The sequence below is a fragment of the Ralstonia chuxiongensis genome (assembly GCF_024158925.1).
Classification (GTDB): domain Bacteria; phylum Pseudomonadota; class Gammaproteobacteria; order Burkholderiales; family Burkholderiaceae; genus Ralstonia; species Ralstonia chuxiongensis.
Genome location: NZ_JAMYWC010000001.1, coordinates 742,459 through 973,144, shown reverse-complemented (window position 1 = coordinate 973,144; position 230,686 = coordinate 742,459). Strand labels below are relative to the sequence as shown.

The 230,686-nt window shown below is 64.1% G+C and carries 193 protein-coding genes, 4 pseudogenes and 2 riboswitches (2 of these 199 running past the window's edge); of the genes and pseudogenes, 100 read left to right on the top strand and 97 right to left on the bottom strand.

What is annotated here, in order from left to right:
• The 3 genes from acnD to prpB form a co-directional block, all read right to left on the bottom strand.
• Positions 1-2,360: the 5' portion of a Fe/S-dependent 2-methylisocitrate dehydratase AcnD gene (gene acnD / locus NKG59_RS04205; RefSeq protein WP_253535522.1), read on the bottom strand. The gene continues 238 nt to the left of window position 1, outside the view; 2,360 of the gene's 2,598 nt are visible here — the first part of the coding sequence; it begins with the start codon at positions 2,358-2,360; its stop codon lies off the left edge, out of view.
• 317 nt (positions 2,361-2,677) lie between these two features.
• Positions 2,678-3,847 (bottom strand): bifunctional 2-methylcitrate synthase/citrate synthase, encoded by a 1,170-nt coding sequence (gene prpC / locus NKG59_RS04200; protein WP_092974691.1) that lies wholly within the window; start codon positions 3,845-3,847, stop codon positions 2,678-2,680.
• A gap of 36 nt (positions 3,848-3,883) precedes the next feature.
• Complete coding sequence (prpB, locus tag NKG59_RS04195) at positions 3,884-4,780, bottom strand: methylisocitrate lyase (RefSeq protein ID WP_253535520.1); 897 nt, start codon at positions 4,778-4,780, stop codon at positions 3,884-3,886.
• Between the two features lie 194 nt (positions 4,781-4,974).
• Here prpB and prpR point away from each other — a divergent pair, with 194 nt between their 5' ends.
• From prpR to NKG59_RS04180, 3 genes are all read left to right on the top strand, one after another.
• Positions 4,975-6,915, top strand: coding sequence for a propionate catabolism operon regulatory protein PrpR (gene prpR / locus NKG59_RS04190; protein WP_253535517.1), 1,941 nt, complete (start codon positions 4,975-4,977; stop codon positions 6,913-6,915).
• Between the two features lie 113 nt (positions 6,916-7,028).
• Entirely contained in the window at positions 7,029-7,727 is a 699-nt protein-coding gene (locus NKG59_RS04185; RefSeq protein ID WP_045205498.1) for an HD-GYP domain-containing protein, read from the top strand.
• 237 nt (positions 7,728-7,964) lie between these two features.
• Positions 7,965-9,311, top strand: coding sequence for a GGDEF domain-containing protein (locus NKG59_RS04180; RefSeq protein ID WP_253535515.1), 1,347 nt, complete (start codon positions 7,965-7,967; stop codon positions 9,309-9,311).
• A gap of 23 nt (positions 9,312-9,334) precedes the next feature.
• Here NKG59_RS04180 and NKG59_RS04175 read toward each other — a convergent pair whose 3' ends face one another.
• Positions 9,335-9,904 (bottom strand): cysteine hydrolase family protein, encoded by a 570-nt coding sequence (locus tag NKG59_RS04175; RefSeq protein WP_253535513.1) that lies wholly within the window; start codon positions 9,902-9,904, stop codon positions 9,335-9,337.
• Positions 9,905-10,047: 143 nt separating this feature from the next.
• Here NKG59_RS04175 and NKG59_RS04170 point away from each other — a divergent pair, with 143 nt between their 5' ends.
• The 5 genes and pseudogenes from NKG59_RS04170 (at position 10,048) to NKG59_RS04155 (ending at position 18,497) form a co-directional block, all read left to right on the top strand.
• Positions 10,048-11,358, top strand: a complete 1,311-nt coding sequence (locus tag NKG59_RS04170) for a chloride channel protein (protein WP_253535511.1) — start codon at positions 10,048-10,050, stop codon at positions 11,356-11,358.
• 910 nt (positions 11,359-12,268) lie between these two features.
• Positions 12,269-12,403 (top strand): annotated as a pseudogene (locus NKG59_RS26495) (ESPR domain-containing protein); the annotation flags it as partial.
• A gap of 123 nt (positions 12,404-12,526) precedes the next feature.
• Entirely contained in the window at positions 12,527-17,554 is a 5,028-nt protein-coding gene (locus tag NKG59_RS04165; RefSeq protein ID WP_420804019.1) for a beta strand repeat-containing protein, read from the top strand.
• Positions 17,555-17,606: 52 nt separating this feature from the next.
• Positions 17,607-17,996, top strand: coding sequence for an outer membrane protein assembly factor BamE (locus NKG59_RS04160; protein ID WP_253535506.1), 390 nt, complete (start codon positions 17,607-17,609; stop codon positions 17,994-17,996).
• A gap of 27 nt (positions 17,997-18,023) precedes the next feature.
• Positions 18,024-18,497 (top strand): DUF4019 domain-containing protein, encoded by a 474-nt coding sequence (locus NKG59_RS04155; RefSeq protein ID WP_045205493.1) that lies wholly within the window; start codon positions 18,024-18,026, stop codon positions 18,495-18,497.
• Positions 18,498-18,595: 98 nt separating this feature from the next.
• Here the strand turns inward: NKG59_RS04155 and NKG59_RS04150 are convergent, their stop codons facing one another.
• The gene (locus tag NKG59_RS04150; protein ID WP_024978194.1) at positions 18,596-19,075 is read right to left on the bottom strand and encodes a VOC family protein; all 480 of its coding nucleotides are present in this window, start codon (positions 19,073-19,075) and stop codon (positions 18,596-18,598) included.
• A 159-nt stretch (positions 19,076-19,234) separates the two neighbouring features.
• A pseudogene (locus NKG59_RS04145) lies at positions 19,235-19,390 on the bottom strand (RidA family protein); the annotation flags it as partial.
• Positions 19,391-19,557: 167 nt separating this feature from the next.
• Between NKG59_RS04145 and NKG59_RS04140 the strand changes: the two are divergent.
• Both NKG59_RS04140 and NKG59_RS04135 read left to right on the top strand, forming a co-directional pair.
• Positions 19,558-19,902 carry a hypothetical protein gene (locus NKG59_RS04140; protein ID WP_045205491.1) on the top strand — a complete coding sequence of 115 codons (345 nt, stop codon included), beginning with the start codon at positions 19,558-19,560 and terminating at the stop codon, positions 19,900-19,902.
• Positions 19,899-20,210 carry a helix-turn-helix domain-containing protein gene (locus NKG59_RS04135; RefSeq protein WP_253535504.1) on the top strand — a complete coding sequence of 104 codons (312 nt, stop codon included), beginning with the start codon at positions 19,899-19,901 and terminating at the stop codon, positions 20,208-20,210. The genes NKG59_RS04140 and NKG59_RS04135 overlap by 4 nt, the downstream gene beginning before the upstream one ends.
• A gap of 75 nt (positions 20,211-20,285) precedes the next feature.
• Here NKG59_RS04135 and NKG59_RS04130 read toward each other — a convergent pair whose 3' ends face one another.
• Positions 20,286-21,161: a DUF2242 domain-containing protein gene (locus NKG59_RS04130; RefSeq protein ID WP_253535502.1), complete on the bottom strand. Its 876-nt coding sequence runs from the start codon at positions 21,159-21,161 to the stop codon at positions 20,286-20,288.
• Between the two features lie 435 nt (positions 21,162-21,596).
• Here NKG59_RS04130 and NKG59_RS04125 point away from each other — a divergent pair, with 435 nt between their 5' ends.
• Positions 21,597-23,915: a sialidase family protein gene (locus NKG59_RS04125; RefSeq protein WP_253535500.1), complete on the top strand. Its 2,319-nt coding sequence runs from the start codon at positions 21,597-21,599 to the stop codon at positions 23,913-23,915.
• A gap of 156 nt (positions 23,916-24,071) precedes the next feature.
• Here the strand turns inward: NKG59_RS04125 and xopJ are convergent, their stop codons facing one another.
• Positions 24,072-25,124 (bottom strand): YopJ family type III secretion system effector XopJ, encoded by a 1,053-nt coding sequence (xopJ, locus tag NKG59_RS04120; RefSeq protein ID WP_253535498.1) that lies wholly within the window; start codon positions 25,122-25,124, stop codon positions 24,072-24,074.
• Positions 25,125-25,393: 269 nt separating this feature from the next.
• Here xopJ and NKG59_RS04115 point away from each other — a divergent pair, with 269 nt between their 5' ends.
• Positions 25,394-26,227 carry a YopT-type cysteine protease domain-containing protein gene (locus NKG59_RS04115; protein ID WP_315862592.1) on the top strand — a complete coding sequence of 278 codons (834 nt, stop codon included), beginning with the start codon at positions 25,394-25,396 and terminating at the stop codon, positions 26,225-26,227.
• Positions 26,228-26,501: 274 nt separating this feature from the next.
• Here the strand turns inward: NKG59_RS04115 and NKG59_RS04110 are convergent, their stop codons facing one another.
• From NKG59_RS04110 to NKG59_RS04100, 3 genes are read right to left on the bottom strand one after another with little or no spacing between them, the layout of a single operon-like run.
• Positions 26,502-27,425 (bottom strand): ADP-ribosylglycohydrolase family protein, encoded by a 924-nt coding sequence (locus NKG59_RS04110; RefSeq protein ID WP_253535496.1) that lies wholly within the window; start codon positions 27,423-27,425, stop codon positions 26,502-26,504.
• A gap of 57 nt (positions 27,426-27,482) precedes the next feature.
• Positions 27,483-27,893, bottom strand: coding sequence for a hypothetical protein (locus NKG59_RS04105; RefSeq protein ID WP_253535494.1), 411 nt, complete (start codon positions 27,891-27,893; stop codon positions 27,483-27,485).
• Between the two features lie 25 nt (positions 27,894-27,918).
• Complete coding sequence (locus NKG59_RS04100; RefSeq protein WP_253535492.1) at positions 27,919-28,344, bottom strand: Imm63 family immunity protein; 426 nt, start codon at positions 28,342-28,344, stop codon at positions 27,919-27,921.
• Positions 28,345-28,675: 331 nt separating this feature from the next.
• On the opposite strand from NKG59_RS04100, the gene NKG59_RS04095 reads away from it, so the two are divergent.
• Positions 28,676-29,635 (top strand): restriction endonuclease, encoded by a 960-nt coding sequence (locus tag NKG59_RS04095; protein WP_253535489.1) that lies wholly within the window; start codon positions 28,676-28,678, stop codon positions 29,633-29,635.
• Between the two features lie 76 nt (positions 29,636-29,711).
• Here the strand turns inward: NKG59_RS04095 and NKG59_RS04090 are convergent, their stop codons facing one another.
• Genes NKG59_RS04090 through NKG59_RS04075 form a run of 4 tightly spaced genes read right to left on the bottom strand, consistent with a single transcriptional unit; the run spans position 29,712 to position 32,465 of the window.
• Complete coding sequence (locus NKG59_RS04090; RefSeq protein WP_253535487.1) at positions 29,712-30,506, bottom strand: pPIWI-associating nuclease domain-containing protein; 795 nt, start codon at positions 30,504-30,506, stop codon at positions 29,712-29,714.
• Between the two features lie 2 nt (positions 30,507-30,508).
• Positions 30,509-31,039, bottom strand: coding sequence for a hypothetical protein (locus tag NKG59_RS04085; RefSeq protein ID WP_253535485.1), 531 nt, complete (start codon positions 31,037-31,039; stop codon positions 30,509-30,511).
• A gap of 50 nt (positions 31,040-31,089) precedes the next feature.
• Positions 31,090-31,533: a hypothetical protein gene (locus NKG59_RS04080; protein ID WP_253535483.1), complete on the bottom strand. Its 444-nt coding sequence runs from the start codon at positions 31,531-31,533 to the stop codon at positions 31,090-31,092.
• Positions 31,530-32,465: a ParA family protein gene (locus NKG59_RS04075; RefSeq protein ID WP_253535481.1), complete on the bottom strand. Its 936-nt coding sequence runs from the start codon at positions 32,463-32,465 to the stop codon at positions 31,530-31,532. The genes NKG59_RS04080 and NKG59_RS04075 overlap by 4 nt, the downstream gene beginning before the upstream one ends.
• Positions 32,466-33,105: 640 nt before the next feature.
• Here NKG59_RS04075 and NKG59_RS04070 point away from each other — a divergent pair.
• Positions 33,106-33,384, top strand: coding sequence for a hypothetical protein (locus NKG59_RS04070; protein WP_253535479.1), 279 nt, complete (start codon positions 33,106-33,108; stop codon positions 33,382-33,384).
• A 739-nt stretch (positions 33,385-34,123) separates the two neighbouring features.
• Here NKG59_RS04070 and NKG59_RS04065 read toward each other — a convergent pair.
• The gene (locus tag NKG59_RS04065) at positions 34,124-34,756 is read right to left on the bottom strand and encodes a TetR/AcrR family transcriptional regulator (RefSeq protein WP_253535477.1); all 633 of its coding nucleotides are present in this window, start codon (positions 34,754-34,756) and stop codon (positions 34,124-34,126) included.
• Positions 34,757-34,902: 146 nt separating this feature from the next.
• Here NKG59_RS04065 and NKG59_RS04060 point away from each other — a divergent pair, with 146 nt between their 5' ends.
• Positions 34,903-35,796, top strand: coding sequence for an NAD(P)/FAD-dependent oxidoreductase (locus NKG59_RS04060; protein ID WP_253535475.1), 894 nt, complete (start codon positions 34,903-34,905; stop codon positions 35,794-35,796).
• A 96-nt stretch (positions 35,797-35,892) separates the two neighbouring features.
• The gene (locus tag NKG59_RS04055; protein WP_253535688.1) at positions 35,893-36,756 is read left to right on the top strand and encodes a class I SAM-dependent methyltransferase; all 864 of its coding nucleotides are present in this window, start codon (positions 35,893-35,895) and stop codon (positions 36,754-36,756) included.
• 86 nt (positions 36,757-36,842) lie between these two features.
• Here NKG59_RS04055 and NKG59_RS26490 read toward each other — a convergent pair whose 3' ends face one another.
• A complete protein-coding gene (locus tag NKG59_RS26490) occupies positions 36,843-37,070 on the bottom strand; it encodes a response regulator transcription factor (RefSeq protein ID WP_420804014.1) in 228 nt (75 codons plus the stop codon).
• A gap of 25 nt (positions 37,071-37,095) precedes the next feature.
• Between NKG59_RS26490 and NKG59_RS04045 the strand changes: the two genes are divergently transcribed.
• The gene (locus NKG59_RS04045; RefSeq protein ID WP_253535472.1) at positions 37,096-39,378 is read left to right on the top strand and encodes a LamG-like jellyroll fold domain-containing protein; all 2,283 of its coding nucleotides are present in this window, start codon (positions 37,096-37,098) and stop codon (positions 39,376-39,378) included.
• 267 nt (positions 39,379-39,645) lie between these two features.
• Here the strand turns inward: NKG59_RS04045 and NKG59_RS04040 are convergent, their stop codons facing one another.
• Positions 39,646-40,110, bottom strand: coding sequence for a helix-turn-helix transcriptional regulator (locus tag NKG59_RS04040; protein ID WP_253535470.1), 465 nt, complete (start codon positions 40,108-40,110; stop codon positions 39,646-39,648).
• A gap of 306 nt (positions 40,111-40,416) precedes the next feature.
• Between NKG59_RS04040 and NKG59_RS04035 the strand changes: the two genes are divergently transcribed.
• Positions 40,417-41,442, top strand: coding sequence for a response regulator transcription factor (locus tag NKG59_RS04035; protein ID WP_253535468.1), 1,026 nt, complete (start codon positions 40,417-40,419; stop codon positions 41,440-41,442).
• Between the two features lie 455 nt (positions 41,443-41,897).
• Positions 41,898-43,781 carry an HrpF/NolX family T3SS translocon protein gene (locus NKG59_RS04030; RefSeq protein WP_301288038.1) on the top strand — a complete coding sequence of 628 codons (1,884 nt, stop codon included), beginning with the start codon at positions 41,898-41,900 and terminating at the stop codon, positions 43,779-43,781.
• Positions 43,782-43,941: 160 nt separating this feature from the next.
• Here NKG59_RS04030 and NKG59_RS04025 read toward each other — a convergent pair whose 3' ends face one another.
• Entirely contained in the window at positions 43,942-44,406 is a 465-nt protein-coding gene (locus tag NKG59_RS04025) for an Lrp/AsnC family transcriptional regulator (protein ID WP_253535466.1), read from the bottom strand.
• Between the two features lie 133 nt (positions 44,407-44,539).
• Here NKG59_RS04025 and NKG59_RS04020 point away from each other — a divergent pair, with 133 nt between their 5' ends.
• Together NKG59_RS04020 and NKG59_RS04015 are read left to right on the top strand one after the other, a co-directional pair.
• Entirely contained in the window at positions 44,540-45,586 is a 1,047-nt protein-coding gene (locus tag NKG59_RS04020; protein ID WP_253535464.1) for a zinc-dependent alcohol dehydrogenase family protein, read from the top strand.
• A 193-nt stretch (positions 45,587-45,779) separates the two neighbouring features.
• Positions 45,780-46,520 carry a response regulator transcription factor gene (locus NKG59_RS04015; protein ID WP_253535462.1) on the top strand — a complete coding sequence of 247 codons (741 nt, stop codon included), beginning with the start codon at positions 45,780-45,782 and terminating at the stop codon, positions 46,518-46,520.
• Positions 46,521-46,619: 99 nt separating this feature from the next.
• On the opposite strand, the gene NKG59_RS04010 is transcribed toward NKG59_RS04015, so the two are convergent.
• The gene (locus NKG59_RS04010) at positions 46,620-48,098 is read right to left on the bottom strand and encodes a YopJ family acetyltransferase (protein WP_045205475.1); all 1,479 of its coding nucleotides are present in this window, start codon (positions 48,096-48,098) and stop codon (positions 46,620-46,622) included.
• A 344-nt stretch (positions 48,099-48,442) separates the two neighbouring features.
• Complete coding sequence (locus tag NKG59_RS04005) at positions 48,443-49,513, bottom strand: FUSC family protein (RefSeq protein ID WP_253535459.1); 1,071 nt, start codon at positions 49,511-49,513, stop codon at positions 48,443-48,445.
• Between the two features lie 288 nt (positions 49,514-49,801).
• Here NKG59_RS04005 and NKG59_RS04000 point away from each other — a divergent pair, with 288 nt between their 5' ends.
• The gene (locus tag NKG59_RS04000) at positions 49,802-51,976 is read left to right on the top strand and encodes a PTS sugar transporter subunit IIC/EAL domain-containing protein (protein ID WP_253535456.1); all 2,175 of its coding nucleotides are present in this window, start codon (positions 49,802-49,804) and stop codon (positions 51,974-51,976) included.
• Positions 51,977-51,995: 19 nt separating this feature from the next.
• Here the strand turns inward: NKG59_RS04000 and NKG59_RS03995 are convergent, their stop codons facing one another.
• The 6 genes from NKG59_RS03995 to NKG59_RS03970 all read right to left on the bottom strand — a co-directional run bounded on the left by NKG59_RS03995 (position 51,996) and on the right by NKG59_RS03970 (position 57,394).
• Positions 51,996-52,595 carry a hypothetical protein gene (locus NKG59_RS03995; RefSeq protein ID WP_253535454.1) on the bottom strand — a complete coding sequence of 200 codons (600 nt, stop codon included), beginning with the start codon at positions 52,593-52,595 and terminating at the stop codon, positions 51,996-51,998.
• Between the two features lie 153 nt (positions 52,596-52,748).
• Positions 52,749-53,312 (bottom strand): hypothetical protein, encoded by a 564-nt coding sequence (locus NKG59_RS03990; protein WP_045205471.1) that lies wholly within the window; start codon positions 53,310-53,312, stop codon positions 52,749-52,751.
• 108 nt (positions 53,313-53,420) lie between these two features.
• Positions 53,421-53,882, bottom strand: coding sequence for an MEKHLA domain-containing protein (locus NKG59_RS03985; protein WP_253535452.1), 462 nt, complete (start codon positions 53,880-53,882; stop codon positions 53,421-53,423).
• A gap of 42 nt (positions 53,883-53,924) precedes the next feature.
• Positions 53,925-55,490, bottom strand: a complete 1,566-nt coding sequence (locus tag NKG59_RS03980) for a methyl-accepting chemotaxis protein (RefSeq protein WP_253535450.1) — start codon at positions 55,488-55,490, stop codon at positions 53,925-53,927.
• Between the two features lie 263 nt (positions 55,491-55,753).
• Complete coding sequence (locus tag NKG59_RS03975) at positions 55,754-56,905, bottom strand: ABC transporter substrate-binding protein (protein WP_082076128.1); 1,152 nt, start codon at positions 56,903-56,905, stop codon at positions 55,754-55,756.
• 138 nt (positions 56,906-57,043) lie between these two features.
• A complete protein-coding gene (locus NKG59_RS03970; protein WP_253535448.1) occupies positions 57,044-57,394 on the bottom strand; it encodes a hypothetical protein in 351 nt (116 codons plus the stop codon).
• Between the two features lie 550 nt (positions 57,395-57,944).
• Here NKG59_RS03970 and NKG59_RS03965 point away from each other — a divergent pair.
• The 3 genes and pseudogenes from NKG59_RS03965 to NKG59_RS03955 form a co-directional block, all read left to right on the top strand.
• Positions 57,945-59,195 (top strand): glycosyl hydrolase family 28 protein, encoded by a 1,251-nt coding sequence (locus NKG59_RS03965; RefSeq protein WP_253535446.1) that lies wholly within the window; start codon positions 57,945-57,947, stop codon positions 59,193-59,195.
• A gap of 63 nt (positions 59,196-59,258) precedes the next feature.
• Complete coding sequence (locus NKG59_RS03960; RefSeq protein ID WP_253535444.1) at positions 59,259-60,020, top strand: hypothetical protein; 762 nt, start codon at positions 59,259-59,261, stop codon at positions 60,018-60,020.
• Between the two features lie 45 nt (positions 60,021-60,065).
• A pseudogene (locus NKG59_RS03955) lies at positions 60,066-60,290 on the top strand (EamA/RhaT family transporter); the annotation flags it as partial.
• Between the two features lie 23 nt (positions 60,291-60,313).
• Here NKG59_RS03955 and NKG59_RS03950 read toward each other — a convergent pair.
• Complete coding sequence (locus NKG59_RS03950) at positions 60,314-61,240, bottom strand: MASE4 domain-containing protein (protein ID WP_253535442.1); 927 nt, start codon at positions 61,238-61,240, stop codon at positions 60,314-60,316.
• Positions 61,241-61,560: 320 nt separating this feature from the next.
• Here NKG59_RS03950 and NKG59_RS03945 point away from each other — a divergent pair, with 320 nt between their 5' ends.
• Complete coding sequence (locus NKG59_RS03945; protein WP_253535440.1) at positions 61,561-62,364, top strand: enoyl-CoA hydratase; 804 nt, start codon at positions 61,561-61,563, stop codon at positions 62,362-62,364.
• Between the two features lie 34 nt (positions 62,365-62,398).
• Here the strand turns inward: NKG59_RS03945 and NKG59_RS03940 are convergent, their stop codons facing one another.
• The 3 genes from NKG59_RS03940 to NKG59_RS03930 form a co-directional block, all read right to left on the bottom strand.
• Positions 62,399-62,953 (bottom strand): thioredoxin family protein, encoded by a 555-nt coding sequence (locus NKG59_RS03940; RefSeq protein ID WP_253535439.1) that lies wholly within the window; start codon positions 62,951-62,953, stop codon positions 62,399-62,401.
• Positions 62,954-63,027: 74 nt separating this feature from the next.
• Positions 63,028-63,444, bottom strand: a complete 417-nt coding sequence (locus NKG59_RS03935; protein ID WP_045205460.1) for an organic hydroperoxide resistance protein — start codon at positions 63,442-63,444, stop codon at positions 63,028-63,030.
• A 226-nt stretch (positions 63,445-63,670) separates the two neighbouring features.
• A complete protein-coding gene (locus NKG59_RS03930) occupies positions 63,671-65,449 on the bottom strand; it encodes a cytochrome c biogenesis protein DipZ (RefSeq protein WP_253535438.1) in 1,779 nt (592 codons plus the stop codon).
• A 207-nt stretch (positions 65,450-65,656) separates the two neighbouring features.
• Between NKG59_RS03930 and NKG59_RS03925 the strand changes: the two genes are divergently transcribed.
• Both NKG59_RS03925 and NKG59_RS03920 read left to right on the top strand, forming a co-directional pair.
• A complete protein-coding gene (locus NKG59_RS03925) occupies positions 65,657-66,400 on the top strand; it encodes a response regulator (RefSeq protein ID WP_045205459.1) in 744 nt (247 codons plus the stop codon).
• Positions 66,397-67,743 (top strand): sensor histidine kinase, encoded by a 1,347-nt coding sequence (locus tag NKG59_RS03920; RefSeq protein WP_476655361.1) that lies wholly within the window; start codon positions 66,397-66,399, stop codon positions 67,741-67,743. Before NKG59_RS03925 ends, NKG59_RS03920 begins: the two co-directional genes overlap by 4 nt.
• 83 nt (positions 67,744-67,826) lie before the next feature.
• Here NKG59_RS03920 and NKG59_RS03915 read toward each other — a convergent pair whose 3' ends face one another.
• Positions 67,827-68,741, bottom strand: coding sequence for an alpha/beta fold hydrolase (locus NKG59_RS03915; protein WP_253535437.1), 915 nt, complete (start codon positions 68,739-68,741; stop codon positions 67,827-67,829).
• 116 nt (positions 68,742-68,857) lie between these two features.
• Here NKG59_RS03915 and NKG59_RS03910 point away from each other — a divergent pair, with 116 nt between their 5' ends.
• Positions 68,858-69,343 (top strand): winged helix-turn-helix transcriptional regulator, encoded by a 486-nt coding sequence (locus NKG59_RS03910; protein ID WP_200869057.1) that lies wholly within the window; start codon positions 68,858-68,860, stop codon positions 69,341-69,343.
• 69 nt (positions 69,344-69,412) lie between these two features.
• Here NKG59_RS03910 and NKG59_RS03905 read toward each other — a convergent pair whose 3' ends face one another.
• Both NKG59_RS03905 and NKG59_RS03900 read right to left on the bottom strand, forming a co-directional pair.
• Positions 69,413-69,571, bottom strand: coding sequence for a hypothetical protein (locus NKG59_RS03905; protein ID WP_253535436.1), 159 nt, complete (start codon positions 69,569-69,571; stop codon positions 69,413-69,415).
• A 132-nt stretch (positions 69,572-69,703) separates the two neighbouring features.
• Positions 69,704-70,639, bottom strand: coding sequence for a GlxA family transcriptional regulator (locus NKG59_RS03900; protein WP_253535435.1), 936 nt, complete (start codon positions 70,637-70,639; stop codon positions 69,704-69,706).
• A gap of 100 nt (positions 70,640-70,739) precedes the next feature.
• Here NKG59_RS03900 and NKG59_RS03895 point away from each other — a divergent pair, with 100 nt between their 5' ends.
• Both NKG59_RS03895 and NKG59_RS03890 read left to right on the top strand, forming a co-directional pair.
• Positions 70,740-71,426: a DJ-1/PfpI family protein gene (locus NKG59_RS03895; protein WP_253535434.1), complete on the top strand. Its 687-nt coding sequence runs from the start codon at positions 70,740-70,742 to the stop codon at positions 71,424-71,426.
• Positions 71,427-71,509: 83 nt separating this feature from the next.
• Positions 71,510-72,301 carry a 5'-methylthioadenosine/adenosylhomocysteine nucleosidase gene (locus tag NKG59_RS03890; protein WP_253535433.1) on the top strand — a complete coding sequence of 264 codons (792 nt, stop codon included), beginning with the start codon at positions 71,510-71,512 and terminating at the stop codon, positions 72,299-72,301.
• Between the two features lie 5 nt (positions 72,302-72,306).
• Here NKG59_RS03890 and NKG59_RS03885 read toward each other — a convergent pair whose 3' ends face one another.
• Positions 72,307-72,768, bottom strand: a complete 462-nt coding sequence (locus NKG59_RS03885; protein WP_253535431.1) for a lysozyme inhibitor LprI family protein — start codon at positions 72,766-72,768, stop codon at positions 72,307-72,309.
• Between the two features lie 75 nt (positions 72,769-72,843).
• Positions 72,844-73,446, bottom strand: a complete 603-nt coding sequence (locus NKG59_RS03880; protein WP_253535429.1) for a DJ-1/PfpI family protein — start codon at positions 73,444-73,446, stop codon at positions 72,844-72,846.
• 86 nt (positions 73,447-73,532) lie between these two features.
• Between NKG59_RS03880 and NKG59_RS03875 the strand changes: the two genes are divergently transcribed.
• A complete protein-coding gene (locus tag NKG59_RS03875; protein WP_253535428.1) occupies positions 73,533-74,870 on the top strand; it encodes an aminotransferase-like domain-containing protein in 1,338 nt (445 codons plus the stop codon).
• 79 nt (positions 74,871-74,949) lie between these two features.
• Complete coding sequence (locus NKG59_RS03870; protein ID WP_253535427.1) at positions 74,950-75,810, top strand: c-type cytochrome; 861 nt, start codon at positions 74,950-74,952, stop codon at positions 75,808-75,810.
• A gap of 6 nt (positions 75,811-75,816) precedes the next feature.
• Here NKG59_RS03870 and NKG59_RS03865 read toward each other — a convergent pair whose 3' ends face one another.
• A complete protein-coding gene (locus tag NKG59_RS03865) occupies positions 75,817-76,326 on the bottom strand; it encodes a DUF1697 domain-containing protein (protein WP_253535426.1) in 510 nt (169 codons plus the stop codon).
• 200 nt (positions 76,327-76,526) lie between these two features.
• Between NKG59_RS03865 and NKG59_RS03860 the strand changes: the two genes are divergently transcribed.
• The gene (locus NKG59_RS03860; protein WP_045205440.1) at positions 76,527-76,961 is read left to right on the top strand and encodes a hypothetical protein; all 435 of its coding nucleotides are present in this window, start codon (positions 76,527-76,529) and stop codon (positions 76,959-76,961) included.
• Between the two features lie 187 nt (positions 76,962-77,148).
• Positions 77,149-78,528, top strand: coding sequence for an FAD-containing oxidoreductase (locus NKG59_RS03855; protein WP_253535425.1), 1,380 nt, complete (start codon positions 77,149-77,151; stop codon positions 78,526-78,528).
• 76 nt (positions 78,529-78,604) lie between these two features.
• Here the strand turns inward: NKG59_RS03855 and NKG59_RS03850 are convergent, their stop codons facing one another.
• Together NKG59_RS03850 and NKG59_RS03845 are read right to left on the bottom strand one after the other, a co-directional pair.
• Positions 78,605-79,687: a calcium:cation antiporter gene (locus NKG59_RS03850; protein ID WP_253535424.1), complete on the bottom strand. Its 1,083-nt coding sequence runs from the start codon at positions 79,685-79,687 to the stop codon at positions 78,605-78,607.
• Between the two features lie 124 nt (positions 79,688-79,811).
• Positions 79,812-80,666 carry a spherulation-specific family 4 protein gene (locus NKG59_RS03845; protein WP_045205437.1) on the bottom strand — a complete coding sequence of 285 codons (855 nt, stop codon included), beginning with the start codon at positions 80,664-80,666 and terminating at the stop codon, positions 79,812-79,814.
• Positions 80,667-80,728: 62 nt separating this feature from the next.
• Positions 80,729-80,809, bottom strand: a riboswitch (cyclic di-GMP riboswitch).
• 313 nt (positions 80,810-81,122) lie between these two features.
• Between NKG59_RS03845 and NKG59_RS03840 the strand changes: the two genes are divergently transcribed.
• Positions 81,123-81,578 carry a hypothetical protein gene (locus NKG59_RS03840; protein WP_092974869.1) on the top strand — a complete coding sequence of 152 codons (456 nt, stop codon included), beginning with the start codon at positions 81,123-81,125 and terminating at the stop codon, positions 81,576-81,578.
• A 126-nt stretch (positions 81,579-81,704) separates the two neighbouring features.
• On the top strand, positions 81,705-82,343 hold the full coding sequence (locus tag NKG59_RS03835; RefSeq protein WP_024978243.1) for a LysE family translocator: 639 nt from the start codon (positions 81,705-81,707) through the stop codon (positions 82,341-82,343).
• 31 nt (positions 82,344-82,374) lie between these two features.
• Here NKG59_RS03835 and NKG59_RS03830 read toward each other — a convergent pair whose 3' ends face one another.
• The gene (locus tag NKG59_RS03830; protein ID WP_253535423.1) at positions 82,375-83,268 is read right to left on the bottom strand and encodes a LysR family transcriptional regulator; all 894 of its coding nucleotides are present in this window, start codon (positions 83,266-83,268) and stop codon (positions 82,375-82,377) included.
• 86 nt (positions 83,269-83,354) lie between these two features.
• Between NKG59_RS03830 and NKG59_RS03825 the strand changes: the two genes are divergently transcribed.
• From NKG59_RS03825 to NKG59_RS03805, 5 genes are all read left to right on the top strand, one after another.
• Positions 83,355-84,131: an NAD(P)H-dependent oxidoreductase gene (locus NKG59_RS03825; protein ID WP_253535422.1), complete on the top strand. Its 777-nt coding sequence runs from the start codon at positions 83,355-83,357 to the stop codon at positions 84,129-84,131.
• 109 nt (positions 84,132-84,240) lie between these two features.
• Positions 84,241-85,023: a sulfite exporter TauE/SafE family protein gene (locus NKG59_RS03820; protein ID WP_253535421.1), complete on the top strand. Its 783-nt coding sequence runs from the start codon at positions 84,241-84,243 to the stop codon at positions 85,021-85,023.
• 33 nt (positions 85,024-85,056) lie between these two features.
• Positions 85,057-85,452 (top strand): carboxymuconolactone decarboxylase family protein, encoded by a 396-nt coding sequence (locus NKG59_RS03815; protein WP_253535419.1) that lies wholly within the window; start codon positions 85,057-85,059, stop codon positions 85,450-85,452.
• Between the two features lie 146 nt (positions 85,453-85,598).
• Complete coding sequence (locus NKG59_RS03810; protein WP_253535417.1) at positions 85,599-85,931, top strand: hypothetical protein; 333 nt, start codon at positions 85,599-85,601, stop codon at positions 85,929-85,931.
• Between the two features lie 12 nt (positions 85,932-85,943).
• Entirely contained in the window at positions 85,944-86,753 is an 810-nt protein-coding gene (locus tag NKG59_RS03805; RefSeq protein WP_253535415.1) for an alpha/beta fold hydrolase, read from the top strand.
• A gap of 141 nt (positions 86,754-86,894) precedes the next feature.
• On the opposite strand, the gene NKG59_RS03800 is transcribed toward NKG59_RS03805, so the two are convergent.
• Positions 86,895-87,398, bottom strand: a complete 504-nt coding sequence (locus NKG59_RS03800) for an acyl-CoA thioesterase (protein WP_045205430.1) — start codon at positions 87,396-87,398, stop codon at positions 86,895-86,897.
• Between the two features lie 172 nt (positions 87,399-87,570).
• On the opposite strand from NKG59_RS03800, the gene NKG59_RS03795 reads away from it, so the two are divergent.
• The 11 genes from NKG59_RS03795 (at position 87,571) to NKG59_RS03745 (ending at position 96,856) form a co-directional block, all read left to right on the top strand.
• Positions 87,571-87,966: a DUF2946 family protein gene (locus tag NKG59_RS03795; protein ID WP_253535412.1), complete on the top strand. Its 396-nt coding sequence runs from the start codon at positions 87,571-87,573 to the stop codon at positions 87,964-87,966.
• Positions 87,967-88,062: 96 nt separating this feature from the next.
• Entirely contained in the window at positions 88,063-88,404 is a 342-nt protein-coding gene (locus NKG59_RS03790) for a hypothetical protein (protein ID WP_253535410.1), read from the top strand.
• 8 nt (positions 88,405-88,412) lie between these two features.
• On the top strand, positions 88,413-89,822 hold the full coding sequence (locus tag NKG59_RS03785; protein WP_253535408.1) for a TolC family protein: 1,410 nt from the start codon (positions 88,413-88,415) through the stop codon (positions 89,820-89,822).
• Between the two features lie 2 nt (positions 89,823-89,824).
• A complete protein-coding gene (locus tag NKG59_RS03780) occupies positions 89,825-91,123 on the top strand; it encodes a copper oxidase (protein ID WP_024978253.1) in 1,299 nt (432 codons plus the stop codon).
• Positions 91,124-91,159: 36 nt separating this feature from the next.
• A complete protein-coding gene (locus NKG59_RS03775; protein ID WP_253535406.1) occupies positions 91,160-91,648 on the top strand; it encodes a cupredoxin domain-containing protein in 489 nt (162 codons plus the stop codon).
• A gap of 33 nt (positions 91,649-91,681) precedes the next feature.
• On the top strand, positions 91,682-92,002 hold the full coding sequence (locus NKG59_RS03770; RefSeq protein WP_253535404.1) for a copper-binding protein: 321 nt from the start codon (positions 91,682-91,684) through the stop codon (positions 92,000-92,002).
• A 391-nt stretch (positions 92,003-92,393) separates the two neighbouring features.
• Positions 92,394-93,401 carry a glycosyl transferase family 90 gene (locus NKG59_RS03765; RefSeq protein WP_253535402.1) on the top strand — a complete coding sequence of 336 codons (1,008 nt, stop codon included), beginning with the start codon at positions 92,394-92,396 and terminating at the stop codon, positions 93,399-93,401.
• Positions 93,402-93,537: 136 nt separating this feature from the next.
• The gene (locus NKG59_RS03760) at positions 93,538-94,329 is read left to right on the top strand and encodes a phytanoyl-CoA dioxygenase family protein (protein ID WP_253535400.1); all 792 of its coding nucleotides are present in this window, start codon (positions 93,538-93,540) and stop codon (positions 94,327-94,329) included.
• Positions 94,330-94,427: 98 nt separating this feature from the next.
• The gene (locus tag NKG59_RS03755; RefSeq protein WP_253535398.1) at positions 94,428-94,649 is read left to right on the top strand and encodes a hypothetical protein; all 222 of its coding nucleotides are present in this window, start codon (positions 94,428-94,430) and stop codon (positions 94,647-94,649) included.
• A gap of 220 nt (positions 94,650-94,869) precedes the next feature.
• Positions 94,870-95,310 carry a DUF2141 domain-containing protein gene (locus tag NKG59_RS03750; RefSeq protein ID WP_253535396.1) on the top strand — a complete coding sequence of 147 codons (441 nt, stop codon included), beginning with the start codon at positions 94,870-94,872 and terminating at the stop codon, positions 95,308-95,310.
• 19 nt (positions 95,311-95,329) lie between these two features.
• Complete coding sequence (locus NKG59_RS03745) at positions 95,330-96,856, top strand: carotenoid oxygenase family protein (protein ID WP_253535394.1); 1,527 nt, start codon at positions 95,330-95,332, stop codon at positions 96,854-96,856.
• 12 nt (positions 96,857-96,868) lie between these two features.
• Here the strand turns inward: NKG59_RS03745 and NKG59_RS03740 are convergent, their stop codons facing one another.
• Entirely contained in the window at positions 96,869-98,503 is a 1,635-nt protein-coding gene (locus NKG59_RS03740) for a M20/M25/M40 family metallo-hydrolase (protein ID WP_253535392.1), read from the bottom strand.
• A gap of 66 nt (positions 98,504-98,569) precedes the next feature.
• Here NKG59_RS03740 and NKG59_RS03735 point away from each other — a divergent pair, with 66 nt between their 5' ends.
• Positions 98,570-99,487, top strand: a complete 918-nt coding sequence (locus tag NKG59_RS03735) for a LysR family transcriptional regulator (RefSeq protein ID WP_253535382.1) — start codon at positions 98,570-98,572, stop codon at positions 99,485-99,487.
• A 16-nt stretch (positions 99,488-99,503) separates the two neighbouring features.
• On the opposite strand, the gene NKG59_RS03730 is transcribed toward NKG59_RS03735, so the two are convergent.
• Positions 99,504-100,985 carry an AMP nucleosidase gene (locus tag NKG59_RS03730; protein WP_092975103.1) on the bottom strand — a complete coding sequence of 494 codons (1,482 nt, stop codon included), beginning with the start codon at positions 100,983-100,985 and terminating at the stop codon, positions 99,504-99,506.
• 541 nt (positions 100,986-101,526) lie between these two features.
• Here NKG59_RS03730 and NKG59_RS03725 point away from each other — a divergent pair.
• Positions 101,527-103,176: a diguanylate cyclase domain-containing protein gene (locus NKG59_RS03725; protein WP_253535380.1), complete on the top strand. Its 1,650-nt coding sequence runs from the start codon at positions 101,527-101,529 to the stop codon at positions 103,174-103,176.
• A gap of 132 nt (positions 103,177-103,308) precedes the next feature.
• Positions 103,309-103,815, top strand: coding sequence for an acyl-CoA thioesterase (locus tag NKG59_RS03720; RefSeq protein WP_253535367.1), 507 nt, complete (start codon positions 103,309-103,311; stop codon positions 103,813-103,815).
• 19 nt (positions 103,816-103,834) lie between these two features.
• On the opposite strand, the gene NKG59_RS03715 is transcribed toward NKG59_RS03720, so the two are convergent.
• The 12 genes from NKG59_RS03715 to glgA form a co-directional block, all read right to left on the bottom strand.
• Positions 103,835-105,220 carry a sensor histidine kinase gene (locus NKG59_RS03715; protein WP_253535365.1) on the bottom strand — a complete coding sequence of 462 codons (1,386 nt, stop codon included), beginning with the start codon at positions 105,218-105,220 and terminating at the stop codon, positions 103,835-103,837.
• Between the two features lie 223 nt (positions 105,221-105,443).
• Positions 105,444-106,196: a class I SAM-dependent methyltransferase gene (locus tag NKG59_RS03710; RefSeq protein WP_253535363.1), complete on the bottom strand. Its 753-nt coding sequence runs from the start codon at positions 106,194-106,196 to the stop codon at positions 105,444-105,446.
• Positions 106,197-106,315: 119 nt separating this feature from the next.
• A complete protein-coding gene (locus NKG59_RS03705) occupies positions 106,316-107,236 on the bottom strand; it encodes an amidohydrolase family protein (protein ID WP_253535361.1) in 921 nt (306 codons plus the stop codon).
• Positions 107,237-107,291: 55 nt separating this feature from the next.
• Positions 107,292-108,539, bottom strand: coding sequence for an MFS transporter (locus NKG59_RS03700; protein WP_253535359.1), 1,248 nt, complete (start codon positions 108,537-108,539; stop codon positions 107,292-107,294).
• A 135-nt stretch (positions 108,540-108,674) separates the two neighbouring features.
• Positions 108,675-111,497, bottom strand: a complete 2,823-nt coding sequence (gene treY, locus NKG59_RS03695) for a malto-oligosyltrehalose synthase (RefSeq protein WP_253535357.1) — start codon at positions 111,495-111,497, stop codon at positions 108,675-108,677.
• Positions 111,494-113,776: a 4-alpha-glucanotransferase gene (gene malQ, locus NKG59_RS03690; protein ID WP_253535355.1), complete on the bottom strand. Its 2,283-nt coding sequence runs from the start codon at positions 113,774-113,776 to the stop codon at positions 111,494-111,496. Before malQ ends, treY begins: the two co-directional genes overlap by 4 nt.
• A 26-nt stretch (positions 113,777-113,802) precedes the next feature.
• Positions 113,803-115,644 carry a malto-oligosyltrehalose trehalohydrolase gene (treZ, locus tag NKG59_RS03685; RefSeq protein ID WP_253535353.1) on the bottom strand — a complete coding sequence of 614 codons (1,842 nt, stop codon included), beginning with the start codon at positions 115,642-115,644 and terminating at the stop codon, positions 113,803-113,805.
• Positions 115,641-117,941, bottom strand: coding sequence for a glycogen debranching protein GlgX (gene glgX / locus NKG59_RS03680; protein WP_253535351.1), 2,301 nt, complete (start codon positions 117,939-117,941; stop codon positions 115,641-115,643). Before glgX ends, treZ begins: the two co-directional genes overlap by 4 nt.
• Positions 117,942-118,536: 595 nt before the next feature.
• Positions 118,537-120,843, bottom strand: coding sequence for a 1,4-alpha-glucan branching protein GlgB (gene glgB, locus NKG59_RS03675; protein WP_253535349.1), 2,307 nt, complete (start codon positions 120,841-120,843; stop codon positions 118,537-118,539).
• Complete coding sequence (gene treS / locus NKG59_RS03670) at positions 120,840-124,334, bottom strand: maltose alpha-D-glucosyltransferase (protein ID WP_253535347.1); 3,495 nt, start codon at positions 124,332-124,334, stop codon at positions 120,840-120,842. Before treS ends, glgB begins: the two co-directional genes overlap by 4 nt.
• A complete protein-coding gene (locus NKG59_RS03665) occupies positions 124,331-127,921 on the bottom strand; it encodes a maltotransferase domain-containing protein (RefSeq protein WP_253535345.1) in 3,591 nt (1,196 codons plus the stop codon). Before NKG59_RS03665 ends, treS begins: the two co-directional genes overlap by 4 nt.
• Before the next feature lie 31 nt (positions 127,922-127,952).
• Positions 127,953-129,584, bottom strand: a complete 1,632-nt coding sequence (glgA, locus tag NKG59_RS03660; RefSeq protein WP_253535343.1) for a glycogen synthase GlgA — start codon at positions 129,582-129,584, stop codon at positions 127,953-127,955.
• Positions 129,585-129,986: 402 nt separating this feature from the next.
• On the opposite strand from glgA, the gene ahpC reads away from it, so the two are divergent.
• Positions 129,987-130,550, top strand: coding sequence for an alkyl hydroperoxide reductase subunit C (ahpC, locus tag NKG59_RS03655; protein ID WP_024978277.1), 564 nt, complete (start codon positions 129,987-129,989; stop codon positions 130,548-130,550).
• A 136-nt stretch (positions 130,551-130,686) separates the two neighbouring features.
• A complete protein-coding gene (ahpF, locus tag NKG59_RS03650; RefSeq protein WP_253535341.1) occupies positions 130,687-132,261 on the top strand; it encodes an alkyl hydroperoxide reductase subunit F in 1,575 nt (524 codons plus the stop codon).
• Positions 132,262-132,343: 82 nt separating this feature from the next.
• Here ahpF and NKG59_RS03645 read toward each other — a convergent pair whose 3' ends face one another.
• Entirely contained in the window at positions 132,344-133,231 is an 888-nt protein-coding gene (locus tag NKG59_RS03645; protein WP_253535339.1) for a LysR family transcriptional regulator, read from the bottom strand.
• A 94-nt stretch (positions 133,232-133,325) separates the two neighbouring features.
• Here NKG59_RS03645 and NKG59_RS03640 point away from each other — a divergent pair, with 94 nt between their 5' ends.
• Complete coding sequence (locus tag NKG59_RS03640; RefSeq protein WP_253535337.1) at positions 133,326-133,799, top strand: nucleoside deaminase; 474 nt, start codon at positions 133,326-133,328, stop codon at positions 133,797-133,799.
• A 77-nt stretch (positions 133,800-133,876) separates the two neighbouring features.
• Here NKG59_RS03640 and NKG59_RS03635 read toward each other — a convergent pair whose 3' ends face one another.
• Complete coding sequence (locus tag NKG59_RS03635; protein ID WP_253535334.1) at positions 133,877-134,728, bottom strand: LysR substrate-binding domain-containing protein; 852 nt, start codon at positions 134,726-134,728, stop codon at positions 133,877-133,879.
• Positions 134,729-134,851: 123 nt separating this feature from the next.
• Here NKG59_RS03635 and NKG59_RS03630 point away from each other — a divergent pair, with 123 nt between their 5' ends.
• The 3 genes from NKG59_RS03630 (at position 134,852) to NKG59_RS03620 (ending at position 137,193) form a co-directional block, all read left to right on the top strand.
• The gene (locus NKG59_RS03630; protein ID WP_253535332.1) at positions 134,852-135,730 is read left to right on the top strand and encodes an alpha/beta fold hydrolase; all 879 of its coding nucleotides are present in this window, start codon (positions 134,852-134,854) and stop codon (positions 135,728-135,730) included.
• A gap of 659 nt (positions 135,731-136,389) precedes the next feature.
• Positions 136,390-136,845, top strand: a complete 456-nt coding sequence (fur, locus tag NKG59_RS03625; RefSeq protein ID WP_045205401.1) for a ferric iron uptake transcriptional regulator — start codon at positions 136,390-136,392, stop codon at positions 136,843-136,845.
• Between the two features lie 96 nt (positions 136,846-136,941).
• The gene (locus NKG59_RS03620) at positions 136,942-137,193 is read left to right on the top strand and encodes a hypothetical protein (RefSeq protein ID WP_253535330.1); all 252 of its coding nucleotides are present in this window, start codon (positions 136,942-136,944) and stop codon (positions 137,191-137,193) included.
• Between the two features lie 10 nt (positions 137,194-137,203).
• Here NKG59_RS03620 and NKG59_RS03615 read toward each other — a convergent pair whose 3' ends face one another.
• The 4 genes from NKG59_RS03615 to NKG59_RS03600 all read right to left on the bottom strand — a co-directional run bounded on the left by NKG59_RS03615 (position 137,204) and on the right by NKG59_RS03600 (position 140,153).
• Positions 137,204-137,509 carry a hypothetical protein gene (locus NKG59_RS03615; protein WP_004627974.1) on the bottom strand — a complete coding sequence of 102 codons (306 nt, stop codon included), beginning with the start codon at positions 137,507-137,509 and terminating at the stop codon, positions 137,204-137,206.
• Positions 137,510-137,615: 106 nt separating this feature from the next.
• Positions 137,616-137,936, bottom strand: coding sequence for a DUF6587 family protein (locus NKG59_RS03610; protein WP_253535327.1), 321 nt, complete (start codon positions 137,934-137,936; stop codon positions 137,616-137,618).
• Positions 137,933-139,798, bottom strand: coding sequence for a ferrous iron transport protein B (gene feoB, locus NKG59_RS03605; RefSeq protein ID WP_045205398.1), 1,866 nt, complete (start codon positions 139,796-139,798; stop codon positions 137,933-137,935). Before feoB ends, NKG59_RS03610 begins: the two co-directional genes overlap by 4 nt.
• A gap of 46 nt (positions 139,799-139,844) precedes the next feature.
• Positions 139,845-140,153 (bottom strand): FeoA family protein, encoded by a 309-nt coding sequence (locus tag NKG59_RS03600; RefSeq protein WP_253535325.1) that lies wholly within the window; start codon positions 140,151-140,153, stop codon positions 139,845-139,847.
• 688 nt (positions 140,154-140,841) lie between these two features.
• Here NKG59_RS03600 and NKG59_RS03595 point away from each other — a divergent pair.
• On the top strand, positions 140,842-144,393 hold the full coding sequence (locus NKG59_RS03595) for a bifunctional diguanylate cyclase/phosphodiesterase (RefSeq protein ID WP_253535323.1): 3,552 nt from the start codon (positions 140,842-140,844) through the stop codon (positions 144,391-144,393).
• Positions 144,394-144,414: 21 nt separating this feature from the next.
• On the opposite strand, the gene NKG59_RS03590 is transcribed toward NKG59_RS03595, so the two are convergent.
• Positions 144,415-146,004, bottom strand: coding sequence for a methyl-accepting chemotaxis protein (locus NKG59_RS03590; protein WP_045205395.1), 1,590 nt, complete (start codon positions 146,002-146,004; stop codon positions 144,415-144,417).
• Positions 146,005-146,219: 215 nt separating this feature from the next.
• Between NKG59_RS03590 and NKG59_RS03585 the strand changes: the two genes are divergently transcribed.
• Positions 146,220-146,471, top strand: coding sequence for a hypothetical protein (locus tag NKG59_RS03585; protein ID WP_045205394.1), 252 nt, complete (start codon positions 146,220-146,222; stop codon positions 146,469-146,471).
• A 13-nt stretch (positions 146,472-146,484) separates the two neighbouring features.
• Here the strand turns inward: NKG59_RS03585 and NKG59_RS03580 are convergent, their stop codons facing one another.
• The 3 genes from NKG59_RS03580 to NKG59_RS03570 form a co-directional block, all read right to left on the bottom strand.
• A complete protein-coding gene (locus tag NKG59_RS03580; RefSeq protein WP_253535321.1) occupies positions 146,485-147,306 on the bottom strand; it encodes a siderophore-interacting protein in 822 nt (273 codons plus the stop codon).
• 102 nt (positions 147,307-147,408) lie between these two features.
• The gene (locus NKG59_RS03575; protein WP_253535319.1) at positions 147,409-148,077 is read right to left on the bottom strand and encodes a PadR family transcriptional regulator; all 669 of its coding nucleotides are present in this window, start codon (positions 148,075-148,077) and stop codon (positions 147,409-147,411) included.
• A 103-nt stretch (positions 148,078-148,180) separates the two neighbouring features.
• Complete coding sequence (locus tag NKG59_RS03570; protein ID WP_253535316.1) at positions 148,181-148,699, bottom strand: MarR family winged helix-turn-helix transcriptional regulator; 519 nt, start codon at positions 148,697-148,699, stop codon at positions 148,181-148,183.
• Positions 148,700-148,776: 77 nt separating this feature from the next.
• Here NKG59_RS03570 and NKG59_RS03565 point away from each other — a divergent pair, with 77 nt between their 5' ends.
• From NKG59_RS03565 to NKG59_RS03555, 3 genes are read left to right on the top strand one after another with little or no spacing between them, the layout of a single operon-like run.
• A complete protein-coding gene (locus NKG59_RS03565; protein WP_253535314.1) occupies positions 148,777-149,274 on the top strand; it encodes a carboxymuconolactone decarboxylase family protein in 498 nt (165 codons plus the stop codon).
• Complete coding sequence (locus NKG59_RS03560) at positions 149,271-149,720, top strand: GNAT family N-acetyltransferase (RefSeq protein ID WP_253535313.1); 450 nt, start codon at positions 149,271-149,273, stop codon at positions 149,718-149,720. Before NKG59_RS03565 ends, NKG59_RS03560 begins: the two co-directional genes overlap by 4 nt.
• Complete coding sequence (locus NKG59_RS03555; protein WP_253535312.1) at positions 149,717-150,343, top strand: FMN-dependent NADH-azoreductase; 627 nt, start codon at positions 149,717-149,719, stop codon at positions 150,341-150,343. The genes NKG59_RS03560 and NKG59_RS03555 overlap by 4 nt, the downstream gene beginning before the upstream one ends.
• A gap of 69 nt (positions 150,344-150,412) precedes the next feature.
• Here NKG59_RS03555 and pcp read toward each other — a convergent pair whose 3' ends face one another.
• The 3 genes from pcp to NKG59_RS03540 form a co-directional block, all read right to left on the bottom strand.
• On the bottom strand, positions 150,413-151,060 hold the full coding sequence (gene pcp, locus NKG59_RS03550; protein ID WP_253535311.1) for a pyroglutamyl-peptidase I: 648 nt from the start codon (positions 151,058-151,060) through the stop codon (positions 150,413-150,415).
• 80 nt (positions 151,061-151,140) lie between these two features.
• A complete protein-coding gene (locus NKG59_RS03545) occupies positions 151,141-151,560 on the bottom strand; it encodes a MarR family winged helix-turn-helix transcriptional regulator (RefSeq protein ID WP_045205386.1) in 420 nt (139 codons plus the stop codon).
• Positions 151,561-151,633: 73 nt separating this feature from the next.
• Complete coding sequence (locus NKG59_RS03540; RefSeq protein WP_253535310.1) at positions 151,634-153,232, bottom strand: hypothetical protein; 1,599 nt, start codon at positions 153,230-153,232, stop codon at positions 151,634-151,636.
• A gap of 196 nt (positions 153,233-153,428) precedes the next feature.
• Between NKG59_RS03540 and blaOXA the strand changes: the two genes are divergently transcribed.
• Together blaOXA and NKG59_RS03530 are read left to right on the top strand one after the other, a co-directional pair.
• The gene (blaOXA, locus tag NKG59_RS03535) at positions 153,429-154,244 is read left to right on the top strand and encodes an OXA-60 family carbapenem-hydrolyzing class D beta-lactamase (RefSeq protein WP_253535309.1); all 816 of its coding nucleotides are present in this window, start codon (positions 153,429-153,431) and stop codon (positions 154,242-154,244) included.
• A 150-nt stretch (positions 154,245-154,394) separates the two neighbouring features.
• Positions 154,395-154,838 carry a hypothetical protein gene (locus NKG59_RS03530; RefSeq protein WP_253535308.1) on the top strand — a complete coding sequence of 148 codons (444 nt, stop codon included), beginning with the start codon at positions 154,395-154,397 and terminating at the stop codon, positions 154,836-154,838.
• Positions 154,839-154,924: 86 nt separating this feature from the next.
• On the opposite strand, the gene NKG59_RS03525 is transcribed toward NKG59_RS03530, so the two are convergent.
• Entirely contained in the window at positions 154,925-155,344 is a 420-nt protein-coding gene (locus NKG59_RS03525; RefSeq protein WP_253535686.1) for an RrF2 family transcriptional regulator, read from the bottom strand.
• Positions 155,345-155,419: 75 nt separating this feature from the next.
• Between NKG59_RS03525 and NKG59_RS03520 the strand changes: the two genes are divergently transcribed.
• Positions 155,420-156,394: an alpha/beta fold hydrolase gene (locus tag NKG59_RS03520; protein WP_253535307.1), complete on the top strand. Its 975-nt coding sequence runs from the start codon at positions 155,420-155,422 to the stop codon at positions 156,392-156,394.
• Positions 156,395-156,494: 100 nt separating this feature from the next.
• Positions 156,495-156,602: pseudogene (locus NKG59_RS03515) on the top strand (EthD family reductase); the annotation flags it as partial.
• A gap of 3 nt (positions 156,603-156,605) precedes the next feature.
• Here NKG59_RS03515 and NKG59_RS03510 read toward each other — a convergent pair.
• Complete coding sequence (locus NKG59_RS03510) at positions 156,606-157,571, bottom strand: MBL fold metallo-hydrolase (RefSeq protein WP_253535305.1); 966 nt, start codon at positions 157,569-157,571, stop codon at positions 156,606-156,608.
• Between the two features lie 107 nt (positions 157,572-157,678).
• Positions 157,679-158,527: an NAD(P)-dependent oxidoreductase gene (locus NKG59_RS03505; RefSeq protein ID WP_253535303.1), complete on the bottom strand. Its 849-nt coding sequence runs from the start codon at positions 158,525-158,527 to the stop codon at positions 157,679-157,681.
• Between the two features lie 166 nt (positions 158,528-158,693).
• Between NKG59_RS03505 and NKG59_RS03500 the strand changes: the two genes are divergently transcribed.
• Positions 158,694-159,575, top strand: coding sequence for a LysR family transcriptional regulator (locus NKG59_RS03500; RefSeq protein ID WP_253535301.1), 882 nt, complete (start codon positions 158,694-158,696; stop codon positions 159,573-159,575).
• 117 nt (positions 159,576-159,692) lie between these two features.
• On the opposite strand, the gene NKG59_RS03495 is transcribed toward NKG59_RS03500, so the two are convergent.
• The 3 genes from NKG59_RS03495 to NKG59_RS03485 form a co-directional block, all read right to left on the bottom strand.
• Positions 159,693-159,836: a hypothetical protein gene (locus tag NKG59_RS03495; RefSeq protein WP_253535299.1), complete on the bottom strand. Its 144-nt coding sequence runs from the start codon at positions 159,834-159,836 to the stop codon at positions 159,693-159,695.
• 423 nt (positions 159,837-160,259) lie between these two features.
• Positions 160,260-161,438, bottom strand: a complete 1,179-nt coding sequence (locus tag NKG59_RS03490) for a GGDEF domain-containing protein (protein WP_253535297.1) — start codon at positions 161,436-161,438, stop codon at positions 160,260-160,262.
• 944 nt (positions 161,439-162,382) lie between these two features.
• On the bottom strand, positions 162,383-163,993 hold the full coding sequence (locus NKG59_RS03485) for an OpgD/OpgG family glucan biosynthesis protein (protein WP_253535295.1): 1,611 nt from the start codon (positions 163,991-163,993) through the stop codon (positions 162,383-162,385).
• Positions 163,994-164,189: 196 nt separating this feature from the next.
• Between NKG59_RS03485 and NKG59_RS03480 the strand changes: the two genes are divergently transcribed.
• The gene (locus NKG59_RS03480; RefSeq protein WP_253535292.1) at positions 164,190-165,332 is read left to right on the top strand and encodes a serine hydrolase domain-containing protein; all 1,143 of its coding nucleotides are present in this window, start codon (positions 164,190-164,192) and stop codon (positions 165,330-165,332) included.
• A 37-nt stretch (positions 165,333-165,369) separates the two neighbouring features.
• Here NKG59_RS03480 and NKG59_RS03475 read toward each other — a convergent pair whose 3' ends face one another.
• Both NKG59_RS03475 and NKG59_RS03470 read right to left on the bottom strand, forming a co-directional pair.
• Positions 165,370-165,840: a cyanophycin metabolism-associated DUF1854 family protein gene (locus tag NKG59_RS03475; RefSeq protein WP_253535685.1), complete on the bottom strand. Its 471-nt coding sequence runs from the start codon at positions 165,838-165,840 to the stop codon at positions 165,370-165,372.
• Between the two features lie 22 nt (positions 165,841-165,862).
• Entirely contained in the window at positions 165,863-168,169 is a 2,307-nt protein-coding gene (locus tag NKG59_RS03470; RefSeq protein WP_253535290.1) for a cyanophycin metabolism-associated ABC transporter, read from the bottom strand.
• Between the two features lie 289 nt (positions 168,170-168,458).
• Here NKG59_RS03470 and NKG59_RS03465 point away from each other — a divergent pair, with 289 nt between their 5' ends.
• The 4 genes from NKG59_RS03465 to NKG59_RS03450 all read left to right on the top strand — a co-directional run bounded on the left by NKG59_RS03465 (position 168,459) and on the right by NKG59_RS03450 (position 175,483).
• Entirely contained in the window at positions 168,459-171,131 is a 2,673-nt protein-coding gene (locus NKG59_RS03465) for a cyanophycin synthetase (RefSeq protein WP_253535288.1), read from the top strand.
• 53 nt (positions 171,132-171,184) lie between these two features.
• Entirely contained in the window at positions 171,185-173,752 is a 2,568-nt protein-coding gene (gene cphA / locus NKG59_RS03460) for a cyanophycin synthetase (RefSeq protein WP_253535286.1), read from the top strand.
• Between the two features lie 607 nt (positions 173,753-174,359).
• On the top strand, positions 174,360-174,974 hold the full coding sequence (locus NKG59_RS03455; protein ID WP_253535284.1) for a flavin reductase family protein: 615 nt from the start codon (positions 174,360-174,362) through the stop codon (positions 174,972-174,974).
• A complete protein-coding gene (locus NKG59_RS03450; RefSeq protein WP_253535282.1) occupies positions 174,971-175,483 on the top strand; it encodes a GNAT family N-acetyltransferase in 513 nt (170 codons plus the stop codon). Before NKG59_RS03455 ends, NKG59_RS03450 begins: the two co-directional genes overlap by 4 nt.
• Before the next feature lie 4 nt (positions 175,484-175,487).
• On the opposite strand, the gene NKG59_RS03445 is transcribed toward NKG59_RS03450, so the two are convergent.
• The 8 genes from NKG59_RS03445 to NKG59_RS03410 all read right to left on the bottom strand — a co-directional run bounded on the left by NKG59_RS03445 (position 175,488) and on the right by NKG59_RS03410 (position 184,520).
• A complete protein-coding gene (locus NKG59_RS03445; RefSeq protein ID WP_253535280.1) occupies positions 175,488-176,876 on the bottom strand; it encodes an amidohydrolase family protein in 1,389 nt (462 codons plus the stop codon).
• Between the two features lie 19 nt (positions 176,877-176,895).
• Entirely contained in the window at positions 176,896-178,239 is a 1,344-nt protein-coding gene (locus NKG59_RS03440; protein WP_252694563.1) for a nucleobase:cation symporter-2 family protein, read from the bottom strand.
• Positions 178,240-178,319: 80 nt separating this feature from the next.
• On the bottom strand, positions 178,320-179,438 hold the full coding sequence (locus NKG59_RS03435) for a CobW family GTP-binding protein (RefSeq protein ID WP_253535278.1): 1,119 nt from the start codon (positions 179,436-179,438) through the stop codon (positions 178,320-178,322).
• A complete protein-coding gene (locus tag NKG59_RS03430; protein ID WP_253535277.1) occupies positions 179,435-180,076 on the bottom strand; it encodes a UbiX family flavin prenyltransferase in 642 nt (213 codons plus the stop codon). Before NKG59_RS03430 ends, NKG59_RS03435 begins: the two co-directional genes overlap by 4 nt.
• Entirely contained in the window at positions 180,073-181,464 is a 1,392-nt protein-coding gene (locus NKG59_RS03425; RefSeq protein WP_045202149.1) for a UbiD family decarboxylase, read from the bottom strand. The genes NKG59_RS03430 and NKG59_RS03425 overlap by 4 nt, the downstream gene beginning before the upstream one ends.
• 61 nt (positions 181,465-181,525) lie before the next feature.
• Entirely contained in the window at positions 181,526-182,449 is a 924-nt protein-coding gene (locus tag NKG59_RS03420; protein ID WP_027679411.1) for an amidohydrolase family protein, read from the bottom strand.
• A gap of 28 nt (positions 182,450-182,477) precedes the next feature.
• Entirely contained in the window at positions 182,478-183,389 is a 912-nt protein-coding gene (locus NKG59_RS03415) for an amidohydrolase family protein (protein WP_045202142.1), read from the bottom strand.
• A 237-nt stretch (positions 183,390-183,626) separates the two neighbouring features.
• Positions 183,627-184,520: a LysR family transcriptional regulator gene (locus NKG59_RS03410; RefSeq protein ID WP_253535275.1), complete on the bottom strand. Its 894-nt coding sequence runs from the start codon at positions 184,518-184,520 to the stop codon at positions 183,627-183,629.
• A 134-nt stretch (positions 184,521-184,654) separates the two neighbouring features.
• Between NKG59_RS03410 and NKG59_RS03405 the strand changes: the two genes are divergently transcribed.
• Genes NKG59_RS03405 through NKG59_RS03395 form a run of 3 tightly spaced genes read left to right on the top strand, consistent with a single transcriptional unit; the run spans position 184,655 to position 188,256 of the window.
• Positions 184,655-185,119 (top strand): (2Fe-2S)-binding protein, encoded by a 465-nt coding sequence (locus NKG59_RS03405; protein ID WP_253535684.1) that lies wholly within the window; start codon positions 184,655-184,657, stop codon positions 185,117-185,119.
• Positions 185,116-187,320 carry a xanthine dehydrogenase family protein molybdopterin-binding subunit gene (locus NKG59_RS03400; RefSeq protein WP_253535273.1) on the top strand — a complete coding sequence of 735 codons (2,205 nt, stop codon included), beginning with the start codon at positions 185,116-185,118 and terminating at the stop codon, positions 187,318-187,320. Before NKG59_RS03405 ends, NKG59_RS03400 begins: the two co-directional genes overlap by 4 nt.
• A 6-nt stretch (positions 187,321-187,326) precedes the next feature.
• A complete protein-coding gene (locus NKG59_RS03395) occupies positions 187,327-188,256 on the top strand; it encodes a LysR family transcriptional regulator (protein ID WP_253535271.1) in 930 nt (309 codons plus the stop codon).
• Here NKG59_RS03395 and NKG59_RS03390 read toward each other — a convergent pair.
• Complete coding sequence (locus NKG59_RS03390; RefSeq protein ID WP_253535269.1) at positions 188,232-189,248, bottom strand: AraC family transcriptional regulator; 1,017 nt, start codon at positions 189,246-189,248, stop codon at positions 188,232-188,234. The genes NKG59_RS03395 and NKG59_RS03390 overlap by 25 nt on opposite strands.
• Before the next feature lie 170 nt (positions 189,249-189,418).
• Here NKG59_RS03390 and NKG59_RS03385 point away from each other — a divergent pair, with 170 nt between their 5' ends.
• The 7 genes from NKG59_RS03385 to NKG59_RS03355 all read left to right on the top strand — a co-directional run bounded on the left by NKG59_RS03385 (position 189,419) and on the right by NKG59_RS03355 (position 198,747).
• Positions 189,419-190,552: an acyl-CoA dehydrogenase gene (locus tag NKG59_RS03385; protein WP_045202132.1), complete on the top strand. Its 1,134-nt coding sequence runs from the start codon at positions 189,419-189,421 to the stop codon at positions 190,550-190,552.
• Between the two features lie 61 nt (positions 190,553-190,613).
• Positions 190,614-192,308, top strand: a complete 1,695-nt coding sequence (locus tag NKG59_RS03380; RefSeq protein ID WP_253535267.1) for an AMP-binding protein — start codon at positions 190,614-190,616, stop codon at positions 192,306-192,308.
• A gap of 54 nt (positions 192,309-192,362) precedes the next feature.
• Positions 192,363-193,910 (top strand): CoA-acylating methylmalonate-semialdehyde dehydrogenase, encoded by a 1,548-nt coding sequence (locus tag NKG59_RS03375; RefSeq protein ID WP_253535261.1) that lies wholly within the window; start codon positions 192,363-192,365, stop codon positions 193,908-193,910.
• 19 nt (positions 193,911-193,929) lie between these two features.
• A complete protein-coding gene (mmsB, locus tag NKG59_RS03370; RefSeq protein WP_253535259.1) occupies positions 193,930-194,823 on the top strand; it encodes a 3-hydroxyisobutyrate dehydrogenase in 894 nt (297 codons plus the stop codon).
• Positions 194,823-195,620, top strand: coding sequence for an enoyl-CoA hydratase (locus NKG59_RS03365; RefSeq protein ID WP_253535257.1), 798 nt, complete (start codon positions 194,823-194,825; stop codon positions 195,618-195,620). The genes mmsB and NKG59_RS03365 overlap by 1 nt, the downstream gene beginning before the upstream one ends.
• Positions 195,617-196,768 (top strand): enoyl-CoA hydratase/isomerase family protein, encoded by a 1,152-nt coding sequence (locus NKG59_RS03360; RefSeq protein ID WP_253535255.1) that lies wholly within the window; start codon positions 195,617-195,619, stop codon positions 196,766-196,768. The genes NKG59_RS03365 and NKG59_RS03360 overlap by 4 nt, the downstream gene beginning before the upstream one ends.
• Positions 196,769-196,977: 209 nt before the next feature.
• A complete protein-coding gene (locus NKG59_RS03355; RefSeq protein WP_253535254.1) occupies positions 196,978-198,747 on the top strand; it encodes a phospholipase D-like domain-containing protein in 1,770 nt (589 codons plus the stop codon).
• 27 nt (positions 198,748-198,774) lie between these two features.
• Here NKG59_RS03355 and NKG59_RS03350 read toward each other — a convergent pair whose 3' ends face one another.
• Positions 198,775-200,268, bottom strand: coding sequence for an acyl-CoA synthetase (locus NKG59_RS03350; protein WP_253535253.1), 1,494 nt, complete (start codon positions 200,266-200,268; stop codon positions 198,775-198,777).
• A 349-nt stretch (positions 200,269-200,617) separates the two neighbouring features.
• Between NKG59_RS03350 and NKG59_RS03345 the strand changes: the two genes are divergently transcribed.
• From NKG59_RS03345 to NKG59_RS03330, 4 genes are all read left to right on the top strand, one after another.
• Complete coding sequence (locus tag NKG59_RS03345; protein ID WP_253535252.1) at positions 200,618-203,452, top strand: xanthine dehydrogenase family protein molybdopterin-binding subunit; 2,835 nt, start codon at positions 200,618-200,620, stop codon at positions 203,450-203,452.
• The gene (locus NKG59_RS03340; protein ID WP_253535251.1) at positions 203,449-204,009 is read left to right on the top strand and encodes a (2Fe-2S)-binding protein; all 561 of its coding nucleotides are present in this window, start codon (positions 203,449-203,451) and stop codon (positions 204,007-204,009) included. Before NKG59_RS03345 ends, NKG59_RS03340 begins: the two co-directional genes overlap by 4 nt.
• Positions 204,009-205,313 carry a cytochrome c gene (locus NKG59_RS03335; RefSeq protein ID WP_253535250.1) on the top strand — a complete coding sequence of 435 codons (1,305 nt, stop codon included), beginning with the start codon at positions 204,009-204,011 and terminating at the stop codon, positions 205,311-205,313. The genes NKG59_RS03340 and NKG59_RS03335 overlap by 1 nt, the downstream gene beginning before the upstream one ends.
• 114 nt (positions 205,314-205,427) lie before the next feature.
• Positions 205,428-205,505: riboswitch (Fluoride riboswitch) on the top strand.
• Between the two features lie 77 nt (positions 205,506-205,582).
• A complete protein-coding gene (locus tag NKG59_RS03330) occupies positions 205,583-206,863 on the top strand; it encodes a voltage-gated chloride channel family protein (protein ID WP_253535249.1) in 1,281 nt (426 codons plus the stop codon).
• 39 nt (positions 206,864-206,902) lie between these two features.
• Here NKG59_RS03330 and NKG59_RS03325 read toward each other — a convergent pair whose 3' ends face one another.
• Positions 206,903-207,613: an IclR family transcriptional regulator gene (locus NKG59_RS03325; protein ID WP_253535248.1), complete on the bottom strand. Its 711-nt coding sequence runs from the start codon at positions 207,611-207,613 to the stop codon at positions 206,903-206,905.
• Between the two features lie 170 nt (positions 207,614-207,783).
• Here NKG59_RS03325 and NKG59_RS03320 point away from each other — a divergent pair, with 170 nt between their 5' ends.
• The 6 genes from NKG59_RS03320 (at position 207,784) to NKG59_RS03295 (ending at position 214,139) form a co-directional block, all read left to right on the top strand.
• A complete protein-coding gene (locus NKG59_RS03320; RefSeq protein ID WP_253535246.1) occupies positions 207,784-208,482 on the top strand; it encodes an RraA family protein in 699 nt (232 codons plus the stop codon).
• Positions 208,482-209,429 (top strand): hydroxyacid dehydrogenase, encoded by a 948-nt coding sequence (locus tag NKG59_RS03315; protein ID WP_253535244.1) that lies wholly within the window; start codon positions 208,482-208,484, stop codon positions 209,427-209,429. Before NKG59_RS03320 ends, NKG59_RS03315 begins: the two co-directional genes overlap by 1 nt.
• A 5-nt stretch (positions 209,430-209,434) precedes the next feature.
• The gene (locus tag NKG59_RS03310; protein ID WP_253535683.1) at positions 209,435-210,385 is read left to right on the top strand and encodes an SMP-30/gluconolactonase/LRE family protein; all 951 of its coding nucleotides are present in this window, start codon (positions 209,435-209,437) and stop codon (positions 210,383-210,385) included.
• 50 nt (positions 210,386-210,435) lie between these two features.
• Positions 210,436-211,806 (top strand): MFS transporter, encoded by a 1,371-nt coding sequence (locus NKG59_RS03305; protein WP_413411694.1) that lies wholly within the window; start codon positions 210,436-210,438, stop codon positions 211,804-211,806.
• 73 nt (positions 211,807-211,879) lie between these two features.
• Positions 211,880-213,205: an MFS transporter gene (locus NKG59_RS03300; protein ID WP_253535240.1), complete on the top strand. Its 1,326-nt coding sequence runs from the start codon at positions 211,880-211,882 to the stop codon at positions 213,203-213,205.
• A gap of 1 nt (position 213,206) precedes the next feature.
• A complete protein-coding gene (locus NKG59_RS03295) occupies positions 213,207-214,139 on the top strand; it encodes an amidohydrolase family protein (protein WP_253535230.1) in 933 nt (310 codons plus the stop codon).
• A 34-nt stretch (positions 214,140-214,173) separates the two neighbouring features.
• Here the strand turns inward: NKG59_RS03295 and aspA are convergent, their stop codons facing one another.
• From aspA to NKG59_RS03275, 4 genes are all read right to left on the bottom strand, one after another.
• The gene (aspA, locus tag NKG59_RS03290; RefSeq protein WP_253535228.1) at positions 214,174-215,589 is read right to left on the bottom strand and encodes an aspartate ammonia-lyase; all 1,416 of its coding nucleotides are present in this window, start codon (positions 215,587-215,589) and stop codon (positions 214,174-214,176) included.
• Positions 215,586-217,067, bottom strand: coding sequence for a cysteate racemase (gene cuyB, locus NKG59_RS03285; RefSeq protein WP_253535227.1), 1,482 nt, complete (start codon positions 217,065-217,067; stop codon positions 215,586-215,588). Before cuyB ends, aspA begins: the two co-directional genes overlap by 4 nt.
• The gene (locus NKG59_RS03280) at positions 217,064-218,371 is read right to left on the bottom strand and encodes a dicarboxylate/amino acid:cation symporter (protein WP_253535226.1); all 1,308 of its coding nucleotides are present in this window, start codon (positions 218,369-218,371) and stop codon (positions 217,064-217,066) included. Before NKG59_RS03280 ends, cuyB begins: the two co-directional genes overlap by 4 nt.
• A 208-nt stretch (positions 218,372-218,579) precedes the next feature.
• Positions 218,580-219,479 carry a LysR substrate-binding domain-containing protein gene (locus NKG59_RS03275; protein WP_253535225.1) on the bottom strand — a complete coding sequence of 300 codons (900 nt, stop codon included), beginning with the start codon at positions 219,477-219,479 and terminating at the stop codon, positions 218,580-218,582.
• A gap of 212 nt (positions 219,480-219,691) precedes the next feature.
• Here NKG59_RS03275 and NKG59_RS03270 point away from each other — a divergent pair, with 212 nt between their 5' ends.
• The gene (locus NKG59_RS03270; protein ID WP_253535224.1) at positions 219,692-220,996 is read left to right on the top strand and encodes an O-acetylhomoserine aminocarboxypropyltransferase/cysteine synthase family protein; all 1,305 of its coding nucleotides are present in this window, start codon (positions 219,692-219,694) and stop codon (positions 220,994-220,996) included.
• A 22-nt stretch (positions 220,997-221,018) separates the two neighbouring features.
• Here NKG59_RS03270 and NKG59_RS03265 read toward each other — a convergent pair whose 3' ends face one another.
• Positions 221,019-221,936: a LysR family transcriptional regulator gene (locus NKG59_RS03265; protein WP_253535223.1), complete on the bottom strand. Its 918-nt coding sequence runs from the start codon at positions 221,934-221,936 to the stop codon at positions 221,019-221,021.
• Positions 221,937-222,191: 255 nt separating this feature from the next.
• On the opposite strand from NKG59_RS03265, the gene NKG59_RS03260 reads away from it, so the two are divergent.
• Together NKG59_RS03260 and NKG59_RS03255 are read left to right on the top strand one after the other, a co-directional pair.
• Positions 222,192-223,487, top strand: a complete 1,296-nt coding sequence (locus tag NKG59_RS03260; protein WP_253535222.1) for an MFS transporter — start codon at positions 222,192-222,194, stop codon at positions 223,485-223,487.
• Between the two features lie 53 nt (positions 223,488-223,540).
• Positions 223,541-224,740 (top strand): M20 aminoacylase family protein, encoded by a 1,200-nt coding sequence (locus NKG59_RS03255; protein ID WP_253535221.1) that lies wholly within the window; start codon positions 223,541-223,543, stop codon positions 224,738-224,740.
• On the opposite strand, the gene NKG59_RS03250 is transcribed toward NKG59_RS03255, so the two are convergent.
• The 5 genes from NKG59_RS03250 to NKG59_RS03230 form a co-directional block, all read right to left on the bottom strand.
• A complete protein-coding gene (locus NKG59_RS03250) occupies positions 224,719-226,125 on the bottom strand; it encodes an amino acid permease (protein WP_253535220.1) in 1,407 nt (468 codons plus the stop codon). The two genes, NKG59_RS03255 and NKG59_RS03250, sit on opposite strands and share 22 nt — an antisense overlap.
• 100 nt (positions 226,126-226,225) lie before the next feature.
• The gene (locus tag NKG59_RS03245; protein WP_253535219.1) at positions 226,226-226,711 is read right to left on the bottom strand and encodes a hypothetical protein; all 486 of its coding nucleotides are present in this window, start codon (positions 226,709-226,711) and stop codon (positions 226,226-226,228) included.
• A 22-nt stretch (positions 226,712-226,733) separates the two neighbouring features.
• Complete coding sequence (locus NKG59_RS03240; protein ID WP_253535218.1) at positions 226,734-228,674, bottom strand: S8 family serine peptidase; 1,941 nt, start codon at positions 228,672-228,674, stop codon at positions 226,734-226,736.
• Positions 228,675-228,976: 302 nt separating this feature from the next.
• On the bottom strand, positions 228,977-229,993 hold the full coding sequence (locus NKG59_RS03235) for an AraC-like ligand-binding domain-containing protein (RefSeq protein ID WP_253535217.1): 1,017 nt from the start codon (positions 229,991-229,993) through the stop codon (positions 228,977-228,979).
• 89 nt (positions 229,994-230,082) lie between these two features.
• Positions 230,083-230,686 carry the 3' end of a sensor domain-containing diguanylate cyclase gene (locus NKG59_RS03230; RefSeq protein WP_253535216.1) on the bottom strand. Its footprint extends 914 nt past the window's final position, so the window shows 604 of its 1,518 coding nt (coding positions 915-1,518); its start codon lies off the right edge, out of view — the gene reads right to left on this strand; its stop codon occupies positions 230,083-230,085.

Sequence of the window (230,686 nt, the reverse complement as noted above, 5' to 3'; positions counted from 1 at the left end):
TTGAATTCCAGCGGCAGCACGCCCATGCCGATCAGGTTCGTGCGGTGGATGCGCTCGAAGCCTTCGGCCACGATGGCTTCCACGCCAGCCAGGCGCACGCCCTTGGCCGCCCAGTCGCGCGAGCTGCCTTGGCCGTAGTCGGCGCCGGCAACCACGATCAGCGGCTGCTTGCGCTCCATGTAGGTTTCGATCGCTTCCCACATGCGCGTGACCTTGCCTTCGGGCTCGATGCGCGTGAGCGACCCCTTCTTCACGGTGCCATCGACCACGGCCATCTCATTGATGAGCGTGGGGTTGGCAAACGTCGCGCGTTGCGCGGTCAGGTGATCGCCGCGGTGCGTGGCGTACGAGTTGAAGTCCTCTTCCGGCAGGCCCATCTTGGCCAGGTATTCACCAGCGGCACTGCTGGCCAGAATGGCGTTGGACGGCGAGAGGTGATCGGTCGTGATGTTGTCGCCCAGCACGGCCAGCGGGCGCAGACCCGTGAGCGTGCGTTCACCAGCCAGCGCGCCTTCCCAGTACGGCGGGCGGCGGATGTAAGTGCTCTGCGGGCGCCATGCGTACAGCGGGCTAACGTTGGCAACGGACTCGCTGCGCTGCTCGAACATTGGGATGTACACCTTGCGGAACTGCTCCGGCTTGACCGATGCACGCACGATGGCGTCGATCTCTTCGTCGGTCGGCCACAGGTCTTTGAGCAGGATCGGCTTGCCGTTGGCATCGGTGCCGAAGCTGTCGCGCTCAATGTCGAAACGCACCGTGCCCGCAATCGCGTAGGCCACCACCAGCGGCGGCGACGCGAGGAACGCCTGCTTGGCATACGGGTGAATGCGGCCGTCAAAGTTGCGGTTGCCCGACAGCACGGCCGTGGCGTACAGGTCGCGGTCAATGATCTCTTGCTGGATCTTCGGGTCCAGCGCGCCGCTCATGCCGTTGCAGGTGGTGCAGGCAAACGCGACGATGCCAAAGCCCAGCTTTTCCAGTTCGTGCTTCAGGCCGGCTTCTTCCAGATACAGCTCAACGGCCTTGGAGCCTGGCGCCAGCGAGCTCTTTACCCACGGCTTGCGGGTCAGGCCCAGGCGGTTGGCGTTGCGCGCCAGCAGCGCGGCGGCAATCACGTTGCGTGGGTTGCTGGTGTTGGTGCAGCTCGTGATGGCCGCAATGATGACGGCGCCATCGGGCATCTGGCCCGGCGTTTCTTCCCATTTGCCGGCGATGCCCTTGGCGGCCAGGTCGGTCGTCGCCACGCGCGCATGCGGGTTGGACGGGCCGGCCATGTTGCGCACCACGCTCGACAGATCGAAGCGCAGCACGCGTTCGTATTCAGCGTGCTTGAGCGTGTCGGACCACAGGCCTGCGGCCTTGGCGTACGTCTCGACCAGCTTGACCTGCTCGTCGGTGCGGCCGGTCAGGCGCAGGTAGTCGAGCGTGTTATCGTCAATCGAGAACATCGCCGCGGTGGCGCCGTACTCGGGGGCCATGTTCGAGATGGTGGCGCGGTCGCCCAGCGTGAGCTTGGATGCACCTTCGCCGTAAAACTCAAGGTATGCGCCCACGACCTTCTGCTTGCGCAGGAATTCGGTCAGCGCCAGCACGATGTCGGTGGCGGTAATGCCGGGCTGACGCTGGCCCGTCAGCTCCACGCCAACGATGTCCGGCAGGCGCATCCACGAGGCACGGCCGAGCATCACGTTCTCGGCTTCCAGGCCGCCCACGCCGATGGCGATCACGCCCAGCGCATCCACGTGCGGCGTGTGGCTGTCGGTACCGACGCAGGTGTCGGGGTAGGCCACGCCGTCGTGCGCCTGGATGACGGGCGACATCTTCTCCAGATTGATCTGGTGCATGATGCCGTTGCCCGCCGGGATCACGTCGACGTTCTTGAACGCGAGCTTGGTCCAGTCGATGAAGTGGAAGCGGTCTTCGTTGCGGCGGTCTTCAATGGCGCGGTTCTTGGCGAAGGCATCGGGGTCGAAGCCGCCGCATTCCACCGCCAGCGAGTGGTCGACGATCAACTGCACTGGCACCACCGGGTTGACTTTGGCGGGGTCGCCACCCTGGTCGGCAATCGCGTCGCGCAGGCCGGCCAGATCGACCAGCGCGGTCTGGCCCAGGATGTCGTGGCACACCACGCGCGCCGGGAACCAGGGGAAATCCAGATCGCGCTTGCGCTCGATGAGTTGCTTGAGGGAATCGGTGAGCGTGGAAGGATCGCAGCGGCGTACCAGATTCTCGGCGAGGACTCGGGAGGTGTACGGGAGCTTGTCGTAGGCACCGGCTTGGATGGCTTCGACGGCTTCTCTCGCGTCGAAGTAGTCGAGCTGGGTGCCGGGGAGGGGTTTGCGGTGTGCTGTATTCATGGTGTGGGTGCATCCCTTGTTTCATCCCCTAATCGGGGGCGGGCGGTTGTGGTCCATCCCGGGTATCGTCCCCTGCCGGGGCCGACTCACTTTTCTTTGTCTTGCCAAAGAAAAGTAAGCAAAAGAAAGGCGCGCCCGAGATGGCGACTTCCCCTTGAAATTATGTAACCGGGCGGAGACGGGAAAAACTCGCTTCGCTCAAACAGTTTCCCGTCTTCTTTCCGCCCGCTTACAGAAATTCAAGGCGCCATCTAGGGCAGGAACGTCAACGGCCACACCATCTACGGTCTGGGGTTGACGTTCCTTCTGTTGCGGTCTTACGGACGCTTGCCGATCGGTACGAATTTGAGGTCGTCCGGGCCGGTGTAGTTCGCGCTCGGGCGGATGATCTTGTTGTCGATGCGCTGCTCGATGATGTGCGCTGCCCAGCCCGACGTACGCGCGATCACGAACAGCGGTGTGAACATCGCGGTCGGCACGCCCATCATGTGGTACGACACGGCACTGAACCAGTCCAGGTTCGGGAACATCTTCTTGATGTCCCACATCACGGTTTCCAGGCGCTCGGCAATGTCGAACATCTTGGTATTGCTGGCTTCCTTCGACAGCTTGCGCGCCACTTCCTTGATGACCTTGTTGCGCGGGTCCGACACGGTGTACACCGGGTGGCCGAAGCCGATCACGACTTCCTTGGCTTCCACGCGGCGGCGGATGTCGGCTTCGGCCTCGTCCGGGGTGTCGTAGCGCTTCTGGATTTCGAAAGCGACTTCATTGGCACCGCCGTGCTTCGGGCCGCGCAATGCGCCAATCGCGCCGGTGATGGCCGAATAGATGTCCGAGCCCGTGCCGGCAATCACGCGGCCGGTGAACGTCGATGCGTTGAACTCGTGCTCGGCATACAGGTTGAGCGAGACGTGCATGGCGTCAACCCACGACTTCGGCGGTTCCACCCCGTGCAGCAGGTGCAGGAAGTGGCCGCCGATGGAGTCGTCATCCGTTTCGACTTCGATGCGCTTGCCGTTGTGGCTGTAGTGGTACCAGTACAGCAGCATCGAGCCGAGCGATGCCATCAGGCGGTCGGCGATGTCGCGTGCACCGGGGGTGGCGTGGTCGTCCTTCTCAGGCAGCACGGTGCCCAGCACCGACACACCCGTGCGCATCACGTCCATCGGGTGCGCAGAAGCAGGCACCCATTCCAGGGCGGCCTTCACGTTGGCGGGCAGGCCGCGCAGCGCTTTCAGCTTGGTCTTGTAGGCAGCCAGTTCAGCCTTGTTGGGCAGCTTGCCGTGCACCAGCAGGTGGGCGACTTCTTCAAACTCGCACGCGCCGGCCAGGTCGAGGATGTCGTAGCCGCGGTAGTGCAGGTCATTGCCAGTGCGGCCAACGGTACACAGCGCGGTGTTGCCGGCGGTGACGCCCGACAGGGCCACGGATTTCTTCGGCTTGAAAGCGCCGGCGTTCGGCGTGCTGTTATCGGCTTCGCTCATGGTGTGGTCTCCTTGAATGCGTTGAATTCGTAGGCGTTATTTCTGTGCGGCAAACAGCGCGTCGAGCTTGTCTTCGTACGCGTGGTAGCCGAGATATTGGTACAGATCGGCGCGCGATTGCATGGTTTCCACGGCCGCCTTCTGGGTGCCATCACGCATCACGGTCTGATAGAAGTTGAGCGCCGCTGCGTTCATCGCGCGGTAGGCGCCGCAGCAGTACAGCGCGATATCGACATTGGCGCTGCGCAGTTCGTCGGTGGTAAAGAGCGGCGTGCTGCCGAACTCGGTCAGGTTGGCCAGGATGGGCACCTTCACTGCGGCCTTGAAGCGGCGGTAATCGTCCAGCGTCTTCATTGCCTCAGGAAAGATCATGTCGGCGCCCGCTTCCACGTAGGCAACAGCGCGCTCGATGGCGGCGTCGAGGCCTTCGGAGGCGGCCGCGTCGGTGCGGGCCATGATGACGAAATCGTCATCGGTACGGGCATCCACGGCGGCCTTCACGCGGTCGACCATCTCGTCGATGGAAACGACTTCCTTGCCCGGGCGATGGCCGCAGCGTTTCTGGCCGACCTGGTCTTCCAGGTGCACGGCGGCCACACCGGCCTTGATGAACGACCGAATGGTGCGCGCAATGTTGAAGGCGCCGCCCCAGCCCGTGTCAATGTCGACCATCAGCGGAATCTGCACGGCATCGGTAATGCGGCGCGCGTCGATCAGCACGTCTTCCATCGTGCTGATGCCCAGATCCGGAATGCCCAGCGAGTTGGCAGCCACGCCGCCGCCCGACAGGTACACGGCCTTGAAGCCGGTCTGCTCGGCCATCTTGGCAGCGTAGGCGGTGATGGCGCCCACCACTTGCAGCGGTTGGGATTCAGCCACGGCGGCACGGAATTTGGCGCCGGCGCTGGTGGGGTGTCGTTGCGTTGTGCTCATGTGTGGCTCCAGAAAGATCGGCCTAAGAGAGCAGGAAGCGGGCCACCCAGGCGAGGCGTCGTAACCCCTTGATTTGTATGAATGTGACGTTGACGCCCGGGCGCACATCATTTCAAAAATGAAATTTGCAATTTCAATGTGGAAACGCGCGGCGCATAATGTCGAGACTGCTGTTTTTCTGGCCGCACCGCACCATGAGCCCTACTGGAACCGACTTGACCGACCGCCCCCGCATCTGGGCCTGCGGTATCAGCCGCCTGAGCGATCTCTTCCTCGACATTGCCGCGGAGTACAACGACCGCGCCGAACTGCGCGTCATCACGCGCGGCTTTGAAGACATCGTGCGCGAGATCGACGCCGCCGGCACAGAGCGGCCCGACGTGGTGGTGGCGGGCGGGTCCAACGGCGCATATTTGAAGCCGCGTCTGTCGCTGCCCGTGGTCGTCATCAACCCGACGGGTTTTGACGTGATGCACGCGCTGGCCCGCGCCCGGCGCGATGCGGAATCGGTGGCGCTCGTCACCCACGGCGACACGCCCGAAGAGGTGCGCCGCTTTGTCGCCGCCTATGGCATGGACGTGGTGTTTGCCTCGTACACCTCGCGCCAGGGCGCAGAGAGCTGCGTGCTGGACCTGCGCGATCGCGGCGTGGGCGTGGTGGTCGGCCCCGGTCTGGTGACGGACCTGGCAACGCAGGCGGGCATGAACGCCGTGTTCCTGTATTCGCGTGACTCCGTGCGTGCGGCGTTCGATACCGCACTCGAAGTCGTACAGGCCACACGCCGCGAAACGCTGCGCCGGCAGCGGCTGGACAACCTGCTGCAGCATCTGCGTGACGGTGTGGTCGCGCTGGATGCGCAGGGCCGCGTGGAGGCCATCAACCAGCGGCTGGCCACTGCATTGGGGATCGAGGCAAAACAGGCAATCGGGCAACCGCTGCTGAGCATCGCGCCCAGCCTGTTCGGCTTGCTGCCCGATGCCGACGGCGACACGCTGGGCACCGTGCGGGGCGTGAATTACGTCATCCACCGTGGGCCGCTGACGAGCACCGGCGCCTCTGAAGGCACGGTCTTCACTTTCCAGGAATCCCGCGCGGTGGAGCGGCTGGACCGCACATTGCGCTCGCGCCAGCGCCCGCAGCAGTTCAGCGCGCGCTACCGGCTCGAAGACCTCGTGGGCGAATCGTTGCCGATGGAACGCGTGCGCACGCTGGTGCGTCGCTATGCCAAATCCGACGCCACCGTGCTCGTGCTGGGCGAATCCGGCACGGGCAAGGAGATGGTCGCGCAGGGCATGCATCAGCTCAGCGCGCGGCGCGATTTTCCATTTGTCGCCATCAACTGCGGCGCATTTCCCGAGGCGCTGCTCGAAAGCGAACTGTTCGGCTACGAAGAGGGCGCTTTCACCGGCGCGCGCAAGGGCGGCAAGACCGGGCTGATTGAAGCCGCGCACCGCGGCACGCTGTTCCTCGATGAAATCGGCGAGATGCCGCTGCCGCTGCAAAGCCGCCTGCTGCGCGTGCTGCAGGAGCGTGAAGTGGTGCGGCTGGGTTCCACCGAGCCCACACGCGTCGACATCCGCGTGATGGCCGCCACGCACCGCGCGTTGACGGACGCGGTAGAAGCCGGCACGTTCCGCGCCGACCTTTACTACCGGCTCAACATCCTGAGCATTGCGCTGCCCCCGCTGCGAGAACGGCCCGACGACGTGATGCCTCTGGCCGCTGAACTGCTCGTGCAAGCCGCGCGCCGCGAGCCGCGCCTGCTGCTGCGCATTGCCGATACGGAAGAGGCTGCCCGCGTGCTGGCCGACATTGCGGAGCCGCTGCGGCGCTACGCCTGGGCCGGCAACGTGCGCGAACTCCAGAGCGTGATCGAACGGATTGCCGTGGAACTGGCGTACACCGAAGACGCCAGCGCCGTCACGCAAGACGTGCTGCGGCTGATTGCACCGGAAGTGTTTGCCCACGCCACGCCCGGCAAACCAGCGGTATTGACGCTGCGCGAGCGCAGCCGGGGCGTGGAAGCCGAAGAGATACGCACGGCGTTGGCAGCCCACGACGGCGATCGCGACGCCGTATGTGCGGCATTGGGCATCAGCAAGACGACGTTGTGGCGGCGATTACAGGCGGGTTAGATCAAAAATGCCCCGCGTAGGTGGTTGCGGTCGACTGGCGCGATGACTATCGTGCAATCCTCCATCGAGCCTCATTGCGTGCTGACAGGTGCGCTACCAAGAAGGTCAACACCATGGCACAACAAGGTCGCCCCCGCATCATCCTCGCCAGCCTGACGCTTGCCGGCGGGTCGCGCTATCCGTCGGCCCTGGGCCACCTTGTCCGGACGGCCGCTGTTGCGGCGTACCTGGCAAACGTTTTGGAGCTGGACGACGCCGAGCAGAGGCGCATCTACCTTGTGGCACCCGTGCACGACATCGGCAAGCTGGGCATTCCGGATGACGTGCTGCTCAAGCCCGCCTCCCTCACCGACGCAGAGCAAGAGGTCATGCAGCGGCACTCGGATATCGGTGCCGACCTGCTTGCCGGAACGCCTGACCCGGTCCTGCAATTGGCAGCCAGCGTCGCGCGCCATCATCACGAGCATTTTGACGGCAGCGGCTATCCGGGCGGCCTTGCGGGTGACGACGTTCCGCTTGCCGCGCGCGTCGTATCGATTGCCGATGCGTTCGACGCCATGCTCGAGCCGCGCGTCTACCGTCAAGGGATGTCGGAGGACGACGCCCTCGATGCGCTGGCAGACCAGAGCGGCCGGTACTTTGACCCGGCTCTGATGGATTGCTTCCTGAAGAATGTGTCGGGGGTTCGGCGCGCCCGCGCTGCTGCAGAAAGCCTGGTGCAGCAGTACGGCGACGTGTCGAGCGTCATCCGGTTCTACGGAGCGCGAGGCGAATCCCCTTCATTCCTGAGGTATATCCAGACGCTTGGATAATCGGCGCGCGGCGCAGCGCGTCATTGCTGGCGGCGCCCGCCCGCTCGGCGAAACATCATGCGCGGCGATCATGCCAAACGGGATCACGCTCTTGGCGCAGATGCTTGCCTCGACACCCATTTTGGCGAGCTGCAACCATGCAGCGCAATGCCCACACAACCCTTTGGACGGCTTTTCGGTGGGGCCGGAACCGTGGAGAATCGCGCTCCAACCCTGCTCGCCAACCTGTAGTTCGGAATGACAGAAAACAATCCCTCGGAGACCGCCCGGCACGCCCTCAAGCTGCTGGCCTCACGCAGGTTGGCGCCCACGCCAGACAACTTTGCCTCGATCTATTACGAAATCGCCGGCAGTAAGCCAAACGGAGACGCCCAGGACGCCGATCGGATGGCACTGGTGCGGGAGTTGTGCGAACAACTCGCGCGCACGGTGGAATGCTGCCTTCCGGTGCTTGGTGAAGACGATGCCAGCATCGGCCCCGCCGCCTGGGCGCTGATCCGCGCTTGCCGCTCCGAATTTGAAAGCCTTGCCAACCTGAACGCCAAGCTCTCGACGTTCAACCACCGGTTGTCGCTTGCGGCCGAAGACCAGGGCGAGATCCGCCGGGCGCTGCTGGGCCTGCTGCAACTGGTGTTTGAGAACATCGGCGAGTTGTCATTGGACGATCACTGGCTGCGCGGCCAGATCGACGCCCTGATGAAAGCCAGCGAGGCCCCCGTGAGCCTGCGCCGGCTGGATGACCTGCGGCGTCGCCTCATGGAGGTGATCCAGAAGCAAAGCTCGCTGAAGTCGAAATCGATTGAAGCGCAGGAAGAGATGAAGCGGCTGCTGGCTGCCTTCATGGAGCGCCTGTCCGTTGCCGCTGAAACCTCGGGCGAGCATCACCGCCAGATGGAAGCCTGTGCCAAGAAGATCGAATCGGCCAACAGCATCGCAGAGATCGCGCCGGCCATTCAGGACGCGCTTTCGGCCACCCGCTGGATGTCGGTGGAGTCGGCGCGTAATCGCGACGTCCTGTCGGCCATGAAGGTCAAGGCCGAAGAGGCTGCCGCCGAGGTGGCGCAACTGCGCAAGGCGCTCGACATGGCATCAGCTTCAGCCCGCCACGACCTGCTGACCGGCGCACTCAATCGCAAGGGTCTGGAAGAAGCGCTGGAGCGTGAAGTTGCACGTGCGGTGCGCCAGAACACCACGCTCTCCATTGCGTTCCTGGACATCGACGACTTCAAGTCGATCAACGACACGCACGGCCACAGCTTTGGCGACGATGCGCTGTCGCACCTGGCCCAGGTGGCCCGCGAATCGATGCGCCCGCAAGACACGCTCGCCCGCTTTGGCGGCGAGGAATTCGTGATCCTGATGCCCGACACGTCGCTGGAAGAGGGCGTGCAGACCATCGTCCGCCTGCAGCGAGCGCTCACGCAACGCTTCTTTGCGGCGGGCGACACGCGGCTGTTCATCACCTTCTCTGCCGGCGTGGCGGAAGTCGGCAAGGACGAACCGCCCATGGCGGCCATCCATCGCGCCGACCGCGGCATGTATCAGGCCAAGCGCGCCGGCAAGAACAAGGTGGTCAGCGCCTGAGGCACGCCGAAAACCTTCTGTGACTACTCCAGCAGCGACAACGCATCTGCCAGCGACAGCACCGTCGTGCGCGATTCAAACGCCGTGGCAAAAAGATGGTCGTGCACGATCGGATCCGGGTCGTAGCAGCAGTCCTTCACGGTGAACAGGCGGTAGTCCGCATCGCTCGCGTGGGCAACGGACGATAGCATCACACCCGTCGACGCCACCCCCACCATGATCAAGGTATCAATGCCCTTGGCGGATAACCGCACCTGCAGATCGGTGCCGTAGAACACGCTGGCGCGGTGGGCGATGATGATCGACTCATCAGGCTCCCGCCCGAGTTCCGGCGAAATGCGGTCTTCAACGAACAGCCCCAGTTGCTTGACGCCTTGCCCGTTCTTGTTCAACGGGCTGACTTCCGGATAGCCGGGGCTGAAGTGGAACTTGGCGAAATAGACGCTGACGTCCTTGGCTCGCGCAGCGTCGCACAGCTTGCGGGTGTTGGAGAGCAGCGTGGGTGCGACGGCTGGAAACAACGCCATGATGTCGGTCTGGTAGTGCATGACCAACAACGCCGTTTGCTTGGGAACAAGCGCGAATGTCGACATAGGGCTACACGATCCGGGGGAGGGCGGACGACTCTATCACGGGGCACCGCGGCCTGGACTACCGCGTGCGATCAAGGCCGCACGGAGGCCAACTCATGTCGGGTCTTATAATCTCCGCTTCCCGGACCCCACACCTCAGCCCCATGTTTTCTCCTCTCCACATCGCAGATCGATCAGTGCGTCGGGCCAGGAGACTCTGGGCAAACTACGGCATCTTCTGGCTCGGTGCCGTTCTCGTGGGTCTGGTTTCCGTCGCCTACGCCAAGATCATCGATTTAGGGTTCGAGCTTTTTCGAGGCATGGTGTCGCACGCGTTCTGGCTGCCGATCGTCATTACACCGGTTGGTGCGGCGCTTGCCATCTGGCTGACGCGCCAGTTTTTTCGCGGTGCCGAGGGCAGTGGCATTCCGCAGGTCATTGCGACGCTGGAGGACGGGCGGCTATCCAGTGCGCTGCTCTCCCTGCGCATCATGATCGGCAAGATCGTGGTCTCGTTCCTGGGCATCCTCTGTGGCTTCACGATTGGCCGCGAGGGGCCCACGGTGCAGATCGGCGCATCGCTCATGTACGCCATGCGGCGGGGCTATCGTCGAAGCAGCAAGCACATCGAGCGGCAACTCGCGCTGGCGGGCGCAGCGGCCGGGCTTGCGGCGGCGTTCAACACGCCGCTGGCGGGCGTCGTGTTTGCCATTGAAGAACTCACGCGCAGTTTCGTGGCCCGCAACAGCGGCACGCTCATCACCGCCATCATTTTTTCTGGCGTGGTCGCCCTGGGCCTGCAAGGCAACTACCTGTATTTCGGGCGCATCCAGGCCATTGGGCAGTTTCATCTGGCGCTGGTGCCCGTGGTGATTGCCGCGAGCGCCATCTCGGGCGTGGCTGGCGGGGCGTTCTGCTGGCTGCTGCTCAACATACCGCGCTGGATGCCTGCGCGGCTGGTTGACATCAAACAACGGCAACCGGTGTGGTTTGCCTTCCTGTGCGGTATCGCCATCGCGCTGATCGGCCTGGTTTCAGGCGGCACCACGTTCGGCAGCGGTTATGCAGAAGCGCGGGGCCTGCTGGAGACCCATCAGGCGCTTTCGCCGTTCTATGCGGTGCTCAAGTTCTGCGCGTTGATCGCGTCGTACCTGTCGGGCATTCCGGGTGGCATTTTTGCGCCGTCGCTGGCGATTGGGGCGGGGCTGGGCAACGTCATGTCGCTGGTGACATCGGCGATACCGCTGCCGAGTCTTGCCGCGCTCTGCATGGTCGGCTACCTGGCGGCGGTCACGCAGTCGCCCATCACATCGTTCGTGATCGTGATGGAGATGATCGACGGCCACGAGATGGTCTTGCCGCTCATGGCGGTGGCGTTGTTGTCCAGCCAGGTCTCCAAGGCGCTGACGCCGTCGTTCTATCACACGCTTGCGCATCGGTTTCGTGCATCAATGCCGCGCCCAGCCGCGCAGTGAAAGTGAACACACTCGTCTAACTGCACAAATGCACCAAACGCACGCCGCCGGTGCAGCGGCAGTCCAAATCCCCTAATGTGTGCGCGATAAAAAAGCGGCATGCCCCAATACAAGGCGTGCCGCTTTTTTTTCGTTCTTTGCGCAACGTTTTCTTTGAAATGAAACCGTCGATATTAACCCCTGCATGAGCGTGGATTTAATCATCGATATCTGGTGAATATTTCAATACGTTAACAATGGCGCATAGCCGAGTATGTCTAAACAAACACATGCACCAAAATGCGCATGATGGGTGGTTCGAATTGTAAAAACCCTGCGTTTCTTAGTACTAAATATCTAGACACAATATTCAAATTCGACTATTTTTCCTTCAGTCTTTGAAGTTTTTTTCCCTCTGCGCCTATCTCAGCCCCTGCACATCAAGACGGGTCTGTGCATGAGATAGCGCTCCTTCGTCAATAAGAAAGCCGCACTGCCGGGGGTACGGTAGCAATGAATACGACGAGCTACACGGTCAGGGCAAACGTTTGGGCAAATATAAGGCACCTGCGAGGTGTCGATCCATGCCCAGCCCACGCCATTCATGTCGCTATCAAATGGCCCTTTGATCCTCCCTGATTTCCATTGCCCTTCACGGGCCAAGCCGTTGACCGCTAAACGTTAGGCTCGGCGGACCAACATCCAACTCGCGTTGTATGGAAGACGCTCCCAAAGGGAGCGTTGAGTTGCTGCGTCCTTTTTAAAGCCACGTGGTCATCGGTCATTGAATTCTGGCAGTTCCAATCAATCGGGAACCCGTTGTATTTGCGGGTGCCAAGGGTGCGCTCGTCCTTATGGTTTGCGCTGCGCGATGGCTCACCCGGTTTTTCTGTTTTTTTCTTGAGCTCACGGCGAGCACGATGGAATCAATATGAACAAATCATATAAAACGATTTGGAATGATGCGCTGGGCGCCTGGGTGGCCGCATCGGAGGTGGATAAGGCTAAAGGGAAGGGGGGCACGGTTGTGCGGCGCGCCGGTAGGAAGATGGCAGGGCATGCGATGACTGTGGCTGCCGCCGCCGTGGCGCTTTTGGGCTCGGCTGCATCTGAGCAGGCATATGCGCAAGTGAACTGTTCTACGGCCCCGTACAACTTCTACAGTGGAAGCACGACGTGTGTCGGTTTTATGTCGATCGCCACGCAAGGCGGGTCCACGGCGGTGGGTTATGGCGCCAACAGCACGGGCCTTAACGCAGTTGCTGTCGGCTTTCAATCCATTGCCTCCGGAACCAATTCCATCAACGTGGGTGCACGCACCGCTCCGGGTACCGGTGCAACTGCCGATTCGACGATTGGTATCGGTACGGACGTCACTGCCAGCGGCACGGCGGGCATTGGTATCGGCGTCCAAAGCGTTGCCAGCGGCAACTTGACGACTGCCGTCGGGTCTTTGGCAAAGGCAACCGCAGACAACGCCGTCGCGCTTGGCGCAAACGCCCAGGCGACGAATGCCGCCGCCACCGCTGTCGGTAACGGCGCAAAAGCCAGCGGCAACACGGCACTCGCAATCGGCGGGCAGGCGCTCGCCATCGGCGACGGCACTGTTGCGGCGGGCCAAGGTGCTGGCGCCGGCTCAACTACCGGTAACACCGGCTCGGTCGCCGTCGGTATCGCCACCGGCACGCTCGTGAGTGGCGCGCAAAACACCGCAGTCGGTGGCGGTATCGCGAGTGCGATGCGCGGCGCGGGGTCTGGCGTCACCGGCACGCGCAACGTCGCGTTCGGCTCGGGCGATGGCTCGGTCACGTATGACGGTACGCTGGCCGCTTCCGCGGGTAGTTTGGTATCCGGCAACGACAACGTCGCGATCGGCACGAACGCCGGCATCGGTGTCACTGCAAACGGCACCACTTCGGTTGGTTTGAACGCCAAGGCATCAGCCACGGGCTCGATCGCCATCGGCGTTCTGTCGGCGGCTTCAGGCGGCTTTGGTGTGGCGGTGGGCAACGCGTCGGCGGCTTCGCAAAGTGGTGCAACTGCCATGGGTAGCGGCGCAAAAGCGTCTGGTGTATCGGCCACGGCCATCGGAAACAATGCGGTGGCATCTGGCACGAACGCCGTTGCAATGGGTCTTGGCGCGCAGGCTACGGGCGCCAACAGCGTGAGCATTGGCACAAGCAACGTCGTCAGCGGCGCGAATTCCGGCGCGATCGGCGATCCGAGCACCATCACGGGCTCGGGTTCGTATTCGCTCGGTAACAACAACACGATCAATGCGAACAACGCGTTTGTCGTGGGCAACGGCGTGACGGTAGCCGGCGGCCTGGATGGCGCAGTTGTCCTCGGCAATGCCTCGACCGTGTCGGCGGCCGTGCAGACGCCGAACGCCACGATCGCAGGGACGAACTATACGTTCGCGGGCGGTACGCCGGCGGCGGGCGATGTCGTCAGTGTGGGCTCGGCTGCCGCGCCGCGGCAGATCCAGAATGTCGCAGCCGGACGGCTTAGCAGCAGCTCGACCGACGCGGTCAACGGCTCGCAGTTGTTTGCGACCAACCAAGCGGTGAATGGCGTCTCCACCACGGTCAACAACATCCAGAACGGCGCGGGCATCAAGTACTTCCACGCCAACTCCACAGCGGCGGATAGTCAGGCCACCGGCACGGACAGCGTCGCCGTGGGCCCGCTCGCGGTCGCCAGCGGGGCGAACAGCGTTGCGACGGGTAACGGTGCCCAGGCACAGGCCGCCAACGCGCTGGCACTCGGCGCCACTGCACGTGCAACCAACGCAGGGGATGTGGCACTGGGCTCCGGCTCCGTTACCGCCGCATCCAACCCGACAGGGAGCGCGGTGGTTGCCGGTGTCACGCGCAACTTTGCGGGTGCGACCCCGACCAGCGTCGTGAGTGTCGGTGCGCTCGGCGCAGAGCGTCAGATCACGAACGTCGCCGCGGGCCAGCTCAGCAACTCGAGCACCGATGCCGTCAACGGCTCGCAACTCTTTGCGACCAACCAGGCCATCGATGGTGTTTCCACCACCGTCAACAACATCCAGAGCGGCGCGGGTATCAAGTACTTCCACGCCAATTCCACGGCGGCGGATAGCCAAGCCACCGGCACGGACAGCGTCGCCGTGGGGCCGCTCGCGGTCGCCACTGGGGTGAACAGCGTGGCAGCCGGCAACGGTGCGCAAGCGCAAGCCGCCAGCGCGCTTGCACTGGGCGCGACTGCACGGGCCACCAATGCCGGCGACGTTGCACTCGGCTCCGGTTCCGTTACCGCCGCATCCAACCCGACAGCGAGCGCGGTGGTTGCCGGTGCCACGCGCAATTTCGCAGGGACCAACCCGACCAGCGTTGTGAGCGTCGGTGCGCTTGGTGCCGAGCGTCAGATCACCAACGTCGCCGCAGGTCGCCTCAGCAACTCGAGCACCGATGCGGTCAACGGCTCGCAACTCTTCGCGACCAATCAGGCGGTGGACGGCATCTTCACCACCGTCAACAACATCCAGAGCGGCGCGGGCATCAAGTACTTCCACGCCAATTCCACGGCGGCGGATAGCCAAGCCACCGGCACGGATAGCGTCGCCGTCGGGCCGCTCGCGGTTGCCAGCGGGGCGAACAGCGTTGCGACGGGTAATGGGGCCCAGGCACAAGCCGCGAACGCGCTTGCGCTTGGTGCGACTGCACGTGCAACCAATGCAGGGGATGTGGCACTGGGCTCCGGCTCCGTTACCGCCGCATCCAATCCGACGGGGAGCGCTGTTATCGCCGGTGCCACGCGCAATTTCGCAGGGACCAACCCGACCAGCGTTGTCAGCGTCGGTGCGCTCGGCGCAGAGCGTCAGATCACCAATGTCGCTGCCGGGCGCCTGAGCAATTCGAGCACCGACGCCGTCAACGGCTCGCAGTTGTTTGCGACCAATCAGGCGGTGGACGGCATCTTCACCACGGTCAACAACATCCAGAACGGCGGGGGCATCAAGTACTTCCACGCCAATTCCACGGCGGCGGATAGCCAGGCCACCGGCACGGAAAGCGTGGCCGTCGGGCCGCTTGCGGTGGCCAGCGGTGCAAATAGCGTGGCCATGGGTAACGGCGCGCAGGCCACGGCTGCCAACTCCGTCGCGCTCGGCGCCAATTCCACCACCACCGCCAACCTGGGCACCGCCGCGTACAACCCCGGCACGGCAGCGCTGGCAGGCACCTCACCTGTGGGCGAAGTCTCTGTGGGTTCGGCCGGCAACGAGCGCCGCATCACCAACGTGGCTGCAGGCTCGGCGGCAACGGATGCCGTGAACGTGAGCCAGTTGCAGTCGGTGCAAACCGAGCTGACGCAGACGAAGAACGACGCGCTGCTGTGGGACCCGACCGCCAACGGCGGCACGGGCGCCTTCAGTGCCAACCACGGCGGCACGGGCCCGAACATCATCACCAACGTTGCACCGGGCGCGTTGAATGCCACCAGCACGGATGCGGTGAATGGCTCGCAGCTCTTCGCCACCAACCAGAACGTCACGAACCTGGGCAACTCGATTACCAACATCCAGAACGGCGGCGGCATCAAGTACTTCCACGCCAACTCCACGGCGGCTGACAGCCAGGCCACCGGCACCGACAGCGTGGCCATTGGGCCGCTGGCGGTTGCAGCTGGCGCCACGAGCCTTGCAGCCGGCAACGGTGCGCAGGCGCAAACGGCCAACGCGCTCGCACTCGGTTCGCTGTCGACGGTGTCGGTGGCAGGCGGTGTGGCGATCGGCTCTGGCGCGATCTCTGACCGCCCCATTGCTTCTGGTATCGGGTCGATTCCGGCAGGGAGTCAGGCTGTGCCGTTCAACACGTCCGACGGGACGCTGCTGGGCGCCGTGTCGTTCGGTAGCGCGGCGGGCAATACGTATCGCCAGTTGACCAACGTAGCCGACGGCACGGGCCAGCACGATGCGGCAACGATCCGCCAGTTGACCGGCGCGCTGCAATCCTTCGCGGTCACGCCGACGCTGTACTTCCACGCCAACTCGACAGCGGCCGATTCGCTCGCGGTCGGCTCGCAGTCGGTGGCCGTTGGCCCGACGACGGTGGTCAACGGCGACAACGGTGTCGGCATCGGCAACGGCGCGATCGTCCAGCAGACCGCGCCTGGCGGCATTGCCATCGGCCAGGCATCGACCTCCGGCCAGGCCGACGCGATTGCATTGGGCAGCGGATCGACGGCAAACGGTGCGCAGTCCATCGCGCAGGGCGCCAACGCAAACGCTGCGTTGGCGGGCGGCATCGCCATTGGCTCGGCTGCAAAGAGCAATGGCGTTGATGCGATGGCACTGGGCTCTGGCGCCAACGCCACCTTTGCCAATAGCGTTGCGCTGGGCGCCGGTTCGCTCACCTCCGTGGGCGCGTTGACCAACTACATGGCATTCGGGCTGACGGCGCCGCAAACGTCGTCGGGTGAGCTGAACGTGGGCAACCGCCAGATCACGGGCGTGGCTGCCGGCCGCCTGGGTACGGATGCGGTCAACGTGTCGCAGTTGCAGGCCGTCCAGCAGCAGCTCTCAACGATCATCAGCAACAGCGGTGGCCCATTCACCTCTACCTCGCCCAACGGCACCACCAACAACACGCCGCCGACCACGCCGGGGCCGAACTCCTCCGCCGGTGGCACGGGTTCGGTGGCGTCGGGCAGCAACAGCACGGCGCTGGGCAATAGCTCGCAGGCCACCGGCAACAACACCACCGCCGTTGGTACTGGCGCCGTGGCCACGGGCAGCGGGTCAACCGCCATTGGCGCGGGCAGCAATGACGGCGGCCGCACGGATGTCGTCTCGGTGGGCTCCTCCACCTTGTCGCGGCAGGTCGTCAACGTGGCCGCCGGCACGGCGCCCACCGATGCCGTCAACGTGTCACAGCTGAACAACGCCATCACGCAAGCCAACAACTACACCGACAACCAGGTCGCGGGCCTGCGCAACAGCATCGATTCGTACCGGCGCGATGCGGACGGCGGCACCGCCATGGCCATGGCAATGGCGGGCCTGCCGCAACCCACAGGCCCCGGCAAGAGCATGGTGGCGGTGGCAGGCAGTGTTTACAACGGCCAATCGGGGCAGGCGCTCGGTATCTCAACGGTGTCGGAAAACAACCGCTGGATCTACAAGGCCGCCGTCTCCACCAACACGCGCGGCACGTATGGCGCCGTGGTCGGTGCCGGGTATCAGTGGTGAGGCCAGCCGCAGCACAGCAACCACCGCAACGTGACACTTTCGGATTCCTGATATGAACAAGCGCGCAATCCCAGCCAGCATCGCAACGCTCTCGTGCATCTTCGCCCTTTCGGCATGCGCGGGCCCTGGCCCCACCGATACCGCGTTCCCCAAACTGGACACGGCGATGACGCCCGAGGGCTCGTTCCCCAACGTAGACCACCTGCGCATGGTCGAGCCCGGCATGACGAAGGGCCAGGTCTATGACCTGATCGGCGTGCCGCATTTTCATGAGAGCGTATTTCGCGTGCGCGTGTGGAACTACCTGTTCCACTTCCGCAGCGCAGACAAGCCCGTCGCGTGTCAGTACCAGATCCAGTTTGACGACGACAACCGCGTGACCAAGACGCGATGGGCCGACCCGCAGTGCGAAACCTTTGCACCGGCAAAGCCCGCGCAGTAACCAGACAGACCCGAAGGAGAGTGGTTGATGAAACGTTTTAACGGCGCATTCAAGGTGGTTGCGGCGTGCGCCCTTGCCGCCGCTTCTGTGCTGGCACACGGCGCAGAAGCGGGCGACTCCGCAGATGAGTTGCTCGGCAACGCTGCGCTCGCGCTCAAGCGCATCGACGCGGGCGACTACACCGCGCTCTGGCAGCAGACGGCGCCTTTCGTACGCGGGTTCTACACGCCGGATCGCTTTGCCAGCGGGCTCACGCAAGCGCGCAAGTCTGTGGGGGCTGTCAGCCAGCGCGGCTGGGCATCTGTCACGCGGCTCACCTATACGAAGGTCAAAGACGTCCCCGATGGCCTGTATGCAAACGTCGACTACGCAACGCGGTTAGCCGATGGCCGCATCGTCTACGAGAAGGTGAGTTTCCAGCTAGGAGCTGACGGGCATTGGTACTTCACCGGCTACGACCCGCGCCAAAACCAGGGGGCCGGGACGCAGGCACAGAAGTGACCGCGCGGCCCCACTAAACCAGCGCGGTCTGATCAAGGCATTGGTCTGCATTGCCGAGCCGCTGGCGCTCGGCAATGCAGATGCGGCAACCGGTGAACTCAGCCGCGCCGCGCCGCCTCGATCTTGGCAATGTCGATCTTGCCCATCGTCATCATCGCGTCGAATGCGCGCTTGGCCGCCGCGCGGTCCGGATCAGTAAATGCCGCAGTGAGCGCGCGCGGCGTGATCTGCCACGACAGCCCCCACTTGTCCTTGCACCAGCCGCACGCGCTTTCCTGCCCGCCGTTGCTGACGATGGCGTTCCACAGCCGATCGGTTTCGGCCTGGTCGTCGGTCGCAATCTGGAACGAAAACGCATCGCTGTGCTTGACGTGCGGGCCGCCGTTGAGCCCCAGGCACGGAATGCCCGCCACGGTGAACTCCACCGTCAGCACATCGCCCTCCTGACCGGCGGGGTAGTTGCCGGGCGCGCGGTGTACAGCGGTGACTTTGCTGTCAGGGAAGGTCTTGGCGTAGAAGTTGGCCGCATCCAGCGCGTCGCGGTCGTACCACAGACAGATCGTGTTCTTGCTGACCATGCATGTCTCCTCAAGGGGCGGGCATCGGCATTTGCGGTCGAGGCATTCCACAGCTTGCGCGTGCCCGTGATGTGAAGTGGATGCCATTGCCGTGATTTGTACTCTCGCACAGTCCTGCGGCGGAAGCGGTTACTGCTTCTCGTAGGTTTGACGCATGCGTCATGCCGGCTCGGGCAGCTTCGCGATCACCTTGATCTCGAACCGGAAACCGTAGAGCCACGTCACGCCAATGCCCGTGAGCGTGGGGTAGGGCGCTTCGCCCCAATGCTCTCCGACCACCTTCCAGATGGGCTCGAACTGCGTTTCGGGGTTGACGCGTGAGCGCAAAGCTGCGTGCGTTCGTGGGGTGGGTGGATGAGTTGATGGCGCGCCATGCGCCGGTGGTGGGTTAACCCAGGGCCGACTCGAGGCAACGCGCATGCCATGCAATCAGAATCCAGCCAATTGAAACTATACGCAGAGAACGTATAGTTTGTGGCATCATGGAAGCCACCTTCATAGAATTGCCGCCTTTTCAGCGGCTACGAGAGCACTACCTCTCGGATGACGAGTACAGAGCACTGCAATACACGCTGCTTGCGCAGCCAGATGCGGGCGATGTGATTAAAGGCACGGGCGGTTTGCGCAAGATCCGGTTTTCGGACAAGCGACGAGGCAAGGGCAAACGCGGCGGTCTGCGCGTTATCTATTACTACTGGAATCCAGGCGGGCAGTTTTGGATGTTTACCGTCTACGACAAGGATGAAGTGAGCGACCTCTCCAGCGATGAGCGCAAAGTGCTCGCGCAACTGCTGGAACGAGAAGCCAAGGCAAGGAGCGGGCGATGAAACGAAACCTGTTTGCTGAACTGAAAGAGGGAATGGACGCGCTTGCTGCAGAACGCGAAGGCAAGACTACCCTCCGCAAGGTCAAGGCGCGAGCGCCCGAGCCGGTGGACGTGAGCGCCGAAGAGATCAAGGCCGTCCGCGCGGCAGCACATGCGTCGCAGGCTGTCATGGCGCGGCGCTTACGCGTCAATGTGCGGACATATCAAAACTGGGAGCAAGGCACCGCCAAGCCGAATACACAAGCGGCGGTGCTCATCAAGCTGGTGGAAAAACACCCGGAAACACTGCAGATGCTTGAAGCGCTCTAACACAACGCCACAACAAAAAAGCCGCCCCAAAGGCGGCTTTCTTTTATCTAGCGGCAATCGACGCGCGCATCGCGCTCAGCTTGCACCGCCCGTGGTTGAACCTGCCGGCGCAGACGCGGGCGCTGCGTTCGGCGCCGGTGCCGGCGTCGTCACTGCAGGGGCCGATGCCGGAGCAGCTTCAACCGGCGCCTTCAAAGCCGGCGCAACCACAGGCGCCGCTGCCGGCGCGGAAGCGGGCGCAGCAGCCGGAGCCGAAGCAGGCGCCGCCACCGGCACAGGCGGCGCGGCCGGCGTGGGCACCACCGGCGTTGTCATCTTCATCGGCTCGCCTTGCGGCGTGGGTGCGGGCTCGGGCAGCGGGGCCACGTGTTCCTTCTCTGCCGCCTTGGCGATCTTGCGGTCATGGCGGGCGGGGTCGATCTTCAGGAAGTGGTCGACCAGGTTGAAGTAGCGCTCGTAGAACACCCCGGCCGGAATCGTCTCGCTTGCCACCTTCACCATCGAATCGTCGCCCGAGCCGATGGGCAGCGACACCGAGCCCAGGATGCTCAAGCCCACGCTTGCCGACGTGCTCGTCTTCTTGAGCGTGTAGCGGTCTTGCACCGCGTTCACATAGGCCGTGCTCGACGTGCCCTCGGTATTGGCCTCTGCGCACACCACGTGGAACGAGATCACCACGTGCGAATCGTTGCTCGGCTGGAAGTTCTTGCTGCCGTCGATCGTGTCGGCGCGGGGCGAGCTCGACACATACCCCTGGCTCAGCAGCGCCCGGCGTGCCGCCTCGCACGTCGCGTCAGACTTGGCGTGGAAGGTGCGCGCATAGGGGCTTGCCGCCGCATCAAACTGCTCCTGCTGATAAAGCGGCGTGGGCGCAGAGCTGCACGCAGCCAAAGCGGCAGCGATGCTGGCAGCAGCGCACAAAACGGACAACGGACGGAAGCGGTAGGGCATGGCGTTGGGCAAAAGGGCTCGGCCGGGTGATGGTGCGGCGGCGGCGCCACGGCGTATGCAGCGCAAGTTTTGTGCGCGGCAGGCGGTGGCGGCGTAGGCGGGTGGCCGGGCGACATTATAAGTTTGTCTGGTGACACGTCACCCGTGGCGTGCGCCCATTCTGCGCGCGCCAACGCGGCGCTCCACTGCGCACGCAAAGCCAACGCCGTCAGGCGGTTCCCGCCCAACTCTCAAGAAAACTCACATTGCGTTGACCCATGCACGCGCGCGGTGTCTTATCGCCCCCAGTGCGCGACACCCCACTTTAGTAGGGGGTGGCAAGCACCAGCAGCCACCGCGCTCTCAGCCAAACGCACGAGCTACCGCAGCGCTGCAGGGTTCGCCCGTCCGTCTGGCCTATCGATCAATCGAACAATCGAAGTCTTGAGACCCCCGATGAATAGAAATTGCAACGTCCTCATCCCGGCCCTCCTGGCCGCTCTTCTGGCTGGCTGCGGCGGCGACGGAAGCAGCGTCGCCGGTAGCGGCGGCACGGCCACCACGGCCAGAACGGCCGCTGTCGTCTCGGTCAGCGGCCAGCCTGCGGCCAGCTGGACCAGCGTCAAGTGGGGCGGCGGCGGCTATGTCACCGGCCTCATCTACCACCCAAGCAACGCCGGCCTGCTGTATGCACGCACCGACGTTGGCGGCGCTTACCGTTGGGACACGGCCAGCTCCACCTGGACGCCCATCACCGACGGCCTCGGTTTTGGCGCAGGCGAGGGCGATTTCCACGGCGTTGAAAGCATCGCGCTCGACCCGAACAACGACCAGCTGGTCTACATGATGACGGGCATTACCGTCACGCAGGGTCACAACGGCCGCATCTACATCTCCAGCGACCGCGGCAACACTTGGACGCACTACGATCTGCCGTTCCCGGTGGGCGGCAACGACAACGGACGAGGCACCGGCGAGCGCCTGCAGGTCGACCCGAACAACCCCACGACGCTGTTCTACGGCTCGCGCACTGCCGGCCTGTGGAAGAGCACGGATTCCGGCCACACTTGGGCGCAAGTCACTGGCCTGTCTTCCACCACCATCAACGGCGGCAACTCCCCCATTGGCGTGGAGCAGGTGATTTTCGATACGTCAGGCAAGGGGGGCGGGCAGCCGACGTGGATCATGTGGGCCACCGTTGCGCCGGACTACGCCAACGCGGCGGGCCTCACGTCCACCCTGTACAGATCCACCAATGGCGGGTTCTCGTGGAGCCCGGTGTCCGTTCCGCAGGCGGTGTCGGGCTACTACATCCCGCACGTGGTGCGCACGTCTGATGGCAACTTCTACGCGGTGTTCAACGCAGGCGTTGGCCAGGGCATCAACGGCCCCAGCTACCTCTACAAGTTCGGGGGCAGCAACGACAGCAACTGGACGCTGCTCAAAAGCTCCACCAGCAACGGCTTTGGCGGCGTGTCCGTCTCTGGCCTGGGCGCGTCTGCCCGCATCGCACTCGGCATGACGGGCTGGAGCGACACCAGCAAAACCATCCAGCTATCTGACGACGGCGGCAGCACCTGGCGCGAAATCGAAGCCGGCATGCCGCACACCGGCCTTGCCTCAAGTGGCTGTTCCGGCTGGGTTGAGAGCGTTGTGATCGACCCCGCCAACCGCGACCACATCATGCACGTGCACGGTGGCGGCGTTTGCGAAACCATGAACGCCTCGTCGCCCGCGCCCACCTGGAGCGCCAAGGTCGACAACCTTGAAGAGACCGCCACCCTCGCGCTCGTGACGGCCCCGCCCGGTGCCTCGTACAACTTCATCAACAGCGCAGGCGACATCGGCACGTGGGTCAATACAGACCTCACGACGCGGCCCACCAAAGGCCCGTTGAACACGTGGAGCAGCGGCAACTCCGCCGACATGTCGTGGGCAGACCCGTCATACATTGCCGCCGCAGGTGTGGACAACGCCAACGGCCATGTCACCAAGGGCTTCTGGTCTGGCGATAGCGGCAATAGCTGGTCGACGTTTGCATCGCTGCCCAATGGCGCCGCCGCAAGCCAGAGCAACGTAGGCAACCTGGTCGTGCCGTCGCGCAACAACGTGACCTGGGCACCGCCCAATTCGGTGCCGTCGTACAGCACCAACAATGGCGCGAGCTGGACGGCCACCAACCTGCCGGCGTTCAGCGCCACCTGGAACGGCTACGCCCGTGGCTACCGCCTGGCCGCAGACCGCAAGAACCCCAACAAGGTCTACGCCTACGACTCCGGCGGCGCACCGTGGAGCTGGCAGCGCGGCAAGGTCTACGTCTCGAACGACGGCGGCCACACCTTCACGCTCAGCCAGGGCTCCGTCAACGCAAACATGGCCTGGAACTCGTGGTGGGATACATCCATGGTGGTCAACCCCAACGCCGAGGGCGACATCTGGCTGGCTGACGGCGCTGCCGTGTACCACTCGGTGGATTCCGGTGCCACGTGGACAAAGCTCAACGCCTTCGCACCCGCCAACGGCACGATGGGCGCCACCGTGCTCACCTTGGGCAAGGCACAAGCGGGCGCGCCGTACTCCGCCGCCGTCTATGTGGAAGGCACGCTCAACGGCGTCTGGGGCATCTATCGCTCTGACGACGGCGGCGCAACGTGGTCGCGCTTTAACGACGATGCACACCAGTTTGGCGACTCCGGCGTGATGGCGGGCGACTGGAACACGTACGGCCGCATCTACGTCAATGGTGCGGCGCGTGGGCTGATCTACAGCAATTGATGTGCGGACGACTGGTCGATCAACGATCCGTCGATCAGTCGAGTTGTCCCCCGAAAGTTGGCTGCCAGCTTTCGGGGGTTTTTTATTGGTAGTTCCCAACATCCGAGAGGCAACACCAACGCGCCAGACTGAGCGCTGCTCTGGGCCGATCCAACATCACAAGTCTTCGATAGCCTTCCTGATTTTCCGCATACGGGACGCCTCGATCGACATGTTGTAGGACTGTTCCCCACGGGTAATCCGGAAGTTTTGAACGCGCTCCTGAAGTGTTTCGCGAGGGCCGGAGCGGCTGGTGCTCACATTGGTATTCTGAAATTGGCCTTGGTGCGTAACAAAGTTGTCTACAGTTCCACGCGACTGCGCATGCTTATAGAAGACGGGCGGGAGTACTTTCGTTCCCTCAATGTATTCCATGCCACCGATGAATTCTGATTGGTGGCCTTCAAAGCACCTTCCGTTTTCATTCAATCTTTCATGAAGACTGTTGAATAACTCGTCTTTTTGGTATGCGTTAAGCAGAAAATTTAATGAAAATATTGTGCAACCGATGTGGGCTTTTTGCGCCTCAACATCGATGACAGCCATTTTGCAGTTTCTGAAATTGTCTTCAATATTCTTTTGCAATGACTGAATGCCGGCAATAAATTTATATTCTTTCTTCTTTGGGTCCCAGGTGTGAGAGAGCGCCGACTCCAGAAGTAGCACGGTCTTACCACCGTCAGCGTGCGTTCTGATATCTGCTGCGATTCTGTGCCTGTTCTGAGTGGTCAGCCGGAACAATGCGCGCCACGCCGGCTCACTCGAGGTGTAGAGCTTCTCAAGGAAGATTTCCACCCAAGGAAAGTATTTAAGATTCAGATCAGGATGTCTTGCGTTGTAAGTATTCGCCAGCGTTTCAATGTTTTCGCCGTCGTGTGTCGATATTTCTGGATTGACACCATCCGTGCCCGCAGCTCTCAAAACGGCATCTGCATATGCGGCCAATTGAGGATGCGTATACGCCACGGACGAATTCTTGACAGCGTCCTCCAGTGCCCTTGCTTTGTTGCGCGCTCGCCTAGGTAGATTGTCCAGGTGATATGAGGACGGACTGCGGGCAGGCGAGGATTGCGTGCTTGGAGCCCCAGAAGAATCAGCAGCACGCCGCTGCCCTCCACCATACTGATAATCGGCGCCTCCTGTTCGAGGTTTTGAAACGCACAATCCCATGGGAACTCCTGTATTTGAAATAACCCATGATATGAACGGAACACTCTCGGGGGAGCGTGCAAAAGGCGAAACTGTTGCTCTAGAAAAGAAAGCAAAAAGGGGCGCGCTTGACGCTCAGTCGTTCGCTTGGCAGCGCAACAACGTGACTACGCTTCACACGGTCCTACCAATGCGTTGATTCGTATCTGGATTTGCAGCTTCGCACCTGGCGGGGCGACAGGTTGTCGCGTGGCGAAAATTCTCTGTTTGACGTACACGACATCAAACCAATGAAAATTCAGTCCACGGCCAACGGCATTTCGATGCCGTCGCTGGATGCCCCGCAGTCCAAGTCGCCATCGAACATGCCGTCAGAGGCGTCTCCTCGAATCGCACACGCCCCGGATTTGCAGCGTGGTGCCCTACCCAAGGCACCATTTCGCGATCGCGACAGTAGGACTGTTCACCACGTGAGCAGCCCAGGACTTCGCTTGCGGGCGAAGCTTCCAGTAGGCGGCGCTTGTGCTTCTGCCCCATCGGACAGGAGCCGGCACGTAAGGCATGCCCCTTTTGAACAAGCCTCCGCGCTTGCTCAAGTCGGGGAGTTGAGAGCCGCTTGCGTTGTATTTTCTGCCGCTTGGCTTCATTCGATTGCCAATGCGTCGCTGACAAGCCACGGAAGAATGGAACATTTCACTCAGGCTCACACGCTTGAGGGTATTAGCGCTCAACAACAAGGCTACCGTCAGCATGAATTGGCGATTCGCGGCCAAGGCCGGCCGTACAGCGAATGGTTCGCGCCTGCGTTCCAGCACTACGGCGTGCGGCTTGGAGCGGATGTCGTCGTCGATGTGATGAGTCACGAAGAACAGGCAATGCAGACTTTGGCAAACATGTTCGCCCAAGCCAACGCATCTCACGTGTTCGTCATCATGCGAACCAACGGCGATAACCATGCTATCGCCACACATCAATCGGGCAACCATGTTCACGTTTTCGATCCAAATCATGGTGAGTACCGTCTTCGCCACTCCGAACTGAAGGATGGCTTGCGCAGCATAATCCAGGCGTACTCCAGCCGATTTCCGGTTCCAGAGTTACGGGTATTGCCGGCATACCCCTGAATCCGAAGAGCAGTCGACACGGTGCTATCGAGGCGAGCCTGATTTCGTAATCACAGCAAGCAGAATTTGCTGTTCGAGATCGGCCAGGCACCGTTCTCGCCGTAACGAGAGTTTCAACGCCGCCGCGCGTGGGCTGATCTACGGCAATTGAGGTGGGTCGACCGTCCGGTTGCTGTTTTCAATTGGACGGTCCGGGCGACGTCGCCAAGTCGTACTTGACGTCGCCGTCCATGTAATCGCGAACAAGTCCTGAGGGGGCTTGGGGCAGTTGGTGTCAAAGCTGCGCCAAGAGTGTTTCAGCCATTGCTTTGCCGTGCAGTACCGACAGCCAGCGTATTGGAATGCCGTTTTCTCCGTAGATCAAACCGGCCAACCCGCCCGCAATACAGGCGGTGGTATCGGTGTCATTGCCCAAAGCAACCGCACGCTTAACGCAGTCCTCATAGCTGTGCGTTGACAGCACGCAGTGGATTGCCGACCAGAAGCTGTCGACCACATAGCCTGACCCTTGCGGTGCATCGAAGCGGCCGTCCAGTGCGATCTTCAGTTCGGTGTCTTCCGTGGTGCCGGCATGGCGTTCGAGCAGTTCGTCCTCCGCGGCGCGTACCGCATCGGCTGCAGATTGACCTTCCAGAATGCCCATCGCAGTCAGGCAGTAGAGCGCGCAACAGAGCTGAGAACGGATGTGGCCATGCGTGGGCAGACTCTGTTTGCGCGCAAGGTGGATCGCTTCGTCCCGAGAAGCGGCCACCATGACAACGGGCAGGCAACGCATGAGTGATCCGTTGCCGTTGTCGCGTTCGCCGCTCGGCCCCGACGTGGACGGGCTGGCGCCAGCCGCTATGGCGTAGAAAGCCTGCCGCGTTTGCAAGCCGATATCGAAGACATTCCCGTCGGGTGTGAAGGCCCCTTGCTGGAACCAGTTCAGCAGGTTTGCCGCGAATGTGCCCAGGTCCAGTGTTGGATCGCGAACCAAGGCATCGAGCAGGGCGAGTGCCTGGGCACCGTCGTCGCTCCACGTGCCGGGCGGTACGCCCGCGTGAGCGCGGTTAAAGCCTACTGGCGGCGTCATCTCGATCTCTGCGGAGGGCGGGATCGAAGCTGCGTCGTGAAACTCGTACGGGACGCCCAGCGCATCGCCAACCAGGAGGCCAAGCAGACCACCGCGCAGGCGGGCTTGGCGGGATGGGGTTGTCATGTACTGGTTGTGGCTTGTAACGGTATCGGAGAGGGCGGCGATTCTCATGTGTAAAAGTTAGTAGACCAGCCAGTTTTCATTGCCGTTGAACGCGTAAGAGCGTTGCTCAGATGCCGGGTCCACACACTCCAAGCGCGGCCATCGGAAGCAAAAGTTGCCCATATAAAAAGGCAGCACGAAATACCGCCCTCCCTCCAGATCGAACACCGCAGTCTTGCGCTCGATACGCTTTTCCATCCAGCTCATCGCGAGCAAGCGTGAGTCTGGCGTGCAGGCAAAGGTGCAGCCCCACGCATAGCCGGGGGCGGGTACACCGTCGATCTGGATCAAGTGATATGAGTCGCCGTGTGGCGGTTCGCCTTCGTAGCGCAGGTGAACGTGATGACGGCCATCAGGCGTGATTAGTTCGATATCGTCCATGCCCGCCCAGAGGGAGGAACCGTCTGCTGGAAGCTGGAGCACTTGCACCCGCTATCTCCTTGCTCTGTCGAGCCTATGACCGGTTGTCGTCGAACGGCGCGTTGCGCAATGTCTTGGCAATCTCATCTTTGCCCCGCCGCGCCATGTCCGGATCGATGCTCGACAGCAGCTCGACTTGCTTGCTGAACATCAAGCGCCGGAAGTCCTGTCCGGGAATGCGGTGCGCCAATTCATAGGCGCACGCCATGGAAAACGTCACGCCTTCGAATATCCAGTACAGCAGTTCGTTCAGATCCGAAGTCGATTCGCGTAGCACCTCGGCGCCGCGTTCAACGACAACGTAGTGATATTGGCCAGACTCAATCTCGATGTGTGGGCGCCCAAAATCGGCGGTGTATCCGAAAGTCGGATAGGCATTACTAGGCGCGCTGACCCGTTTGGCTAGGCGCGCGACTTCGGCCTCAATCTCTGCGAGCGTTCTCATAACGGTGGTCGGCATGGTCGCCAGAGCCCAGTGCTCTATGGCGCTTCTACGTCAAGCAAGGTGCTGGGCCGAGATGCTAACGCAGCGAAGCCCCGCCCACCACCGCACCCCAGATATGCCCCACTCTTAATTCAGATTTTCACCAAACATAAATCAGCACCCCAGTTTCGATCTTTATCAACCGCCACCCAAAAAAACCTCCAAAGACCCCACCAACGGGGGCAGCGCAATCTCGATGCATCGCCTATGCTGTTTCCCAATTAAAACCGGCGCCCTGATTTGAATCGGATTATCAGAGAAAGCGCCTAGTCCTAAATATCTATAAGCATTAGGCCGGGGGCAGTAAATGGGGCGGAGGAGAAAACAAGCATCCACCAGCGATGTGCTGTTGGCGCTGCCGTGGTGGATGCTGGCGATTGGCTCGGCAGCCAGCTACCTGATTCTTCACAACATCCTCCCGGCCGCGTTTGGGGCCAACCCGCTGTTGAGCGCCATCGGCATGCTGGCCCACGGGCTGGCCTGGATGCCCGCGCTGCTGCTCGCCTTCTTTGCCGTGTTGTCGTACCTGCGGGAGCGCAGCCAACAGGCCGATGCCCGGCTCGGCCCCCCGCGCGTTGAGCCGGCTGGGCGCGCCCGCCCGCCGAAGGCGCCGCCCCAGCCCGCCCGCAACGCCGCGGGCAGTAACACGCCCAACCCCGCACACAACACCACCACACCCCCGCAAGCCCCCACACCGGCAGAACCCGCCACGCCCCAGAACTGGTCGCTGGAGGCCATCCAGTCGCTTGAGTGGAAGCGGTTTGAGCTGCTGTGCGTGCAGTACTACGAGCAGATGGGGTTTGCGGTGAAGACGGTGCCGCACGGCGCAGACGGCGGCATTGACGCCACGCTGTACAAGGCCGGCCAGGACGCGCCCGTGGCGGTGGTCCAGTGCAAGGCGTGGTCCAAGCCCGTGAAGGTGGAGCAGGTGCGGGCGCTGGGCGGCTCCATGCTGGCGCACAAGGTCAAGCGGGGCGTGTTCTGGTCTTTGTCTGGTTATGTCGGCAACCCGGTGCAGGAGTTTTCAGAGCTTGCCGGTATCCAGCTATTGGACGGGCCGGCGGTGCTTGAGCGCATCGGCGCGCTGGCCGAAAACAAACAGGCCGCGCTGCTGGCGAACGTGTTTGAGGGGGATTACCGCACGCCTTCGTGCCCGGCTTGTGGGGTGAAGCTGGTGGCGCGGAATGGGAAGAGTGGGGCGTTTTGGGGGTGCAGCAATTACCGGATGGGGTGTCGGTATACGTTGCAGATGGGACGGGCGTTGTAGTTGCGCTGCTAGCGTTGCGCCTCGACTCTCGGAGCGTGACATCAAACTACAAGCGAAAAGCCTTACGCTATCAAGGCTAAAGCGGGATCTCCAGTAGCTCGCAGAGGACCAGGCGCACCCACGCGTGGACGCGCATTACTTCTTGTTGCGTGGTTGCCGTGTGCGTTGACACGCTAGAGCGCGTGTATATGGAGCGCGTTAGTCCTCCAACAATATCTTCGATACCAGTCACTGCCGTTTCAGGTGTCTCCATTGATCCTGAAGGCACTCCTCGTCTCTTCAAAATATATCGGACCTTTTGCTTCATAGTCGGCCGCTTAGCATCTTGCTCCAGCTTAAACCCTGGTGATTCAACTACGTCGGCATCGGGTGCCAGTACGTCAAGGGTTTCCCTTAGCGCTTCACGGAGATCCGTCGCTGGCCCTCTCCAAGAGAGACGCTGTCCGCTAGAGCAATCCGCCAGTGCTTGTTGGTATGCGAGGGACGCTGATGGACATATATCGTTGAGCGTCGTAATAATTAGCTCATCCGCTGGCGTGGGGCGATTTCTTTGGGTCGCCGATTTGGAAATTGATTGGCCTTCAATGCCTATAAGCGCCGTTTTTACTGTTTTAAGTAAAAAGAGGCACCGAGATTTCGACGGGTTTTTTCTAGATGAGGCGTGAATTTCCTGAAAAATTTGGTCGAGATCGCTTCCTCCCGATGTTGTAAGCATGGCGAGTTCGTGGACATATGAGAAGTAGTGTGAGGCGATCTCATGTAGCTGAAGTTTTACTCCTTTCGAGAAGATTTGCTTGTTGCCGGATAATCTAATTTCTTTTGCGGTAGACTCAATTTTTGATATTAGTAATGAGACATCGCTTTCCGCCACGTTCAACCTCCTTTTGCACTCTTCGGCATACTATGTGCGACTAAGTTGTATCCAACTCTGGTCAGTTTGTATTCGCCTCGTGAAACTACATCAAAGTAGCCAGCGTTCTTTGAATCTATTAGTAATTGTTCAAGCTTTGTCGGAAGCTTAAAGTTTGCTTGTTTGAAATATCTTTCTAAATCACTTGTGGTTATGGTTTGTTTTTGCTCTTCTTGTGGGGCAAGTTCCTGAAGATAGTAAGCGACTAAGCACGCCATTTGACGAGCTGAATCCGGCTGTTTCGTTTCTCTTAAGCTTCGAATGTCAATGCTACGGGCCCTGGCGGCAGAACCTTGATCTGGCGACGATGCCGGAGAAGTGGTTTGAGCTGGGGGCATGATATCGGGCTGTGCCCGGGCAGGAATCTTGTCAAATTCCAGATGCGAGCAGACCGTATTAATAACCGTCATTTGCTCCTTCTTGTCTAGAGACGAAAGGGCGTCAATGATTTGGTCAATCGCCTTTCCTATAGTCAACTTTGGTGTGCTGTTCATATTAATAAATGTCGTGCGCCAAATGGTGCTTAGGGTGCTCAGTCGTTCGTCTATCTTTCTCGGGCGCGGGCATTGCTTTCGTCGCTAAATGCCTCTGTTTCGGTTTTGTCATCTTTCAGATTGCCTTGAATTGCGCGTGATCGTAGGCGGGCGCCCACCGTAGTTTCGACGATGCGCTCTGCCAACGCCTCTATGGTGTCCTGCTTGGAGATGGCCATCTCCAAGTGCCGCGCGACGGCTTCCAAATCCCTCTTTGTTGCCACCGTGGCGCGAAGATAGGTCATTGCCGCGCCTCGGTCGTCAAATTTGGTGAGGCGCATTGAAAGTTCTTCTAAGGGGAGGTTTGCTTTTGATGGAGCTACTTCCGCCCGGCGTTTTACAACTCTAATTTGCACTTCGAAGCCAGGATCAGAAATTTTTTCCAAATCTGCGGGACTCATTGATTTGAGTGCTTGGACCAATTTGTCCAGAAAAATAAGGTTCTTGTTATTCATAGCGCGTCAGCTTCCAATGTCTTGGTGAATTCGTCTACAAAATCTTCAATCTCGTCTACTATCTGACTGTAGGTTTGAAGGTCATATCCGTTGAGAACGACTGGCACCAGTTGCTGAGGTGCGTCGGAGAATATAGATTTGTTTTCTCTGAAGTTGCTTTCGAACGTGTGGATTCCTGATCGTTTCACCGTAGCCATGAACTGCCGCTGCGCCGCGATGGGCTGAGAATTCATGTATTGAATCATGGTGAAAACCACGCCCATGATTTCAGGGGAAATTGGCGTCGCGTTCTCCTCCATTTTGGAATACTCATTGTATTCCTTAATTAAGGTATTTACGCTGCGCTGCAAGTAGTCGATTCCGAGCGTTGAAAGGTAATCAGGCTTTGCGGGTATGAGAATTTTCTCGGCGGCAACAATCGCGTTCTTCGTAACGATGTTGAAATTTGGTGGGCAATCAAGGAGGACAATATCGTAGTCAGACTCGGCTTCGAGTTGCAAAATTGCCCTTCTAAGTTGCCCGTGAACCTTGAGATAATTTCTTTTTGCTTGTTGCATGTTGACCCCTCCAAGTAAGGTGGCCAGTTCGAGATCCACGTTAAGGAGCCCGAGATGCGAGCAAATTATGTCAAGCTTGCCGCCACGATTTTGTAACCTGCGATTGATTACCTCGGGAGTGTGTACAAAATCGAGAAGGGATGGTGGTTCTTTCCCGTTGCTTATGGGATCAAACCAGGACTTAATTGTTTGATCACCCTCGAGATTTTTGTCCCAAAAATCAGGTGTCACAAACGAGAAAGTCAGGCTTGCTTGGGCGTCTGTATCGATAAGTAGAACCTTATTTCCACGCCAAGCCAGCTCTGCCGCTAGATTGGCGGTAACAGTGGTCTTACCTACGCCGCCTTTGTAGTTGATTACAGCTATTACTTCCACGACTCCCTCCAGATGGTTTGGTACGTTGAGTAAGCTTCTGTATTTTACGGTACGTCAACTTCGCAAGCCGACAGCGTATGAGTCATTTCAATCGAATGTCAATCGATAGGTGGGATTAATCCAGGGACGGTCGGTGTGGAGCTGCTTCATTATCTTTTACACACAGTGTGCGTATAACTCAGAAATGGAGGCCGGCCCACGTGCCAAAAAGGAAGCCATTGCCGTGTTGGCCGTGTCGGTCCAGGCTGGAGGAATATTGCTGAGCCAAATCGGATCAATGTCTTGCCCGGTACACCGCCAGCCCGCTAAACTCCCCCCGCTGCGCCAACAAGCGCAGCCGGGACTGCAATCCCGAATTCAACTATTCCCGTGAGTGCCGTTATAGCCCTCGCGTGCCGTCGTTCGTCCTCATGGGCGGGCCCGGCAGGGAGGGCTTCGGCCCTGCCGGTTTTGGAGTAGTTGATCGGTATTGCAGACCTTGTCGTGTGCCCGCCCACCCTCCCAGGTGGGTGGCTCCTCACTCAACCAGAGGCAAGACAATGGATCAACCGACCCAAGCTGTACCCATCCCACGCGGGCGTCGCCCCGCAAACTGTCACTTCACCTGCATCGCGCAACGTCCTCCGTCCGGAGGTGCCCGATGAGCATTGAAGACAACCTCCTGTATGCACAAGGCGCCCTGAGCGGGCGGGATTATCTGCGGCGCACCCAGATGAACATGAAGATGCAGCGGCAGTTCATCCCCGAGACATTGCGCTTGGAATACCAGCTTCGCGTCCAGAACAAGGCCCTTGAGTATCAGGCCGGGTTTCTCGATGCGATTGGCGCTTTTATGCTGACGTCGCTGGATGGTGTGACAGTGGACTTGTACCGGTGGGAAGTTCTGAGCGTGCTTCAGCGCGCGAACAAGCTGAAATAATAAAAACAGCAGTAAAAGCGAACCCGCGACGGGCGGGGTCGCCAGGCCCGGGCACAACGCCCAGCCCTCTACGTGCCGAGCCCAAAGGGCCATGCACGACACTCAAAGGCCCGACCGCCAAGGTCTGAGGCCCAAACGCCGAGCGCCAACACCCAAGCGCCGCTCGCAGACATTCAAATTTTCGAGCTCAAACACTCGTGCGCCGAGGTCAGAGACCCGCGTGCAGACCTAAAACTGTCAAACGCCGGGGTCAGAGGTCCATCCGCCGCAGTCAAAGGTCCGATATATCGGAGCTCGGAGGCCCGAACGTGGGACTCTGAACTCGGAACATGGGGCTCAGAGGTTCAACGATGGGGCTCAGAGGTTCAAAGATGAGGCTCAGAGGTTCAAAGATGGGGCTCAGAGGTCCAAAGATGGAGCTCAGAGGTCCAACCATGGAGTTCGGAACTCCAAAGATGGAGCTCAGAGGTCCAAGCATGGGGTTCGGAACTCCAAAGATGGGGCTCAGAGGTCCAACCATGGGGTTCGGAACTCCAAACGTGGGGCTCAGAGGTCCAAACATGGGCTTCAGAACTCCAAGCGAGAGGTTCCGAACTCCACATGTCGAGCTTGGAGCTTCGAACGTCGAGTTCAGAACGCGGGGCGGGGGGCCAAGGGGGGCAGCCGATAGGCCGGGCCTGTCGGGATTACCGGGCCCGTCAGAATTTCCGTGTTCTTCATCGGCCGTGAAAGCGCACCTTTAGGTGCCACCGTGCGCGGCGATGAACATGGCGACGGCCGCCCGGCAATAGGATTCGATTTCGTTGTCGTCTTCCGCTCTCGCCTCATCAAAGCGTGCGATCAGCAAGAGATCCGACCCTTTGAAAAGCGCGCCAAACAAGCGGGCGGACAGGTGCGTATCGGGCACGTTCAGCATCCCCTTCGCGTGCAGCTGACGCAATACGGCCTCGATGTGGGCGACGACACGGGCTGGCCCGGCTTCGTAATGAAGCTTGCTTAACGCCTTTTGATTCGTCTTGTCGGCCAGGACCATGGCTTCGACGCTGCGGACGTCCGGGCTCAACAGCGTGCGCAGCAGGGATGACCCCACCGCCACCAGCTGATCTTCGGCCGAACCGTCGACGCCTTCAGAAAGGGCCTGCGGTGCAAATTGATCGCAGCGGGCCACCATGGCCGCGCCGAACAGCGCCTCCTTGTTCTCGAAGTGCCGATAGATGCTCAGCTTGGATATCTTCGCCCGCTGGGCAACCTTGTCCATCGTCGTCGCTTGAAAACCCAATTCCACAAAGAGTTCGCAGGCGGCGTCGACGATCGTTTGGCGAAGCGCTTCGTTGGCGGGCCGGCCGCGCCGGCTTTGGTTGTTTTCGGTCACGGCAATTACGGTACTTGACAGTATTGAAATTGGTTAATACGATACCACTCAGTATCGCAATGTGCAAGACAAGGGCAGGTTTCAACTGGTTGTGCAGATCAGGTTTCCCCGGCCCACCCCTCATCCACAACACGGAGCCCTTCACCATGAATGACGTCATCATCATCGGCGGCAGCTTTGCCGGCCTCGCCGCCGCCCTGCAGCTTGGCCGTGCCCGCCGCAAGGTCACCGTTCTCGATACCGGCCGGCCGCGCAACCGCTTTGCCGGCCATTCGCATGGCCTGCTTGGCCACGACCACAAGCCGCCGCTGGACATCCTGGCCGAGGCGCGGCAGCAGCTTGCGCGCTATCCAACAGTCAGCCTCGTCCACGCCCGGGCCGAGAGCGTGTCTGGCGCCATCGATGATTTTCGCGTCGTCACTGACGATCACGAAACCCTGAGGGCGCGCCGCGTGATCCTGAGCTATGGCGTCGCCGATCAGATGCCTGATGTGCCGGGCTTTGCCGAAAGCTGGGGCACCTCCATCGTGCCGTGCCCGTATTGCGACGGCTTTGAAGTCGCCGGCCAGCATTGGGGCCTCGTCTGGTCCAGCCCGCAGTCGTATCAGTCAGCCAAGCTGTTCCGCGATTGGACTGACAAGTTGACTGTCTTCGCCGATGGTCGTGACATTGCGCCCGATATTCAGGCCGATCTGGCGCGCCGCAACATCCCTCTCGTCGATGGCCGGATCGTCGAGATCGCCCACGAGAAGGGCCATATCACCACCGTCAATCTCGATACCGGCCGCAATGTCGCGGTCGACATCCTGTTCGCCAATCCGCGCAACAAGCCGTCCGCAAGCCTGCATGAATCACTGGGCCTCGCCACGCTCGATACGCCCACCGGCGTGGTCCTCAACGTCGACGACCGACGCCAAACCAGCATGCCCGGCATCTACGCCGCCGGCGACCTCGCCACGCCGTTCTTGCCCTCCGTTACCCAGGCGTCCTCGCAGGGTGCGATGGCGGGCATCTTCGCCCAGCAGTCGATGATTGTTTGAGTGCTCAGATTTCCCGCTCCCGTTGCGTCGTCGCCTTCGAAAAGGTTGGCGAAGATCGGCGCGGTGAAAGGCGGATCGTCAAGTCAAGGAGATGACATGGCAAAGCAAGGTGCGGATCAGGTCGGTGACTGGAATGGTCAAAGCGGTGAGCGCTGGGTCGCCAACCAGGCGCGGTTGGACGCTCTGGTAGCGGTGTTCGGCCAGGCCGCGATAGAAGCCGCCGCGCCCGCAGCGGGCGAGCGCGTGCTGGACATCGGCTGCGGCGCGGGCGCATCGAGTCTGGCTCTGGCAGCCCGCGTTGGCGCGGAGGGGCAAGTGCTGGGCGTGGACATATCCGAACCGCTGATCGACCGAGCGCGCGCGCTTGCGCCAAAGGATTCGCCGGCGCTGTTTCAGGTGGCCGACGCCAGTAGCGCAGCGCTGCCCGAAGGCGCGTTCGACATCCTGTTCTCGCGTTTCGGCGTGATGTTCTTCGACGATCCGACAGCGGCGTTCGCGCATATGCGACGTGCGCTCCGGCCGGGTGGTCGGGTCGCTTTCGTTTGCTGGCGCAGTGCGGCCGAGAACGATTGGATGCGCCTGCCAGTGGGCGCGCTCAAGGGCATCCTCCCGCCGAGCGCGCTGCCCAATCCCGAAGCGCCCGGCCCGTTTTCGTTCGGTGACAGGGAACGCGTGGCACGCATCCTGACTGCGGCTGGCTTTAGCGATATCGCTATCTCGCCCTTCGACGCGGCCGTCCCATTCGGCGAGGGCGAAACGCGAGACGCCGCAATCGACGTCGCGGTGAGGATGACGCTCGAGGTCGGCCCGCTGTCGCGGGTGCTCGCTGATCAGCCCGACGACATTCGCGCCCGCGCCTCGGCCGCAGTTCGTGCCGCCTTTGCGAGCCTTCCCGGCGAGCGGTCGGTGATGATCAACGGCGCGGCGTGGATCGTCGTGGCACGCAATCCGGCAAGCTGACAGGGATTAAGAGGGAAGACGCGCTTGGTGGAGCGAGGCGTCTGTGGCCGGGCTCAGTGCAGCCAAGCGAGTTCTGAACACCACCCCTACCGACTGCGTTGATAAATCGTCGCCAACTCAGTGCGGTTTCGCGCTTCCATGCGCACGAGCAGTTGGCGCATGTGGCTTTTAACGGTTTCCACGTTGATGTGCAGCCGTTCCGCAATCTCGGAGTTCGACCGGCCGCACACCCGAACACCCGAACACTCAAAAATCCTCACCGTTTGGCCATTTGCGTTGACGCGGCTTCGCACGCTGCCATACGGTTGCGCCATTAAAAAAAGATGGTCGGGTCAATACATGATGAAAAAATCCGTGGAACGCGCCAGCGTCGGCGCGGTGCCTAATCCTGTGCGTCGAGCGCTGTCATTGGGTCTGGGGCTCTTCCCCTTGTTGCCGTTTTTGCCGGGGTGCGGCGGAGGGGGCGAAGACGCTTCCGCAGCAGGGCTAGGCCAGCCGGAGGGGAAAACAGGCGGTGCGGCTCCGACCGTCCCGACCACTCCAGCACCTGCCACGGCCGCGTCGGCGTATGAGAGTGGCGTCTTCCACCATCCGGGGCTGCTGGTGACTGAAGACGCCTTCACCCGCATCCGCGCGCATATCAAGGCTGGCGACCAGCCATGGACGAACTGGTGGAACACGCTTGGCGTCGATCACTTCGGCGCGCTGGACACCAAGCCCTTCCCGCTGCCCGCGGTCTACCGGGCCGATGGCAGCAAGAACAACCTGTACGTGGATATCTGGCGCGCGTGGTCTCTGGTGCTGCACTGGAAGTTGTCCGACCCGCAAGACAACCGCTATGCCGATAAGGCGGTGGAGTTCCTGGACGCTTGGGCGAGCACGTTGAAGGTGATCGGAACGGTGCCGCCGGGCTCGACCGCCCATGACGACCACACCTTCATCATCCTGGCCGGCATTCAAGGTCACCAGTTGGCGCAGATTGGCGAAGTCCTGCGCACGTACTCCGGCTGGGCACCCGCAAGCCTGAAGCGCTTTCAGGACATGCTGCTCAACGTCTTCGCACCCATCTGTTCGAACTTCCTCAGCGACGGGCGCATCGGCTCGCATGCCAACTGGGACATGGCCTCGATGGCGGGCGCCATGGCCATCGGCGTGTTCTGCGACAAGCCGGATCTCTACCGGCTGGCCTACGACTGCTACGCGGGCAACAACCGCGGCAAGCTGCGCAGTTTCGGCAACGGCTCCATCGTGCACGGCGTGTACTACATGCACCCGGGCCATTTCGGGCAGTGGGAAGAAAGCGGCCGCGATCAGGGCCACTCCACGCTGGGCATGTCGCTGGGTGGGGACTTGATGGAGATGGCCTGGAACCAGGGCGACGATCTTTACGGGCTCTATAACAACCGCTTCCTCTCGGCGGCCGAGTATGTGGCGCGCTCCAACCTGCTGGACGAAAACGGCAAGCCCTATGCGATGCCCTATGCACGCGAGCAGAACCCCACCGCACCGCACCCGGCACCGTGGACGGAGGTGAACCAGTCGTTCCAGCACCGCCGCAACGCGTGGGAGCCCATCTACAACCACTACGTCAATCGCATGGGGGTGGCCGCGCCCAACGTTGCGCGCATGGTCACGTGGTGCGAGCCGAACTACGGCGGCAGCAGCGACGACGTGATGTACCCCACGCTCACGCAGCGTCTCTCGCCCTATGCGGGGCCGATGAAGCCGCCGTCGGGGCTCACAGCGCATTTGCGCGGCAACCGCGTTGTGCTGTCGTGGTGGGGCAGCGTGGGCGCGACGTCGTATGCGGTCAAGCGCGCAAGCCAGGCCAACGGCCCCTTCAGCCTGCTGGGCACGGTCTCGGCCAGCGATCTGCTCACTTACAGCGATACGCCGCCCAACGGCATCTGGTTCTATCAGATCAGCGCGCAGGGCAACGGTGCCCCGAACACGGGCTCCAACGTGGCGCGCATTGCCGTGCCGGGTGAGTTGCGTCTGTCATTGCCGCTGAATGACCCGAACAGCACCGGCACGGTCGGCGCGGTACTGACCGCCGCCGGCACCCGGACTTTGGTGGAGGGCACGCTGCTGGATGGCGCAACCTGGGGCGACGGGCGCGTCAACGACAAGGCCATCGCGTTCGACGGCCAGAAGGCAGGCCTGCAGTTGCCGTCTGGGCTGTTTGCTGACCTGGACGACTTCAGCATTTCTTTCTGGGCCTACGCAAATGGGCTGCACTGGGATAGCTGCATGTTCTACGCAGGGCAGGACGCGAATGCAGCCATGGCCATCGCGCCGCAGTCCGGCACGGGCGTGCTGCGCTTCATGATCTTTGGCGCAACGTTCAATGATGCGCAGGTTGTGGAAGCGCCGTGGGCCATGCCGATTCGCCGCTGGGTCCATGTGGCGGTCACGCTGCAGGGCAACACCTGCCGCCTTTATGTAGACGGCACGGAGGTGGGGAAGAACGAAGACATGCTGCTGTCGCCGCGCCAGGTGGGCGATCAGGTCACCTTCCTGGGCCGCAATTGGGCGCATCCATCGTTCAACGGGCGCATTCAGGGCTTCCGAGTTCAGGCGGGTGCATTGAGTGCCGCAGAGGTTGCGACGCTGGCGCGCTGAGGTAACGCCGCATCGCAAGGTTGCCGGACAACCCCTCGCAGCCGGAAGGGTGCGCGCATGTTGCGCGCGCTCGCAGTGCAGCGGGGGGTGTACGAATCTGCGCGCATTAGGGCGCTCGCCCAGCGTCAAACGGAATCACATGCGGCAATCGGCCATGTGATGACCCATGCCAGCAGGCCGGACTCAGCGTAAGCGGCCGCGCTGTGCTCCACATCAAAACGTATCGCACGCAAAACGTCGCGCCATACATGTGGCGCTTGGCGCGCCTTAGCGCGTGCGTTGATAGATCGTGGCCAGCTCTGTGCGGTTTCGTGCACCCATGCGCACGAGCAGTTGGCGCATGTGCGTTTTGACGGTCTCGACGCTGATGTGCAGCCGTTCGGCAATCTCTGAGTTCGACCGGCCGCAGGCCACCTCTTTAAGGATGTCGCACTGGCGCGGGGTGAGGGGCTTCGGGTCCAGCGTGGCGGGCGATGTGCTGGGCTCGATGCCGCTGGGCGGCTCAAGCGATTTCAAAGCGCCACTCAGCATCTGCTGAACGTCTTCCAGCGCCATGGGCTGCAGCGTGGGCTGTGAAGGCAGCCAGGTGGAATCGTTGAGCAGCGATGTGTCCAGAAAGATGACGGCCAGCGATGTGGCAGCAGCATCCCAGCGCGCAACTATGGCGGTCGATGGAAGGCCAGGACGGCATAAGTCTGGCGGACGGGTCGACGGGGGTGTTCGCGCTGGCATGCGGGTTCCTCTTCAAAAAGCACGATGCAACTTGATTTAAGGGCAGGGCGGCGGCTCGCAGCCGTGGCAACCAGCCTTTGTCAGGCGCACTATCGCAAAATCGAGCGGCCTGCAACCATCGCTATGGATAGCGATCGCCAGCGCGGTGCACGTGCGCTAGGCGTTCGGGCGGGATCTGAAGTACACCGGCTATAGGCCTCGGCCGTTGTGCCGATATACCTGTTTGTATTTGTATTGATTGGCGCGCCTGGAGCCCCACGATGACTATTCAGACTCAACACCAGTGGCGAGCCGCCCAAGCGATCGATGGACCTCTCGACAGCTGAACTGAGAGCACTGCTCGATATCACCGGGCATTTGCATGAGGCATCGAGCTGCAGCGTTCTCGACCGCCCGGAAGTGGCGGAGAAGCTGGGGTCACTCCTGCATTTCGATCTTGCGGCGCATATCCAGTGGGGGCGTGACGGCATCCACCAGACACGACCAAGCGCGCTGTGGGGCCGAGACCAGGCCATGCGCGGTGAGTATCAGCAGTACTTCCATGGAGTCGACTCGATTGCGCAGTGCCTGACGGGCAGCTTTGAACCGGTCGTGATCGAGCGGAAGATCTGCCGCTCTGACTGGGGCAAGTCTGAGTACTTCACAGATTTTTTGTGCCGGCACAAGGCGTATCCGGGCATCAGCCTGCGCCTGCCCGATGCCAACGGGATGCTGCTGGACTATCGCTTCAGCACCAGCGATCCAAACAAGCGTTTCGGCGATCGAGAGACATTGCTGTTGAGCCTCTTGAAGCCGCATCTGCTGAATGCGCATCAACTTCGCGTCATCCAGGAAGTGGGGGAAGTCGGCGCTGCTGCTGATGCCGGTGCGCACGTGCCGACATTCATGCTCGACGGCAAGTCACCGCCCCTGCCCAACGCAAAGGCGCGCGCCATCATGATTGGGCTTTGCATGGAAGAACGTGACGCGCTCTATCAGCAATTGACAGAGGCGGCCAACGGATCACGCCACGGGCAGTGGAAAGGCTTCGGGTTTTGCGTGGAGCGACTGGCCGCCCCCGATGGCCCTGCGCTCGGTTGCCGGATTCACCTCATCGCACGGGGCGTGGGGTCGTCCGCCTGGTTCCAGCAGCAGTTTGGTGTGACCGTGCGCGAAGGGGAGGTCTGCCACCTGATGCTCAAGGGCATGTCAGACAAGCAGATCGCCCTGGCCTTGAACATGAGTTACTGGACGGTGCGCACGCACGTGGGGCACATCATGAAAAAGATTGGCGTGGAGTCACGCAGTGCAATCGGGCTTGCCGCGCTGGAAGCTGGCGGATCGCTGAAGTAATGCACGCAAGCGTGGCCATCTGTGCCGCGCCGGCAACGGTTTGGTTGCGCGAATTTCAAACATCCTCAAAACACCTTCTGCCATCGCGGTTGATGCGGTGATGCAGCCCCGCGCCGGCGGGTGTATCTGCAAGCACGTTGACGTTCCCTTCTCAGCCGCAATCGACGGTTCTCCACTTCGGATGCCGCGCCGTGTTTTCGGGCGGGCAGCCGTTCCTGACGTTTCGCACTCTTACGCTGGCCTTTCAGGCATCCGCGCGCAATGCACGGGCCATTCGTGCCCACTTGGCCAGCGTTGGTGCGTTGCTGCGTTGCTGCGTTGAGTTGGTGGGCGGTTGAAGGGAAACGCAATCCGTACATGGCTGATGGCACACGGGATCCGCGCGTGATCACGAAACATCGGCCCTGCCACAGATCGCAACGACACATTCAAGTGGAGCAGGTATGTCCGTTCACATGTCTTCATCTAACACGGCGAGCCGCGAGGCGAAGCACACAAGCCGGGGCGATATGGCCGACGCGGCCGTGGATACCGCAACGACCATCGCCGGCATGGGTGGTTTGCCAGGCCAGCAAGGCCCCGACGACCAGACGCAACTGAGTCTTTACCAAGGCATCAGCGCCAAGCTGGCTGCGTCGCTCGCGTCGGAAAACAACGACGACGATGATGACGATGACGACGACGTCACCCAAAACAATGGCAACCGCCCTGCGGCGGCGCAGCCCAACGCGGCACCCCAGCAGTCCAACGCGGCATCGTCGCAGCAGGCCCAGTCGCCGCAATCCACCGTAACGTGGAACGGCGGCACGCTCAGCCAATCGGAAGTGCAGATCGTGTCGGTGCTGGACCGGCATAAGGACCAATGCCCGATCAGCTGGGATGGCCTTCAAGACAAGATCAATGACCCTTCCACGCCGCCCGATTTGAAAGCGGCGCTGCAGGGGCTGGCACAAGACCAGCAACTGTTCACCGCCATCGGATCGCAAGGTGACGGCCGCTGCGGCGGCAAGATCAAGGCCAATGATCTGGATGCCTTCACTGCGGAACACGCGCAGGTCAGTGTGTTCAACGAGCAGCAGGCCAAGAGCTTTGAGCAGAACTACGTCCCGTCTGACGGCAATGCAAATGGCCAGCCGTCTGTCATGTCGGAAAGCGACGCGCTGCGCGAGCTTTACAAGTATTCCGACAACCTCACGAAGAACCTGGGCGAAGACGAGTTCAAGCAGATCGTTGATGGCGACGCCAAGACGGGCAAGACACCGCCGCAGGTTATTGCGGCCGCGCAGTACTTCCTCGACCATCAAGACGCCTGGAACCGCCTGACCGGCGGTGGCGAGGTCAAGAAGGCAGACTTCCTGCAAGCCGCGTCGTCATCCATGAGCCTGACGCAGACCGAGCTGAACACGCTCAAGACGATGAACGGCAACCAGGCAGCGTTCTTTGGCGATGGCGACCTCACCCGAGACAAGCTGTCGAGCATGGCCAACAACAAGCAGCTCGACCCGAACGTGCGCCAGGCAGCAACGCATCTGCTGCAAGACCCGGTGTTGTTCAGCCTGATGAACAACGCCATCACGGGTTACAAGACGCACCACGGCTTCTTTGACTTTGGCGGCGGCCATACGGTGGATTCCGGCAATATCGCGGGCCGCGATTTCCAGAAGTTCTACGGCAACCTGTCGCAGGCAAACCAGACCGTTCAAAAGCCGCAGACCCACACGCCCAAGACCGATGCCGACAAGATGGCCGTCGCGAGCATGCTGATGGGCACGGCCGACCAGCCCGAGATCAAGTCGCCCAAGCACAACGGCGGCTTCCTGATGCACGCCATCGATACCGCGCTCAAGGTGGAAGGCAAGCTGCTGGATTGGGCGTCCATGGCGGTCGGGGCGCTGAGCTTCATTCCCGGCATTGGCGAACTTGCGGACGCGGCATCCACGGCGCTGGAGGCCGAGTCCCAAGGCTGCAACATCCTGCATGCCATGGTCAGCGGCGGCAACGTGAAGAAGGCGCTGGAAGGGGCGGGCCTGAACCTGGCGGCCGCAGCCATCGGCAACATCGGCGGCCCGGAGGTTCGGCTGGCAATGAAGGAGGGCATCACCAAAATCGTTGCGGAGAAGGCGATCAACGCCGGTATCAACCTGGGTGTGTCAGAGGCGCAGGACCATGCCGAGAACTATCTGGCCGGCCTGAAGGCGCGTCTGGAAGACCCGTCGCAGTCGCCTGCTGGGCAGGATGATTCGCAGGAAGTGGCTGAGGACAGCGCGATGGCGGAACCGCCGGTTGCGGAAGTGCCAGCGCCGTCCAATGACGAGACCGAAGAGGACACCGTGGTGTGATGCTGTTCTGTATGCCGCGTTGCTCCGCGCCGTGATCATCGCCGTTGGCCCCTGGCGTTCGGATCTTGAATACTGATCCGGCGCCGGGGGTCGCCGATGTAGGCATTGCCAGGGATGAGGCGCGCGGTTGTTCGGCGATGTGTGGCCGTCTGGGCCACCCTCAGACAATCGGCAACCGCTTGGTCGACTTCACCTGCCGAAGCGAGATGTTCGAGCGTACGCCAAACACACCGGGCAGCTTTCTCAAGACCTTTTCTACGAAGCGGCTGTAGTCGTCCAGATCGTTGGCGACCACCTGGAGCAGGTAGTCGGCTTCGCCCGTGGTGTTGTCGCACGCCAGGATGTTGGGGCTGGCCAGGATGAGCCGTTCGAACTCCGCCGTGACCTCCTCGGTGTGTTGGGTGCACATGATCTGCACGTAGACCATCACGCCGAGCCCGAGCTTGCGACGGTCGAGCGCCGCGTGATAGCCCTCGATGAGGCCGGCATCATCCAGGCGTTTGAGCCGCCGCCAGCATGACGCTTCACTCAAGGAAAAGCGCTCCGCCAGCTTGGCGTTTGAGACGCGTCCGTCCTGCTGGAGTTGATCCAAAAGGCCCAGATCGATGGCGTCCAGTGCTTCCATGAAATCTCCTTTCCACGGCGTGTCGGAATCAGAAAGAGCGCTTCGTAAGACTCCAGAAACGCCCTCAAATTAGAAAGATACTTTCGGCAACTGCGGCTTATATTGCAACGTTCATACGGGATGCGTTGAAATCATGAAAGCCATAGTCTACGAAGCCTTCGGCGCCGTGCCGAAGCACATGAACGTTCCTGACCCGGCTCCGGCAACGGATGGCGTGGTCGTGCAGGTGATGGCCAGCGGCGTGTGCCGCAGCGACTGGCACGGTTGGATGGGCCACGACGCCGATATCGAGCTTCCGCACGTGCCCGGTCACGAGCTGGCCGGCGTGGTTGCGGCAGTGGGTGCGGATGTGACGCGCTGGAAGGTGGGCGACCGGGTGACGGTGCCGTTTGTGGGCGGCTGTGGCCACTGCCCTGAATGCCACGCGGGGCATCAACAGGTGTGCGAACAACAGTTCCAGCCTGGCTTTACGCACTGGGGTTCGTTTGCTGAATACGTCGGCATTGGCTATGCCGACCTGAACCTCGTGCGCCTGCCCGACGACCTGGACTTCACCACGGCAGCGAGCCTCGGTTGCCGCTTCGTGACGGCGTTTCGTGCAGTGGTCGACCAGGGCAAGACCTCTGCCGGCCAATGGGTTGCTGTGCATGGGTGCGGCGGCGTGGGCCTGTCGGCCATCATGATTGCCAACGCCATCGGCGCGAATGTCGTGGCCATCGATATTTCAGACAGCGCGCTGGAGCTGGCGCGTTCGGTGGGGGCTGTTGCCACGGTCAACGCATCGCGTGAGGCTGATGTGGTTGAGGCGGTGAAGGCCATCACGCAAGGGGGCGCGCATGTGTCGCTCGATGCGCTGGGCCATCCCACCACGTGCTTCAACTCGATCAGCAATCTGCGCCGGCGCGGCAAGCATGTGCAGGTCGGCCTGATGCTGGGCGATCACACGACACCGGCCGTCCCCATGAGCAAAGTGATCGCGCATGAGTTGGAGATTCTGGGCAGCCACGGCATGCAGGCGCATCGCTATGGCCCCATGCTCGACATGATCCGCACGGGCAAGCTGCAGCCTTGGCGAATGGTCCGCAGGGAAATCAGCCTCAGCGCGTCGATTGAGGCATTGACCAACATGAACAGGTTTGAGGGCGCCGGCGTGACGGTGATCACGGATTTCGCGTCCTGAACGAAGTCTCGGGCCGACCCCGCGCGTCGGTTGCACCACGTGCCGCCGCTGATTGTGCGCGGTCGGTCGCCCCCCCGGCGCCGCATCGCTAGTCATAGCGATGGATGAACACACTGTGAACGTTATGCTGTTGCGAAACATAACAAGTGGGGTGGACGTATTGATCGACCCCGCGCCGTCGGGGTGCTTTGCCATGAAATTTGCCGTACTCACCACCAACCCAGCGAGCTTTGCTTATGTAGCGGCTTGCCTGTCAGCGCAGGGCGTGACGTGCGTGCGATTCGACGACGCATTGGCGCTGATGCGCTCCGGGCATACCGAGGTCTTCACGTTGCTGATGATTGATGCGCAGCAGTTCAGCACGGCCGCCCGGCTGTTGCTCACGGGGCGCGAACGCAACGCCAGCATGTGCCGGCCAACGTTGGTGTTTGGCCACTTTGCCAGCCGCCACGAGATGCTTGGCGTTTTCGATGCCGGCATCGACGACATCATTTCTGGCCACTTCACCGCCGAGGAGCTGTGTGCGCGTGTTCGCCGCATCCTGCGCGGGGCCGGCAAGTCGACGCAGGTCTCCCTCGATACGCAGGTGGTGGCCGGGCCCTACCGTCTATGTCGGCTGACCCGCACCGCGACATTGGACGGCGTACCGATTCGGCTGACCGCACGCGAATTTGCGACGGCTTGGCTGTTGTTCTCTTCGTCGGGGGCGTTTCTGTCACGCCAGCAGATCGCCTCTGCGGTATGGGGCACGGACGCCAGCGTTGCAGAGCGATCGATCGAACAGCACATCTACAAGCTGCGCAAGAAGCTGGGCTTCGGCCCGGCGACCGGCGTTGAGCTCAAGACGGTCTACTCGCGCGGCTATCAGTTGACCGTCCAGCCGGCAGGCGAGCAGGCGCAGAGCGTTGCCCCGAACGTGAAGCTGGCAGCTTGACGCGTGCACGCCGGCACGCTGGTCACGGTGCCCGTTACTTCAGCAAGTCGATGGCGTCGAAGGCATAACCGGGGCTGAGAAAGCTTTCTCCGGCGGGCCCTATTGCTTCGCCAGTTCCTGGCTGGCGCGCGCCACGAGATGCGCCATGTGTGCCACGGCTTGCGGCGGTGCTCCATCCAGATAGGCGATCGCACGGCCGATCATCGAAATACGCTTGTGCTCGATCGAAGTACTCAATCGTGCTGTTTTCGTCGGAGCGACCGGCATGGTCGCGTTGGGGTCTACGCGTGCCAGAACCTCGCGTTCCGTAAGATGCCGGCTCGTTCTACTCTGCAGGGTCTCGTTGCGCTTGTTGACGGGTGTCATCGACTGATCCGGATGACTTGCAACGTAGCGCTCGACCGAACTGCCGGCATGGCTGTGCTTCATCATCCTGGCGTCGATCAGCGGCGCCCCGTCCAAGACAAGCAACGCACCCAGTTCTTCTGTTGTCTTAGCGCGTGACACCAACGGCGTCGGGTCTGTCCCGGATCGCAACGCATCATGCAACGCCGAAAAGTCGCCTTCGCGCGCGTGCATTTTCAAGGCCAGCGACATCGAGAAGATCCGGCAGCCAAAGGCGGACTTCTGCAAGTCCACTGGGATGAACGCACACTTTGCGTGCTCACCCGCTTCACTGCTGATGTTGTCTGCGTACTGATCGTATTCGGCTTCGTCTTTTTCCTTGCGTAAGGGGTCGACCACGATCACGGTTGTTCCTTGCGCGTCTTTTCGGATATCGGCTGCTCTGGTGTGCGGGCCGTCATTGACGATGGCCCTGTATCGCCCGGGTGGCGCAGATCCGATAAACGCCCCGAAGTTGTGTGAATTCACCAGGGGTGGCAGATCGTCGTCGTCGTCATTGAACCCGGCTTCTGCCGTATCCATGTGCAGGGCAACGAGGTTCAGCCCCGGATTGCGCGCGTTTTCCGCAGCCATCAGCAGCGGCGCAAGCGCCCAGTCCACCTTCTTGATCGGGAACTTGACGATCTCCAAATCGAGATTCCTGTCCAGCGCCTGCTGCAGCTTGGTCAGTGGCCCTTGCAGGGTACTGCGCACCTGTGACCGGGCATGCTCAATGGCGGCCTCTTGAGATGGCGTTAGTTGGGGGCCGCTGGCAGTCTGGCTTGTCTGGCCCGTGCCGCGCTCGTGGACGACCGGCTGCTTGCCGGCGGTACGGGCAGTGTCCGGAGGATCGCCGTACCACGAGTGCCCCAACAACGGGTGCTCGATGCCCATTCTTTCCAATGTCGGACGATTGTCTAGCAGGGGCTCGTGGGGCTCGGTGGCAGCCGAAGCGCCCGCATGATTGCGGGCAGGTGCAGCAACGCTGGCAAGATGAACGCGGCGGAATTCCGGCTTTCCAGAAGCGGTTGCCGTATTCAGCCGTTGCCTGCGAGGCGGCGGCATATCGGGGGCATCGGCAGGCGCTCTACGCCGACGATCCAGTGCGCCGATAGCGGGTGCACCAGAGGTGCTGGGGGCGCTGCTGGTTGGCACTGCTGCACTGTGGGAAGCGCTGGTGTGATTGACCTTCATGCGGGCTGGCTGTGGCGTTGTGGGCTCGATCACGCCGTAAGAAGCGTGACGGGCGACGTTCGCAATGTCGCTACCGCTTCAGCATAAGAATTCGCAGCAGCGCCGTGTGCGCCAGCCCGAACGCATGACGCTTGCTCCGAAGGGCCAGTCGATGGAAAGGTGCTCCGCACCGGCGAAAAAAAGCCCCGAGGTGGTCAATCCCGGGGCTCCCCGACCATCTTTTCACGAAGGCTCGTGAACTATGGCTACGCGCCAGTCTACCCACCTGGCACCACACCAGCATGCGCAGTTGAGAATAATTGAGCAATGCGTGCGCCGCCCTCGGCATACTCAGCGCCCCGGCTTCACCCAATATTCCACTGCGGCGCAATCGCCAGCAATTGCCGTCGGAGGTTTTCGATCTCGTTGGCAAAGCCCTCTGCAAGCGCGCTTTCCACCGTTGGTGAGCTGGCCGTGGGGCTCGCCTCGGCGGGGTCCACCGCGCGTGGCCGTGCCAGGCGCGCCACCGTGCCGAACCGCAATGCCCGCGACATGCCGATCAGCGTGTCACGAATGCGCCGGGCGCCCACGCCGGGCAGGGCGTCGGCACTCGGTGCAGCCAATGCCCCATGCGTTGCATTGAGCAGTTCCAGCGTGCTGATGCAGATGCGCAGGCTGCGCTGGATGTTCTCCAGCCGCTCCACGGGCACGTCAATCTCTTTGGACACGGACGGCATGAGCGAGCGCAACTGCACCAGCAGCGTATTGAGCTTGCCGAGGTGCTTGCTGCGCTCGCCAGGGGCATCACCGGCGCGGCCGAGGCCGGCATACGCGCGGGCGCATTCGCGCAGCGCATCGGCCAGCCGGTAGCGCCACGAGTAGGTGGCATACAGCGGCAGCGCAAACGAGAACAGCAGCGCAATGGCAATCCCCACCAGCACGTTGAGCGTGCGCCAGGCGCCGTCGAGCAGGTTGTTGTCGCCATGCCCCACCACGATGACCAGTGTGATGGCGGCCAGCAGCGCGATATAGCCGCCCTTGCCGATGGCGTGATACGCGCAGATGCCGCAGGCGATGGCCGTGAGTGCGTACGTGAGCGGCAGGTGCCCAAGCCACGTCTGCTGAACGATGATCAACAGGCCCGCCACTGCGCCGATCAGGGTGCCCCAGGCGCGTTCGGCTGCGCGTTTGCGGATGTTGCCGTGGTGCTGCAGGCCGGCAATGACGATCAGCAGCGAGATGGTGGCCCACTCGCCATGCGGCCAGCCGAAGCCGGACGTGACGGCAATGGAGAGCAGCACGCCCAGCCCGACGCGCGTGGCATGGATGTACCGCGCATGCTGATAGCGCCGATGCGGGTCGCGCACGAGGCGGAGCAGGGACAGAAAGGGTGCAGGTAGTTTCACGGTGCGGGGCGCACGAATGGAAATCGACATAAGCAAGATCGTTGCAGATTCTGGGGCGCGCCGTACACAGGTCGGGCGCCAGGTTGGTGCCGATGCCTTGTTGTGGTGCGCGCCGGGGCCCGGCGACGCATCAAGACTTCGGGTTTCCCCTAGGTATTGCACAAAGCTTGCCATGGGCAGGTGAGCATTTTTGCGTATTGCGGAAGGGGTTTCGCTTCAGCGCACGCCAGATCGTGTCGATTACGATGCATAGCCCGATAGGCAACGCTCCGGGCTACCCGGGATGTTGCCGATCCACCTCGAACAAGATCCAGTCCTATGACGACGCAGGCGCTATCGCCCTGGCTGAGGTTGTTGAGCGCTGCCGAGCGCTTCGACCGCGGGCCGTATTTCATTGCCGTTCGGCGCGGGCTGGCGCTCTCTTTGCCGCTCATCATGGTGGGCGCGCTGGCGCTGCTCTTGCGCAACCCGCCCACCGCCGGCATGCGCCACGCGCTGTTGAATGCCTTTGGCACGCGGCTGGATGTCTTTTGCGACAGCGTGTTGGCCGGAACGATCGGCATCGGCGCGCTGGTCGCCCTCTTTGGGTTTGCCGAAGTGCTGGCGAAGCTGCACAACCAGCGCGCCGGGCATCGCGTGGTCAACCCGACCGTGGCGGCGGTGGTGGTGGTGTCGTGTTTCTTTACGCTCATCGCGCCAGATGCGAATGCGTCTTTGATGGCATCGCTCTCGCTCGGGCAAGGGCTGTTTGGCGCTTTGCTGGTCGCGTCGCTGGGCGGCAGCCTGTTTCTGAAGCTGTGCGGCATCCGCCGTTTGCGCATTCCGTCCCACCACTTGAGTAACGATCTGCTGGTGGGCGATGTGCTGTCGGTCATGCCGGCCGGCATGCTGACGATCTTGACGTTTGCGGTGCTCAAGGTCGCCATGGCCTGGGCGGGTTGGCCGCAGCTCATGGCGGCATTTGGCACGCACTTGGAGGCGCCGTATTCGGAGGTCTCCAACAGCCTGCTGTTTGGGCTTGCCTACGAAACCGCGGCGCAGGTGCTCTGGCTGTTTGGCATCCATGGGCCGAACGCGCTGTTTGCCGTCCACCAACACATACTGGAGCCCGCCGCGCAGGCCAATGCGGCGGCAGTTGCCAGCGGTGGCTATCCGCCGTTCATGTTCACTGACAACTTCTTTGCGGTATTCGCGCGCATGGGTGGCTCGGGCGGCACGCTCAGCCTGATCCTGGCGCTGCTCATGTCCAGGCGCACGCTGCGGGGGCGCAAGATGGCGTTCGTGGTCATGCTGCCGGCGCTGTTCAACGTGAACGAGCCATTGCTGTTCGGGCTGCCGCTGGTGCTGAACCCCGTCTATGCCATTCCGTTCCTGCTCACACCGGTAGTGCAGATTCTGATCGCTTATGCGGCCACCGTTGCTGACCTGATGCCCAAGACCGGCTACAGCAGCGTGGCGTGGACCACGCCGGCGCTGTTCAGCGGCTACGCGGCCACGGGCTCGGTATCAGGCGCGGTGGTCCAGCTCATTGCCCTGGCGGCGGGCGCGGCAATCTACCTTCCGTTTGTGCGCATGGCGGATGTCTTGTCCGCACGGCGCAGTCAGGACGTACTGGCTTCTCTGCTGCAGATTGCCGAGTCGCCCGAGGTGAGCGTCAAGGGCCGGCGGTGTCTGGACCTGCCCGGCGACGAGGGCCGCATGGCGGTGGCGCTGGCCAGCGACCTGGAAGGCGCCATCAAGAAAGAAGGCCAGATCTTTCTGGAGTTTCAGCCGCAGGTGGATTGCACAACCGGGCGCGTGTTTGGCGCCGAGGCGCTGCTGCGCTGGCAGCACCCGGTGCTGGGGCGCGTGGCGCCGCCGATTGTCGTTGCGCTGGCCGATGACATTGACCAGATCGACCAGTTGGGCCTGCGCATCCTGTCGCTGGCGTGTCAGCAGCGCGCTGCGTGGCGCGATGTCTTGCCGGACGATTTCGTGGTCGCCGTCAATCTGTCGCCACGGCAGTTGCTGGACTATGCGTTCCACCGCAACGTGATCGACATCCTGCGCCGCGAAGGGTTGTCACCAACGCAGCTCGAACTGGAGATCACTGAATCCACGATGCTGCTGCCGGACATCAACGCCATCGGCAACCTGAAACAGTTGCGGGAGGCTGGCGTGAAAGTCGCGCTCGATGATTTCGGGATGGGCCATACGTCGCTGCACTACCTGCGCGAGCTGCCGCTGGACACCGTGAAGATCGACCGCTCTCTGGCAGATGTGAGCGCGGGCAGCATCAACGAACACATCGTGCGCAGCATCGCGAGCCTGAGCCGGACGCTGAACCTGTCGACGGTGGTGGAGGGTGTGGAGACTGAACAGCAGCTCAAGCGCCTGTCGGCCCTGGGGTGCGACCGTTTTCAGGGGTATTTCTTCAGCCGTCCGCTGGCGCCGAGCGTGTGTCAGCAGTTCGTGCTGGATGCCAACCTGCGGCCGTTGGCATACGCGCTTTGAAGGCGGGGGCGCGCTGGGCTTACCGGTACTTGCCTACAAAGTTTTCGCAGCGACGGACGCGGTCAACCTTCGCCGCCCACCGGTACAGGCCTTCCACCAGGCTCTTGCTGACCGTGACCGGTTGACCATTGATCTGCCCCAGCACTTCCGATTGATTCTGGTAGGTCTTCTCAAACAGCAGCTTCATCTCGCTGCCGCCGCCAAGCGCCAGGTAGACGGCCTCGCGAGGCTCGAACTGCAGTACGAACGAGTTGCTGCGCACGCTGGTGCGCTCGATGGATTCCGCAAAGTTGGCGATGAGCGCGGCGTCTTCGGTGCTGTATTCGCAACCGGCGTCTTTCAGTTGCGCTTCGTCCACGGCCTTGAGCGATGCCACGGCGGGGTCCATCAAATACAACGTGATCGCACGCGCCTTGCGCATCCGCGCGCTCAGGCCTTCGGCTTCCCAGTAGCTTAGTTCGACCTTGACGACGGGCTCCGCTCTTCGGGTGGGCTCGGGGGCAGGCGCTTCGGCTTGCGGGGCTTCCGGCATGGGCGCTTCCGCTTGAGGTGTGCCCGCTTGAATGACTTCCGTCTGGAGCGCTTCGTTTTGCGGCGCGTCTGTCAGGGGCGCTGCCATTGAGATTTGTCCGAAGGCCGCTTGGCTCATGCTGCAAGCGCAGGCCAAGACCAGCGAGATGATCTTTTTCGACAACTCCTACCCCTTCTGAACGTACGTTGTTGTGTTGTGAATGCTAAGCCGGCGAGATGACGGAACACCAGCCGGTGGAGTCTATTGCGTTGAGCGCGGTGCCGGCCATCGCCGCATTGCGCCGGGCGTTTCGGGCATCTGCTGCAGTGGTGTCTTCGTCAACACGTAATAGTGATGCCGCCCGCTGCGGTCTGCAATGTCGAAGAGATAGCTGCCTTGTGAAACCACCATCGTCTGGAACGACGGTGGCATGGTGCCGGAGTTCACCGGGTCTGGGTTGGCCTGCCGCATCAGAGAGAAGAAGTTGACCTCGCCAGTCAACGCATCGCACTGCATGGCGGTGTAGCGTTGGTTCTCGGCGTACCACCCTCGGCAGTCTGAGCCTGCCAACGTTATTGCGCCGGTGGCAGGGCCCACCAACTGCAGGCTGAGTTGATCTGAGCCGTCTTGCTTGCTGACGATGGCTTGCGTATAGCCGCGGCCATCGTCGTTGCGGCTGTCTGTGATGGTGTAGCTGCCGACCAGTTCATTGGCGGCCCGCTGCTGCGCGACCTTCTGCTGTTCGGGCGTGCGCGGGTCTTGATAGCTGACGCACCCCGCGAGAGGCGCGATGGCGCAGAGCGTTGCGATGGTGCGAGCGAGCATGGTCGTGGCGGGTTCCTTGGCGAACGGATTCTACGCCGGGCCCGCAACACCAAACGCGAGGCTCTGAGGCCTAGAACGGCGGGCCGGGTCGCGCTCTAGCCCCGCAAATCACACGTCATGCCAGTGGTGGAAGGTCGCGGCTTGCCCGTGGTACACGCCATCGCTGTCGATCAGATTCCACACGGTGCCGCCTTCAATCCAGAATCGCCTTCCGGAGCGCGAGATGCGCACGCCCCGATAACCGGTGGCGAAGCCGCGCGTGCGTACCGACTCAAGCAATTGCGCACGTTCTTCGCGGTTCGGTTGCTCTGCCGAAAAACGCGACCGTAATGCCGTGATGCCATTCCAATCATATTCAAAGCAGCGCTGCGCGGCCCGGTTCGCATAGATGAAGCACGGGTCGGCATCGGTGTTGTGTGCAAGCACGCAGAAGGGCGCGTCTTCGTAAAGCCACCGGGCTGCATCGGCGGGCGCGATACCGTTGTCGATCAGCGGCGCGCCAACGAGCCGCTGATGGCTGTCGGCCAGCAGGTTGAAGAACTGCGGGTCCAGGCTTAGGGATACCGTCATCGCGTTGTATCGGTGAGCTTCAAGAAAGAGGAGGGGACTTTATCAGCCCGCCCCCACCAGCTTGAACACCGACACGACGTCTTTCAGCTTGCCCGCCTGTTCCTCCAGCGATTGCGCAGCCGCAGCGGCTTCTTCCACCAGGGCGGCGTTCTGCTGCGTCACCTCGTCCATCTGATGAATCGCGGTGTGGACTTGCTCGATGCCGCGCGTCTGCTCGTCCGACGCGGCGGTGATCTCGCCCACGATGTCGGACACGCGTTTGATCGCGTCTTTCACCTGCCCGATGGTGGAGCCGACGGCCAAGGCTTGCGTTGCGCCGTCCTGAATCATCGAAACCGATGCTCCGATCAGTGTCTTGATCTCCTTGGCGGCGGACGCAGAGCGCTGCGCAAGGCTGCGCACCTCGCTAGCCACCACGGCAAAGCCGCGGCCTTGTTCTCCGGCACGCGCGGCTTCCACCGCGGCATTGAGCGCGAGGATGTTGGTCTGGAACGCGATGCCCTCGATCACGCCGGTGATCTCCGAGATCTTGGTCGAGCTGCCGCTGATTTTTTCGATGGTGCTGACCATGCCTTGCATGGCGTCGTTGCCGGCGTCTGCCTTTTCCGTGGCGAGCGCGGCGAGTGTATTGGCCTGGCGCGCGTTGTCTGCGTTCTGCTTCACGGTTTGCGTCAACTGCGTCATGCTCGACGCGGTTTGCTCAAGCGAGGCAGCCTGCTGCTCCGTGCGCGAGGACAGATCAATGTTGCCGCTGGCAATCTCGCGCGACGCCACAGACACCGATTCTGTGCTCGTGCGAATGGACCCGACCACCGCTGCAAGGCTGCCCTGCATTTGCACGACCGCATGCAGGATGCTCTGCCGGTCGGCCGCACGCGTGTCGACACGTGTTTGTAAGTCGCCCCCGGCAATTTGCGCAACCACACGCGCAACCTGCGCGGGCTCGCCCCCGATCTGCCGCACGATCGATCGGGTAACGGCCAGGCCCAGTGCAAGTGCAATACCCACGCCCACCGCCGCGCAACCCACAATCCAGCGCGTGACCCCGGCAACGAGTGCGACGCCCGCTTCGGCGCGTGTTTTGGCCGAGGCATCGCGCAGGTTGGAGAATTCGATCAGGATCTTGCGGATCTTCACGTGCAAGCCGTCCGTGTTGGCTTGCATCTCGGTAAGCGCAGCGGGCTGGTCGCCTTGGCGCGCCAGGGTTTCCACCTTCTGCACGGAAGCAAGATAGACCGGCCAGGTGGCATCAAAATCCGCCAGCAATTGCTTTTGCCGATCGTCAAACGGATGCGCACGTTCATAGTCGAACGCGGCGATGACGGCGGCCTCGCCACCCTTGTTGAATGCCAGCGTGTCTTCGCGGCCCTTCGGGTCTGTCTTCACAACGTAGTCGTACAGCCGTCGATAGTGCGCAGCCGCTTGCCACGCGGCGGTGCCAATCTGCCGGATGGGCACGACTTCGCTCTCATACATCATCGTCTGCATGGTGGCGAGTTCACGCACCTTGACGGTACCGACCACCCCAACAACCACCGTGGTGGCTGCGCAGAGCAGCAACAAGCCCATGAGCTTGTGACCCAACTTGAGACTGGCGAACCATGGCATGGGGGCACTTCCTCTTGTGTTGTATCCGTTCTGATATATCAATCCCGCTGCGCGCTGGCCTGCCGAGATTGTCTCCACTGTCAGGTAACGGCGGTGGCGCGCGGGTTCTTTAGCGCGCGTTGGTGGCGGTGTGGGAGTAACTCTTCAGAGGGAGGCGATCGGCCTACAACGCCCGTCACCCAAAACAACATGCCCGGCGCCGGATTGAATGTCTCCGGCGCCGGGCGGGCGTCAAGCCTTTGAACTCACAAGCCGCGCATGGCTCAGCCGACCAGGTGGCCGTTGCTGCCGATCATGGTTACGTCGACGTAGTCGAGCCCGGCGTGGTTGTTGCGGTCGTAATGGACGCGCACGCCGCCAAAGTCGCGCGTGCCGAAGCCTTCCAGCGCCTGGATAAAGCCGTCGCGTGTGGGGTTGCCGCCGCAGGCCTTCAGGCCCTCCACGATGACGCGGGCGGTGAGAAAGCCCTCCACCGCTTCGTAGGTCTGGTTGTTGTGGTCGCCAAACTTGTCGTTGGCCTCGCGAAACGCGCGCACCAGCGGCTGGGTCCGCACGTTGGGGCCCGGCATGACTTGCGTGACAGCCACGCCATGGGCCAGCGTGCCGGCTTTCTCGAACACGGTCTTGGGCGTGGTCACGGACAGAATCCACGGCTGCGGCAACGGCACGGGGCCGTGCTTGGCCTGATAGCGCATCAGCATGTCGGCCACGGAGGTGGGCGACGTAAACAGCAGTGTGGTCTGCGGGTTGGCGGCGGCAATCTTGTCGACCACCATGTCGATGTCGTCGCCCTTGGCGTTGTGCGGGATGAGCGCGACGATCTGCGCGCCGAACTTGCTGGCGGCAGCCTTGGCGGCGTCGGCATTGCCGGAACCGAAGGGGTTGTCCTGGTAGACCACGGCCACGCGCTTGAGCCCGATGGTGGTGGCGTGCTGCACCATCTTCGTGACTTCGTCGGCGTAGCTGGCGCGCGTGTGGAACAGTGGTGCGCTGGCTTTGCGCGCGGCGGTGGCGCCGGTCATGGCGCCCACCATCGGCAGGCGGTATTGCTCCAGCAGCGGCAATGCGGCGATGGTGTTGCCGGTGCCGCCCATGCACACCAGCCCGAACACGCCTTCCTGCATGAGCGTCTTGACGTTGGCCACGGCCTTCTCTGGCAGGTAGTTGTCTTCCAGCCGCTTCACGACCAGCTTGCGCCCGGCCACGCCGCCCTGGGCGTTGACTTGCTCAAAGCCGGCCAGCAGGCCATTGGTGTAGTTCTTGTACAGCCCGCCCCACACGCTGTCGAACCCGACCGTCTGCCCAAAGACGATCTTGTCTGCAAACACGCCGGCTTCCGCCGCGCGCGCCATGGGCGACAGCATCATTGCGCCGCCCAGTGCTACCGAACTCCGTACGAATTGCCTCCGGTCCATACCTGTCTCCGCCCCTTGTTTTATTGGTGGTGTGGCAGGAGTGTCGAAAAGGTGAGCGCCGACCGAAATGGCGGATAACCCTGAGGCGAGAATTTTTGAGATACCGGATGCGCGGGCTGCGGGCCGTGGTGTCGTGCGCTAATGGGCCGCGACGAGGGCGCAGCCGCACGGCAGCACAAACGCTGCGCCGTCGTGCCCGGCCAACTCGAAGTACACGCTGCCGGGGGGCAGCAGATCGATGATCCGGAACGCGCCCCCCGCATTGAAGACGATGGCGTGAGACACCAGCGTCACCACCACCGACCCATCTGCATGGCGCGCATTGGCGGGGTCGGAGAGTGCCGGTAACGTCCAACCGCTCAACCCGGCGCGCGCCATGGCCGCGAGGATGTCGGCATGGGCGTCTTGGGCGCTGGCGGGTGGCGGGTCAATCTTGCTGAGTTCTTTGCGCAAGCGGTGCAGGCGCTGCCGCGTTTCGAGCGTCCGCAAGGCTTTGACCCGGGTTGGCGCGGCGGGCTGGCGTGCTGCGGTGGATTTGGGCAGTTGCGTGAGGCCGGGACTGGGCGCCCGGGGTGCGCAGGCGGGTGGTGCAACGCGCGTCGAGCGCCCTGCGTGCGGCCCGTCAGGCGGGCTGTCATGCCGCGGCGGGATACCGTTCGCGCTGCTGATCTTCGACATCGGGAGTGGGTTGCACTGAGTGGTGGCCAGAGGTTGACGGTCATGCACGCGGTGTTGCGCATGACCGTCGGCCCCGGCTTGGTCGCTTGTAGCAACCCGTCGGGAGCGCGGCATCTTAGGTAACTGGCGCCGCGGCGTCACCCTTCAGCCGGGCGATACGGCGGTGAGCATTCGCATTTGCGAACAGGTCTTCGGCGGCGAAACGCCCATCGACCCGGGTTCCGGTTGAATTCTCAATTTTCCTCACTGATATACCAATGAATATGCGCTGATATATCTTGAGGCGAGGGTGCGGTCTGCCCAGGTGGCACCGACACGCTGTCGTTGCGGTGCCGAACACCAAGACAGGAGTGAGACATCGATGAACATGCAAACCAAGGTCGGGTTGATCCTGGCCGCATCCTTGCTGGCCGCTGGCTCCGCCGGGGCGCAGACACTGGCCACGGGCGATAGCCGCACCGTCACGCAGCCGGCGTATCCGGGCGTCTGCAAGACGATCAATGCGCGGTATTCAAGCTCGCAGCGCGCGTCGCCGCCGTCGTCTTCGTCCGACGACACCAGTGTCATTCAGCAGGCCCTGACCGACTGCAAGGGCACCGGCAAGAGCGTGGTGCTGGCCGCATCCGGCTCGAATGACGCGTTCTACACGGGCAGCCTGTCCATCAGCGGGGCGGGGCTGGTCATCAATTCGGGCGTGACGCTGTTCGGCAACAACAGCTACAGCAGCAACGCCAACCTGCTGTCGTTCACGGGCACCAATGCATCGCTCATGGGCCCGGGCACGGTGGATGGCCGTGGCGACATCATCTCCGGCACGCCGCGCCTGGTGCAGGCGAGCAACATCAGCAACTTCATCGTCTACAACGTCACGCTGGCGCAGGCCGCGCACCCGAACCTGTATGTGGAAGGCGGCAACGGCTTTACCGCCTGGGCTGTGTCCATCCGCACGCCGGCCACGCGCAAGAACGCAGACGGCATCGACATTGACAGCCTGACCAACGCCACCGTCACGCAATCCGATATCGAGGCCGGCGACGACGGCATTGCTGTCAAGACCAACTCGGGCGACATCTCCAACGTGACGGTGTCGAATACGCGGCTGCACGGCACGCATGGTCTGTCCGTGGGCAGCATCGACCAGAACACCGTGTCGAACATCCTGTTCACGAACAACTACGTGTACGGGAATGACCTGAGCGGCACGCAGTCCACCAACAACAACGGCATCAACGTGAAGACGGGTCCATGCTCGCTCACCGTCAAGCAGGTGAGCTACGTCAATACCTGCATGACCGGCGTGAAGCACCTGATCGTGATGGACACCAACTACAACGCGTGCACCACGGGTGGCAGCCCGTCGCTGTCGAACATCGTGGTCAACGGTGCGTATTCCACGCAATCGGTGTCGGGCGCATACACGAAGATCGACGGCCGCAACGCGAGCTTCCCGGTCAATGCGTACCTGGCCAACGTCAGCCTGGATGCCACGGCGCAAAGCGGCGATCAGTACGCCAATGTCGGTCTCTACAAGTCGAATGATGTGCCGTCGGGCACCGGCGTGACCACGTCGAGCTTTACGATGTCGGGCAGCGTGCCGAGCTGTTCGTTCTAATCGGCTGCACGTACCTCGCCATGCAGCGGCGCCGCACGGCCCTGCATGGCGCGGGCACCGTCAATGCGAATCCGAACTGAAACCCTGCGCGACGGGCAAGGCCTGTACTTGTGCGCGGCGGCGGCCTTTGCGGCCGTCATCGGCTTGTCGATTGGCGTGCTTTCGACGCAGCTGCCTGAATCGGAAAACGCCGCTGCCACTGAGCCGCACACATCAAGCGCCGCTGTCTTGTCCGCCCAGCCCGCAAGCGCGCCGGGCACAACATCGTCCCGCATGGGCATCGCTCCTGCGCTCGCCATCACAGAGCAGCAAACGCTGGTTGTGGATACCGCGTTGCTCAATGTGTTCAACACCTTCCTGCTCAAGCCCGACGGTGACCGCGCTGAACAGTTGGCGGTCTATCTCAAAAGCAAACTCCCACCCACCGCGCTGGCGGAAGCCGTACAACTGGCCGAGCGATATCAGGCATACATGCAGGCGCATGACGAGCTGCTGGCTGCCCAGCACCTGAACGGCAACATACAGGCCGCCACGGTCGATATCGATCGCATCGCCGTCTGGCGCGAACAGCGCGACCGCCTGCGGCAACGCCTGCTGGGCGACCGCGTGGTGCAGGCCTGGTATCAGAACGACGATGCACAGCTCGATCAGGTGCTGCAGGAATGGCGGCAGCGTGTGGCGGATGCACAGGGCGTGACCCTGCAGGGCGAGCGGTATCCGGTGCCGCATTGGACCAATCCTGCGCAGGAGGAGAAGCACCGGGAGTACATGGTGGGGGTGTTGCGCGGGGTGGTTAGGGGGTATGGGGAGCAGCGGATGAAGTAGGACTGACGTGCCACTGCGCCATCCACGCGTCCACCCACACTTCGCTCCACGGCGCTGGCCTTTGCCATCTACTTCCGGCTCATCCAGACGCTGGGTGCGATCGGCACCACCGCGCAGGCGTATTTGCGTGTGCCGATTGGGGTGGCGATCGGCGTGGTGTTTCTGGGGGAGTCGTTGCCGTCTTCTGCGTGGATCGGGCTGGCGTGCGTGGTGGTGGGGGTGGCGGCGATGTCGATGCCGGGCCGGGCCACGCAAGTGCGGCGGGCGTAGCGGGACGTAGCCGCATCACCGCGTCACCGCTCCCGATCCCCCGCATTGCTCGCCGCCAGCCGCCCGAGTTCCGCGCGCGCCGCTGCCAACCTGGAACGCAGCACGGTGTTTTCGATCAGCAACAGCAGCAGCACAAAGCTCGCCCCCAACAGCCCGAACACGCGGCCGGCATAGAAGCCGAGGTCATATCGCCCGCCATTGAAGACGGCGCTGAGCGCGACATCGCAGATCCACACGCACAGCACCACCATCAACCAGATGTCGAGCGTCAGGTGCGGGCGGCTGCGCCAGAGCACGACCAGCGCGACCACGCAAAAGCACCACGTGCCGCCCGCCACGATCCCCATCGTGGGCGTGTAGCGGTTGGCCGCCATGATGGCGGGCAGGAGATGTGCGCCGACGGTGGCAAGCGCCACGCACGCGGCCGCTGCGCCCAGCACGGCCGCCACGGTGCCCAGCGCTGTTTTTCGCGTCAGCGTGTGGATTGGAAAGCGGTCCGGCTCGCGCTCTTCGCGGCCCTTGAGCACGGCGTAAGCGATGACAAACAGCGGAAAGCCCGCGTGCCAGAACATGTAGATCCAGGCTGTGCTTTGCGGCCCGGCTTCCAGCAGACCGCCGGAGGCAAACAGCCCCGGAAATGACAACAGATGCCCCACTGCCGTGGCGGCCGTGAACAGGTAGCCGCTGGCGAGCGCCAGCATCGCGCGCGAGCGCGTGATGGCGAACTGCCCGAAGAGCAGCGCCGCGGTAATCAAGTCATTGAGGATGAGGGCCGACTCGTAAAGCGGCACGAACGATGGAAGTTTCGCCAACTGAACCTTGGCGAACGGCACGGCCGACACCAGTACCACGAGCGACAGCAAAGCCACGGCCTGCGCCATCCAGTACGTCCGGCGTCCTGGCGAGAGGCCCAGCAACAAGCCTCGCTGCATGTCCAGCGTTTCCGACATCACGTTGGCCCCCTTGCGGTGACTGTGTCACCTAGTTCGCTTGTGGTGTGACTTCCGGTGCGAGTGCGATGTGATTGTGTTGCCAGGCGGCCGTCTTCAATGGTGCGCCCCGCGCATTTTGTGGGGGCCGGCGCCCGACCTCTTATAGACGCGTGATAGTCAGGCGCCCGCCCAATGTCAAAGCGGCGAAGGGGTAGGCCTTTCAGGTCTGGTGCCGCTGACGGCCAGCCGGCACCTACTGGCAACGCCGGAGTGCGGTGGCCGCCCGGCGGAGATAGACTGGTGCCCACCCCAGGGCACCAGCCTGCAAAGGAGTGCACATGCAACCTCACCCCACCACCAATGCCGCCGCTGACGCACCTGTCCTGCGCGATGACCGCGATGGCGTCGTCACGCTGCGACTGAATCGGCCTTTGCAGTTCAACGCGCTGTCAGAAGCCATGCTTGATGCGCTGCAGCGCGTTTTGGACAACATTGCGCGAGATCCAGCGGTGCGCTGCGTGGTGCTCGGCGCCGAGGGCAAGGCGTTCTGCGCCGGCCACGATTTGCGGGAAATGCGCGGCACGCCCGAGCTTGCGTATTACCAGGCGCTATTTGCGCGGTGCAGCGTGGTGATGCAGGCGATTCAGGCGCTTCCGGTGCCGGTCATCGCGCGCGTGCATGGCGTGGCGACCGCTGCGGGTTGCCAGTTGGTTGGCAGTTGTGACCTGGCCATTGCTTCAGATGCGGCGCGGTTTGCGGTGTCAGGCATCAACGTCGGCCTGTTCTGCTCGACGCCTGCGGTGGCGTTGTCGCGCAACGTGCTTGCGAAGCGCGCGTTCGACATGCTGGTGACGGGCCGCTTTATCGATGCCGCCACGGCCGCAGACTGGGGCCTCATCAACGAGGCCGTGCCCGCTGAGGGGCTGGATGCTGCCGTGGCTCGCAAGGTGGCGGACATCGTGTCGAAGAGCCCCACCGCCATCCGCTACGGCAAGGCGATGGTCTATCGACAACGGGAGATGTCGCTTGCCGATGCCTATGCCTACGCGGGCGACGTCATGGCCCGCAACATGATGGAAGAAGACGCCGGCGAGGGCATCGACGCCTTCCTGGAAAAACGCCCCGCCCGCTGGCGTTCATAAGCGCCGTCGGGGCGGGACTTCTCACGCAGCCTCATCACGCAGGCTTCTGCGGTTTGCGGTCTGCCAGCAGCTTCTGGATGGCGGCTTCCGTCTCGGCATAGCGGCCTTCGCCAAAGTGCTGATAGACGATGCGCCCATCGGTATCGATCAGGTACAGCGCCGGCCAGAACTGGTTGTGGAAGGCCGACCACGTTGCGTAGCTGTTGTCCTGCGCGACCGGGTAGCGCACGTCCAGGCGCTTGAGCGCCTCCTGCACGTTGGCGGTCGATTTTTCGAACGCGTATTCCGGCGTGTGCACGCCCACCACGACCAGGCCCTGATCCTTGTATTTGTCGTACCACTGCTTCACGTGCGGCAGCGTGTTGAGGCAGTTGATGCACGAGTACGTCCAGAAATCCACCAGCACGACCTTGCCGCGCAGGTCCTTCATCGACAGCGGTTGTGAATTCAGCCACTGGTTGATGCCTGTGAATTCGGGTGCCGCCGCGCCGGTCGCGGCGGTCTGGCTGAAGGCGGGCGCGCCAGTCCCGACAAAGTAGACGGCGCCGATGGCGAGTGCCGCAAGGGCGGCGCGGAGGGGCGTACGCATGATGTGGGTTCCCTGAAAGATTGCTGGTGAAGGCCCGCCAGCCGCTGACGATGTGCGGCGGGCCATGCGATGCGTCAGATCACGTTCAGCTCGACGTGAATGTTGCCGCGCGTGGCCTTCGAATACGGGCAGATCTGGTGAGCGGCTTCGACCACGGCCTGCGCCACTTCGCGGTCCAGGCCGGGCAGGCTGACGTTCAGGCGTGCTTGCAGGAAGAACGCGTCGTCGGTGGTGCCCAGGTCCACTTCGGTATTCAAGGACAGATCGGCCGGCAGTTTGATCTTCATCTGACTGGCCGCGCGGCCCATTGCGCCGATAAAGCAGGCCGACCAGCCCGCGGCAAACAGTTGCTCGGGGTTCGTGCCGCGGCCGCTGCTGCCCGGAGGCGACAGCTTCAGGTTCAGGCGGTCGTCATCGCTGTGGGCCTGGCCATCGCGGCCGCCGGTGACGTTGACTTTGGCGGTGTACAGAACGTTTTCGATGCGGGTCATGGTGATCTCTTTTTTGATGAAGCGGGAAGACTGGGGGTTGGGTTTGCGTCCCGGCGCCAGCGGCTTGGTGTGCGCTTGTTGCCGGGGCCACGAGACGTATTAAAGAGGGCCGACGTATCCCTGAAGTAGCGCGGAAGGGCCTTTCTGTCTGGGCGTGTATCTCTGTAGCGGCTGGATACAAACGCGTACAAAAAGGCCGCGCGCTGTAGCGGCGTTGGCGGCGGCATTAGCCGAAGGTGAAGGCGTAGGCATGCGCCCCTGCATCAAGGAAGCGGATCTCGAATGTGTGCTCGCCCACCGTACCGGCCTGGCGGACCAGTTGGTAGAGGCGCGTTTGCGTGATGGCGCCGTTGCCGTGGGCATCGGTATCGGCGCCATGGCTGTTGCCGGGGGCCTTGCCGTCGATCGTGACGGTGAAGCGCACGGCGCGGCGGTCGGCAGCGGGCCCGAGCACGAGGTGCAGATCGCGCGCGTGGAATCGGTAGACGATGCTGCCGTTGGCGCGGTCGAGCGTGGCTTGCTCGGCGTCGATGGTCCATTGGCCCGACAGGCCCCAATCGTTCAGGCCGAGCTTGCCGACGCTGTATGCGTGCGACGTGCCGATCTGCGCGCCGCCCGGCGATGCAAAGCGGTCGGCTTGCGCGTAGCCGACGTACGTTTCCGGCGAGCGGACGTTGTCCAGGTCCGGCGCGGCCTGTGCCCCGGGGGCGTCGGGCACGACCACGCCGCCCGCTACCTGCCTGTTGCCTGCCTCGGCCAGCAAGGCCTGGATGACGCGTTCAGAGGCGGCGTAATCGCCCTCGCCAAACTGGTGGTGCCGGATGTTGCCCTGGGCATCGACAAAGTACGCGGCCGGCCAGTAGCTGTTGCGGAAGGCGTTCCAGATGCGGTAGTTGCTGTCGATGGCCACCGGAAAGTTGACGCGAAAGCCGCTGACGGCGCGGGCGACGTTCTCGGGCGACTTTTCGAACGCGAATTCCGGCGTGTGTACGCCCACCACGGTCAGGCCCTGGTCTTTGTACTTGTCGGCCCACGCGCGCAGGTAAGGCAGCGTGCGGATGCAGTTGATGCAGGAGTACGTCCAGAAATAGACCAGCGTGACCTTGCCGCGCAGTTGGTCGCCCGTGAGCGGTGCGGAATTGAGCCACTGCACCGCGCCGTCGAACGACGCCACACGGCCCTCCACGGGCAAGCCGCTGGGTTGGCCTAAAGGTGCGGCGTTGGCTTCGGAGACCACGTTAAGGCTCGCCTGGGGCGCAGGGCGGCTCACGCCCGGCCCGCCCAGCCCGCTCACCAGCGCCTGCTCAAGCTGCGTGGTGCCGCCGGAAGACAGGCGCGCCAGCAGGCCGGTATCCGCCCTCAGCCCGATGAGTGCTACGCCGCCCAGCACGCCTGCGCCCATGATGCGACGCGCCCATTCGCCCAGGCCCATGGAGCGCTTCATGGCGGCGAACACGCGCGCGCCCAACCCCAGCGCTGCTGCCAGCGATGTGGCCGCGCCTGCGGCGTAGGCCGCCAGGGCCAACGCGCTGGACACGCTGGCGCCATTGAGTGCCACGCCGGTCAGCACCAAACCGAGGATCGGCCCCGCACATGGCGCCCACAGCATCCCCGTGGCCAAGCCCAGCAGCAGCGAGCCCGCCACCGAAGGTTCCGCCGATGCTCCGCCCGTAGCCGCTTGCCCAGCCAGCCGGTTGCCCAGTGCCACCGCCGGCCGCGCCATCAGATCGGCCAGCCTGGGCCACAGCAGCGACAGCCCGAACACCGCCAGCAGCGCGAGCGCCGCAAACCGGCCCACCTCGTTGGCACGCACGGCCCACGCACCGCCGGCCGAGAGCAGCGTGGCAAAGCCGGCAAAGGTGAGCGCCATGCCGGCGAGCATCGGCAGCTTGCCGCGCACAAAGGGCTGGCCGGTACGGCTCAATACAAACGGCAGGACGGGCAGGATGCACGGACTCAAGATGGTCAGCACGCCGCCCAGGTAGGCGAGTATCAGCAGGCTCATGATCGACATTCCTCGGCAAGGGATCGGGATTGCCTCCATCAGACGCCGCGCGCGTAGCTGGCATGTATCGCCGCGGGGGCGACTTTGTATCGGACTGTACAAACGCGTCCGCCAGATGCATTCCGATACAACACGGGCTCGCGACGTCACACCGAGAGGCGCAAAATGGCGCCTTCCTTCCACCTTCCATCGTGCCGAGGTCACCCCATGGACGCCCACGTCGACCACATCCTGATCGTCGATGATGACCGCGAGATCCGCGAACTCGTTTCGACCTATCTCACCAAGAACGGGCTGCGTGTGACGGCCTCGCCCGATGGGCGCCACATGCGTGCGTTTCTGGAGGCCAACACCGTCGACCTGATCGTGCTCGACCTGATGCTGCCCGGCGACGACGGCCTGGTGCTGTGTCGCGAGCTGCGCGCCGGCAAGCACAAGGCCACGCCCGTGTTGATGCTCACCGCGCGCGATGACGAGACCGACCGCATCATCGGCCTGGAAATGGGCGCCGACGATTACGTGGCCAAACCGTTTGCCGCACGCGAACTGCTTGCCCGTATCAAAGCCGTGCTGCGCCGCACGCGCATGCTGCCGCCCAACCTGCAGATTTCCGAAGCGGGCCAGATGCTGGCCTTTGGCGAGTGGCACCTCGATACCACCGCGCGCCACCTGATCGATGCCGAAGGCACCATCGTCGCCCTGAGCGGCGCGGAATACCGGCTGCTGCGCGTGTTTGTCGACCATCCGATGCGTGTGTTCAACCGGGATCAACTGCTCAACCTCACGCAGGGCCGCGAGGCCGAGATGTTCGAACGATCCGTCGATCTGCTGGTCAGCCGCCTGCGCCAGCGCCTGAATGACGATGCGCGCGATCCGGCGTACATCAAGACCGTGCGCAGCGAGGGCTATGTCTTTGCCAAGCCGGTGGAGATCAAGGAGGCGCGCCAATGAACACAGCAATGGGTGCGCGTGCCTGGGCGTGGCCGCGCACGCTGGGCTCACGCCTGTTCGTGATCCTGCTGGCGGGTCTGGTGGTGGCGTATGCGCTGTCGTTTGCCGTGCTGTTTTCCGAGCGCTACATGAGCGCGCGCGAGGTCATGCTGGGCACGCTCGAAACGGATGTGTCCACAGCCATCGCCATCCTCGATCGTCTGCCTGCGGACGAGCGCCCGCAGTGGCTGTCGCGCCTGAACCGCGGCAACTATCAATACATCCTGGGTCCAGGCGTGCCTGGCGTGCCAGAGATGACCCAGCGCGGCAAGGACATCGCCGCGCGCATCAGCGAGGCCAGCGGCGGCCGCTTTCCCGTGACGGTCGAGTCGATTCCCGGCGACGGCAAGCAACTGCAGGCGCACCTCACGCTGAGCGACGGCAGCACGCTCACCATTGATGTGCACCCGCGCATGACGCCCATCGCGCAGTGGCTGCCGTATGTGCTGGTGGTGCAATTGCTGCTGCTGATCGTGTGCTGCTGGTTTGCGGTGCGATTGTCGATTCGCCCGCTGGTGGCATTGGCCGCCGCCGCCGATGCACTCAACCCCAACGCACAGACGCCGCCGCTGGACGAGACAGGCCCCACCGAACTGGCGCGCGCCGCACACGCCTTCAACGCCATGCGCCAGCGCATTGCCCGCTTTGTTGAAGAGCGCGTGCAGATTCTGGCCGCCATTTCGCATGACTTGCAGACGCCCATCACGCGCATGAAGCTGCGCGCTGAAATGGCGGAAGACTCTGAAGAGAAGCGCAAGCTGTTGAGCGATCTGGCCGAGATCGAAACGCTCGTGCGAGAAGGCCTGGCCTATGCGCGCAGCGCGCATGGCGATGGTGAAAAGCCCTCGCGCATCGACGTCGGGTCATTTGTCGAAAGCCTCGTGTACGACTACCAGGACACCGGCAAGCCCGTCACGCTGGAGCAGCACGCAACCGGCGCCATCGTCACGCGCCCCCACGCGCTGCGCCGCGTGCTGACCAACCTCGCCGACAACGCCATCAAGTTTGGCGGCGCGGCGGAAGTTGGTGTGCGCCGCGACGGCGAAGCCGTGGTGATCGAAGTGCGCGACCGTGGGCCCGGTATTCCCGAAGACAAGCTCGATGCCGTGTTACAGCCGTTTGTGCGGTTGGAAAATTCGCGCAGCCGCGAGACGGGCGGCACGGGGCTGGGCTTGGCGATTGCGCAGCAACTGGCGGTGGCCGCAGGCGGCGGGCTTACGTTGCGCAATCGAGAAGGTGGTGGTCTGGTGGCGGAAGTCAGGCTTGGTCAGGCGGCTGTGTCAGGGCAGCGCGAGCAAGCGTAGCCTGCCCTTGGGCACAGACTACGCAGTCGCGTCCGCTGCGTTTTTGCATGTATGCGGCGTCGTAGTCGGCGGATGCTATGCCCTCACGTTTGCGCGAGAAACGTCGCGATACGATTGGCAATCGCATCGGGCGCATCTTCAAAGCTGTAATGTCCAACGCCGGGCAACCAATGCACCGGCGCATCCGGGAACAGCTCACTGAAGAGCGGCAGGAAATGCTCAGCATGCAGCGTGCGATCTGCCATGCCCCAGATCGCCATGGCGGGCTTGGTGCCGATGGCACGGCGCGCCGCACTGTCCGGCGTTTCAAAACGGTGCGCGCCGATAGCAAAGCCTTTGGCCCAGCCGACGGCGCCCGCGCAGTCAGCGGGCGTGGCAAAGCGCGCGCCGTACGCTTGCAACCACACATCGTTGATGAGCCGGTGATCTTCAAAGCCGTTGAGCTTCAACGTGCTGAGGATGTTGAAGCCAAGTTCGCCCAGTACCGCTTCAAGGCGCCCCTCCGATTCCGCCCGCACGATCCACTGAAACCACGGCGACACCGCTGCATTGGCGGTCAGGCGTTCACCCAACGTCGCCTGCCCGAACGGCGTCGGCCCGTTGACGCTGACGATGCGCCGCACGCGATCCGGATACCGTGACGCGAGCCCCATGCCAACCGGCCCACCAAAGTCGTGCATGACGAGCGTGATGTCGCGCAGGTCCAGCGCAAGCACCAAGCTCTCGAGGTTGTCGATATGGTCTTGCAGCCAGTAGCTGCGTGACGGCGGCGTTTCGCTCTTGCCGAAGCCCATGTGGTCGGGTGCCACCACGCGGTGGGTGCCGCGCAGCGCCGCAATCAGGTGCCGGAAGAGGAAGCCCCACGTTGGCTCGCCATGCAGGCACAGCACGACTTCGCCATCGGCGGGGCCTTCGTCCACGTAATGCATCTGAAAGCCCGGTGCATTGGTAAAGCGAGCGGTATAGGGGTACATCCCAAGGAACGCGTCAAGGTGCATGCCGTGCTACCTCCTCATCCAGGTGGTTTTAATATGAAACCGTTGCGTTATAGCAGTCGAGGTTTTACATTGCAACCACATTGAATGTGAGGGCGCGCACGGTACGCGCAATACAGATGGTCAAACGTACAAGCCACGCGGATTCTCTTTGCGGCGTCGCAAGGCCGCTGGATGCCATTGGCGACTGGTGGTCGCTGCTGATCGTGCGCGATGCGTTTGATGGCCTGCGCCGCTTTGGCGAGTTTCAGCGCAGTCTCGGGCTGTCGAAGAACATCCTGGCGGTGCGGCTGCGCAACCTCGTGGCGCACGACATTCTCGAAACGGTGCCGGCGGCTGACGGCAGTGCGTATCAGGACTACGTGCTGACCGAGAAAGGGCGCGCGCTGTTTCCGCTGCTGGTGGCGTTGCGGCAGTGGGGCGAAGCGTTCTGCTTCGGGCCGGATGAGGCGCACGTTGTGCTCGTCGAGAAGGCAACGGGTAAGCCGGTGCCCCGGCTTGAACTCCGTGCGCAGGATGGGCGCGCGCTGGCTCCGGAGGATACGGCGGTCGTCCACCCCACGGCCGTCAAGGAGACGAAGCGGCAGCGAGCGAAAGCGGGCTGAACACGTTGGCGCTCAGACGCGGCGGCCATTCGGTCAGGAAGGTGCGGTGGCGTTTGCGCGCCATGCGCGTTACTGATGGGGCGCATTCACCTGCGCTTGCACGTGCACCAGACCGCTTTGCGGCGCCAGCAACCCCAGCGGCTCGTCCGTCAGATCACGGGCAAGCGAATAGGCTGTGATCACAGCCAGCGTAACCCCCAAGATGGCCAGCATTTCCCGAGTGTTCATACGCGTCTCCTCCTTGGTTCGTTACGTTCCTTGTTTCGGCCCCCTCCTGTTGGTGTCGGGCGGCGTCGGGGTGCGGACGCAAAGATTGGGCCCAAGGCGGGCGAATGGCGAAGCGACGCGGGTTAAATGGCGTTATCGGTCGCGCAGGGAAGATGGCGGCACGCCCAACAGGCGCTGAAAACTGCGCCGCATGCGCTCGGTATCGCCAAAACCGCACTCGGTAGCCACGCGCTGCATGGAGACGGCACCGCTTTCCAGCGCGGCGCGCGCAGCCTCCACGCGCAATTTTTCCACGGCCTTTGCAGGGGTGAGGCCCGTTTCGACCTGGAACGCGCGTGCGAAATGGCGGGGGCTCATGCAGGCGTGCTCGGCCAGATCGCCAACGCGATGCGGTGCGCTCAAGTTGCGCCGCACATGATCCAGCAGCGGTTTGAAGCGGCCGCGTGCCGAATCCATCTCATTCAGCGCTGAAAACTGCGACTGCCCGCCGGGCCGCCGGTAGTACACGACAAGCTGACGCGCCACCGCACGGGCCAGGCGCTCGCCCAGGTCTTCGGCGATGAGGGCAAGCGCCAAGTCGATGCCGGCGCTGATGCCGGCGCTGGTCCAGATCGGGCCATCGTTCACGTAGATGTGGTCGGGCTCGAGCTGCACCTGCGGGAACGTGCGTGCGAACTGCTCGCTGCGGCTCCAGTGCGTGGTGGCGCGCCGGCCGTTCAACAGGCCCGTGGCGGCCAGCAGTAGGCTGCCCGAACAGACGCTGGCCACACGCGCGCCGCGGGCCGAGCAGCGCTGCACAAAGCGGCGCGTTCGCGCATCGGCCATGGCGGCGTCCACGCCGTCGCCGCCGGCAATGAGCAACGTGTCGACCTGGCTGGCTGGGGGCAGGGCGTCGGCATCCCAGCGCGCACCGGAGGAGCTGCGGACGAGGCCGGCCTGGGCGGAAATCGTGCGCAGCGCGTAGTGATCGTCCCGATATCGGCTGGCCACTTCAAATGCCGCCACCGGCCCGGCAGCGTCGAGCAGTTGGAAGTCCGGAAAGATCAGCACAGCGATGCGGTGGGCCATGGCAGAAAAAGTGGGAGACTGGTCATTGCTGCCAACACGATAGAGCGCGATCCTGTGAAGCGTCAACCCACCACCGCATCACTCTCAGGAGAGCCGAACCATGACGACTTCCCCGTTCATCGTTGTCTTTGCGCTGTACAACCGCGTCACCCAGCTGGATTTCACCGGCCCGCACGAAGTGTTCTGGCGGCTGCCCGGCGCGCAATGCGTTGTTGCCTCGGCGGGCGGCGGAGAGATTCACGCCGATGGCGGCCTCACCATCTCGAACGTGCAGCGGCTGGCGGATATTCCCCATGCTGACCTGATCTGCGTGCCCGGCGGTTTTGGCGTGATTGAAGCCATGGAAGACGCCGAGTTCGTGCGCGAAGTCCGGCGCCTGGCCGACGGCGCGCGCTATGTCACGTCAGTCTGCACTGGCTCTCTGGTGTTGGGCGCGGCAGGGTTGCTGCGGGGCAAGCGCGCGGGCTGCCACTGGGCGTGGCGCAATCTGCTGCCCGCGTTTGGTGCCACGGTGGACGAAGCCCGCGTGGTGCGTGACGGCAACCTCATCACCGGCGGCGGCGTGACGGCCGGCATCGACATGGCGCTGACGGTCATGGCGGACATTGCCGGTGTCGAGCATGCGCAGGCCGTGCAGCTCGGTATCGAATACGCGCCCGCGCCGCCGTTCGATTGCGGCCGCCCCGAGCGCGCGGCACAGGAGATTCTCGAAGCGGTGACCTCGCGGCTGGATCGTTTGCGAGCAGATCGCCACGACGCCGTGCAACGCGCGGCGCAGCGCCTTTGATCGACGATGCCGGCGGGTGCCAGATTGCGGCGACAATGGCGTCTTTCGACGTATCTGCGCCCCGAGCCGGCGCCGCATCTTGCATGAACACTCCGTCTTCCCAGTCCAACGCCCGTGGTCCGATCGGCATCGTCGCTGCCCTGCATGAAGAGATCAACGAACTGCTGACGTGGCTGTCCGGCGCGCAGTGCGTCCACATCGGCAGCCGCGATTTCTGGACGGGCGAGTTGGACGGCCATGCGGTCGTTGTGGTGCTGTCGCGCGTGGGCAAGGTGGCGGCGGCGTCCACCACCGCCGTGCTGATCACGCAGTTCAACGTACGCGCCGTGGTGTTTGCTGGCGTGGCCGGCGCATTGGCGCCGGGCGTGGCCGTGGGCGACGTCGTGGTGTCGGAAGAGCTGCTGCAGCACGATGTCGATGCCTCGCCGCTGTTTCCGCGCTGGGAAATTCCCCTGACTGGCATGGCGCGTTTTCCTGCCGACGTGTCGCTCGCCAGCGGGCTGCTGGAAAGCGCTGGCGCTGTGCTCGCCGACCCGCACGCGCTGCTGGGTCCGGATGTCATGCGGGCCTTCGGGATTGCGGCGCCGCAGGTGCATCGCGGCCTCATCGTCAGCGGGGACCGCTTTGTCTGCACCTCGGCAGAAAGCGCGGTGCTGCGTACGGCCTTGCCGGATGCTCTGGCCGTCGAGATGGAAGGCGCCGCGGTAGCGCAGGTGTGCCACGAGTGGGGCGTGCCGTTTGCCGCCATCCGCACGATTTCCGACCGCGCCGATGACGCGGCCAGCGTGGACTTTGCGCAGTTCATCGCACAGGTGGATTCACGCTACAGCGTGGCCATCCTGCGCAACTGGCTGTCGACGACGGCCGCGGCCTGAACGGCTTACTGCCCCTTCGCGGCCAGATACTTGTCGAGCGCGTTGGCCCGTTCGCTCAGGCGGAAGACTTCGTTCTCCAGGCGCTGCAGATCGTCGAGCTTGTCCTTGCCGTAGATGGCGGTCTCAAGGGCAGCCGTTCTGGTGTGAAAGTCCTGCCACGCTTGCTCTGAGCTTGCCAGTGCGTCTTTCGCCTTGCCGGTCAATTTGCTCAAGAGCGTTTTGTACGAGTGGTCCAGGCGCTCATCCTGCGCGGTCTTTTCTGCGGAGAGACATGCGCCGATTGCGTCCGGATTGTCGGGGGCCTTGTCGACGCAGGCATAGAGCTTGGTGGAAATGCCCTGCGGCGCGCGGCGCTTGACGCCATTGGCCAGGCTTTCGGCTGCAAACGCGCCAGCGCTGTGGGCCAGCAGCGCAACGGCAACGGTAACGGGAAGGGCCAGCGTCTTCAGTGTCGTCAGCGTGTTCAAGAAGTGACTCCTGATCGCGTGTCTGCGATGCGTGAAGGGGCCGTCCAGTCTATCGGCTGGCCAACGCATCCGCGATCAGCCAGGCAGGTGAGGCCGCAGGTTGCGCAGGGCGTTTTCCACGTAGGTTTCTTTCTCGCCGACGGGGGCGACGTAGTGCAGCGCTTCGGCAGCGGCCTCCACGCCTTCTGTGCGCGCAATCACCCATGCCGCCAGGTACGGCGAAGCAAAGCATCCGCCCGCCGTCGCCACATTGCCGTTGGCGTAGAACGGCTGGTTCAGCACTTCTACGCCGGCTTCCTGCACCCAGGGCTTGGTGGTCAGGTCTGTGCAGGCGGGCACGTTGCCGAGCAGCCCCAGCTTGGCCAATACCAACGTGCCCGAGCACTGCGCTCCAATCAATTGTCGTGACGGATCGACCGCCAGCCGCGCCATCAAAGCCGGATCGGCCACCACGTCGCGCGTGCGGATGCCGCTGCCGACAAGCACGGCATCTGCGGTGCGTGCGTCTTCCAGCATCGATTGCGCATGCATCGTCACGCCGTTCATCGATGTGACTTCGGCGTGTGGGCAACACAGGCTCACGCGCCAGTCCGGTTTCTTGATGCGATGAAGCACACCAAAGGCGATGAGCGAATCCAGCTCGTTGAACCCATCGAAGGTGAGGATGGCGATGTGCATGATCGGTGTGCTGTCGCGTTGGGATAGATCGCATGCTAGGGGCACAGGGCAATACAATCAAAAAATTGTCCTTAGTACACCCAGACATGACCCAAGCCCGCTACCAGCCGCTCGTTGACGAACTGGCCGCGCAGATCCGCACCGGCTGTCTGCCGCCCGGCACACGCCTGCCCACGCACAGGCAACTGGCCCAGCGCCACGGCGTTGCGCTGGTCACGGCCACGCGCGTGTATGCCGAGCTTGAAGCAATGGGCCTGGTGAGCGGCGAAGTGGGGCGCGGCACCTTCGTGCGCGAGAACACGCTGCCGCGCGGCCTCGGTATCGACCAGCAAGCCGTGGCCGCCGGCGTGGTGGATTTGAACTTCAACTATCCGTCGCTGCCCGGACAAGCCCGGCTGCTGAGCCGTGCGCTGCGCAAGCTGGCCGCCGGCGGCGATCTGGATGCGCTGTTGCGCTACGCGCCGCATGGAGGCCGCGCCCATGAACGCGCCTGCGTGGCGCGCCACCTGGCACAGCGCGGCTTGCCCGTCGCGCCGGACAACGTGCTCGTAGTCGACGGCGCGCAGCACGGTCTGGCCGTGACCGCCATGGCGTTGCTCAAGCCCGGCGATGTGGTTGCGGTGGACGCGTTGACGTATCCCGGTTTCAAGGTCGTTGCCGAGATGCTGCATCTGGAACTGGCGCCACTGGCTGCAGCTGGGCAGGGTTTGGACCTCGATGCACTGGAGCGGCTCTGCGCACGGCGCCGTGTGCGCGCCATCTACGTCATGCCGACGCTGCACAACCCGCTTGGCTGGGTGAGCGGCATTGGCTGGCGGCGCCAACTGGCGGCCATCGTGCGCCGCCACGGCCTCATCGCCATGGAAGACGCGGCCTACGCCTTTCTGGAAGACAACCCGCCCGTGCCGCTGGCCGCGCTGGCGCCAGAATCGACCGTCTACATTTCGGGCCTATCAAAGAGCGTTGCCACCGGCCTGCGTTTCGGCTTCGTTGCCGCGCCGGCTGCGTGGGTGCCGCAACTGGAACGCGCCATTCGCGCCACGACGTGGAACACGCCGGCCATCGTCACCAGCCTTGCATGCGCATGGCTGGCCGACGGCACGGTCGACCGCCTGGAAGCCGAAAAGCGGCGCGATGCCGCAGCGCGCCAGACGATTGCACGCAAGGCGCTGGCTGGCCTGACGCTGGTCACGCATCCTGCGTCGTATTTTGTATGGCTTGCGCTGCCGCCCGAGGTCCGCGCCGACCGTGTGGCCGTGGCGCTGCAGGAGGATGGCATCTCCGTGTCCACCGCAGAGCCGTTTGCGACGTCAAAGCAGGTGCCGCATGCGCTGCGGCTGGCGTTGGGCTCCGTCGCGCTCGACCGGCTCGATGCCGCGTTGCAGACCGTCAGGCAGCGCGTGGAAGCACAGTTGTATCGATAACGAAAACCGTGCCAAACCTCGTGCGCTTGCCTACACTCTCGTCGCAACGAAATGGCCCAATTTGCCCACAGGAGACCTCATGAAGAACTGGCTTGCAACGATGGCCGGATGGGCGCTCTGCGCATGCGCAGCGTTCGGCGGCGGCGCCCATGCGGCTGACACCCCGGATGACGGCGCGACGCTGACCGTCAACATCGGCACGCAGCACCGCACGGTGTCGCGCGATGCATTGCTGCACGATCCGCACCTGACCAGCGTGACGGTGGAAGACCAGAACCTGAAGCGCCGCCTGACCTTCAAGGCGATCCCGGTGACGGAGCTGTTCCGTGGGCAGACTGTCAGCCCGGATGCCAGCGCCACCACCGCCGCCAGCGACGGCTACGTTTCGCACCTGCCGATGCGCCTGCTGCTAGGGGATCGCGCCGACGGGCCCCGCGCCTGGCTTGCCGTGGAAGACCCGGCCGCGCCGTGGCCCACGCTCAAGGGTCAGGACATCGGCCCGTTCCGCCTGATCTGGACGGCGCCGCCCGCCAAGGCATCGGTTGTGAACGAAAGCCTGTGGACTTACAGCATCGTGCGCATCGACATTGCCGCGCTGCCCGGCGAGCGCTTCGCGGCCATCCGCCCGGCGGCCGGGCTACCCGCAGATGGCACCGTCATGCGCGGATTCGCCACGTTCCAGCGCGTCTGCTTTTCGTGCCACACGCTCAACCGCGCCGGCGATGCCAACCTTGGCCCCGACCTGAACGTGCCGTACAGCCCGGTCGAATACCTGGGCGACGAGAAGCTGCGCCACCTGATCCGCGATCCGCAATCGCTGCGCTGGTGGCCCAACGCCCGCATGTCGGCCATCGACGAGAAAACGCTGTCCGATGCGCAACTCAACGATCTGCTGGCGTACTTGCACCACATGGCCAAGCGCAAATCGGCAGCGCAATGACCGGCGCTAGTCGGCTGCCCAGTCGACCAGCGTGGCGATGGTGTTCATGTTGCGGGCCGTCCCCGTTTTGGCGGCGGGGATCTTCAGTTTGGAATTGGCCATACCGTCGCCGTAGTGCACGTAGATTTCGCGCGTGCCCAGGGCCATCTCTTCCGTCCGGCAGCCGGTGGCTGCGGCCAACGCATCGGCGGGCGGCGGCGTATCCAGGAAAATCGCGACCGTCCGGTTGGGCGCAGCCGTCTTGAATGGATTGCCTTCCAGCACCGCTGCCAGCTCCGCGCCCGTGCGCACGAGCACGCCCACGGGTTTGCCGGCGTAATTCTCCAGGCAGCGTTCCAGCTTCGCCTTGACTGTCGCTTCCGCCAGCCGGCTCTGAAAGACCACATTGCCGCTCGCAATGTAGGTGCGTACGCCGGTCAGGCCGATCGATTCGCACATCGCGCGCAGTTCAGCCATGGGCAGTTTGCCGGTGCCGCCCACGTTCACGGCGCGCAGGAAGGCGATGTAGCTGGGCATGGGTTCTCCTGGTCTGTCTGTCTTATCAATGGCTTAGGGGCATGCTTGGACTGGCAACATTCTGTTACGAGATTGACGAATGTGTTTAACCCGCCCTGTTGCGCGACTTGTATTCTTCGCCCCGAACTCATCGAGCCCGGATCGGCCCCTCAGTGCTGATTTGAGTGCCGCATCCTGCATTTGCGCATAAGGAGAACACCATGTTGAAGAAAATTGCACCGGCCCTGATTGTGGCAACGCTTGCCGGTCTGACGGCTTTGCCCGCAGCGGCGGACGACTTGCGCAATGCGCTGGGCGGCGCGCTGGGTGGCGCGGGCGGGGCGGCCGTGGGCGGCGCGCTGGGCGGTCCGACCGGCTCGGTCATCGGCGGTGCTGTGGGCGGCGGTGCCGGCGGCGCATTGACGGCCAACGGGCGCGAGCGCAAGGGCGCCATCGTGGGCGGCGCACTGGGCGGCGGCGTGGGCGCGGCTGCTGGCAATGCCATGGGCGGCCGTACGGGCGGCATCGTGGGCGCGGGCCTGGGTGGCGGCGCGGGTGCAGCCCTGGGTGGCAACGTACAGCGCAATTCGTATTCCGACCGCGACGACCGCGGCCGCGGCTACCGTCGCCACGGCAAGCACCATCACCACCATTGATCTGATGCGCCGTTGCGCTCGCCGCTGAGCGCCACGGCCGCTTTCCTGCTTTCCTTACGGCGACGGCGCTGTCCGCGTGTGTCGCCCGCTGCGTCGGCCAAAACAGTCGCCGCGGCTCGCCGTTGCCACGTGCGCCGCCTACCATACCGAGACGGCCGCGATTGGCCCGCACACGAAGGAGAGCGCCATGACGCAACGCTTCGACGCCATCATCATCGGCACCGGTCAGGCCGGCCCGCCGCTAGCGGCGCGCCTGTCTGGCGCCGGCATGAAGGTGGCCATCATCGAGCGCGGCCGCTTTGGCGGCACGTGCGTCAACACCGGCTGTATCCCCACGAAAGCGATGGTGGCCAGCGCCTATGCAGCACGCATGGCGCAGCGTGCGGCTGAATACGGCGTGGTGATCAACGGCGGCGTCACCGTCGACATGCAGCGCGTGAAGGCCCGCAAGGATGAAATTTCCGGCCGCTCCAGCCATGGCGTTGAGCAATGGGTGCGCGGCCTGGAGCACGGCACTGTCTTTCAGGGCCACGCCCGCTTCGAGAGCGCGCGCACCGTGCGCGTCGGCAACGAACTGCTAGAAGCCGAACACATCTTCATCAACGTGGGCGGCCGGGCGTTGGTGCCGCCCATGCCTGGGCTCGATCAGGTGCCGTTTCTCACCAACTCCACCATGATGGACGTGGATTTTTTGCCCGAGCACCTTGTCGTGATTGGGGGAAGTTACGTCGGGCTGGAGTTCGGCCAGATGTTTCGCCGCTTCGGTGCGCGCGTGACGATTGTCGAGAAAGGGCCGCGCCTGATCGCCCGCGAAGATGAAGACGTATCGCAGGCGGTGCGCGAGATTCTCGAGGGCGAGGGCATCGACGTGCAGGTCAACGCCGATTGCCTGAGCGTGCGGCGCGATGGCGCCAACGTGGTGGTTGGCCTGGACTGCAGCAGCGGCGCGCGCGAGGTGTCGGGCTCGCATCTGCTGATGGCGGTGGGGCGGGTGCCCAATACCGATGATCTTGGCCTCGACAAGGCCGGTGTGGAAATCGACAAGCGCGGCACTATCCGCGTTGACGAGCAGTTGCGCACCAACGTGCCCGGCATCTGGGCCATGGGCGATTGCAACGGTCGTGGCGCGTTCACGCACACGGCTTACAACGATTACGAGATCGTCGCGGCCAATCTGCTCGACGATGATCCGCGCAAGGTGTCGGACCGCATCCAGGCGTATGCCATGTATATCGATCCGCCGCTTGCGCGCGTCGGCATGTCGCTCTCGGAAGCCAGGCAATCGGGGCGCAGGCTGCTGGTCGGCAACCGCCCGATGACGCGCGTCGGCCGCGCGGTGGAGAAAGGCGAGAGCCAGGGCTTCATGCGCGTGGTGGTCGATGCGCAAACGCACGAGATTCTGGGTGCGTCGATCCTGGGTGTGGGCGGCGACGAGGCGGTGCATTCGATCCTCGACGTGATGTATGCCAAGGCGCCTTACATGACCATCAGCCGCGCCATGCACATTCACCCGACGGTGTCGGAGCTGATTCCGACGTTGCTGCAAAGCATGGAGCCGGTGCAGTAACGCCGGGCATGGCGCCAAAAAAAAACGAGGGCGCCAATCGGCGCCCCAAACATCAACCCGCTACCGTGCGTGCCGCTCAGGGCACGATCGATAGAAACAGATACGACGCAAAGATGGCCAGATGCACGACCCCTTGCAGGATGGTTGTGCGGCCCTTGCCGAGCGTGAGCGACGACACGATCAGCGTCAGGAACAGCAGGACCATTTCCTTCGGGCCCAGACCCAGTTCGAGCGGGCGGCCGATCCAGATGAACACGGCCGCCACCGTCGGGATGGTCAGGCCGATACTCGCTAGCGCCGAGCCCAGTGCGAGGTTCAGGCTTGTCTGGATGCGGTCTGCATTGGCGGCGCGCAGGGCGGCCAGGCATTCCGGCAACAGCACCAGCGCGGCGATGACGATGCCGACCGTCGCGGGGGGCGCGCCTGCGTTCAGGATGGCGGCTTCCACCGAAGGCGACAGCACCTTGGCCAGACCGACGACGGCCACCAGCGACACCATCAGCAAGACCCCGCTGAGCGCCGCGACGCGTGCGGGCGGCGGCGGGGCGTGTACGTCTTCGTTGGCACTGTCGACGAGAAAGTAGTCGCGGTGGCGGATGGTCTGCACGATGACGAAGCAGCCGTACAGCACCAGCGATGTCACCCCGGCAAAGGCCAGCTGCGACGAGGTCATGACAGGCCCCGGCGTGGAACTCGTGTAGTTGGGCAGCACCATGGTCAGCGTGACGAGCGCGGCCAGCACGGCCAGCGCGGCGGTGGCGCCCGGCGCCTGGAAGGCTTGCTCACGATGACGCAGGCCGCCTACGAAGAGGCAAGCGCCCACGATACCGTTGCAGATGAGCATGACCGCCGCAAACACGGTGTCGCGGGCCAATCCCGCTTTCTCTGGACCGGAAGAGAGCATCACCGAGACGATCAGCGCGACTTCGATCACGGTCACGGCAATCGCCAGGACGAGCGTGCCGAAGGGCTCGCCCACCTTGTGCGCGACGACTTCGGCGTGGTGGACGGCGGCAAAGACGGCGCCGGCCAGCGCAAGCGCCATCAGCGCGATCAGCCAGCCTGGGGGCGTCATGAACGCGCCACCAACCAACACCACCCACGCCAGCAGCGGGGCAGCGATTGTCCACGGGGGCAGCTTGTTGGAAGACAGGGCCACGGAGTTCTCCTTGTTGTTGCCTCAACGCCGGCGGGCGGCGAAGGGTAGGGATGCGATGTGGCCCGAATATAAAGCATGTGCGGAGCATCAGCCCGCACATGCGGCGCGCGTCACGCCAATGCCGTTACGGGGCAACCGCTACGGCAGATACCTCCTGGCTCCAGTAGGTTGGCAGCGCGCCGTACGGATTCGGCAGCGTCTTGTTTGTGATGAACACGGCGGCAGCGCCCTTGCTCGATGCGTTGCGAACGAAGGTTTGCATCTGCGTGGCCGACGCGGCGTAGACGATGTGCGCAAACCGCGCAGTCGGATAGTTGGCCTGCCACGCCAGGGGCGCATAGTTGGCGTAGTGCTTGGCGTTGTCTTCAAATACGACGAGCTGGTCGGCCACCGGCAGGCTGGCATAGATCTCCGGCACATTGGTGCCCGGGTTGCCCGTAACCGTGTAGTTGGGCGACAGCCCCTTGATGTAGTTGTAGACCGATTGGTAGAACTGGATGTGCGCGGTTGTGCTGTCGGCGGTCATCTCGTCGATGAAGAAGCCGTCGACCTGATACAGCGCCTGGTAGGTGTTGATGTCTTGCACCACCGCCGACAACGACCGGTTGGTGTACGAGCTGGACACATACCCGATCACCTTGCCGCCAGCGGCATGCACCTTGGCGACGGCGGCAACGTAATTGGCATCCTGCGTCGTGCCAGGGCCGCTGTTCGGGTTGAGGATGACCGTGGTCGGCACCGACGCTGCCGCTGTGGCCAGCGAACTCCACTGCGTGGCACCCGTGCCCGACGGATAGATGTAGGACGGCACAAGCAGCCCTTCAGCGCTGGCATGCGGTGCACCCATCAGCGCGCCCGACACCAGGGCGAAAGCCGCACATGCGGCGCGCGCCAACCTGCGTTTTGCGTTGCCCAGTTGCGATGCCACGGCCAGCGTGGCGGATGCGGGCGAACGCCCCCCCGTTTGAATCATTTTCATTATGTGCCCCCGACCGCGCGGTTCGTTGCGTGTGTCATCAGGCCCGCCCCGTTTGCGGGTTGGCAGGCAACTGGCTGACTTCGTCTAGAGAAGTCCCTGTAGCTTTGCGTCGCCGGATCACTCCGGTTTTGCCCAGACCTCTGGGTCTGAACCCATTGGGGAAAGACTCTACCGGGGCCGCGCCAGCCCGGCAAACTGAGATTGCGCAAACGGCGCGGCTGCCGCATGAAGCGTTGTCGGGACCCCACGCTGCGCGCTGCCATGGCAATCAACCATCGACGCCAATGAAGCACGGACGTCTGGCCGCCATTCCTCCCATGCCGCGTTTCCCCTGACTTGCGCCAGAACCTCTGGTGCATTCCGCCGCCGTAGAGCCCGCCCGTATCGTCAGTCCACGCAGCGCTACCGGTTGCCGCTGTGTTTTTTGTCCACGTATCTGACTGAGGAGAACCTGCAATGAACATCCGCTCGAATGTGCTTGTCATCCGTATCGTGCTGTTGGCGGTGGTGTCCCTGATCGCGTCGCTGGCGGCCACGGCCGCGTTGGCTGCGCCGCCCGCGACCGTCGCAACATGCGACGGCATCAAGGATGCGTACCCAATTCTCGGCACGCAGTGCGCCAATCAGTACGCCAAGATCAACCACGCGCCCGCCACAGCCGCTGAGCGGCGCGAGACGTACGCTGCACGGATCGCGGTTTTGGAGATCTTCCGCAAGGCGCTCCTGTGCAACGGCATGTACAACGCATCGAAATCGGCGCAGCAGCGCTTTTCAAGCGGCGAAGCTGGCCACCTCCAGGCCCTGGCGCTTCTGAACGCGGCAATGACGGGTGCTGGCGACCCGAACGTGCCGGCGCTCTACACCGCCGCCGACTTGAATGACGTGTCGATCAACAAGCAGCAGTGCAAGTAAGGGCAGCGTGGGCGGCGGCAGAGGTGTCGCCGCTGCCTTGCCACCCAGGCCGACGCTGGCCCCGTCGGCGTGGCAGAATCGCGGTCTGCATTTGTGAACCTCTGCGCCCACAAAAGGAGACTCTCGATGACTGCATCTGCCGCCGTATTTGCCATTCTCGTCGCGCTGTTGCTGGGCGCGATGATTCCCGGGCCGAGTTTTGTGCTGGTGGCGCGCAATGCCATCGGGTTGTCGCGCCGCGACGGCTTGGCCACTGCACTTGGCATGGGCGCCGGCGCCCTGTTCTTCGGCGGCCTGGCCTTGGCGGGGCTTTACACGTTGCTGCAAGCCGTGGAGTGGCTCTACATCGGCCTCAAAATTGCCGGCGGCGCGTATTTGACCTACATGGCGTGGAAGATCTGGCGCGGCGCCAAGCTGCCCATGGTGATGGACGATCGCCTGACGCAGCAAGCCGGCAGCGCGCGCAAGTCGTTCTGGACCGGCATCACCACGCAGATGAGCAATCCCAAGACGGCCATCTGGTACGGCAGTATCTTTGCCGCGCTGCTGCCGCAGCATCCGCCGGTGTGGTGCTACTTCGTGCTGCCGCCGCTGGTGTTCCTGGTCGAGTTCGGGTGGTACACCATCGTCGCGCTGTGTTTTTCGAGCCGGGTGCCGCGTGAGATGTACCTGCGTGCCAAGACCTGGGTCGATCGCGTGGCGGCCGTGGCGATCGGTGCGCTCGGGCTGCGTCTGATCTTCACTGCACCCAAGGTCGGGCTGTAGTTCTTTCCGTGATGGCGTTGGGGGCGGCCGGCTAGACCGCTCCCGCAATCACGTCTCGCAGCCACTGGTGCCCTGGGTCTCGATGCATGCGCTCATGCCAGAGCATCGACATCTCATAGCCGGGCACGTCCACCGGCGGTTCAACCACCTGCAGTGCACTGGCCCCGCGCACCAGCCGCTCGGGCAGCATGGCGACCATGTCAGTGCTGGCGACCGCCGTCATCACAAAAAGGAAGTGCGGGACCGACAGCACCACGCGCCGGGTGGCACCGGCTGCCTTCAGGGCTTCGTCTGTCACGCCGAAGAAGCCACCGCCGTCGGGCGACACGATCACGTGATCCAGCATGCAGAACTGCGCCAGCGTCGGCTTGCGCTTCAGGCGCGGATGCCCAGCGCGGCCGATTAGCACATAGCGTTCAGTGAATAGCGCACGACGGCGCAGGCCGGGTGGTGCGCCGTCTGTGGTGTGGAACGCGAGATCGATCTCCCCTTGCTCGGCTTGCTTTTCGATACGCGTGGGCACCAGTTCCAGCATAGCGAGCCGTGTGCCCGGCGCGCTTGTGCGCAGGGTGTTCAGCGCCGGCAGCGCGATGGTGGATTCGCCGTAATCCGTGGCGGCCACGCGCCAGGTGTTGGTGGCTTGGGCCGGGTCGAACGGGCTGGCGGGCGCGACGGCCTGCTCCAGCGCTTCCAGCGCCAGCCGCAGCGGTTCGCGCAAGCTTTCAGCGCGGGCGGTTGGGCGCATGCCGCGCGGGCCCGGCAGCAGCAGCGGATCACCAAAGATGTCGCGCAACTTGGCCAGATGCACGCTCACAGAAGGCTGCGAGAAGTTCAGCCGCTCTGCCGCACGTGTGACGTTGTGCTCGGTCAGCAGCACATCGAGCGTCACCAGCAGGTTCAGGTCCAACCGCCTGAGATTATTCATGGCTATGCCTGGAATATTGATAATTTATTTCCAATATACCTGGACGCGCCGCATTCTTGAGCCATTCCTTATTTGGAGTTGCCACCATGAATGTCCTGATCGTCTACGCCCATCCCGAACCCAAGTCGCTCAACGGCGCCCTCAAGGACTTTGCCGTCCAGCGTCTGGAAGGCGCCGGTCACGCCGTGCAGGTATCGGACTTGTACGCCATGCAATGGAAGGCCGCGCTGGATGCGAGCGACAGCACTGTCGGGCCGATCGGTCCGCATTTCCACCCGTCGTTGGATTCCAAGCACGCGTTCGAGAATGGCCTGCAAGCCGCCGACATTGCTGCCGAACAAGCCAAGCTGCAATGGGCCGGCGCCGTGATCCTGCAGTTTCCGTTGTGGTGGTTTTCGATGCCGGCCATCCTCAAGGGCTGGGTCGAGCGCGTCTATGCGTATGGCTTTGCCTATGGCGTTGGCGAGCACTCCGACACCCACTGGGGTGACCGCTACGGCGAAGGCAAGCTCGCCGGCAAACGCGCCATGCTGATCGTCACCACGGGCGGCTGGGAGTCGCACTACAGCCCGCGCGGCATCAACGGCCCGATCGACGACATCTTGTTCCCGATCCAGCACGGCATCCTGTACTACCCCGGTTTTGATGTGGTGCCGCCATTCGTGAGCTACCGCACCGGCCGCATGGACGAGGCACGCTTTGCGCAGACCACCCAGTCGCTGGGCGAGCGGCTCGACACCTTGTTCACCGCCGCGCCGATCCCGTTCCGCCAGCAGAATGCCGGTGAATACGAGATCCCGGCGCTCACGCTGCGGGCCGAGATCGCTCCCGAGAAATCAGGCTTCGCTGCGCATCTCGCCTAGACCTTGCCCGGCGCGGCAAGCGCTACAATTTCACGCTCATTTTCGGCGGCGCGCTGTAGCAGATACAGCGCGCCGCCGCGTTTCTTTCTGCTTCCTTCTTCTTGTCGGCATGACGTCTCACGCGGTTCTTACGGGCCTGATCAATTTGCTGCTCGGTATGGGTCTCGGCGTGGCAGGCGGTTTGCTCGGCATCGGCGGCGGGCTGATCGCCATTCCTGTGCTCGGTTATCTGTACGGGATGGACCAGCACCTCGCGCAGGGCACTGCGCTGGTGATGATTGCGCCCAATGTGCTCATCGGCTTCTGGCGGTATCACCAGCGGCATCCGGTGCATCTGCGCTCCGTCGCGCTGATCTGCGTGTTCTCGATGGCGGCGACCTACGTTGCTGCGCGCTTTGCTGCCGGACTGGACGCGCATCTGCTGCATACGGCGTTTGCGGTATTCCTGATCATGCTGGCGGTGTACTTTGCCTCGCAGCTCAAAGAGAAGCCGAATGCCGGTGATGCCGCGCACGCTGCCCCACATGCCATGCCGGCCGCCGCGCTGCCATTGATGGGCATCGCCAGCGGCGCAATGTCGGGCATCTTCACGGTGGGCGGTGGGCTGGTGGTGGTGCCGGCGCTGGTGACGTTCTTCGGCATGCCGCAGACACGCGCCCAGGGCATGGCGCTCGCACTGGTGGTGCCGGGCTCGCTGATCGCACTTGCCACGTATGCGCATGCCGGCCATGTGGATTGGGGAACGGGCATTCCGCTGGCAGCCGGCGGTATTGTCAGCGTGTCGTGGGGTGTGGCCTTGGCGTATCGATTTTCAGCGCGACGTTTGCGGCTGGCGTTCTGCGCAGTGCTGCTGGGTACGGCGCTGATGATGTTCCTGGTCAAGCCAGCCTGATCGACGTGATTTTTCAAAACGGAGGAGAGCATCGTGTCGGAACAAGACAAGCAGGCCGGGCGCGCACGCCGCGCACAGGTGATGGGCGACGCATTTGTTGAACGTGCGATGAGCGGATTGGATGCGTTCTCGGCACCGCTGCAGGATTGGCTCAACGAGCATGCCTGGGGCAGCACGTGGCAGCGTGACGGCATCGACCTCAAGACGCGCAGCCTTTGCACGTGCGCCATGCTTGCCGCGCTTGGCCGCAGCACTGAACTGAAGGGCCATGTGCGCGGCGCCATCAACAACGGCGCAACGGCAGTGGAGATCCGCGAAGTGCTGCTGCATAGCGCTATCTATGCCGGCGCGCCGGCGGCCATCGAGGCGTTTCGTTCGGCCCGTGAGGTGCTCAATGAGCTGGGTATCCAAATCGAAGAGGCGCGGTAGTCGGGGCTGGGTCTTCGGCTTGTGCTTCGGCTTGTGTTAACGGGCTTAACACAAGTTGCACGGCCTGAGCGGCTTCCCTATTCTCGCGGGGGCATGCAGGTGGCGTAGTCGCACGGCGCTGGCCAACCCATCCCTCGGAACTCCTCATGTCTCAAGACCTCAAGACCCGCCTGGGCGGTGTGCTGGTGCTCATCACTGGCGCGGTGATCGGCTGGTTCTTCATCCTCGGCCCGCTGCACCAGGCGCAGGCGGGCGCGCCTACGGTGCGCTACTCGCTCAAGGCGATGGTGCTGGTGCCGGCTTGCCTGGTGTTCGGACTGGCGTTTCTGGTGGGCGGCGATAAGCTGGCCTACCGTGATGCCGAACGCAAACGCCTCACGCCGCTTGGCTGGGGGCTCGTGGCCATCTTTGCGGCCGCCGCAGCGCTCTGTTACTGGTGGTTCAAGCAGCAGTTTTCTGCGCTTGGCTACGGCGGCTGATACCTGATCGACATGAGCGCCTCCGACGACGATCTGACACGCTTTGCCGCCCACGGTGCTGGACCGCTGCCGGCCGCCGTTGCGCAAGGCCATGTCGAGCACGACGGCGCCCACATCTGGTATGCGAGCTTTGGCGTCGGCAGGCCTGTGATCCTGCTGCATGGCGGGCTCGGCCATAGCGGCAATTGGGGCTATCAGGTTCCGGCACTCATTAGTGCGGGCTACAGGCCCATCGTCATTGATAGCCGTGGGCACGGCCGCAGCACCCGCGACGCACAGCCTTACGCCTACACGCGCATGGCATCCGACGTGCGGGCTGTCATGGATGCGCTGCGTATCGACCGCGCCGCCTTCATTGGTTGGAGCGACGGTGCTTGCGTTGCGCTCACCCTGGCCATGCAGACGCCGGAACGCGCGGCGGGTGTGTTCTTCTTTGGTTGCAACATGGACCCAAGCGGCGCCAAGCCCTTTGAGTCCACGCCCGTCATCGACCGCTGTTTTGCGCGCCACCGAAAGGATTACACCGCGCTGTCATCCACACCCGACGACTTTGATGCATTTGTCGCGGCTGTCACCGAAATGATGCAGACGCAGCCGAATGCAACAGCCGAAGAGCTTGCTGCCACCCGGGTGCCGGTGACCATCGTGCAGAGCGAGCACGACGAATTCATCCGGCCCGAGCACGCGCAGTATCTCGCGCGGACCATCCCTGAAGCGCAGTTTGTGTTGCTGCCCGGTGTGAGCCATTTCGCGCCATTGCAGCGACCGGCATTGTTCAACGACGCCGTGCTGGCGTTTCTGCACGGGCTTCCTCAGCCGTAGGTCGCGTGGAGGTCGAGCGCGTTTGCGCAACACCGGCACGGCGCGTTATCCACAGAAACAGTGGGTAAGCCTGTGGATAACGATGCCCGATCGCGATACCACGCGGTTCGCAGTCCTTTGCTGACTGCGTAGGCAGGCAGCTCAGTTGCTCGAAACTGGCGTGCTGTAGGTTGCCTTGATTGCCTTGTGCCGTGCTTCCATTTCCTGACGCAGCGTGCGGCGCTGCTGCGCGGCTTCGAAGCGTTCCTTTTCTTCGGTGTTGGCGGGCGCCAGCGGCGGCACGTCGGCCGGTCTGCCTTCGTCATCCACCGCCACCATCGTGAAGTAGCAGCTGTTGGTATGGCGCACGACCTGGTTGCGGATGTTCTCCGTCACAACCTTGATACCGATTTCCATCGACGTGCGGCCGGTGTAGTTGACCGACGCGAGGAACGTTACCAGCTCTCCCACGTGAATTGGCTGGCGAAACACCACCTGGTCCACCGACAGCGTCACGACATAGCGGCCGGCGTAGCGGCTCGCGCACGCATACGCAACCTGATCGAGAAACTTGAGGATGTGGCCGCCGTGTACGTTGCCGGAAAAATTGGCCATGTCGGGCGTCATCAGCACGGTCATGCTGAGCTGGTGGGATTGCGTATTCATGGGGGCGTTGATGCTGGAATGATGGGAAAGCAGTGCGCGCAGAAATGGGTACGCAGCAGGCCGCCATTGTGCCGCGCTCGACTCATCTTGTGCTGCGTCGCGCGAAATTTGATGGCATCGCGCTACACTACCGGTTTCCGCAGCAAACGATTTTCAGCCCGTCCTGTCTTCCATGCACCGATTGCTGACCCGCCTCCTGCTCTGGCTGGTTGTCCTGGCACTGCCCCTGCAAGGGTTTGCCGCGACGACCATGATGGCGCGCGGCGGTGCAATGGACGATGCGATGGTTGCCATGGCAATGCCGGATGACGGCGCCGTCATGTCCGACGCGTGCCATGAGCACGAAGACGCCATGGCTGCCGACAGCGAGCCGAAAGCGCCGGCGCAGTCGCACTGCAAGACCTGCCCGATCTGCGCGACCTGTTCGCTCGGGTCGGTGGTTCCCCTGGCCGCCAGCCTTGGCGTGCCGCTGATCAAGCTGCCGGCCGCTGCGCCGCGCGGCCTTGCTGTTTCCTTCCGCAGCTTCATTCCCGAAGCGCTGCAACGTCCACCCTCGATTCGCGTTTGACGCCACCAGTCCGTCCATAGAACGGGCTGGCCTCTGGTTCTGCGGCTCCGTGCACCACACGCGGCCGTACGTCATCACGCTTGATCGAGGTTTCTCATGCTTTCCACACGATGGTTCTTGGCCGCCGCACTGCTGACGCTGGCGCCGCCATGGGTTTTGGCGCAGGGCGCAGCGTCTGCGCCAGCGGCATCTCCGCCTGATCCACTGAATGCGGGAGCGGCTGTGCCGGCTGTAGCCGCGCCGCGCACATTCGACAGCTACCACGCGTATCGCGATACCGGCCCCGCACCCTGGCGCGAGACCAACGCTGCCGTGAGTCCCAAGTCAGACGCTTCTGCGGAAGGCGGCCACGCAGGGCACGCCATGCCAGCGAGCGCACCAGCCGCCACCTCCAACAAGCCTGCCGGCGGGTCCATGCCCGGCATGCACCACCACTAGGAGGCGCTGTGCTCAAACCATCCACACGCAGCCTCGCCCTGTGCGCGCTGGCCGCCACGCTGCTGCTGGGCGGCTGCGCCACCATCACGCAAGACAGCGGCTTCAAGACCGTTGCCGATGTGGCGCGCGATAGGCTCGGCAAAGACGCCACGTGGCAGCGTTCACCAGAAGCCCGCGACAGCGCCGCGCAGCGCACGCGCGAGCTGCTCGCCCAGCCGCTGACGATGGACAGCGCCGTGCAGATCGCGTTGCTGAACAACCGTGGCCTGCAGGCTTCATATGCGGAGTTGGGCTTGTCCGAAGCCGCGCTCGTGCAGGCCAGCCGCTTGCCGAATCCCGGCTTCAGTTTCAAACGCACGCGCAGTGGTGATGACCTGTCGATCGAGCGCACGTTCTCGCTGTCGTTCCTGAACCTGCTGACGCTGCCGATGGCCACGCGCATCGAAAGCCGTTACTTCGAGCAGACCAAGCTGCTGGTCGCCAACCAGATGCTGCAGGTGGCAGCCGATACGCGCCGCGCATACGTCAATGCAGTGGCGGCGGAGCAATCCGCGCGCTATGCGGAGCAGGTTCAGCAAGCCGCCGAAGCCGGTGCCGAATTCGCCAAGCGCTTGGCTTCGGCCGGCAACTTCAGCAAGCTTGATCGTGCACGAGAACAAGCCTTCTATGCGGAAGCCACTGCCAACCTTGCGCGCACGCGTCAGCAGGCGCAGGCGGAGCGCGAGGCGTTGATCCGCATGCTTGGTGTGTGGGGCGCGGATACCGGCTTCAAGTTGCCGGAGCGGCTGCCCGACCTGCCGAAGGATCGCCCCGAGCTGCAGCAGATCGAGGCCTACGCGCTGCGCAACCGGCTCGACATCCAGGCGGGCAAGTTGCAGGTCGAGGGCTTGGCGTCGTCGCTGGGGCTCACACAGGCAACGCGCTTTATCAACGTGCTCGACCTCGGTTACGTGCGCAACAGCAAATCCAATGAGCCACGCGAAACGGGCTACGAGATCGGCATCGAGATCCCGCTGTTCGACTGGGGCGGCGCCCGCGTAGCGCGTGCGCAGTCGATCTACATGCAGGCCGCCGATCAGCTTGCCGACACGGCGGTGCGTGCGCGTTCCGAAGTGCGCGAATCGTACGTGCGCTATCAGACGGCATATGACCTCAGCCGCCACTACCGCGACGAGGTGGTGCCGCTGCGCAAGACCATCTCCGACGAGATGCTGCTGCGCTACAACGGCATGCTCGTGAGCGTGTTCGAGCTGTTGGCCGATGCGCGCGAGCAGGTGAATGCCGTCAACGGCTATATCGACGCGCTGCGCGGCTACTGGATTGCGCAGACCGATCTGCAGATGGCGCTGGGCGGCAAGTTGCCGCTGGCTGAAGCAAACGCGACAGCGCCTGCGCCCAATTCTCCTGAAGGACACTGAACATGGTTTCCCGACGTCAATTTCTCGGCGGCACGGGCGCGGCCATGCTGGGCGCGGCGATGGTCTCGCGTGCCGGCGCTGCCTCGCTGCCTGAAGCGCCGCTGCAATCGAAGCCCGCCACACAGCCGCCGCTCGCGCCGCCCAACGGCCGGCCCTACAACCCCGTCGTCACGCTCAACGGCTGGACGCTGCCGTGGCGCATGCGTGGCGGCTGGAAGGAGTTCCACCTCGTGGCCGAACCGGTCGAGCGCGAGTTTGCGCCCGGCATGACGGGCCACCTGTGGGGCTACAACGGCCAGAGCCCCGGCCCGACGATCGAATGTGTGGAAGGCGATCGTGTGCGCATCTTCGTCACCAACAAGCTGCCCGAGCACACCACGGTGCACTGGCACGGCATGATCCTGCCCGCCGGCATGGACGGTGTGGGCGGCCTCTCGCAGCCGCACATCCCGCCAGGCAAGACCTTCGTCTACGAGTTCGAGATGAAGAAGTCCGGCACCTTCATGTACCACCCGCATTCCGATGAGATGGTGCAGATGGCGATGGGCATGATGGGCTTTATCGTCGTGCACCCGAAAGACCCTGCGCAGCACCGTGTGGACCGCGACTTTGTCTTCCTGCTCGCCGCGTACGACATCGACCCCGGGTCATACACGCCGCGCGTGGCCCAGATGACCGACTTCAACATGTGGACGTGGAACAGCCGCGTCTTCCCCGGCATCGACCCCTTGCCCGTACGCCTTGGCGATCGCGTGCGCATCCGCATGGGCAACCTCACGATGACGAACCACCCGATGCACCTGCATGGCCACACCTTCGAAGTGGCCGGCACCGACGGCGGCTGGGTGCAGCCCAGCGCGCGCTGGCCGGAGGTGACGACGGACATTGCCGTGGGCCAGATGCGTGCCATCGAGTTCATCGCCGACAACCCTGGCGATTGGGCCTTTCATTGCCACAAGTCGCACCACACGATGAACGCCATGGGGCACAACGTGCCGACCATGATCGGCGTGCAGCAGAAGGATCTCGCCAAGAAGATGAACGCGCTGGTGCCCGACTACATGGGCATGGGCCAGGCCGGCATGGCCGACATGGGCGAGATGGAAATGCCGTTGCCCGACAACACGCTGCCGATGATGACGGGGCAGGGCCCATTCGGTGCCATCGAAATGGGCGGCATGTTCACGGTGATGAAGGTGCGTCGCGATCTGCCGCGCAACAGCTATGCAGACCCCGGCTGGTACAAGCACCCCAAGGGCACCGTCGCCTACGAATACACCGGCAGCGGCATCGACGACTGAGCGATGCCTGAATCCACACCCAATACGAGAACCAACATGCAACGCAATCCGATCCGCTCCACCTTCCTGGCCGCGCTGATGTCGATGGCCGCCATCGCTCACGCATCCGGCAGTCACGCCGGCGGGCATGACCATGGCGACGCAGCCATCGGCGAACCCGGCGACGCTGCCCACATCACCCGCACCGTGCGCGTCGACATGGCCGACACCATGCGCTTCACGCCCGCGCAGATCACAGTGCAGCGCGGCGAGACCATCCGCTTCGAGGTCGTCAACAGCGGCCAGGTGCGGCACGAGATGACGCTTGGCACGCCGGCTGACCTCCTCGCCCACGCCGAACAGATGCGCAGGCACCCCGAGATGGAGCACGCCGACGGCAACGCCGTCACCGTTGACCCAGGCCAGCGCGGTGAGATCGTCTGGCACTTCACGCGCACCGGCTCCGTCGATTTTGCTTGTCTGCAACCCGGACATTTCGAAGCCGGCATGCACGGCGCCGTGCAGGTGCGCGGCAACAAATCCTGATACCCAACCCCGTCTTTGAACAAGGAGCCCAACATGTTTCGTTACGCCCTGATGCTGACCGTGCTGCTGGCCGGTGCACCGTTTGTTCACGCGGCCGAAGATGCCGCTTCCGCCCCTGCGGCTACCGCTGCCGCCCCGATGTCAGAAGGTGAGATCAAGAAGATCGACACCGCTGCGGGCAAGCTGACCATCAAGCACGGCCCGCTTGAGAATCTCGGTATGGAACCCATGACGATGGTGTTTCGAGTCCAGGACCCGGCCATGCTCACCAAAGTGCACGTTGGCAGCAAAGTGCGCTTTGTCGCCGAGAAGGTGAGCGGCGCATTGACCGTGACGGCGTTGGACGTGCAATAACGCGAGGGCCGGGGTCTTCTGTCTGCCCGCTCCGTCAATGCAGTGCCCGAGGCCGACATGGTTCGTCGGCCTCGGACGACGGCAAAGTGTTACGTCATGACAACAGCCAAGCTGTGGCAAACGAGACCACGACCGAAGCGGCCGGCGCGGCGCCAAGAAACGCAATGAGCGGCAAGATACTTACGGTAAAGTGAGGGCCGCCGCGAATGCGAGGGGCAAACGGGGTCGAGGCGCTGTCCTGCGGTGATGGGAGATGCGCGATCGGCCGCCACGTGTGTCAGCGGCGAGCAGAAGTGGATCGTATGCCACTTGAATCTGCGTGTAGGGGGCTGGAACATTTCGCTCGAGAGGCGACACCCCGGGTTTAAATTTTCGCGGCATCTTTTGGTTCATGCGTCATTTCAAATACCGCTTGAGCAGAGTCTCTGCAAAAAAATTCTGGTATTACTTTTCGAATGCTTCGAGCCATTTTCTGGCGGGCGCCACAAAGAACGGGAGAGCCGAGGCTCTCCTGAAAAGAAAAGGCGGCCACAGTGGCATGCAGGACGTCATCGATCGACTGAGTTATTACAACTCGGTTTCGGAGTCATTCGACCCGAGCCGCAATGCCGTGGAGTATTCGAATTTCTTGTTGAAATCCTCGACAAGCACCGTCGTCGACAAGGATTGTGAAATAGGAAGCACCTATTTTTATGATCTTGTCGACTTGATGGACTATTTTGGTCCGGGCTACCGCTTTGACTACGACTGCGGCGACGTGACTGCCGAGCCGACCCATCCGGCATTCGTGAAAAGCCGTCCCATCAAGAGCAGCTCCCATAATGGGATTCTCTTGAAATTGGACGCCATCCGGCATTTTTCGCTGGCACGCGACAAGATCGATTTCCACGACAAGAAGCCTATGGCGGTTTTTCGGGGCCCGTGCCATCAGGAACATCGCAAAGCGTTTGTCGAGCGCTGTCACGACTTGGCAAACGTTGACATTGGCGATACTCGAAAATCGGAACTTGGGAAGGCGACCTACAAGTCACCGATGACGATTGCCGAGCAACTGCAATATAAGTTCATCGTGAGCGTCGAGGGGAACGACGTTGCCACGAACCTCAAATGGATCATGTCCTCCAACTCGCTTTGCTTCATGCGGCGGCCTCGATATGAGACATGGTTCATGGAGGGCAGGTTGATTCCGGATGTGCATTATGTTTTGCTGAAGGACGATTATTCGGACCTCCAGGAGAAAATGGAACATTACCGGAAGCACCCTGGCGATGCACTGGCGATCGTGCGCAACGCCAATCGATGGGTGGCGCAATTCATGAACCGAGACCAGGAACGCCTGCTCGGCCTGATGGTGATCGCAAAATACTTCCGGTTGTCGGGCCAACAGGCGTTTTGGTAGAGCTTTAGTGAAGCCCGACCAGGACAACGCGCATTGCGTTTGATCCTGAGCAGGCCAGCCGTGGGGCGGGTCTGCAACGCATACGGCAGCGCGTTACACTCGTTGTCTTTCGCCGTCTCCGTACGCTCTTTCCACCATGTCCGCGTCTGCCCCCACCGCCACCCACGCCCGCCCGCTTTCCGACGAGCAGCAAGCCTTTTTCAAGGAGCACGGCTACGTCGTGTTGCGCGGCTTCGTCAGCCAGCAAGTGAGCGCCGCGTTGCTTGCGGCTGCGCAGGACGGACTGGCCCGCGCTGAAGCGCCGGTGGAACTGGAAACCGACGTCGGCTATGCCGGGGCACCCGTCTCGCGCGACGCCGAGGGGGGGCAGACCGTGCGCCGCCTGCTCGACGCCGATTCACGCGGCACGCCTTATACGGAATGGGCGCGCGACCCGCGCGTGGCCGGCGCGATTGCCCAACTGATTGGTAGCCCCGTGCATCTTTCTCTCGCGCACCATAACTGCGTGATGACAAAGCACCCCGCGTTTGGCACCGCCACGCATTGGCACCGCGACAGCCGCTACTGGTCGTTCGCACGCAACGAGCTGGTGTCGTCGTGGCTGGCCCTGGTGGAAGAGACGGTCGACAACGGCTGCCTGTGGGTGATCCCCGGCAGTCACACGCTTGACCTGCCCGCCGACCGGTTCGACGCCAAGCTGTTCCTGCGCCAGGAGCTGCCAGAAAACCGTGCGCTGATCGACACCGCGCGCCCTGTGCCGCTGCTGCCCGGCGACGTGCTCCTCTTCCATTGCAACACCTTCCACGCAGCCCGCGCCAACCAGACGGGCGCCGTCAAGTTCTCGGCGGTGTTTACGTACTACGGCCCCGATAATCATCCGCTGCCTGGCACGCGCTCGTCTGCGCGGCCCGATCCGCTGGTCGGTTGAGGTGCGCCCTCCCCCATTTGTAGGTGAGCGGCGGACAGATTTGTGTCACGGGCCTTTGTTAAGGTGGAGTCCCAACGATCACGAACGGGGGAACCACAATGGCGATTCAGGAAGTGACACATGGAGCGCATGTCATCGTCGTTGATCCGCTGCAACGCGACGATCATCGGTGGACGGCCCGTTTCCAGGTCTGTTGCGCCGGCAACATCGTGTGTGACTGGGAAGACGTTGAGATGCCCGAGGGCTTCATCTCCGCCCAGCTTGCCTTGAGTGCGAGCGTGCTGCTGGCCGAGCACCGCTTGTCTAGCCTGCCGCATTAGCACGACCCACAAAACGCCCGCCGACCCCGCGGGCGTTTTAGTCAGTACCTCTGGCGTGATCCCTTCAAGCTGCTGTGATGCGTTCATCGCCCGCAAGCGCTCGTTTGCGCCGCGGCATTCGCGCTTCGTCGCATCCGCGCTGACTGCCACGAAGTCTGCGCCTACATTGCCTCCTGACCGCCGGCCTGCCAACGCCGCGCCGGCCACTCAGGAGACGTTCATGACTGCCATGTTTTCTCTGCCGCGCCTTGCGCTGGCCCTGACGCTGACAGCACTTGCCGCAAGTGCCTCAGCCGCCACGCTGACTGTGGTGGTGGAGGGCGCGCAAGGGCGCCAAGGCGCGGTGCGTGCGGCGATGTTCCGCGACGCCGCGGGCTGGCTCAAGGCCGATTCGGCCATCCGGGCTGACATCGCTGCGCTCGATAGCGTGTCCGGCGCAAGCGTCACCTTCGTGTATCCGGACTTGCCGGCGGGGCGCTATGCGTTGTCGGTCTTCCATGACGCGAACAACGACGCCAAGCTCGGCACCAACCCAGCTGGCATTCTCATCGAGCCTTACGGTTTTAGCCGCGATGCCCGCGGCCGCTTCGGCCCGCCCGCATTTGACGATGCCGCCATCGACGTGCAGGGCGACCAGCGCGTGACGATTCACTTGCATTGATGTTGAGCGAGGCCCCGTCATGCAACGCCGATCCTTCATTGCGGCCTTGGGCGCCGCACCGTTTGGCTTGACCCTGACCGATGTAATGGCCGCCACCCCGGACCCATGGGCTGCGGGGTTTGCAGCGGCGCGCGCGCAGTATCCGTGGCTGGCGGGTTACCAGGGCGTCAGCGCCGACATGCCGACTCGCGCGCTGCGGGTGGAAGGCAGGTTCCCGCCCGCGTTGCACGGCGCGTTCTACCGAAATGGCCCCGCGCGGCATGAGATCGGCGGCGTGCGTTATCACCACCTGTTTGATGGCGACGGCATGATCCAGCGATACGACATCAGCGAGCAGGGCGTGACGCACCGCGGCGTGTTTGTGCGCACTGACAAGTTTGTCGCCGACACCGCCGCCGGCCGGCCGTTGCGTGCGACATTCGGCACCGCCAACCCCGGCATGGAGCCGGTCGCTTCGCCCGACAGCATCAACGTGGCCAACACCAGCCTGGTGATGCATGGCGACGAGATGCTCGCGCTGTGGGAAGGTGGCTCGGCCACGCGTGTCGATCCGGATTCACTGCGCACGCTGGGTGTGCAGACCTGGCGCGACGACTACAAGGGCATGCCGTTTTCCGCCCATCCCAAGGTCGAATCCGACGGCACGCTATGGAATTTTGGCGTGAGCAGCGCGGCCGGTCTGCTGACCGTCTACTGCGTGGGCCCGGACGGTGCGCTCAAGCGTGTGGAAACGCTCAAGGTGCCGGACGTGGCGATGGTGCACGACTTTGCCGTGACGCAGCGCCACCTGGTGTTTCTGCTGCCGCCGTTCGTGTACGACGTGGAACGCTCGCGCGCAGGCATGTCGTTTCTGGATTCCCATGTCTGGCGGCCGGAGCTGGGCATGCGTGTGCTCGTGCTAGACAAGGACGATGTCACGCGCATGCGCTGGCTGCAGTTGCCGGCGGGCTTCGTCTTCCATCTGGGCAACGCGTGGTCGTCACCGGATGGGCTGGAGGTCCATCTCGATTACATCCGCTCGGACGATGCCGCGGTCGTCACCACGTCGCTGCGTGAATTGATGCGTGGGCAGATTCGTCCGTCGCCCGGCGCTCGCCTTACGCAAGTGCAGTTGAACCTGCGCACTGGCCGCGCCGAGCAGTTCAGCACCGAGCATGTAGCCGAATTCCCGAAGATCGACACACGCCGCACGGCGCAGCGCCATCACGCGTTGTTCATGGTGGCCCACACGGCGCCTGCGTCCAGCGGCAGCCCGCAGTCGCTCAACGGCTTCGACACCGTCATGCGCGTGGATACGGATTCCGGGCATGTGCAGCAGTACCGTTTTGGGCACCGCACGTTGGTGGAGGAGCACGTGTTCGTGCCGACCTCGGCCAGTGCCCGTGAAGGCGAGGGCTGGCTGATCGGCACGGTATTCGATGTGGACGCCGGCTGCACCAGATTGACGGCGTTCGATGCACAGAATGTTTCTGCGGGGCCCGTCGCCATGGCAAGCCTGAGCGGCGTGGCGCCGCTCGGGCTGCATGGGCTGTTTCGCGCGGCTTAACCGTAGTGCGTGTCAGAGCGGGTGCGTCAGCAGGCCGTAGATCGTGCGCACGCCGCTCACGTAGTTGCCCATCCGGAGGTTCTCGTTAGCAGCGTGCTGATTGTTATCGGCATTGACCAGCGGAATGATCGCGAACGGCACCTGCAGCACGCCAACGATTTCTGCGGTGGGCACGGTCCCGCCCATCATGCGGATGCGGACGGGCGCCGGGTTGGCACCAAACGTGTCGGTCAGGGATTTGTAGGCCCATGTGCCTACTGCCGAGTCGATCGGTGAGCCCGCAGCGTCTGCGCCCTCGCTCTGATACGTGAAGGTGGCCAGTTTGTCGTAACGGCTGCGCTCTTCGTCGGTCGGGGCGTTCTTGACGAGGTGGTAGCCCTGGTGCTCGACGTGCTGCTCGATCAGCTTGCCGAGGTAGGCCGCGCTGGAGTCTGGCGTGGTTCGCAGGTCGAGCTCTGCGACGGCCTTGTCGGGCACGATGTTCGCCACCTTGTCGCCCACGGCCGCAGAGGCCATGCCGCGCACGTTCAATGACGGGTACTGCATCGCCTCCTGGTAATTGGCGCCGACCTTGTCGGCATGCGCAATGCCCAGGCGCTTGTTGAGCGCTGCCTGGTCGTCGGGCACGGCCGCCATGATCTTGCGGTCAGCGTCGCTGATCTTCACGTGGTCGTAATAGCCCGGCACCGTCACCCGGCCCTCGTCGTTCTTCATCGATGCCAGCAGGTTGGCCAACTGCTGGGCCGGGTTGCGGGCGTAGTTGCCGTAGTGCCCGCTGTGCAGCGGCACCTTGCCGCCATAGACGGTCAACCGGGCTTCGGCCGCGCCGCGGTTGCCAAAGACCAGGGTTGGCCGGTTGCTCGCGTGCATGGGGCCGTCGTGGATGACGATGGCGTCGCAGCGCAGCAGCTCGCGGTTTGCCTGCATCACCTTGCTGATCGACGGCGAGCCCTTTTCTTCCTCGCTGTCGAGAATGATCTTGATGTTGACGGCAGGCTGAGTGCCGCTGGCCTTCAGTGCGTCAATGGCGGCCAGCATCATCATGATCGGGCCTTTGTCGTCGGCGGACGAACGGCCGAATACACGCCATTCCGGATCGAGCGGGCCGCTGAACAACTGCGCCGAGTCGATCTCTTCCCAGTTGCCCTGAGCGGTCTTGTGCTTGAGCACGGGTGTCCACGGGCTCTTCTGTGCCCACTGCGCGGGAATCACGGGCTGGCCGTCGAGGTGCATGTAGAACAGCACCGTTTTGCGGGCAGCGTCCGGGTTCGGCATTTCGGCATAGAGCATCGGCTTGCCGTTGTTGGCCAATTGCTTTGTCGTGAAGCCGCGCTTGCGGAATGCCTGCTCCAGCCAGTCGACATTCTTGCGGACGTCCTCTGGCGCGATGGCGTCGTTGGGCAGGGAGAGCAGTTGAAAGTATTCGCGGTACGTTGCTTGCGCATGGCGTTCGGCGTCTGCCGCAGAGAGTTCGGCGGCACCGGCCAAGCTGGCGGCACCCAACATGAGAGCCGGCACCAGCGCGCGAAGGCGATGGGATGCGCGGGGCGAGGCAGGTTGACGGGCTGCGAGCTGAAGGGGCATCTGGACACTCCGCTGGTCGAACAGTTCCGGGTGAGTCTGCGCATACCACACCCTTTTGACCATTAGAATTTTCTTGGGATATCTTTGCGTTTTGTGCAAAGCAAAAGGGCTCCCGCGCCTACGTCGCTCATGTCATCTCATCGCCTGCAGGAGACGTCCCTCCGCTATTTTCTCGAGGTTGTGCGCACTGGCTCGTTGACGGAGGCGGCCGCGCGCCTGCACGTCAGCGCATCGGCCATCAGCCGGCAAGTGGCCATGCTTGAAGAGCTTCTGGGCGTGCCGCTGTTCGAGCGGCAACCGCGCGGCATGCGGCCCAGCGCAGCAGGCGAGCTGCTTGCCGCGCACGCGCTGCGCGGGGCGCTGGAGGCAGAGCGCGTGGTCTCGGATATTCAAGGCCTGCAAGGGCTGCAGCGCGGGCGCGTGCGCATTGCGTGCTCCGATGGGTTTGCGATTGAGTTTGTGCCACGCGCCATCGTGGCGTTTCGCGAGCGGCATCCGGGCATTCAGTTCGACCTGCGCGCCGAAGAGCCGATGCGCGTGACAGAGGCCGTCTTGCGTGGCGATGTGGATATCAGCTTGACCTATAGCCGCGCTGCCGTGCACGGCATTCGCGTGGCGTATCAGCAGCGTGGCTCGGTGTTTGCCATCATGCGGCCCGACCACCCGCTGGCGAAGTTCAGCAGCGTGACGCTGGCGCAGATGCACCCATTTCCAATTGCGCTTTCGGGGCCGGACAACACGGTGCGCCAGCTGTTCGACATGGGCTGCAGTCAACGCGGGCTGGTGTTCGAGCCGGTGCTGGTCAGCAACCGCTTCGATGGGCTGTTGAGTTTCGTGCTGCAAGGCGGCGGCTTGGGCATCGCTGGGGAAATCACGGTGCGCGAGCGCGTGCAGCGGGGTGAGCTGCATGCCGCGGAGATTCGCGAGCGCGGCATGCGTGGGCGGACAGTGGAACTGCAGACCCTGGCGGGCCGAACCTTGCCCGAGGTGGTGCGGGTTTTTCTGGACTTCCTGCGCGAAGCGCTGCCGGAGCAGCGCCCGCACTAACCCGCACTAACCCGCGCTATCGGAACGCGGGCTCGTCAAAGCTGCGCAGCTTGCGCGAGTGCAGCGCTTCAACGCCGCTTTCGCGCAACAGGCGCACGGCTTCCATGCCGATGTCCAAGTGCTGGCTCACGCGCTGGCGATAGAACAGGTTGGCCATGCCGCGCAGCTTCAGCTCGCCGTGCAGCGGCTTATCCGACACGCACAGCAGGGTGCCGTAGGGCACGCGCAGACGGAAGCCGTTGGCGGCAATGGTCGCGCTTTCCATGTCGATGGCAATGGCGCGCGACTGGTTGAAGCGGCTGTATAGCGCCTGGTACTTCAGCTCCCAGTTGCGGTCGTCGGTGGAGACCACCGTGCCGGTGCGCATGCGCGATTTCATATCGGCGCCCGAGAGCCCCGTGATGCGCGCCACAGCCTCCTGCAGCGCCACCTGAATCTCGGCGATGGGCGGTACGGGCACCCATGGCGGCAGGTCCTGGTCGAGCACATGGTCGTCGCGCACATAGGCGTGCGCGAGCACGTAATCGCCCAACTGCTGCGAACGGCGCAGGCCGCCGCAATGGCCGATCATCATCCAGCAGTGCGGTCGCAGCACGGCCAGATGGTCGGTGATGGTCTTGGCGTTGGACGGGCCCACGCCGATGTTCACCAGTGTCACGCCCAGGCGGTCTTCGCGCACCAGGTGGTAGGCGGGCATCTGCGGCAGGCCCTTGATGCGGTGCGAGTCGTCCGGCGCCGGTGTGCCGAGTTCGTGTTCGGTGTCGCCGGGCTCGACAAAGCGGATGTAGCCTTCGTCGTTGCCGTCTTCCATCAGCTTGCGGCCGAGGGCGGCAAACTCATCGACATAGCGTTGGTAGTTGGTGAACAGCACGAAGCGCTGGAAGTGCTTCGGGTGCGTGGCGGTGTAGTGGTACAGGCGCTGCAGAGCCAGGTCGACCCGCTCGGCGGTGAACATCGACAGCGGCTGCGGTTCGTCGCCGATGGGGCGGTATGTGCCGTTGGCAATGGAGTCGTCAATCTGTGCGAGGTCGGGCAGCGTAAACGCACCGCCCAGCGCGCGCGCCTGTTCCGGCGTGATGTCCACCGTGGACGCTTCGACCACGAAGGGCAGCGGAATCGGCCGGTTGCTCACACCCACCACGACGGGGCTGTTGTGATAGTGCAGCAGCCGTTCGATCTGCACGCGGTAGTAATCACGGAAGAGGTCCGGCCGCGTGAGCGTCGTGCCGTACACGCCCGGATACGCCACCGTGCCCCACGCCGGCCGCGCGTCGCTCACCAGCGTTTTCGGGTCGACAGTGATGCCGAGGTAGGGGTAGCAGGCGGAGAGGTCTTCGCTGCAATCCTCGCCACGCGCAAAGGCGTGGAAACGATCGCGGATCGCTTGCGCAGAGCGCTCGTAGATGGCGGTAATGCGCTCGACGGCGGTGTTGGCGTCGGTGCAGATCGCCAGGTCGTGCGCAGGATAGAGATGGGCGGTGGCGCGGGTATCGGTCATGTGTTCGATGATACCGACGTTTTGTGAAGCCAAGATAGCGGTGTCGCTCAAGTCACGGCATCTGAAACGGGACGTTCGCGCCAGCGCAAAAACGTTGCCCGTCGGCCCGTGGCTGGGTTGTCCGGCGGGCTTGACGGCACCTCTTTGGGCGACGCTCCAATCCCTCGCTGCATAGCGGGAAAACGCAGGACGGCCACCGCGCCCAATACCCAAAAACACGGTGCGCGGGACACCTCCGCGCTTTTCGGCAGTCCAGCGTGTGGGTGATCCCAACGCCGCGCAAACGAATTCGTCGACAGCTCGATACGTCCCTCTCAGCACGCGCAGGCCGCGCCATGCGCCGCAAAGCCGCACGGGCCTTCAGTTTTTACATTTCCTGCCGATGGGAGGGGGAGGTGATCGGGTGCGCACCACGCAGCCAATCACACGGCAACAGTGCCCGATACACTGCAAGAACAACGGACGAACGGGGAATACACGTGGACCAACAGGCTGGCGTTGTCATTCGCCGGCATCGCCATGCGCGCAGGGCGTGCCGATCATGCTGATCGCTGCACTGGCTTGCGCTGCACTCGTTTCGATCGCGCTGATTGGCCTCTCATGGCCACGCCGCGATGACGCGGAAGTCTCCGCCTTCATGCTGTTGGCGCTCGGTACCGCGCTCTGGAGCGGCGCGCGCCTCATGGAAGTCGTCAGCTTCGACATGCCCGTGCGCGTGGGCTGGGCCAAGGTCGCCTATCTCGGGATCATGATGGTGCCGGCCGCATGGCTGCGCATGGTCGTTGGCCTCATCCGGCCAGAACTCAATGCATTGCTGCTGGTGCGCGTGGGTTGGCTGCTGGCGCTGCTCGTGGGCGCCGGATTCGTCGGGCTGGTCGCTACCAATGAACTGCATCACCTGGTATGGCTTGATGCGCGTTTCGTCGTCATCGACGGCATACGGGGCGCGGTGTTCGAGCACGGGCGCATGTTCTGGGTGGCCACCGCCTACAACTACGTGCTGCTGGCCATCAGCCTTGTGCTGTTGGTATTGCCCATCGACGAAGTTGCCTCCGGGCTCTATGTGTCGTCGCGCACGCAGGTGCGGCTGGCGCTTGTGATCGGGCAACTGCTGCCGCTGGTGGCGCATCTTGCCTACCTGCAGCGCTGGACGACGGCGCTCGGCGGCGATCTCACACCCGCCACGTTTGCCGTCAGCACATCATTGCTCGGCTGGATCGTCTTGCGGCCGCGCCTGCGCGATACCGCCGCTTATGCCCGCGGCAAGATCATCGAATCCATGCGTGATGGTTGCATCGTGCTCGCCCGCGATGGCTCCATCGCCAGCATCAACGCCGCTGCGCGCCACCTGTTGCCGACTGCCAAGGTGCATGCAATGCCGCCCGCCGTGCTGAACGTGGCCGGCATCCTGCGCGAGTTTGAGCGTACGCGCTTGCCTAACCGCCATCAGGTCTGGCTGCCCGACACGGGGCGCACGCTGGAAGTCACGCTCGAAGGCTTGAGCGACGCGCGCGGCCGGCATGCCGGCGTTTTCCTGCTGCTGCGCGACGTGACGGTAGAGCAGTTGCAGCGTGCCGGCATGGCCAGCGCCCAGGATGCACTGCGCGGCGAGTTGCAGCGCACGCGCGCCTTGCTCAGCGTGCTGGAGAACGACGTCAACCGCGACGCGCTCACACACCTGTTCAATCGCCGCTTTTTTGAAACGCAGGCCCCGCGATTGTTCGACCACGCCCGCCGCGACAAGCGCCCTGTCACGCTGGCGCTGTTCGACATCGACTGCTTCAAGCAATACAACGACACCTACGGCCACCTGCGCGGCGACGATTGCCTGCGCATGGTGGCCGACACGCTGGGCACGGCGTGCCGCCACCCCGATGACTTCATTGCGCGCGTGGGCGGAGAAGAATTCGTCGCCATGCTGTTTGACCTGGATCGCGACGAGGCCAGGCTGGCCGTGGCGCGTGCCGTGGCCATGGTGGCCGAACGGGCCGAACCGCACGCGGCGTCCGTTGCCGCGCCGTACGTCACGCTGTCAGCGGGCGCCGTCACCCTGACGCCCGCCGACGAACACCTGGACGTACTGTTGGAATGGGCCGATGCGGCGCTCTACGATGCCAAGCGCAGCGGGCGCAATACGTTCCGCTTTCATCAGAGTCCGCCGGGGCTGCGGAGTGTTGCGGGCGGGGAGTAGGCCGCCCGTTCGTAGGGCTACGCTATTGGCTTGTTACGCAACAGCAAGTGCATCGGAAGAATGGACACATGCGCGGGACCACCGCGCATGCGCGGCTGCCGCCAGCAGCCAATTCCATTCTTGGAGTATGCGATGCCGACAGGCCAATCCATTGCCACAGTCGTCAACCACTATCTGCGCAATGCCGAGCTGCCCGAAGCCATTTCCGCGCAGCAGACGTTCCAGCACGCCTTCGATGTCTATCTGAAGGATTCCAACGCCTACGCCAACACGTATTTCGCCCGGTATTTCGAGTGGCAGGGCGTGGTGCGCGAACGCTGGTTCCACGAATGCATTGACGCAGACCTGCTCATGAGCGGACGCGTGATCTTCGTGACCAAGCTCGCGCATCAGGAATTCGTTGAAGAGACATTCCCGTTTCAGCGCGTGGAATGCCACTTGAACACATTCCGGGTGCAGCCCTGCTCGTTCTACATGGTGTTCCGGTTTGTTTCGGGCGGACGGCTGGTGTCGCTGGGGTATCAGCAGGTGGTGTGCGCCAACGCCGAGCGCGTGATTCAGCGGTTGCCGCAACACGTGCGCCTGCGTGTGAAGGCGTACGAGCTGGACACCGTGCCGGAGTTGGCGCAGGTGTCCTGACGTTTTGAAGACGTGAACGTCAGATAGCAGGAGGTTGGGGAAACCGCATGGAGAACAGCGTGTATTCCCCAACCACGGATTCGCACTGGATGCGCCCGCCAAACGCCTGCATGACACGGCGGCAGAATGTCAGCCCCACGCCCGAGCCTTTGCCGACATGCTTGGTGGAGAAAAACGGGTCAAAGATGCGGCGTTGCACGCTGGGCGGAATGCCGGTGGCGCTGTCGCGCACCACGAGCACATAGCTGTCTCCATCCTGGCGGGCGGAGATTTCGATGTGGCCCTTGCGCGCGATCTGGATGGCATGCAGCGCATTCTTCAGCAGGTTGAACAACACGTACACGAGCAGCGTGTCGGAGCCCACGAAGCACCAGTCGGCGTTGAACGGCTGCACGTGCACGCGTTCGCGCTCACCGGCCTGGAACGGATACTGCGCCACAGCCGTCTCTACGCATTCGTGTAGCGAATGGGCCGCGAAGGTGCGCCGGTCCAGGCGCTCCAGCGTGACGGAGGCCAAGGCCATCTCGATCACGCTATGTGCAGACGCGACTTCCGATGTGATGGCTCCCGCCAGTTTGGACAGGCGATCCAACATGGCAGGATGCTGCGGCGGTTGGCACAGGCCGTTGTCGATGGCGAGCTGATAGCCACGGTAGACGTCTGGCCAGGCGCGGGCGATTTCGGCTGCCTGCAAGCGGATGGTGGTCAGCGGCGTGCGCACCTCGTGTGCAACGGTGGCTGCCAATGCATAGGGGCGCATCAAGTCGAACTTGACCACGCCCACGGCGATGATGCCCAGCGCAATGGCCAGCGGCAGCACGCCCGGCGGGTAGAACGCAATGCCGTAGTTGACTGCGTAGTCAGCTGCCGCCAACGAAATCAGTCCCACGCCGAACAGGCAAGTCAGCAGCCGTTTGCGCTTCTCGGCCGTCGCATGCTGCTGCTCGCGGTAGAGCACCCACATGCCGCGCGTAACCAGCGCGGTAGTTTGGATGATGTGGACGGCTTCCAGCGCGCCCGCCTTCGGATAGAACCCGAAGTGGAACTGATGCACGCCATCGATGACGAGGTTGGTGGTCAACAGCAACGCGATCAGCGCAGCGTCCAGCGCATAGGCGGCCAGGAGCCAGTGCCGCTCGCCCGGTGCTTCGGCCACCTCCACGGCAAAGTGATAGAGCATGGTCGGCATGATCAGGATGGCGATCCAACCGAGTTTGGCGAGCACCTGGGCGGTGCCAAGGTCTTGGGTCTGGAACAGAAACGCCCAGATGCCTTGCCACAGGCATGTGAGCGTCGTCATGCCGAGAAACGCCAGGCTCGCGCGCGTGCGGCCGCGTGTGGTCACGACGTAGACGCCGTAGAACAGGAAGAGCGACGAGACGAAGGCGGGGAACAGGGCGTACATGGAAATCGGTAGTCGGCGCAGTGGCCGCGCCAATGCCGACCAGGATCGACGGTAACCCGGAAGGCTACCGGCAACGCCACGTTCGTACACGTGTTCCGATATCACATTTTTTTCATTCAGGATTAAGCGAAACCCTGAAAATGGCGCCGTATCAGGGCACCCCTCCAACGGGTGTGGCAAAAAGGATGAGAGGGGATGAGGGTGCCCAAGCCGATCACGTCGCTCAGGCAGCCTCGATCAGCATCGCGTCGATGGCAAATGAATGGTCGGGTGCCACGGCAAAGTACGTGCGTGCTTCGTCGGCTGCACGGTCGAACAGATCGCGGATGGCATCTGCGCGCACCTGCGGCGTGCGAATGCGGGCGATCCAGCTGTCGAAGGCCATCGTCAGTTTCCACGTGCGCGGCGTGCCGGGCTGGAAACCGGCCTCGGCCAGCATGGCCTGCCATTCGGAAACACGGTAGTCGCGCACGTGCGACGCATCGCGCAGCACCTCGGCGGTTTGCAACAGCGTGTCGAGCAGCGGCACCTCCGGCGCGACGATATCCACGATGACGAGCTTGCCGCCCGGTTTGAGCACACGGCGCGCTTCCGCCAGGCCCTTGCGCACGTCGTACCAGTGGTGAGCGGAAAAGCGCGTGGCAACGATGTCGAACGCGGCATCGTCAAAGGGCAGGCTCTCGGCGCGGCCGGCTTGCGTGTGCAACTGCGCAAGGCCGCGGCGCGCGGCTTCGGCGGCCACCACGCTCAGCATGTCTTCTGACAGGTCATACGCCACCGTGGCCGCCACATGCGGCGCCATGGCAAAGCTCACATGCCCGCCGCCGCAGCCGAGATCGAGCACCTTGGCGTGCGGCACCGACTGCGCCAGCGTGGCCAGCGCGTCCAGATCGGCGCCCTGCGCGTGCACGGCGCTGGTCAGGTAGGCCTGGGCGACCTGGCCGAATTGCTGGTCGACGAGTCGATGCTGCTGCATGGCTGCTCCTTGCGGCTTGTGGGGATGAGGAGCGGCCAGTGTAGGAGCGCGGCCCGCGCGGCGAAATTCGTGATTCGCGAAATGGGGTATCGCGCGGGGGCGCTGCAGCAGTTGCGCGTTCAGACGAAGCGGAACAACTGCGCGGGCGTGTCGACCAGCACCTGCTTGCAGTCCGCTGCGTTGGGCAGCAGCACGCCGGCGAAGGCCCACATCTTGTCGTAGTTGATCTGCGATTCGAACTGCGTGTGCGGCCAGTCGCTGCCCCAGACAAGGCGGTCCAGGCCGAGCGCATCTTTCAGGCGCGGCATGGCGGCCTGGGCGATGGCTTCGCCGCGTCCGTTGGCGCCGTTCCGGTATGCGCCGGAAATCTTTACCCACACGCGGCGGGAGCGGCCGGCGGCAAGCAATGCGGCAAAGCCCGGATCGTCCACGCCAAGTGCAGGATCGGGGCGGCCGAAATGGTCGACCACCACGTTCACTTGCGCTTCCAGCAGCGGCTGCAGCAGCGCGGGAAGGCGGCGTGCCTCGACATGCAATTCCACATGCCAGCCGAGCGCATGCAGGCGAGCCAGCGCGGCTTGCCACACGGGCGATTTCAATTGCGGGTCTGCCGCACCGATCAGGTTCAGGCGAATGCCGACGATGCCCTCGGCGTTCATCTGCGTGAGCAAGGTCTCGGGCGCGGCCGGGTCGATCACGGCCACACCGCGCAGGCGCTGGGGCGCTTGCTTGAGCGCGGCCAACAGATAGCTGTTGTCGACACCCAGGAAACTTGGCTGGATCAGTACCCCGTGCGACACGCCGTGCGCGTCGAGCTGCGCGAGGTAGGCCGACAGCGGTGCGTCATACGTGGGCGCATAGCGGCGGGCATTGGCCAGCGGCAGGCCGCGTTCGAACACATGTGCATGCGTGTCGATGGCCGTGATGCGCGCGGACGCCCCGCGCGAGACGTCGCTGCTGCCGGTGGCGGCGCAGCCGGCCAGGGCGGTGGAACCTAGCATGGCAAGCAACCCGGTGTTGAAGGCGCGGCGAGTGGGCATGGGGTCTCCTGGCGGCGACGGATCAAGGGCGTCGTCATGATGTTGTGATCGGTGTTCAGACGGTGACGGCAGCGAGGTCGCGGCCCTTCGTTTCGGGCAGCATCAGCACCGCCACTGCGACGATCGAATAGGCGATGGCCGCGTCGATGCCGATGGCCGTGCCGAGCGACATCGATGCGCTCATCTTGCCCACCAGCACCGGGAACGCGGCAGACACCACGCGGCCGAAGTTGTAGCAAAAGCCCACACCCGTGCCGCGCACGCCCTGCGGATACAGCTCGTTGAACAGCGCGCCCATGCTGGCCGGAATGCCCGCCGCAAAGAAGCCCAGGGGAAAGCCCAGCACCAGCATCGCGCCATCCGACAGCGGCACCAGCAGATACACCAGCACCGTCACCACGCAGCAGCACGAGAACAGCAGGATGTTTCCGCGACGGCCAAGCACGTCCAGCAGCCACGCGCTGGCCACGCAGCCGCACCAGAAGGCGAAGATGATCACCGCCAGGTAGCCGCCCGTGCCCAGCACCGACAGGTGGCGCTCCGTCTTGAGATACGTCGGCAGCCACGTCATCAGTGCGTAGTAGCCCCCGTGCGCGCCTACCCCCAGCAGCCCGCCGATCAGCGTCATGCGCAGCACCTGCGGGCGGAAGATGTCGAGCAGGGGGAAGCGCGAGATCGGCATCGCATCGGCTTTCGCATTTGGCTTGGCGGCCGGCACGGGTTCCTGTACGCCACGGCGGATGTAGATGATGAGCAGCGCCGGCAGCAACCCGGCGGCAAACATCACGCGCCAGGCGAGGTCAGGCTCGATGAAGGAATAGGTGAGCGCATACAGCAGCACCGCCGCGCCCCAGCCGACGGCCCAGGCGCTCTGCACGGTGCCCATCGCCTTGCCGCGGTGGCTGGCGCGAATACTCTCGGCCATCAGTACGGCGCCCGCCGCCCATTCACCGCCAAAGCCAAAACCTTGAATGGCCTTGAGCACCAGGAACTGCTCGAAGTTCTGCGCGAAGGCCGAGGCGAATGTGGCCAGCGAAAACCACAGCACCGTGAACTGCAGCGTGCGCACGCGGCCGAAGCGGTCGGTCAGCGCGCCGGCAATCCAGCCGCCCAGCGCCGACGCCACCAGCGTGACGCCCGACACCAGCCCGGCCTCGGTTTTGCCGATGTGCCACGCCGCAATGATGGTCGGGATGACGAGGCTGAACATCTGCACGTCCAGCGCGTCGAGCGCCCAGCCGCCAAAGCAGGCCCAGAACGTGCGCTTTTCCCCTTTTGAAATCTCTTTGAACCAGCCGAACATGCGGTCTCCTCCGGGTGACGTGAGCGACGTGTTCACCACACATTGCTCTAGTCATATATATGAATAGATGAATTTTAGGGCGAGCCAAAAAACGGCGCAGTCGGTGTTAACCCGTGCGAGTGTGTAACGTGCGGATCAGGTGTGCAGCAGGGCGACCGGCAGGTGGGCGAGCACCTGGCCCAGCGCAAGGCGGGGGCTGTGCAGGGTCTGGCCGTCAAAAGCGCTATGCAGCGGCGTGTGCGAAAGCGCGGCCGGCAGACAGACCGTGGTGTCCCGCCATGCGCCATCCGCAAACGTTGGTGTGGCGGCATGGCCCAGCAAGGCGGAGGCATGCAGCGGCACGATCGCGACGACCGCCTGGGCGCCATGCACGCGCGCAAACGCCAATACGTGCTGCGCGCCGCTGCCGGTCACGGCCAGCGGTTGGTAGTCGCCGGATTCGAACACCGCCGGCATGGCAGCGCGCAGGGCCAGTGCACGTGCTAGTACGGCTTGCTTGATACGGCCGTCGGTCCAATGCGCGAGCAGCGACGCGAGGCTGTGCCCGGCATGCACGTGCAATGCCCGCAATGCGCGGTGCCGCGCGGCGTAGTCGACGGGGCGGCGGTTGTCGGGATCAACGAGGCTGGTGTCCCAGAAATCGGTGCCCTGATAGAGGTCGGGCACGCCAGGCAACGCGGTGCGCAGCAAGGTCTGGGCGAGGCCGTTGACGGCGGCGGCCGGCGCCACGCTTTGCACGAAGGCGGAGAGCGAAGGCAGGAAGGTCGAGGCCGCCTCGCCCGTCAGCAGCGTAAAGACGAAATCGCGGCTGGCGGCTTCGTAGTCCGCATCGGGCGCGAACCAGTCAGTGCGCAGCTTGGCTTCGCGCTGCGCCTTTTCCTGCCACTGCGCGACGCGCTCGGCCAGCTCGCGCACGGCATCGGCGTCATGCCAGTCCAGATCCGCGGGCCAGATGCCCACCAGCGTTTGATAGAGCATCCACTGCGCGGCTGGTGAGGGAGCCGGGCCGGCAGGCAGTTGACGCTCCCACGCTGCGTGTTCCGTGCGCCATTGGTGTGCGGCGGCCAGCCACTGCGTGGGACGTTCCGACAGCACGGCCAACCGAGCGCGCACGTCTTCACCACGCTTGTGGTCGTGCGTGGCGGTGGCGAGCATCGCGTGCGGCCAGGTGTGGGCGCGCGCTTGCATGGCGTGATGGAACGCGTTGGCGCTCATGGAAAACGTACCCGGATCCGCGCCGACCTCGTTGCGCGACAGCAGCCGGCCGTAGCGGTAGCACGCTGTGTCTTCCACTGCCTTGGCTGCCACCGGCGACGACAACTGCTGGCACCGGCGCAACGCCAGTTGGCGCAGCTTGTCCTGCCCCGCCGGGTGGCCGCCAAGCCATGCATCCAGCCAGCCGAGCACAGGTTGGTCAACGCGCCGCAGGCAGGTCGCCGCGCCGGACATGGCGGTTTGCAGGATGGCCGAATCTTGCGCATCGCGTTGTTGCGCATTCGCATAGGTCCGATACACCGGAAAGTGGACGATCACCTCGGCCAGCGAGCGGCGGATGGCGTGCCACGTCACGTCGTGGCTGCTGCGGTCTTGTTGTGCCACCGCGTGCAGTGCTGACGTGGCTGCATCGAGTTCTGCGGCAAAGTTCGCATGCAGGATCTGGCGGCGAGCAGGTACCGCCGTGGCCGAAAACGGCGCTTCAGCCACTGGCGCGCCAATCCATTCAAGCCAGCCCTGGGTGAGCGCGGTCTCGCCGTGCGCGTCGTGCAACAGCGCGCCCACTTGGTTCATGAAATCGTAGCCGCTGGTGCCGTCGACGGCCCAGTCGGTGCGCATGGCTTCATCGCTGGCGAGGATTTTTTCGACGACGATCCACGGGTGGCTCGTGAGCCGGTCGGCGGGGCGCGTGGCGTGTTCGGCTTGCAGGCGGCGGCGTAGCTGGCGGCAGTACGCGGCCGGGTCGGCCAGGCCATCAACGTGGTCGATGCGCACGCCGTCAATCCAACCCAGGCGATAGAGCCGGAACAGCAGCGCATGCGTCGCTTCAAACACCTCGGCGCGCTCCATGCGCAGGCCAGCCAGCGAGCAGATGTCGAAGAAGCGGCGCCAGTTGATCTCGTCGTTGGCGGTGCGCCAGTGGGCAAGGCGCCAATGCTGCCGCGCCATCAACGCATCAAGCTGATCGGGTTGCGCGTTGAGCATGCGCACGGCTTCGGCGATGTGTGCGGCACCTGCTTGCGTGGTGGCGAGGTTGCGCAGCGCGTCGCGTGCTTCGTCGGTGCGTTCGCGGCGCGTGCGCAGTGAGCGGATCGTGTCGAGCGCGGCAAAACGGTCGGCCACCGCGTGGGTGGCGGTGTCTATGTTGCCGGTGCGAAGCAGCGCGGGATAGTCGGCCAGCGCGATCGGAAAACGGTGGTCGTAATACGCCATCGCCAGCCGCGCCGCCGTTTCGTCGTAGGCCAGCTGCAGTCGGCCGCCGGCCAGCGCGTCGGCGTAGTTTTCGCCCAGGAAGGGCGCGAGCACCTTGTTGCGCAGCGCCGGATTGGGCGGCTGCCAGTCGATATCGAAGAAATTGGCGTAGGCGCTGTCGGGACCGGATTCGAGCACGTCCAGCCACCACGCATTGTGTGCGCCGCCCACGCCCATGTGATTCGGCACGATATCGACGATGAGGCCCATGCCGCGCGCATGCAGCGCATCCACCAACTGTTCGAGCGCGCGTTCGCCGCCCAGCTCGGGGCTCACGTGTGTGGGGTCGACAACGTCATAGCCGTGCGTCGAACCCGGTTGCGCCGTGGTGATGGGCGACGTGTAGAGATGCGAGATGCCGAGCGCGGCGAAGTCATCCACCAACGCGCGCGCATGGTCGAACGTAAAGTCGCGGTGCAATTGCAGCCGCACCGTAGCGCGCGGCACACGCTGGAGGGCGACGGGCGGGAGGGGTGTGGTCGGTTCACTCATGGCGTGCTGATGCGCGCGTTGGCCAGTGCGGACAGACGCGCCTGCACCGTGGGCGCGTCGAGCAGCGTGCCGGACGGCCCGGGCAGGCGACGCCGCCAGTTCGGGTGGGTGTCGATCGTGCTTGGCAGGTTCGGCTGCTCGACGAGGCCGAGCAGGTCTTCCAGCGGGACCAGCGCAAGCGGCGTGTTGGCCGCGCCCGTAAACACGGTAGCCGCCGTGGCAAAGTCCTGCGCGCTGGCTTGCAGGATGACGTCGGCTTGCGCCGCGGTGGCCGCGCGCGCCTGTTCCAACGCAGCTTGCAGCGGCGCCACGCCAATCATCGGCACACTGCCATCGGCCAGCACCAGGCGGTTGTGCTCTGCAAAGGCTGCAACCAACGCGGCGCGATCGTCCATGCGGCGTGCCTGTGCTTCGCCCTCACTCATGCCGGCCGGTAGCAGGCCAAGCTGGGCTTGCCAGCGCAGATCGTTGCCGATCCACCAGCCGACGAGCGTGGGCAGATCGTGCGTGCTCGTCATCGCCACCGACGCCGGCGCCCATGTGCGCGGCGCCTTGAAGGGGGCATCGTCGCGCGTGTACTCGCGCTCGAACCAGAGGATGCGCATGCCAAGCAGGCCGTCGTCGGCAAGCTTGTCGCGCAGGCCTGGGGGCACGGTGCCAAGGTCTTCGCCAATGACGATGCAGCGGTTGCGCCACGATTCCAGCGCCACCAGCCGCAGCAGATCCTGCATCGGGTAGCGCAGGTACACGCCGTCCAGCGGTCGTGCTCCATCTGGGATCACCCATAGCCGCATCAGCCCGAGTACGTGGTCGATGCGTACGCCGCCGGGCACGGCCATCACCGCGCGCAGCATCTCGATAAATGCGGAGAAGCCTTGCGTGCGCATGGCGCGCGGGCTGAAGGTGGTCAGGCCCCAGCCCTGGCCCTGCGCGTTGAACACGTCGGGTGGCGCCCCCACCGTCACGCCGATCAGCAAGTCGCGCTGCCGCGCCCACGCATGGCTGCCCGCGCTGTCGGTGCCCACAGCCAGATCGGCGATGAGGCCGATGGCCATGCCGGCGCTTTCCGCGGTGCGCTGCGCGAGGGCCCACTGGCGTGCCGCAGCCCATTGCAGGAAGAGGTGGAAATTCACCGCATCTTCATGCTCGCGAGCGAAAGCCTGCACGCCCAGATAGCTCGGATGTTGATACTGCTCGGGCCACTGCTTCCAATGCGCGGGCCCAAGGTGCGCATTCAGCGCTTCAAAGTGCGCGTGATCGCGCAGGCTCGTGCCGCCATCAATGCAGTACGCGCGAAAATCGTCCAGCAGCATCTGCGCGACGGTGTCCCCAAGCGGCGCCTGCAGCAAGCGGCGATGCAGCGCGCGCAGCACCGTCATGCGGGCGTTGCCGCTGGCCGGCCAGTCGATGAGCTGTGCGGCTTCAAGACGGGCGTAGTCGGCGACAAGATCGCAGTCCACCACGGCCTGCCGAACGGCTTCGTCCCCAAAGAGCGCGGCGGGGTCGATCATCCACGCGTTCAGGAACAGGCGGCTTGATGGCGAGTACGGCGAATAGCGGCGCGCGTCGGCCGTGAACATGGCATGCACGGGGCTGAGCGCCAATGCATCTGCACCGCGCTGCGCGAGATGCCGCGCCAGCGTGCCCGCCGCGGTGTAGTCGCCCAGGCCGGCGCTGCTGGCAGCGCGGTCGGCATCGCATCGCAAGCCGTAGAGCTGGGCGGACGCGCCCCACAGGCGGGTGTCGGCCGGGCGATCGTGTCGGCGCAGGGCATCGGCCACGCCATAGCAACGCGCTGGGGCAATGGCGAGCGTGGCTTCGATCACGGTGCCCGGCCCGGCGTCGATGGTCAGGCGGTGGTAGCCCACGGCCTGCACCGGCGCCAGGCGCAGCGTTGCATGGCGCTCGCTTGCGCTGACGCTGATCTTGCCCTCGGTGCTGCCGTCGGATTCAAAGTCGACGCGATAGGTTTGTCCACCCAGCAACGCGGCTTGGGGCGCGGAGGTCTGCAGCACGATCGGCTGCCCGACCACGCCGGTGACGAGCGGCGGTATGGCCACCGCTTCCGCTTCTGCGCGCAGGCGCGCCTGGCTTTCCGACACCTGGGCCGACGTGCCGGCCGGCAGGCCCAGCGTAAAGAGCACCGCGCGCAGCACTTCGTCGGCCACGCGCATGGGGCGGCTGGCAGCGTCTTCCCAGTCGACGAGTAGCCCGGCATCCGTGGCCAGTTGCTGGAGCGGCGTGCGCTGCGTGCCTGAGGAGTGAGTCGAGCGGTCCATGGTGCGTTGGTACGTTGCGGTTGTCGTCAGGCGGGCGACGGCGTGTGCAGCAATGCCACACACGCACGCTCCGGCAGGCGATGCGCGATGAGCGCTGCCGCCGCACCTTCACGCGATTCGTGCAGCAGATCGGCGGGGTTGCCCGCCAGCACCGTGGGCACCGCCACGGGTTGATCAGCCAGATTGAGCATCAGCGTAAGCACGCTGCCATCGCCCATGCGCCAGCGGGCAATGGCGCCGGCGTGGCCCAGCGCCACCGCGTCAAGTGCGCGCGCATTGGGCAGGCGCGGGATGATGTGCGAATGGCGCAGCGCCAGCAGGCGGTGCGTGCGGTTCAGCGTGTTGAGCGGCCCGGGTTCGGTCAGGTTCGCCTCGCCGGGGCAGGAGGCGAGGTAGGTGCGCTCGTCGTTCGGGTCGGGGATGCGCTCGCGCTGGTGTGGATCGGCAAACGCCTCGAACTTCGCAAACTCGCGGCGCCGGCCTTCCCGCACGGCTTCGGCCAGCATGCCGTGGTGGCTGGTGAAGTACTGGAACGGGCACGTGCTGCCCCATTCTTCACCCATGAAGAGCATTGGAATCTGCGGGCTCAGCAGCAACAGCACTTGCGCGGCGTGCAACGCATCGGGGTGCGCAAGCTGCGTCAGTCGTTCGCCAAAGGCGCGGTTGCCGATCTGATCGTGGTTTTGCAGGAACAGCACGAACGCGGTGGGCGGCAGGTGCGCGCTGGGCTCGCCGCGCGGCGCGTTTTCATGGATGGGTGACGGCTCGCCCTGGTAACAGAACCCGTCCTGCAGTACACGCGCCAGGCGCTCTGCCGGCGCATCTGCGTGGGCCGCGTAATACGCTTCGCGCTCGCCGGTCAGCAGCACGTGCAGCACGTTGTGGCCGTCGTCGTTCCACTGCGCTTCGAAGTCGCCATGGGTGTCGCCGTCGCGCAGCAGCGATGCGGCGTTGTGCTCGTTCTCCAGCACGAGGTGCACATGCCTGCCGGGTTCGACCGACAACCGCACGCGAGCGGCGAGTTCGCCCAGCCAGTCGCGCTCGGTGATGGCATGCACGGCGTCGAGCCGCAGGCCGTCAAAGCGGTATTCCATCAGCCACATCAACGCGTTCTGGATGAAGAATTCACGCACCTGCGGCATGCGGAAATCGATCGCCGCGCCCCAGGGCGTATGCACATCGTCGCGAAAGAAGCTGCGCGCGTAGTGGTGCAGGTAATTGCCGTCGGGCCCGAAGTGGTTGTAGACGACATCGAGAAACACCATCATGCCCAGCCCGTGTGCGGTGTCGATCAACGCCTTGAGGTCGTCCGGCGTGCCATAGCTGGCGTCGGGCGCAAAGGGCAGGACGCCGTCGTAGCCCCAGTTGCGCGCGCCCGGAAACTCCGCCACCGGCATCAGCTCGATGGCCGTGATGCCCAGCCGCGCCAGTTCGGGCAGCCGCCCGCGCACGCCCTTGAAGCCGCCCAGCGTGCCGACGTGCAGTTCGTACAGCACCGTTTCGTGCCAGGGCCGGCCCTGCCAGTTGGCGTGCTGCCAGCGGTAGCGCTGCGGATCGACGACGAGGCTCGGGCCGGGGATGTCCTGCCACTGTGCGCGAGCGGCCGGGTCGGGCACGGACAGCGTCACGCCGTCCCGATTGGCGATGCGGTACCGATAGCACGTGCCGGCACCCACGGGGGCCACCGCTGCGTACCAGCCATCGGGCTCGGCATCCATGCGGATGGCCTCGTCGCCCCGCGCGTCGTCGATCTCGACCCACGCGGCGGTCGCGTCAGGTGCCCACAGGCGGAAGCGGGTGTTGCCGTCGGGCAGGACCGTGGCGCCGAATGGCATGTCGTGCGCGAACCGGGGGGCGGGTGCCGTCATCGCGTGGCGTCTCCATTGTCATCGCTGGCTGCGTGGCCGGCGGTTGGGGCGGTGCGTTCGTCGTCGGTGATGGGTTGTTCGGGCCTGTCGTTCTGCGGCGCGTTCTGCGGTGCGCTGTGCGTTTCGGGAACGTGCCCGAGGGTTTCACCACTGACGTCTGCATCAGGCTGCCCGGCAATGTGGGCGATCGTGGCGAGCTGCGTGGCGAACAGCAGCACGACGCTGCGTCCTGCCACTTTCAGCGTGCCGCTGCCGTGCGGGCGGGTGTCCTGCTCCGGTGCTGCGCTATCGATGGCGATCTGCCAATCCATGGCTGGCTCAGGCAGCGTGAAGGTCAGGTCCGTTGCGGCACCGTTGATGAGCAGCAGCGCCACATGCGGGCGCGCTTCCCCGTCGATGGTCTCGACGCATGCGCGGCGTAGCGCCAACGCGCGAGCCTCGCTGTCGTTCCACGCGTCGGGCGAAAGCACCTGGCCGCGCTCATCAAACCAAGCGATGTCCTGCACGCCGGGCAGGATCTCGGTGTTGCCGTGCACGTAATGCGGCCAGCGCAGCGCCGGGCTTTCCTTGCGAAGTGCGATCAGCCGTGCCGTATAGCGCGCGAGCGCCTGCCCCGGGCCATTCTCCAGCAACGACCAATCGAGCCATGAGAGCGCGTTGTCTTGGCAGTAGGCATTGTTGTTGCCGTCTTGCGTGCGGCCGAACTCGTCGCCCGCCAGCAGCATCGGCGTGCCGTTGGAGAAAAACACCGTGGCCAGCAGCGCGCGTGTCACGCGTTCACGCAGGGCCAGGATGGCGGTGTCCTCGGTTGGGCCTTCCGTGCCCCAGTTGGCGCTGCAGTTGTCGTTGTGCCCGTCGCGGTTGTCTTCGCCGTTGGCATCGTTGTGCTTGTCGGCGTAGCTCACGAGGTCGTGCAGCGTGAAGCCGTCGTGCGAGGCCACGTAGTTGACCGACGCCCATGGCCGGCGGTGGCGGCGGTCGAACAGGTCGCCACTGCCGGTCAGGCGCGCGGCAAGGTCCGGGCGCTGACCGGAATCGCCACGCCAGAAGCGGCGGATGCCATCGCGAAATCGATCGTTCCATTCGGCAAAGCCGGGCGGGTGGTTGCCGACCTGATAACCGTCGGGGCCCACGTCCCAAGGCTCTGCGATGAGCTTGACGGTGGAGAGCACCGGGTCCTGGCGTATGGCATCGAAGAAGCCCGAGCCCGGATCGAAGCCGTTGCCCTCGCGCCCGAGCGTGACGCCCAGGTCAAAACGGAAGCCATCGACATGGAAGGCGTTGACCCAGTAGCGCAGCGAATCCATCACCATCTGCAGCACGCGCGGGTGCGACAGGTTGAGCGTGTTACCGCAGCCCGTGTCGTTGATGTAATAACGCTCCTGGCCCGGCACGAGGCGGTAGTAGCTCGCGTTGTCCAACCCGCGGAACGACAGCGTCGGCCCCAGTTCGCTGCCTTCACACGTGTGGTTGTAGACCACATCGAGCAACACTTCGATGCCCGCCGCATGCAGCCGCCGGATTGCCACCTTCAGCTCATGCAGCGATGGCGCCGACAGGTACGACGGCTCCGGCGCAAAGAAGCACAGCGTGTTGTAGCCCCAGTAATTGCGCAGGCCGCGCTCTACCAGGAACTGGTCTTGCAGGAAGGCGTGAATGGGCAGCAGTTCGATGGCGGTGATGCCCAGCCGCTGCAGGCGCTCGATGAAGACGCTGTCGCCGAGCGCGCTGAACGTGCCACGCTCAGGGGGCAGCAGGTCTTGGCGAAGCATCGAGAACCCGCGCACGTGCCCTTCATAGATGACCGTGCGCGACCACGGCGTGTTCGGGCGGATGTCGTTGCCCCAGTTGAACGACTCGTCGGTGACCACGGCCTTGGGCATGGCGGGGGCGCTGTCGCGGCGGTCGAATGAAAGGTCGCCACGGTTGGAGTTCAGCCGATAGCCGAACAGTGCATCGGACCAGCGCAGCGCGCCCACCAGCCGGCGGGCGTAGGGGTCGAGCAGCAGCTTGTGAGGGTTGAAGCGATGGCCATGCTGCGGCTCCCACGGGCCGTAGGCGCGGTAGCCGTAGACAAGGCCGGCTTCCACACCGGGCAGGTAGCCATGCCAGACCTCATCGGTGCATTCGGGCAGGGCGAAGCGGGTCAGTTCCTTGCGGCCGGTGGGGTCGAAGATGCAGAGTTCGATCTTGCTGGCGTTGGCGGAGAAGACAGCGAAGTTGATGCCTAGGCCGTCCCATTGGGCGCCAAGGGGGAAGGGTTTGCCGGGGGCAAGGGAGCTTGGGAGACGGAGCATTGGTTGAGGCGTTTTGCGTCTTTTTGCCTTGGTGGTTCATCCCTGTTTCGTACCCTGCCGGGCACGACTTACTTTTCTTTGTCTTGCCAAAGAAAAGTAAGCAAAAGAAAGGCGCGCCCGAGATGGCGACCAATCCCTTGAATTTTTGTAACCGGGCGGAGACGGGGAAAACTCGCTTCGCTCAGACAGTTCCCCGTCTTGTTTCCGCCCGCTTACAAAAATTCAAGGCGCCATCTAGGGCAGGAAAAGCAAACAGTCGATTGCCAACGTTGCACGTCCTGTTGTTCTCCAGCCAGTTCGCCCAGTACCGCTCTGATTTCGTCGCGTACCTAAGTGCTTCGTTGGTTTGGCCGTTCCCAGCCCTAGATGGCGCCTTGAATTTCTGTTGCAGGGAGGAAAAAGGAAGGGAAACTGTCTGAGCGAAGCGAGTTTTTCCCTTCCCCTCCCTGCGACATAAATTCAAGGAGTCTTTCGCCATCTCGGGCGCGCCTTTCTTTTGCTTACTTTTCTTTGGCAAGACAAAGAAAAGTGAGTCGTGCCCGGCAGGGTACGAAAGGGAGGCAGACCACCAACACCAAAACTCAAAACCAAAAACTCAAACCTTCAAAACCACAACCCCCAACGGCGGCAGCCTCAACACCAACGACTGCCCCTGCCCATGCGCAGCCACATGGTCCACATCCACCGCGCCACCGTTGCCGAGATCGCTGCCGCCATACACGGCGGCGTCCGTGTTCAGCACCTCCTGCCAATGCGTGGCCCCATCGGCGGGCGGCACGCCAATGCGATATCCCTCTCGCGGTACCGGCGTCATGTTTGCCACCACCAGCATCGGCCGCCCCTCGCCATCCAGCCGCAGGAAGGCAAACACGCTGTTGGTGCGGTCATCGCCAATCACCCAGTTGAACCCTTCCGGCGCGGTGTCTCGCGCATGCAATGACGGTTCATTCCGGTATAGCGCGTTGAGGTCATGCACCAGCCGCTGCACGCCACGGTGCCGCGGGTCATCCAGCAGGTGCCATTCGGGCGATGCGTCGTGGTTCCATTCGCCCACTTGCCCAAACTCGCAGCCCATGAACAGCAGTTTCTTGCCCGGATGCGTCCACATGAACGCCAGGTAGGCGCGCAGGTTCGCCAGCCGCTGCCACTCATCGCCGGGCATCTTGCCCAGCAGCGAGCCCTTGCCGTGTACGACCTCGTCGTGCGAGATCGGCAGGATGAAGTGCTCGGAGAATGCGTACACCAGCCCGAACGTCATACCGTCGTGATGGTGCTGGCGGTACACCGGGTCGCGCTGCATGTAGTGCAGCGTGTCGTGCATCCAGCCCATGTTCCACTTGTAGTCGAAGCCCAGGCCGTTGAACTCGACGGGCGCGGTCACGCCGGGCCACGCGGTTGACTCTTCTGCGATGGTGATGGCGCCGGGGCAGCGTTCGTGCACGACCGTGTTCATCTGCTGGAGGAACGCCACGGCCTCAAGGTTTTCGCGGCCGCCGTAGCGGTTGGGCACCCATTCGCCGGCGCGGCGCGAGTAGTCGCGATAGAGCATCGAGGCCACGGCATCCACACGCAGGCCATCGATATGGAAACGCTCCAGCCATTCCAGCGCGCTGGCGATCAGGAAGCCGCGCACTTCATTGCGGCCGAAGTTGTAGATGAGCGTGTTCCAGTCCTGATGGAAACCTTCGCGCGGGTCTTGGTGTTCGTACAGCGCGGTGCCGTCAAACTGCGCCAGCCCGTGCGCGTCGGTCGGGAAGTGCGCGGGCACCCAGTCGACGATGACGCCCAGGCCTGCCTGATGACAGCGATCAACAAAGCGTGCAAACGCCTCGGGCGAGCCAAAGCGCGCGGACGGCGCGAACAGCCCGAGTGGTTGATACCCCCAACTGCCGCCGAACGGATGTTCCGCCACCGGCAGCAGTTCAATGTGCGTGAAGCCGAGCGCCGTCACGTAGGGGATCAGACGGTCGGCCAGCTCATCCCAATGCAGGTTGCGGCCGCCGTCTTCCAGATCGCGCAGCCACGAGCCGGCATGCACCTCATAGATGCTGATGGGCGCGTCAGGTTTGTGGCGTTCAGCGCGCGTTTGCATCCAGTCGTCATCGCTCCAGCGCAGCGGGGCCGGGTCGGCCACCACCGATGCGGTGGCAGGCGGCGGTTCGGTCTGGCGGGCAGCGGGGTCGGCCTTGACCATCAGATGGCCGTCGGCGCCAATCAGCTCGAACTTGTAGCGCGCGCCGGGGCCGACGCCCAAGCCGCTGGGCAGGAACAGTTCCCACACGCCAGCCTGATGGCGCAGGCGCATGGGGTGCCGGCGGCCGTCCCATTGGTTGAAATCGCCCACCACAGACACGCGCTGCGCATTCGGAGCCCACACCGCAAAGCGCACGCCGCTGATGCCGTCGATGCGGATGGCCTGCGCGCCCAGACAGCTCGCCAGCGCCCAATGCGTGCCTTCGTTGAGCAGGTGCAGGTCGAGGTCGCCCAGCAGCAGGCCGAAGGCGTATGGGTCTTCGGTTTCCTGCACGGCTTCATGGCCGGTGCCTGCAGGCCAGATGATGCGCAGGCGATAAAGGTCAGGGTGGCCGTACACGTCTTGCGCATCGGCGCGCAGGGGGCCATGGAACAGTCCCGTGCGGCCCACCGGCGTCATCTCCGTGATGATCTGGCCGCGGGCGTCGATGGCCTGCACACGGCGCGCACCGGGATAGAAGGCACGCACCACCCAGCGCGTGCCGTCGTCGGTGTCCACGCGATGCGGCCCGAGCACGGCAAACGGGTCGCCCAGGCGGCCATGCGTGAGCGCGTCGACGCGCATCTGGTCGACACCGGGCGGTAGCACGATCGGCGCCTCGGGGGCGGCGGCGGTTTTGGTTGGAGAGGCAAAGTCGAGTGCGGTCACGGTGGGCCTCCCGTCGAGTCTTCTGCAGCAGGTGAGGGTGGCTCTGCATGCAGCAGGCGGCGTGCCACGCGCGTGAAGCCTTCCAGCGGAATCGGCAGCCAGGTCGGGCGGTTGGACGCTTCGTAGTTGACTTCGTATGCGGCCTTTTCCAGCAGGAAAAGATCCAGCAGGTGAAAGTCGACCACGGGCTGATCCAGCGCGTTCAGATCGGGCCCCCGAATGGCAGCGGCATACGCCTCCAGGAAGCGTTCGGTGGACGCAGCGCGGAACCTCTCCAGCAGGACGTTGCGGCGCTCCTGCGCTGGGCCGGCCACGTGTTCGGGGCCTTGGCGCATGGCGCCCACCACGTAGTCGAGCGAGCGCATCAGCCCTGCCACGTCGCGCAACGGGCTTGTCTTGCGCCGGCGCTCTTCCACGGGGCGGGACGGCTCGCCTTCAAAATCGATCAAGTAGGCATCACCCTGCGCCACCAGCACCTGGCCGAGGTGGAAATCGCCATGGATGCGCGAAAGCGTGGCGCCCAGCCCGTCTTGGGCATGCGTGCGCGCAGCGTCGAGCAGCGCCTGGTGTTGCGACAGCAGCCATTGCACGTCGGGTTGCCGCGGGCTGTCGGGGTTTTGCTGTTGCCATGTCGTCAGGTTGTCGTGCGCGCGGGTGAGCTGTTCGCTCACGCGGGTGATCCAGTAGGTGGCATCGTCGGCATCGGCAATGCGCGCGCCGAAGTTTGCGTCTTCGGTGGGCGCGGCCAGCGCCGCATGCAGTTCGCCCAGCCGTGTGCCAATCACGCCGATGAAGTTGACGTAGCCCGCCAATGCTTCGTCGGTATCCACGCGCGCTTCCGAGACGGCCACAGGGGACGATTCACCGTCGCCGGAAGTCACGCCTTCCATCTGCACGGCCAGTTCGTCGATGGTGCGTCGCAGGTAGTCCAGCGCCCAGGTCCAGGCATCGCCCTGGTTGGGAACAAAGCTCTGCATGACGGCCAGCGTCGAGCGTTCGCCATCGGCAGCGTGATGAGAGACCTCGCCAATCAGCGCCGCCGTGTTGGCATAGCCCACGCGCGTGAGGTGGCGCGTCATCTCAACCTCGGGGTGGATGCCCGCGGCGATACGGCGAATGAGCTTGACGATGACGGACTCGCCAATCACCAGCGAACTGTTCGACTGCTCGGCGGCCAGCCATTGGATGGGCGTGTCGGGCGCCAGCGGTAGCGGTGCGGGCCGTGTGCTGCCCGCTTCAGGCGACACGGCAGGTTCTGCCAGCTCTGCGATGTTGGGCTCGGGCTCGAACCGCACGGTGCCGTCATTGGCTTCCAGCGTGGTGCCGCGCACGAGGTTGGTGAGCAGCGCGCGGGCGAACGTTTCGGTGGTGAAGGCGTCGGTCAGGTAGCCGACATGGCGGCCGCGCCGCACGCGCGCCAGGGCGAGCTGAATCGGCAGTGCCGGCAGTGTGGCCGATTCCCATGCGATGGAAAGCGGCAGCAGGTAACGCTCGACGCGCTCGCTGCCGTCGGGGCTGCCCAGGGTGACGGCCACTTCGTTCAAGAACACCTCGGGCCGCGTTGCCCCGGCCAGCGGGCGGTTGGTGGATGCGGCATCCACGGGCACGGTCGCGCCCCAGGCAAACTTCGCGCTGCGCAGCACGCTGTCCTTGGCGGCAAACCAGCGGCGCTTGGGCAGATAGGTCGGCAGGATTTCGCGTTCGATCAACTGGCGATGCGCCTCGCGCTGGCGCGTGTCGGCCAGGGCATCCAGCCCCGCGCGCAGCACCAGCGTCGTGAACTCCGGCAATTGCTCGGCGGCCGGTTGCGACCAGCTCGGGCCGGGCTCGTTCTCGCGCAGCTCCAGCCAATAGAAGGCGTACGGCGGCAGCGTGAGCAGATACGACAACTGGCCGATCGGCGGAAACGCCGTCCCGCCAATCAGCTCTACTGGCACGCGCTGTGCAAAGGCGGACAGATCCAGCTCCACGGCCTGTGAGGCGCGAGAGAGATTGGCCACGCACAGGATGGGCGCCTCGCCTTCCAGCGCGCGGATATACGCCAGCACCTTGCGGTTGGACGGCTGCAGAAACTGGATGGAACCACGCCCGAACACGCGATGGCGCTTGCGTGTGGCAAGCAGCCGGCGCGTCCAGTTCAGCAGCGAGTGCGCGTCGCGGCTTTGCGCTTCGACGTTCACCGATTCATAGCCGTACAGCGAGCCCATGATGGCCGGCAGCACGAGCTGTTCGGGGTCGGCGCGCGAGAAGCCGCCGTTGCGGTCGGGGGACCACTGCATCGGCGTGCGCACGCCATCGCGGTCGCCCAGGTGGATGTTGTCGCCCATGCCGATTTCGTCGCCGTAATACATCACGGGCGTGCCGGGCATCGAAAACAGCAGGCTGTTCATCAACTCGACGCGGCGGCGGTCGCGTTCCAGCAGCGGCGCCAGCCGGCGGCGGATGCCGAGGTTCAGGCGCGCACGGCGATCACTGGCGTAGACCTCCCAGAGGTAATCGCGCTCGGCGTCGGTCACCATTTCGAGCGTCAGTTCGTCGTGGTTGCGCAGGAAGATGGCCCATTGGCAGCCGCTGGGCACCTCCGGCGTCTGACGCATGATGTCGGTGATCGGGAAGCGGTCTTCACGCGCAATCGCCATGTACATGCGTGGCATCAGCGGGAAGTGGAATGCCATGTGGCATTCGTCGCCGGCGCCAAAGTATTCCTGCGTGTCTTCGGGCCACTGGTTGGCTTCTGCCAGCAGCAGGCGGTTCTTGAATTCCCCATCCATGGCCGCGCGAATCTTGCGCAGCACATCGTGTGTCTCGGGCAGGTTCTCGTTCGAGGTGCCTTCGCGCTCGACGAGGTAAGGCACGGCGTCAAGGCGCAGGCCGTCCACGCCCAGGTTCAGCCAGAACTTCATCACACCGATCACGGCCTTGAGCACGCGCGGGTTGTCGAAGTTGAGATCGGGCTGGTGCGAATAGAAACGGTGCCAGTAATACGCCTTGGCCACCGGGTCCCACGTCCAGTTGGAAGGCTCGGTATCGATGAAGATGATGCGCGTGCCCGCGTACTTCTTGTCGTTGTCGGACCACACATAGAAGTCGCGCAGCGCAGAACCCGGCTTGGCGCGCCGCGCACGCTGAAACCACGGGTGCTGGTCCGACGTGTGGTTGATGACGAGTTCCGTGATCACGCGCAGGCCCCGCGCATGCGCTTCGGCAATGAAGCGGCGCGCGTCGGCCATGCTGCCGTAATCGGGGTGCACGCCGCGGTATTCGGCGATGTCGTAGCCGTCGTCGCGGCGTGGCGACGGATAGAACGGCAGCAGCCAGATGACGTCCACCCCAAGCTCGGCGATGTAGTCGAGCTTGGAGATCAACCCGGGGAAATCCCCGACGCCGTCGTTGTCGGAATCGCAGAACGATTTGACATGCAGCTGATAGATGACGGCGTCCTTGTACCAGAGCGCGTCGTCCACCAGCAGCGCGGTCGGATTGCGCGTCATGACGGTTGTTCCTCCGAAGGCAGGGCCGGGCGCACGCGCCAGATGGCAAACGGCTGCTCGGGTTCAAGACGGATGTGCTGCCACTTGCCGCGCCACACGGTGCGCTGGCCGTTGACCAGGTTCTCGGCCATCAGTGCGCCGTGGTCAGGCAGGCCCCATTGCCACAGTGGCAGTTCGATATCGGATTCGTGCGCGTGGTGCGGGTCGAGGTTGATGGCCACGAACACCGTGTTGTCGCCAAAGCGGTCTGGCGGCAGGGCGTTGGCCAGTTCGGCCTGCGAGGCTCCCAACTGCGCCGGCAGCACGGGCGGCGTCGATTTGCTGAAGAACAGGATGTGCTCGCCCGAGGCCGGCTGGAACGTCACGCCCAGGTGCGAGTGCAGCGCCGGATTGGCGCGGCGGATGCGGTTGAGCAGCGCAATCTCTTTGACGATGTTGCCGGGGCGGTTGTGGTCCCACGCGCGCAGTTGGTACTTCTCGGAGTCGAGGTACTCTTCCTTGCCCGGCACCGCAGCGCCTTCGCACAGCTCGAACCCGTTATAGACGCCCCACAGGCCAGACAGCGTGGCCGCCAGCGCGGCACGAATCAAAAAGCCCGGCCGGCCCGACGACTGCAGGAACACCGGGTTGATGTCCGGCGTGTTGACGAAGAAGTGCGGGCGGAAATATTCACGCACTGGCGTGCGCGTCAGCTCGGTCAGGTAATCGATGAATTCCTGCTTGGTATGCCGCCACGTGAAGTACGTGTACGACTGCGAAAACCCAACCTTCGCCAGCCGGTACATCACCTTGGGGCGCGTGAAGGCTTCCGACAGGAACACCGTATCCGGATAGCGCGCACGCACCTCGCTAATCATCCATTCCCAGAACGGCAGCGGCTTGGTGTGCGGATTGTCGACGCGGAACAGGCGCACGCCCTCGTCGGCCCAGAACATCACCACGTCGCGCAGTGCGGTCCACAGGCCGGGCTTGGCGTCGCTGGCATAGAAGTCGACGTTGACGATGTCTTCGTACTTCTTGGGCGGGTTCTCGGCGTACTTGATGCTGCCGTCGGGCCGCCATGCAAACCAGCCGGGATGCTCGCGCAGCCAGGGGTGGTCGGGCGAGCATTGAATGGCAAAGTCCAGCGCCAACTCCAGGCCTTTCTCACGCGCGGCGCGCACCAGGCGGCGGAAATCTTCCAGCGTGCCGAGCTGCGGGTGGATGGCGTCGTGCCCGCCTTCGGCAGCGCCAATGGCGTATGGGCTGCCGGGGTCGTCGGCCTTGGCGCGCAGGCTGTTGTTGCGACCCTTGCGGTTGGTGCGGCCGATCGGGTGGATGGGCGGGAAGTACAGCACGTCGAAGCCCATGCCGCGAATGGCGCCCAGCCGGCGGATCACGTCATCAAACGTGCCGTGCCGCTGTTCGTCATCCGATGCCGAGCGGGGGAACAGCTCGTACCAGCTCGCGAACGCCGCGCCACCGCGTTCCACGTCCAGTGGATACGCCGCGCTTTCCACATAGAACGGCCGGTAGTGCGAAGCCTGCGCCATCACATGGGCGGTCACGGGGTCCTGCAGCAGCTTGAGACGGTGCGCGTGGTCCGCCTCGGCCAACAGATGGGCCAGCTTGTGCAAGGCGTCGACCGGTGCGTCCTTCGGCGCATGTTCTGCAGCCTGTGCGACGAGCCGCGCGCCTTCTTCCAACTCCAGCGTTACGTCCACGCCGGCGGTGTGCTTCTTCTCCAGTTCAGACCGGTAGGTGCCGAACGCATCGCGCCACGCGGCCACGGCATAGGCGTGCCGCCCCAGCCGTTCGGGCCGGAACGCGCCACGCCAGCGGTCGTTGCCCAGCGGCATCATCGGTACGTGCTGCCACGTGTCTTCATCTTGCGCGCGCCACAGCAGGTGCACGGCCAACTTGTCGTGCCCGTCCATCAGCACATCGGCCTCGACGACGATGTCATCGCCCACCAGGCGCTTCACGGCAAAGCGGCCGTCTTCAACGGAGGGCTGCACCTGTTCGATGCCGATGCGCGGCGACGCGATGGCCGCGTTGACAGGGTCTTTCGCTTCGCCGGCCTTGGTGCGCGGGCTCTTGGCGGCTTTGGCTGTCGCGGGATAGCGCACCGGAGCATTGCGGAACACGCGCCAGACCTGCACGTCGCCGGGCAGCAGATCGATCTCGGCCAAGGGCCGTGCATTGGCACGCAGCGTGTCGTCGCAACTGCCCACCGGTTCGGTCAGCAGGTCGAGCGCTACGCCGCGCGTAAAGCCGCCAGCCACGCCGGGCAGAAAGTGGTCGGCATGCACCGACACGCCCATGTGCAGATCAGGGTTGATGACGGTCAGCGTGGCGGCATCGCCTGCACGCAGGTCGGGGCCATCGGCGCGCAAGAGGGCGGTGGCGGGCGCGTCGGGGCCGGTCAGCATGCGCAGTTCAGCGTGCGGCGCCACGGTGTTCGTCTCGCGCGCGGCGAGGATGGTGGCGTTCACATCGCGCACGGCATCGCTCAGGTCGAATGCGGCATGGGCGTCGATCCATTGCTGGTCGGATGGGTCACCGCGTTCGGCCAGCATCGGCAGCAGGGCGCCGCGTTCGAAGCCCAGCGGCATCAGCCAGCCGGCATCGAGCGTGTCGGCCACGTGCAGGAGGCGGCGATAGGCACGCTCACGGACCATCGCGTCGCCAAACGCCTGGCCGTAGCGCGTGCCGAACGGTGCTTCCACGGTGGCGATAGGCGGGGCCACGGCGGCCAGGCGTGCGTGCTCTTCCACCATCCAGCCGGCGCGGAAATCCCACCAGCGCAGTGACGAAAATGTCGCGTCAAAGCCGGCACCTGCCAGCGCATCGACCGCCGCGCCGTCCATGCCGGGCGTCCACGCCAGGAAGCGTACGGCGCCGGCGTCTTTGCGCACGTCGGCAATCAACGTACGCCAGCGGTCTGCAGGCAGGCGGGCGGGCGCTTCACAGCGGAACCCGCCGATGCCCAATGCGGCCCAGGCGCGCAGTTGCTGCGTCCACCACGTGAGGATGGCATTTGCGCAGCGCGGGTCGTCGTGGCGGAAGGACGCCACCTCAAGGTGCGAAGGCGGCAGGCGTGGGTCCAGCGCGTTGCCGTCTTCGGCATGGCTGGCGAACCAGTCGGGATGGTCGGCACGCAAGGGCGCATCAACGGCCACGCGGTCGATCACCAGATCGAGCAGCAACGTCAGCCCGCGTGAGCGGCAGCCTTCGGCGAGCTTGGTGAGCGCGGCGTCGGCCGGCCCGCCGCCCAGCGCCGCATGCAGTTGCGCATGGTCGCGGGTGACGAAGACGTTGCCGGCCGCACCCACCGCAAATGGCGGCGCCATCAACACATGATCGAAACCCAACGAGGCGATGCGATCGAGCACGCCGTCCCAGCGGTCGAGCCTGCCCAGTTGCAGCGGATGCACGTAGCAGATGGCTGGGGCGTATGGGGGCTCCGCCGCGGTGGGCGGGGCGGTGCTCGGCATCGCTGCCGGCCTGGTCACCGATTTGGCTTTGCTGCCGGGTGGCTTGGCCGCGTTGAGTGCGGCCGTGGTTTTACGTGGAGTGGCGGGCTTGGGCGACTTGGTCTCGGGCATGCGTGAAAGCGGGGCAGGGCGTCAGGCGCGGTCAGGCACGGATCTTCTCGGCACTGGCGGCGCGCGCCACCGCGTGCGCTCGGATCTCGTCGGACAGTGCCGTCGAGCGTCGCCGCGCCGGCGTACGCACAGGTTGGTCGGGTCGGGGCGTGTGCAGCGCGTCGGGTGCGAGGGGCGTCTGCGCAAGCGCCACGGCAGGCATGGGCGTAGCGGCTGGTACGAGGTTGCGGTACAGCGCGATGTATTCGCGTGCGGGCTGCGACCAGCCGAAGTCGGTCGTCATGCCGTTGTATTGCAGGATGCGCCACGCCTGCGGCTGGGCGAAGACGCGCAGGGCGCGCTCCACGGCGGCCACCATGGCATCGGCGGTGTCGCCGTCGAACAGGAAGCCTGTGGCGCCGTGCAACGCCGCTTCGGGCGAGCCGCGATCGGTGATGGTGTCCATCAGCCCCCCGACGCGCGACGCGATCGGCACCGTGCCGTAGCGCATCGAATAGAGCGGCGTCAGGCCGCACGGCTCGAAGCGGCTGCCATGCAGCAGGATGTCGGCGCCGGCGTGCAGCAGATGGGCATAGGCCTCGGTGTAGCCGATCTTCGCGGCCACCTGGCGCGGATAGCGCGCCGCCAGCTCAGCCATGCCGGTCTCGTAGGCGTGTTCACCGCAGCCGAGCACGGCGACCTGCAATTGCGGGTTGGATTCCAGCAGCTGGGGCAGCGCCTGCAACGTCACGTCGGCCATCTTCTGATGCGTCAGGCGGCTGCCCACGGCCAGCAGCGGCGCTTTGGCGTCTTCCGGCAGGCCGAAGCGCTGTTGCAATGCACGTTTGGCGGTGTGCTTGCCGCTCAGGTTGGCGGCAACAAACGGCTGCGGCAGCAGTGGGTCTTTCGACGGGTTCCACACGTCGTTGTCGATGCCGTTGAGGATGGCGACGAGGTCTTGCTGGCGTGCGCGCAGCAGATCCTGCATGCCGCAACCTGCTGTCTCGGTCAGGATTTCGCGCGCATACGCGTGGCTCACGGTGGTGATGCGGTCGGCCCACAGCAGGCCGGCCTTCAGGAAGCTGAACTGACCCCAGAACTCGGCTTCGTGCGCCGCATCGGGCGGCACGCCAATGTCCGGTACCACGTGCATCGGGAAATTGCCCTGGAACGCGAGGTTATGGATCGTGAAGACGGTCTTTGCCGGCACCTGCGCACGCTTGACGAACAGCGGCACCAGCCCCGCATGCCAGTCATGCGCCTGCACGATGTCAAAACGATGCACGCCCGGCACACCGCCGGCAACGCGCGCAGCGGCCTGGCTGAATGCCGCAAAGCGCAGCGCGTTGTCGTCATATGGCTGGCCGTGGCCGTCGAGGTAAGGGTTGCCCGGCCGCGCGAACAGCGCTGGCGCGTCGAACAGCAGCACCGGGATGCCCTGTGCGCCCATGCGGCCACTCAGCAGGCGGGCGCGGCCGCCGGGCAGGTCGGTCCATTCGCACACGGTGCGCGTGTGCTGCGACTGCGTGATGGCGTCGGGATAGCCCGGCAGCATCACCGTCACTTTCATGCCGGCGCGCCGCAGGGCGTTTGCGCAGGCCCCGACCATATCTCCAAGCCCGCCGGTCTTGGCCAGCGGCACAGCTTCAGAAGCGACAAAGAGAACGTTCAGCGACAAGGTCATGCTCCCGGAGGAATTTGCCTGCCGGGCCGTCAGCCAACTGCATGAGCAGTGGACGGCGCCGATGCGCGGCGGAGGTTTTCGATCGACCTCTTCGCGCAAGACCTATGCCAGTCAGACAGACGCTGACAAGGCTGTAGTCTTGGCCCGCGCCGCCTGGGCTGTACGTCATGTGCGCGCTGCGAGAGCACGTGCGGGGTGTGCAACCTGCGGGTGCGCCATGTAATTTCGTCTATGCACGCAGACGCACCTTTTGGATATGTGGCGCTTCAGTCGGTAGGTGCTCGATTGCCCAGGCAATAGAAAAAAACAATCGGTAAAATCATATCAATCAACTTGTGCAATGCATCGATCGACGATACGATCCATTCCGTTGTCAACCAAGCAACCCAACCGAAAACCACTATGTCGCTGATCAATACTCAAGTCCAACCGTTCAAGGCCCAAGCGTTCCACAACGGCAAGTTCATCGAAGTCACGGATGAGTCGCTCAAGGGCAAGTGGTCCGTGCTGATCTTCATGCCGGCCGCATTCACCTTCAACTGCCCGACCGAAGTGGAAGACGCAGCGGACAACTACGCAGAATTCCAGAAGGCTGGCGCCGAGGTCTACATCGTCACGACCGACACGCACTTCTCGCACAAGGTGTGGCACGAAACGTCGCCGGCCGTGGGCAAGGCCCAGTTCCCGCTGGTGGGTGACCCGACGCACCAACTGACCAACGCATTCGGCGTGCACATTCCGGAAGAAGGCCTGGCACTGCGCGGCACGTTCGTGATCGACCCGCAAGGCGTGATCAAGACGATGGAAGTGCACGACAACGCCATCGCCCGTGACGTGAAGGAAACCCTGCGCAAGCTCAAGGCAGCCCAGTTCGTCGCCAACAACCCGGGCAACGTGTGCCCGGCCAAGTGGAACGAAGGCGCCAAGACGATCAAGCCGTCGCTCGACCTGGTCGGCAAGATCTAAGTTGTAAAGGCTGTTGCTGCAGAAATGCAGCGGAAAAAACGGCCGGCTCTGCCGGCCGTTTGCTTAAGGGCGCAGGCATGTGCCGCGCCCCCTGATTTGTCCGGACTCGGATTCAACGAATACAAAGGAAGTCGTCATGCTGGATGCTGATGTCAAGGCCCAACTGAAGGCCTACCTCGAACGCCTCGTGCAGCCCATTGAGCTGGTCGCCAACGTCGATGACAGCGAGGGCTCCCGCGACATGATGGACCTGCTGCGCGACGTGGCCGAGCAGTCCAGCATGATCGTGCTGACCGAACAACGCGACGCCGCCGAGCGCGCGCCGTCGTTCCTGATCCGCCGCACCGGCGCCGATGTGAGCGTGCGTTTTGCCGCCATCCCGACCGGTCACGAGTTCACCTCTCTCGTGCTGGCGCTGCTGCAAGTGGGCGGCTATGCGCCCAAGCTCGAAGCTGACGTCATCGAACAGATTCGCAATATCGAAGGGGATTTCCGCTTCGAGACCTACATGTCGCTCACGTGCCAGAACTGCCCGGACGTGGTCCAGGCGCTGAACGTGATGTCCGTGATCAACCCGCGCATCCAGCACGTCGCCATTGACGGCGCGCTGTATCAGGGCGAAATCGAAGCGCGCCAGATCATGGCCGTGCCGACCGTGTTCCTGAACGGTGAGACCTTCGGCACGGGCCGCGTGGGCGTGGAAGAAATTCTCGCCAAGATCGACACCGGCGCTGCTGCGCGTGATGCTGAAAAGCTTGCCGCCAAGGAAGCGTTTGACGTGTTGATCGTTGGCGGTGGCCCGGCGGGTGCGGCGGCTGCGGTGTACGCGGCGCGCAAGGGCGTGCGCACGGGCGTGGTGGCCGAGCGTTTTGGCGGCCAGGTGCTCGACACGCTGGGCATTGAAAACTTCATCTCCGTGCAGGAGACCGAAGGGCCGAAGTTTGCCGCCGCGCTGGAGCAGCACGTGCGCCAATACGACGTCGACATCATGAACACGCAGCGCGCGGTCAAGCTCACGCCGGCAGACAAGCCGGGTGGCTTTGCCGAGGTAACGCTGGCCAACGGCGCAGTGCTCAAGGGTCGCTCGGTCATCCTGTCGACCGGCGCGCGCTGGCGCAACGTGAACGTGCCGGGCGAGCAGGAGTACAAGAACAAGGGCGTGGCGTATTGCCCGCACTGCGATGGCCCGCTGTTCAAGGGCAAGCGCGTGGCCGTGATCGGCGGCGGCAACTCGGGCGTGGAAGCGGCCATCGACCTGGCCGGCCTCGTGAGCCACGTCACGCTGCTGGAGTTCGCTAGCGAGCTGAAGGCCGATGCCGTGCTGGTGCGCAAGCTGCAAAGCCTGCCGAATGCGACCATCGTGACCAATGCGCAGACCACCGAGATCACCGGCGACGGCCAGAAGGTCAACGGCCTGCGCTACAAGAGCCGCGTGGATGGCGTCGAGCACACTGTCGCGCTCGAAGGCGTGTTCGTGCAGATCGGTCTGGTGCCCAACACCGAATGGCTGGATGGCGCGCTTGAGCGCAACCGCTTTGGCGAGATCGTCGTCGATGCGCGTGGCCAGACCAGTGCGGAAGGTGTGTTTGCGGCAGGCGATGCGACCACGACGCCGTACAAGCAGATCATCATCGCCACCGGCGATGGCGCGAAGGCCGCGCTGTCGGCGTTCGATCATCTGATCCGCGTGCCGCTGGCCGAAGCTGCCTGAAGCTGAAACAGGCTGAACCCAGCCGTACAAAGCCGGACTTCGCGATCAGCGGGTCCGGCTTTTTTCTTTGGCGCTTTGGTGCTCAGCCGGCGGTGGACTGCAGCACCTGCGCGCGCGCGGAGCACATGTCGACAAGGCGATCGCGCAACGCGCGCCCCGCGCTGTCGAGGTCGGGGCGCGCAAAAAGCGCCAGCTCCAGTCCGCCGATCTCCGGAAACCCATCGGCAGCGCCGAGCACGCGATGTCCGGCCTGCACGGTGCTGGCCGGCAGCAGGCTCACGCCCAACCCCGCGCTGACAGCCGCGCACAGGCTCGCCAGGCTCGGGCTTGAATACGTGATACGCCACGGTTGGCCGATCGATTCCAGCGCGTGCAGCATCTCCTGCCGATACAGCGCGCCCACCGGAAACACCACCAGCGGCACCGCAGGTTGCGATGGCCCGAGCGGCAGCGTGTGCGGCCGCTCGGCGCTGTCGATCCAGCAAACCGGCTCAGCCCAGCGCGCATGGCAATCGCTGTCGGTGCCCCATTGCTTGACGAGCAGCATGTCGAGATCGCCGTTGCGGTAAAGGCGCAGCAGGTGGTGGGAGAGGCCGCTTTCCACCTCCAGACGTAGCCGCGGGCGCTCGCGCGCGAAGCTGGCGATGAGCGGCATCAGCGCGCCGCTGCCAAGGTCTTCCGGCACGCCCAGGCGCAGTACGCCGCCGGTGTGTTCAGGGCTGAGCGCCTCGCTGGCTTCGTTGGCCAGGCGTAGCAAACGGCGGGCGTAGCCAAGCAGGCGATCGCCTTCTTCCGTCGGTAGCACCTGGCGCTGGCTGCGGTCGAGCAGGCGGCAGTCCAACTGCTGCTCGAGCCGGAGGATCTGCTGGCTGACGGTCGATTGCGTCAGGTGCAGATGCTCGGCCGCGCGGGTGAAGTTGCCCGTATCGACCACCGTGACAAAGCTGCGCAGCAAGACAAGATCAATCATTTGAAAACCCACTGAACATCATTCCGCTATTTAATTTGAACATGTTTAGGGGCACAACCATAATCGACCCGCAATTTCGTATGCGGAGAACCCGATGTCCGATGAGCAGTTCATGCGTGAGGCGGTGGAGCTTGCGCGCGGTAACGTCAACGCCGGTGGCCTGCCGTTTGGAGCGGTGCTGGTGCGCGACGGCAAGATCGTCGCGCGTGCCGTCAACGAGGTGCACACCACCAACGACCCCACCGCGCATGCCGAAATGCAGGCCATCCGCCAGGCAAGCCACACGCTGGCCACGCCCGACTTGCGCGGTGCGGTGATGTACGCCAGCGGCCATCCGTGCCCGATGTGTTTTGCGGCGATGCACCGCTGCGGTATTCGCGCGGTGTACTTCGCGTATTCGAACGAAGATGGCGAGCCTTTCGGTATGTCGACCGCCGCCCTGTATGCCGAAATGCGTCGCGCACCGGCGGACGGTGAGCTGCAACTGCATCCGTCCAGGCCGACGGGCGAGCAGGGCCTTTACGAAGCTTGGCAGGCCCGTCGCGCTCGGGCTGAACCTGCGCCCTGAGATTCAACGAACTAGCCGCGGTTGTTTCAGAAGCGAGCGATTCCCCGATCGGTCAGGGGAAGATGGACGAAGCGGGCTCACGCATTTAGCTCGGCGACAATTCGCTCGGCGAGGAAATCGCAGGGTTGTCGGTTGGATGTGACGCTACGCGCCAAGACAATCTCCAACATACCAATCTCCGGCAGGCCGTGCGTGGCTCCGAGCAACGTAAAGTCGGAGGGCACGGCACATCGCGCCAATGGGGTGATGGCGAGGCCCGCGCGGGCCATCGTCAGCAAGCCCAGCAGGCTCGGGCTTTCATACGATGTCCGGTAGGCGATCTTTGCGCGCTCGAGACTGCGGATCGCTTTTTCCCGCGCGACGCTGCCCGGCAGAAACACCGCAATGGGCAATGGGCGCTCACGCCAGATTTCCGTGGCCCCCGGGCCTGCTGCCCACACCATTGGTTCGTGCCGCAAAAATTCGCCGGTCAGTCCTTTGACGCGCGTGGCGCAGACGAGGTCCACCGTGCCATCACGCAACATTGGCGCCAACGCCACGCTGGGCAAGCCGATCACCTGGATCTCGACCTTCGGATAGCTGGCCGAGAATTTCTTGAGAATCGGTGGGAACAGCGACGACGCGTAGTCGTCCGGCACACCGATCACCACGCGGCCCGTCACGTCTGGCCGCACGACCGCTGCCCAGGCTTCATCACGCAGCGCAATGATCCGGCGCGCATACGCCAGCAGCACCTCGCCGTCTTGTGTTGGTATCACGCTACGCGGCTTGCGCACGAACAGCGCCTTTCCGAGCGCCGATTCCAGCGTCTTGATCTGCATGCTCACGGCCGATTGCGAGCGGTGCACGAGATCTGCCGCCCGGCTGATCGTGCCTGTGTCGGCAACGGCGACGATCATGGTGAGAACGTCGACGTCCAGGGCTTTCATCTCGGTGCTCATGCGCGCTCGCTTGCGTAGATGTATCAGAAAAACTGAAAAATTCCATCAATATTATGCGATTTTCTTTTCAATCGCAGTGCAGCAAAGTCTCGGGAAAACGGAGTTTCAACAATGAATGCGCGAACGCCCCTGACGACGCTGGCTCTTGCCGGTATATGGCCACAACCCGCTTTTGCTGCCACCGCCTCGGGCACCTCGGTGCCCTACGTAGAAGCGGGAAGCGGCGAGCCGATGGTCTTTGTCCACGGGTCGTTGTGCGATTACCGCTATTGGGATCCGCAGCTTGCCGCGCTGTCGAAGCAGTTCCGCTGCTTTGCGCCCAGCCTGGGCCACTATTGGCCGGAAACCCACGCATTCGGGCACGGCGATTTCAGCTGGGAAGCGCACGTCGTTGAGATGGCAGAGTTCATCGAGGCGCTCGGGCTGGGCCCGGTGCACCTGGTTGGCCATTCGCGCGGCGGTTGCGTTGCGTTCCATCTGGCGCGGCAGTACCCGCACCTGGTAAAGACGCTCACGCTGGCGGATCCGGGCGGGCCGTTGCAGGCAACGCCGCAAGCAGCGACCGGCGCCTTGCCGCCCGCGGTCCAGGCATTGAGAGCGCAAGCTGCCGACCTGATCGAACAGGGTGAATTTGACGCCGGCCTGAACCTGTTTGTGGACTCGGTCACCATGCCCGGCTTCTGGAGCATGAGCACGCAGAGCTTTCGCAGGATGGCGCTGGACAACGCGCTTACGCTGCCCAAGCAGCTGCGTGATCCACTACCCGCCTATACGCCTGAGGCGGCCAGCGAAATCCAGTGCCGTACGTTGCTGATCGACGGGCAAAAGAGCCCGCGCATGTTCCGGAACACCGTCGACAAACTCCATGCGTGGATTCCGCAGGCTGAACGTCAAACCATCGCCGGCGCCTCGCATGGCATGAACATCGCCAACCCGGGCGCGTTCAACCGGGCGCTTAGTCAATTGGCTGCCTGGTCGCCCCATACGTAGCCATCAGCAGTCCGAAGCACACGCCGACGACGTCCACGCAGGCCCCTTTGTGTGCAACCAATATGATCAGCAGCAAGCCAATCTGCTAACTCGTAGCCAGATCGATGCGTACGCCGGCAGTGAAAAGACCGTAGCGGACGCTTGATGCGTCATCAGACCGTCAGCATTGAGGGGGTAGACGGTTACGCCCGCGCAATCGGGCCGGTGTGATGCCGCCTGCGGCGTCGAGAAAGCCGCGCTCAGATCAGGGTCTTCAACAGTTCGCAAAGAAAATGCTTGTAATGCGAATCATTCGCATTTATAGTGTGTCCATCGACGGCGCTGCAGCCGATGGATCCGCCCCTTAGGGCATACCCCTCAGAGCGGCGCATCGAACCGAATTTCGCTGCGTGCGCTCGCTATTCCATGGGCAGCGCCCGGCACTCGATCTTTTGTGGGGACCGCTCTGATACACAGAGCGTTTGGCAGTAGCAAGCCGCCCGACAGTCGGGAAAGCACTCAGACCCCGCTTTCCCGACTGCGACTTTTCCGGGCTGCCAGCCATGCCGTTTTTTTTAGGACTTGTCGACCCGGCCTGCATGCTTGCGGCCTTGTCGTTTCCGGTTCTCTCCCGCTGCAATACCCCGCCTGCCGTACCCAAATCTCGCCCAACGAACGCCATGCCAAACTCGACCGACCTGCACCGGGCGGGGCTCAAAGCCACGTCGCCGCGCGTCAAGATCCTGGAAATCCTCACCGCCGGTACGGAACACGGCCGCCACCTGAGCGCAGAAGATGTGTACCGCCAGTTGCTCACGTCGGAACTCGACATCGGCATCTCAACGGTCTACCGCGTGCTCAACCAGTTGGTCGATGCCGGCGTGCTGTTGCGCCATACGTTCGAGGCCGGCCATGCGGTGTATGAGCTAGACGAGGGCGCACACCACGATCACCTGATCTGCTTGTCGTGCGGCCGCGTGGAGGAGTTTCACGATGACGCCATCGAGTCGCGGCAGGAGCGTGTGGCCAACGAGCGCGGCTTTGTGCTGCGCGATCACGCGCTGGCGCTCTACGGCGTATGCCCCGCGTGTCAGGCTGGTGCGGGGGTGTCCGGCGCGATTGGGTTGAACGCGTGATGTGATCCGGTAACTTGCTGAAACAGTATCGGCGGAATCATGGCGAAACTCACTGCGCGCTCGGTGTTCCAACTCCCTGTTATTCAGGAGATGCCGATGCAACGCCGTCTGAAGTCCGAACATGAACTCAAGACCTTGCTGGCCCGCTGCGTCCAGCAACATCCGGAATGCGCGCAGTGCCAACTACGGGCAATGTGCATTCACCGCCCAGATCACACCGGCTGCAATTGGAGCGCCGAGTTTGATTTTCCGGTCGAAGACGATGCCGCTGCCATTCGCGGTCTGTCCGTCGCCAAGCGCCTACTGACGCGCGCTCGCACGCAGTACAACGTGGTGCTGGCCCAGTAACCTGCGCCGCTTATCCCTTCGCCTGGCGAGAGATCCGTTCCAGCAGCGCGCGTGCGCTTTCACCGTGCCCCTGTTGTGCCAGCAGGCGCGCATTCAGCACGAGGTTTTCGAGGACCAGCTTGGCGATGCTCGCCGTGAGCGACACGATCACCTCATCCTGGCTGAAATGGGCATTTTCCATTTGCGTCAGCTGGCGCGACACCAGCTTGCAGACCAGGTCGCGCAACATCTGCTCGTCAAAGGGCAGGTTGGCGAAATCCACCGGGTCTTCCTTCTCGACTTCCGCAATCAACTGGACCAGCAATTCTTCGGTCATGACGCGTCCCCCGTTCAGGTTTGGACCAGTCTACGCCTGCGCTGGACAAAAACAAAACGGGCCCGCGTCATGCGAGCCCGTCGGTGTTGTGACGTTGCGTCGGCCGTTATTTGCGCCGCACGAAGTGGATCGGCTGTTCAACCGCCGCGGATGATGACGATTCGCCCGATGCGCAACCGCTGCAACCGCTGCCGCATGCGCTGCCCGAAAGCGGATTGGAGTGGCACGAAGGCGACTCACCCGGCGTGAGCAACCGCTGCCCGAAGGCGCGCATCCAGCCCGGCCGCGACGGTCGATCACACCAGCCCGCCACGCGTGCGGCCGTGCGGGCACGCATTGCCGGCGCATAGCGGCCGGTCAGCGACAAGGCGCTCAGCGCCACGACTGTGGCGACAACGCCGGTTTCGACAACGTGGTACACGCTCATGTCAGCACCCGTGCGATCTGGTAGGTGGCGAACGCGGCCAAGTAGGCCAGCGCGAAGAGGTAACCGGCGGTGCCTGCCATGACCTTCCACGAGTTGGTCTCGCGGCGGATGGTGGCCAGCGTCGAGATGCACTGGGGCGCGTAGACGTACCACGCAAGGAAGGCCAGCGCCGTGGCCAGCGACCATTGCTGGGAGATGATCGGCGCCAGCTGCGCAGCCGCGTCTTCATGCGTGGCCGACAGCGAGTACACCGTCGCCAACGCGCCCACGGCCACTTCACGTGCAGCCATGCCGGGAATCAGCGCAATACACATCTGCCACGTGAAGCCGATCGGCGCGAACACGACTTCGAGCGCGCGGCCGATCATCCCCGCAAAGCTGTAATCGATGGCCGGCAGCGTGGCGTTGGCCGGCGGCGAGGGGAACGTCGAGAGGAACCACAGCACCACCATCATCTTCAGGATGACCGTGCCGATGCGGCGCAAGAAAATGCGTGCACGTTCGATCAGGCCGACGATCAGGTTGCGCGCGCTGGGCAGGCGATACGACGGCAGTTCGAGAATGAGCGGGTGCTCATTGCGATCGCGCTTCAGATACTTGAGCACGTACGCCACGACCAGCGCCGACACGATGCCCGCCATGTACAGCCCGAACAGCACCAGTCCCTGCAGATTGAACAGGCCCCACACCTGCCGTACCGGGATGAATGCGCCGATCAGCAGCGCATACACCGGCAGCCGTGCCGAGCACGTCATCAGCGGTGCGACAAGAATCGTCACGAGCCGGTCGCGCGGGTCCTGAATGGTGCGCGTGGCCATCACGCCGGGGATTGCGCACGCAAAGCTCGACAGCAGCGGAATGAAGGAGCGTCCGGAGAGCCCGGCGCCCGCCATCAACCGGTCGAGCAGGAAGGCTGCGCGTGGCAGATAGCCTGACTCTTCCAGCGAGAGGATGAAGAGGAACAGGATCAGGATCTGGGGCAGGAACACCAGCACGCTGCCCGTGCCGGCAATGATGCCGTTCACCAACAGGCTTTTGAGCATGCCGTCAGGCATGACATTGCCGACCCACACGCCCACGGCCTCCACAGCGGCCTGGATGCCGTCCATGAGCGGCTGCGCCCACGAGAACACTGCCTGGAACATGAGGAACATCAGCACGGCCAGCAGCATCAGGCCCAGTACCGGGTGCAGCACGATGCGGTCTAGCCGGTCGTCCAGCTCGGCCGTGCTGCGCGGCATGGTCACGGCGGAATCGAGCAGGCGCTTCACCTCGACGTGCGGATCGGCGTCGGCCGGCAGCCCAACCGGCACAGCCGGGAGTTGTTCGTGATCGATATGCGCCACGAGCTCGGCTGCGCCGTTGCGCTTGATGGCCACGGTTTGCACCACCGGCACGCCCAGGGCGGTTTCCAGCTTGGCACGGTCGATGCGGATGCCGCGCCGCTCGGCCGCATCCACCATGTTCAGCGCCAGCACCATCGGCAAGCCCAGGCGTTGCAGCTCCAGCACGAAGCGCAGGTGCAGCCGCAGGTTTGTGGCGTCGACCACGCAGATCAGCAAATCGGGGCGTGACTCACCGCGGAACGTGCCAAGGCAGATATCGCGCGTAATGGCTTCGTCGGGGCTGGTGGCGATCAGGCTGTAGGCGCCCGGCAGATCCAGAATCTGCACATGCCGGCCCGACGGCGAGGTAAAGCGGCCTTCCTTGCGCTCGACCGTCACGCCCGCATAGTTGGCGACCTTCTGGCGGCTGCCCGTCAGCAGGTTGAACAGCGCGGTCTTGCCGCAGTTGGGATTGCCGACCAGGGCAACGCGCAATGCGGGTGTGGAAGCGGAGGAGGAGGAAGCGTGCATCTGCATGAAGCCGGATAAGCGGAGCCGGAAGGCGGCGGCAATGGGAGGCTGGCTATGCCGCCTCGCGCACCTTGGCGGGCGGGGCCGTCTCGGGAGCGGCGATGACAGCGGTGGGTTGCGTTGCCGATTGGGCGCGCACGCGCACGCGGGCAGCCTCCTGGCGACGCAGTGCAAAGCGGGTGAAGCCCACCTGCACGACCAGCGGATCGCCGCCGAACGGGCCGACGGCCACCACGCGCACCTCTTCGCCCGTCACGAACCCGAGTTCGCGCAGGCGTTGGCTGATGGGATCGGCGGGTTCACGGTCTTCAACGTGATCCACCACCGCCGTCGCCCGGCGGGAAAGCTCGGAAAGCCGCATCGTGCGTGATTGTTAATGTAGCGTGGTACAAGCAAGGAGGCTAAATGCGAATCGTTTTCATTATAACGCAACATCCCGTGTGACGGGCTGCGGCACCGGGTCGCTGGGATGGATATTTCGGAGGACGGGTTGTTACGGAGTCAGGCGTTGTGCAGAAGGCACACGCGAAAGGCGCAGGGTGGCCAAACCCGCTGCCCATGCAGGGTTTTTCCCAAATTACCCTATCCTGGGTATTGGCCTGAACGGGGAGCATTGCCTATCCTTCAACTGCGCTGAACTTCCCCGTTCAAAGCGTATTCTTGAAGCCACCGGATACCGCTATCCGGTGGCTTTTTCTATGGGCGCTTGCCGCGCACCGACGTCCCGCGCCAGACGCTGCCGGCACCGTGACCCCGAGCTCGCCTTGCTGTTGAGCAGCATGGCGGCAACGGTGGTTGGGACACCGCTTTGCCAACACCGCTACCACCTCTCACGCTGCCTGCCATGCCGATTTGCGGCACGGTCACGCACAGGCTATCCACAAGTTGCGTGCGATAGGAATTGCAAGCAAAATGCTTGCGCACTGCGTCAGCCGTCCACCGGCACGATGCCGCAACTGCATCGTGCGCCGAGGGGATGGTCCTTGAGCCGCGCATCGTGCAACCGCAGAGTGCATTCGCTCTCCATATAGGCTCTACCGGTCATTCAAGTGCCGAAGCACGCTTTCTTTCCCACCACGCTGCGCGGCCGCTTGCTTGCCCTGGCTGCGGTGGCCGCCTTGCCGGCCATCTTCGTGGCGATTGCCGGTGTGGCGCTTTACCGTGACCGGCTCAACGATCACCTTGCTCAGCACCTGACCCACGAAACCGAGGCCGCCGCTGCACGTGTCGGCATGGTGCTTTCCAACGCCAACGCGCTGCTTTCCGTCCTGCTTGCCGATGATTCGGCCCTGCGGATGGACGAACAGGAATGCAGCCGCTTCGTCAGCCGCGTCGCGCACAACCAGAACGACCTGGCTGGGCTGGGCCTTATCGATGCGCATAGCAAGGTGGTATGCGCGCCCGATATGGCACGACTTGGCGTCACGGTGTCGGATCGGCCGTACGTTCGTGAAGTGTTGAAGAGCGGCAAGCCCGTGCTGTCGTCGTTCTCGACGGGCCGGGTCTCTCGTGAGCCCGTTCTCATTTCCGGGCGGCCCATGGTCGGTGTCGACGGTGCCATTCGCGGCGTCGCCTATGCCTCTGTGCGGCAGAGTGCGTTGATTGCGGCAGCCATGGAGGGCGTGTCGGAAGCACCGGTCTATCTTGTGGACCAGGCGGGCAATGTGTTGTCGACCCACGGCACTTTGACCGCCGAGCAAGTGCCGGCCATCGTGCGCGGGCCGCTGCTGGCAGCGGCGGGGCAGCAGCCGGGCGACCCCCTGCTGGTGGACGATTCCGACGGCGTGCGCCGCGCCTACGCCGCCATGGTGGTGCCGCATGCGGCCGGCGGGCATTTGCGCATCGTGCGCGGTGTGGATGCCACCGATATCGTTCGCCAGCAGCGCAACGTGACGCTGGCCGGCGGCGGCGCCATCATGCTGATGGTCGTGATGCTGCTGGCGCTGATCCAGATGGCGCTGCGGCGGATGGTGATGCCGCGCATCGATGCGCTCGTGGATGCGGCGCGCCGCTACGCAACGGGTGATTTTTCTGCCCGCGTGCCCGAGCACGGTACCTCACGCGATGAGCTCTCGCTGCTGGAGCGCACCTTCAACGAAATGCGTGCCGCGATCCAGCGCCACGACGCCACCGTCCACCGCCTGACCGAGCGCTTTCAGCGCGTGGCGCGTGCCACCAACGACTGGATCTTCGACTGGGATATCGCCACCGGCGAGTCCTGGGCCAACGCCAGCCTGCATCGGCTGCTAGGCAGCGATGCGCTGCTGAGCCCTGGCGACGACGACGGCGCAGGCGGGGGCACCTCGCGCACGCTCACCTTCTACCAATTCGTACACCCAGACGACGTCGATGCCTTCGCCAAGGAGCTGCGCACCGTACTGAATTCGGACCGCGACAGCTGGCAGCACGTCTGCCGCGTGATCGATGCCAACCGCGCCACGCGCACGGTGGAAATTCGCGCGAGCCTGTATCGAGATCAGAACGGCCGCGCTGTGCGCGTGGTCGGTGGGGTGACCGACATTTCGCAGCGCTCGGCGATTGAACAAGAGCTGCGCAGCAGCGAAGCGAACCTGCGGGTGGCCGAACAGATTGCGCTCCTGGGTAGTTGGCGTTGGGACGTGCTGCGCGACTCGACCACGTGGTCGTCAGGCATGTATGTGTTGACGGGCATGCCGCTGGGCGCGCCCCCGGCCTTTGCGCAGCAGGCGCAGTTCTTTACCGCCGACAGCTATAACCGCCTGCGTGAGGCCGCCAGCCGCGCCGTGACGGAAGGTGAACCGTACGCGCTGGACCTGGAGATGATCCGCCGCGACGGCGAACACCGCTGGGTGCTTTCGCGCGGCAATATCGAGCGTAATGACCGCGATGAGGTTGTCGCCCTGTTCGGCACCATGCAGGACATCACCGAGCGTCGCGAATCCGACGAGCAACTGCGGCTGCTGCGCCGCGTGGTCGAGTCAGTGCCGTCCGGCATTACCGTGGCCGACGCGCAGCAGCCGGACCTTCCGATCGTGTATGTGAACCCCGGCTTCGAGCGCATGACGGGCTATCGCGCAGAAGAAGTGCTGGGCCGCAATGCACGCTTCCTGCACTCGTCTGAGCCGGGGCAGCCTGCGCTCAACGAAGTGCGTGCAGCCCTGCGCGACGAAAGCGAGATCCGCGTGCTGCTGCGCAACTTCCGCAAGGACGGCCACGCGTTCCTGAACAACTTCCTGCTCTCGCCGGTGCGCGATGCCAAAGGCGCGGTCACCCATTACGTCGGCATTCAGGACGACGTGACCGAGCAAGAGATGACGCGCACGCGCCTGGCGCAGCACGCCACGATCGATCCGCTCACGGGCCTGCCCAACCGCACGCTGCTGGCCGATCGTGTGCAGCAGGCAGTGGAAATGGCCGCGCGCCAGCGCAGCCGCTTCTATGTGGCGCTCGTCAACATTGACCGCTTCAAGGTCGTCAACGACAGCCTTGGCCACCTATTGGGCGACGAGGTGCTGCGCCGTGTGGCCGAGCGCCTGCGCGATGCGGCCGATACGGTGGACACCGTGGCGCGTTTTGGCGGCGATGTGTTTGCGCTGGTGATCTCGCACGCAGGTTCGCGCGGTGTCGATTTCGGCTTCGACCTGCTTGCCGAGCCGGTGCGCGTGGAAGGGCACGAGGTGTTTGTGACCGCGAGCATTGGCGTGGCCGAATACCCGGCGCACGGTGCAGACGCCGATAGCCTTATCCGCCATGCCGAAATGGCGATGTACTACGCAAAGCAGAACGGCCGCAATCGCCTGGAATTCTTCGCGCCCGAGATGGACGTCGGCGTGTCGTACCGGCTGAATCTGGAACACCAGATTCGGGCAGCGCTGGAGCAGGGCCAGTTCCGCTTGCTGTATCAGCCCCAGATCGACACCAAGACGGGCCGCATGTGCGGGCTGGAAGCGTTGATCCGCTGGGTTCATCCGACGCGCGGGTTGTTGCCGCCGGCCGCTTTCATTCCGGTGGCCGAAGAGAGCGGACTGATTGTCGAGATCGGCAATTGGGTCTTGACCGAGGCCGCGCAGCAGCACGCCGAGTGGCACAAACGCGGGCTGGCCGATGGCCTGACGCTGGCGGTGAACGTGTCGCCGTTGCAGTTCAAGCGCGGCACCGTGCTGCCGACGTTGCTCAAGCTCCAGCGTCAGTACGGCCTGGGCTCCGGCTTCCTTGAGCTGGAAGTGACCGAGTCGATGCTGATGGAGGGCACCGAGCGCACCATCGAAGACCTCACTGCCATTCGGCAGCTTGGCGTGCGCATTGCCATCGACGACTTCGGCACGGGCTATTCGAGCCTGGCCTATCTGAAGCGCTTGCCAATCGATCTCATCAAGATCGATCGCGCGTTCGTCAAGGACATCGACCGCGATTCCAACGATGCAGCCATCTGCACGACCGTCGTGGTGCTCGCCCACAACCTGGGCGTGAAGGTGTGCGCAGAAGGCGTGGAAGATGCCGCGCAGTCGGCCTTCCTGACGTCGCACCAATGCGACGTGCTGCAGGGCTATTACTTTAGCGAGCCGCTGTTGCCCGAGGCCGTCACGGCACTGCTGGAAAGCGACACGCGCTTCACGCTATAAGGCCCCGCACCCGCTGCGGCGCTACGCGCGGAACACCGCGATGGCGTGCTTCAGATCTTCCGATTGGCGCGCCAGCACCGAGGTGGCCGCCGCCGCTTCCTCCACCAGCGTGGCGTTCTGCTGCGTGACCCCATCGAGCTGCGACACCGACGCGTTAATCTGCGCAATGCCGCTGCTCTGCTCGCGCGAGCTGGCCGAGATTTCCGACATGAGCTGCGTGACGGTCTGCACCGACTGCACGATCTGCGTCATGGTGGCGCCAGCCTTGTGAACGAGGTCAACGCCATCACGCACGGACTGATCAGATGCGCGGATGATCTCCTTGCTCTGCGCGGCGGCCTGTGCGCTGCGTTGCGCGAGGCTGCGGACCTCGCCAGCGACGACTGCAAAGCCACGGCCTTCTTCGCCCGCGCGGGCGGCTTCCACAGCCGCGTTGAGCGCAAGGATGTTGGTCTGGAACGCGATGCTCTCGATGGTGGCGATGATCTCGGTCACGCGCTGGCTGTCTGCGCGAATGGCGTCCATGGTGTGCACGACGCGCTGCACGACTTGGCCGCCGTCGGCCGCGATCGTGGAGGCCTCCTCGGCAAGCGCGCTGGCGGCGCGGGCGTGGTCGGCATTCTGCGCGACCATCGATGTCAGTTCCTCCATGCTCGATGCGGTTTCTTCCAGCGCGGCAGCCTGCTGCTCGGTGCGGGCAGACAGGTCGTGGTTGCCGGCCGAAATCTGCAGCGTGCTGTGCGCGACGCTGGCGGCACCGTCCTGGATGTCGCGCACGATGGACGACAGACTCGCGCGCATGGTCGCCATGGCGCGCATGACTTCGCCCAGCTCGTCGTGGGAGCGGGCTTCGACCACGGTGGTCAGATCGCCGGCTGCCAAGCGTGTGGCCAGCATGGCGGCTTCTTCCAGCGGACGGATGAGCGTGCGCGCAAGCAGCACGCCAGACATCGTCGCCAGCCCCGCGCAACCCACACCGGTGAGCCACAGCCAGTCGCGGCTGAACACGAGCCACGCTGCGCCATGCAGATCGGCGGCTTCCAGCGCGATGTGCGCCCATAGCGTACCAACCAGGATGGCCGACGCAATCAGTGTTTGCAGACCGATCACCTTGAAACGCAGGCTGTCGAGCTGGAACAGATTCGCGGCGCGCCGCCAGCCCGTGCGCAGAATGCGGCCGGCGCGCACGGTGTACGACGTGTCGCCTTCGTTGATGGCGGTGTAGGCGCGTTGCGCGCGCGCGATCTGAGCAGGCGTGGCCATCGAACGCACGGACGTATAGCCGACCACCGAGTTGTTCTGAAACACCGGCGTCACGTTGGCCAGCACCCAATAGAAGCCGCCATCCTTGCGGCGGTTCTTGACGAAGCCGCGCCACGGCTTGCCGGCTTGGAGCGTGGCCCACAAGTCGGCGAACGCGGCTTCGGGCATGTCAGGGTGGCGCACGAGGTTGTGCGGCGCACCCACCAGTTCCTCCTGCGAATAGCCGCTGACGCGCACGAACGCCGGGTTGGCGAAAACAATGCGGCCTTTGAGGTCAGTCCGGGAGATGAGGTAGTCCGTCGGGTTGAGGGCGGTTTCGGCTTGGGTGACCGGCAGATTCTTGCGCATGGTTGTGCCGCGCTTCGTGGGCGCAGATGGACGGAAGGAGGGGCGCGCGAGAGACGCGCTTTCCTCCTTTCCATCGGCACGCCTACGACGGGCTAAAGATGATGCGGGCGTCGGCAGTTGATCTCGATCAAATCGTACGGTCCTGCCCAGATGGGCATGGCCGTTGCTACCTTGCTGACAATGCGCCGTTCAGGCGCTGCAGATGGAGGAACAAGGTGCACAAGATCTGTGGAGACGTTGAAATCGTCCCGCGTGTGGTTCCCGCCGGCGGGCGGGGCTGGGAGGCGCGTGTCGAGGTGGTGTTCCGCGGCGCGGAAGGGCAATCGTTGTCGGGCTCGCAACCGGTGCGGCCCGGATGTACGTTTGGCTCGCCGCGCGAAGCGATGGACGCGGCGCTGCTTTACGGACAGCGCCTCCTGCGCGATTGGGTGCGGGGCGCCGCGCCAAGTGCCGAAATCGCCATTTGACGCGACTCGAAAATCACCGCGCCTCGGCCGCCTTGCGTTCTTCGCGCGAGAGCCCCGCCGTCCAGTAGCCCTTTGCGTCGATGGCGTCGCGCGGGACGGCCCAGGCGCCTTCGAGCAGCGTACGGACCTGTTTGAGCAAGGACGCCTCGCCGGCCAGGAACACCTGGGGCGTGCCGGTCGGCATGGGCTGGGCGCTGAGTGCGCCGACCATCATGGCGCCGGCGTGCGCCGTATCGCTCTCTACCCAATGGATGCTGCGGTTGCGCGGGTGGCTTGCCAAGGCGCCTTCCAGGGGCAGTCTGGCGCGGGCGTCGCCAATGGCGATATAGGTCAGCACCTGCGCGTGCGCGGGCAAGGTTTCCAGAATTGCGAAGATGGCGGGCAACGCAGTTTCATCGCCGATGAGCAGCGTCCACGGTGCGGCGGGGTCGGCGCGGAAGCCGCGCTTGGGGCCGGCAAATTCCACTTCATCGCCCGGGGCGGCGTGTTCGAGCCAGCGTGCTGCCGGGCCGTGCTGCGTGGCGGGCGTTTCGTCGTGCACGACGAAATCGATCTCGAGTTCACCACGGGCGGCGTGATAGCGGCGGATGGTGTAAGCGCGCCCAAGCGTGCGGCCGGTGCCTGCGGCATCGTGCGGAAACATCAGCTTGATGGCTGCGCCCGGTGCGGCACCCGCTAGATCGGCGAGATCCGCAGCGGCTACGCCGGTAAACACCACGCGGCGCATGCGCGGCGACAGGGTATGGATTGCGCGCACACGCATGCGGCGTGTGGCGGGTTTGACAGAACTGAGCAGCTGCGACATGAGACCTTGTGTGCGATTGAAGGCAAACATAGATGGCTGCGAAATGGACCAGGGCTGTGACCCGGGGACCGAGGCGGTGCCCGGGCGATGAAACATCCCCCGGGCGGCTGGACGGATGCTGCTGCTTGCCGCTTACCGCTCGCCGGTAATTTCTTTCAAAGCGCGTAGCAGGATGTCTGCCACGCGCTGCTGTTCTTCGCGCGAGGCGAAGCGTTTTTCCATGAGGGCGAACTTCAGGCGCCAGCGCGCGGTGCGCAGCGGGTCGTGCCCCGTGTCAGTCCACTCGGCGGCGTTGTCGGTTTCGCGGTCGAAAGCCATGGCTTCGTTCATGCGCTTCACGCGCTCGCCCATGGCGCGCAGTTGCGCGAGGATGGCGTCGGCGCTGTGCTGGCGTTCGGCCAGCCATGTTTCGCCTTCGGGCGTGATGCCGTAGCGCTTTTTGTTGCCTTCGACCGTGACGGAAGCAAAACCGTGGTCTTCCAGATACGACAGCGCCGGGTACACCATGCCCGGGCTTGGCGTGTAGAAGCCGAGCGAATGTTCTTCCACCGCCTTGATCAATTCATAGCCGTGGCGGGGCGTGCCCTTGAGCAGCGCCAGCAGCACGAGCTGCAAGTCGGCCGAACTGAGCCGGCGGCCGCGCCACGGGCTGCCGCCTTCGTCATCGCCTTCCCCGAAGCCGCCGGGGCCGCCAAAGCCGCCCATGCCACGCCCGAAACCGTGTCCGCCATGGCCGTGGCGACCCATCATGAAGTGTTTTTGAATCCACATTTTGTGGTGATGTCCAAACCATCCGCGCATTGCCATTCTCCTGAAGAGCATCATCAGATATATCTTAAGATACATCGCATGATAGTGGCGGCGATCCAGAAGTCAAGGACAGCGGAGGAAAAAGACGCGCGGATCAGGGGGCGGATTTGTCGCTACCGAGTCTTGCGACGTGTACGAGCCAACGCCGCACGACTTCTTCTTCCTTGGGCGAGAACCCTTCCAGCAAGTCCTGCTCGATCCCGCCCGAGCGTTCTCGGCACGCGGCAAGCAGGGCCGACCCTTCCGGTGTGACGTCGATGTGCTGGATACGGCCGTGCACGGCGTGGGGCCGGCGTGTGATGGCGCCGCTGCGCTCCAGGTTGGTCACGATCACGCTTACCGTCTGGGGCGTCAGCATGGTCAGCCGGGCGAGGTCGGCGTTCGAGATGCCGGTGTAGGCCCGGAGCATCGTGAGCACCAGGAATTGCGGCAGCGTGACACCCACGTCGGCCATGGCGCGCTCCATGCGTAGCCGGTGAGCGGCGCTGGCTTGGCGCAACAGATAGCCAAGATAGCCTTCTTCACCGCGCTTGCCCTGTCCGGGTTCGGGGATGGAGGGCGAGTTGCGGGGCGGGTCGTTTTCCTTGCCGGCGGCAGGGGTGCGCTTGCTCATGATGTTAGAGTTCGAATATGATGTTCGAGCACTGATATTACCATTCCTCCAACCCGGACCTTCAGCAGGAGCCAGACATGGAAGATCTCTCCCCTCGCATGGACTACACGGAATTTGTCGACACCGCCGTCGGCGTGGCCCCGGCGTTGCAGGCGCTTGGCAAGGCGGTGGACGCCTCAGGGCTGGAAAAGCCGCTGACCGAGCTCGTCAAGCTGCGTGCCTCGCAAATCAACGGCTGCGCGTTCTGCGTGCAGTTCCATTTGAACCTGGCGCGCAAGCTGCGCGTGGCGCCGGCCAAGCTCGATCTGGTGGCAGTCTGGCGCGACACACCGGCGGTTTTCACGCCGCGCGAGCGGGCCGCGCTGGCCTGGACGGAAGCGCTGACCACCCTGGCCCGCGCCGCCGACCACGGCGTGGAAGATCACCAATACGACGCCGTGCTCCGGCATTTCTCCAGGACGGAAGTCGCGTTCCTCACGGCCGCTGTCGCCAACATCCAGGCGTGGAACCGTATTGCCGTTGCGATGCGCTTTGCGCCGCAGGTGCCCGCCGCCGTGGCCGCAGAGGAAGCATGACCATGGACACCATCCGCCCCATCGAAGACGAGGCCGCGTTGCGTGCGTGCTTTCCCGTCATGCACCAACTGCGGCCGCATCTTGCCAACGCCGACGAGCTGGCCGCGCGCTGGCGCCGGCAGGCGGAAGACGGCTATCGCCTCATCGCCGTCTGGCGCGAGGGCGTGCCGGTCGCTCTGGCGGGTTATCGGCAGCAGGAGAACCTCGTCTACGGTTCGTTCCTGTATGTCGACGATCTGGTGACCGATGCCAACCTGCGCAGCAGCGGCCTCGGCAACGTGCTGATGGACCACCTCAAGGCTGAAGCCGAGCGCCTGGGCTGTGCACGGCTCGTGCTCGACACGCCGCTGTCCAACGTGCTCGGCCATCGCTTCTACTATCGCAATGGGCTGCTTGCAGGCGCCTTGCGCTTTGGCATGAACATGCAACCCGGAGTTGCACGATGACAACGTTGCTCCACGTGACCGTGAGCCCACGCGACGATCGCTCGCACAGCCGGCGTGGCGCGCAGTTGGTGATTGCACAATTGGCCGAAGCCGTCGGTAGCCTGCGAATCATTGAGCGCGACTTGGCCGCGACGCCGCTGCCGCATCCCGATGCCGGCTTTGTCGAGGCCAGCCTCATGCCCGATGCCGACCGCACCGCGGCGCACCGCGCGCAGCTTGCGCTGTCGGAAACGCTGATCGGCGAACTGGAAGCAGCGGATGCCGTGCTGATCTCCACGCCGGTGCACAACTACACAGTGCCTTCGGCGTTGAAGGCGTGGATTGACTTGGTGGTGCGGCCCGAACGCACGTTCCGGCGCACGCCGACGGGCAAGGTGGGCATGCTGACCGATCGCTCGGTGCTGGTGGTGTCTGCTTCCGGCGGCAACTTTGATGGCGCCCACGCGCAGACCGATTTTCTGATGCCATACCTGCGTTATGTGTTTGCCACGGTCGGCATCCATCAGGTGGAAGGCATCCGCTTGCAGAACACGGCACGCGGGGCCGATTCCGCCGCGCGGGCCCTGGAGAGCTTTCGACAGGAACTGGCAGCGCGGATGCTGCTCATGCCGCTGGTGGCCTGAGGGTTTTCGCGCGAAAGAAGAAGCGTGGCTGGCCTGTAGCGTCGGGTCAGCCACTTGCCATTGCGTGTGTCAGTGCACCGCACCGCCGGCTACCTTGAGATCTGCCTGCGTGGCCAGCGCCGTACGCACCGCCAGACGTATCCCTTTGATCTGGGTATCGATCGACAGGCTTGGCCGGCCCGCATGCCGCGCCGCCAACTCGGGCGTCGTCGGCACGTGGATGAAGCCGCCACGCATGTGTGGTGCGCGCGTGGCAAAGTGGTGCATCAAACCGTAGAACAGGTGGTTGCAGTTATATGTGCCTGCACTCTGCGACACGCCCGCCGGCACGCCGGCCTCGCGCCGCGTTTGCACGATCGCTTTGATCGGTAGCGTGGAGAAATACGCCGCCGGCCCATCGGCCACCACGGGCGTATCAACGGGCTGGTTTCCCGCGTTGTCAGGAATGCGCGCGTCGATCACGTTGATGGCCACGCGCTCTACCGAAATCTCGGTTCGGCCCGAGGCCAGCCCGAGCGCGAGTACCAGGGTGGGCGATGTCTCCTCGATCGCTTCCACCAACCTCTCGTTGGCAACACCAAACACACACGGCAACTGCCGCGCCACGATGACTGCGCCATCCACCTGCGTGCCGTCGAGCGCCTGCGCGATGTCCCACGATGGGTTGGTCGGGTCGGATTCAAATGGCTCGATGCCGGTGACGAGAACGGTGACCATACGGGTTCCTCCTGGGTTATATGCGTAGTGATGCAACTATTTGCCAATCAAAAAAGCGGCACATGCCGCCCCCGATTGCTTTACGTGTTCAGTGCACTGCGGACCTCACGGATGGCCTGCACCGTATCGTCGAACGCCCCGGCGCCGACATGCTCGCGCACGCGCCGTGCCACCTTGGCGCTCGCGGCCTGCAACGCGGTTTCCAGTTTGCGCGCGGCATCCGTGGGGAAGAGGTTCCACTCGCGGCCATCCTCTGCGGAGGGTTGGCGCTCTACCAGACCTTTGGCGATCAAGCCGTCGACAAGACGTGTGGCGGTGGGCCGCGCAATGCCCAGCACTTCGGCCAATTCGCGGTTGAGCACCCCGGGCTGTTTAAGTACCACGCGCAGCACAAAGCCTTGCGGCGGCGTCAGGCTGAACGGCGCATACGCGGCAGTCCATTCGCGCTCGACAGAGCGCGCCAGTGCGGTGGTGTTGAAGTAGAGGCAATGATCGAACATGTGCGGTAGTCTAGCGACTGATCATTAGCTATGCAACGAAATTTTCCGTCCGTCTATCTGCTTGGGTCGCAGCTTAAGGCGCCGCTTCTGCCGTGTGCGTAAGCTGCTTCAGCGCCTGGACGAAGTACGCGCGATCGTGTGGTGCCAGGTCTTGCATGGCTTGGGAGAGACGGTCCATTGTCGTGCGGGCGGTGATGTGATCGCCGTCTGCGTGGGCAAACCATGCCAGTTCCAGTAGCAACCCGCTCACCTGCACATGGCCGTAGCGATGTCGGCCGCTGTCGTGTTCGCGCAGGCGCAGTGCCGCCACGTCGGTCCAGCGCTGCGGCCAGTAGCGCGCATCAAAGGCTTCTGCAAATGGACCGGCCTGCGTGCGCAGGTCGGTCAACGTAAGCGCAGCGCGGCACGTGTCGGCCCGAGCAATCCGCATCAGCGCGATGGCGTTCCACGCCGATTGCAGCGGCCCGCCATTGCGCAGCGCTTGCCATTCGCTCATGGCCAACCAGCGGACGGCATCGACCGTGCCGTCGGCATGCGCTAAGTTGCCGAGCACATCGCGCAGCAGCCAGCACGTCATGCCGAGGTTGGCGGCAACCTGCTGCACAGCGTCGGACGCCTGGCTTTCCAGTGCGGCAGCCAGCGCGGTTTCGAATTGCGCGACGATGCGCTGTGCGGCCTGGGCGCGTACGTCCAATGCAATGCCGTCGGCATCGGCGTAGAGCAGGCGGGCGCGCTCGATGAGGGCGCTGAGATTGTTCCACTCGAAGCGGATCTGCGGGTGATAGCGCAGCAGGCTGCGGCCGGGCTCGGCATCGGCCAGACGAGCGAGCAGGCCGGCAGCGAGGTCGAGGTCGCGGCGGTCATACGCACACCACGCGGTGACGATGCGCTCCATGGCGGCGAGGTAATCGTTGCCGAGCACGTGCCGCTGCCGGCGGTGCGCGCGCAGTTGCGAGAGCAGGGCACTGGCGCGTGTGGAGTCGCCCAGGCGTCGCGCGGCCATCGCCTCACCCAGGGTGACGAGGGCGCGCTGGAAGTCGTTGTCGGCGGCGTCACTGGCGTGGCGCAGCGCGAGCAGAGCACCGCCGCGCTCGGTGTCAGACGCGCCGGTGCTGGCGCCCAGTGCATGCAACAGGCGGCCTTCGCGCATGGCGTGGCGCGCGGTCAGAAAGGCGTGCCAGAACACGGGGTTGGGCGTGCCAGGGGCCGGGCCGGACAGCGCGCTGGCATTAACTTCGGTGCTGTTGTCCGTGCTGCCATCCGGCACGGCAATCCCGAGGAAGGCGCGCACATCTGCGTCATCGGCAATCCGTCCTTCAACCACACAGACCACGCGCGCTGCGTCTTCGGGCGAGAGCCAGAACGGCCCCTGGCTGCGCTTGTCTGCGTTGAGGAAGCGCGGCTCGCGGTCGCGCTGTTCGCCCCAGCCGGCCTGCACGCCCCAGTTCTGCCAGTCGCGAAACGCGCGGCTGATCATCATGCGCTGCGTGCTGGCGTCCGACACGGCGCCCCGCAGGTCGGCCAGGCGTACCAGCGGTTGTTCCGGCGACAGACGATGCGCGTATGCCAGCCGCACCAGCAGCCACAGGCTCTGGAACGGCGCGCGCCGACCATCCACGGTTTGCGGGGTGGTCAGCTCGACATGGAGGGCGGGCAGGGCAGGCGGCGTCATGCAGGCAATCAGGCGAAGCGAAACAAAACGTGGCGCCATTGTGCGCCAAGCCGATTGTTACAGGCGTTACGCGCGTGACGTGAGGCTTGGCGTGCACGCTGGCGGCGGCATGGCGCGCTCCCTACGATGCGCAGCGCTGGCTTATCTGCGCATCGACGGTTGCCGGCAGCCATCCACCCATTTCAAGGAGCGTTTCATGTTCTCTCGCTGGTCGAAGACCTTCGCGTTTGCCCTCACGGCCTGCGCCGTTGCCATGAGCAGCGCCACTGCCCACGCCGAGCTGGTCGTGCGCAATGACCTCAAGCGCGTGTTCGACGCTGCCGGCGTCTCCGGCACCTTCGTGCTGATGGACATCAGCGCCGATCGCACGTACGTCGTCGACCCGGCGCGGGCCGCGCGGCGCATCCACCCGGCATCCACGTTCAAGATTCCGAACAGCCTGATCGCCTTCGATACGGGCGCCGTGCGCGACGATCAGGAGGTGCTGCCTTACGGCGGCAAGCCACAGCCTTACAAGCAGTGGGAGCACGACATGGCGTTGCCCGAGGCGATCCGCCTTTCGGCCGTGCCGATCTACCAGGAGGTGGCGCGTCGCGTGGGCTTTGAACGCATGCAGGCCTACGTCGATGCGTTCGACTACGGCAATCGCCAACTCGGCAGCGTGATCGATCAATTCTGGCTACGCGGCCCGCTGGAGATTTCCGCATTCGAAGAGGCGCGCTTCACCAGCCGCATGGCGCTCAAGCAGTTGCCGGTGAAGCCGCGCACCTGGGACATGGTCTACCGCATGCTGTTGATCGAGCAGCAGGGCGATGCCGCGCTGTATGCCAAAACGGGCGTTGCCACGGAATACCAGCCGCAAATCGGCTGGTGGGTCGGCTGGGTGGAGCGTGCCGGGCGCGTGTATGCCTTCGCGCTGAACATCGACATGCCACGCGAGGGCGACATGGCCAAGCGTATTCCGCTGGGCAAGCAGTTGATGCAGGCGCTGGAGGTGTGGCCGGCGCCGTGAGAGGCGCGCATCTGCGGGCTTCGCCGTCTGACCCGCAATCAGGGATGCCCGCAATCCACAATGAGATCGATCCTGAGGACGATGAAAATCGTAAAAAACTATTGCGCCGGTCCGTCTGAAGGCGGCCGGATGCAACACATCGGGGTCCTCATGTTGAAGGTCTACAAGGCAACGGCCGTCGCCGCAGTGGCGGCCCTCGGAGCCGGTTGCGCGCTGGCGGGCGGCACCCAGGGCGGCGTGATTTATTTCACTGGCGCCATCGTCCAGGCCGGGTTTCGCGTGCAGCCTGTGCAGCAGTCAATCGGTGCGGGAAACGCGTTGCAGGCGCGCGAATCCGCGTCCGGCGATCAAGTGGTGTTGGACTTTCGCTCGGCTGCAGTGCGGGTGGTGCCGGTTGATGTGTCGGTGGAGGCGCGCGCGGCGTTATCGCTCGAGCCTCTGCGAGTGGGCGATTCGCGCGACAAGCCGGACGTGCTCGTCAAGTACGCCGGCTTCAAGGCCAGCTTGCTGGCGGCAAACAACGGCACGCTGACTTTGTCGCGCGCGCCGGGAGTGGAATCCGCGCTCGCGGTGGTGACAGTTTCCTACCAGTAAAAAAGGCGGGAGTGCCACACCTGAGTCGTTGACCGCCGCGATGGCGTTTCCGACGCCACCCGCCGCACTGGCGATGAGAGCCTCAATCATCTTGCGCCCTCACGCACATCGGCGATGTCGGAGAGGCGCATCTGGGCCAGATGATTGAGCAATGCGGCTTCTGCCGCCCCCAGCGCGTCGTCGAGGAATCGGTTGACCGCTGATTCCACAGGGCACGCCGGGTTGTCCTCGGCTCTGCCGATCGAGAATGCGTTCTTATGCGCGATAGCCGCATATACGTCACGCACAGTAAGGTCGCTCAGTTCTCGGGCGAGCGACCAACCACCTCCGGGGCCCGCTATTGATTCGACATAACCGGCTTCACGCAGCGCGGCCATCGTGCGTCGAACGAGCGACGGCTGCGTGTGCAGCATCCTTGCGATGGTCTCGGAATTCGTCGTACCGCCACGCAGGTGCATGTGAATGAGTACATGGAGAAGTCTCGCGAGCCTTGTGTCCCGTTTCATCTTGGTCAAGCAGGTTAATTGTGACATTTGATGTTACGATTTGTCACGGTTTTCGGCAACGATTGGAGCGTGACCATGCAGACATTCACCCAGACCTTCATTGAAACCAATGGCATCCGCTTGGGTGTCGCCGAACAGGGAGCGGGGCCACCGGTGCTGCTTCTTCATGGGTTTCCCGAGACGTCTTACGCATGGCGGCACCAGTTGGCTGCGTTATCGAGCGCGGGATTTCGCGCGGTCGCCCCAGATATGCGCGGTTTCGGCCGAAGTGATTGTCCGGCTGAGCAAGCGCAGTACACGACGCTGGATATCATTGGTGATCTTGTGGGGCTCGTCGAGGCTCTAGGAGAGCAAAACGCGGTCGTGGTGGGCAATGACTGGGGCGCAACCATTGCATGGCAGGCTGCGCTGGTGCGGCCGGATCGCTTTCGCGCTGTGGTCGCGCTCGGAGTTCCGATGATGGACAGGGCTCCGCTGACGCCGAGCAAACTGTTTCCCGTGATGCAGCAGGCGTGGTTCTACACGCACTACTTTGCGCAACCGGGATACGCGGAGAGAGAGTTTGAGGCCGACGTTGCCACTACGCTGCGCAAACTCTATTTCTGGGCATCGGGCGACGCGGGTCCGCGCGACATCAACACGCCTAACCCTTTCGGTCTCGTACCTCGAGAGGCAGGGCTACTCGACGCTCTGCCGCAACCTGCTGCGCTACCGACCTGGCTCAGCGAACACGACTTCGAAGTCTTTGTGAGCGCGTTTGCGGCCTCGGGGTTTCGCGGTGGTCTGAACTACTACCGGAACCTTGATCGAAACTGGGACCTTCAGGCCGCCTTCAGCGGGCTGCAGGTCCAGACGCCTGCCCTTTACCTGGTCGGCGAATATGACACTGGGCTAGCAATACCTGGCATGCAAGAAATCATCAGCATGATGCCCAAGCTTGTGCCGGGCCTACGAGGCTCTCAAATCATCCAAGGAGCCGGCCACTGGCTGCAGCAAGAGGCACCAGAACGTGTGAATACCGCAGTGATCGAGTTTCTGCACGGCCTGTAGCGGGCAATTGGCGTATAGGTCGGGGTTGGCCTTCCGCTCAACCGTGAGCGGCGGCCGCGGCCGGGTGCACTACACCCGCGCCTCAATCAGATCCGACAGGCCGCACTGCGGCGAGATCCTGGGCGACATCGCCAACTACACCGACATCGTGCCGGTGGTCCAGGTCAGCCAGGTCGTCGTCGAGCGGTTGGATCGCTGCGTCTGTTGAGACTTATTTCCCAGCCGAGTAGTTGATGGGAATCCAACGGAAGCCATGCTTATCCGCTTGCAAATGCCCCAGTCCCGGAAAAGGCACGTGAGCGGCGGCGAAAAGTATCTTGTCGTTGGCGATGCGGGTGAATTCCTTGATGCGTTCCTGTTCGGCCAACTGGCTGTTGCTATCGAACGAAACGGTGACCGTCGGATCTTCAAACTGAACGGCCGCGACATGGACGATGTCTCCCACCACCATCAAGCGATGTCCCCGGCTCTCGATCATGTAGCCCACGTGCCCGGGTGTATGTCCAGCGCTCTGGTACGCCAGGATGCCGGGGCTCAACTCTTGCTCGCCGTCAAACGGCTGCACGCGGCCCGCCCTGATGTAGGGCTCCATGATCGCCATGGCACGGCGATAGCTGCCCTTTTGGTCGCCGCGATTGCCCTCCGGCGCCTTGGCCATGTTCGCCTCGCTCAGCCAGTAATCCAGCTCACGACGATTGACGCGGACGATCGCATTGGAAAAGCGCATTTCTCCATCCGTCGTCAGGCCACCAATATGGTCTGCGTGCATGTGCGTGATGTAGATTTCATCCACCTGGGACGGCGCATAACCGGATGCCCTCATGTTGGCTGCCAGCTTCCCCAGGTGCGGGCCGAAGATGTTTCCTGCGCCGGTATCGATCAAAATCAGTTTGGCACCCGTATTGATCAGGAAGGCGTTGTAGGACGTTTCGAGCGGACTTTGCAGGTAATTCTCGGCCAACACGTCGTCGACCTTTTGCGCGGTGGTGTTTGTCAGAAACTGGTCAACCGGCAATTCCAGCGTGCCGTCATTGAGCGCCGTCACCTCGTAAGCGCCCAACATGAAACGGAAAAAGCCCGGCGCTGATGTACGTGCAAAGGGAGCGGCCGCGTGGGCTGCACACTGCAGCAGCAGGGACATCGTCAGAAGGCTGCACAGGGCAAACAGCTTGGTCATTGCATGTCGATATTTCATGATTGTCTTTTCTGTATCGGTGTCCGCATCGGCGTCTAAGCGGCGCAGCGGGCGTGCAGTTGGGTTTGATAGCAATATGGCCACGGACTTCAATTCCCACCCAAGGTGGCTCTGACCATCGCCGACCAGTCCTGGTCGCCGTAGCCGGCATCCACAGCGTCCTGCATGCGTGCATAAACGACGTCGAGCATAGGTAGCTCGCCGTTGGCGTCCCGTGCGGCTTCTTTCGCCAACCGCAGATCCTTCAGGCCCAGTGTCGCCTTGAAGCCTGGCGGGTATTCGTTCTTGATGATGTTGCCGGAGTAGGTCTGGTAGGGGCGAGAGCCAAACAAGGTGCCGAGGATCAATTCCAGAAAGCGTTCCCGCGGCACACCATGCGCTTCGGTCAGCACCACCGCTTCGGCCATCGCTTCGATCGCGAAGCTGATCATCATGTTGCACGCCAATTTAGCGGCGCAGGCCATGCGCGGATCGTCGCCCATGCGCCAGATGCGCTTACCGATCAGCTCCAGCGCAGGCATGACCTTATCGATCGCGGCTGGGTCACCGGCGGCAAGAATGTTGAGCTCCGCCCGCGCAGCGACATCAGGCCGTCCCAGTACCGGCGCGGCGACAAAGGCGATGTCGTGGGCGCGATGATGATCCGCCAGCTCTTGTGAAAACGCAGCCGAGATCGTGGACGCCACCACATGCACCAAGCCAGGTCTTGCCTGCGCCAGCAGATCGCCTTCCATCAGCACACTGCGGATGGCCGAGTCGTCGGACAACATGGTCAATGCCATGTCGGCTTGCAATGCTTGCATTGGCGTATCCACCATTCGCACGTCTGCGACGCTCCCGCCCGAGCGATTCCATGCGACAACCTTGTGGCCGGCTGCAGCCAGGTTGCGTGCGATTTCCCGGCCCATCGCACCAAGGCCGATGATTCCGATTTCCATTTGCTTTGCTTGCTCCAGAAGTCAGGCCTTAGCTCGAACGGAGCCAACCAGGCCGTTGCTGCAGCCGATCGTTCGGCATGCGATGGAGCGTAGTCTCGCAACGTTCGATACTGTTCATCAACTGAATATAATGAACACCATCCGTTCATTTTTGTAAGGGGGTGGCATGGAGTGGAGTGATGTCAGGATCTTTCTTGCTGTCGCTCGCACAGGAACGCTCGGTGCCGCCGCACGGGCTCTGCGCCTAAGCCACCCGACCGTGGGCAGGCGATTGCGCGCTTTGGAAGAAGCCACAGGGCAGGTGCTGTTCCAGCGGACGGCCGACGGCTTCGTTCTGACTGAAGAAGGGATGGGAGTGCTTCCGCTTGCCGAGCAGATCGAAGAGGGAGCGCTGGCGATGGAGCGGAGACTGGCCGGCAAACAACAAGCGCTCGACGGCACGCTACGCGTGACGTCTGCCGACTGGTTCGGCGCCTACGTGTTGCCTCCGGTGCTGGCGGCGTATGCGGCCAAATATCCCCAAGTCCAGATCGAGGTGCTCACCGGAACGCGCCTGTTCAACCTGGCGCAACGGGAGGCTGATGTAGCGTTTCGCATTGTCCCGTTCGAGGAGCAGGACATCGTCCAACGGCGGTTGCTCCAGATGCGCTATGGCGTCTATGTGTCTGCCACCGGGCCCGCCCCGATCGCTGGCGACGGCAGCGGATATCGGCTGATCACGCCGGATGTGCTAAGTGGTTCGTTTCCGGATACGGCGTGGCTGAGAGAAATGTTTCCGAATGCAGGAGTCGCGCTGCATTCGAACAACCGAAACGTCAAAGCGCAGATGTGCGCGATGGGAATGGGCATTGCGGTGCTGCCGCGCCCGCTGGGTGACCAGACCCACGGTATCCGTCGGCTGGAGCTGGACGCAGAACCACCGCATCGCGAGATATGGATGGGCTACCACCGTGACTTGAGGCGGCTTAACCGCTTGTCTGCATTCGTTGACTTGATGGTCAGACATCTCGCCAACTCTGCATTTGATGCCTCTGCCACATCGTCGTGAATGCCCACTCTGCGTGCAATGCGCATCCATGGGTCGGATGATTTCATTCGGGCGATAGCGGCCAACCCCGCACCGCTCCAGGCGTCTCGCCTAGCGATGCGAGCCCCAGCCAAACGCCTACACCCCTGCCTCAATCAAATGCGAAATCTGCGCCGACGCCCGTGCAAAGTCAGTCAGCGCGCGGGCGCGCTTGCACCGATAGCTGCCGGCAGAGATGACGACCGGCTCTTTGACGTCGTCGGCCTGCAAGACGATGAGCATGCCGATGTAGCGGGCTGTCTGATCCGCCTAAATACAGCTGGGATCGGGTGGCAGAGCCGGCGGGGTTGTTCTGGCTGACATCGTTCAACGTCGGTCCCTGATGCGGCAGGACATCGGCCCTGCTCATTTTTGCTAAACGTTTGCTTCTGCCGGAAAAAAAGCGCCACTGCACACGACTCGGGCGCTGACGCCTCCACCCTCGGATGAGCGTCGGAAAGCGCAGGAGACGCAAAGATAGGGACCAATGAGCATCCTGCGTGCTTTCATTATCAGTGGATTGACAAGAAACTTAACCACCCATGAGAGGGGAGAAATGTGCTCTCCATTGAAAGCCGCTTGGTTGAACTGGTTTTGAGTTGGGAAGTGATGCGATGGTCTTCTTAAAACGACAGTTCCGCCATCGTCGGTTCAGGAAATTGGCTTTTAAAGTCGGTGCGGTTCCAGCGTTTCGACGTCGCGTTCGTCGACTTCTGGCGCCGTGACGACTCGATTGCGTCCTGTTGCCTTTGCTAGATACAGCGCAGCGTCCGCCCGCGCCAAGGCTACCTCCAACGTATCTCCGGGCATGACGCTTTCGACGCCCGCGCTGAACGTACAGCCCACGCCATCTTTGGGCGATCGTTCGACGGCAAGCCGCAGTTCATTTGTTAAAGCGGCTGCGTCTCGCTTGCGCGCATCCACGCAAATAATCGCGAATTCCTCGCCACCCAGACGCCCAAGAATGTCGCGCGACCGCAGGCGTGCAGACACAACAGATGCGAAATGTCTAAGGATCCGGTCCCCGACCGCATGGCCAAAAGCGTCGTTGACGGCTTTGAACTCGTCGATGTCCAGAATCGCGATCGACACCGGCGTGCCCTTTGCAGCCGCCTCGCGAAGCAAGGCGTTCGCCTTTTCCATGAAGGCGCGTCGCATCAGTGCACCGGTCAGTTCGTCAATACTCGCGAGCTGTTCCATCTTTCGTGCAAGTTGGTCATGCGCAAGCATCACCATCCCGGTAGACATGCACGGCAATGTGACGATCGCGAGCCCGAGAAACAAAACGTTCCAGGGCGAGGGCTCCAGCATGGCCATTTGCGGCACACCGAAGCCTCCGGCGACGGCCCGCGCGATATGGAATAACGCGCCCAGAAAAGCGGCTGCTGCAACGAATCGATAAGGGTAGCGCGCACCGTCACGCGGCGCGTGACGCAGCGCCAACGTACCCACGGCGATCCTTGCATAGGCGAGCAATGTGGATACCAGCGCGATCTTCGCACCCATGTTTGGCGACACGTAAGTAAAGTACACCACCGCAGCGAAGGCGATGACGAACGCCGCGGTTTCGTCGTGCCGTGCGTAAGCCTTGCCGAAGAACTGCCGCATCCCCTGCACGAGCAACAGCAAGGCTGTCAGAGCAATGAACGCGGCTCCAAAGGTGGTGAACTGTCCTGGCTGAGCACCGGCGGCCAACATCCATGCCAAAGCAGTGGCCAAAAGTGCGTGAGCGACGCACCAGCGGCCTATACCGGGCACCCCAGTCCGAAGCAGCGAACCGAGGATGCCCACGCTCATCAGGCAGGACATGATCACAATACCTACCAGAATGAGCGGTGTGAGCATGAGATCGGGTGGTGACAAATATCGGCGAAACAAGAAGAGCGACACCGCATTCGACAACTGAGCGCAAAACGAATGACCTGTGGCACGCGCTTCTGTTGCCAAATTCCGGGAACCGCAGTTGCGGGGCGCTCAAGCGGCCAACGTGCCGTTCCCAAGTTTGAAGATTGCGCGCGCGACGCAGTGCATCGGTCTGCTTGGCTACGGTATGAGCGGCAGCTGAACTTCCTTCCACCACTGGTGCATTCGGCTGCGTGATTTCCTCAATCTGGCCGACACAGCTGGGCAAGGTCTTGGGCCGTACGTCTTCTTATCGGCCAATCTGCGTTCCACTTAATACTGTTTTCGGCAATGCGCCATGATGAAACGGAAAAATGTACGGTCTAGGGACACTCAATTGCTGGGCGGTGGTCCTCGTCGGGTATTGAGGCGCGGAGTGAGGCTTTTGAGGACTCGTTTTACAGCTTCACGGACAGAGGGCGCGGCTCTGGGTTCAACCACGCATCAGTGTTCTCCGGCTTGATTGGAATCGGGCGGCGGATCGCCGGTGATGATGGCGAGCGACAGCAGATCTATCTCGCCGGGCTTGGTCGCGCGCCAGTGTGACGACACGCAGGCGACGAACAGCGTCTGCGGCCATGCGCGCGCAGACGGCCTCTGCGATCTTCTTCTCTTCGTCGGTCTTGGGCGATACGAGGACCGGCGTGATTCGGCCACGCAAAAAAAAAAGCCCACCGAGGTGGGCTTAGTGTTGCATCAATTGCTCTAAAAATTTCCTCTTCTTTTTCTGAAGAAGTGCATCGCGTGCCATGTCTCGTCGCCACGCAGAGATATCGTTTGCGCGGTGGATGGTGTTCAAAACACCAGCGCAAGCCGTTGATTTTATTGCGACGCACTCCTCCCTTTTTGGCCGTGATTCTCACGCAATAAAGCGGAGGTGTCCTCTTCTATTCGTACACTTGCGACGTTTTGATGGTGGGGTGGTACTGGTACAGCCACGTCTCCGACAACGGCTTGCCATCCAGGCGCAGGAACAGCCGCATATCCACCGGCTCTTTTCCGTCGACCGTCAGATCAAACTGCGCGCGCCAGTGGCCCGGCACGCCGTTCGGCACGGCTTCGGTAAACACGTATGAGAACGTGCCGCGCGAGGTAGAGAGCACTGCCTCCGGCTTGGTGCCGAAGGGCAGCTTCTCCAGCGGGCCGCCCTTGAACTCGACCATGAACTTGCGCACGCCGTGCGGACGCGGCTGGCCCGGCTGGCCGCCGTTGCCCATGCGCGTGGCTACGCAACGCGCCAGTTGTGTCGGATACGGCTCGTCGGCCAGCCAGTGCAGGCGATAGCGCAGACGGTATTGGCTGCCCGCGCGCGCCGGCGCTTTCGGCACCCACATGGCGACGATGTTGTCGTGGATCTCGTCGTCGGTCGGGATCTCGATGAGCTGCACGGCGCCTTCGCCCCAGCCCTCCAGCGGCTCGACCCACAGGCTCGGGCGGCGCTCGTAGTGCACGCCGTCCTGATAGTCGTTGAAATCCCGGTCGCGTTGCAGCAGGCCGAAGCCGCGCGGGTTGTTGTCGCCAAAGGCAGATGCCATCGTGCGCGGCGGATCGTTCAGCGGGCGCCAGATGCGTTCGCCGCTGCCGGTCCAGAGCGCCAGGCCGTCGGAATCGTGCACCTCGGGGCGCCAGTCGATGGCGGTGCCCTTGGCGGTTTCCGAGAACCAGTACATCGACGTGGCAGGTGCGATGCCGAAACGGTCCACGTCCTTGCGCAGGAAGATGGCCGTGTCGATATCCATCACCACGCCCTTCGTGCGGTGCATGACAAAACGGTATGCACCCGTGATGCTCGGGCCGTCGAGCAGCGTGTAGATCGTCACGGAATCGGCGCGGTTGTCTGCCGGCGTGTCGAACCACACGTGCGTGAAATTGGGAAACTCTTCGGGCTTGCCGGCCTGCGCAACATCAAGCGCGATCCCGCGTGCGGAGAGCCCGTATTGATACAGCTCGCCGATGGCGCGGAAGTACGACGCGCCCAGGAAGGCGACCCAATCGTTCTTTTTCCAGTCGAGCTTTTTCTGGTCGCCCAGACGGCTTTCCTGAAAGCGGAAACCCGCAAAGCCGCTGCCGCGCGGCAGCTTGCGCGCCGGGCTGTCGGCGGGCATGTCGAAGTACGACTCGTCGTAGACGATCTCACGTGCGGCGCCTTTTTCCACCACGTGCATGCGCACCGGCGCGCGGAAGAACGTGCCCAGGTGGAAGAACGTCACCGGAAACTGGCCCGGGCCGTCGGCAAAGAGCGCGTGGGCGGTGTCGAACTTGATCTTGCCGTGCGCCTCGTAATCGATCTTGGCCAGGATGTCGGCAGGCGCCGTAGCCGGCGGCGTGTACGGCTTGCCGGCCATCGTGCGGGCGCGCTCGATCAGAGCATCGAAAGAAAACGGCGCGGCATCGCCCAGCTTGACGCGATTGGCGGCCAGCGCTTCGGGCGTGATGCCGAGCGCCGCCAGCGTGGCGGTAACGGATGCGGAGGCAAGAAGGGTTCGACGTGTGACCATAGGTGCCTGTGATGTGACTGATGAATAAGAATGGTCCGACATGGTAACGCGGGCCCAGGTTCCGCCACGGGCTGGAGGCTCCTCCGGATGGCCGATCCACTGCCGTTTGGTCGCCCAGATCGACCATTCGTCGCAGAGCACTTGAACTTGCAAGTGCCGGTTACGATACTTGGGCCCCATCAATGGGGGGGCTGGGATGACGCTACGACTGCGCAGCATCGGCATCGCTTTGGCATTGGTTTGCGCGGTAGGCGGCGCCCAGGCAGCGCCCTGCGACGCGCCCGCGCAGTTGAACGATGGCTGGCAGACCGAGGCCGACCCCGCTGCGGCCGGTTTCGATTCCGGCCGCCTTTGCACAGTCTTGCGCAGTGTTGCCGACGCCGATATCAACTTCCACAGCCTGCTCGTGGTGCGTCATGGCCATCTGGTGGCGGAGGTCTATCACGCCGGCAAGGATGAGCGCGTGAAGGACCTGTTCCGCACCACGCGCACGTTCGACGCCAGCACGCTTCACGACATCCGCTCGATCAGCAAATCGGTGACGAGCCTGCTGTGGGGCATTGCGCAAGGGCAGGGGAAGATGCCGCCGCTCGACACGCCAGTGCTGTCGTTGTTTCCCGGGCTGGCGGATCTGAATCGCGATGGCCGCGAGGCGATCACGCTTTCGCAGATGCTGTCGATGTCGAGCGGCCTTGCCTGGAACGAATGGCGTGCGACGAGCTTCTTGAACAACGACGAGTTCGGACTGTTCTGGCACACGTCTCAGGCGCATTACGTGTTCGACCGCCCGATGGCGGCTCCGGCTGGCACGCAGTTCAATTACAACGGCGGCAACACGGCGGTACTGGCGCAATTGTTGGCAGAGCGCGTCGGCACGTCGTTACCGGAGTACGCGCGCAAGCAACTGTTCGAACCGCTGGGCATCACCGATTGGGAATGGGTAGACGACTACCGTGGCCGCCCGCTGGCGTTTGCCGGCGTGCGCCTGCGCCCCCGAGACCTCGCGCGCATCGGCCAACTCGTGCTGCAGCACGGCCAGTGGAACGGGCGGCAACTCGTGCCCGCGGAGTGGATCGCCGAATCAACACGCCCGCACATCGATACCGGCATGGGCTTGCAATACGGCTATCAGTGGTGGCTCGGCAAGGTGGCGGCTGGCGGCACCGAACAGGCGTGGATCGGTGGCATCGGCAACGGTGGCCAGCGCCTGTGGATCGTGCCCGGGCTCGACATGGTGATCGTCACCACGGCGGGCGATTACAACCAGCCTGCCTCCTGGAAGCAGGCTGAAACCCTGCTCGACCAAGTGATGACTGCGGTGCAGCCGGCACCCCGCTAACGGCGGCGCGGCGGCGCGGTTGTGTGGCCGCGCGGGCTTAAAGGAACCGGTCGAGAATCTTGCGGCTGTGCTTGTCCAGCGCAAGCAGGTCGCGGATCAGGTAGTGGATGCCGTGGCTGTCGGAAATGAGCAGCGTGGTGCCGGTCAGGCGCCGGATGTCTTCTTCGCCGCGCAGCACGAGGTCTGTCTGGCCGCGGTCGGTTTGCACCGTCCACGTGCTGGGCGTGGCGTAGGTCGATACGTCGACGATCTTGCGGATCTCGGGCATGAATTCACGCGCACCGAGTTCGGCTTCGATCAGCGCGCGCATCGGCGCGGGCAGCCCATCGGGCTGTGTGATCCATGCCAGCTCGCGGCCGTCGGTGCTCATCAGGCTCAAGCCCTCGCCGGCGGCAGAGATCGGAAACGCGCGCACGGGCACCACGCCTTCATGCACGGTGCCATCGGCCAGGGTCATCACAAGCTTGCCGAAGCCGTTGCGGCTCAGGGTGAAATCGGGCGTTTGCATCGCAGTCATTTCAAATGGAGGGTCACTGCGCGTAAGCCGGCGCGGCGGCGTCCACGCGCTCGCCGTCGCTGGTCAGATCGGTGTCGGCATCGACATTGCGGGCCTGCGCCTGATAGAGCTTGTAGTACGCCCCTTCGCGCGCGAGCAGTTCATCGTGGTTGCCCACTTCGACAATCTGGCCGCGATCCATGACGACCAGGCGGTCGGCCTTGCGCAGCGTCGACAAACGGTGCGCGATGGCGATGGTCGTGCGGCCCTGCACGAGGTTGTCGAGCGCCTTCTGGATTTCCTTCTCGGTGGTCGTATCCACGGAAGACGTGGCCTCGTCCATGATCAGGATGCGCGGGTTGATGAGCAGCGCGCGCGCAATCGAAATACGCTGGCGTTCGCCGCCCGACAGCGCCTGGCCGCGTTCACCCACCAGCGAGTCGTAGCCGTGCGGCAGGCGCAGGATGAACTCGTGGGCGTGGGCGGCACGCGCGGCGGCAACGATCTCTTCACGCGTGGCGCCGGGTTTGCCGTAGGCAATGTTGTCGGCAATCGTTCCGAAGAACAGGAACGGCTCCTGCAGCACCAGCCCGATGTTGCGGCGGAACTCCGACACGGGCAGCGAGCGGATATCGGTGCCGTCCAAGCGGATCGCGCCTTCCGACACATCGTAGAAGCGGCAGATCAGGTTCACGAGCGTGCTCTTGCCCGAGCCGCTGTGCCCCACCAGCCCGATCATCTCGCCCGGCTGGATCGACAGGTTCAGGCCGCGGATCACCGCGCGGTTGCCGTAACGGAAGCCCAGGTCGCGTAGCTCGATCGCGCCATCCACCTTCTCGATGTGTACAGGCTTGACCGGCTCCGGCACGCTCGACACGTGGTCGAGAATGTCGAAGATGCGCTTGGCACCGGCCGCCGCTTTCTGCGTGACGGACACGATGCGGCTCATGGAATCCAGGCGCGTGTAGAAGCGGCTGATATACGTCAGGAACGCTACCAGCACACCGACGGTAATGGCGTCGTGGCTGACCTGCCAGATCCCGAAAATCCATACCACCAGCAGCCCGACTTCGGTCAGCAGCGTGACGGTCGGGGTAAATAGTGACCAGACCGCGTTGACGCGATCGTTGATCGCCAGGTTGTGCTTGTTGGCCTCGGCAAAGCGCGTCACCTCACGCTTTTCCTGGGCAAAGGCCTTGACTACGCGGATGCCCGGGATCGTATCGGCCAGCACGTTCGTGATTTCCGACCAGATCCGGTCGATTTTCTCAAAGCCGTGGCGCAGGCGGTCGCGCACCAGGTGGATCATCCACGCGATGAACGGCAGCGGCACCAGGGTGACGAGCGCAAGCCAGGGGTCGATCGAGACCAGGATGACCGCCGTCATCGCAATCATCAGCACGTCGGTGGCGAAATCGAGCAGGTGCAACGACAGGAACACGCTGATCCGGTCGCTTTCCGAGCCGATGCGCGCCATCAGGTCGCCCGTGCGCTTGCCGCCGAAGTATTCGAGCGACAGCTTGAGCAGGTGCTCGTAGGTGGTCGTGCGCAGGTCGGCACTGATGCGCTCGGACACGCGCGCCAGCAGATAAGTGCGCGCCCAGCCCAGCACCCAGGCCACCAGCGCGGCGCCAAACAGGCCGGAAAGGTAGAGCGTAACCAGGCGGTAATCGACCGGTTGCCCGTTCTGGTAGGGGATCAGCACCTTGTCCATCAAGGGCATCGTCAGGTACGGCGGCACCAGGGTGGCGGCCGTGCCAATCAGCAGCAGGGCGAAACCGGCCAGCAATTCCCACCGATACGGCTGGGCGAAGCGCCACAGGCGCAGCAGCGCCCAGGTCGAGGGCGGCTGCTCTTGTTCGCGGCTGCATTGCGGGCAGTTCTCTTCACCGGGCGGCAGGGGCGCCTTGCAGGTGGGGCAGATCTCCGCGTCGGGGTGCGCGGCTTGGGCACCGGTGGCCAGGGCATTGCGCTGGGCGTCGAACGCGTCGGCCAGCCGCAGAGCGTCGGTGTTGTGGCCCAGCGTGTAGCGCCAGCTCGCCAGCCTGCGCTGTCCGTCGGACAGCTCCAGCGTGCCGACGCCGGCGTGGTCGCTGTGGGCCAGCGTCGTGCCAGAGGCGATGTCCCAGCTTTGGAAATCCTTTTCGCCGGGGGCTTGGCCGATCAGGCGACGGTTCGTAACAACCAGCCACCCTTGGGTAAAATGCAGCCTTGCGTCCAAATCCAGCTGCAGCCCGGCCAGGATGGTTTCTTCTGGAGCGAGGCTCGGGGCCAGCACGACACTCCAGGGTTCCTGAGCGCGGGCGACGGTGGGGGCGGACGATGGGGAGGACTGGGTCATCAGTGGCGCAAAGAATTCAAAAAGCGCGTCCAAATGGCCAAAAAACAGCCCAAAACGGGAAAAGGACGAACATAAATCGAGGCGAGAGTGCGGCGTCGCAATTGTTGCGGCCTGCAAATTTTGCTCGCAAGTATACATAGCCACGCCAGCACGGCATTTGGTGCGCTGCACAACGCACTTCGGGCTCAAGACGTCAACGCCGACGCCGTTGTAACGTTATTGAAAGGTAACGGTTCGATTCCACGGACCAATTCACGGGTACATCGCCCCCTGCTTCCAAGCAAATTCAATGAAGAAGAAGGACATTGAGATTCTCGATGTCATGTCGCTGCGCGGCCCGAATATGTGGACATATCGGCCAGTGCTCGAGGCATGGGTCGACATTGGTGAACTGGAGGATTTTCCTTCCAACACGATTCCGGGGTTCTACGAGCGCCTGTCGACATGGCTCCCAACGCTGATCGAGCACCGCTGCAGCCCCGGCGTGCGCGGCGGCTTCCTGATGCGCTTGAAGGAAGGCACTTGGCCCGGCCACATCCTGGAACACGTCACCCTGGAATTGCAGAACCTGGCCGGCATGCCCGGTGGTTTCGGCAAGGCGCGCGAGACCCCGGTGCGCGGCGTGTACAAGGTGATCGTCCGTGCCTGGCACGAAGACGTGACCCGCGCTGCCCTGCTGGCCGCCCGTGACCTGGTCATGGCGGCCATTGAAGACCGCCCGTTCGACGTGGATGCGGCCGTCGAAACGCTGCGCGACCTGGTGGACGAGCACTGCCTCGGCCCCAGCACCGCCTGCATCGTCGATGCCGCCGATGACCGGAATATCCCGTCCATCCGCCTGTCGGACGGCAACCTCGTGCAGCTCGGCTACGGTGCACGCCAGCGCCGCATCTGGACGGCCGAGACCGACCGTACCAGCGCCATTGCAGAATCGATCTCACGCGACAAGGACCTGACCAAGAGCCTGCTGCAGTCATGCGGCGTGCCCGTGCCGGAAGGCCGCATGGTCGATAACGCCGAAGACGCCTGGGACGCCGCCGAAGACATCGGCGTGCCGGTGGTGGTCAAGCCGTACGACGGCAACCACGGCCGCGGCGTGTTCACGAACCTGATGACCCGCGAAGAGGTGGAAACCGCTTACGCCGTGGCCATCGAGGAAGGCAACGGCGTGATCGTCGAGCGCTTTGTTTCGGGCAACGAACACCGCCTGCTGGTCGTGGGCGGCCGCGTGGCGGCGGCGGCGATGGGCGAAACCGCGTCGGTGATCGGCGATGGCACCTCGACCATCGAAGAACTGATCGAATCGCAGATCAATTCCGACCCGCGCCGCGGCAGCACCGAAGAACACCCGCTGAACTGCGTGCGCCTGGACTCTGCCGCACTCCTCGAACTCAAGCGCCAGGGCTATGCCGACGGCAGCGCCGTACCGCCCGCAGGCCGCAGCGTGCTGATCCAGCGCAATGGCAACGTCGCCTTTGACGTGACTGATCGCGTGCACCCGAGCGTGGCCGCGCATGCGTCGCTGGCGGCGCGGGTGGTCGGGCTCGACATTGCCGGCGTGGATCTGGTGGCCGATGACATCTCGCGCCCGCTCGATGAGCAGCGCGGCGCCATTGTGGAAGTCAACGCCGGGCCGGGCTTGCTGATGCACATTCGGCCGGCCCAGGGCGAACCCCGCCCTGTGGGCCGCGCGATTGTGGATCACCTGTTTTCCGACAAGGACGGCGCGCAAGACGACGGCCGCATTCCCATCGTCGGCATCACGGGTACCAACGGCAAGACCGTCGTCGCGAAGCTGGTTGCGCAGTTGCTGCAGCTCTCGGGCAAGCACACGGGCCTGGGCTGCAGCGATGGCCTGTTCCTGGACCGCCGCCAGGTCGAGGCGAGCAACAACCGAGGCGGTCATGGCGACCGCGCTGCGTGGGACGCCTGCCACCGCATCCTGATGAATCGCGCGGTGGAAGCCGCCGTGTTCGAGAGCGACAGCGGCATGATCCTCTCGCAAGGATTGCCGTATGACCGTTGCCAGGTCGGTGTTGTCACCAACTTCGGCAAGCCCGATCACCTGGGCGACTTCTACGTCGAAGACGAAGACCGCATGTACAGCGTTCTGCGCACGCAGATTGACGTTGTGCTGAAGTCTGGCGTGGGCGTGCTCAATGCCGCCGATGCGCGCCTCGTTGAAATGGCCGACCTGTGCGACGGCGAAGTGATCTTCTTCGCGTTGTCGGGCGATCTGGAAGCCATTGCCGCGCACCGCGCCGCTGGCAAACGGGCCGTGTTCGTGCGTGACGGTAAGGTGGTGCTCGCCACCGGCCCGACCGAACTGGCACTGGCCGATGTGTCGGCCATTCCGCTGACCTACGCGGGCCGCGTCCCGTTCCAACTTGAGAACGTACTGGCCGCCGTGGCCACCGGCTGGGCGCTGGGCATTTCCAACGACCTGATGCGCGCCGGCATCGTCACCTTCGATGTGGGCCAGGTGGACGTGCCGGGCCGCTTCACGCTGTTCCAGCACCACGGCGCCACGATCGTGGTGGATGACGCGCACAACGCCTCGGCGCTGGAAGCCCTGGCCGCCGCGCTGGACAACTTCCCCGCCCAACGCCGCACGCTCGTATTCGGTGCCGGCCTGCAACGCCGCGACGAAGACCTGGTGGCGCAAGGCACCGTCATCGGTCAGACGTTCGATCGCGTGCTGCTGTGCGAAGACGCCAGCGTCAAGCGCACCGATGCCGAGTTCGATCGCCAAGCACGCGCGCTGCTCAAACAAGGGCTGCAGGCGGGCGGTCGCGTGGCTGAAGTCGTCGTCGAAGGGGCCAAGCGCCGGGATGTCGTGGATGCGGCGCTCTCGCAGCTCACGGCAGGCGACCTGCTGGTCCTGCAATGCGACGAGTGCGCCATCGAGGGCACCGTCGAGCAGGTACACCAGTGGATGGGCCGCGCCGAATCCCAGAACTGACGATCGGGCCTGAATCCAAAAGAACGCCCAAAGCACAACGGAAAGCTGATTGCATGGAAGTCTCTCGTATCCGGGCCTTGCGCGGCCCAAATCTCTGGTGCCGCCATACGGCCATCGAAGCCATCGTGGCCTGCTCGGATCAATCCCAATTGCTGGCCGAACTGCCGGGCTTTGAAGACCGCCTGCGCGCGCGCTTTCCGGCGATTGGCCCGTTGCGCCCAGATGACGAAGCCGACGCGCCATCGATTGCGCACGCATTGGAAGCCGCCGCGCTGGGCCTGCAAGCTGCCGCCGGTTGCCCGGTGACGTTCAGCCACACCGAGCCCACGCTCGAACCGGGCACGTATCAGGTCGTCGTGGAATACAGCGAAGAGGAGGTGGGCCGACTGGCATTCGAGCTGGCCGGCCAACTTTGCCTGGCTGCACGCGACGATCAGCCGTTCGATCTGGACGACGCGCTGCACCGCCTGCGCGAGCTGGACGAAGACGTGCGCCTGGGGCCCAGCACCGGCTCCATCGTCTACGCCGCCGTGGCGCGCGGGATTCCGTACCGCCGTCTTACGCAGGGCTCGATGGTGCAGTTTGGCTGGGGTAGCAAGCAGCGCCGCATCCAGGCCGCCGAAACCGACATGACCAGCGCCGTGGCCGAATCCATTGCGCAGGACAAGGATCTGACGAAGACCCTGCTGCACGCGGCCGGCGTGCCGGTACCGCTGGGCCGTTCGGTGCGCAGCGCAGAGGAAGCCTGGGAAGCCGCGCAGGAAATCCACGGCCCGGTCGTGGTCAAGCCGCGCGACGGCAACCAGGGCAAAGGCGTGGCCGTGCGCATCCGCACGCGCGAAGAAGTGATGACGGCCTATGAGGTCGCGGCCGACATTTCGTCGGACGTGATCGTCGAGCGCTACATTCCGGGCCACGATTTCCGCCTGCTCGTGGTGGGCAAGCACCTGGTGGCGGCTGCACGCCGCGACCCGCCGCAAGTCATTGGCGACGGCAAGCACACCGTGCGTGAGCTTGTTGACGAAGTAAACCGCGACCCGCGACGCGGCGAAGGGCATGCCACGTCGCTCACGAAAATCCGATTTGACGACATTGCGCTGGCCACGCTCGCCAAGCAGGGCCTGAGCGCCGACGCCGTGCCGCCCAAGGGCACGCGCGTGGTGTTGCGCAACAACGCGAACCTCTCCACAGGCGGCACCGCCACCGACGTGACCGACGATGTGCACCCCGCCATCGCGGCGCGTGCCGTGGCGGCAGCACAGATGGTCGGCCTCGACATCTGCGGCGTGGACGCCGTGTGTGAAACGATGCTCAAGCCGTTCGAGGACCAGGCCGGCGGCATTGTGGAAGTCAACGCCGCGCCGGGTTTGCGCATGCATTTGCAGCCGTCGTACGGCAAGGGCCGTGCCGTGGGCGAGGCGATCGTCTCCACGATGTTTGCCGACGGCGACGACGGGCGCATTCCCGTGGTGGCCGTGTCCGGCACCAACGGCAAGACGACGACGGTGCGCCTGATCACGCATCTGCTCGCCACCAGTGGCCTGCGCATGGGCATGACCGGCACCGACGGCGTGTACATCCAGGGCCAGCGCATCGACACCGGTGATTGCAGCGGCCCGCGCAGCGCGCGCAACGTGCTGCTGCATCCGGACGTCGACGCTGCCGTCTTCGAAACCGCGCGCGGCGGCCTGCTGCGCGAAGGCCTCGCGTTCGACCGCTGTGACGTGGCGGTCGTGACGAACGTGGGCGAAGGCGACCACCTGGGCCTGAACTACATCAGCACGGTGGAAGACCTGGCCGTGCTCAAGAGCGTGATCGTGCAGAACGTGGCGCCGCGCGGCATGGCGGTCCTGAACGCCGCCGACCCGATGGTCGCGCGCATGGCCGACGGCTGCCCCGGATCGGTCACGTTCTTCGCGCATGACGCCAGCCTGCCGACCATGGCCCTGCACCGCGCGCAGGGTAAGCGCGTGGTGTTTGTCGATGGCGCAGAGATTGTGGCCACCGAAGGCGCCAACGAAACGCGCATTGCACTGGCCGACATTCCGCTTACGCGCAACGGCACCATCGGCTTCCAGGTTGAAAACGCGATGTCGTCGATTGCTGCTGCATGGGCGCTTGGCATCGATTGGGCGATCATCCGCCGCGGCCTCGCGACCTTTGTGAACGACGCCGCCACCGCGCCCGGCCGCTTCAACGTATTCGATTACAAGGGCGCCACGCTCATCGCCGACTACGGCCACAATCCCGACGCCATCCAGGCGCTATGCAACGCCGTGGCCACCATGCCGGCCCAGCGCCGCTCGGTGGTGATCAGCGGGGCTGGCGATCGCCGCGACGAGGATATCCGTCGCCAGACGCAGATTCTGGGTGGCGTGTTTGACGACGTCGTGTTGTATGAGGATCAGTGTCAGCGTGGGCGTGAGGATGGCGAGGTGCTCGCGCTGCTACGTGAAGGGCTGCAGGGTGCATCGCGCACGAGCCGCGTTGATGAAATCCGTGGTGAATTCCTGGCGATCGACACGGCGCTGGGGCGGTTGCAGCCAGGTGATCTCTGCCTGATTTTGATTGATCAGGTGGAGGAGGCACTGGAGCATATTGCTAAGCGGGTTGGGGAGTGAGTTTTGGCCCGGTTGATGGGGTTCGCTGGGATTTGTTTTTTGTGGTCCATCCCCCTTTCGTTCCCTGCCGGGACCGACTTACTTTTCTTTGTCTTGCCAAAGAAAAGTAAGCAAAAGAAAGGCGCGCCCGAGATGGCGAAAGACTCCTTGAATTTGCGTAACCGGGCGGAGGCGGGGAAAACTCGCTTCGCTCAGACAGTTCCCCGCCTTTTTTCCGCCCGCTTACGAAAATTCAAGGCGCCATCAAGGGCTCAACGTCAAAAGAGAAAGGCCAACCCATCGCGCGGTTGGCTTTTTCGTTTGGGCTGGCGCCCCGAGGGCGTGGTCGTTGTCTTTGGCCTTTGACGTACCTGCCCTAGATGGCGCCTTGAATTTCTGTTGCAGGGAGGAAAAAGAGGGGAGGCCTGTTTGAGCGCAGCGAGTTTGCCTCTCCTCCCTCCCTGCGACATAAATTCAAGGAATCTTTCGCCATCTCGGGCGCGCATTTCTTTGCTTACTTTCCTTTGGCAAGACCAAAGAAAGTGAGTCAGCCCCGGCAGGGGATGAAACAAGGGATGCACCAACAACAAAAAAACCAACACCAAACCACCCTCAACATCGTTGGCCTATGATGACGCGTCCCCTTAGTCCCCTCGCCATCATGTCCAATCCCACCACGCTCGCCCCAGTAGAACTGGCGAAGTGCTACCGCCTCCTGAACCACGGCCCGACCACACTGGTCACCAGCGCCCACAACGGCGTGCGCAACGTCATGGCAGCCGCCTGGGCGATGCCGCTCGACTTTGATCCGCCCAAGGTGCTTGTCGTGGTCGACAGCCGCACTCTCACGCGCGAGCTGATCGAGGCTTCCGGTGTCTTTGCACTGAACATCCCCACCCGCGCAATTGCTGAGACCACGCTCGCGGTGGGCACGCTCTCGGGCCGCGATGGCGACAAGTTCGATGCGCTCGGCCTCGCCACCATGCCCGCCCGCACGATCGATGTGCCGCTGGTGGCCGGCTGCGCAGGATGGCTGGAATGCCGGGTCATTCCCGAACCGCACAACGAGAAACGCTACGACCTTTTCATCGCAGAAGTGACAGCCGCCTGGGCAGACCCAGCGCTGTTCAGCAACGGCCGCTGGCACTTTACCGATGCGGGCAGCAAGACCGTGCATTACCTCGCAGGCGGTGCATTTTTTGAGACCGGCGATGCATTCATCGTGGAGCCCAAACAGCCATGAGCGACGTCGCCATCCGCCCATTGATCGGCGAGGACGCCGAGGCCTTCAAGGCGCTGCGTCTGAAAGCCATTCAAGACGCGCCCACCGCCATCTGGCCGACGCACGATGAAGAGTCGGCGCGCACGCTGGAGGAAACCCGCAACCGCATCCGGGCGACTGAGCACCAGATCGTGTTTGGTGCCTTTGCGGGGCGCGAACTGATCGGCATTGCCGGGTTGCGGCGTGAAGCGCTCGCGCAAGTCGCGCACAAGGCTGTGCTGTGGGGCGTATTTGTTGACCCTGCGCATCGGCGAGGCGGCATTGCCGGCCGGCTGCTCAACGCGGCCGTTGCGCATGCGCGTGCTGCACAGGTGCTGCAGATTCATCTCTGCGTGAACGCCGAAAACCCGCGTGCGCAAGCGCTGTATCGCAACGCGGGTTTCGAGACCTTCGGCATCGAGCGCCGCGCCATGCGTGTCGGTAACCGCTTCTATGACGAAGAACACATGGCGCTGCGGCTCGACGTCTGACCCGTCAGGCGCATGCCATCAGGTCCGCCACACCCTGGCTGGCTTCAGCGCGGATGCGTGCCACATCCAGCCCGCACACCACACCTTCGTCCACCACGACACGGCCGCCGATGATGCTGGTGCGCACGGCAATGGGCTCGCCGGCCACCACGGGCGCGAGCGCCGGATCGTGGAAGCCGTAGAAGCGCGGGTGGTTGATGTCGTAGAGCACAAGATCGGCCGCTTGCCCGACCTGCAGCGTGCCGACTTCACTCAAGCCAAGCACGCGCGCGCCGCCAGCGGTCGCCCAGTGAATGACATCTTCAGCGGTGGTGGCACTGGCGCCTTGGGTGGCACGGTGGATCAGCCAAGCGGTGTTGACCTCGCCGGTCATGCTGCCGGATTCGTTGGACGCCACGCCATCCACGCCCAAAGACACCGGCACACCAGCCGCCGCCAGTTGCGGCACCGGTGCGATGCCGCTGCCCAGCCGGCTGTTGCTGACGGGGCAATGCGCGATGCCGCTCCCCGTTTGCGCGAGCATGCGAATCTCCGACGGCTGCAGGTGCACGAGGTGCGCGAACCAGACGTCCGGACCGAGCCACTCGTGCTCGGCTACGAACTCCACCGGCAGGCAGTTGTATTTCTCGCGGCAGAAGCGCACGTAGTTGTCGGTCTCTGACAGGTGCGTATGCATGCGCAGGTGCATGCCGCGCGCCGCATGGGCCAGTTCCACCAACAACGCCGGCGGCAACGAGAACGTCGGTGTGGTCGGTGCCACCACCACGCGGCGCATCGAATCGGGGGCGTCGTCGTGATAGCGGTGCTTGAGCCGCTCGATGTCGGCCAGCATCTGGTCGAGCGTCTCGGGCTGCAGCGCCGTCTTCGAGAAGCCCGGGTGGCTGCTGGCAGATTCGATGGTGCCGCCGCGGCACAGCACGAAGCGCATGCCGAATTCATCGGCAACGTTGAACAACATGTCGCCCGATTCGGTGCTGCCGCCTGCGTGATAGAGGTAGTGGTGGTCGGCGCAGGTGGTGGCGCCTGACAGCAGCAGCTCCGCCATGCCCAGCCGCGCAGCCGTGCGCATCAATTCCGGCGTGAAGAGCGGCAAGCGCGGATACGGCACGCTGGCCAGCCACCCTTGCAGGTCCTGGTTCATGCCTTCCGGCACGGCCTTGAGCAGGTTCTGGAACAAGTGGTGGTGCGTGTTGATCCAGCCCGGGTAGACGATGCAATCGCTGGCGTCGATGACCCGCTCGCCAGGGCGCGGCATGAGGTCCGCGCCCATCTCGGCGATGCGGCCGCCGGCGATGCGGATATCGACCGCACCGGCGCGGGCAGCGTCGCCGCGCAAGCCGGTCATGACGGCCATGGGGCGGCGAACGAGGATGTCTTGAGGCGTGTTGTGCATGGAGTTGTCCAATGGATGATCAGGCGCGGCCCGCTGTGCGCACCACAGACGCCGGAACGTGCGCTTCTTCGGTGCCGTTGAGCAGCAGGTTCAACGCTACGGAGACCAGGCAGGCGATGACCACGCCGCTGTGCAGGAACGGTTGCGTCCAGTCGGGCAGGGCCTTGAACAGCGTGGGTGCGAGCACCGGCACCAGCGCGGCGGCAATCGTGAAGCCCACGATGAGCACGTTGTAGCGGTTGTGCTCGTAGTCGACGCGTGCCAGGGTCTGGATGCCTGCTGCGGCCACCACGCCGAACATGGCAATGCCGGCGCCGCCCAATGCGGCCGATGGCGTGGCCGCAATTACTGCGCCGGCCTTCGGCACGAGTGCTACGAGACACATCAGCACGCCGCTCACAGCCACCACCCAGCGGCTGCGCACACCGGTCAGCACCACGAGGCCGACGTTCTCCATGAACGCTATGAACGGGAAGGCCGCGAACATACCCGCAATGGCGCTGGCCAGGCCGTTGGCGCGCAGGCCGTTGATGGCTTCCTCTTCTTCGATCGGCTTTTCGACGATGTCGCCAATGGCCAGGAACAGGCCCATCGATTCCACCATCTGCACGATCATCACCACGATCATGGTGAGTGCGGGCACCACCGCAAATACGGGCACCCCAAAGTGGAACGGCACCGGCAGCGTGACCCACGGCGCTTCAGCCACCCCGTGGAAGTTGCCCATGCCCATGGCGCAGCCGAGCAACGTGCCGACGATCATGCCCACCAGCACAGCAAGGTTACGCAGCAGCGGGCTGCCGAAGCGGTTGATGAGCAGGATGGTGGCAACCACGACCACGGCCACCAGCAGAAACGACGGCGCACCGAAATTGGCGGCGTTGCGTCCTCCGCCCACCCAGTCATACGCGACGGGAAAGAGCTGCAGGCCGATGACGGTCACGATGCAGCCCGTGACCACCGGTGGAAAAAATCGCCGCAGCCGCCCCACCAGCGGTGCGGCGAGCAGCGTAAACAGCCCGGCCGCAATGACCGCGCCGCACACGCCCGCGAAACCTACGGCAGGGTTGGTGCCGATGGCAATCACCGGCCCCACGCTGCTGAATGCCACCCCCTGCAGGATCGGCAACCGCACCCCGAACTTCCAGAACCCGATGGTCTGTAACAGCGTGGCAATGCCCGAGCAGAACAACGTGGTGCTGATGAGGACAATGGTGTCCGCCTGCGACATCTTCAGTGCTGATGCAATGATCATCGGCACCGCAATGGCGCCGATGTACGACACCGCCATATGCTGCAAGCCCAACGTCAACATCTGTCGGGTCGACAGAATCTGGTCGACCGGGTGTACGGCTGTTGTCATGGTTTGTCTCCTATCGTTGTCATGCCCGGGGCGTGCCAGGAGCCGCCCTCGGGTCAGGGGGATGTCATGTCATGGCATGCTCACGCCGCCAGACACGCGTTGAAACCGTCCTGCAGGGCCGCACGATCGAGGTCGCGGCCGATGAAGACGATCTTGCTGCTGCGCGCTTCGCTGCCCCAGGGCTGCGTTGCGCGAAAGTCGATGAGGCTGTGCACGCCCTGCAGCACGTAGCGCTGCGCCTGGCCCTTCACGGCCAGGATGCCCTTCATGCGGAACAGCGTTTCCGAGTGCTCGGTGCGCAAGTTATCGATCCAGGTATGAAAGCGGACGAGGTCCACGTCGGCCGGCACGTCAAAGCCCACGGACGAGACGCTCGGATCGTGCTGGTGGTCGTGCTCGTGTTCGTATTCATGTTCGTATTCATGTTCGTGAGCCTCGGCATGGGCATGCTCATGTTCATGGTTGTGTTCGTCATCGTCATGCTCGCCATGCCCAGCGTGCGCCCCGATCTCCAGCAGTTTCTGCGTGGCTTCGAACGCGCCCACGCCGATGATCTTGTCGAGATCGATTTCGGCATAGCTGGAGGTGACGATGTCGGCCGTGGCGTTCAACCCGCGGATGCGCCCGCGCAGCGCGTCGATGTCGTCTCTGTTCACGAGATCCACCTTGTTGATGACGATGCGGTCTGCGCAGACGATCTGGTCGACGGCCTGGTTGTCGACGCCGTCCAGGTGCAGGTCGTCCAGATGCGCGCCGATGTGCTTGGCATCGACCATGGTGACGATGGCGTCAAGCTCCACGTGTTCGGCGATCGGGTCGTCAATGAAAAACGACTGCGCTACCGGATACGGATCGGCCAGGCCGCTGGTTTCCACCAGGATGTGGTCGAGCCGCTCGGGCCGCGCGACAAGCTGGCGCACGATGCGCACGAGGTCTTCGCGCACCTCGGCCGTGCAGCACACGCAGCCGTTGACCATCTCGTAGATTTCTTCGTTCTCCGAGGCCATGACCAGCCCACCGTCGATGCCGACCTCGCCGAACTCGTTTTCGATCACGGCGATCTTGCGGCCGTGGTTCTCACGCAGGATGAAGTTCAGCAGCGTGGTTTTGCCGGCCCCCAGGAAGCCGGTGAGGATGGTGACCGGAATCTTGGTGTTCGGGCCGGGAAGCGCAGCGTGCGCCGTGGTTTGGGGTTTCATGCAGTCTCCTTGTCAAGCGTGGGTGGGGTACGGACGAAGGCGGGTAAGGCGTGTTCGCCCCAGCGCAGGGCGGTGCCGGCATCGAGCCCGAACAGGTCGAGCACGCGGCCGAGGGTGTGGTCGATCATGTCGTCCAACGTATTGGGGCGCGCATAGAAGGCCGGCACGGGCGGCGCGACGATGGCTCCCATCTCCGTGACGGCCTGCATGTTGCGCAGGTGTGCCAGCGTGTATGGCGTCTCGCGCGCCATCAGTACGAGCGGCCGGCGTTCCTTGAGCGTGACGTCTGCCGCGCGGGTGAGCAGCGTCGACGAGACGCCGGTGGCGATCTCTGCGAGCGACTTCATCGAGCAGGGCGCGACGATCATGCCCAGCGCACGGAACGATCCGCTGGCAATGCCGGCAGCCATGTCGTCCGCACGGTGGTAGTGCGTGGCGCGATCGATCACTTCGGCGAGCTTGTACGGCGTTTCGTGCGCCATCGTCAGCAGCGCAGAACGCGTGACGACCAGGTGCGTCTCCACATCCAGAGCGCGCAGCAGTTCAAGCAACCGCACGCCATAGATGAAGCCCGACGCACCGCTGATGCCGACCACCATGCGTGGACGGCTGGGAGCGTGAAGGTGGCGGGCACTCATGGCCGCACTCCGGCCTGGCGCAGGATGTCGCTCGCGCGGGCAATGGCCTGCGGATCGATGCGTGCGCGGATGCCTTCAAAGCCCGCGCCGCGCGTGGCGTCGATGCCCATGCGCGAGGTCGTGCCGTGCACCGAAGACGATGGGTCGAGCGGGCTGCCGGGCAGGCCGTCGACCATGAAGACGTCCTGATGCGGCTGGAAGTGCGTGGCCATGGCCCACAGCACCTGCTCGTCCTGCTGCAGATCGATATCCGAATCCACGGCAATCACGGTCTTGAGGTACGGGTCCCATCCGAGCAGCGCGAGCATGACCTGGCGGGCCTCGCCGTCGCGCGTTGGGTTGAGCGCCACGTAGCAATGAAAGTGCGTGCCGGAGTTCGGGTAGTGCAGCGCCGTCACCGATGGGAAACGCGCCTTGAGCTTTTCACTCATCTCGGCCTCGCGCGGCAGGCGGGCAAGCGTGAGGTGCTCCGCATATGGGCCGCCCACCACGTCGACCAGCCAGGCATCGCGCCGGCGCATCAGCGTGTCAATGCGCAGCACGTTGTTGGTGGAACGGTCCGACGAATAGCCGGTGAACTCACCGAACGGGCCTTCCTCGGCATAGGCGGCAGGGTCGATGGTGCCTTCGAGCACGAACTCCGCTGCCGCGGGCACGCCAATGCCGTAGCGCGGCGTGCGGACGATTTCGAGCGGTGCGCCGAGCAGGCCGCCAGCCACAGCGCGTTCATCGGCACCAAATGGCAGGCGGGCGGCGGCGGCCAGCATGAACAGCGGATGCGCGCCCACCACCATGGCAACACGCAGCACGTCACCGCGCTCGCGTGCGGTCTGCAGCATGCGCCATAGGTGGCCGCGCGAGTGCAGGCTCGTCGCCAATGCGTTGCGTGCATGGCGCATCGAGCGGTGATAGCTCATGTTTGCCACGCCCGTCACCGGGTCTTCGGCCACGATGATGGCGTTGGTGATGTAGGGCGCGCGGTCGCTCTCGAAGTGCTTGATCATCGGCAGCAGCGCAACGTCCACTGCGTCGCCCTCGATCACTTCCTCGGTGATGGGCCCATGCGAGACGACGCGCGGCGCGATGGGCGCATTGGCGCGTGCCTGGAACGCGTCGTGCAGTTGATGGGGCAGGACGTCGAACAGCCGTGCCAGCCGTGTGCGCGAGGCAAAGACGTTGGTGACGAGCGGCACCTGCAGGCCGCTGACCTGCTCGCAGACCAGCATCGGGCTCTGGTTGCGCGCAGCAAGCTGGTCAATGACGGCGGTGACGTCCTGATCGGCAGAGATGCCGTTGTGCAGGGTCAGCACATCTTCCGGATACAGCTCGCGATAGAGATTGGCGAAGACATGGAAATCCTGGCCTTCGCCAAGCCGGGTCATGCTCATGGCACACCTCGCTAAGGGCGGGCGCCCGACCACAGAGGCCGGACGCCTGCGGGATCGGCGCTCAGGCCGCTTCTGCTGTCTGGACGTAGGTCGACTTCAGGCGCAGCTCCGCCTCCGCCAGGTCCTTCGGCGGCTTGGTGGGCTCGATGCCGACCAGCCGCGCGATGTTGTTGCCCAGATAGTCTTCAAGGTGGTCTTCATCGATGCCCAATCCTTGCGGCGGCGCCGAGCACAGCACCTCCAGCTCGCGCAGCCACATGCCGGGCTCGTTGGGCGGCGAATCGGTGCCGAAGACGATCTTGTCGCGCGGCAACTGCTTGGCAAACTCGACGATGCGTGACTGGAAGCACCAGCCCGATTCGCAGTACACGTTGGGCGTGTCCATCGCCATCCAGAACGCTTCGAACGAGTAGTTGCCGCCGGTCTGGATACCGAAATGGCCGATGATGAAATTCACCATCGGGAACTCGCGGATGATCGGGTAGAACATCGTCGGGATCGTGTACGGGCCGTCGCCTGTGTGGATCAGCACCACGATGTTGTACTTGGCGCAGACCTTCATGGCCGGGCGCAGCCAGTCGAGTGCGCGGTCGGGCCGGTAGCCGTGCATGTTGGCGTGCAGCTTGACCATCTTGAAGCCGTATTCCTTGATGTGGAATTCCAGCTCCGCCGCGCCGTTCTCCGGGCCCCAGCGCGGGTTGTACGTGAAGTTGCCGATGAAGCGGTCGGGGTACTTCTGCGTCAGTTCAGCGATGTACGCCATGTAGTCGCGAATGCCTTCACGGCCGCGGCGGTTGCCGTCGCGGTAGCCGGTGTTGCCCGGCGGCGGCTGGATGAAACCCATGTCGATGCGGCGCGGCTTGCCGTTGATCATGTAGGGGCCATCCATCAGCTGGATCATGCGCTCGCCGTTGAACGGCGTGCCGGTGTGGCGCCAGGCCTCGTCAACGAGGTTGGTCGGGTGCAGATGCGTATCGATAATCATGTGTGCGCTCCGTGCGTTCTGCGGTGGCTCAGGCGGCTGCCAGCGCGAGCTGCGCTTCGGCTTCGGCCACGGTCTTGGGCGGACGGGTCGGCTCCAGCCCGATCATGCGGGCGATGTTGTTGCCCAGGTAATCCTCGAGCGTGTCTTCATCGAGGTTCAGGCCCTGCGGCGGGTCCATGCACAACACTTCCAGCAGGCGCAGCCACATGCCGGGTTCGTTGGGCGGCGTGTCGGTGCCGAACAGGATCTTGTGCTTGGGCAGCACCTTGGCAAATTCGACGATGCGCGACTGCAGGCACCAGCCCGATTCGCAATACACGTTGGGCAGCTCCATGGCCCATTGCATCGGCTCGAACACGTAGACGCCGCCGGTCTGCACGCCGAAGTGCGCCATGATGAAATCGACGTTCGGGAACCGCTTGATCATCGGAATCCATTCCGACGGAATGCTGTAGGGGCCGTCGCCCGTATGCAGCTTGACGGGCACGCCCAGCTCGGCGCATTTCTCGAACGCGGGCATCACCCAGTCGAGCGCGCGGTCCGGCCGGTAGGCATGCATGTTGGCCTGCATCTGGACCATCTTGAAGCCGTGCTCCTTGACGTAGCGCTCGATGGCCTCCACGCCGTTCTGCACGCCACAGCGCGGGTTGTAGACGAAGCACCCGATGAAGCGGTCGGGGTACGTCTGCACCATCTTGAGCGTGTACGCCATGTAGGCGTCGATGGATTCGCGGCCCGAAAGCTCGCCGTCCGTCCAGGTGTAGATGGTGTTGCCCTGCGGCGGCTGGATGAAGGCCTTGTCGATACGGCGCGGCTTGCCGTTGATCATGTAGGGGCCGTCCATCATTTCGAGCAGGCGCTCGCCGGTAAAGGGGTCGCCGTCGTGCCACCACGCGAGGTCCACCAGGTCGGTGGGGTAGCAGCTGATGTCGATGATCATCGTTGGATCTCCTGATGACTGGGAGGAAGCGTGTGATGGCTTCCCGGTGAGGGCAGGCACGTGCGGCAGCGTGGCGCTTTGCTAGGCATGTGCCTTCCCCTCGCCGGATCGCGTGATGCCGGATGCGTGCTGCTTGGGGCGCAGTATCGGAGTCGGGGCCGGGGGCCGGCCAATACTATTTGGCGGCGGTCTTGATACGTTGCCGATATCGGCAAGCTGCCGGAGGGAGAAGCGGCCTCAGCCGCCCAGCGTGTCGCGCGCGAGTTGTTGCACCGCGCTCACCACGGCCTGCGCACGTTGCCCCTGCCCGCGCTGCCAGACGGCATACAGGTTGTAGTGCGCGGGGATGGCGACGTCCGTCAGCGGGACGAGGCGCCGATGCTGCAGCGCATCGGCCGCGAGCAGGCCCCGCACGAGTGCCACGCCAATGCCCGCCTCAGCCGCGGCGACCATGTTTGCGGCGTTGTCGAATGCCGCCACCACGGCGGGTTCCAGCGGCTCCAGGCCGGCGGCGTCAAGCCACGGAATCCACGAGCGCCGCGTGTAGCCCAGCAACGGCAGCGCCATCGCGGCCGATGGGGCCAGCGGCGCCTGCACGCCATGGCGCTCCAGCAGTGCCGGCGCCGCCACCGCGGTGACGTGGTCGCCACAGATCTGCGCCATCTCGCAGTCATCCCATTCGCCGTAGCCGTAGCGCAGCGAGACATCCACGCGCTCGAACGACGGCCGCTCGCCGCGCGTGGTCGACAGGAACATCACCTGGTAGCCGGGCAGCGCCGCCAGCAGCTGCGGCAGGCGCGCATTGAGCCAGCCCTGCGCCAGTTCGCTATCCACATCGACGATGAGCGTTTGCGGCACGTGCCGGTTGCGCACGGAAGACAGCGCCCGGTCCACCTGCCCGAAGCCGTCGGTGAGCATGCTCGCGAAGAGCTGGCCCGCATCGGTCAGCACGATGCCGCCCGCCTCACGCACGAACAGCGGCTGGCCGATGAATTCCTCCAGCGAGCGAATCTGCTGGCTGATCGCGCTGTGCGTCAGGTCCAGTTGCTGCGCGGCCTTGGTAAAGCTGCCGGTGCGCGCGGCCTGCAGGAAGGCATGCATCGACTGGATCGACGGATAACGCTTGTACATGGCGGCGGTGGGTGAGCTGTTAGTTCGACTTACAAGGCCTGGCAGAAATCGTCGCTGGCCGGGTGCCGGGGCGCGGCTTCATATTGCTGCCAGGCGCGGCCGCATGAGACGGCCCGATTCTGGAGGAGACAATGATGACCGAGATTATGGTCAATGGCGCGCCCCACGCGCTTGACGCCGCCGATGCCGACATGCCCCTGCTGTGGGTGTTGCGCGATCGGCTCAAACTGACGGGCACCAAGTTCGGCTGCGGTGGCGGCTTCTGTGGGGCGTGCACGGTCCATCTGGATGGCGCACCGATCCGCGCGTGCATCACGCCTGTATCGGCGGCGGCCGGGCACAGCGTTACCACTATCGAAGGGCTGTCGAAAGACGGCACGCACCCGCTGCAGCGTGCCTGGGTGGCGGAAGACGTACCGCAGTGCGGCTACTGTCAGTCCGGACAGATCATGTCTGCAGCCGCGTTGCTGGCGGCAGGCACGCCGGTCAACGACGAAGCCATCACGAATGCCATGGCCGGCAACATCTGCCGCTGCGGCACCTACGGGCGCATCCGCCAGGCCATCAAGCGCGCCGCCGACGAGCGAGGCAAGGCATGAGCGCGCCGCGTGAATTGCAGACACCGTCGCGCCGCCATTTCCTGCGGCAAAGCGCGCTGCTGACGGCAGGGCTGGCAGTCGGCTTTCGCTTGCCCGATGCGCTGGCCGCCGACAAGGATACGGCTGCAGGCGAGTTCGAGCCCAATGCCTGGGTGCGGGTGCTGGCTGACAACACCGTAAAGATCGTCGTCCACAAGCACGATTCCGGCACCGGCACGCAAACCGCGCTGGCGGCGTGCGTGGCCGAAGAGCTGGATGTCGACCCGATGCGCATTGCCGTCATCACGCCGGAAGACCCGTTCTTCCACGATTACATCCACCCGATCTGGAAGGTGTATTCCACCGGCGGCAGCACCAGTGTGTCGCTCGAATATGTGCGCCTGCGGCAAGCCGGCGCCACGGCGCGCGCGATGCTCGTGAGCGCGGCAGCGCAACGCTGGGGTGTGCCCGCCGCCAACTGCAGCACGGCCAGCGGCACCGTCATCTGTAACGACGGCCGCAAGGCCACCTACGGCGAATTGGCCGATGCGGCAGGTCGCCTGCCTTCGCCTGCCAATGTGACGCTGAAGAACCCGGCGGACTTCAAATACATCGGTAAGCTGCGGCACAAACGCGACGCGCTGGCCAAGGCCACAGGCCAGTTCCAATACGGCATCGATGTGTCGTTGCCGGGCATGCTGGTGGCGGTGGTGCAGCGTGCGCCAATGCCGGGTGCACGCGTGCGCCGCGTCGACAGCGCCGACGCGCTGAAGGTGCGCGGCGTGCACCAGGTCATCACGATTCCGATGCGGCCCGATGTGCTGGGCGGCAACCAGGAAGGCGTGGCCGTGCTGGCGGATGACTACTGGGCCGCCAACAAAGGACGCGCCGCCCTCAAGGTGGAATGGGACGACAGCGCCTTCGCCGATTTCGACAGCGGCCACGTCGCTCAGCACCAGGCCGCATGGCTTGCCAGCGGCAAGGCGCGCGTGGTGCACACCGTGCAGAGCGGCAATACGGACGTGGCGATGGCGCACGGGGCAAAACGCATCAAGGCGGCCTACCGCATGCCCTACAAGCAACAGAACCCGCTGGAGCCCGTCAACATCACCGCGTGGTTCAAGGACGGTGCCATCCAATACTGGGGCGGCATCCAGGTGCCGTCCACCGCCATGGAAGCGGCCGAGACGATCTGCAGCGTGCCGCGCGACAAGGTGGTGATGCACGAGATGGTGTCAGGCGGCAGCTTTGGTGCGCGTGAGAGCAAATACTGGCTGTTCGAGGCGAGCTACCTTGCCAAGAAGACTGGCGTGCCGATCAAGCTGATGAACAGCCGCGAAGACGAGATGCGCGCGCTGTACGGACACCCCGCCACGTATCACCAGCTCGAAGGCGCGCTCAATGCGCAGGGCCGGCTCGATGCGCTGCGTATTCGCGCCGTGTCGCCTGCCTCCCCCGAACAATGGGAGCCGGGCTACTTCGACCGCCCCGACCGCATGGATTACAGCACCACCGAGGCCATCTCGAAGTGGGACTTCCCATACCGTGCCAACCACATGGACATCGGCTGGGTGCGCCACGAAACGGGCATTCCGACGGGCTGGTACCGGGCCGTCAGCTTCATCCCCAACGTGTTCGCCACTGAGAGCTTCATGGACGAACTGGCTGCGGCGGCGCGGCGTGATCCGGTTGAATTCCGCGTCGCCCACATGGCCGATCGGCCACGGCATGTCGACGTGCTGCGCACCGCCGCGCAGCGTGCCGGATGGGGGAAAACTGCCCACGGGCATGCGCTGGGCGTGGCGACTCACCAGGCGTATGACAGCTACATCGCCGTGGTAGCACAGGTGGCGCGTAAGGACGGCCGCGTCGTCGTCGAAAAGCTCACCTGCGTGGCCGACGTCGGCCTGGCCGTCTCGCGCACCGGCGTGGAAGAGCAGCTTTACGGTGGCCTGATGTGGGGCCTCGGCCATGCGCTGTTCGATCGCATCGACATCCATGGCGGGGCGGTGCAGCAAAGCAATTTCCACGACTATCCCGTCATGCGCATGTCGGACATGCCGGCCATCGATATCGTCATCATCGATGGCAATCGCGACAAGCCCGGCGGTGTGGGCGAGCTGGCCAACCCGCCGGTGGCGCCGGCCATTGCCAATGCCATCTTCCGGTTGACCGGCAAGCGCCAGCGCGAGACGCCGTTCAAGCTCGATCTGCAGGCTTAGCGCATCGTGGACATCCGCCTGCTGCGCTATTTCTCGGTGCTGGCCGACGAGCTGCATTTCGGCCGTGCGGCGGCGCGCCTGTTCATGTCGCAGCCGCCGCTGAGCCAGCAAATCAGGCTGTTGGAAGATGAGATCGGCACGCCGTTGTTTGTGCGCAGCCACCACCGCGTAGAACTGACGGCGGCCGGCCACACGCTCAAAGAGCAAGCGCCGCTCGTGTTTGCACAGCTCAACCGCGCGTTGGATCTGACCCGGCAGGCAGGCCGTGGCCAGGTGGGCGAGCTGGAAATCGGCATGATCAGCTCGGTGATGGTGGGGCTGCTGCCCGAAGCGCTGCGCCAGTTTCGCGAGCGCTACCCCGGCGTTGAATGGCGGCTGCAAGAAATGACGCCCGCCGCGCAGGTGGCCGCGCTCAAGGAGCGCCGCATCGACGCATGCATCTTCCGGCTGGGCCACGAAGACCCCGCCGTGCGCAGCGAGCTGCTGCAGCACGAGCCGATCGTGATGGCGTTGCCGGCCACGCACCGCCTGGCCGGACACACCAGCCTCGCGCTCGGCGATTTTGCCGGCGAGCCGTTCGTTGCATTCGAATCCAAACGCTCACGCTTTGCCGATCACCTGCTGCATCTGTGCATCCAGGCCGGCTTTGCGCCGCTGGTGCGCCAGCAAGTGACCGAAGTGCAGACGCTGCTGGCGCTGGTGAGCGCAGGCTTTGGCGTGGCGCTGCTGCCCGGCTCCACAGCCAATCTGGCGCCGCCTGGTGTGGTTTTTCGGCCGTTGGAGCCAGCGCTGCCGGCCGTGCCGCTATACGTGCACTATCGCGTGGACGATCACTCGCCGGTGCTCAAGGCCTTTCTGGAGACGCTGCGGGAACTGAGCGGCACGAGCGAAGGCGCCGTCGCAGCGCAGCCTCAGTCTGTGCCGGTCAGCCGATAGTCCGTCGGCCGCATGCCCGTCCATTTGCGGAAGGCGCGATGGAAGGCGCTCGGTTCTGCAAAGCCGACAGCGATGGCAATGTCGGCGATCGTGCGGCGCGTGTCCTGCAACTGGCCGATGGCAATGTCACGCCGCAAGTCGTCTTTGATGGACTGATACGTGTGGCCTTCCAGCTTCAGACGCCGGCGCATCGTCGCTTCGGCCACGTTCAGCTTGAGCGCCATTGCGTCAGACGCGGGCCAACTTGCGACCGGCAGGTTGCGCAGCGTCTTGCGCACGCGCGCCGCAAATGAATCCGGGTTGCGGTACTTGACGATGAAGTTGCCCGGCGCGTCGCGCAAAAAGGTCTTGATGGACGCTGCTGTCTGGATGACGGGCAGTTCCAGGAAAGCCGGCGAAAGATCGACGAACGACGCATCCTGCTTGAACGCCATGTCGTCGCAAAACATCAGGCGGTATTCCTGTGCGTCTTGCGGCGCCGCACAACGGAAGCGCGCGGCAATGAACGGAATGCGTCGCCCCACCAGCCAGCACACCAGGCCGTAGACCATGATGAGCCACGTGGCGTAGGTGAACATGGGCGGCACCCGCGTGCCCTTGCGGTGCACAAAAACGAGACGCACGCGGTCCGGGCCCTCTTCGATTTGCACATGCAGGTCGTCCAGCACCAGCCGCAGGAAACCGACGGCCCGCGCCAGCGCCTGCCGGCCGGTGCGCGCGGTGAGCGCGGCCTGCGTCATCGCTACGAAGCTGCCCCAGCGCATGGGGTGCGCATCCTGCCCGAAGAACTCATCGTCCATGGCCCGCGCAATGCCGGCCCACAGCGCGCCGTACTGCGCGGACGACACGCGGCTGCGCGGCTGCGCCAGCATCTGCGGCGTGATGCCGGCGGCCGCCATGATGGGCTGCGTGTCGACGCCATGCGCGCGCGCACGTGTCACGGCCTCGTTGACGAGACTGACAGAGACGGTTCCTTTTTCGTTGTTTTTCATCGGTATGGCAAATCCGCTCACGCAAGTTGATCGTGACGGGCATCGAAGCCGCCCAGCCGCGTGCCTACACTTTTCCCCATCGAACCCAAGCGCCGCAGGCTGCACAGTGTAAGGCGCCTGCACAAGCAGCGTCACGCGGCCCCGGTCAGCAAACAAGCAAGAGCCAAGCGATGGACGATTTCTATACCGAAGAGCAGCGGATGATCCACGACGCTGCGCGCGACTTTGCCACCGAACGCCTGGCGCCCAACGCCGCGCAGTGGGACCGCGATGCTGCACTGCCGGATGACGTGGTGCGCGAGATGGGCGAGCTGGGCCTGCTGGGCATGATCGTGCCGGCGGAGTGGGGCGGTTCGTATACCGACTACGTGGCCTATGCGCTCGCCCTGGAAGAGGTGGCCGCCGGGTGCGCTGCCAGCGCGACGATGATGAGCGTGCACAACTCGGTCGGCTGCGGCCCCATCCTGAAGTTCGGCACCGAGGCGCAGAAGGCGCGTTATCTGCCGGATCTGGCCACGGGCCGCGCGATTGGCGCGTTCTGCCTGACCGAGCCGCACGCCGGCTCCGAAGCCAACAACCTGCGCACCCGCGCCGTGCTGCGCGATGGCAAGTGGGTGCTCAACGGCAACAAGCAATTCGTGACCAACGGCGCGCGGGCGGACATCGCCATCGTGTTTGCCGTGACCGACCCCGAAGCCGGCAAGCGCGGCATTTCTGCCTTTATCGTGCCGACCGACACCCCAGGCTTCCATGTTGGGCGGCCGGAGCACAAGCTCGGCATTCGCGCGTCGGACACCTGCCCGATCACGTTCGAAGACTGCGCGGTGCCTGAAGAAAACCTCTTGGGTGAACGCGGCGAAGGCCTGAAGATCGCGCTGTCGAACCTGGAAGGCGGGCGCATCGGGATTGCCGCGCAAGCCGTGGGCATTGCCCGCGCCGCATTCGATGCCGCGCGCAACTACGCAAATGAGCGCATCCAGTTTGGCAAGGCGCTGCGCGAGCACCAGACCATCGCCAACATGCTGGCCGACATGGCTACGCGCCTGAATGCGGCGCGCCTGCTCGTTCATCACGCGGCGCGCCTGCGCAGCGCAGACAAGCCATGCCTGTCGGAAGCCTCGCAGGCCAAGCTTTATGCGTCGGAACTGGCCGAGGAAATCTGCTCCAACGCCATCCAGATCCACGGCGGCTACGGCTACCTGGCCGACTACGCCGTCGAGCGTCACTACCGCGACGCGCGCATTACCCAGATCTACGAAGGCACCAGCGAAGTCCAACGGATGGTGATCGCGCGGCACGTCTAGCACGCACCGCGCACATCGACCGAACACGAAAGAGCGCAAACGCGCCGACCAGGAGACGACGATGAACGAAGCGGTATCTGCAGCACAGGGTTTTGTGGAAGCGCGCGATTTTCTGCTGCGCCATCGCACCGACTACGACCGCGCGTATCGCGAGTTCGCGTGGCCGAAGCTGGACACGTTCAACTGGGCGCTCGATTACTTCGATGTGATGGCGCGCGGCAACGACAACCCGGCGCTGTGGATCGTCGATGACCCGCAAAGCGGTGGGTTGAAGCTTTCGTTTGCGCAGATGTCGGAGCGCTCGTCGCGCATGGCGAATTTCCTGCGCGGGCTGGGCATCGTGCGTGGCGATCGCCTGCTGCTGATGCTGCCCAATCGCGTTGAACTGTGGGACGTGATGCTCGCGGCGATGAAGCTGGGTGCGGTGGTGCTGCCGGCCACCACGCAGCTTTCGCCGGATGACGTGCGCGACCGTGTGGAACTTGGCGGCGCGAACTGCGTGGTCGTGGACGCGGCGGAGCTGCACAAGTTCGACGGTGTTGATGCGAGCGTCAAGCGCATTGCCGTGGGCGCGCAGCGTGATGGCTGGATCGACTTGGGCGCAGCCTATGAGGCGCCCGCGCAGTTCATCCCCGACGGCGCGACGCGCGCTACCGACCCGCTGCTTCTGTATTTCACCTCGGGCACCACGTCCAAGCCGAAGCTCGTCGAACACACGCACCAGAGCTATCCGGTCGGCCATCTGTCGACGATGTACTGGATCGGCCTGCAGCCCGGCGATATCCACTGGAACATCAGCTCGCCCGGCTGGGCCAAGCATGCGTGGAGTTGCTTGTTCGCACCGTGGAACGCGCAGGCCTGCGTGTTCGTCTACAACTACGCGCGCTTTGTGCCGAAGGACACGCTGGACGTGCTGGTGCGCTTTAACGTGACCACGCTGTGCGCGCCGCCCACCGTGTGGCGCATGCTGGTGCAGGAGCCGCTGGCGTCGTACGCCGTCAAGCTGCGCGAGATTGTCGGCGCGGGCGAGCCGCTGAATCCCGAGATCATCGAGCGCGTGCGCAGCGCCTGGGGCGTGACCATTCGCGACGGCTTCGGTCAGACCGAGACCACCTGCCAGATCGGCAACACGCCGGGGCAGCCGGTCGTGCCCGGTTCGGTTGGTCGCCCGCTGCCGGGCTACCGCGTGGAGCTGGTCGACCACGACGATCAGCCCGCCAGCGAAGGCGAAATCGTGCTGCCGCTCTCGCACCGCCCGCTCGGCTTGATGCAGGGCTACGCCAACAATGCAAAGGCCACCGCCGAGGCGATGCGCAACGACTATTACCACACGTCCGACGTCGCCATGCGCCGCGACGATGGCTACTTCGTCTACGTGGGCCGCACCGATGATGTGTTCAAGTCGTCGGACTACCGCCTGAGCCCGTTCGAGCTGGAAAGCGTGCTGATTGAGCACGAGGCCATTGCCGAGGCCGCCGTGGTGCCAAGTTCCGATCCGCTGCGCCTCTCCGTGCCCAAGGCGTTCGTGACGGTGCGCCAGGGCTACGAAGCCGGCCCTGAACTGGCGCGCGCCGTATTCCTCTTCTCGCGCGAAAAGCTGGCGCCCTACAAGCGCATCCGCCGCCTGCAGTTCAGCGAGCTGCCCAAGACCATTTCCGGAAAGATCCGGCGCGTGGAACTGCGCCGCCTCGAACTTGAACGTACGCCCAATCCCGCCCGCTTACCCGGCGAGTACTGGGAAGAAGACTTCGCCTGATTTGCCCACCCCGCATTGAACCCGCTACCGCTACCGATTCGCCAGGAGACCCCCATGAGCGCCGTTGCCTCTCTCGCTTCCGCCAAGCCTGCCGCACAGCAGGACACCCCGCCCACCGTCAAGCTGCTGATTGGCGGCGAGTTTGTCGAATCGCAGTCGAAGGAATGGCGCGATATCGTCAACCCCGCCACGCAGGAAGTGCTGGCGCGCGTGCCATTTGCCACGGCGGACGAAGTGGATGCGGCCATCCGCTCTGCGCACGCCGCGTTTGCCACGTGGAAGAACACGCCGGTGGGCGCACGCATGCGCATCATGCTGAAGTTCCAGGCGCTGATTCGTGAGCACTCGCCGCGCATCGCGCGCACGCTCACGGCCGAGCAGGGCAAGACGCTGCCCGATGCTGAAGGCGACATCTTCCGCGGGCTGGAAGTGGTGGAGCACGCATGCTCGGTGGGCTCGCTGCAGCAGGGCGAGTTTCTGGAGAACGTGGCCGGCGCGGTCGATACCTACACGTTGCGCCAGCCGATTGGCGTGTGTGCCGGCATTACGCCGTTCAACTTCCCGGCGATGATTCCGCTGTGGATGTTCCCGATGGCGATCGTGTGCGGCAACACGTTTGTGCTCAAGCCTTCGGAGCAGGACCCGCTGTCGACCATGCAGCTCGTCGAGCTGGCACTCGAAGCCGGCGTGCCGCCCGGCGTGCTGAACGTCGTGCATGGCGGCAAGGACGTGGTGGATGCTCTGTGCACGCACGAACACGTGAAGGCGATCTCGTTTGTGGGTTCCACGGCGGTCGGTACGCATGTGTATCGCCTTGGCAGCGAGCACGGCAAGCGCGTGCAATCGATGATGGGCGCGAAGAACCACGCCGTGGTGTTGCCCGATGCGAACCGCGAGCAGGCGATCAATGCGCTGGTTGGCGCGGGCTTTGGCGCGGCTGGGCAGCGGTGCATGGCGACGTCTGTGGTTGTGTTGGTGGGCGCGGCGCAGCAGTGGCTGCCGGACCTGGTGCAGAAAGCCAAGACGCTCAAGGTGAATGCCGGTGTAGAGCCGGGCACCGACGTCGGCCCGGTCGTTTCGCGCGCGGCCAAGCAGCGCATCCTCGGCCTGATCGAGTCGGGCGTGCAGCAGGGCGCCACGCTGGCGCTCGATGGCCGCAACGTGCGCGTGGCCGGTTACGAAGACGGCAACTTCATCGGCCCGACGATCTTCACCGATGTGAAGACCGATATGGACATCTACACCAATGAAATCTTCGGCCCCGTGCTGCTGGTGCTGCCTGTGCCCACGCTGGACGACGCCATTGCGCTGGTCAACGCCAACCCGTTCGGCAACGGTGTGGGGCTGTTCACGCAGAGCGGCGCATCGGCACGCAAGTTCCAGAGCGAGATCGACGTCGGGCAGGTCGGTATCAACATTCCCATTCCGGTGCCCGTGCCGTACTTCAGCTTTACCGGCTCGCGTGGCTCCAAGCTGGGTGACCTGGGCCCATACGGCAAGCAGGTCGTGCAGTTCTACACGCAAACGAAGACGGTGACGGCGCGCTGGTTTGATGACGCGGTCGACGCCGGCGGCGTGAACACCACCATCAGCCTGCGCTGATTGCACCAGGAGCGTTGTCATGAAAATCGCATTCATCGGCCTGGGCAACATGGGCGCCCCGATGGCGCACAACCTGCTCAAGGCGGGCCACGCGCTGACCGTGTTTGATCTGAACACGCAAGCGGTGGGTGCGCTGGTGGAAGCCGGCGCCACGGCAGCAGCATCGCCCAAGGAGGCAGCGGCGGGTGCCGGAACCGTCATCACCATGCTGCCTGCCGCGGCGCATGTGCGCCATGTGTTGACGGCGGAAGACGGTGTGCTGGCCGGCATTGCCAAGGGCGTGCCGATCATCGATTCCAGCACCATCGACCCTGCGAGTGCGAAGGCCCTTGCCGCGCTGGCAGCCGAGCACGGCAACCCCTTCGTCGATGCGCCAGTCTCGGGTGGAACGGGCGGTGCTGCGGCCGGCACGTTGACCTTCATGGTGGGCGGCAGCGCGACGGCGTTCGAGCAGGTGCGCCCCGTGCTGTCGGCCATGGGCAAGAACCTCGTGCATTGCGGTGACACCGGCGCCGGGCAGGGCGCGAAGATCTGCAACAACCTTGTGCTCGGCATCACCATGGCAGGCGTGGCCGAAGCCATGTCGCTGGGCGAGGCGCTCGGCATCGACCCGAAGGTGCTCGGCGGCATCATCAACACGTCGACGGGGCGCTGCTGGAGTTCGGATACATACAACCCGTTCCCGGGCGTGATCGAGACCGCGCCGTCTTCGCGCGGCTACACGGGCGGCTTCGGCACCGACCTGATGCTCAAGGACCTGGGCCTGGCCGGCGACGCCGCCAAATCCGTCCGCCAACCGGTCTACCTGGGGGCGCTCGCGCAGCAGCTCTATCAAACGGTGAGCAGCAAGGGCGATGGCAAGCTGGATTTCTCCGCCGTCATCAAGCTCTATCGGAAAGACGGAGCGGCGTGATGATCGAACTGGAAACGCTGCATCAGGGCGCCGTTGCACTGCTGACGCTCAAGCGCCCGCCGGCCAACGCATTCACGCCGGAAGGTCTGCTGCAACTGCAAGCCACCGTCGAACGATTGAACGCTGACGCACGCGTGCGCGCCATCGTCATCACCGGCGACGGCCCGAAGTTCTTCAGCGCGGGCGCCGATCTGAACACCTTTGCCGATGGCGACCGCGATGTGGCCCGCGAGGCCGCTGCGCGCTTCGGTGCCGCGTTCGAAGCGCTGCAAAATGCGCGGCCCGTGGTGATTGCCGCCATCAACGGCTTTGCGATGGGGGGCGGCCTGGAGTGCGCGCTGGCATGCGACATCCGTATCGTCGAAGCGCACGCCAAGCTGGCCGTGCCCGAGACCGCTGTCGGTCTGCTGTGCTGCGGTTGCGGCACGCAGACGCTGCCATGGCTTGTGGGTGAAGGCTGGGCCAAGCGCATGATCCTGACGGGCGAGCGCGTCGATGCGCAGACCGCCCTGCGTATCGGCCTGGTCGAGGAAGTCGTGGAAACCGGTGCGGCGCGCGAAGCGGCCATCGCCATGGCGCTGCGTGTGACAACGTTGAGCCCGCAGGCCGTTACGTTCAGCAAGCAACTCATCCACCAGGCGCGCAACGGCGTGCCGCGCGGCGCGGCGCTGGCTGTGGAGCGCGAGCGCTTTGTCGATCTGTTTGACCATCCGGACCAGCGCGAAGGCGTTAACGCCTTCCTTGAGAAACGCGCGCCGCGCTGGCATTCCGCACATGAATCGGAGACGCTGCAATGAGTGCCGTCCAACGTCAGGCGACGCTGCCCGAGGCTGGCGCTGCCGAGCCTGAGGTGTTGATGCGCGTGGTGAACCGCGTGGCCGTCATCACCTTGAACCGGCCGGCGGCCCTGAATGCGCTGTCGCACGGCATGGTGCGCCAGTTGGCGACGCTGCTGGAGCAATGTCGCCACGATGACGCCATCGTCGCGCTGGTGCTGCGCGGTGCAGGCCAGAAAGGCTTCTGCGCGGGCGGCGATGTGCGCTCGCTCTATCAGCTTGCGCAGCAGGGCCGCATGGATGGCGACGACGGCTGGCTGCAGTTCTTCGTCGACGAATACCGGCTCGACTACGCGCTGCATCAGTTTCCGAAGCCCATCGTTGCGCTGATGGACGGCATCACCATGGGCGGCGGCATGGGCCTGGGGCAGGCTGCACGCCTGCGTGTCGTGACCGAACGCACGAAGATGGCGATGCCGGAGACGCGCATCGGCTTTCTGCCCGACGTGGGCGCCACGCGCTTTTTGAGCGTGATGTCGCCCGAGCTTGAGCTGTATGTCGGGCTGACGGGCGTGACGCTGACGGGCGCCGACGCGCTGCATTGCCACTTGGCCGATGTGTGCGTGCCCGCCGAATGGCTCGCCTCCTTCGAAGAGCGCCTGCAACGCATGCCGCACGACGGCGACCTCATGCAGGCACTGCGCCGCGTGTTCGAACCGCCATGCAACGTCGTGCCGCACGCGCCGCTTGCACAGGCGACGCCGTGGGTGCTGCGTTATTTCGATCGGCGTTCGTCGATCGATCGCATTGTCGCCACGCTGCGCGAGAGCCTGGAGCGCGAGCAGGCCCGCGAGCCACGCCAATGGCTGCAGGCCACGCTTGATGCAATGACTTCACACTCGCCGACGATGCTGCACGTGACGCGCGAAGCGCTGTTGCGCGGTCGGCAGCTGTCACTGGCCGAGTGCTTTCAGATGGAGTTGGGCGTCGTGGCGCGCGGGATCCAGGACGGCGATTTCTGTGAAGGCGTGCGCGCGCATCTCGTCGACAAGGATCACCGCCCAGGCTGGGCGCCGGCAACGCTGCCGCAGGTGCGGCCGGAGCGGGTGCGGCATTTTCTGACGTCGCCTTGGCGGACGGAGGCGCATCCGTTGGCGGGGCTTGGTTGAGCGTGGCGAGTGAAGGGGCGCATGGGCGACATGCGCCGCGCTGGAGACGGCGCATCAATTTGCAGACGCCTACGCAGATCGGGTTGAAGCCGGGTTGAATTCTCCGCCTGCCAACCCGCATGGCAGCTAGGCTTTGGTGCCTTGCGTCAGATAGTTGTCACAATCGCGGTGCTTACTGGACGGATGCTTTGCCACCCCAGGAGGCTCCCATGGCGACATCCGTCGATTCATTTCAGGTGAAGGTGTATCAGGGCGACAGCGCGGTGCTGTTCGCGTTTGATGTGGCCGATGCAGACCGCGCCGATCTGGCCGGTTTTGCCATCCAGTGCACCCCGCAGGGCGGGGCGCCATATTGGGTGCCCAACCGCTTGACGTTCGACACGCCCATCCACGCAGATGCACCGCTGAAGGCCGGCAAGTATGCCGATTCCATCGACGCGCCGTTTCAGTCGTTCCACTGGGTCCACTTTCCGCCGCATGCGGCTGCGCAGCTCAGCTACACCGTGCACGCGCGCTACTTTGTATCGGCGAACCCCGTGCAACTGGAGACGCGCGCCACGCGCACCGTGACCGTCACGCTGCAGCAGCCAATGAGCGACTGGGCCACCGTGGGCATGGTGCGTGGCTATGTGTCGTCGCAGGCATTCATCGATCACTACGGCGGCAACACGGCGCTGGCGCCAGAGAAACGCGCGCAGACAAAATCGCCGCTGCTGTACGACACGCAGCCGTATCAGAACAAGTACGCCTACCTGGGCGCCACGGGCCGCCGTCTCATCATCGATCTGCTGAACCAGTGCCGGGCGTCCGATGGATACGGCATCGACGTGCTGGCCTATGACCTGGACGAGCCGGACATCATCCGTGCCATTGCGTGGCTTGCGCAGAACGGCCGCAAGGTCCGCGTGATTCAGGACAACTACGTCAGCACCGGCGCCAACCCGACGGGCCATGGCACTGACAACGCGTTTGAGACGCAAGCAACTGACTACTTCACGCAGGCTGGCGCGGAGGTCCGCCGCACGCACCTTGCGCGCTTCCAGCATCACAAGGCGATTCTGCTGCGCGATGCCGCCGGCAAGCCGGTGCGCGTGCTGGCCGGTTCGGCCAACTTCTCGCTGCGCGGGCTGTATGTGCAGGCCAACAGCGTGCTGGTGTTCGAACAAGATGCCGCGCAGCTCTACGCGCAGGTGTTCGAACAGTTGTGGGGATTGATCAACCAGTACGGTGAAGACGCCGCCGGCAGTCGCAAGGTGGCGGCCGCTTTCCGCGCCGATGCGCTGGCTGCCAATTGGCAGGCCGTGCCGCAAGGCAGCACGCCGCGTGCGCGCTTTGGTTTCTCGCCGCATCAGACTGATGCGTTGTTGACCGAGGCGGCTGACCGCGTGAAGGGCGCGCTGTCGTCCGTGCTGTTTGCGGTGATGGCCACCGATGGCGGCGGCGAGATGCTGACCACGCTCGAACAGGTGGTGCCGCACAAGGCTGGGCTGCTCTCGCTGGGCGTGATCGACAAACAGGGCGGTGTAGATGCTTTCTCCCCCGGCCGCGACGTGCCCTCTCAAACCGTGTCGTTCGCGTATTTGAAGGACGAGGCCCCCGCGCCGTTCAAGCAAGAGGTGGATGCCGGAACCGGCCAGCACATCCACCACAAGTTTGTCGTGTGCGATTTCAATGGTGACGAGCCGGTCGTGTTCTGCGGCTCGTCCAACCTGTCGAAGGGCGGCGAGGAGCAGAACGGCGACAGCCTGATCGCCATCTATGACCCAGCCATCGTCACTGCCTTTGCGATCGAGGCCATCCGCCTGTTCGACCACTACCGCTTCCGCGCAGGCGAATCGAAGGCCACGGCCGACAAGCCGTTGGTGCTGAAGACGACCAGCGCATGGGCCGACCCGTACTACGATCCGCAGAACATCAAGTTCACGGAGCGCACGCTGTTCGCCAAGTCGGGCACGGCCCAGGAGGCTGTCGTCGCGTGACCGATGCCGGCAGCGGTTCGTGCGCCGTCATACGCGCCGCTGCCGGTCCCCCCACCAGGCATCGCGCAGGCGGCGCTTGGCGATCTTGCCGTTGTCGTCGCGCGGCAGCGCCGTGGTGAATTCAATCTGGCGCGGGATCTTGAAGCCGGCAATCTGGCTACGCAGCCACTCGATCACGGGCTCGGCCTGCGGGGCTTGGCGCTCGGTCTGGACCACCGCAACAAGGCGCTCGCCGTACTCGTCGTCCGGCACGCCGAAGACAGCGCAGTCGACCACATCGGGGTGGCGCAGCAACGCATGTTCGATCTCGGCCGGGTAGATGTTCACGCCGCCCGAGATGACCATGTCCGATGCGCGGTCGCACACATACAGATAGCCGTCTGCGTCGAGGTAGCCCATGTCGCCGAGCGTAACCAGGCCGTCGCGCTCGATCTTGCCGCGTGCCTCGTCATTGCCGCGGTAGGTGAAATCGGGGTAGGCGGGCTGGTGGCTGTAGATCAGGCCGATCTCGCCGGTGGGGCAGGGCGTGCCGTCTTCACGCAGGATGCGCACGCGCGCGTCGCACACCGGGCGGCCGGCGCTGCCGGGGCGGGCGGCGGCGTCGCGCGGGTCCATCACGGTGATCATGCCGGTCTCGCTCGATGCATACGTTTCGTAGATGACGGGGCCGAGCCAGTCGATCATCTTGCGCTTGATCTCTGGCGCGCAGGGTGCGCCGGTGGAGGCCACAAAGCGCAGTGAAGACAGGTCGTATCGGCTGCGTTCTTCGTCCGTCAACTTGAGCAGGCGCACATACATGATGGGCACGAGGTAGACGGTGTCGATGCGGTAGCGCTCGATCTGCTCCAGCACGCGTAGCGCGTCAAAGCGCGCGTTCACCACCAGCAGCTCCGCCATCTGCGCGGCTTGCTGAGCGAAGAGGCTCGGCGCGCTGTGATAGAGCGGCGCGGGCACCAGCGCGCGGCAGCCCGGCACGATACCGAACGTGGCGGCCACCACGGCGCGAGCCTTTTGCAGATGCGCGTCGAGCTGATCGAGCGGCACGGCCTGGCGCACCACGCCCTTTGGCCGGCCCGTGGTGCCCGACGTATAGGCCATGTGCCCGCGCGGAGAAACCATTGGCCCGTCGTACGGCGTCTGCAATGCGAGCCAGTTGGCATAGCCGTCGGCGCGGTCGGTGCCTTCGGCATCCACGCGCAGCAGTTGCACGTGGGCCGGCAGCAACGGTTCCACCGCATCCACGAGGTCGCGATGGCCGATCAATACCTTGGCGCCGGAATCGCGCACGAGAAACTCCACCTCGGCCGGCGTGAAGTGCCAGTTGATCGGGCAGAAGTAGCACCCCGCAATGCGGCAGGCGTGCATCACGTCGATGTAGGCGGGCGCATTGCGCAGCAGCACGCCGATCACGTCGCCCTCCTGCACGCCCATGCGGCGCAGCCCACCGGCAAGGGCGGCGCCCCGCGCGAGCAGCGTGCCCGCATCGGTCGGGCGGTCGTCGAAGATCAGGCTGGCGGTCATGCGTGTCTCCTGTGGCGGGTCTCTATGTTGTGATGTTGCAGTCTGACGGCAGCTCAACCAGCGCAGCATGCCGGATCGCCCCACGTTGAACAATCCGCCGCCGATTGCGCACACTGGTGAATGCGATTGGACAACGCGTGCCTCTACGGCAGAGAGCGGTGACGCTGAATGCTGCGTAAGCACAAGATCGTGCCAAGGCAGATAACGTGCGGCAAATAAGCGGTATTCGTCACCCCGCCTTGTTTTGCGTCAAAGCGCGAACCAAAATCGAAAGAGGCGGAGCCGCTTGCAACACCCGCACTGGCCCGCCTCTCTTTCCCCACATCATCCTCCCCTCGAGGAAGAATTCATGCCGCTTACCCATCCGTCACGCCGCGCTTTTCTGAAAGCGACCGTCGTGGCCGGCGTCTCGGTGTACATCGCACCGCTGGGCGGCCGCGCATTTGCGGCCCTGTTTGAAGAAAAGATCCTCACCCCTGTTCAGTGGGACCCGAAGACCGGCACGCCAAAATTCCGCATCGACGGCATTGCCAAGGTGACGGGCGACAAGGTCTTCGCACGTGACATCCGCTCGCGCGACATGCCGCACTGGCCGCAGCAGCAATCGCATGCGTTCATCCTGCGCACCACGCTGGCCGATCGCACGTACGAAGGGTTCGACCTGGGCCTGCTGGGCGATGAGCTCAAGCCCGATCGTGTGGTCACGGCAGAAGACCTGGCGCGTGATGGCGTCGTCTTTCCCGCCTTCTATGGCGACGACATGCTGCTGCCCACCGGCAAGACGCCCGCATACCTGGGCCATGCCGTCGCCATCCTGATCTATCACGACTTTGCGCGCTTCCGCTTTGCGAAAGACAAGCTCAAGTTCCAGGACAAGATCATCCGCTACGGCGCGCAGACTGGCCCGCTGGAGCGCGATCCCTGGGGCACCTTCCGCTTTGTGCGCGTGGGCGGGGCAGGTCCGTATGACGACGATGTGTTCTCCAGCCTGAAGAACGCGCCGATCTTCCCGAGCATGATGCGCAAGCACGAGCCCGTGTGGCCTGATGGCGTGGACCACGGCAAGCTTGGCGAGCAGGGCATCTTCTACGCCAACCAGATCGCCGCAGAACTCGACAAGCCACCGGCGGACTGGCTGGTGCTTGAGCGCGAGTACAACACGCAATCGGTGGACACTGCCGCGCTGGAAAACGATAACGCCAACTGCTGGTATGACGGCGCCACGCAGACGCTGCACATGGTTGTGCCCACGCAAAGCCCCGTGGAGGTGGGAGAGAGCGCGGCCGAGATGCTGGCCAAGGCCCGCGGCGCGTTCCCGGTGAAGCAGGTGATCGTGCACCCGTGCTACACGGTCGGCTACGGCTCGAAAGACCACTACAACTTCCCGTTCTACGGCCTGGTGACGGCGCTCTATGCCGACGGCAAACCGGTGCGCCTGGCCAATGACCGCTACGAGCAGTTCCAGACTTCCATCAAGCGGCACGCGTTCAAGATGCGGTACCGCATCGCCGTGGACAAGAAGACTGGCCTGTTCCAATCGTTCCAGGGCCACTTCGAGGCCAACGGCGGCGGGCGTGCCAATTTCTCGCCATCCGTGGCGATGGTGGGCGCAACGGCTGCACAGTCGATCTACTACTTCCCGAAGAATGACCTGACTGCCGTGGCGATTGCCTCGCGCGCCATCGACGCGGGCTCGGCACGTGGCTACGGCACGCTGCAGAGCATGGCCGCCACCGAGGTGATGGTCGACGAATTTGCCGAGCAACTGAAGCTCGACCCGATCGAGTTCCGCCTGAGGAACGCGCTGCGTTCGGGCATGAAGAACACGCAAGGCGCGATTCCTGCCGGCGCCATCCGCGTGGATGAAGTGCTACAGGCGGCCAAGGTGCACCCGCTGTGGGTGAATCGCGCGAAGAAGAAAACCGAGTTTGAAGCCGCCCACCCGGGCAAGCGCTACGGCGTGGGTTTTGCCTGCGTGCAGAAGGACTTCGGAACGGGCGCCGAGGCGTCGTTCGCCAAGGTGGAAATCCGCGCCGATGGGCAGATCGCGCTGCACCACGTGGGGGCGGAAATCGGCACCGGCATGTCGACCTCGCAAGCCGTGGCCGTGGCCCGCTGGCTGGGCCGCCCGGCATCGGAAGTGCGTGTGGCGGTGACGGAGTGGGCGGACCTGCCCGTCGTCACCAGCGGTGACCCTTACCTCATGAGCCAGGCCGATCAGGACAAGGCATCGGCCAACCCGCGCTGGTCTCCGGCGTATGCGTCGCCGTCGAGCGCGACCAACTCGGCGTATTACTTCACGCACAGCACGCGTGAGGCGGCGCGCATCGTCTTCATGCACGGCCTGTGGCCGGCAGCGATGGCGATCTGGAGCCAGGGCATCGGCGGCGGCCAGGCGGCCTCGCTGGTGGTGCGCGTCGAAGATGCGCGCTGGGTGGACGGCAAGCTCACGGCCGGCGGCCTGGAGGCGCTGCCCTACGAACAGATCGTCAAGAAGGCGCACGAACTGGGCCTGGTGACGGGCGCGGTCGTGCATGTGTTCAACCGCTGGCAATGGTCAGAAGCTGATTACGAGGTCAACGGCGCGGCCACGCGCGTGCCAATCGACGGGCTTTCCGTGCGCTATGGCGACGGTGCAGATGCTGCGCACAAGGCCCAGATGACCACCCCGGGCGGGTATCACGTGCTGGATCGCAAGAAGGTCTTCATCGCGCCGGTGCAGCGTAACAGCGCGTCGGTCACGTACTACAGCGCGGTCGGCACGCTGGTCGAGCTGTCGGTGCACGAAGCCAGCGGCAAGGTCGATCTGCTGTCGCACCACACGATCATGGAGTGCGGCACGCAGATTTCACCGCAGCTGGTATCGGGGCAATTGCAGGGCGGGCTTGCCATGGGCATCGGCCACGCGCTGCACGAAGCGCTGCCGCTGTATGAAGACGGCCCCGGCAACGGCACGTGGAACTTCAACCGCTACCACCTGCCGCGCGCCAAGGACGTGGCCGTGTGGACGCAGACCGGCACGGTGCTGCCACCCGTATCGGAAACCGATCCGCCCAAGGGCATCGCCGAGGTGGTGATGATCCCGGTGGTGGGCGCCATTGTGAACGGCATCGCGCATGCCATCGGACACCGCTTCACCAGCCTGCCAGTGACCGCGGAAAAGATTCAGGAGGTACTGGCATGAGCAGCACGACCATCACGACGAAACCGCTCACCGTCCATATCAACGGCAAGGACGTTGGCCCCACGCAAGTGCCCGAGGGCCTGATGATGATCGACTTCCTGCACGAATACGCCGGCCTGACCGGCTCAAGGCTGGGCTGCGGGCAGGGCGTGTGCCGAGCGTGCACGGTCATCCTCGACAAGCCCGACGGCACCAGCGAAGAAGTGCGCACGTGCATTACCGGCGCGCATTTCTTCCAGAACAAGAAGGTCCGCACGGTGGAAGGGCACGCCAAGCGCGATGAGAAAGGCGAAGTGGTGTCGCTCACGCTCGTGCAGCAGAAGTTCCTGGAGCACTTCAGCTTCCAGTGCGGCTATTGCACGCCGGGCTTCGTCAACGGTGCGACGGTGCTGGTGGAGCGCCTCAAGCACGAGCCGGTGGCGCGCGACAAGTTGGACGAGACGATTACCGAAGCGCTGAACGACCACATCTGCCGCTGCACCGGTTACGTGCGCTACTTCGAGGCCGTGAAGGACGTCGTCCTGAGCACGCCCGGACTCGTCAAGGACGGCAAGTGATGAGCACGGCTGAACTGACTCAATTGGCTCAATGGACCGAATGGACGCAAGCGGCTCGAAAGGCGCTCCTGCCGTTGCTGGCTGCCGCGCTGCTGTCCGCCTGCGGTGACCGCTCCACCAACATCCCGCCCGCCGCCGATCAGCCACCCCCGGCCAAACTGACCGGTGCCGACCTGATCAACCGCGGCCGTGCCCTCGTGCGCGCCGCGGACTGCGCGGCCTGCCACACGGCCAAGGACGGCGCGCCGTTTGCTGGCGGCGTGGCGCTGGCCTCGCCGTTCGGCACCTTTTACGGCACCAACATCACGCCGGACAAGGAACACGGCATCGGCAAGTGGAGCGCGGACGATTTCTACAAGGCGCTGCACGACGGTGTTACGCCCGACAAGCACCTGTATCCGGCGATGCCGTACACGTCGTATCGCGGCCTCTCGCGCGGCGATACCGATGCGATGTATGCCTACCTGACGCAGCAGGTGAAGCCGGCGGCCGTCGCTAACCGTGAGCACGCGCTGCGCTTTCCGTACAACATCCGCATCGCCATGGCGGGCTGGAATGTGTTCTTCCTGAAGAACGCGCTGCCCGATGCATCCGTCGGCAACACCGCCACGTGGCAGCGTGGCCGGTATCTGGCCAACGCGCTGGGCCACTGCGCGGAGTGCCACAGCCCGCGCGGGTTTGCCGGTCAGCTCGATAGCAGCAAGCCGCTTGCCGGCGCTGCGCTGGGCCGCGTGGTCGCGCCGGACATCACGCCCGCCGGGCTGGCGGCTCGTGGCTGGACGCTGGGCGATCTGCAGACGTTCTTCAGCGTCGGCATCGCGCCGCAGGGTTCCGCGTTTGGCGAGATGTACCCCGTTGTCCACCTGAGCACGCAATACCTCAGCCAGGCGGATGTGGCGGCACTGACGACGTATCTGCTGGGCGACAAGGCGCCTGCGCCGCAACCGCTCAAGCCGGTGGCCGCCACGCCGGAAAATGTCGACCAGCTTAAGGCCGGGCGCGCGCATTACCTCGCCGTTTGCGCGGGCTGTCATGGCCGCGATGGCGAGGGCAAGCCGCACGTGGCCGTGCCGATGCTGGCCAACGCCACCGTGCGCAATGCCGACGTGCATAACCTGATCGTCTCGATGCTCGACGGCATTGAAGCGCAGCGCTTCCCGGGCACGGAAGCCATGCAGGAGATGCCCAGCTTCGCGCAGATGAACGATACGGAACTGGCGGATTTGGCCAACTACCTGCGGGCGAATTTTGGCGGGCAACCGGCCGATGTCACCGCAGACCAGGTGAAGGGTTTGCGGCAGTAAGCGGTACGCATGAAGCAAAAAGGCTCGCCCAGGCATGACGCCGGGCGGGCCTTTTTTCTGAGCGGCGCGCGATTGTGCCGGGTTGTGACCGTGGCCGCCTTCAGGCACAATGCGCAACCTTGTGGAGATGGCATTCCTCCCTTAACCGTCGGTCTTCGGATCACGAAACCGGCTGATGATGCCTACAAGTTCCTGAACGAAGGAAGTTGTAGGCACACACCCAAACGACGTTCTGTCGCTCAGGTTTGAGTTCTTCGAATCTGGTCATCATGAAGAAAATGCTTACACGCTCCGAGCCGCTGCTCATGTTCGGGTATCTGCTGCGCTGGCTCTCGCTGGGCTCGCTCGTCGGCATGCTCGCCGGACTGGGCTCTGCGGTGTTGTTGCTGGCGCTGGATTGGGCGACCAACACGCGCACCGCCCACCCCTGGCTGCTGTGGTTCCTGCCCGTGGCCGGGCTTGCCGTCGGCTTGCTCTACCACTACACGGGGCGCTCGGTGGAAGGTGGCAACAACCTGCTGATCGACGAGATCCACGACCCGAAGCGTGTCGTACCCAAGCGCATGGCACCGCTCATCCTGCTGGGCACCGTTGTCACCCACATCTTTGGTGGTTCGGCCGGGCGTGAGGGCACGGCTGTGCAGATGGGCGGCAGCTTTGCGGATTATCTGACGCGGCTGTTTTCGCTGGCGCCCGCGGACCGGCGCATCTTGCTGATGGCGGGCATCAGCGCCGGTTTCGCATCGGTCTTCGGCACGCCGCTGGCCGGTGCTGTGTTCGGGTTGGAGGTGCTCGCAATCGGGCGTCTGCGTTATGACGCCATCCTGCCGTGCTTCATCGCGGCCATTGTGGGCGACCTGGTTCCGCCGCTGCTGGGTGTGCACCACACGCCGTACGCGATTCCTTTTGTGCCGCATCTCACGCCGGTCGCGATCGGCTTGGTGGTGGTGGCCGGCATCGTCTTCGGTCTAACGGGGATGACGTTCGCGGCGCTCACACACCGGCTTAGCCGACTGCTGAAGCACTACATTGCGTTTGGCCCGCTACGCCCCGTGCTGGGCGGCAGCGTGGTCGTGGCTGCGGCCGTGGCGCTGGGGACCGACAAGTACCTGGGCCTCGGCATTCCCGTCATCGTGGATGCTTTCCACAACCCGCTGCCGGCCTACGACTTTGCCGGCAAGGCGGCTTTCACCATCGTGACGCTGGCCTCGGGTTTCAAAGGGGGCGAAGTCACGCCGCTGTTCTACATCGGCGCCACGTTGGGCAATGCGTTGGGTTATGTGCTGCCGCTGCCGTTTCCGCTGCTGGCCGGCCTTGGGTTCGTTGCGGTGTTTGCGGGTGCCGCCAATACGCCCATCGCGTCGACCCTCATGGCGATGGAACTCTTTGGCCCCGAAGTCGGCACGTTTGCCGGCATTGCGTGCGTGGTGAGCTATCTCTTCTCAGGCCACACCGGCATCTATCACGCGCAGCGCATCGGCCATGCGAAGCGCCCCGCCGACGCAGCGACGGCAGGGCAGGCTCCGGCTGAATCTGCCGAGCGGTCTTAGCCCGCAGGTGCGAGCTTGGCTTCAGGCAGCGCCTTCACATCAAACACCGTAGAGGCGTTCGCACAGCGCTGCACTGGCGCCGAGCTTGCGCGACAGGTCGGAAGCCGCCTGTAACTGCTTCATGACGAAATCGCCAGTGGTGCGCGCCGCTTCGAGCCGAGAGGCCGCGCCTGATAGCGTGAGCGCGGCCATGAACTTGTCGCCGGAACCGAAGATGGGCGTGGCAAATGCCGCCGTGTGTTGATCGCGCGCGCCGGAGGTGAACAGCGGCAACTCCGGTGTCTCGTCATACAGCGTTTCACCCAGGCCCCAGTAGCGCAGCACATGGCTGATGGCCGTGTCGTCCAGCGGAAGAGACGTGCCGGGCAGGCGCGTCTCGCGCAGGCCCTCCGACGGTTCAGCGCGAAATAGGCAGAGCCGCCGACCGTGGTCGATGACGTAGTACGATGCGCTCTCTCGCGTGGCTGCCGCCAGCGCGTGCAGCACCGGTTCCACCACGGAAGACAAGTGGAACGACTGCTCATAGAGTTTGCCGAGATACAGCAGGCGCGGCCCGAGCGAGTACGCACCAGACTCGGAGCGAATGACATAGCTCATGCGCTCCAGCGAGTTCATCAGCCGATACACCGTGGTCTTGTGCATGCCAGACGCCTGCGCCAGGGCCGCGAGTGAAAGAGCTTCCGCCCCCGGCTTGAAGCAATCCAGCAAAGCCAGCGCCTTTTCTACTGCGGCTACACCGTCATTCCCCATTTCCAACTCCCCGAACGCATGTGCGGCAGGATTGTACTATGTACAACGATGTTGTATCTAGCGGAAGGGTAAACGCTACTGGATCGCTCCGCTCGCCCTGGCTATAGTGATTTCACTGAGTACACCACAGTTGTACATGGTAAAACATCACAGACTGAGGCTAGCTTTTCATGAGTACCCCTTCACACACCACTTCCGCCATCGTTCGCGATATCGAGCGGGTCTCGCCCGCGCTGGTCGAGGCGGCTGCCCGCTTTCAGGCAGCCATCCTGGCCGACGTTGCCGGCCGCCGCGGTACCCTGAATGGGCGCGTCAAGCCGCTCGCTCCGACGATGAGAGTGGTCGGGCCCGCCGTGACGGTCGAAGTCCGCCCCGGCGACAACCTTGCCATCCACGCCGCGCTCGCGGTCGCCAAGCCCGGTGATGTGATCGTGGTGGACGGCAAGGGGGACCAGAGCTGCGCCCTGATCGGCGAAATCATGACGACGCAGGCGCACGCCACGGGTATTGCAGGGTTCGTCATCGATGGCGCAGTCCGCGACTCGCACGAACTGGCGCACGGCGCGTTTCCGATTTTCTCCGCCGGCTTGAACCCGTGCGGGCCGACCAAAAGCGTGGCAGGTCGCGTAAATCTGCCTGTGTCGGTCGCAGGCGCGACGGTGCATCCGGGTGACCTGGTGGTGGGCGATGCGGATGGCGTGGTCGTGATCCCGCGTGCCGATGTTGAGCGCATTCTCGTGCTCGCACAGAAAAAGGTGGACGCCGAAGCTGCCCGCATTGCCGCCATCCAGAAGGGCGACACGCGCCCCGGCTGGCTTGAGAAAGAACTGCGCGCCGCAGGCATGCTGGCAGAAGGCGAGGCACTGTAATGAGCACGACTGCGACCAAGCCTGTCCTGCTTGTCACGGCGGCTGATCTGGCGCCCCAGGCGTTGGACATGCTGGGCGATTTCGAAGTCGTGTTTGCTGGCAAGCAGCCCACCGAAGACGACATCGTCGCGCTCTGCGCCCGGCACAAGCCGGTGGCGATCATCGTGCGCTACGGCAAGATCAACGCCCGCATCATGGACGCTGCCGGCAATCTGCAGGTGATTTCCAAGCACGGCAGCGGTATCGACGTCATCGATCAGGACGCCGCTGCAGCGCGTGGCATTGCGGTGCGTGCCGCGGCGGGTGCCAACGCCGCAGCCGTGGCCGAGCATGCGTGGGCGCTGATCCTCGCGTGTGCAAAATCTGTCCCGCAGCTCGACGCGCGCATGCGTGCGGGGCATTGGGACAAGGCAACGCACAAGTCGATTGAACTGGATGGCCGCACGTTTGGCCTGGTCGGCCTGGGTGCGATCGGGCGTCGGGCTGCTGCCATCGGCCTGGCGTTCGGTATGCGCGTTCTCGCATTCGACCCGTACACAAAAGAGGCGCCGGCAGGCGTCAAGCTGGTGACGCTTGGTGAGTTGTACGCGCAGTCGGATGTGGTGTCGTTGCACTGCCCGTTGACCGCAGAGAACCGCAAGATGCTGAACCGCGACGCGTTCACCTGCTTCAAGCCGGGCGCGATTCTGGTCAACACGGCCCGCGGCGGCCTCATCGACGAACCGGCGCTGGTTGAAGCGCTGGCCAGCGGCCGGCTCCGTGCGGCTGGGCTTGACAGCTTCGACGTGGAGCCGATGACCACGCCGCACCCGTTCCAGGGTGTTGCGAACATCATCCTGTCACCGCACATCGGCGGCGTGAGCGACGCGGCCTACGTGAACATGGGCAAAGGCGCGGCGGCCAACGTGCTCGCGGTGATCGAAGAACGCACGCGCACGGCGGCGTGATGTCCATGTTCCTGCTCTCGCCACCGGCTGTGCGTGAAGCTGAAGTCTTCACACGCATGCCAGCCAGGTTCCGCAAGCCCGACGTCCAGACGGAATGGGCGCGCGCCAATCGCGGCGGGCAAGCCACCGATTCGTTCCTTGAAGGGCCGGTGTGGAGCCCGGATGGCCACGGCCACGGTCATCTGTACGTGACGGATATCCCGCACGGCCGCGTCTTCCGCATCTCGCCGGCGGGCGATTGGGAACTGGTGACCGAATACGACGGCGAGCCCAACGGCATGAAGTTCGTCGACGATGCGCACCTGCTCATCACCGACTACCGCAACGGGCTGATGCTGCTCGACATCAAGCGCGGCGAAGTCACGCCCTATCTGGAGCGCCGCAACTCGGAGCGCTTCAAGGGCGTGAACGATCTGACGTTCGATTCGCGCGGCAACCTGTACTTCACCGACCAGGGGCAGACCGGGCTGCATGACCCGACCGGGCGCGTCTATCGCCTGTCGGTGGAGGGCAAGCTCGACATGCTGCTCGGCAATTGCCCCAGCCCGAACGGGCTTGTGCTGTCGCCCGACGAGAAGGTGCTGTACGTCGCCATGACACGTGGCAACTGCGTATGGCGTGTGCCGTTGCAGGCAGATGGCTCCGTCAGCAAGGTCGGACAGTTCTTCACATCGCACGGCCCGAGCGGGCCCGATGGTTTGACGATCGACACGGCGGGGCGGCTGTTCGTGGCCAACCCCGGGCTCGGCCGCGCATGGGTGCTGAACCACCGTGCAGAGCCCGAGGTGATCGTGACCAGCCCCGAAGGTGCATCGCTTACGAACCTGTGCTTCGGTGGCCCTGAAATGAAGACGCTCTTCATGACCGAATCGGTGTCCGGCACGGTGCTCAAGACCGAGATGGACATCGCCGGCCCGCTGCCGCATCGGGCAAAACAGACAAAGCCCACGACTTAGCTCATCGATACGCAACCCCTAGCGCTCATAGAAGCGCGATGGAGGAGACCATGCAAATGTCCCAGACTCTGAGTGCCACCACGCCACCGCACGGCGCGGATGTGCGCACCGCCGCCACGCTGCCCGATGCCGACTACCAGGCGAGCGAACGCACGCTGGCCAAGGCGTTCCGCCGCATCCTGCCGTTCATCTTTGCCTGTTATGTGATCAGCTATCTCGATCGCACCAACGTGGGCTTTGCCGCGCTCACCATGAACAAGGACATTGGCCTGACGGCCGAGCAGTTCGGGTTCGGGGCGGGACTGTTCTTCATCGGCTATTTCCTGTTCGAGATCCCGAGCAACCTCATCATGCAGAAGGTCGGCGCGCGCATCTGGATCGCGCGGATCATGATCACGTGGGGCCTGTTCTCGATGGCCACCGCATTTGTGGTCGGGCCCAAGAGCTTTGCAGCAGCACGCTTTCTGTTGGGTCTTGCCGAAGCGGGCTTCACGCCTGGCATCTACCTGTATTTCACGCAGTGGTTTCCGGGCAAATGGCGCGCCAAGGTGACGGCTGCCTTCCTGGTTGGCATTCCGGTGGCGAACATGATCGGCTCACCCATTTCCGGCGCGCTGCTCGAACTCGGTGGCCTGCATGGGCTGCGCAGCTGGCAATGGCTGTTGCTGATCGAAGGGCTGCCGGCGGTGCTGCTTGGTATTGCGTGCCTGTTTGTTCTGGCAGACCGGCCGGAAAAGGCCACGTGGCTGAGCGACGATGAAAAGGCCGTGCTCGCGCGCCGCCTCGCCATGGAGCAACGCGACATCGCCAGCAAACACGGCTCGACCCTGCGCGATGCAATGACCAACTGGCGTGTCTTCGTGCTGGCGTTCATCAACTTTTGCGGCATCGTCGGCTCCATCGGCGTGGGCCTCTGGATGCCGCAGATCATCAAGCAGTTTGGTGTCGAGCACGCGGTGGTCGGCTGGCTGACGGCCATTCCGTACGCGATTGGGGCGGTGGTCATGCTGTGGTGGGCCCGCGTGGCGAACCGCGCGCAGAACCGCATCCCCTATGTGGCCGGGGCGCTGGTGGTTGCAGCGGTCGCGCTGGCGGCCAGCACCGCCGTTGATGTACCGGCACTCAAGCTGACGGCGCTGTGCCTGACGGTGAGCGGCATCCTGGCGTTCCAGGCCACGTACTGGGCGATTCCCTCCACCTTCCTCACGGGCCGCGCGGCCGCGGGCGGCCTGGCGCTGATCGTTTCCGTCGGCAATCTCGGAGGATTTGTCGGCCCATCGATGATCGGTGCCATCAAGCAGTTCTCGCATGGTTTTGCAGCGCCGCTGCTGGCGGTGTCGGCCGTGCTGCTTATCGGTGCGCTGTCCATCGCTTGGCTGGGCGATCCCGGCGCTGATGCCGGTGAAGCCACCCGCCGATGACGCGATAGCAGTACCTTTCTTCCTAGACATTCAAACAGCGCCGCACAGCATACGACGGCGCCAGGAGACAAACATGCAAGTGACGGCCAGTACCGGTGTCACCGAGATCGAGCAGCGGACCCTGCGCAAGGTGGTCTGGCGGCTCGTGCCGTTTCTTATGCTCTGCTACCTGCTGGCCTTCATCGACCGCGGCAACGTCGGCATGGCCTCGCTGCAGATGAATCATGACCTCGGGCTGACGGCCCGCGTGTTCGGGTTTGGCAGCAGCCTCTTCTTCGTGTCGTATTTCTTCTTCGAGGTGCCGAGCAATCTGGCGCTGCAACGCTACGGCGCGCGCATCTGGATTGCGCGCATCATGATCACGTGGGGGCTGATCTCGGCCGCGACGGCACTGGTGCAAGGCCCGGCATCCTTCTATGCGCTGCGCTTCCTGCTGGGCGCGGCGGAGGCCGGGTTCTTTCCCGGCGTGCTGCTGTATCTGTCGTATTGGATTCCGGCAACGCACCGCGCCCGCATTGTGGCGACGTTCATGGTCGCGATTCCCGCGGCAAGCTTCATCGGCTCGCCCATCTCGGCTGCGCTGCTGCAGATGGATGGGTTTGGCGGCCTGCGCGGCTGGCATTGGCTGTTCATCCTAGAAGGCATTCCCACGGTACTGCTCGGCATCGCCTGCCTGCGCCTGCTGACCGATCGGCCCGAAGAAGCCAAGTGGCTGTCGAATGACGAGCGCCAGTGGCTCACGAATACGTTGGCCGGTGAAGCGCGCGGGCCCAAGAAAGTTGCGCAGATGCCGCTGGCGAAGCTGTTCCGCAATCGCTACGTGCTGTGCCTCGCCCTGGTGGACGTGTGCGCGTCGGCCGCCGGCAGCACGCTGTCGGTATGGCAGCCGCAACTCCTCAAATCGTTTGGGTTGACCGTCATGCAGACGGGGCTGCTCAACTCGGTGCCGTATGCAGTGGCTTCGGTGTTGATGGTGTTCTGGGGTCGCCGGTCCGACCGACTGAAGGAGCGCCGCTGGCACACCGCCATTCCCATGCTGCTGATCGGGCTGGGCCTGTTCGGCACATCGCTGAGCGGATCTTTGGTGCCAACCATGGTGATGCTGTGCGCGGTGCTGGTGGGCGCGTATTCGTTCAAGGGACCGTTCTGGGCGCTGGCCTCCGGCATGCTCTCGAACAGCGCGGCCGCTGCGGGGCTTGCCACCATCAACGCGATTGCCAACCTCATTGGCGGCGGCCTGATGGTGAACGTGTACGGCTGGGTCAAGCAGGCCACCGGCAGCTACGCGCTGGCGCTGATGCCGCTGGCGCTGCTGACGCTGGTGAGCGTGATGACGCTGCTGCTGTTGAGCCGCTCGACGCCGGAAGCGCAGGTGCTGAACAAGACGGAGACCGCCTGACATGAGCGCACTCAATAGAAGGCAGTTCCTGCAGATGGCGGGGGCAAGTGCCGTGGCAGCCGCTGTACCGGCTCTCGCCGGGGCGGAAGAGTTGTGGTCCAGCGGTAGCGACTCACCCACGTTTAACTTGCCGGCCGGCGCGGTGGATTGCCACATGCATATCTACGATGACCGATTCCCCAGTGCCCCGGGCACCACGCTACGGCCGCCCAACGCGAGCATCGAGCAGTACCGCAAGGTGCAGGCGCGCTTGGGCGTGCGGCGCAACGTGGTCGTCACGCCGTCGACGTACGGAACGGACAACCGCTGCACGTTGGATGCGCTGAAGCGCTTCGGGCCAAATGCCCGCGGCGTCGCGGTGGTCGATACTTCCGTGACGGATGCCCAGCTTGCGGAGATGCACGCGGCAGGTGTGCGGGCCATCCGCTTCAACCTGAGCTATCCGGGCGCCACCACCGTCGACATGCTTGCGCCGCTGGCGTCTCGCATCGGCGCACTTGGGTGGCATATCGAGCTTGTCGTGCAAGGCGCGAAGCTGCCCGCGCTGGAGCCGCATCTGCTTGCGCTGCCGTGTCCGCTGGTCATCGACCACATTGCACATGTTCCGCAGCCGGGCGGCATGCAGTCCGACGCCATGCGCACAGCGCAACGCCTGGTCGACAAGGGAAACACGTGGATCACGCTGTCCGGTCCATATGTCGATACCAAAACAGGTGCACCAGCCTATGCGGACGTAGAGCCCGTGGCCAAGACATTCATCAACATGGCGCCCGAGCGCATGCTCTGGGGCACCGACTGGCCGCATCCGACCGAGAAGACGCACAAGCCCGACGATGCCGCGCTGGTCGATACGATTGCCGCGTGGATCGGGCGTGCGGATTGGCAACAGATGATCTTTGCCGCCAATCCGGTGAAGCTTTACGGCTTCGGTTGACCGTTCCCTTTTCGGCTCTGCGGCCTCGGTTCGGTCAAATAGCCCGGGCCGCTGTCACCGCACGCGGCTGGGCCAGCATGTCCGGCTGCAGAATCTCATCCAGCGCCTCGCGGCTGAGCAGGCGTTTGTCCAGCACGAGCTGATACACGCTGGTGCCACTGACGAGCGCCTCCTGCGCAATCGCCGTCGCATTCGCATAGCCGATATGCGGATTGAGCGCGGTGACGATGCCGATCGAGTGCTCCACATTGGCGCGCAGGTGCGCTTCGTTGGCGGTAATGCCGTCGACGCACTTTTCCGCCAGCGTCAGGCACCCGTTGCGCAGGTGCGAGACGCTCTTGAACAGGCTGTGCGCAATGATGGGCTCGAAGGCGTTGAGCTGAAGCTGCCCGGCCTCGGCAGCAAAGGTGACGGTCAGGTCATTGCCGATCACTTCGAACGCAATCTGATTGACGACTTCCGGAATCACCGGGTTCACCTTGCCGGGCATGATGCTCGACCCCGCTTGCATGGGGGGAAGGTTGATCTCGCCCAGCCCCGCACGCGGGCCGCTGGAGAGCAGTCGCAGGTCGTTGCAGGTCTTCGAAAGCTTGACCGCCGTCCGCTTGAGCACGCCCGAGAGCTGAACGAACGCGCCCACATCCTGCGTGGCCTCCACCAGGTTGTGCGACGTCACCAGCGGAATGCCCGTGATTCGCGCCAGATGCCGGCAGACCGCGGCCGCATAGTCCGGATGCGTGTTGATGCCCGTGCCGATCGCCGTGGCACCCAGGTTGATCTCGCGCATCAATGCCGCTGCTTCGGCCAGGCGCTCCTGGTCTTCGCCCAGCATGACGGCATAGGCGCTGAACTCCTGGCCGAGTGTCATCGGTACGGCGTCCTGGAGCTGCGTGCGGCCCATCTTGAGCACACCGCGGAATGCTTCGGCCTTGCGCTCGAATGCTTGCCGCAACACGCCCATGGCATCGATCAGGGCCAGGACGCCCTCGTGCGCGGCAATCCGCAGCGCGGTCGGATAGACGTCGTTCGTGCTCTGGCTCAGGTTGACGTGTTCGTTCGGGTGCAGGTGCTGGTAATCGCCGCGCGCGTGGCCAAGAGACTCCAGCGCCAGGTTGGCAATGACCTCGTTGGCGTTCATGTTGGTGGACGTGCCTGCGCCACCCTGGATGACATCGACGACGAAATGCGCGTGGGCCTCGCCCGCCCGCACACGCTCGCATGCGTGGACGATCGCGTTGGCATGAAGGCTGTCCAGCAGCCCCAGCTCATGGTTGGCCAGCGCTGCGGCAGCCTTCACGCTGGCCAGTGCGCAGAGCAACTGCGGATAGACAGAAATGGGGGTGCCGGTAATCGGAAAGTTCTCCAGCGCGCGCAGCGTGTGAACGCCGTAGTAGGCGTCGCTGGGGACTTCGCGGTCGCCGAGCAGGTCGTGTTCGATACGGTGGGTCATGTCGTTTGTAATGAAGCGTTGGAATGCGATGGAGAAGGGTGGGCGAGGGCGCGCGCAACGCAGTGCTGCGCCAGGACATCGGTCGGGTCGACCAGCGTGACGAGCCGGCCTTGAGATGTGTTGACGCTGGCGTGCGGCAGCAGCAGCGGCAGTTCCGTACAGCCGAGAATCACCGCCTCGACGCCGCTCGCTGTCAACTCGTCAATGGCGGCCATCAGATCGTCAACGCACGCGCCTGTGGTGAAGCCCGCTTTCACGCCCTGCGGGCCATAGATGGCATTCATCACACGGGCTTGCTGCTCGGTGCTGGGCACCACTTGTTCAAGGCCGGCCGCCTCCAGCGCCTTGCGGTACACACCGCTGGCCACCGTGCCGGAGGTTGCCAGCAGGCCGACCTTGCGCAAGGCCGGAAACGTGTTGCGGATATGCTCGGCCGTCACGGTCAGCATGTTGACGATCGGGATGCCGAGATACGGCTGTACGCGCTCAACGTACGCATGTGCCGTGTTGCACGGAATGGCGATGATGTCGGCGTCGCCCGCCTCCAGCTTGCGGCATGTGGCGTACAGCGAGACGGTCGGGTCCGGTCCTTCGCCGATGAGGTTTTCGGTGCGATCGGGAATCTGCGGGTTCTGCTCGACCAGCAGCTTGATGTGGTCTTGGTCGCGCGTGGCCGGCGTGTTGCGCACGATCTTCTGCATGAAGTCGACTGTGGCGGCGGGCCCCACGCCGCCCACCACACCCACCTTGAACAGCTTGCCGGGCGCATCGTGCTGCCCCGACACCACGTACTGCGCGTAGGCCAGGTTGGAATCGACGATGGGCACGCCAAGGGGGCCAAGCTCGTCAAGCACCAGGGCGATCTCGGTCAGCCCTGGCAGGATCAGGTCGACACGCTGCTCAACAAGATCGGCGCAGGCGTCGCGCAAGAGCCCGATGGGGCGCCCGCGCAGGTTGCCGCTTTTGATCCCGTCGGGGGCGTACACGGCTTCGGTCACGCGGTCGATGCCGTCAACGCGCGGGTGGACGACGTCGAACTCGGGCGCATTGAAGTAGCGCTCGAACAAACGCTTGCTGCGCGTGGCGTCCGAAGCGAGTACTCCGATGCGGCGCGCGGCCGGAAACTTGCGCCGCACGTGGCTACGCAGCCCCGCCATCATGTCGACGATCGGCAACGGCGAATTGGCGGTCAGCTCGTCAATGAAGGTGTGGCTCAAAAAGCAGGGCAGCACCACCGCCCCGATGCCGCGCCGCTGGAAGTCGCGGATCAGATCGAAGATGTAGAGCTTGCGCTCCGTGGTGGCTGCTGTCGTGTGGCCTGCCTGAGAAAACGGATGCTGCTCGAACACGATGTCCAGATGGTCGGCATCGGTGCTGGCCGGGGTGGACTGGATCAGCTTGAAGAACACGTCTGCGCTGGCCAGCGCCCCCAGCCCGCCGATCACGCCCAGCGAGCGACGCGCATGCGGTGTTGTCATTTCACTTCGCCCGGAATGCCAGAAACGCCTGAAATATTGGAGAGGCCGTCCAAACCTGACGTTTGCTCACGCGCGGCCCGGCGTGCTTCCCACTTGGCAATGGCCGTGGTGGCGATGCTGTTGCCGACCACGTTGGTGGCGGTGCGGCCCATGTCCAGGATCTGGTCGATGGCCAGGATCAGCACCACGCCCGAGGGCGGCAGATGGAACATCGGCGCCACCGCTGCCACCACCACCACCGAGCCGCGTGCCACGCCTGCCATCCCCTTGCTGCTGAGCATCAGTACCAGCAGCATGAGGATCTGCTGCGACAGCGACATCTCCACGCCAAACGCCTGTGCGATGAAGAGGGCAGCAAACGTCTGATACATCATCGAGCCATCAAGGTTGAACGCGTAGCCCAGCGGCAGCGTGAAACCGACGACCTTCTTGTCGACGCCAAAGGCCTCGAGTTTTTCGGTCAGGCGCGGGTAGGCCGCCTCGCTGCTGGCGGTGGAGAACGCCAGCATGGCCGGCTCGCGAATCGCCTTGAGCAGTGCCCACGTCTGGCGCCCCAGGAAGATGTGGCCGATGCCGATCAGGATGGTCAGCAGCAGCGCCAGCCCCAGGTAGAAGCTGCCGACCAGCTTGCCGTAAGTTGCCAGCACATCCAGGCCATGCAGCGTAATGGCCGAGGCAATGGCGCCGAACACGCCGATGGGCGCCAGCGCCATGACGTAGTCGGTCAGCTTGAGCATGGCCGGCACGAGGGCATCGATGGCGCGCGACAGTGGCGCGACACGTTCGTCGCCCTTGAGCACGCCCAGCACCACGCCAAAGAACACCGAGAACACCAGGATCTGCAGGATGTCGTTGCGTGCCATGGCATCCAGCACGCTGGTGGGGAACGCGTGGGTGATGAAATCCTTGAAGTTCAGGCCGGCGGTGTTCAGGCCGGTGGCAACATCAGCGGCGTTGGGCGTCATGTTCAGCCCCGCCCCCGGCTGCAGCACGTTGGCCAGCACAAGCCCTAGCGCCAACGAGATCAACGACGCGCAAAGAAACCACGCGATGGAGCGCAAGCCGATGCGCCGCACGGCCTGCGTGCCCTCCATGCCGGCCAGGCCCGAGACCAGCGTGGCGAATACCAGCGGCGCGATGATCATCTTGATCAGCCGCAGGAAGATGTCCGTGATGATGGAGAAATAGCCGGCGATGGCTTTGGCGGCATTGGCGTCGGGTGCGAGCTTGTGGCACGCATAACCCACGGCGATGCCCAGCAGCATGCCTGCCAGGATAGTTGCGGTAAGGCGATTCTTTTTCATGGTGCTCCGTCCAGTGAGGTCTCTTGCCGGAATCGGAGAACACCGAATCCGTGGCCTTTCGCATGACGCCGGCCGGTTATTCGGCTCGGCTTTCATTGCGTGGACGGAGTGTAGGAACGGCAGCGTGCGCCGTGATGCGGCTCCCGCAAGGGCTCATGCGAGCGCCGCATAGTTCGGGTAAACGAGCAAACGGCCCGCCGAGGCAGGTTCAGGGCAGGCTCAGATGGCGCCAGAGCTTTTCCAGCAGCTCATTGCGCGTGTACTGGTTGCGATACACACGCAGGTCCAGATCGAGCGACCAGGTTGGGCCGCCTGCCGGCACCAATACGCCGGCGGCAAGCTCCGCCTCGATCGAACTCTTTGGCAGCCAGGCAATGCCTTCACCGGCGAGCAGCATCTTCTTGAGCATTTCGGCCATGTCGGATTCATAGTCGAGCCGCAGGAATGGTTGCGCATCGGCCTGGCTCAACAGCAGCGCCAGGCAACGGCCGAAATAGCTCGTTGGGGTGTAAGAGATGAGCGGCAGGGGCCGGTTGGCCGTGCCGGGCAGGCGGTGCATCGGCCCTAGCCGCGCATTGGGCTTGCTGACCGGCATGAAGGTGTCGCGCCCGACTGTCAGACTGGGGTACTTGATCGGGTCAAGATGCAGCGGCAGGCTGGGATGGTCGTACGCAAACATCAGGTCGCAGGAGCCGTTGACCAGCATGAGCACCGAGTCGTGCACATTGCCCGGAATGACACGCGCGCGCAGGTTGCCGATGTGCTTGCCCACCATCGCCAACCAGGTTGGCAGGCAGTTCAATGAGATGGTGTGACCCGCCGCAATCTGCAGCCCCGGCCCGGGCATGCGGTGCTCGGAGCGGATGATGGCGCGTGTGTCGATCAGCTTGCTCAGCACGTCGTCCGCGGCTTCTTCAAACAGGCGCCCGGCTGCCGTCAATGTGGGCGGATAGGTGCTGCGATCCACCAGCTCGGCGCCCACCCACTGCTCAAGCGCCTGGATACGCCGGCTGAAGCCGGACTGGGTGACATTGCGGATTTCCGCCGCCCGCGAAAAGCTCTGGTGCTGCGTGAGGGCAATAAAGTCCTCGATCCATTTGACTTCCATGTCCCCTCCGGAGCGGTGCGTTCAATGCTGTGGAGGCTATCCGTTCGGCTCACGCCAGATGGCACGTGTTTACCCTAGGTATGCGACATCCGCATGACCGCATGCGGCGTCTGCATTCCGGCGCTTCGCGCATAACCAAAGACAAAAACGGTCGTTCCCCCAACCGCAGGGCTGCCCATATGCTCGCCGGACCAACCTTCCGGAGACGCACCATGACGCAGCCGTCCTTGAGCACCGCCCCCGCCTGGAAACTCGACACCGTGGCTGTCCACGGCGGTTACAGCGCAGACCCGACCACTCGCGCGGTGGCGGTACCGATCTACCAGACCGTTGCTTTTGCGTTTGACGACACACAGCACGGCGCCGATCTGTTCGACCTGAAGGTGCCGGGCAACATCTACTCGCGCATCATGAACCCGACCAACGATGTGCTGGAGAAGCGCATTGCCGCGCTTGAAGGCGGCATCGGGGCGCTGGCACTGGCGTCGGGGCAGGCGGCCGTGACATATGCGATCCAGACGATTGCGGAAGCGGGCGACAACATCGTCTCGGCCAGCACGCTGTACGGCGGCACCTACAACCTGTTTGCGCACACGCTGCCGCAGTCGGGCATCACCACGCGGTTTGCCGATCCGCGTGACCCTGCATCGTTCGAAGCGCTGATCGATGACCGCACCAAAGCCGTCTTTGCAGAGACGGTCGGCAACCCGCTAGGCAACATCACAGACATTGCCGCGCTGGCCGAGATCGCGCACCGCCACGGCGTGCCGCTCATCGTCGACAACACTGTGCCCACGCCATACCTGACGCGGCCCTTCGAGCACGGCGCCGACATCGTTGTGCATTCGCTGACGAAGTATCTGGGCGGCCACGGCACAAGCCTGGGCGGTGCGATCGTCGATTCCGGCAAGTTTCCGTGGGCGAAGCACAAGGCGCGCTTCAAGCGGCTGAACGAACCGGACGTGAGCTACCACGGCGTCGTCTATACGGAAGCCCTGGGCGACGCGGCCTACATTGGCCGCGCCCGCGTGGTGCCGCTGCGCAATACCGGCGCGGCGCTGTCGCCGTTCAACGCGTTCCTGATTTTGCAGGGCATCGAAACGCTGGGCCTGCGCATCGACCGCATCACGCAGAACGCCGCGCACATCGCACGGTATCTGCGCGGCCACGCCAGGGTGGAGTGGGTCAACCATGCCAGCCTGGAGGATCATCCGGACCACGCGCTGGTTCAGAAATACCTGTCTGGCAAGGCACCGGGGCTGCTTACGTTTGGCGTGAAGGGCGGCTTTGCCGCTGGCGCGCGCTTTCAGGATGCGCTGCAGTTGTTCACGCGGCTGGTGAACATTGGCGACGCGAAGTCGTTGGCCACGCATCCGGCATCGACCACGCATCGCCAGCTCTCGGAAGCCGAGCTGGCCAAGGCTGGCGTGCGGCAGGAGACGATCCGGTTGTCGATCGGTATCGAGCACATCGATGATCTGCTCGCCGATCTGGATCAGGCGCTGGCGCGCGCCTGATCGGGCGCAGAACCGCGCTGGTTTACGGCTGCGTTGGCCGCTCCGGATACGCCTGCCGCAGCGCCTGTGCCAGCGCGTCATGCAAGCGCGCGCCGAGCGCTGTCAGAACGTGGCGGTCTCGCGTGAGCAGCGAGATGACGCGCTCGGGCATTGGCTGATCGGTCTCGATAAAGTCGATCGTCTGACGGATGATGGGCGAGCGCGTCGATTCGCTCGACAGCAGAAGCAGGGCGTCCGATTTCCAGCACAGCTCGAGCAGCAGCGTCATGGAGTTGCATTCGACCACGCGTTCGGGCGGGGCGAGACCGGCATCGGAAAACAGTCGGTACAGCGGCGAGTGCTCGTCAGTAAGCGAATCGGGGGCAAGCCACTCTTCTTGCTGCAAGGCACGCAGGGGCTGGTGGCCGCGCAACGGGTGGCCCTTGCGTACGCCGATCAGCGTCTGCGCGCGGCAGACCACGGTGTGGTCGAACCCGCGTTCGCCCGTCTGCAACTGAGACGTCAGTGCAAAGTCGATGGCGCCCTCGCGCAGCAGTTCCAGCAATTGGCCTGGACGCGCCTCCAGGATGCGCAACCGCGCGTTGGGAAATTCACGCCGGAAGGTCACGAGGCAGTCAGCCACCGGCCCGATGAGCGCGGTGACAGGGGTGACGCCCACCGTCAGTTCGCTCGTCACCGCCCCTTTCATGTCTTCCAGGTCTTCTCGTGCGCGCTTGACGCTTTCGTTGATCAAGCGTGCATGCCCGACCAGGCGCTGGCCATACGGCGTAAGCCGGATGCCCTTGCTGGAGCGTACGAACAGCGTTGCGCCCACGCTGGTTTCCAGCTCCTTGATGGCCTTGCTGAGCGCGGGCTGCGTGATGTGAAGCAGGCGCGAAGCCTCCTGGATGCTGCCCGTCTCGGCAACGGTGACCAGTGCGCGTAGCTGGTTGAGCTTCATAGGTGTCCTTGATACACGGCGCAGCGAAGAGCTGGCATGCCGCACCGCCAGCCAGCAACTGTACTGCGGAATTCTCCCGGGGCGGCCGTTGGACTAGCCGGCCAGGCTCGGATGCGCGCTCCCGCCATAGCCAACAGCTATAGCCATGAAAAAAAGCGAGAGGCGGAATCGGCCCGACCGCTCCTACTATTGCCCTTCAATCCAGCGCATTGCGGGACGCTCATAGAAGCCCGCCCGACTGGAGGAGACATCAAGATGGATGCCCAGATCGCCGTGCCCGCTGGCGCCCCGCGCCAAGGCACCACCACCGTGACCCCACATTCGAGCCGCGCTGTCGTTGCCGCCGCCATCGGCAACGGGCTCGAAATGTACGACTTCACGGTCTACAGCTTTTTTGCCGCCACCATCGGGCGATTGTTCTTTCCGTCGAGCAGCCCGCTGGCGTCGTTGCTGTTGTCATTCGCCACTTTTGGTGCGGGCTTTGTCATGCGCCCGTTGGGCGCCGTGCTGATCGGCAACATGGCCGATCGGCGTGGCCGCAAGGCGGCGCTCACATTGACGATTGCATTGATGACGGCGGGCACCGCGCTGATCGCCTTCACACCGAGCCACGCCGCGATCGGCGTGACGGCAACGGTGCTGGTGGTGCTCGGGCGCTTGCTGCAGGGGCTGTCGGCCGGCGGGGAAATCGGCGCGGCGTCGGCACTGCTGCTGGAATCGGCCAGCAAGGGCCGGCGCTGCTTCCTGGTGAGCTGGCAGGCGGCCACGCAGGGCGCGGCGGCGCTGCTCGGCGCGTTGAGTGCGGCCGGTGTGAGCGCCGTGCTCAGCCCCGAGGCACTGCAGAGCTGGGGATGGCGGCTGCCGTTCTTGCTGGGCTTGCTGATCGCGCCAGTTGGCATGTACATCCGCCGGCATCTGAAGGAGACGCACGAGGCCGCACCGCACGGCAGCGTGGTCGACGTGCTTCGCCAGCATGCGCGCACGCTGGTGCTGGGCATGCTGCTGATGACGGGAGCCACTGCGTCCATGTACATCCTGATCTTCTACATGCCCACGTACCTCATCCACTCGTTGCACATGCCGCCTGTCACGGCATTTCTCACGGCGTGCGTGGCGGGGTTCACCATGCTGGTCATGTCGCCGTTGTTTGGCTTGTTGGCCGATCGTCTGCCCGCGCGCAAGCCGATGCTGTATGTCGCGTCTGCGGTCAGCCTGTCGTGCACGTACCCCGGCTTCGTGCTGCTGTCTTCCGGCGCGGGGTTGGTTCTCACCATGGGGTTGATCGCGCTGGGCGTGACGTTCATGTCGGTCAGCAATGGCGCGGGTGCGGCGCTGCTGATGGAAGCCTTCCCGCGCCAGCATCGCGCAACCGGCATGTCGGTGATGTACAGCCTGGGGGTGACCGTGTTCGGCGGCTTTGCGCCGCTCATCGTTACGTGGTTGCTGGGCCTAACCGGCAACCCGATGGCACCGGCCTGGTATCTGCTGGCCAGCAGTGCAATCAGCCTGGGCGCGCTCACGCTGTTCCCGACGTATCCCGGCCGCGATTGAGATTGACGTCGCGCCATCGTTGCCTCCACCCAGTCCGCCTCAGACCTCGCACCATGTACCTCGATCCGAATTCACCCAGCATTCCCCAGGCCCTGCACGTGGGCGCTGACCGCTTTGCCGAACTGCGTCATCGCATCCATGCCAATCCGGAATTGGGTGCCGACGTGCCGCACACCTCCCAGCTCGTCGCCGGTCTGCTGCGTGAATGGGGCTATGACGTGCACAGCGTCGGTGGCCACGGCCTGGTGGGGCAATTGAAGGTTGGCAACGGCAAGCGCACGATCGGCCTGCGCGCCGACATGGATGCGTTGCCCATGCAGGAGCGCACAGGCTTGCCCTACGCCAGCCAGGTGGACGGTCGCATGCATGCGTGTGGCCACGATGGCCATACCGCCACGTTGCTTGCCGCCGCCGAGCACCTGGCGGCCACGCGCAACTTCAACGGCACCCTGAACCTCATCTTCCAGCCCGATGAAGAGGGCCTGTCCGGCGCCGTGGCCATGATGGAGGATGGTCTGTTCGAGCGCTTCCCCTGCGATGGCATCTACGCTTTTCACAACGCGCCCGGCTTGCCGCTGGGCGTGGCCGTCGTGCAGAGCGGCCCGCTGGGCGGTTCGTCAGATCGTGTGGCGGTGACTTTCAGCGGGCGCGGCGGCCATGGTGCCATGCCTAACTTGGCTGTGGATCCGACGCTGGCTTTGGCGGCGACGGTGGTGGCGTTGCAGGGCATCGTCTCGCGCAATGTCGCGCCTGTGGATGCGGCCGTCATCAGTGTTGGGCAGATGCAGGCCGGGACGACCCATAACATCATCCCTGAAACGGCCATGCTCAAGTTGAGCGTGCGCGCCACCAAGCCGGAGGTGCGCGAGCTCCTGGAGACGCGCATCCGCGAGGTCATTACGCACCAGGCCGCATCCTATGGCGTGCGCGCGGAGATCGTCTACGAGCGGTTGGTGCCGGCCATCTGCAATACACCCGAGCAGACCGCTATCGCGCATCGTGCCGTGGCGAGCGTGCTGGGCGAGGAGCGCGTCATCCAGGTGCCGCCGTCTTCGCAGATGGGCAGTGAAGACTTTGCCTGGATGCTGGAGAAGCGCCCTGGCTGCTACTTCGCGCTGGGCAACGGTTTGGGCGGCCAGTGGGTCGGCTGCTCGTTGCACAACGACGGCTACGATTTCAACGACAAGCTGATTCCGATCGGGGCAGCGTGCTGGGTAGCGCTGGTGGAGGATCAGTTGCGCGCAGAGGGCTGACGCGCAGGCGACTCCCCCAGCCGCGCCTGCCGGAATACCAGGGCCATCACCAGCAGGAACGGCACGCCCACCACCAGCGTCATACGGAAATCCGCCATCCAAGCCGTACTGACGATGATGACCGTCATTGCGACGGCTCCGATGACGGTCAGCACCGGAAAGCCCCACATGCGGAACCGCAGCGTGCGCCCTTCGCGTTCCGCTGCGAGGCGAAAGCGCAGGTGCGTGATGAAGATGACGAGCCACGTAAAGAGCGCGCCGAACATCGCCAGCGCCATCATCAGAAGAAACGAGTGCCCCGGCAGCACCACGCTGAGCACGGCCGCGAGCGCTGCACCGGAACTGGACACGGCCAGCGCGCGCAAGGGCACGCCGCGCTGGCTCACCACACCGAGCGCCCTGGGGGCCTGCCCGCCACGCGCCAGGCTGAACAGCATGCGCGTCGACACATACAACTGCGCGTTCATCGACGACAGCGCCGCCGTGAGCACCACAAAGTTCATCACGCCCGCACCGCCGGCAATGCCGAGGATTTCCATCACCCGCACGAAGGGGCTTTTGCCTGTGCCGGCCTGCTGCCACGGCACCACGGCCAGCATCAGCGCGAGCGTGCAGAGGTAGAAGAACACCAGCCGGAACAGCGTGGAGCGGAATGCGCGGGTGGCGGCTGCTTCCGGCTCGCGTGCCTCACCGGCGGCCACGGCAATCAACTCGATACCGAAGAAGCTGAAGATGCTGACCACCGCGCCGAACCACACGCCATTCCAGCCGTGCGGCACAAAGCCGCCCGCGCTCACGTAGTTGTGAAAGCCGATCGGCCCGCCTTCGGGTGCGCGATGGATGGCATAGCTCGCCACCGCCAGAAACGCGACGATCGCCACCACCTTGATCATCGAGCACCAGTATTCGGCCACGCCGAATACCTCGACGCTGCTGGCGTTGATCCACACGAGCACGGCGGAGAACCCCACGATCCATACCCACGCCGGCACGCCCGGAAACCAGTACGCCATGTATACCGCCACCGCCGTCACCTCCGCACCGATCACGAAGACGACCGCCGCCCAATACGCATAACGCACCAGGAAGCCGGCGAGCGGGCTGACGTAATGCTCGGCATAGGCCCCAAAAGAGCCGGTGGTGGGGTGGGCCACAACCATCTCGGCCAGGCAGCCCATGAGCAGCAGGGCAATGAGCGCACCGATGGCGTAGCTTGCAATCACGCCCGGGCCGGCCAACTGGATGGCCGCGCCACTACCCAGGAACAAGCCGGTGCCGATCGCGCTGCCGATGGCGATCATGGCGAGTTGCGCAGAAGAAAGACGGTGCTGCAGGCCGCCTTCGCGTGCGGCCAGCGCTTCGAAGCTGCCGGTGGCCTTGGTCATGGTGTTGTCCTGACTGGGGAAAAGGCCGGGATGATACGCCGCTCCATGCAAAACGCCCCGCGCGGAGGCGGGGCGTCTTGTGTGACCGGACGGAGGTTGATCAGCGCGCCACGGGTTTGGCGTACTGGATCGGAACGTCCACCCGCGCCTGCGGCAGCGTCTTCTTGAGTTGCGCACGCGCATTCACGGCATCCTGGAACGAAGCAAAACGCAGGGTGCTGATGTTCAGGTGCCCGTAATACTCCGCCGACACCGGCGTTGCCGGCAGGCTGCTCACTGCCTGGCGCACGCTGTCGACCGACACCTGCGAGACGACCACCTCGTTGCGGCTCTCGCCCACCACGCCACGCTCATTGACCACCTGCGTGACGGCTGAGGATGCCGCACCCGCTGCCTTGGTGCGCGTGCCGCTGGAGAGCACCTTGAACGACTGCGATTCGATCTGCACCGTCGGCGCGCTTGCGTATTGCGTCAGCTCCTGCGTGCTCAGATGTTTGCCCACCGTCAGGTCGGCCGCCTGGCACGCCGAAGCCATCGAGAGGAGCGCCGCCAGCGCCACGGTCTTCATCAGGGTTGTATTGATCATGTTGAATGGTCTCCGAACGGGCTCACTTGGCAGCAATCACGCGATACTCCACGGCCAGCGGCGTGGCGAGGGTCACGGTGTGGGTACCGCCCTGGGGCTGGTATGTCGAGCAGGCGTTGGTCGGCACGCCGCTTACTGCGTAGACCTCCCACGTGCCGGCTGCGTTCTCGCCATAGAAGGCGTAGCTGCCCAGACCGTACTTGTTCACGGTATCGACGCCGTTGTTGTAATAGCCGTTGTACGGCAGGGACAACGCCGACACCGTGCCCGAGGGCGACTTCACAAAGAAGCCGACACTGCCCACGCACACCGAACCCGATACGCGCAATTGCAGGGCGTCGACCTTGTCGGTGCCCGACACGTTGAACTGGCCGAGCTTTTGCACCGCGCCGTAGTTCAGCTGGTTGACGTTGGCAAAGGCCGCCGCGAAGTCCGGCACCGACAGAGCGGCCGGCTTGTAGGTGACAGTGGCCTTGGCCATTTTCACCGCCGCTGATGCATCGACCAGACCGAAGCCGTACCACGTGGAATATGCATAGCCGGCGGCATTGGTCTGCCAGCCGTAGTCCAGCCGCGCGGTGGTCGCGCCGTCAGTCAGCGCGGCGCTGGTATCGCCAGTGGCGGCACCGGTGAGCAGGTCGATTCTGGCGTTACGGCCGTCACGGCTGCCGTAATCGGTGTCGATCTTGCGGGCCGTCGCACGCAGGATTTCGCGAACATCGCGCCACGTCAGATTCGGATTGGCCGCCAGCATCAGCGCAACCACGCCGGACAGCGTGGGCGTGGCTGCCGATGTGCCGTTCATGCTCGAGTAGTCGCACTTTGCGTTGTCTTTCAGGTTGGTGGCGGTGCCTGGAATCGCAAAGTCATAGGTGTCGTCCGGATTGGCTCGGCTGTAGCCGCGTGCGCAGCCGCTGAGGTCGGTGGAGAAAATCTTTGGGCCGCTGCCCGTTTCACCATATTTGCCGCCGTTGCCGTATTCGCCGCCCAAGCCTGTGATCCAGTTGACCGATCCGGCGTTGGAGTAGCTCGACTTGATGCCTTGCGCGTTTGCCGCGCCGACAACGATCACGCCAGGCTCCAGGGCTTCCGGATCATTGGCGGGATTCTCGCAGCCGATCATGCCGGCGGAGCCGCCCACGGTCGGGCATGTGCGCGGCGGAACGCTGGCGCCGTCGTTGATGTATTCATATTCATTGCCCGACGCCTTGAGCATGACCAGCCCACGGCCGCCACGCAGGTTCGGGAAGGCGCGCACCGCTGCCTGTGTCGAGGTGGACGTGTCGTATTCCAGCGGTGCCTGCGGGTTCGCGCCGTACGAGGCATTGATGATGTGGCCGTTCTTCGACCAGTCGGCGCCGCCGTAGGCCGCGGTGATGTCGGGGTTCGCCGCGCCGATAAAGCGCGCCCCGCCCAGCGTCGCGCGCGGAGCAATCCCCATGACGCCCTTGCCGTTCTGTGCCGCGGCGATGATGCCGGCCACGTTGGTGCCATGCGCGTCTTTGATGTTCGCGGGAATGTCTGCCGGAGTCGGATCGTTCGAGCCATCGTCGAAGTTGTGCGTCATGTCCGAGTTGGCATTGGCGAACAGATCTTCGTTGTGCACGTCGATGCCGTCATCCAGCACGAGCACGTTCACGCCCTGGCCCTTGATGCCGGCCTTGTGCGCGTCTTCCACGTCGATGTCGGTCGTGCCGTTGGCCACCAGGCCGAACGCCGCGAAGAAGCTGGTTGCCTGCTTGAGCGCCCATTGGTAGGCGTACAGCGGCTCGGTGCTGCCGGTCTGGCAGGCGTACTTGGCATCGACGCCGGTTTCTGCGCACGTGGATGCGGGCGGCGTGTTGCCGCCGGTGTTGCCGCCGTTGCTGGCGGTGTTGCTTCCCGAGTCCCCACCGCCGCACGCGGCCAGGGCCACGGTGGTGAACAGCGTCAAGGCAAGCGATTTTCCCGTAATGTCTTTCACGAGACCCCCGTTTTGTCGTTGTGTGTTGTGCAAAGCGCGGGATGTCCGCACCGCTTCGACCTGTTCGACGAAGAGAGGGCACGTCGCACGTGCCCGCCGCGAGCGCATGGGCGCTCATCAGGTCGGGCCGGATGCTCGCATGCACGCCAGTGGGGATTCAACGACGAAAGCGCCTGTGCCCGCGAACCGGTTCGGCCGTCGCGCGAACCTGTCAGCGCGTCTCAGTCTTTGGGGCGGCTGCGCGGGGGAGCGGGGGGGCGGCGGAAGGAAAACCGGAGCGCGGCAGGGGTACCGCGCGCGCTTCAGCGCATCTGCATGACCCAGGTGCGCCAGTCTTTTTGCTGAACGAAACGCATGGCGGTGGCACGACCTTCGATGGCCAGCATGCGTGTCTCACGCGGTGACATGCCCGAGGCGCGGCGGTACGCGCGCGTAAAGTTCGATGCGTCGGAAAAACCGTAGGTCTGCGCGATTTCGGCCACCGAACGGTGCGTCTGCGAGCGGTCTGCCAGGATCGCGTGGCACTGTCGCAGGCGCTCCGTGCGCAGGTAGTTGAAGAAACCGCCTTCGCGCTCGAAAAGCCGGTACAGCGTGGCACGCGAGATGCCGAACTGCACGGCAACCCCCTCGGGCGAAAGTGTGAGGTCGGACAGGTTCTGCTGCACGTGCCGGCAGATCGAAGCAAACAGGCTTTCCCTGACGGCGGGCGCACTGGCTTCGGTCACCTGGCAGTTGATGGCGGCCGCCGCCAGTTGCAGCGTGCCCGGGATGACGGCCTGCGCCTCGGCCTCGCTCAATTTTCCGACCGATTGATAGAGCGAGCACAGATGATCGCGCAGCAGCCCGACCATCGGGGCATCGCCGCGCAGCACGCGCATGCTGAGTTCGTCCGGCGCGCGCAGCAGCGGCGCCAGCAGCCGCCGTGGCACGGCCAGGCTCAGGAATCGGCTGTCGCTTGTGCTGGTGGCGAGCGGCTGCGCAGCGTCGACGATGAACAGATCGCCGGGGCGCGTGGCGGTGCCGGTGGCGCCGTCGCGCTGCCCGCAACTGCCTTCCAGGTAGTACTGGAGCACGTAGACATCCATGCCGTCGCGCCCGAGCTTGGAGCGGGACCGATCATAGTGCTGTGCCTGCGCGCTGATCATGCCCACACCCGTCTCGCCGCAAAGATACGCGTCGACGCTGGCTTGAAAGCCATGCGACTGCGGGGCGGCGGAGCGCGTGTCGAATAGCACGTTGATGGCATCCCGCCACGCCGCAAATTGATGCTCGCGCGGCAGCGCAGACGTATCGAAGTGGGAATGCGGAGGTTTGCTCACGGTGGTTTCCTGAAAGGCCCGTGCATTGTGCAGAAGCGGTGGCGCATGATGGCATGCCCCCAAAGTGGGGTGCCAGACGGGGGGCTGGCCTAAACGACTGCCAACTTCGGCCGCTCCTGTCTGGGGATGACCACGTTGCGGCCCGCGGCCTTGGCTTCATACAGGCGCCCGTCGGCCAGGTGGATCAGGTCTTGAACGGTATCGTCGGCCGCCGCGATGCCCGAGTGGGAAGCCACCCCGACGCTGACCGTCAGCTTGCCGTACGCGCTTCCCGCGTTGGGTTCGTCTGCGCGTAGCACGGCGGTGCGGATGCTCTCGGCCACGCGCAAGGCGCCACTGAGGTCTGTATTGGGCAGCACGGCGCAGAACTCTTCGCCGCCATAGCGGCCGGCAAAATCGCCGGGGCGCTTGATGCTGTCGTTGATGCAGCGAGCCACCGTGCGCAGCGCGGTATCGCCCGCGGCATGGCCATACTTGTCGTTGTAGGGTTTGAAGTCGTCCACGTCGATCATCAGCACTGATATCGGGGTGTGATGGCGATTGGCACGGCGCCATTCCACATCCAGTGCAGAGTCCAGCGCGCGGCGCGTGCCGAGCCCGGTCAGGCTGTCGGTATTGGCCAGCAGGTGCAATTGCTGCTCCATCTCGAGCCGCTTGCACAGTTGCTGCGCAAGGAGGAACGACAGCACCATG

Excerpts from the sequence above, each read along its gene's own strand:
- prpC (WP_092974691.1), bottom strand. The coding sequence starts at position 3,847 with ATGAGCGAAGCCGATAACAGCACGCCGAACGCCGGCGCTTTCAAGCCG.
- prpB (WP_253535520.1), bottom strand. The coding sequence starts at position 4,780 with ATGAGCACAACGCAACGACACCCCACCAGCGCCGGCGCCAAATTCCGT.
- prpR (WP_253535517.1), top strand. The coding sequence starts at position 4,975 with ATGAGCCCTACTGGAACCGACTTGACCGACCGCCCCCGCATCTGGGCC.
- NKG59_RS04185 (WP_045205498.1), top strand. The coding sequence starts at position 7,029 with ATGGCACAACAAGGTCGCCCCCGCATCATCCTCGCCAGCCTGACGCTT.
- NKG59_RS04180 (WP_253535515.1), top strand. The coding sequence starts at position 7,965 with ATGACAGAAAACAATCCCTCGGAGACCGCCCGGCACGCCCTCAAGCTG.
- NKG59_RS04175 (WP_253535513.1), bottom strand. The coding sequence starts at position 9,904 with ATGTCGACATTCGCGCTTGTTCCCAAGCAAACGGCGTTGTTGGTCATG.
- NKG59_RS04170 (WP_253535511.1), top strand. The coding sequence starts at position 10,048 with ATGTTTTCTCCTCTCCACATCGCAGATCGATCAGTGCGTCGGGCCAGG.
- NKG59_RS04165 (WP_420804019.1), top strand. The coding sequence starts at position 12,527 with ATGTCGATCGCCACGCAAGGCGGGTCCACGGCGGTGGGTTATGGCGCC.
- NKG59_RS04160 (WP_253535506.1), top strand. The coding sequence starts at position 17,607 with ATGAACAAGCGCGCAATCCCAGCCAGCATCGCAACGCTCTCGTGCATC.
- NKG59_RS04155 (WP_045205493.1), top strand. The coding sequence starts at position 18,024 with ATGAAACGTTTTAACGGCGCATTCAAGGTGGTTGCGGCGTGCGCCCTT.
- NKG59_RS04150 (WP_024978194.1), bottom strand. The coding sequence starts at position 19,075 with ATGGTCAGCAAGAACACGATCTGTCTGTGGTACGACCGCGACGCGCTG.
- NKG59_RS04140 (WP_045205491.1), top strand. The coding sequence starts at position 19,558 with ATGGAAGCCACCTTCATAGAATTGCCGCCTTTTCAGCGGCTACGAGAG.
- NKG59_RS04135 (WP_253535504.1), top strand. The coding sequence starts at position 19,899 with ATGAAACGAAACCTGTTTGCTGAACTGAAAGAGGGAATGGACGCGCTT.
- NKG59_RS04130 (WP_253535502.1), bottom strand. The coding sequence starts at position 21,161 with ATGCCCTACCGCTTCCGTCCGTTGTCCGTTTTGTGCGCTGCTGCCAGC.
- NKG59_RS04125 (WP_253535500.1), top strand. The coding sequence starts at position 21,597 with ATGAATAGAAATTGCAACGTCCTCATCCCGGCCCTCCTGGCCGCTCTT.
- xopJ (WP_253535498.1), bottom strand. The coding sequence starts at position 25,124 with ATGGGATTGTGCGTTTCAAAACCTCGAACAGGAGGCGCCGATTATCAG.
- NKG59_RS04115 (WP_315862592.1), top strand. The coding sequence starts at position 25,394 with ATGAAAATTCAGTCCACGGCCAACGGCATTTCGATGCCGTCGCTGGAT.
- NKG59_RS04110 (WP_253535496.1), bottom strand. The coding sequence starts at position 27,425 with ATGACAACCCCATCCCGCCAAGCCCGCCTGCGCGGTGGTCTGCTTGGC.
- NKG59_RS04100 (WP_253535492.1), bottom strand. The coding sequence starts at position 28,344 with ATGCCGACCACCGTTATGAGAACGCTCGCAGAGATTGAGGCCGAAGTC.
- NKG59_RS04095 (WP_253535489.1), top strand. The coding sequence starts at position 28,676 with ATGGGGCGGAGGAGAAAACAAGCATCCACCAGCGATGTGCTGTTGGCG.
- NKG59_RS04085 (WP_253535485.1), bottom strand. The coding sequence starts at position 31,039 with ATGAACAGCACACCAAAGTTGACTATAGGAAAGGCGATTGACCAAATC.
- NKG59_RS04080 (WP_253535483.1), bottom strand. The coding sequence starts at position 31,533 with ATGAATAACAAGAACCTTATTTTTCTGGACAAATTGGTCCAAGCACTC.
- NKG59_RS04070 (WP_253535479.1), top strand. The coding sequence starts at position 33,106 with ATGAGCATTGAAGACAACCTCCTGTATGCACAAGGCGCCCTGAGCGGG.
- NKG59_RS04060 (WP_253535475.1), top strand. The coding sequence starts at position 34,903 with ATGAATGACGTCATCATCATCGGCGGCAGCTTTGCCGGCCTCGCCGCC.
- NKG59_RS04055 (WP_253535688.1), top strand. The coding sequence starts at position 35,893 with ATGGCAAAGCAAGGTGCGGATCAGGTCGGTGACTGGAATGGTCAAAGC.
- NKG59_RS26490 (WP_420804014.1), bottom strand. The coding sequence starts at position 37,070 with ATGGCGCAACCGTATGGCAGCGTGCGAAGCCGCGTCAACGCAAATGGC.
- NKG59_RS04045 (WP_253535472.1), top strand. The coding sequence starts at position 37,096 with ATGATGAAAAAATCCGTGGAACGCGCCAGCGTCGGCGCGGTGCCTAAT.
- NKG59_RS04040 (WP_253535470.1), bottom strand. The coding sequence starts at position 40,110 with ATGCCAGCGCGAACACCCCCGTCGACCCGTCCGCCAGACTTATGCCGT.
- NKG59_RS04035 (WP_253535468.1), top strand. The coding sequence starts at position 40,417 with ATGGACCTCTCGACAGCTGAACTGAGAGCACTGCTCGATATCACCGGG.
- NKG59_RS04030 (WP_301288038.1), top strand. The coding sequence starts at position 41,898 with ATGTCTTCATCTAACACGGCGAGCCGCGAGGCGAAGCACACAAGCCGG.
- NKG59_RS04025 (WP_253535466.1), bottom strand. The coding sequence starts at position 44,406 with ATGGAAGCACTGGACGCCATCGATCTGGGCCTTTTGGATCAACTCCAG.
- NKG59_RS04020 (WP_253535464.1), top strand. The coding sequence starts at position 44,540 with ATGAAAGCCATAGTCTACGAAGCCTTCGGCGCCGTGCCGAAGCACATG.
- NKG59_RS04015 (WP_253535462.1), top strand. The coding sequence starts at position 45,780 with ATGAAATTTGCCGTACTCACCACCAACCCAGCGAGCTTTGCTTATGTA.
- NKG59_RS04010 (WP_045205475.1), bottom strand. The coding sequence starts at position 48,098 with ATGAAGGTCAATCACACCAGCGCTTCCCACAGTGCAGCAGTGCCAACC.
- NKG59_RS04005 (WP_253535459.1), bottom strand. The coding sequence starts at position 49,513 with ATGTCGATTTCCATTCGTGCGCCCCGCACCGTGAAACTACCTGCACCC.
- NKG59_RS04000 (WP_253535456.1), top strand. The coding sequence starts at position 49,802 with ATGACGACGCAGGCGCTATCGCCCTGGCTGAGGTTGTTGAGCGCTGCC.
- NKG59_RS03995 (WP_253535454.1), bottom strand. The coding sequence starts at position 52,595 with ATGGCAGCGCCCCTGACAGACGCGCCGCAAAACGAAGCGCTCCAGACG.
- NKG59_RS03990 (WP_045205471.1), bottom strand. The coding sequence starts at position 53,312 with ATGCTCGCTCGCACCATCGCAACGCTCTGCGCCATCGCGCCTCTCGCG.
- NKG59_RS03985 (WP_253535452.1), bottom strand. The coding sequence starts at position 53,882 with ATGACGGTATCCCTAAGCCTGGACCCGCAGTTCTTCAACCTGCTGGCC.
- NKG59_RS03980 (WP_253535450.1), bottom strand. The coding sequence starts at position 55,490 with ATGCCATGGTTCGCCAGTCTCAAGTTGGGTCACAAGCTCATGGGCTTG.
- NKG59_RS03975 (WP_082076128.1), bottom strand. The coding sequence starts at position 56,905 with ATGGACCGGAGGCAATTCGTACGGAGTTCGGTAGCACTGGGCGGCGCA.
- NKG59_RS03965 (WP_253535446.1), top strand. The coding sequence starts at position 57,945 with ATGAACATGCAAACCAAGGTCGGGTTGATCCTGGCCGCATCCTTGCTG.
- NKG59_RS03960 (WP_253535444.1), top strand. The coding sequence starts at position 59,259 with ATGCGAATCCGAACTGAAACCCTGCGCGACGGGCAAGGCCTGTACTTG.
- NKG59_RS03950 (WP_253535442.1), bottom strand. The coding sequence starts at position 61,240 with ATGTCGGAAACGCTGGACATGCAGCGAGGCTTGTTGCTGGGCCTCTCG.
- NKG59_RS03945 (WP_253535440.1), top strand. The coding sequence starts at position 61,561 with ATGCAACCTCACCCCACCACCAATGCCGCCGCTGACGCACCTGTCCTG.
- NKG59_RS03940 (WP_253535439.1), bottom strand. The coding sequence starts at position 62,953 with ATGCGTACGCCCCTCCGCGCCGCCCTTGCGGCACTCGCCATCGGCGCC.
- NKG59_RS03935 (WP_045205460.1), bottom strand. The coding sequence starts at position 63,444 with ATGACCCGCATCGAAAACGTTCTGTACACCGCCAAAGTCAACGTCACC.
- NKG59_RS03930 (WP_253535438.1), bottom strand. The coding sequence starts at position 65,449 with ATGAGCCTGCTGATACTCGCCTACCTGGGCGGCGTGCTGACCATCTTG.
- NKG59_RS03925 (WP_045205459.1), top strand. The coding sequence starts at position 65,657 with ATGGACGCCCACGTCGACCACATCCTGATCGTCGATGATGACCGCGAG.
- NKG59_RS03920 (WP_476655361.1), top strand. The coding sequence starts at position 66,397 with ATGAACACAGCAATGGGTGCGCGTGCCTGGGCGTGGCCGCGCACGCTG.
- NKG59_RS03915 (WP_253535437.1), bottom strand. The coding sequence starts at position 68,741 with ATGCACCTTGACGCGTTCCTTGGGATGTACCCCTATACCGCTCGCTTT.
- NKG59_RS03910 (WP_200869057.1), top strand. The coding sequence starts at position 68,858 with ATGGTCAAACGTACAAGCCACGCGGATTCTCTTTGCGGCGTCGCAAGG.
- NKG59_RS03905 (WP_253535436.1), bottom strand. The coding sequence starts at position 69,571 with ATGAACACTCGGGAAATGCTGGCCATCTTGGGGGTTACGCTGGCTGTG.
- NKG59_RS03900 (WP_253535435.1), bottom strand. The coding sequence starts at position 70,639 with ATGGCCCACCGCATCGCTGTGCTGATCTTTCCGGACTTCCAACTGCTC.
- NKG59_RS03895 (WP_253535434.1), top strand. The coding sequence starts at position 70,740 with ATGACGACTTCCCCGTTCATCGTTGTCTTTGCGCTGTACAACCGCGTC.
- NKG59_RS03890 (WP_253535433.1), top strand. The coding sequence starts at position 71,510 with ATGAACACTCCGTCTTCCCAGTCCAACGCCCGTGGTCCGATCGGCATC.
- NKG59_RS03880 (WP_253535429.1), bottom strand. The coding sequence starts at position 73,446 with ATGCACATCGCCATCCTCACCTTCGATGGGTTCAACGAGCTGGATTCG.
- NKG59_RS03875 (WP_253535428.1), top strand. The coding sequence starts at position 73,533 with ATGACCCAAGCCCGCTACCAGCCGCTCGTTGACGAACTGGCCGCGCAG.
- NKG59_RS03870 (WP_253535427.1), top strand. The coding sequence starts at position 74,950 with ATGAAGAACTGGCTTGCAACGATGGCCGGATGGGCGCTCTGCGCATGC.
- NKG59_RS03865 (WP_253535426.1), bottom strand. The coding sequence starts at position 76,326 with ATGCCCAGCTACATCGCCTTCCTGCGCGCCGTGAACGTGGGCGGCACC.
- NKG59_RS03860 (WP_045205440.1), top strand. The coding sequence starts at position 76,527 with ATGTTGAAGAAAATTGCACCGGCCCTGATTGTGGCAACGCTTGCCGGT.
- NKG59_RS03855 (WP_253535425.1), top strand. The coding sequence starts at position 77,149 with ATGACGCAACGCTTCGACGCCATCATCATCGGCACCGGTCAGGCCGGC.
- NKG59_RS03845 (WP_045205437.1), bottom strand. The coding sequence starts at position 80,666 with ATGAAAATGATTCAAACGGGGGGGCGTTCGCCCGCATCCGCCACGCTG.
- NKG59_RS03840 (WP_092974869.1), top strand. The coding sequence starts at position 81,123 with ATGAACATCCGCTCGAATGTGCTTGTCATCCGTATCGTGCTGTTGGCG.
- NKG59_RS03835 (WP_024978243.1), top strand. The coding sequence starts at position 81,705 with ATGACTGCATCTGCCGCCGTATTTGCCATTCTCGTCGCGCTGTTGCTG.
- NKG59_RS03830 (WP_253535423.1), bottom strand. The coding sequence starts at position 83,268 with ATGAATAATCTCAGGCGGTTGGACCTGAACCTGCTGGTGACGCTCGAT.
- NKG59_RS03825 (WP_253535422.1), top strand. The coding sequence starts at position 83,355 with ATGAATGTCCTGATCGTCTACGCCCATCCCGAACCCAAGTCGCTCAAC.
- NKG59_RS03820 (WP_253535421.1), top strand. The coding sequence starts at position 84,241 with ATGACGTCTCACGCGGTTCTTACGGGCCTGATCAATTTGCTGCTCGGT.
- NKG59_RS03810 (WP_253535417.1), top strand. The coding sequence starts at position 85,599 with ATGTCTCAAGACCTCAAGACCCGCCTGGGCGGTGTGCTGGTGCTCATC.
- NKG59_RS03805 (WP_253535415.1), top strand. The coding sequence starts at position 85,944 with ATGAGCGCCTCCGACGACGATCTGACACGCTTTGCCGCCCACGGTGCT.
- NKG59_RS03800 (WP_045205430.1), bottom strand. The coding sequence starts at position 87,398 with ATGAATACGCAATCCCACCAGCTCAGCATGACCGTGCTGATGACGCCC.
- NKG59_RS03795 (WP_253535412.1), top strand. The coding sequence starts at position 87,571 with ATGCACCGATTGCTGACCCGCCTCCTGCTCTGGCTGGTTGTCCTGGCA.
- NKG59_RS03790 (WP_253535410.1), top strand. The coding sequence starts at position 88,063 with ATGCTTTCCACACGATGGTTCTTGGCCGCCGCACTGCTGACGCTGGCG.
- NKG59_RS03780 (WP_024978253.1), top strand. The coding sequence starts at position 89,825 with ATGGTTTCCCGACGTCAATTTCTCGGCGGCACGGGCGCGGCCATGCTG.
- NKG59_RS03775 (WP_253535406.1), top strand. The coding sequence starts at position 91,160 with ATGCAACGCAATCCGATCCGCTCCACCTTCCTGGCCGCGCTGATGTCG.
- NKG59_RS03770 (WP_253535404.1), top strand. The coding sequence starts at position 91,682 with ATGTTTCGTTACGCCCTGATGCTGACCGTGCTGCTGGCCGGTGCACCG.
- NKG59_RS03765 (WP_253535402.1), top strand. The coding sequence starts at position 92,394 with ATGCGTCATTTCAAATACCGCTTGAGCAGAGTCTCTGCAAAAAAATTC.
- NKG59_RS03760 (WP_253535400.1), top strand. The coding sequence starts at position 93,538 with ATGTCCGCGTCTGCCCCCACCGCCACCCACGCCCGCCCGCTTTCCGAC.
- NKG59_RS03755 (WP_253535398.1), top strand. The coding sequence starts at position 94,428 with ATGGCGATTCAGGAAGTGACACATGGAGCGCATGTCATCGTCGTTGAT.
- NKG59_RS03750 (WP_253535396.1), top strand. The coding sequence starts at position 94,870 with ATGACTGCCATGTTTTCTCTGCCGCGCCTTGCGCTGGCCCTGACGCTG.
- NKG59_RS03745 (WP_253535394.1), top strand. The coding sequence starts at position 95,330 with ATGCAACGCCGATCCTTCATTGCGGCCTTGGGCGCCGCACCGTTTGGC.
- NKG59_RS03740 (WP_253535392.1), bottom strand. The coding sequence starts at position 98,503 with ATGGTCAAAAGGGTGTGGTATGCGCAGACTCACCCGGAACTGTTCGAC.
- NKG59_RS03735 (WP_253535382.1), top strand. The coding sequence starts at position 98,570 with ATGTCATCTCATCGCCTGCAGGAGACGTCCCTCCGCTATTTTCTCGAG.
- NKG59_RS03730 (WP_092975103.1), bottom strand. The coding sequence starts at position 100,985 with ATGACCGATACCCGCGCCACCGCCCATCTCTATCCTGCGCACGACCTG.
- NKG59_RS03725 (WP_253535380.1), top strand. The coding sequence starts at position 101,527 with ATGCTGATCGCTGCACTGGCTTGCGCTGCACTCGTTTCGATCGCGCTG.
- NKG59_RS03720 (WP_253535367.1), top strand. The coding sequence starts at position 103,309 with ATGCCGACAGGCCAATCCATTGCCACAGTCGTCAACCACTATCTGCGC.
- NKG59_RS03715 (WP_253535365.1), bottom strand. The coding sequence starts at position 105,220 with ATGTACGCCCTGTTCCCCGCCTTCGTCTCGTCGCTCTTCCTGTTCTAC.
- NKG59_RS03710 (WP_253535363.1), bottom strand. The coding sequence starts at position 106,196 with ATGCAGCAGCATCGACTCGTCGACCAGCAATTCGGCCAGGTCGCCCAG.
- NKG59_RS03705 (WP_253535361.1), bottom strand. The coding sequence starts at position 107,236 with ATGCCCACTCGCCGCGCCTTCAACACCGGGTTGCTTGCCATGCTAGGT.
- NKG59_RS03700 (WP_253535359.1), bottom strand. The coding sequence starts at position 108,539 with ATGTTCGGCTGGTTCAAAGAGATTTCAAAAGGGGAAAAGCGCACGTTC.
- treY (WP_253535357.1), bottom strand. The coding sequence starts at position 111,497 with ATGAGTGAACCGACCACACCCCTCCCGCCCGTCGCCCTCCAGCGTGTG.
- malQ (WP_253535355.1), bottom strand. The coding sequence starts at position 113,776 with ATGGACCGCTCGACTCACTCCTCAGGCACGCAGCGCACGCCGCTCCAG.
- treZ (WP_253535353.1), bottom strand. The coding sequence starts at position 115,644 with ATGACGGCACCCGCCCCCCGGTTCGCGCACGACATGCCATTCGGCGCC.
- glgX (WP_253535351.1), bottom strand. The coding sequence starts at position 117,941 with ATGCTCCGTCTCCCAAGCTCCCTTGCCCCCGGCAAACCCTTCCCCCTT.
- treS (WP_253535347.1), bottom strand. The coding sequence starts at position 124,334 with ATGACGCGCAATCCGACCGCGCTGCTGGTGGACGACGCGCTCTGGTAC.
- NKG59_RS03665 (WP_253535345.1), bottom strand. The coding sequence starts at position 127,921 with ATGCCCGAGACCAAGTCGCCCAAGCCCGCCACTCCACGTAAAACCACG.
- glgA (WP_253535343.1), bottom strand. The coding sequence starts at position 129,584 with ATGACCTTGTCGCTGAACGTTCTCTTTGTCGCTTCTGAAGCTGTGCCG.
- ahpC (WP_024978277.1), top strand. The coding sequence starts at position 129,987 with ATGTCGCTGATCAATACTCAAGTCCAACCGTTCAAGGCCCAAGCGTTC.
- ahpF (WP_253535341.1), top strand. The coding sequence starts at position 130,687 with ATGCTGGATGCTGATGTCAAGGCCCAACTGAAGGCCTACCTCGAACGC.
- NKG59_RS03645 (WP_253535339.1), bottom strand. The coding sequence starts at position 133,231 with ATGATTGATCTTGTCTTGCTGCGCAGCTTTGTCACGGTGGTCGATACG.
- NKG59_RS03640 (WP_253535337.1), top strand. The coding sequence starts at position 133,326 with ATGTCCGATGAGCAGTTCATGCGTGAGGCGGTGGAGCTTGCGCGCGGT.
- NKG59_RS03635 (WP_253535334.1), bottom strand. The coding sequence starts at position 134,728 with ATGAAAGCCCTGGACGTCGACGTTCTCACCATGATCGTCGCCGTTGCC.
- NKG59_RS03630 (WP_253535332.1), top strand. The coding sequence starts at position 134,852 with ATGAATGCGCGAACGCCCCTGACGACGCTGGCTCTTGCCGGTATATGG.
- fur (WP_045205401.1), top strand. The coding sequence starts at position 136,390 with ATGCCAAACTCGACCGACCTGCACCGGGCGGGGCTCAAAGCCACGTCG.
- NKG59_RS03620 (WP_253535330.1), top strand. The coding sequence starts at position 136,942 with ATGCAACGCCGTCTGAAGTCCGAACATGAACTCAAGACCTTGCTGGCC.
- NKG59_RS03615 (WP_004627974.1), bottom strand. The coding sequence starts at position 137,509 with ATGACCGAAGAATTGCTGGTCCAGTTGATTGCGGAAGTCGAGAAGGAA.
- NKG59_RS03610 (WP_253535327.1), bottom strand. The coding sequence starts at position 137,936 with ATGAGCGTGTACCACGTTGTCGAAACCGGCGTTGTCGCCACAGTCGTG.
- feoB (WP_045205398.1), bottom strand. The coding sequence starts at position 139,798 with ATGCAGATGCACGCTTCCTCCTCCTCCGCTTCCACACCCGCATTGCGC.
- NKG59_RS03600 (WP_253535325.1), bottom strand. The coding sequence starts at position 140,153 with ATGCGGCTTTCCGAGCTTTCCCGCCGGGCGACGGCGGTGGTGGATCAC.
- NKG59_RS03590 (WP_045205395.1), bottom strand. The coding sequence starts at position 146,004 with ATGCGCAAGAATCTGCCGGTCACCCAAGCCGAAACCGCCCTCAACCCG.
- NKG59_RS03580 (WP_253535321.1), bottom strand. The coding sequence starts at position 147,306 with ATGTTTGCCTTCAATCGCACACAAGGTCTCATGTCGCAGCTGCTCAGT.
- NKG59_RS03575 (WP_253535319.1), bottom strand. The coding sequence starts at position 148,077 with ATGCGCGGATGGTTTGGACATCACCACAAAATGTGGATTCAAAAACAC.
- NKG59_RS03570 (WP_253535316.1), bottom strand. The coding sequence starts at position 148,699 with ATGAGCAAGCGCACCCCTGCCGCCGGCAAGGAAAACGACCCGCCCCGC.
- NKG59_RS03565 (WP_253535314.1), top strand. The coding sequence starts at position 148,777 with ATGGAAGATCTCTCCCCTCGCATGGACTACACGGAATTTGTCGACACC.
- NKG59_RS03560 (WP_253535313.1), top strand. The coding sequence starts at position 149,271 with ATGACCATGGACACCATCCGCCCCATCGAAGACGAGGCCGCGTTGCGT.
- NKG59_RS03555 (WP_253535312.1), top strand. The coding sequence starts at position 149,717 with ATGACAACGTTGCTCCACGTGACCGTGAGCCCACGCGACGATCGCTCG.
- pcp (WP_253535311.1), bottom strand. The coding sequence starts at position 151,060 with ATGGTCACCGTTCTCGTCACCGGCATCGAGCCATTTGAATCCGACCCG.
- NKG59_RS03545 (WP_045205386.1), bottom strand. The coding sequence starts at position 151,560 with ATGTTCGATCATTGCCTCTACTTCAACACCACCGCACTGGCGCGCTCT.
- NKG59_RS03540 (WP_253535310.1), bottom strand. The coding sequence starts at position 153,232 with ATGACGCCGCCTGCCCTGCCCGCCCTCCATGTCGAGCTGACCACCCCG.
- blaOXA (WP_253535309.1), top strand. The coding sequence starts at position 153,429 with ATGTTCTCTCGCTGGTCGAAGACCTTCGCGTTTGCCCTCACGGCCTGC.
- NKG59_RS03530 (WP_253535308.1), top strand. The coding sequence starts at position 154,395 with ATGTTGAAGGTCTACAAGGCAACGGCCGTCGCCGCAGTGGCGGCCCTC.
- NKG59_RS03525 (WP_253535686.1), bottom strand. The coding sequence starts at position 155,344 with ATGAAACGGGACACAAGGCTCGCGAGACTTCTCCATGTACTCATTCAC.
- NKG59_RS03520 (WP_253535307.1), top strand. The coding sequence starts at position 155,420 with ATGCAGACATTCACCCAGACCTTCATTGAAACCAATGGCATCCGCTTG.
- NKG59_RS03510 (WP_253535305.1), bottom strand. The coding sequence starts at position 157,571 with ATGACCAAGCTGTTTGCCCTGTGCAGCCTTCTGACGATGTCCCTGCTG.
- NKG59_RS03505 (WP_253535303.1), bottom strand. The coding sequence starts at position 158,527 with ATGGAAATCGGAATCATCGGCCTTGGTGCGATGGGCCGGGAAATCGCA.
- NKG59_RS03500 (WP_253535301.1), top strand. The coding sequence starts at position 158,694 with ATGGAGTGGAGTGATGTCAGGATCTTTCTTGCTGTCGCTCGCACAGGA.
- NKG59_RS03495 (WP_253535299.1), bottom strand. The coding sequence starts at position 159,836 with ATGCTCATCGTCTTGCAGGCCGACGACGTCAAAGAGCCGGTCGTCATC.
- NKG59_RS03490 (WP_253535297.1), bottom strand. The coding sequence starts at position 161,438 with ATGCTCACACCGCTCATTCTGGTAGGTATTGTGATCATGTCCTGCCTG.
- NKG59_RS03485 (WP_253535295.1), bottom strand. The coding sequence starts at position 163,993 with ATGGTCACACGTCGAACCCTTCTTGCCTCCGCATCCGTTACCGCCACG.
- NKG59_RS03480 (WP_253535292.1), top strand. The coding sequence starts at position 164,190 with ATGACGCTACGACTGCGCAGCATCGGCATCGCTTTGGCATTGGTTTGC.
- NKG59_RS03475 (WP_253535685.1), bottom strand. The coding sequence starts at position 165,840 with ATGCAAACGCCCGATTTCACCCTGAGCCGCAACGGCTTCGGCAAGCTT.
- NKG59_RS03470 (WP_253535290.1), bottom strand. The coding sequence starts at position 168,169 with ATGACCCAGTCCTCCCCATCGTCCGCCCCCACCGTCGCCCGCGCTCAG.
- NKG59_RS03465 (WP_253535288.1), top strand. The coding sequence starts at position 168,459 with ATGAAGAAGAAGGACATTGAGATTCTCGATGTCATGTCGCTGCGCGGC.
- cphA (WP_253535286.1), top strand. The coding sequence starts at position 171,185 with ATGGAAGTCTCTCGTATCCGGGCCTTGCGCGGCCCAAATCTCTGGTGC.
- NKG59_RS03455 (WP_253535284.1), top strand. The coding sequence starts at position 174,360 with ATGATGACGCGTCCCCTTAGTCCCCTCGCCATCATGTCCAATCCCACC.
- NKG59_RS03450 (WP_253535282.1), top strand. The coding sequence starts at position 174,971 with ATGAGCGACGTCGCCATCCGCCCATTGATCGGCGAGGACGCCGAGGCC.
- NKG59_RS03445 (WP_253535280.1), bottom strand. The coding sequence starts at position 176,876 with ATGCACAACACGCCTCAAGACATCCTCGTTCGCCGCCCCATGGCCGTC.
- NKG59_RS03440 (WP_252694563.1), bottom strand. The coding sequence starts at position 178,239 with ATGACAACAGCCGTACACCCGGTCGACCAGATTCTGTCGACCCGACAG.
- NKG59_RS03435 (WP_253535278.1), bottom strand. The coding sequence starts at position 179,438 with ATGAAACCCCAAACCACGGCGCACGCTGCGCTTCCCGGCCCGAACACC.
- NKG59_RS03430 (WP_253535277.1), bottom strand. The coding sequence starts at position 180,076 with ATGAGTGCCCGCCACCTTCACGCTCCCAGCCGTCCACGCATGGTGGTC.
- NKG59_RS03425 (WP_045202149.1), bottom strand. The coding sequence starts at position 181,464 with ATGAGCATGACCCGGCTTGGCGAAGGCCAGGATTTCCATGTCTTCGCC.
- NKG59_RS03420 (WP_027679411.1), bottom strand. The coding sequence starts at position 182,449 with ATGATTATCGATACGCATCTGCACCCGACCAACCTCGTTGACGAGGCC.
- NKG59_RS03415 (WP_045202142.1), bottom strand. The coding sequence starts at position 183,389 with ATGATCATCGACATCAGCTGCTACCCCACCGACCTGGTGGACCTCGCG.
- NKG59_RS03410 (WP_253535275.1), bottom strand. The coding sequence starts at position 184,520 with ATGTACAAGCGTTATCCGTCGATCCAGTCGATGCATGCCTTCCTGCAG.
- NKG59_RS03405 (WP_253535684.1), top strand. The coding sequence starts at position 184,655 with ATGACCGAGATTATGGTCAATGGCGCGCCCCACGCGCTTGACGCCGCC.
- NKG59_RS03400 (WP_253535273.1), top strand. The coding sequence starts at position 185,116 with ATGAGCGCGCCGCGTGAATTGCAGACACCGTCGCGCCGCCATTTCCTG.
- NKG59_RS03390 (WP_253535269.1), bottom strand. The coding sequence starts at position 189,248 with ATGAAAAACAACGAAAAAGGAACCGTCTCTGTCAGTCTCGTCAACGAG.
- NKG59_RS03385 (WP_045202132.1), top strand. The coding sequence starts at position 189,419 with ATGGACGATTTCTATACCGAAGAGCAGCGGATGATCCACGACGCTGCG.
- NKG59_RS03380 (WP_253535267.1), top strand. The coding sequence starts at position 190,614 with ATGAACGAAGCGGTATCTGCAGCACAGGGTTTTGTGGAAGCGCGCGAT.
- NKG59_RS03375 (WP_253535261.1), top strand. The coding sequence starts at position 192,363 with ATGAGCGCCGTTGCCTCTCTCGCTTCCGCCAAGCCTGCCGCACAGCAG.
- mmsB (WP_253535259.1), top strand. The coding sequence starts at position 193,930 with ATGAAAATCGCATTCATCGGCCTGGGCAACATGGGCGCCCCGATGGCG.
- NKG59_RS03365 (WP_253535257.1), top strand. The coding sequence starts at position 194,823 with ATGATCGAACTGGAAACGCTGCATCAGGGCGCCGTTGCACTGCTGACG.
- NKG59_RS03360 (WP_253535255.1), top strand. The coding sequence starts at position 195,617 with ATGAGTGCCGTCCAACGTCAGGCGACGCTGCCCGAGGCTGGCGCTGCC.
- NKG59_RS03355 (WP_253535254.1), top strand. The coding sequence starts at position 196,978 with ATGGCGACATCCGTCGATTCATTTCAGGTGAAGGTGTATCAGGGCGAC.
- NKG59_RS03350 (WP_253535253.1), bottom strand. The coding sequence starts at position 200,268 with ATGACCGCCAGCCTGATCTTCGACGACCGCCCGACCGATGCGGGCACG.
- NKG59_RS03345 (WP_253535252.1), top strand. The coding sequence starts at position 200,618 with ATGCCGCTTACCCATCCGTCACGCCGCGCTTTTCTGAAAGCGACCGTC.
- NKG59_RS03340 (WP_253535251.1), top strand. The coding sequence starts at position 203,449 with ATGAGCAGCACGACCATCACGACGAAACCGCTCACCGTCCATATCAAC.
- NKG59_RS03335 (WP_253535250.1), top strand. The coding sequence starts at position 204,009 with ATGAGCACGGCTGAACTGACTCAATTGGCTCAATGGACCGAATGGACG.
- NKG59_RS03330 (WP_253535249.1), top strand. The coding sequence starts at position 205,583 with ATGAAGAAAATGCTTACACGCTCCGAGCCGCTGCTCATGTTCGGGTAT.
- NKG59_RS03325 (WP_253535248.1), bottom strand. The coding sequence starts at position 207,613 with ATGGGGAATGACGGTGTAGCCGCAGTAGAAAAGGCGCTGGCTTTGCTG.
- NKG59_RS03320 (WP_253535246.1), top strand. The coding sequence starts at position 207,784 with ATGAGTACCCCTTCACACACCACTTCCGCCATCGTTCGCGATATCGAG.
- NKG59_RS03315 (WP_253535244.1), top strand. The coding sequence starts at position 208,482 with ATGAGCACGACTGCGACCAAGCCTGTCCTGCTTGTCACGGCGGCTGAT.
- NKG59_RS03310 (WP_253535683.1), top strand. The coding sequence starts at position 209,435 with ATGTTCCTGCTCTCGCCACCGGCTGTGCGTGAAGCTGAAGTCTTCACA.
- NKG59_RS03305 (WP_413411694.1), top strand. The coding sequence starts at position 210,436 with ATGCAAATGTCCCAGACTCTGAGTGCCACCACGCCACCGCACGGCGCG.
- NKG59_RS03300 (WP_253535240.1), top strand. The coding sequence starts at position 211,880 with ATGCAAGTGACGGCCAGTACCGGTGTCACCGAGATCGAGCAGCGGACC.
- NKG59_RS03295 (WP_253535230.1), top strand. The coding sequence starts at position 213,207 with ATGAGCGCACTCAATAGAAGGCAGTTCCTGCAGATGGCGGGGGCAAGT.
- aspA (WP_253535228.1), bottom strand. The coding sequence starts at position 215,589 with ATGACCCACCGTATCGAACACGACCTGCTCGGCGACCGCGAAGTCCCC.
- cuyB (WP_253535227.1), bottom strand. The coding sequence starts at position 217,067 with ATGACAACACCGCATGCGCGTCGCTCGCTGGGCGTGATCGGCGGGCTG.
- NKG59_RS03280 (WP_253535226.1), bottom strand. The coding sequence starts at position 218,371 with ATGAAAAAGAATCGCCTTACCGCAACTATCCTGGCAGGCATGCTGCTG.
- NKG59_RS03275 (WP_253535225.1), bottom strand. The coding sequence starts at position 219,479 with ATGGAAGTCAAATGGATCGAGGACTTTATTGCCCTCACGCAGCACCAG.
- NKG59_RS03270 (WP_253535224.1), top strand. The coding sequence starts at position 219,692 with ATGACGCAGCCGTCCTTGAGCACCGCCCCCGCCTGGAAACTCGACACC.
- NKG59_RS03265 (WP_253535223.1), bottom strand. The coding sequence starts at position 221,936 with ATGAAGCTCAACCAGCTACGCGCACTGGTCACCGTTGCCGAGACGGGC.
- NKG59_RS03260 (WP_253535222.1), top strand. The coding sequence starts at position 222,192 with ATGGATGCCCAGATCGCCGTGCCCGCTGGCGCCCCGCGCCAAGGCACC.
- NKG59_RS03255 (WP_253535221.1), top strand. The coding sequence starts at position 223,541 with ATGTACCTCGATCCGAATTCACCCAGCATTCCCCAGGCCCTGCACGTG.
- NKG59_RS03250 (WP_253535220.1), bottom strand. The coding sequence starts at position 226,125 with ATGACCAAGGCCACCGGCAGCTTCGAAGCGCTGGCCGCACGCGAAGGC.
- NKG59_RS03245 (WP_253535219.1), bottom strand. The coding sequence starts at position 226,711 with ATGATCAATACAACCCTGATGAAGACCGTGGCGCTGGCGGCGCTCCTC.